This is a genomic window from Sorangium sp. KYC3313 (genome assembly GCF_052075895.1).
Lineage (GTDB): Bacteria > Myxococcota_A > Polyangia > Polyangiales > Polyangiaceae > Sorangium > Sorangium cellulosum_B.
The window spans coordinates 9,792,501-10,023,186 of record NZ_CP197255.1; the positions used below are offsets into that span (position 1 = coordinate 9,792,501).

174 protein-coding genes, 2 tRNA genes and 2 pseudogenes (1 of these 178 running past the window's edge) are annotated in these 230,686 nt (G+C 71.7%); 77 read left to right on the forward strand and 101 right to left on the reverse strand.

The features are described from left to right. Positions 1 to 152: 152 nt before the first annotated feature. Together ACSRUE_RS37085 and ACSRUE_RS37090 are read left to right on the forward strand one after the other, a co-directional pair. Positions 153 to 1,169, forward strand: a complete 1,017-nt coding sequence (locus tag ACSRUE_RS37085; protein WP_441287694.1) for a hypothetical protein — start codon at positions 153 to 155, stop codon at positions 1,167 to 1,169. A 119-nt stretch (positions 1,170 to 1,288) separates the two neighbouring features. Then, on the forward strand, positions 1,289 to 2,569 hold the full coding sequence (locus ACSRUE_RS37090; RefSeq protein ID WP_441287695.1) for a sigma 54-interacting transcriptional regulator: 1,281 nt from the start codon (positions 1,289 to 1,291) through the stop codon (positions 2,567 to 2,569). A gap of 92 nt (positions 2,570 to 2,661) precedes the next feature. Here the strand turns inward: ACSRUE_RS37090 and ACSRUE_RS37095 are convergent, their stop codons facing one another. The 3 genes from ACSRUE_RS37095 to ACSRUE_RS37105 all read right to left on the reverse strand — a co-directional run bounded on the left by ACSRUE_RS37095 (position 2,662) and on the right by ACSRUE_RS37105 (position 6,553). Next, entirely contained in the window at positions 2,662 to 4,644 is a 1,983-nt protein-coding gene (locus ACSRUE_RS37095; protein ID WP_441287696.1) for an RCC1 domain-containing protein, read from the reverse strand. 320 nt (positions 4,645 to 4,964) lie between these two features. Continuing rightward, positions 4,965 to 5,366 carry a YciI family protein gene (locus ACSRUE_RS37100; RefSeq protein WP_441287697.1) on the reverse strand — a complete coding sequence of 134 codons (402 nt, stop codon included), beginning with the start codon at positions 5,364 to 5,366 and terminating at the stop codon, positions 4,965 to 4,967. A 272-nt stretch (positions 5,367 to 5,638) separates the two neighbouring features. Continuing rightward, complete coding sequence (locus ACSRUE_RS37105) at positions 5,639 to 6,553, reverse strand: helix-turn-helix domain-containing protein (RefSeq protein WP_441287698.1); 915 nt, start codon at positions 6,551 to 6,553, stop codon at positions 5,639 to 5,641. A gap of 123 nt (positions 6,554 to 6,676) precedes the next feature. Here ACSRUE_RS37105 and ACSRUE_RS37110 point away from each other — a divergent pair, with 123 nt between their 5' ends. After that, positions 6,677 to 7,282: an ATP-dependent Clp protease proteolytic subunit gene (locus tag ACSRUE_RS37110; protein WP_437768871.1), complete on the forward strand. Its 606-nt coding sequence runs from the start codon at positions 6,677 to 6,679 to the stop codon at positions 7,280 to 7,282. Positions 7,283 to 7,335: 53 nt separating this feature from the next. Here the strand turns inward: ACSRUE_RS37110 and ACSRUE_RS37115 are convergent, their stop codons facing one another. The 5 genes and pseudogenes from ACSRUE_RS37115 to ACSRUE_RS37135 form a co-directional block, all read right to left on the reverse strand. Continuing rightward, complete coding sequence (locus tag ACSRUE_RS37115; RefSeq protein WP_441287699.1) at positions 7,336 to 7,713, reverse strand: hypothetical protein; 378 nt, start codon at positions 7,711 to 7,713, stop codon at positions 7,336 to 7,338. Positions 7,714 to 8,103: 390 nt separating this feature from the next. Continuing rightward, positions 8,104 to 8,373 carry a sensor histidine kinase gene (locus tag ACSRUE_RS37120; protein WP_441287700.1) on the reverse strand — a complete coding sequence of 90 codons (270 nt, stop codon included), beginning with the start codon at positions 8,371 to 8,373 and terminating at the stop codon, positions 8,104 to 8,106. A gap of 289 nt (positions 8,374 to 8,662) precedes the next feature. After that, a pseudogene (locus ACSRUE_RS37125) lies at positions 8,663 to 9,112 on the reverse strand (GAF domain-containing protein); the annotation flags it as partial. Then, entirely contained in the window at positions 9,030 to 11,168 is a 2,139-nt protein-coding gene (locus ACSRUE_RS37130; protein WP_441287701.1) for a bifunctional serine/threonine-protein kinase/formylglycine-generating enzyme family protein, read from the reverse strand. The pseudogene ACSRUE_RS37125 and the gene ACSRUE_RS37130, both read right to left, overlap by 83 nt. An 89-nt stretch (positions 11,169 to 11,257) precedes the next feature. Beyond that, positions 11,258 to 13,639: a glycoside hydrolase family 9 protein gene (locus tag ACSRUE_RS37135; protein WP_441287702.1), complete on the reverse strand. Its 2,382-nt coding sequence runs from the start codon at positions 13,637 to 13,639 to the stop codon at positions 11,258 to 11,260. 318 nt (positions 13,640 to 13,957) lie between these two features. Here ACSRUE_RS37135 and ACSRUE_RS37140 point away from each other — a divergent pair, with 318 nt between their 5' ends. Beyond that, positions 13,958 to 14,224, forward strand: coding sequence for a hypothetical protein (locus ACSRUE_RS37140; RefSeq protein ID WP_437768879.1), 267 nt, complete (start codon positions 13,958 to 13,960; stop codon positions 14,222 to 14,224). Positions 14,225 to 14,512: 288 nt separating this feature from the next. Here ACSRUE_RS37140 and ACSRUE_RS37145 read toward each other — a convergent pair whose 3' ends face one another. Then, positions 14,513 to 15,790, reverse strand: coding sequence for a metallophosphoesterase (locus ACSRUE_RS37145; RefSeq protein WP_441287703.1), 1,278 nt, complete (start codon positions 15,788 to 15,790; stop codon positions 14,513 to 14,515). A gap of 326 nt (positions 15,791 to 16,116) precedes the next feature. On the opposite strand from ACSRUE_RS37145, the gene ACSRUE_RS37150 reads away from it, so the two are divergent. From ACSRUE_RS37150 to galK, 4 genes are all read left to right on the forward strand, one after another. Then, the gene (locus tag ACSRUE_RS37150) at positions 16,117 to 17,019 is read left to right on the forward strand and encodes a bestrophin family protein (protein ID WP_441287704.1); all 903 of its coding nucleotides are present in this window, start codon (positions 16,117 to 16,119) and stop codon (positions 17,017 to 17,019) included. A 131-nt stretch (positions 17,020 to 17,150) separates the two neighbouring features. Then, positions 17,151 to 17,975, forward strand: coding sequence for a shikimate dehydrogenase (gene aroE / locus ACSRUE_RS37155; protein ID WP_441287705.1), 825 nt, complete (start codon positions 17,151 to 17,153; stop codon positions 17,973 to 17,975). Between the two features lie 228 nt (positions 17,976 to 18,203). After that, on the forward strand, positions 18,204 to 21,128 hold the full coding sequence (locus ACSRUE_RS37160) for an nSTAND1 domain-containing NTPase (protein ID WP_441287706.1): 2,925 nt from the start codon (positions 18,204 to 18,206) through the stop codon (positions 21,126 to 21,128). 411 nt (positions 21,129 to 21,539) lie between these two features. After that, positions 21,540 to 22,652: a galactokinase gene (gene galK, locus ACSRUE_RS37165; RefSeq protein WP_441287707.1), complete on the forward strand. Its 1,113-nt coding sequence runs from the start codon at positions 21,540 to 21,542 to the stop codon at positions 22,650 to 22,652. Between the two features lie 76 nt (positions 22,653 to 22,728). Here the strand turns inward: galK and ACSRUE_RS37170 are convergent, their stop codons facing one another. Beyond that, positions 22,729 to 23,721, reverse strand: coding sequence for an NAD-dependent epimerase/dehydratase family protein (locus ACSRUE_RS37170; RefSeq protein ID WP_441287708.1), 993 nt, complete (start codon positions 23,719 to 23,721; stop codon positions 22,729 to 22,731). A gap of 546 nt (positions 23,722 to 24,267) precedes the next feature. Between ACSRUE_RS37170 and ACSRUE_RS37175 the strand changes: the two genes are divergently transcribed. The 3 genes from ACSRUE_RS37175 (at position 24,268) to ACSRUE_RS37185 (ending at position 27,157) form a co-directional block, all read left to right on the forward strand. Next, a complete protein-coding gene (locus ACSRUE_RS37175) occupies positions 24,268 to 24,453 on the forward strand; it encodes a hypothetical protein (RefSeq protein ID WP_441287709.1) in 186 nt (61 codons plus the stop codon). A gap of 514 nt (positions 24,454 to 24,967) precedes the next feature. Then, complete coding sequence (locus tag ACSRUE_RS37180; protein ID WP_441287710.1) at positions 24,968 to 25,732, forward strand: dienelactone hydrolase family protein; 765 nt, start codon at positions 24,968 to 24,970, stop codon at positions 25,730 to 25,732. A 231-nt stretch (positions 25,733 to 25,963) separates the two neighbouring features. Further along, positions 25,964 to 27,157, forward strand: a complete 1,194-nt coding sequence (locus tag ACSRUE_RS37185) for a vWA domain-containing protein (protein ID WP_441287711.1) — start codon at positions 25,964 to 25,966, stop codon at positions 27,155 to 27,157. A gap of 132 nt (positions 27,158 to 27,289) precedes the next feature. Here the strand turns inward: ACSRUE_RS37185 and ACSRUE_RS37190 are convergent, their stop codons facing one another. Next, a complete protein-coding gene (locus ACSRUE_RS37190) occupies positions 27,290 to 29,761 on the reverse strand; it encodes a DUF3656 domain-containing U32 family peptidase (protein WP_441287712.1) in 2,472 nt (823 codons plus the stop codon). Between the two features lie 371 nt (positions 29,762 to 30,132). Here ACSRUE_RS37190 and ACSRUE_RS37195 point away from each other — a divergent pair, with 371 nt between their 5' ends. After that, positions 30,133 to 32,892: an MXAN_6577-like cysteine-rich protein gene (locus ACSRUE_RS37195; protein ID WP_441287713.1), complete on the forward strand. Its 2,760-nt coding sequence runs from the start codon at positions 30,133 to 30,135 to the stop codon at positions 32,890 to 32,892. Positions 32,893 to 32,997: 105 nt separating this feature from the next. Here the strand turns inward: ACSRUE_RS37195 and ACSRUE_RS37200 are convergent, their stop codons facing one another. Beyond that, entirely contained in the window at positions 32,998 to 33,972 is a 975-nt protein-coding gene (locus ACSRUE_RS37200) for a CheR family methyltransferase (protein ID WP_441287714.1), read from the reverse strand. Between the two features lie 269 nt (positions 33,973 to 34,241). Between ACSRUE_RS37200 and ACSRUE_RS37205 the strand changes: the two genes are divergently transcribed. Together ACSRUE_RS37205 and ACSRUE_RS37210 are read left to right on the forward strand one after the other, a co-directional pair. Continuing rightward, a complete protein-coding gene (locus ACSRUE_RS37205; protein ID WP_441293168.1) occupies positions 34,242 to 35,120 on the forward strand; it encodes an alpha/beta fold hydrolase in 879 nt (292 codons plus the stop codon). A 125-nt stretch (positions 35,121 to 35,245) separates the two neighbouring features. After that, positions 35,246 to 36,043, forward strand: coding sequence for a CPBP family intramembrane glutamic endopeptidase (locus ACSRUE_RS37210; protein ID WP_441287715.1), 798 nt, complete (start codon positions 35,246 to 35,248; stop codon positions 36,041 to 36,043). Positions 36,044 to 36,087: 44 nt separating this feature from the next. Here ACSRUE_RS37210 and ACSRUE_RS37215 read toward each other — a convergent pair whose 3' ends face one another. From ACSRUE_RS37215 to ACSRUE_RS37235, 5 genes are all read right to left on the reverse strand, one after another. After that, the gene (locus ACSRUE_RS37215) at positions 36,088 to 36,297 is read right to left on the reverse strand and encodes a putative metal-binding motif-containing protein (RefSeq protein WP_437768895.1); all 210 of its coding nucleotides are present in this window, start codon (positions 36,295 to 36,297) and stop codon (positions 36,088 to 36,090) included. 16 nt (positions 36,298 to 36,313) lie between these two features. Beyond that, positions 36,314 to 37,807 (reverse strand): vWA domain-containing protein, encoded by a 1,494-nt coding sequence (locus ACSRUE_RS37220; RefSeq protein ID WP_441287716.1) that lies wholly within the window; start codon positions 37,805 to 37,807, stop codon positions 36,314 to 36,316. Positions 37,808 to 38,193: 386 nt separating this feature from the next. Beyond that, complete coding sequence (locus ACSRUE_RS37225) at positions 38,194 to 39,630, reverse strand: glucuronyl esterase domain-containing protein (RefSeq protein WP_441287717.1); 1,437 nt, start codon at positions 39,628 to 39,630, stop codon at positions 38,194 to 38,196. Between the two features lie 275 nt (positions 39,631 to 39,905). Continuing rightward, positions 39,906 to 40,610 carry a glutathione S-transferase family protein gene (locus ACSRUE_RS37230; RefSeq protein WP_441287718.1) on the reverse strand — a complete coding sequence of 235 codons (705 nt, stop codon included), beginning with the start codon at positions 40,608 to 40,610 and terminating at the stop codon, positions 39,906 to 39,908. Then, entirely contained in the window at positions 40,607 to 42,142 is a 1,536-nt protein-coding gene (locus ACSRUE_RS37235; RefSeq protein WP_441287719.1) for an isochorismatase family protein, read from the reverse strand. Before ACSRUE_RS37235 ends, ACSRUE_RS37230 begins: the two co-directional genes overlap by 4 nt. Positions 42,143 to 42,690: 548 nt before the next feature. On the opposite strand from ACSRUE_RS37235, the gene ACSRUE_RS37240 reads away from it, so the two are divergent. Genes ACSRUE_RS37240 through ACSRUE_RS37265 form a run of 6 tightly spaced genes read left to right on the forward strand, consistent with a single transcriptional unit; the run spans position 42,691 to position 48,384 of the window. Then, positions 42,691 to 43,059: a response regulator gene (locus ACSRUE_RS37240; protein WP_441293169.1), complete on the forward strand. Its 369-nt coding sequence runs from the start codon at positions 42,691 to 42,693 to the stop codon at positions 43,057 to 43,059. 13 nt (positions 43,060 to 43,072) lie between these two features. Beyond that, on the forward strand, positions 43,073 to 43,822 hold the full coding sequence (locus tag ACSRUE_RS37245) for a GAF domain-containing protein (RefSeq protein ID WP_441287720.1): 750 nt from the start codon (positions 43,073 to 43,075) through the stop codon (positions 43,820 to 43,822). Next, positions 43,819 to 44,343: a chemotaxis protein CheD gene (locus ACSRUE_RS37250; RefSeq protein ID WP_441287721.1), complete on the forward strand. Its 525-nt coding sequence runs from the start codon at positions 43,819 to 43,821 to the stop codon at positions 44,341 to 44,343. The genes ACSRUE_RS37245 and ACSRUE_RS37250 overlap by 4 nt, the downstream gene beginning before the upstream one ends. Before the next feature lie 5 nt (positions 44,344 to 44,348). Beyond that, positions 44,349 to 46,067: a chemotaxis protein CheA gene (locus ACSRUE_RS37255; RefSeq protein ID WP_441293170.1), complete on the forward strand. Its 1,719-nt coding sequence runs from the start codon at positions 44,349 to 44,351 to the stop codon at positions 46,065 to 46,067. Then, positions 46,064 to 47,833, forward strand: coding sequence for a methyl-accepting chemotaxis protein (locus ACSRUE_RS37260; protein WP_441287722.1), 1,770 nt, complete (start codon positions 46,064 to 46,066; stop codon positions 47,831 to 47,833). The genes ACSRUE_RS37255 and ACSRUE_RS37260 overlap by 4 nt, the downstream gene beginning before the upstream one ends. Further along, complete coding sequence (locus tag ACSRUE_RS37265; RefSeq protein WP_441287723.1) at positions 47,830 to 48,384, forward strand: chemotaxis protein CheW; 555 nt, start codon at positions 47,830 to 47,832, stop codon at positions 48,382 to 48,384. Before ACSRUE_RS37260 ends, ACSRUE_RS37265 begins: the two co-directional genes overlap by 4 nt. Positions 48,385 to 48,400: 16 nt before the next feature. Here ACSRUE_RS37265 and ACSRUE_RS37270 read toward each other — a convergent pair whose 3' ends face one another. The 4 genes from ACSRUE_RS37270 to ACSRUE_RS37285 form a co-directional block, all read right to left on the reverse strand. After that, positions 48,401 to 48,937, reverse strand: coding sequence for a hypothetical protein (locus tag ACSRUE_RS37270; protein WP_441287724.1), 537 nt, complete (start codon positions 48,935 to 48,937; stop codon positions 48,401 to 48,403). A gap of 298 nt (positions 48,938 to 49,235) precedes the next feature. Beyond that, positions 49,236 to 49,613: a hypothetical protein gene (locus tag ACSRUE_RS37275; protein ID WP_441287725.1), complete on the reverse strand. Its 378-nt coding sequence runs from the start codon at positions 49,611 to 49,613 to the stop codon at positions 49,236 to 49,238. 386 nt (positions 49,614 to 49,999) lie between these two features. Next, complete coding sequence (locus ACSRUE_RS37280; RefSeq protein ID WP_441287726.1) at positions 50,000 to 50,359, reverse strand: immunity 8 family protein; 360 nt, start codon at positions 50,357 to 50,359, stop codon at positions 50,000 to 50,002. Between the two features lie 128 nt (positions 50,360 to 50,487). Continuing rightward, positions 50,488 to 50,793, reverse strand: a complete 306-nt coding sequence (locus ACSRUE_RS37285) for a hypothetical protein (protein ID WP_441287727.1) — start codon at positions 50,791 to 50,793, stop codon at positions 50,488 to 50,490. A 275-nt stretch (positions 50,794 to 51,068) separates the two neighbouring features. On the opposite strand from ACSRUE_RS37285, the gene ACSRUE_RS37290 reads away from it, so the two are divergent. The 5 genes from ACSRUE_RS37290 to ACSRUE_RS37310 all read left to right on the forward strand — a co-directional run bounded on the left by ACSRUE_RS37290 (position 51,069) and on the right by ACSRUE_RS37310 (position 55,669). Then, a complete protein-coding gene (locus ACSRUE_RS37290) occupies positions 51,069 to 51,689 on the forward strand; it encodes a glutathione S-transferase family protein (protein WP_441293171.1) in 621 nt (206 codons plus the stop codon). A gap of 65 nt (positions 51,690 to 51,754) precedes the next feature. Further along, positions 51,755 to 52,096 (forward strand): hypothetical protein, encoded by a 342-nt coding sequence (locus ACSRUE_RS37295; RefSeq protein ID WP_441287728.1) that lies wholly within the window; start codon positions 51,755 to 51,757, stop codon positions 52,094 to 52,096. A 315-nt stretch (positions 52,097 to 52,411) separates the two neighbouring features. Next, positions 52,412 to 53,290 carry a hypothetical protein gene (locus ACSRUE_RS37300; RefSeq protein ID WP_441287729.1) on the forward strand — a complete coding sequence of 293 codons (879 nt, stop codon included), beginning with the start codon at positions 52,412 to 52,414 and terminating at the stop codon, positions 53,288 to 53,290. A gap of 50 nt (positions 53,291 to 53,340) precedes the next feature. Further along, complete coding sequence (locus ACSRUE_RS37305) at positions 53,341 to 54,729, forward strand: protein kinase domain-containing protein (RefSeq protein WP_441287730.1); 1,389 nt, start codon at positions 53,341 to 53,343, stop codon at positions 54,727 to 54,729. A gap of 115 nt (positions 54,730 to 54,844) precedes the next feature. Then, the gene (locus ACSRUE_RS37310) at positions 54,845 to 55,669 is read left to right on the forward strand and encodes a hypothetical protein (RefSeq protein ID WP_441287731.1); all 825 of its coding nucleotides are present in this window, start codon (positions 54,845 to 54,847) and stop codon (positions 55,667 to 55,669) included. 1,183 nt (positions 55,670 to 56,852) lie between these two features. Here ACSRUE_RS37310 and ACSRUE_RS37315 read toward each other — a convergent pair. Next, positions 56,853 to 57,287, reverse strand: a complete 435-nt coding sequence (locus ACSRUE_RS37315) for a hypothetical protein (protein WP_441287732.1) — start codon at positions 57,285 to 57,287, stop codon at positions 56,853 to 56,855. Positions 57,288 to 57,897: 610 nt separating this feature from the next. Between ACSRUE_RS37315 and ACSRUE_RS37320 the strand changes: the two genes are divergently transcribed. Further along, complete coding sequence (locus ACSRUE_RS37320; RefSeq protein ID WP_441287733.1) at positions 57,898 to 61,104, forward strand: DNA methyltransferase; 3,207 nt, start codon at positions 57,898 to 57,900, stop codon at positions 61,102 to 61,104. A gap of 652 nt (positions 61,105 to 61,756) precedes the next feature. Continuing rightward, a complete protein-coding gene (locus ACSRUE_RS37325; RefSeq protein WP_441287734.1) occupies positions 61,757 to 62,887 on the forward strand; it encodes a hypothetical protein in 1,131 nt (376 codons plus the stop codon). 123 nt (positions 62,888 to 63,010) lie between these two features. Here the strand turns inward: ACSRUE_RS37325 and ACSRUE_RS37330 are convergent, their stop codons facing one another. Next, the gene (locus ACSRUE_RS37330; RefSeq protein WP_441287735.1) at positions 63,011 to 63,709 is read right to left on the reverse strand and encodes an alpha/beta hydrolase family protein; all 699 of its coding nucleotides are present in this window, start codon (positions 63,707 to 63,709) and stop codon (positions 63,011 to 63,013) included. A gap of 226 nt (positions 63,710 to 63,935) precedes the next feature. On the opposite strand from ACSRUE_RS37330, the gene ACSRUE_RS37335 reads away from it, so the two are divergent. Next, complete coding sequence (locus tag ACSRUE_RS37335) at positions 63,936 to 64,907, forward strand: lectin-like domain-containing protein (protein WP_441287736.1); 972 nt, start codon at positions 63,936 to 63,938, stop codon at positions 64,905 to 64,907. A gap of 378 nt (positions 64,908 to 65,285) precedes the next feature. Next, a complete protein-coding gene (locus ACSRUE_RS37340; protein WP_441287737.1) occupies positions 65,286 to 66,638 on the forward strand; it encodes an endo-1,4-beta-xylanase in 1,353 nt (450 codons plus the stop codon). 222 nt (positions 66,639 to 66,860) lie between these two features. Here the strand turns inward: ACSRUE_RS37340 and ACSRUE_RS37345 are convergent, their stop codons facing one another. From ACSRUE_RS37345 to ACSRUE_RS37380, 8 genes are all read right to left on the reverse strand, one after another. After that, complete coding sequence (locus ACSRUE_RS37345) at positions 66,861 to 68,003, reverse strand: hypothetical protein (protein WP_441287738.1); 1,143 nt, start codon at positions 68,001 to 68,003, stop codon at positions 66,861 to 66,863. 158 nt (positions 68,004 to 68,161) lie between these two features. Next, complete coding sequence (locus ACSRUE_RS37350) at positions 68,162 to 69,394, reverse strand: FecR domain-containing protein (protein ID WP_441287739.1); 1,233 nt, start codon at positions 69,392 to 69,394, stop codon at positions 68,162 to 68,164. Continuing rightward, positions 69,391 to 70,089: an RNA polymerase sigma factor gene (locus ACSRUE_RS37355; protein ID WP_441287740.1), complete on the reverse strand. Its 699-nt coding sequence runs from the start codon at positions 70,087 to 70,089 to the stop codon at positions 69,391 to 69,393. The genes ACSRUE_RS37350 and ACSRUE_RS37355 overlap by 4 nt, the downstream gene beginning before the upstream one ends. A 114-nt stretch (positions 70,090 to 70,203) precedes the next feature. Continuing rightward, the gene (locus ACSRUE_RS37360; RefSeq protein ID WP_441287741.1) at positions 70,204 to 71,367 is read right to left on the reverse strand and encodes an NAD(P)/FAD-dependent oxidoreductase; all 1,164 of its coding nucleotides are present in this window, start codon (positions 71,365 to 71,367) and stop codon (positions 70,204 to 70,206) included. Then, complete coding sequence (locus ACSRUE_RS37365) at positions 71,364 to 72,044, reverse strand: methyltransferase domain-containing protein (protein WP_441287742.1); 681 nt, start codon at positions 72,042 to 72,044, stop codon at positions 71,364 to 71,366. The genes ACSRUE_RS37360 and ACSRUE_RS37365 overlap by 4 nt, the downstream gene beginning before the upstream one ends. 49 nt (positions 72,045 to 72,093) lie before the next feature. Next, positions 72,094 to 73,209, reverse strand: a complete 1,116-nt coding sequence (locus ACSRUE_RS37370) for a type III polyketide synthase (protein ID WP_441287743.1) — start codon at positions 73,207 to 73,209, stop codon at positions 72,094 to 72,096. A gap of 240 nt (positions 73,210 to 73,449) precedes the next feature. Further along, positions 73,450 to 73,842: a hypothetical protein gene (locus ACSRUE_RS37375; protein ID WP_441287744.1), complete on the reverse strand. Its 393-nt coding sequence runs from the start codon at positions 73,840 to 73,842 to the stop codon at positions 73,450 to 73,452. A 207-nt stretch (positions 73,843 to 74,049) separates the two neighbouring features. After that, the gene (locus tag ACSRUE_RS37380) at positions 74,050 to 74,772 is read right to left on the reverse strand and encodes an SAM-dependent methyltransferase (protein WP_441287745.1); all 723 of its coding nucleotides are present in this window, start codon (positions 74,770 to 74,772) and stop codon (positions 74,050 to 74,052) included. A 142-nt stretch (positions 74,773 to 74,914) separates the two neighbouring features. On the opposite strand from ACSRUE_RS37380, the gene ACSRUE_RS37385 reads away from it, so the two are divergent. The 3 genes from ACSRUE_RS37385 to ACSRUE_RS37395 all read left to right on the forward strand — a co-directional run bounded on the left by ACSRUE_RS37385 (position 74,915) and on the right by ACSRUE_RS37395 (position 78,248). Beyond that, positions 74,915 to 75,169, forward strand: coding sequence for a hypothetical protein (locus ACSRUE_RS37385; RefSeq protein WP_441287746.1), 255 nt, complete (start codon positions 74,915 to 74,917; stop codon positions 75,167 to 75,169). A 704-nt stretch (positions 75,170 to 75,873) separates the two neighbouring features. After that, positions 75,874 to 77,148 carry a glucuronyl esterase domain-containing protein gene (locus ACSRUE_RS37390; RefSeq protein WP_441287747.1) on the forward strand — a complete coding sequence of 425 codons (1,275 nt, stop codon included), beginning with the start codon at positions 75,874 to 75,876 and terminating at the stop codon, positions 77,146 to 77,148. Beyond that, positions 77,145 to 78,248, forward strand: a complete 1,104-nt coding sequence (locus ACSRUE_RS37395) for a hypothetical protein (protein ID WP_441287748.1) — start codon at positions 77,145 to 77,147, stop codon at positions 78,246 to 78,248. Before ACSRUE_RS37390 ends, ACSRUE_RS37395 begins: the two co-directional genes overlap by 4 nt. A gap of 61 nt (positions 78,249 to 78,309) precedes the next feature. On the opposite strand, the gene ACSRUE_RS37400 is transcribed toward ACSRUE_RS37395, so the two are convergent. Next, positions 78,310 to 78,558, reverse strand: a complete 249-nt coding sequence (locus ACSRUE_RS37400) for a hypothetical protein (protein WP_441287749.1) — start codon at positions 78,556 to 78,558, stop codon at positions 78,310 to 78,312. A 406-nt stretch (positions 78,559 to 78,964) separates the two neighbouring features. On the opposite strand from ACSRUE_RS37400, the gene ACSRUE_RS37405 reads away from it, so the two are divergent. The 7 genes from ACSRUE_RS37405 (at position 78,965) to ACSRUE_RS37435 (ending at position 85,814) form a co-directional block, all read left to right on the forward strand. Then, positions 78,965 to 79,405: a sigma factor-like helix-turn-helix DNA-binding protein gene (locus ACSRUE_RS37405; RefSeq protein WP_441287750.1), complete on the forward strand. Its 441-nt coding sequence runs from the start codon at positions 78,965 to 78,967 to the stop codon at positions 79,403 to 79,405. A gap of 105 nt (positions 79,406 to 79,510) precedes the next feature. Beyond that, positions 79,511 to 79,876, forward strand: a complete 366-nt coding sequence (locus ACSRUE_RS37410; protein ID WP_441287751.1) for a hypothetical protein — start codon at positions 79,511 to 79,513, stop codon at positions 79,874 to 79,876. Positions 79,877 to 80,006: 130 nt separating this feature from the next. Further along, entirely contained in the window at positions 80,007 to 80,762 is a 756-nt protein-coding gene (locus tag ACSRUE_RS37415; RefSeq protein ID WP_441287752.1) for a hypothetical protein, read from the forward strand. 4 nt (positions 80,763 to 80,766) lie between these two features. Next, the gene (locus ACSRUE_RS37420; protein WP_441287753.1) at positions 80,767 to 82,350 is read left to right on the forward strand and encodes an aldehyde dehydrogenase family protein; all 1,584 of its coding nucleotides are present in this window, start codon (positions 80,767 to 80,769) and stop codon (positions 82,348 to 82,350) included. Then, positions 82,347 to 83,204: a class I SAM-dependent methyltransferase gene (locus tag ACSRUE_RS37425; protein WP_441287754.1), complete on the forward strand. Its 858-nt coding sequence runs from the start codon at positions 82,347 to 82,349 to the stop codon at positions 83,202 to 83,204. The genes ACSRUE_RS37420 and ACSRUE_RS37425 overlap by 4 nt, the downstream gene beginning before the upstream one ends. Before the next feature lie 38 nt (positions 83,205 to 83,242). After that, complete coding sequence (locus ACSRUE_RS37430) at positions 83,243 to 83,473, forward strand: response regulator (RefSeq protein ID WP_441287755.1); 231 nt, start codon at positions 83,243 to 83,245, stop codon at positions 83,471 to 83,473. Between the two features lie 784 nt (positions 83,474 to 84,257). Further along, complete coding sequence (locus ACSRUE_RS37435; RefSeq protein WP_441287756.1) at positions 84,258 to 85,814, forward strand: RICIN domain-containing protein; 1,557 nt, start codon at positions 84,258 to 84,260, stop codon at positions 85,812 to 85,814. A gap of 64 nt (positions 85,815 to 85,878) precedes the next feature. Here the strand turns inward: ACSRUE_RS37435 and ACSRUE_RS37440 are convergent, their stop codons facing one another. Then, complete coding sequence (locus ACSRUE_RS37440) at positions 85,879 to 86,223, reverse strand: hypothetical protein (RefSeq protein ID WP_441287757.1); 345 nt, start codon at positions 86,221 to 86,223, stop codon at positions 85,879 to 85,881. Between the two features lie 8 nt (positions 86,224 to 86,231). After that, on the reverse strand, positions 86,232 to 86,474 hold the full coding sequence (locus ACSRUE_RS37445; protein WP_441287758.1) for a transposase: 243 nt from the start codon (positions 86,472 to 86,474) through the stop codon (positions 86,232 to 86,234). Here ACSRUE_RS37445 and ACSRUE_RS37450 point away from each other — a divergent pair. Beyond that, entirely contained in the window at positions 86,452 to 86,574 is a 123-nt protein-coding gene (locus ACSRUE_RS37450) for a hypothetical protein (protein ID WP_441287759.1), read from the forward strand. The two genes, ACSRUE_RS37445 and ACSRUE_RS37450, sit on opposite strands and share 23 nt — an antisense overlap. A gap of 347 nt (positions 86,575 to 86,921) precedes the next feature. Here the strand turns inward: ACSRUE_RS37450 and ACSRUE_RS37455 are convergent, their stop codons facing one another. Further along, positions 86,922 to 87,767 (reverse strand): SDR family NAD(P)-dependent oxidoreductase, encoded by an 846-nt coding sequence (locus ACSRUE_RS37455; protein ID WP_441287760.1) that lies wholly within the window; start codon positions 87,765 to 87,767, stop codon positions 86,922 to 86,924. A 125-nt stretch (positions 87,768 to 87,892) separates the two neighbouring features. Here ACSRUE_RS37455 and ACSRUE_RS37460 point away from each other — a divergent pair, with 125 nt between their 5' ends. The 5 genes and pseudogenes from ACSRUE_RS37460 to ACSRUE_RS37480 all read left to right on the forward strand — a co-directional run bounded on the left by ACSRUE_RS37460 (position 87,893) and on the right by ACSRUE_RS37480 (position 91,529). Further along, a complete protein-coding gene (locus ACSRUE_RS37460) occupies positions 87,893 to 88,483 on the forward strand; it encodes a TetR/AcrR family transcriptional regulator (RefSeq protein WP_437765885.1) in 591 nt (196 codons plus the stop codon). Positions 88,484 to 89,077: 594 nt separating this feature from the next. Continuing rightward, entirely contained in the window at positions 89,078 to 89,854 is a 777-nt protein-coding gene (locus tag ACSRUE_RS37465) for a tyrosine-type recombinase/integrase (protein WP_441287761.1), read from the forward strand. A gap of 193 nt (positions 89,855 to 90,047) precedes the next feature. Then, positions 90,048 to 90,197, forward strand: coding sequence for a hypothetical protein (locus ACSRUE_RS37470; protein ID WP_441287762.1), 150 nt, complete (start codon positions 90,048 to 90,050; stop codon positions 90,195 to 90,197). A 206-nt stretch (positions 90,198 to 90,403) separates the two neighbouring features. Further along, positions 90,404 to 90,505 (forward strand): annotated as a pseudogene (locus ACSRUE_RS37475) (hypothetical protein); the annotation flags it as partial. Between the two features lie 259 nt (positions 90,506 to 90,764). Further along, positions 90,765 to 91,529 carry a transposase gene (locus ACSRUE_RS37480; RefSeq protein WP_441287763.1) on the forward strand — a complete coding sequence of 255 codons (765 nt, stop codon included), beginning with the start codon at positions 90,765 to 90,767 and terminating at the stop codon, positions 91,527 to 91,529. A gap of 37 nt (positions 91,530 to 91,566) precedes the next feature. On the opposite strand, the gene ACSRUE_RS37485 is transcribed toward ACSRUE_RS37480, so the two are convergent. From ACSRUE_RS37485 to ACSRUE_RS37525, 9 genes are all read right to left on the reverse strand, one after another. After that, entirely contained in the window at positions 91,567 to 92,499 is a 933-nt protein-coding gene (locus ACSRUE_RS37485) for a hypothetical protein (RefSeq protein ID WP_437533336.1), read from the reverse strand. Further along, entirely contained in the window at positions 92,496 to 93,686 is a 1,191-nt protein-coding gene (locus ACSRUE_RS37490) for an AAA family ATPase (protein WP_437533333.1), read from the reverse strand. Before ACSRUE_RS37490 ends, ACSRUE_RS37485 begins: the two co-directional genes overlap by 4 nt. Further along, complete coding sequence (locus tag ACSRUE_RS37495) at positions 93,676 to 94,788, reverse strand: DUF262 domain-containing protein (RefSeq protein WP_441287764.1); 1,113 nt, start codon at positions 94,786 to 94,788, stop codon at positions 93,676 to 93,678. The genes ACSRUE_RS37490 and ACSRUE_RS37495 overlap by 11 nt, the downstream gene beginning before the upstream one ends. Positions 94,789 to 95,222: 434 nt before the next feature. Beyond that, entirely contained in the window at positions 95,223 to 95,624 is a 402-nt protein-coding gene (locus tag ACSRUE_RS37500) for an endonuclease/exonuclease/phosphatase family protein (RefSeq protein ID WP_441293172.1), read from the reverse strand. 235 nt (positions 95,625 to 95,859) lie between these two features. Next, positions 95,860 to 95,988, reverse strand: a complete 129-nt coding sequence (locus ACSRUE_RS37505; RefSeq protein ID WP_441287765.1) for a hypothetical protein — start codon at positions 95,986 to 95,988, stop codon at positions 95,860 to 95,862. 318 nt (positions 95,989 to 96,306) lie between these two features. After that, the gene (locus ACSRUE_RS37510; RefSeq protein ID WP_437533326.1) at positions 96,307 to 96,519 is read right to left on the reverse strand and encodes a hypothetical protein; all 213 of its coding nucleotides are present in this window, start codon (positions 96,517 to 96,519) and stop codon (positions 96,307 to 96,309) included. Continuing rightward, complete coding sequence (locus ACSRUE_RS37515; protein WP_437533323.1) at positions 96,516 to 97,019, reverse strand: sigma-70 family RNA polymerase sigma factor; 504 nt, start codon at positions 97,017 to 97,019, stop codon at positions 96,516 to 96,518. The genes ACSRUE_RS37510 and ACSRUE_RS37515 overlap by 4 nt, the downstream gene beginning before the upstream one ends. A 216-nt stretch (positions 97,020 to 97,235) precedes the next feature. Continuing rightward, positions 97,236 to 98,138 (reverse strand): helix-turn-helix transcriptional regulator, encoded by a 903-nt coding sequence (locus tag ACSRUE_RS37520; protein ID WP_441287766.1) that lies wholly within the window; start codon positions 98,136 to 98,138, stop codon positions 97,236 to 97,238. A gap of 117 nt (positions 98,139 to 98,255) precedes the next feature. Continuing rightward, the gene (locus ACSRUE_RS37525) at positions 98,256 to 99,491 is read right to left on the reverse strand and encodes a sigma-70 family RNA polymerase sigma factor (RefSeq protein ID WP_441287767.1); all 1,236 of its coding nucleotides are present in this window, start codon (positions 99,489 to 99,491) and stop codon (positions 98,256 to 98,258) included. Positions 99,492 to 99,671: 180 nt separating this feature from the next. Here ACSRUE_RS37525 and ACSRUE_RS37530 point away from each other — a divergent pair, with 180 nt between their 5' ends. The 4 genes from ACSRUE_RS37530 (at position 99,672) to ACSRUE_RS37545 (ending at position 105,000) form a co-directional block, all read left to right on the forward strand. Next, on the forward strand, positions 99,672 to 100,664 hold the full coding sequence (locus ACSRUE_RS37530; RefSeq protein ID WP_441287768.1) for a tetratricopeptide repeat protein: 993 nt from the start codon (positions 99,672 to 99,674) through the stop codon (positions 100,662 to 100,664). A gap of 59 nt (positions 100,665 to 100,723) precedes the next feature. After that, entirely contained in the window at positions 100,724 to 102,319 is a 1,596-nt protein-coding gene (locus tag ACSRUE_RS37535; protein ID WP_441287769.1) for a hypothetical protein, read from the forward strand. Between the two features lie 37 nt (positions 102,320 to 102,356). Further along, the gene (locus ACSRUE_RS37540) at positions 102,357 to 103,907 is read left to right on the forward strand and encodes a hypothetical protein (protein WP_441287770.1); all 1,551 of its coding nucleotides are present in this window, start codon (positions 102,357 to 102,359) and stop codon (positions 103,905 to 103,907) included. A gap of 109 nt (positions 103,908 to 104,016) precedes the next feature. Next, complete coding sequence (locus ACSRUE_RS37545) at positions 104,017 to 105,000, forward strand: hypothetical protein (protein ID WP_437765380.1); 984 nt, start codon at positions 104,017 to 104,019, stop codon at positions 104,998 to 105,000. Between the two features lie 158 nt (positions 105,001 to 105,158). On the opposite strand, the gene ACSRUE_RS37550 is transcribed toward ACSRUE_RS37545, so the two are convergent. From ACSRUE_RS37550 to ACSRUE_RS37590, 9 genes are all read right to left on the reverse strand, one after another. Then, complete coding sequence (locus tag ACSRUE_RS37550) at positions 105,159 to 106,484, reverse strand: PAAR domain-containing protein (protein WP_441287771.1); 1,326 nt, start codon at positions 106,482 to 106,484, stop codon at positions 105,159 to 105,161. Between the two features lie 45 nt (positions 106,485 to 106,529). Next, complete coding sequence (locus ACSRUE_RS37555; RefSeq protein WP_441287772.1) at positions 106,530 to 107,753, reverse strand: PGRS family protein; 1,224 nt, start codon at positions 107,751 to 107,753, stop codon at positions 106,530 to 106,532. A 418-nt stretch (positions 107,754 to 108,171) separates the two neighbouring features. Beyond that, complete coding sequence (locus ACSRUE_RS37560) at positions 108,172 to 109,242, reverse strand: PEGA domain-containing protein (protein ID WP_441287773.1); 1,071 nt, start codon at positions 109,240 to 109,242, stop codon at positions 108,172 to 108,174. A 3-nt stretch (positions 109,243 to 109,245) separates the two neighbouring features. Further along, positions 109,246 to 109,923 carry a hypothetical protein gene (locus ACSRUE_RS37565; RefSeq protein ID WP_441287774.1) on the reverse strand — a complete coding sequence of 226 codons (678 nt, stop codon included), beginning with the start codon at positions 109,921 to 109,923 and terminating at the stop codon, positions 109,246 to 109,248. 15 nt (positions 109,924 to 109,938) lie between these two features. Continuing rightward, on the reverse strand, positions 109,939 to 112,014 hold the full coding sequence (locus tag ACSRUE_RS37570; protein ID WP_441287775.1) for a protein kinase domain-containing protein: 2,076 nt from the start codon (positions 112,012 to 112,014) through the stop codon (positions 109,939 to 109,941). A 206-nt stretch (positions 112,015 to 112,220) separates the two neighbouring features. Then, positions 112,221 to 112,952: a M48 family metallopeptidase gene (locus ACSRUE_RS37575; protein ID WP_441287776.1), complete on the reverse strand. Its 732-nt coding sequence runs from the start codon at positions 112,950 to 112,952 to the stop codon at positions 112,221 to 112,223. Further along, on the reverse strand, positions 112,952 to 115,999 hold the full coding sequence (locus tag ACSRUE_RS37580; protein WP_441287777.1) for a type I restriction endonuclease subunit R: 3,048 nt from the start codon (positions 115,997 to 115,999) through the stop codon (positions 112,952 to 112,954). Before ACSRUE_RS37580 ends, ACSRUE_RS37575 begins: the two co-directional genes overlap by 1 nt. Further along, complete coding sequence (locus tag ACSRUE_RS37585; protein ID WP_441287778.1) at positions 115,996 to 117,273, reverse strand: restriction endonuclease subunit S; 1,278 nt, start codon at positions 117,271 to 117,273, stop codon at positions 115,996 to 115,998. The genes ACSRUE_RS37580 and ACSRUE_RS37585 overlap by 4 nt, the downstream gene beginning before the upstream one ends. Beyond that, on the reverse strand, positions 117,263 to 119,089 hold the full coding sequence (locus tag ACSRUE_RS37590; RefSeq protein ID WP_441287779.1) for a type I restriction-modification system subunit M: 1,827 nt from the start codon (positions 119,087 to 119,089) through the stop codon (positions 117,263 to 117,265). Before ACSRUE_RS37590 ends, ACSRUE_RS37585 begins: the two co-directional genes overlap by 11 nt. A 287-nt stretch (positions 119,090 to 119,376) precedes the next feature. On the opposite strand from ACSRUE_RS37590, the gene ACSRUE_RS37595 reads away from it, so the two are divergent. Continuing rightward, positions 119,377 to 120,690: a hypothetical protein gene (locus tag ACSRUE_RS37595; RefSeq protein ID WP_441287780.1), complete on the forward strand. Its 1,314-nt coding sequence runs from the start codon at positions 119,377 to 119,379 to the stop codon at positions 120,688 to 120,690. Positions 120,691 to 120,765: 75 nt separating this feature from the next. On the opposite strand, the gene ACSRUE_RS37600 is transcribed toward ACSRUE_RS37595, so the two are convergent. Both ACSRUE_RS37600 and ACSRUE_RS37605 read right to left on the reverse strand, forming a co-directional pair. Next, positions 120,766 to 121,185, reverse strand: coding sequence for a DcrB-related protein (locus tag ACSRUE_RS37600; protein WP_441287781.1), 420 nt, complete (start codon positions 121,183 to 121,185; stop codon positions 120,766 to 120,768). Between the two features lie 179 nt (positions 121,186 to 121,364). Next, complete coding sequence (locus ACSRUE_RS37605) at positions 121,365 to 123,476, reverse strand: type VI secretion system Vgr family protein (RefSeq protein WP_441287782.1); 2,112 nt, start codon at positions 123,474 to 123,476, stop codon at positions 121,365 to 121,367. A gap of 1,341 nt (positions 123,477 to 124,817) precedes the next feature. On the opposite strand from ACSRUE_RS37605, the gene ACSRUE_RS37610 reads away from it, so the two are divergent. From ACSRUE_RS37610 to ACSRUE_RS37620, 3 genes are all read left to right on the forward strand, one after another. Beyond that, positions 124,818 to 125,213 (forward strand): hypothetical protein, encoded by a 396-nt coding sequence (locus tag ACSRUE_RS37610; protein ID WP_441287783.1) that lies wholly within the window; start codon positions 124,818 to 124,820, stop codon positions 125,211 to 125,213. Between the two features lie 547 nt (positions 125,214 to 125,760). Beyond that, complete coding sequence (locus ACSRUE_RS37615; protein ID WP_441287784.1) at positions 125,761 to 126,282, forward strand: hypothetical protein; 522 nt, start codon at positions 125,761 to 125,763, stop codon at positions 126,280 to 126,282. A gap of 215 nt (positions 126,283 to 126,497) precedes the next feature. Continuing rightward, a complete protein-coding gene (locus ACSRUE_RS37620) occupies positions 126,498 to 128,105 on the forward strand; it encodes a tyrosine-type recombinase/integrase (RefSeq protein ID WP_441287785.1) in 1,608 nt (535 codons plus the stop codon). Positions 128,106 to 128,114: 9 nt separating this feature from the next. On the opposite strand, the gene ACSRUE_RS37625 is transcribed toward ACSRUE_RS37620, so the two are convergent. Then, positions 128,115 to 129,062: a hypothetical protein gene (locus ACSRUE_RS37625; protein WP_441287786.1), complete on the reverse strand. Its 948-nt coding sequence runs from the start codon at positions 129,060 to 129,062 to the stop codon at positions 128,115 to 128,117. A 126-nt stretch (positions 129,063 to 129,188) separates the two neighbouring features. Between ACSRUE_RS37625 and ACSRUE_RS37630 the strand changes: the two genes are divergently transcribed. Both ACSRUE_RS37630 and ACSRUE_RS37635 read left to right on the forward strand, forming a co-directional pair. Further along, complete coding sequence (locus tag ACSRUE_RS37630) at positions 129,189 to 129,359, forward strand: hypothetical protein (protein WP_441287787.1); 171 nt, start codon at positions 129,189 to 129,191, stop codon at positions 129,357 to 129,359. A gap of 214 nt (positions 129,360 to 129,573) precedes the next feature. Next, entirely contained in the window at positions 129,574 to 129,957 is a 384-nt protein-coding gene (locus ACSRUE_RS37635; RefSeq protein ID WP_441287788.1) for a Uma2 family endonuclease, read from the forward strand. A 42-nt stretch (positions 129,958 to 129,999) separates the two neighbouring features. Here the strand turns inward: ACSRUE_RS37635 and ACSRUE_RS37640 are convergent, their stop codons facing one another. The 11 genes from ACSRUE_RS37640 to ACSRUE_RS37690 all read right to left on the reverse strand — a co-directional run bounded on the left by ACSRUE_RS37640 (position 130,000) and on the right by ACSRUE_RS37690 (position 144,772). Then, positions 130,000 to 130,578: a Uma2 family endonuclease gene (locus ACSRUE_RS37640; RefSeq protein ID WP_438042925.1), complete on the reverse strand. Its 579-nt coding sequence runs from the start codon at positions 130,576 to 130,578 to the stop codon at positions 130,000 to 130,002. A 173-nt stretch (positions 130,579 to 130,751) separates the two neighbouring features. Then, on the reverse strand, positions 130,752 to 132,500 hold the full coding sequence (locus tag ACSRUE_RS37645) for a cytochrome c/ABC transporter substrate-binding protein (protein ID WP_441287789.1): 1,749 nt from the start codon (positions 132,498 to 132,500) through the stop codon (positions 130,752 to 130,754). After that, positions 132,493 to 133,209 (reverse strand): SCO family protein, encoded by a 717-nt coding sequence (locus ACSRUE_RS37650; protein WP_441287790.1) that lies wholly within the window; start codon positions 133,207 to 133,209, stop codon positions 132,493 to 132,495. The genes ACSRUE_RS37645 and ACSRUE_RS37650 overlap by 8 nt, the downstream gene beginning before the upstream one ends. A gap of 8 nt (positions 133,210 to 133,217) precedes the next feature. Continuing rightward, on the reverse strand, positions 133,218 to 133,835 hold the full coding sequence (locus ACSRUE_RS37655) for an SCO family protein (RefSeq protein WP_441287791.1): 618 nt from the start codon (positions 133,833 to 133,835) through the stop codon (positions 133,218 to 133,220). After that, complete coding sequence (locus ACSRUE_RS37660; protein WP_441287792.1) at positions 133,832 to 136,012, reverse strand: YncE family protein; 2,181 nt, start codon at positions 136,010 to 136,012, stop codon at positions 133,832 to 133,834. Before ACSRUE_RS37660 ends, ACSRUE_RS37655 begins: the two co-directional genes overlap by 4 nt. 19 nt (positions 136,013 to 136,031) lie before the next feature. After that, positions 136,032 to 140,744: a copper oxidase gene (locus ACSRUE_RS37665; protein ID WP_441293173.1), complete on the reverse strand. Its 4,713-nt coding sequence runs from the start codon at positions 140,742 to 140,744 to the stop codon at positions 136,032 to 136,034. A gap of 332 nt (positions 140,745 to 141,076) precedes the next feature. Beyond that, positions 141,077 to 141,535 carry a DUF3574 domain-containing protein gene (locus ACSRUE_RS37670; protein ID WP_441287793.1) on the reverse strand — a complete coding sequence of 153 codons (459 nt, stop codon included), beginning with the start codon at positions 141,533 to 141,535 and terminating at the stop codon, positions 141,077 to 141,079. Between the two features lie 133 nt (positions 141,536 to 141,668). Further along, positions 141,669 to 142,040 carry a DMT family transporter gene (locus ACSRUE_RS37675; protein WP_437768953.1) on the reverse strand — a complete coding sequence of 124 codons (372 nt, stop codon included), beginning with the start codon at positions 142,038 to 142,040 and terminating at the stop codon, positions 141,669 to 141,671. 190 nt (positions 142,041 to 142,230) lie between these two features. Continuing rightward, positions 142,231 to 142,617 (reverse strand): nuclear transport factor 2 family protein, encoded by a 387-nt coding sequence (locus tag ACSRUE_RS37680; RefSeq protein ID WP_437769869.1) that lies wholly within the window; start codon positions 142,615 to 142,617, stop codon positions 142,231 to 142,233. A 44-nt stretch (positions 142,618 to 142,661) separates the two neighbouring features. Continuing rightward, complete coding sequence (locus ACSRUE_RS37685) at positions 142,662 to 143,624, reverse strand: aldo/keto reductase (protein ID WP_441287794.1); 963 nt, start codon at positions 143,622 to 143,624, stop codon at positions 142,662 to 142,664. Between the two features lie 56 nt (positions 143,625 to 143,680). Continuing rightward, positions 143,681 to 144,772 carry a type III polyketide synthase gene (locus ACSRUE_RS37690; RefSeq protein WP_441287795.1) on the reverse strand — a complete coding sequence of 364 codons (1,092 nt, stop codon included), beginning with the start codon at positions 144,770 to 144,772 and terminating at the stop codon, positions 143,681 to 143,683. A gap of 754 nt (positions 144,773 to 145,526) precedes the next feature. Between ACSRUE_RS37690 and ACSRUE_RS37695 the strand changes: the two genes are divergently transcribed. Together ACSRUE_RS37695 and ACSRUE_RS37700 are read left to right on the forward strand one after the other, a co-directional pair. Further along, the gene (locus ACSRUE_RS37695; protein WP_441287796.1) at positions 145,527 to 146,138 is read left to right on the forward strand and encodes a hypothetical protein; all 612 of its coding nucleotides are present in this window, start codon (positions 145,527 to 145,529) and stop codon (positions 146,136 to 146,138) included. Between the two features lie 228 nt (positions 146,139 to 146,366). Further along, positions 146,367 to 147,356 (forward strand): OmpA/MotB family protein, encoded by a 990-nt coding sequence (locus ACSRUE_RS37700; protein WP_441287797.1) that lies wholly within the window; start codon positions 146,367 to 146,369, stop codon positions 147,354 to 147,356. Positions 147,357 to 147,401: 45 nt separating this feature from the next. On the opposite strand, the gene ACSRUE_RS37705 is transcribed toward ACSRUE_RS37700, so the two are convergent. From ACSRUE_RS37705 to ACSRUE_RS37715, 3 genes are all read right to left on the reverse strand, one after another. Further along, entirely contained in the window at positions 147,402 to 150,017 is a 2,616-nt protein-coding gene (locus ACSRUE_RS37705; RefSeq protein ID WP_441287798.1) for a VIT and vWA domain-containing protein, read from the reverse strand. Further along, positions 150,014 to 150,526 carry a helix-turn-helix domain-containing protein gene (locus tag ACSRUE_RS37710; RefSeq protein ID WP_441287799.1) on the reverse strand — a complete coding sequence of 171 codons (513 nt, stop codon included), beginning with the start codon at positions 150,524 to 150,526 and terminating at the stop codon, positions 150,014 to 150,016. Before ACSRUE_RS37710 ends, ACSRUE_RS37705 begins: the two co-directional genes overlap by 4 nt. A 142-nt stretch (positions 150,527 to 150,668) precedes the next feature. Further along, on the reverse strand, positions 150,669 to 152,651 hold the full coding sequence (locus ACSRUE_RS37715) for a hypothetical protein (RefSeq protein ID WP_441287800.1): 1,983 nt from the start codon (positions 152,649 to 152,651) through the stop codon (positions 150,669 to 150,671). 245 nt (positions 152,652 to 152,896) lie between these two features. Here ACSRUE_RS37715 and ACSRUE_RS37720 point away from each other — a divergent pair, with 245 nt between their 5' ends. From ACSRUE_RS37720 to ACSRUE_RS37735, 4 genes are read left to right on the forward strand one after another with little or no spacing between them, the layout of a single operon-like run. Next, entirely contained in the window at positions 152,897 to 154,501 is a 1,605-nt protein-coding gene (locus tag ACSRUE_RS37720; protein WP_441287801.1) for a TIGR02677 family protein, read from the forward strand. Continuing rightward, positions 154,498 to 155,799: a TIGR02678 family protein gene (locus ACSRUE_RS37725; RefSeq protein ID WP_441287802.1), complete on the forward strand. Its 1,302-nt coding sequence runs from the start codon at positions 154,498 to 154,500 to the stop codon at positions 155,797 to 155,799. The genes ACSRUE_RS37720 and ACSRUE_RS37725 overlap by 4 nt, the downstream gene beginning before the upstream one ends. Then, complete coding sequence (locus tag ACSRUE_RS37730) at positions 155,796 to 159,926, forward strand: TIGR02680 family protein (protein WP_441287803.1); 4,131 nt, start codon at positions 155,796 to 155,798, stop codon at positions 159,924 to 159,926. The genes ACSRUE_RS37725 and ACSRUE_RS37730 overlap by 4 nt, the downstream gene beginning before the upstream one ends. 16 nt (positions 159,927 to 159,942) lie before the next feature. Continuing rightward, complete coding sequence (locus tag ACSRUE_RS37735; RefSeq protein ID WP_441287804.1) at positions 159,943 to 161,184, forward strand: TIGR02679 family protein; 1,242 nt, start codon at positions 159,943 to 159,945, stop codon at positions 161,182 to 161,184. A gap of 791 nt (positions 161,185 to 161,975) precedes the next feature. Here the strand turns inward: ACSRUE_RS37735 and ACSRUE_RS37740 are convergent. Next, positions 161,976 to 162,860 (reverse strand): LysR family transcriptional regulator, encoded by an 885-nt coding sequence (locus tag ACSRUE_RS37740; RefSeq protein ID WP_441287805.1) that lies wholly within the window; start codon positions 162,858 to 162,860, stop codon positions 161,976 to 161,978. A 98-nt stretch (positions 162,861 to 162,958) separates the two neighbouring features. On the opposite strand from ACSRUE_RS37740, the gene ACSRUE_RS37745 reads away from it, so the two are divergent. The 5 genes from ACSRUE_RS37745 (at position 162,959) to ACSRUE_RS37765 (ending at position 172,424) form a co-directional block, all read left to right on the forward strand. Beyond that, the gene (locus ACSRUE_RS37745; protein ID WP_441287806.1) at positions 162,959 to 164,923 is read left to right on the forward strand and encodes a multicopper oxidase family protein; all 1,965 of its coding nucleotides are present in this window, start codon (positions 162,959 to 162,961) and stop codon (positions 164,921 to 164,923) included. Between the two features lie 72 nt (positions 164,924 to 164,995). After that, on the forward strand, positions 164,996 to 166,039 hold the full coding sequence (locus tag ACSRUE_RS37750) for an SDR family oxidoreductase (RefSeq protein WP_441287807.1): 1,044 nt from the start codon (positions 164,996 to 164,998) through the stop codon (positions 166,037 to 166,039). Between the two features lie 161 nt (positions 166,040 to 166,200). Continuing rightward, positions 166,201 to 167,988: a thiamine pyrophosphate-requiring protein gene (locus ACSRUE_RS37755; protein ID WP_441287808.1), complete on the forward strand. Its 1,788-nt coding sequence runs from the start codon at positions 166,201 to 166,203 to the stop codon at positions 167,986 to 167,988. 2 nt (positions 167,989 to 167,990) lie between these two features. After that, on the forward strand, positions 167,991 to 169,097 hold the full coding sequence (locus ACSRUE_RS37760) for an enolase C-terminal domain-like protein (protein ID WP_441293174.1): 1,107 nt from the start codon (positions 167,991 to 167,993) through the stop codon (positions 169,095 to 169,097). Positions 169,098 to 169,106: 9 nt separating this feature from the next. Further along, positions 169,107 to 172,424 (forward strand): FAD-binding and (Fe-S)-binding domain-containing protein, encoded by a 3,318-nt coding sequence (locus tag ACSRUE_RS37765; RefSeq protein WP_441287809.1) that lies wholly within the window; start codon positions 169,107 to 169,109, stop codon positions 172,422 to 172,424. Between the two features lie 80 nt (positions 172,425 to 172,504). On the opposite strand, the gene ACSRUE_RS37770 is transcribed toward ACSRUE_RS37765, so the two are convergent. Beyond that, the gene (locus ACSRUE_RS37770) at positions 172,505 to 173,068 is read right to left on the reverse strand and encodes a vitamin K epoxide reductase family protein (protein ID WP_441287810.1); all 564 of its coding nucleotides are present in this window, start codon (positions 173,066 to 173,068) and stop codon (positions 172,505 to 172,507) included. A 277-nt stretch (positions 173,069 to 173,345) separates the two neighbouring features. Here ACSRUE_RS37770 and ACSRUE_RS37775 point away from each other — a divergent pair, with 277 nt between their 5' ends. Beyond that, complete coding sequence (locus ACSRUE_RS37775; RefSeq protein WP_441287811.1) at positions 173,346 to 175,526, forward strand: amylo-alpha-1,6-glucosidase; 2,181 nt, start codon at positions 173,346 to 173,348, stop codon at positions 175,524 to 175,526. A 7-nt stretch (positions 175,527 to 175,533) separates the two neighbouring features. On the opposite strand, the gene ACSRUE_RS37780 is transcribed toward ACSRUE_RS37775, so the two are convergent. The 21 genes from ACSRUE_RS37780 to ACSRUE_RS37880 form a co-directional block, all read right to left on the reverse strand. Then, the gene (locus tag ACSRUE_RS37780; RefSeq protein WP_441287812.1) at positions 175,534 to 178,062 is read right to left on the reverse strand and encodes a catalase; all 2,529 of its coding nucleotides are present in this window, start codon (positions 178,060 to 178,062) and stop codon (positions 175,534 to 175,536) included. A gap of 628 nt (positions 178,063 to 178,690) precedes the next feature. After that, entirely contained in the window at positions 178,691 to 181,402 is a 2,712-nt protein-coding gene (locus ACSRUE_RS37785; RefSeq protein ID WP_441287813.1) for a DUF6519 domain-containing protein, read from the reverse strand. A gap of 10 nt (positions 181,403 to 181,412) precedes the next feature. Beyond that, on the reverse strand, positions 181,413 to 183,578 hold the full coding sequence (locus ACSRUE_RS37790; RefSeq protein ID WP_441287814.1) for a phage tail protein: 2,166 nt from the start codon (positions 183,576 to 183,578) through the stop codon (positions 181,413 to 181,415). Then, complete coding sequence (locus tag ACSRUE_RS37795; protein ID WP_441287815.1) at positions 183,575 to 186,154, reverse strand: putative baseplate assembly protein; 2,580 nt, start codon at positions 186,152 to 186,154, stop codon at positions 183,575 to 183,577. The genes ACSRUE_RS37790 and ACSRUE_RS37795 overlap by 4 nt, the downstream gene beginning before the upstream one ends. Beyond that, the gene (locus ACSRUE_RS37800) at positions 186,151 to 189,132 is read right to left on the reverse strand and encodes a putative baseplate assembly protein (RefSeq protein ID WP_441287816.1); all 2,982 of its coding nucleotides are present in this window, start codon (positions 189,130 to 189,132) and stop codon (positions 186,151 to 186,153) included. Before ACSRUE_RS37800 ends, ACSRUE_RS37795 begins: the two co-directional genes overlap by 4 nt. Before the next feature lies 1 nt (position 189,133). After that, positions 189,134 to 189,493: a GPW/gp25 family protein gene (locus ACSRUE_RS37805; RefSeq protein WP_437768977.1), complete on the reverse strand. Its 360-nt coding sequence runs from the start codon at positions 189,491 to 189,493 to the stop codon at positions 189,134 to 189,136. Beyond that, positions 189,490 to 189,825, reverse strand: a complete 336-nt coding sequence (locus tag ACSRUE_RS37810; RefSeq protein ID WP_441287817.1) for a hypothetical protein — start codon at positions 189,823 to 189,825, stop codon at positions 189,490 to 189,492. The genes ACSRUE_RS37805 and ACSRUE_RS37810 overlap by 4 nt, the downstream gene beginning before the upstream one ends. Beyond that, a complete protein-coding gene (locus ACSRUE_RS37815; RefSeq protein WP_441287818.1) occupies positions 189,825 to 190,322 on the reverse strand; it encodes a phage baseplate assembly protein V in 498 nt (165 codons plus the stop codon). Before ACSRUE_RS37815 ends, ACSRUE_RS37810 begins: the two co-directional genes overlap by 1 nt. Next, positions 190,319 to 191,464, reverse strand: a complete 1,146-nt coding sequence (locus ACSRUE_RS37820) for a hypothetical protein (RefSeq protein ID WP_437768980.1) — start codon at positions 191,462 to 191,464, stop codon at positions 190,319 to 190,321. Before ACSRUE_RS37820 ends, ACSRUE_RS37815 begins: the two co-directional genes overlap by 4 nt. Positions 191,465 to 191,474: 10 nt before the next feature. Beyond that, the gene (locus ACSRUE_RS37825; protein ID WP_441287819.1) at positions 191,475 to 191,771 is read right to left on the reverse strand and encodes a hypothetical protein; all 297 of its coding nucleotides are present in this window, start codon (positions 191,769 to 191,771) and stop codon (positions 191,475 to 191,477) included. Positions 191,772 to 191,779: 8 nt separating this feature from the next. Beyond that, positions 191,780 to 192,412: a hypothetical protein gene (locus ACSRUE_RS37830; protein ID WP_437768982.1), complete on the reverse strand. Its 633-nt coding sequence runs from the start codon at positions 192,410 to 192,412 to the stop codon at positions 191,780 to 191,782. Positions 192,413 to 192,594: 182 nt separating this feature from the next. Next, entirely contained in the window at positions 192,595 to 193,638 is a 1,044-nt protein-coding gene (locus ACSRUE_RS37835) for a hypothetical protein (RefSeq protein WP_441287820.1), read from the reverse strand. 83 nt (positions 193,639 to 193,721) lie between these two features. Next, positions 193,722 to 200,981, reverse strand: a complete 7,260-nt coding sequence (locus tag ACSRUE_RS37840) for an eCIS core domain-containing protein (RefSeq protein WP_441287821.1) — start codon at positions 200,979 to 200,981, stop codon at positions 193,722 to 193,724. Continuing rightward, complete coding sequence (locus tag ACSRUE_RS37845) at positions 200,978 to 201,229, reverse strand: hypothetical protein (RefSeq protein ID WP_437768985.1); 252 nt, start codon at positions 201,227 to 201,229, stop codon at positions 200,978 to 200,980. The genes ACSRUE_RS37840 and ACSRUE_RS37845 overlap by 4 nt, the downstream gene beginning before the upstream one ends. Further along, on the reverse strand, positions 201,226 to 203,136 hold the full coding sequence (locus ACSRUE_RS37850) for an ATP-binding protein (RefSeq protein WP_441287822.1): 1,911 nt from the start codon (positions 203,134 to 203,136) through the stop codon (positions 201,226 to 201,228). Before ACSRUE_RS37850 ends, ACSRUE_RS37845 begins: the two co-directional genes overlap by 4 nt. Continuing rightward, on the reverse strand, positions 203,133 to 204,347 hold the full coding sequence (locus tag ACSRUE_RS37855; protein WP_441287823.1) for a DUF4255 domain-containing protein: 1,215 nt from the start codon (positions 204,345 to 204,347) through the stop codon (positions 203,133 to 203,135). The genes ACSRUE_RS37850 and ACSRUE_RS37855 overlap by 4 nt, the downstream gene beginning before the upstream one ends. Next, a complete protein-coding gene (locus ACSRUE_RS37860; RefSeq protein ID WP_441287824.1) occupies positions 204,344 to 205,180 on the reverse strand; it encodes a hypothetical protein in 837 nt (278 codons plus the stop codon). Before ACSRUE_RS37860 ends, ACSRUE_RS37855 begins: the two co-directional genes overlap by 4 nt. Beyond that, on the reverse strand, positions 205,177 to 205,902 hold the full coding sequence (locus ACSRUE_RS37865; RefSeq protein ID WP_441287825.1) for a phage baseplate protein: 726 nt from the start codon (positions 205,900 to 205,902) through the stop codon (positions 205,177 to 205,179). Before ACSRUE_RS37865 ends, ACSRUE_RS37860 begins: the two co-directional genes overlap by 4 nt. Beyond that, positions 205,895 to 206,416, reverse strand: coding sequence for a phage tail protein (locus ACSRUE_RS37870; RefSeq protein ID WP_437769871.1), 522 nt, complete (start codon positions 206,414 to 206,416; stop codon positions 205,895 to 205,897). The genes ACSRUE_RS37865 and ACSRUE_RS37870 overlap by 8 nt, the downstream gene beginning before the upstream one ends. Before the next feature lie 9 nt (positions 206,417 to 206,425). Then, a complete protein-coding gene (locus ACSRUE_RS37875) occupies positions 206,426 to 208,279 on the reverse strand; it encodes a phage tail sheath family protein (protein WP_441287826.1) in 1,854 nt (617 codons plus the stop codon). Positions 208,280 to 208,292: 13 nt separating this feature from the next. Then, complete coding sequence (locus ACSRUE_RS37880; RefSeq protein ID WP_441287827.1) at positions 208,293 to 209,870, reverse strand: phage tail sheath family protein; 1,578 nt, start codon at positions 209,868 to 209,870, stop codon at positions 208,293 to 208,295. A gap of 847 nt (positions 209,871 to 210,717) precedes the next feature. Here ACSRUE_RS37880 and ACSRUE_RS37885 point away from each other — a divergent pair. Further along, positions 210,718 to 210,969, forward strand: a complete 252-nt coding sequence (locus tag ACSRUE_RS37885) for a hypothetical protein (RefSeq protein ID WP_441287828.1) — start codon at positions 210,718 to 210,720, stop codon at positions 210,967 to 210,969. An 18-nt stretch (positions 210,970 to 210,987) separates the two neighbouring features. Here the strand turns inward: ACSRUE_RS37885 and ACSRUE_RS37890 are convergent. From ACSRUE_RS37890 to ACSRUE_RS37900, 3 genes are all read right to left on the reverse strand, one after another. Then, positions 210,988 to 211,060: transfer RNA gene (locus tag ACSRUE_RS37890), tRNA-Arg, on the reverse strand. Between the two features lie 170 nt (positions 211,061 to 211,230). Next, positions 211,231 to 212,235 carry a hypothetical protein gene (locus ACSRUE_RS37895; RefSeq protein WP_441287829.1) on the reverse strand — a complete coding sequence of 335 codons (1,005 nt, stop codon included), beginning with the start codon at positions 212,233 to 212,235 and terminating at the stop codon, positions 211,231 to 211,233. 160 nt (positions 212,236 to 212,395) lie between these two features. Next, on the reverse strand, positions 212,396 to 212,803 hold the full coding sequence (locus tag ACSRUE_RS37900) for a VOC family protein (RefSeq protein WP_441287830.1): 408 nt from the start codon (positions 212,801 to 212,803) through the stop codon (positions 212,396 to 212,398). A gap of 197 nt (positions 212,804 to 213,000) precedes the next feature. Between ACSRUE_RS37900 and ACSRUE_RS37905 the strand changes: the two genes are divergently transcribed. Both ACSRUE_RS37905 and ACSRUE_RS37910 read left to right on the forward strand, forming a co-directional pair. After that, positions 213,001 to 213,074, forward strand: a tRNA-Pro gene (locus ACSRUE_RS37905). 150 nt (positions 213,075 to 213,224) lie between these two features. Continuing rightward, positions 213,225 to 213,815: a serine protease gene (locus tag ACSRUE_RS37910; protein WP_441287831.1), complete on the forward strand. Its 591-nt coding sequence runs from the start codon at positions 213,225 to 213,227 to the stop codon at positions 213,813 to 213,815. 29 nt (positions 213,816 to 213,844) lie between these two features. On the opposite strand, the gene ACSRUE_RS37915 is transcribed toward ACSRUE_RS37910, so the two are convergent. Together ACSRUE_RS37915 and ACSRUE_RS37920 are read right to left on the reverse strand one after the other, a co-directional pair. Further along, complete coding sequence (locus ACSRUE_RS37915) at positions 213,845 to 214,639, reverse strand: MXAN_2562 family outer membrane beta-barrel protein (RefSeq protein ID WP_437769044.1); 795 nt, start codon at positions 214,637 to 214,639, stop codon at positions 213,845 to 213,847. After that, positions 214,636 to 215,877, reverse strand: coding sequence for a hypothetical protein (locus ACSRUE_RS37920; RefSeq protein ID WP_441287832.1), 1,242 nt, complete (start codon positions 215,875 to 215,877; stop codon positions 214,636 to 214,638). The genes ACSRUE_RS37915 and ACSRUE_RS37920 overlap by 4 nt, the downstream gene beginning before the upstream one ends. 362 nt (positions 215,878 to 216,239) lie before the next feature. On the opposite strand from ACSRUE_RS37920, the gene ACSRUE_RS37925 reads away from it, so the two are divergent. The 3 genes from ACSRUE_RS37925 to ACSRUE_RS37935 all read left to right on the forward strand — a co-directional run bounded on the left by ACSRUE_RS37925 (position 216,240) and on the right by ACSRUE_RS37935 (position 222,251). Then, a complete protein-coding gene (locus ACSRUE_RS37925) occupies positions 216,240 to 219,839 on the forward strand; it encodes a HEAT repeat domain-containing protein (protein ID WP_441287833.1) in 3,600 nt (1,199 codons plus the stop codon). A gap of 291 nt (positions 219,840 to 220,130) precedes the next feature. Next, on the forward strand, positions 220,131 to 221,576 hold the full coding sequence (locus ACSRUE_RS37930) for a DUF6600 domain-containing protein (RefSeq protein WP_441287834.1): 1,446 nt from the start codon (positions 220,131 to 220,133) through the stop codon (positions 221,574 to 221,576). 66 nt (positions 221,577 to 221,642) lie between these two features. Next, positions 221,643 to 222,251 (forward strand): hypothetical protein, encoded by a 609-nt coding sequence (locus ACSRUE_RS37935; protein WP_441287835.1) that lies wholly within the window; start codon positions 221,643 to 221,645, stop codon positions 222,249 to 222,251. Between the two features lie 73 nt (positions 222,252 to 222,324). Here the strand turns inward: ACSRUE_RS37935 and ACSRUE_RS37940 are convergent, their stop codons facing one another. From ACSRUE_RS37940 to ACSRUE_RS37950, 3 genes are all read right to left on the reverse strand, one after another. Next, the gene (locus tag ACSRUE_RS37940; protein ID WP_441287836.1) at positions 222,325 to 223,893 is read right to left on the reverse strand and encodes a M16 family metallopeptidase; all 1,569 of its coding nucleotides are present in this window, start codon (positions 223,891 to 223,893) and stop codon (positions 222,325 to 222,327) included. Next, positions 223,890 to 225,338, reverse strand: coding sequence for a M16 family metallopeptidase (locus ACSRUE_RS37945; protein ID WP_437769050.1), 1,449 nt, complete (start codon positions 225,336 to 225,338; stop codon positions 223,890 to 223,892). Before ACSRUE_RS37945 ends, ACSRUE_RS37940 begins: the two co-directional genes overlap by 4 nt. A gap of 158 nt (positions 225,339 to 225,496) precedes the next feature. Continuing rightward, a complete protein-coding gene (locus tag ACSRUE_RS37950) occupies positions 225,497 to 226,360 on the reverse strand; it encodes a hypothetical protein (protein WP_441287837.1) in 864 nt (287 codons plus the stop codon). An 890-nt stretch (positions 226,361 to 227,250) separates the two neighbouring features. Between ACSRUE_RS37950 and ACSRUE_RS37955 the strand changes: the two genes are divergently transcribed. The 4 genes from ACSRUE_RS37955 to ACSRUE_RS37970 all read left to right on the forward strand — a co-directional run. After that, entirely contained in the window at positions 227,251 to 228,462 is a 1,212-nt protein-coding gene (locus ACSRUE_RS37955) for a hypothetical protein (RefSeq protein WP_441287838.1), read from the forward strand. Further along, positions 228,459 to 229,487, forward strand: coding sequence for a hypothetical protein (locus ACSRUE_RS37960; RefSeq protein WP_441287839.1), 1,029 nt, complete (start codon positions 228,459 to 228,461; stop codon positions 229,485 to 229,487). The genes ACSRUE_RS37955 and ACSRUE_RS37960 overlap by 4 nt, the downstream gene beginning before the upstream one ends. A gap of 94 nt (positions 229,488 to 229,581) precedes the next feature. After that, the gene (locus tag ACSRUE_RS37965) at positions 229,582 to 230,202 is read left to right on the forward strand and encodes a LysE family transporter (RefSeq protein ID WP_441287840.1); all 621 of its coding nucleotides are present in this window, start codon (positions 229,582 to 229,584) and stop codon (positions 230,200 to 230,202) included. Between the two features lie 89 nt (positions 230,203 to 230,291). Next, a protein-coding gene (locus ACSRUE_RS37970) for an iron-containing redox enzyme family protein (protein WP_441287841.1) crosses the window boundary here: on the forward strand, positions 230,292 to 230,686 show its 5' end (the start). It continues 1,882 nt past the right edge of the window; 395 of the gene's 2,277 nt are visible here — the first part of the coding sequence; the start codon lies at positions 230,292 to 230,294; its stop codon lies beyond the right edge, outside the window.

Here is a 230,686-nt window from a genome sequence, read left to right on the forward strand (position 1 = left end):
ACGTGGCGTGATCGCGATCGCGATCGGCGGCGCCGGGCGCGATCGCGATCGCCCGCTCGCGCCGAATCATGGGCCTAAGTTGCTGAATTTACGTCGGATATCGTCGGCACGCGGGCTGCTACGGGGGCGCTCGGAGAGGAGCCCCGATGTCGATGATGACCCGAAATACCTCCGATACGTCCGTCACGTTCTCCCTCGCGGAGCTCGCGAAGCTCGAGGAGGCGCGCGTGCGGGAGGAGCACCTCCAGCGCGCGAGAGCGCGCGAGAAGGAAGCCCGCGAGCAGCGCGAGGAGGAGGCGCGACGGCGCGCGGCGGATGCGGCGCGGGCCGCGACCGAGGCAGAGACGCAGGCGCGGCGCGAGCGGGAGCAGGCCGAGGCGGAGGCGCGCGAGGAAGCGCGGGCGCGGGCGGCGCTCGAGGTGGCGCGCATCGAGGCCGAGGCGAGGGCGCGCCTCGATGCGGAGAACGCGGCGCGCGCGCACGAGCTGGCCGTCGTCCGCGCGCGCGCCGAGGGACGGCGCCGCAGCCTGACGCACGCGCTCGCCGCCGCGCTCGGCCTCGCGCTGTGCGGCGGCGCAGCGGCGGCCTTCGGGGTCGCGCAGCACGTGGCGGGCCTGGAGCGCGAAGCCCAGCGGCTCCGCGATGCACAGGCGGCGCTGGCAGACGAACGCGAGAGCGCCAGGGCGGCCGAGCTCGCGGCCCTCGACCGGCGCCACGCTGCGCTGCGCGGCCGGCCCCTCGCCCGCGACGCCGAGGAGGCAGCAGCGACCGCGGAGGCGGCGCGGAGCGCCCTCGATCCGCGGGCGCTGGACCACAGCCGGCTGCGGGCGTTCGGGGACGCGCTCGACGCGCTGGAGACACGGCTCGACGCGCTCGAGAGGATCGCGGCGCTCGATCGGCGCCACGCCGACCTCGCCGCATGGGCCGCCGAGCGGCGGCGGCCCGAGGCCACGGCGGCGGCCCAGGTCGCCGCGGCGCGCGCGAGGACGCCCGGCGCCGACGAGGGCGCGCTCCGGGCTTACGAGAGCGCGCTCGCCCACCTGCGGGAGGCGCTCGCCCGACCTGCGGCGTCGGGACCGCGACCGCCGGTGGGGGTGGAGGGGCCCCAGCAGCCCAAGTGCACGAACCCGGGAGACCCGATGTGCGGGTTCGACGGGCGGTCTCTCTGAGGCGCTGAAGCCGCGCTTCTCTGCGGGAAGCTCCGCCGAGCTCCGGGCGAACGACATCACCGTCTCCCCCCAGCGCGGCGCTTCCACGCTCCGGAGGCGCATGGCACCCTGCGAGGAGAATGGCCAAGGACGTGTCGAGCACCGTCGAGCACCGGAGCCCGGTGCGGCCCGAGGCCGGGAGGCGGCGGCCAGCGCTGGTGTGCGCGTTCCCGCGGCCCATGGCGTTCGCGCTGCCCGACTCCGGGACCGTCATCGGCCGCGCCTGGCTCGCCGAACGCGGCCTCGCCGACGCGGAGGTGTCAGGCAAGCACCTGCGGATCGATCGCGCCGGCGGCGCGCTGCGCGTCGCGGACGTCGGGTCGCGCAACGGCACGTGGGTGAACGGGTCGAGGCTCGCGCCGCGCGACCTCACTCCGCTCGACGACGGGGCGGTGCTGAGGCTCGGGCGCGTCCTGTTCGTCTTCCGCGAGGAGCTCCTCGGCCCGCTCGATCCGGCGCCGCCCGTGGGCGGGCTCGTCGGGCCGTACGGCCTGCGCGCCGTGGCGCAGCCCCTCGAGGGCCTGCCGCGGAGCCGCCCCGGCAACGTGCTCATCGAAGGAGAGACGGGCGCGGGCAAGGAGCTCGTCGCGCGCGCCACCGCGGCGGCGCTCGGGCGCGCGGCGCCGTTCGCGGCGGTGAACGTGGCCGGCGTCGCCCGCGGCGTGTTCGAGTCCCAGATGTTCGGTCACGTGGCGGGGGCGTTCTCGGACGCGCGCAACGCCGCGCCCGGGATCGTCGTGGCCCACGACGGCGGGACGCTGTTCCTCGACGAGATCGGGGAGCTCGATCCCGATCTCCAGGCGAAGCTGCTGCGGCTCCTGGAGAACCGCGAGGTGCTGCCGGTCGGGGCGCAGCGGCCGGTCCACGTGAACGTGCTGGTCGTCGCCGCGACCCACAGGGACCTCGAGGAGATGGTGGAGCGCGGGGCGTTCCGGCGCGACCTGTTCGCGCGGCTCGCGATGGCGCGCATCCACGTGCCGGCGCTCCGCGAGCGGCGCGAGGACCTCTTCAGCGTGGCGTGCGAGCTCGCGCGGCGCGCGGGCGTCGCGCTCCCGGTTGAAGCGGTGGAGGTCGAGGCGATGGAGCGGCTGCTGCTCGATCCCTGGCCGAGCAACGTGCGCGGGCTCGACGCGGCCCTCGCGGAGGTGCGCCGCCTCGATCACGAGCCCGGGCTGCGGCTGTGGGCGGTCGAGGAGGTGCTGGGGAAGGCGCCGGACGACCAGAAGACCGCGCTCACGCAGGCGCGCGTCGAGTCCGCCCTCGCGGCCGCCGGGGGCAACGTGACGTCGGCCGCGGAGCGGCTCGGCGTCTCGCGCGGCAAGCTGCTGCGCTTCCGCAAGCGCACGCAGCAAGGGGAGTGATCACGCGTGGTTCCGTGTGTAGGAAATCCCGTCAGAAGGATCGGTCGATGACGAGCGGCGGCCGGGAACAGGCTGGCTCGGCAACACCGCGCTCACCAGTGCGGCCACACCTCCACCGGGACCTCGACGGACGATCCTACATCGTGGTAGCCGAGCTGCCCGCTGTCGTTGTCGCCCCAGGCCCAGCGGGTCCCGTCGGCGCGCAGCGCCAGCGCGTGCATGTCGCCCGCGGCGATGGCGGTGATCTGGTCGAGGAGCACGGGCACCGGGGTGGGATGCGGCTGCCACCCCGAATAGCCCGGGTTGCCGAGCTGCCCGCTGCCGTTGCGCCCCCAGGCCCGGGCGGTGCCGTCCGACCGCAGCGCCAGCGAGTGCCCCATCCCCGCGGCGATCGCGGTCACCGCGTCGAGCTCCGCGACGGGCACCGGCACCGCGCTGTCGGCCGCCACGCCCTGCCCGAGCTGGCCCTCGGACCCCTCGCCCCAGGCCCGCACGGTGCCGTCCGAGCGCAGCGCCAGCGAGTGCCAGGTCCCCGCGGCCACCGCGATCGCCCCGTCGAGCCCCGAGACCTGCACCGGGACCGCGCTGTCGGCCGACGCGCCGTCGCCGAGCTGCCCCTGCGATCCCTCGCCCCAGGCCCACACCGTGCCGTCGGAGAGCACGGCCAGCGCGTGGAGGTCGCCCGCCGCGATGGCGACGACGTTGCTCAGGCCGGGCACGGGCGCCGGGGTCGCGCGCCAGCCGACGGTGCCGTCCCCGAGCTGGCCGGAGGAGCTATCGCCCCAGGTCCAGACCGTGCCGTCCGACCGCAGCGCCATCGAGTGATATCGCCCCGCCGCCACGTCGATCACCTGGTCGAGGCCGGGCACCACGCCGAGATCGGGGATGGTCGTGGTGGTCCCGAGCTGGCCGCCGTAGTTGGTGCCCCAGGCCCGGACGGTGCCGTCCGCGAGCAGGGCCAGCGAGTGCCCGTAACCCGCGGCGACGTCGGTCACGCCGCTCAGCTCCTGGACGAAGAACGGATCTCCATAGACCCCGGCGTTCCGGTAGACGCTGACCTGGTAATCGCCGTTGTCGCCCCAGCCCCAGATCGTGCCGTCGGAGCGCACCGCGAGCGAGTGCGCGCTCCCCGCCGCCAGCGTCACCGGCGCGCAGGCGGGGTTCACCAGCCCGTCGCAGTTCTCGTCCTGGGGGCTCGTGCACCACTCCACCTCGTCGGGCACCCTCTGGCCGGTGCACCAGCCATAGCCCGTGCCCTGCGCGTTGCAGGTGCGCACGCCCGCGTGGCAGACGCCCACGCCCTCGGTCCCCGCGGGGCCCTGGTAGCACGGCACGGTCGACCCCGGGACGCAGACGCACCCCGCGCCCTCCTCGTTGGCCTGCCCATCGCAATCGTCGTCCGCGGCGCTCGTGCACGTCTCGACCGAGGGCAGCACCTCGCCCGTGCAGGCCTCGTAGCCCGTCCCCAGCGCGTTGCAGGTCTGCGTGCCCGCGTGGCAGGCGCCCACGCCCTCGGTGCCCACGGGGCCGCCATAACAAGGCTGCGCCGATCCCGGGACGCAGGCGCACCCCGCGTCCTCCTCGTTGACCTGCCCGTCGCAATCGTCGTCGGTGATCGTGCCGCACGCCTCGGCCGAGGGCAGGACCTCGCCGGTGCACGGGCCATAGCCCGAGCCCAGCGCGTCGCAGATCATGAAGCCCGCCGCGCAGGCGCCCACGCCCTGGGTGCCGGCCGGGCCGGTGTAGCAAGACGCCAGGGCGCCGGGCTGGCAGAACGTGCTGGGCTCTCCCCCGCCCTGCCCGCCGGCCCCATCGCCGCCCTGCCCCCCCGCGCCGCCCTGCCCGCCGTCGCCGCCCTGCCCCGCGCCTCCGGCGCCGTCGCCGCCCTGCCCCGCGCCCCCGGCGCCGTCGCCGCCCTGGCCGCCCTGGCCCTCGCCGCCGTGACCGCCGCTGCTCGTCGTGGTGCTGGAGCCCGTGGGCCCCGGCTTCGGCTCCTCGGCGCTGTTCTCGCAACCCGCGCTGGCCGCGGCCAGCCAGGTGCCGAGCATCACTGCCGGGATCTTCAACGTTCGCATGAATTTCCGCTCTCCGTTCAGGTGGGCGCGGACAGAGCAAGACGGGAGCCAGCGCTCGAGGCCTCCTGGACAGGCGTGAGATCCCGGGGGAAATACCCGGCAAGCAAGGTGTTGCTTGCGCCGAGTCTGCTCAACTTGAGCAGACTCGGACCAGTCCGCCATCTCCCCGAGGAGGTGCAGCCATCTCCTTCGCTGCGTGCAAGGTGAAGCCATCGAGCGCAGCGCACAGCGGCTTGTCGTACGCGAGCGCGCTCGGACAATACGACGAGAGCCCGCGGAGCGCAGCAGGCGCTCGGCGCGGGCGTCCAGCGAGGGTGAGCTCACAGGAGCTCTTTGGGGAGCTCGCTCCCGCTCATCACCTGCCGCACCGCGATGGCCATGTTGAGCGGCTCGCCGCCGCGCCCGGGCGCGGCGGACGCCTGCGCGGCGAGCTCGTAGGCGCGCTCGGGGCTCACGACGTCCACCACCCAGAAGCCGGCGAGGAACTCCTTGGCCTCGGGGAACACGCCGTCGGTGACGGGCTTGCCGTCCTCGCCGGCGCGCACGAGCCTGGCCTGGTCAGGCGAGGTCAGCGCCTCGATCCCCACGAGCTCGCCCGACTCGCGGAGCTCCTGGTTGAAGCTGTTCAGGAACGCGAGGTGCGCCTGCAGGTCCTTCGGCGGCCAGCTCATCAGCTCGTAGGGCTCTCGGGTCGGCACGTGCATCATCAGGAGGTATTTCATCGTCAGCTCCCTTTCAGCGCGCGCGCCCCGCGTCGGGCGCGCGTTCACCGAGGAGTCGGAGCCCAGGCGGCGTTCTCGACATCGCGGAGGACGATACTCGAAGAATTTCTTGGCGGCTGGCAGATGACATGGGGAGGAGGAAGACCTGCCCCCCACATGAGAACAGCCCTCCACGCCGAGGGCTCCGTACCGTGCTCCTCGTGTCGCTCCACGGCGCACCTCGAGCGGCGAGCCGGCCAGCTGCGGGCTCCCGCTCCGCCCAGGCGGAGCGCTCACGCCGCCGCGCGGACCGGCGGCAGGCCGAACGCGGCCCCCTCGGAGCGGCTGCGCCGGCGGAACGCGCCCGGCGCCTCGCCCGTGTGCCGCTTGAACGCGCGGCTGAACGCGAACTCCGAGTCGTACCCGACCTCGGCCGCCACGGCGGCCAGCGAGCCGTCGCCCTCGGCGAGCAGCTCGGCCGCCCGCTGCATGCGCAGCTCGGCGAGGTAGCGGAGCGGCGGGACCCCCAGCTCGGCGAGGAACCGCCGCGCCAGCGCGGCGCGGGAGAGCCCCGCCGCCTTCGCGAGCGCCTCGACGCTCCAGCGCTCGGCCGGCTTCTCCTGCATGAGCCGGAGCACGCGCGCGACGCGACGGTCGAAGGCGCGCGCGACGCGACGGTCGAGCGCGCGCGACGCGCGCCCTTCGCGCGCCTGCTCGTGGCAGTGCAGCGCGTAGGCGAGCAGCGGCTCGAGGAGCGAGCGCGCCAGCTGCGCCTGCCCCGGGGAAGCCTCCGCGAGCGCGGCGCGCAGCAGGCCCACGACCGCAGAGAGCCCCGGCGCGCGCCGCACCTCGCCGGCAGGCAGGTGGACCACGGGCGCGAGCGAGGCGAGCGCCCCGCCGGGCGCGGCGGCGTAGGTCGCCGAGATCAGCTCCGGCTCGGCGGGAGCGCGCCCGGGCGGCGGCGCGACGCAGCGGAGGCTCTGCTCGCGGGGCCCCGCGCCGCGCGGGCCGAACCCGAGGAGCACAACGTCGCCGGCGTCGAGCTCCAGGGCGCACACGCCGTCCTGCGAGAGGCGAAAGGCGCCCTGCACGACCACGTGGAGGCTCGGCGGATCGCCCGCGCCCGCGCGCCAGGGCGCGCCAGGATGGCCGTGGTGCCGGGAGACCACCACGCCGCGGGGAAGCAGCCGCTCCATCTCGTCCGCCATGCCCCATGGTTGCCCGCGCCGAGGCCGCTCGTCCAGCGCTCGCTCGCGGATCGAGACGCGCGAGCATGACTCCGCGCCTCGCGGTCATGGCGCGCGGGCGAGGGCCGCCGGAAACTCGGGGCCATGACACGCCTCGATTCCACGCCGGATTCCACGCCGAACGAAGAGCCGCACCCCCGCGCGCTGTCCGAGAGGGTCCAGAGCAGCCTGCTGAGGAGCCGGACCGTCCTGATCTTCGGGGAGATCACCAGCGAGCTGGCGCAGGTGACCACCGCGCAGCTCCTCGCCCTCGCGAGCGATGATGGCGAAAGGCCGATCCGGATCCTGATCCACTCGCCGGGCGGGCACGTGGAGTCGGGGGACACGATCCACGACGTGATTCGCTTCATCCGGCCCGAGGTCAAGGTGATCGGCACCGGCTGGGTCGCCAGCGCGGGCGCGCTGATCTTCGTCGCCGCGCGGCGGGAGAACCGGTTCGCGCTCCCGAACACGCGCTTCCTCCTGCACCAGCCGCTCGGCGGCGTGCGCGGCCCCGCGTCGGACATCGAGATTGAGGCGGCCCAGATCATGGCCGCGCGCGATCGGCTCAACCGCATCTTCGCGGAGGCGACGGGGCAGGCGCCCGCGAAGATCGCGCACGAGACCGAGCGCAACCTGTGGATGACGGCGCGCGAGGCCCAGGAGTACGGCCTCGTGCATCGCATCGTCGAGAGCGCGCTGGAGGTCTGAGCGCGCCCGGGCGGCCCCCGTCGGCGCGGTGACGCCGGGGCGCGCGACGTCGCCTACAGAGGGGCGAGCGTGCACGCACCGCGGGCGCAGACGGGCCTGGACGCGAGGCACGCAGGCGTGCCGTAGGGGCAGCCCATCCTCCGATGCTCGCGACATACGGTCGCGTCGAGGTGGACGATGAGGCGCCTCATCTGCTGGACGCCCGCCCGGTTGACCACCTCACCACAGGTGCCGCCGCAGTCGGTGCTCGTATCGACGATGGCGCAATCGTTGTCGGTACGGCATGCCTGGTAAGCGGCCCGGACACGCTCCACCTGGCCGGAGGCGCGGGCATGCAGCTGCTGACAGGCCTTCCAGTCCACCTCTCTCTCGTCCTCCGTGCGTTCCATCGTGTCGGTGAAGCCCGCGATCGCGAGCCCGAATGAAGCCATGGCAAAGAGCGCAGAGATCCCCAGACGAGTCCGGTTCGTTTTCATGCTGCCTCCATCGCGCGCATGCTCGTGGTCGCCGGCGACGCGGGCGCACCGCGCGGCGACTCGCCTGTCATGAGGCTCCCCCCGCGGGAACGGAAGGCGCTCGACGGCGTGTGCCCCGGCGCAACCTGGGCGGGCAGGAAGTCCAAGCGCTTTTGTGGATGTCAGGAAATCATGCTTCTTTTCCATGCTCGTCGCTGCCTGACTATCCGCCGATTGGTCAACCGAGCGCGTCGGCGGGGCGCCTCCGGATCCACCCACCAGCGATCCGAAGAGAGATGTCACCGCAAAGCCGCAAAAAAGAACAGAGTCGTGCCGTGATGCGTGGGAGCTTCAGCGCCGGGAAGGCTATGCTGCCTCCGCGGGTCGAGCCGCCGGAAACCACAGCCGGAAGGTCGAGCCCTGGCCCGGCGGGCTCTCCACGGCGATGCTGCCGCCGTGCGCCTCCATCAGCCCCTTGACGATGTAGAGGCCCAGGCCGAGCCCCGTGTTCTTCTCGCGCGCCCGCGGGGCCTGGAAGAAGCGATCGAACAGCCTGCCCAGATCCGCCGCCGCGATCCCCGGGCCGCGATCCTCGACCGTCAGCGCCGCGCCTCCCGACTCCGGACGGAGGGTCACGCGGATCGGCGAGCCGGCACCGGAGTATGAAGTCGGAGAGCCCGGTGCCCTCGGCGTCGAGCACACCCAGGGCGCCGTAACGGGCGCGGGTCAGCTCGCAGGCCTGCTCCACCAGGCGGCGCAGCAGCGCGCGCAGGGGCATGGCGGCCTCGATGTCCATGGCCACGTCGCGGAGCAAGCGCAGCCGGCGGGCCTCGCGGCGCTCGGCGTCGCGCAGCCGCGCTTGCCGCAGCCCGAGCGCGCAGGCGCCCGCCACGCCCCGGAGCAAGCGGCGCTCGATCCGGCTGAGTTTCCCCGGCTTGCGCCGCGCGAGCCCCAGCACCCCGACACGCTCGCCCCCTGCGCTCAGCGGGAACGCCGCCACCGCGTGGAGCCCGAGCTCGAGCAGGCGCAGGGTGCCGCGGAAGGCGCCCTCTGGCACATCCTCGATGCGCGCGACCTCCTGGATGTCGCCGGTCTCGATGGCCAGCGCCATGACGCTGGCAGCCAGGTTCAGGTTGTCAACGACTCCACGATCATGCGGAAGCTCTTGGTGCGCCCGCGGGCGACCGTCGAGGTCACGCCGGCAGCGAGCGCTGGGCGCATCGAGATCGAGGACGTGAGGTCGAGCGGCGGCTCCGCCAGGTCGCGCTCGGCAGGAGCTCCGACCCGCGGACCTACGGTGCCTTGGCGCAGCGGAAGCCGATGCTCCAGCCGCGCGCCGTGGAGGCGCTCGGGCGGCGGTGCGCGGAGCGCACATACTGGCTCTCGACCGTATCCCACCCGCCGCCGCGGAGCACACGGCGGGAGTCGTCGCAATCGTCCCTGTCGTAGGGGCAATAATGGCTCTCGGTCCACTCCCAGACGTTGCCGGCCAGGTCCAGGGCGCCGACGGGCGATTTCCCGGCCGGCGATCGTCCGACGGGGGCGGTCGCCGGGGCCGCGTCGCCGTCGTTGTACATGCGAGGCCACGGCCCCTTCCCCACCTTCTCGAGCCGCTCCGTCAGCATCCGGCTGCACTCGGGCCCGCAGGCGTTGAGGCGCTCGCCCGAGGGAGGCGCGTGGCCCCAGGGGTAGGTCCATGCGTCCTTGCCGCGCGCCGCGAGCTCCCACTCCGCCTCGGTGGGCAGCCGCTTGCCGGAGGCGGCGCAATACGCCTTCGCCTGGTACCAGTTGACGCAGTTGACGGGGTGGTCCGGCGCCTCGGGGCCGTTGCAGAACTGGCTCCAGAAGGAGCGGCCGCTGGGCGTCAGCCCCTCCGACTCGACGGTTCGCTGCGGGCGATCGCAGGCCTTGCAGTCCGAGTAGGCCTTCACCGTCACCTCGGTGACGTCGAGGCAAAACCGACTCACGGTCACGCCATGTCGCGGGGTCTCGTCGCTGGGCGTCTCCGCGTCCGCGTCGGAGCCCATCTGGAACTCGGTGCCTTCGACGAGCACCATGCCGGCCGGGCAGCTGCCCGATCCGGCCGACGGCGCGCGCAGGAAGAGGTACACCCCCGCGCACGCGGCGCACGCGGCGGCGGCGAGCGGCGCCGCGCGGCGGAGGCGCCTTTCGCGCGCGCGCGAGCCGCCCCCGCGGCCCCGCGCCGCGGGCCGCTCCGCGGCGCGCTGGTGGAGCACGGTATGGCCGGCCGCGGTGTCGGGGACAGGGGCTGCCGTCACAGGGCCGCCCGCGAGCGTGCCTGAGCTCGCGAGCGCGCCTGATGGGACAGCCTCTCTCGCGCGCTCGTCGGCGCCGTGGGGCGCGCCCAGAAGGGCGACCGGCGCGGCCACGGTCGTGGCGAACGCGGCCGGGTGATGGCGGCCCGCGGGCGCGTCGACCTCCGCCGTCCGGGCCTCCAGGCTCAGAAAGGCATCGACCATCTCGCGCGCCGACTGGAATCGGCAGGTGGGATCGACGGAGAGCGCCTTGGAGAACCAGTCGTCGATCGACGCCGGCAGTCCTTTCCTCTGCTCGCTGGCGGGGCGGAACCTCCCCTTCAGGACCGCCGCGCCGACGGCGACGAACGAGCCGCCCTGGAACGGCAGCGCGCCGGTCAACGCCTCGTAGAGGATGACGCCGAGCGACCAGAGATCGGAGCGGAGATCGACGTCCTTGCTGCCCTCGAGCTGCTCGGGGCTCATGTACGGCGCCGATCCGATCACCATCCCGGTCTCGGTGAGCGCGGGGTTCGCCGCCGGCACCGCCGCGTCGCCCGCCACCTTCGCGACGCCGAAGTCCAGCACCTTGACGAAGAGCGGATATCCCTGGCCCCCCTCCGTGATGAAGACGTTGTGGGGCTTGATGTCGCGGTGCACGATGCCGAGCTCGTGGGCGCTCTCGAGCGCGCTCCCCACCTGCCGCGCGAGCGACCTCGCGGTGGCGAAGCTGAGGCGGCCGCCGCGCTCGAGGAGCTCCGCCAGCGAGAACCCGCGCAGGAGCTCCATCACGAGGTACGGCACGGCGCCGTCGACGACGCCGTAGTCCATGACCTGCACCACGTGGGGGTGCGCGATCCGCGCCGTGGCCCTCGCCTCGCGCTGGAAACGCGCGACGAGGGCAGGACGCTCCGCCGCCCGCTCGGGGCGGATGAACTTCACCGCGACGTCGGTGTCGAGGGCGAGGTGCCGCGCCGCCCACACGACGCCCATCCCGCCCTGCCCGAGAGGCCTCAGCAGGTGCAGCTTGTCCGCGATGACGGCGTCGGGTCGAAGCTCCACGAGGACCGGGCGATGGTACCACCAGCGCGCCGGCGGCTGCACCGCGGCCGGCGGGAGCCTGCCGTCAGGTGGTGGGGGAGCTCCCCCGCCCTGCCGGAAGGAGAGAACCGCCAAGGCGCCACAAGACGCCAAGATTCTTGTATTTCACTTGGCGTCCTTGGCGCGCTTGGCGGTTCAAACGGCCCCGCCTTCGGCCAGCGCGGCTACAGCTTCGCCTTCTCGTCGAGGAAGCCGGTGACCCACGCGAACGGCGCGTTCCAGTTGATCGTGATCTCGTTCACGCTCCAGGCCTCGATGTGGTCCACGAAGCACCGCTGCGGGACGCACCCCTTGAGGCCGGCGCTCTGGGCGTGGGGATCCTGGAGCGAGGAGTTCGGGCCGCCGGAGACGGCGCCGGGCGGCGCCTTCGGGTACTTGCTGTTCGCCTGGTGCGACCAGAACCGGTGGTGCGGGTTCTCGAGCGGCTTGTCGCCGTAGCCGGTCACGTACGACTGCCCGAGCGGGTTGCGCCCGAGGAGGTAGTCCATGCCCAGCACCACGCCGTCGAGGTACTTCGGCTGCTTGGTGAAGTCGTGGGCGAGCGCCACCACGACCATGTTGTTCAGCACGCCCGAGTTCGAGCCCCAGTCGTACTTGCCTTCAGCCGTCCGAGCGATGAGCGTCCGGTATCCCTCCTTGTCGGCGATGGCGAGGTACTGGTCCGCCGCCTTCGCGATGCGGCCGCGGATCTCCTTCTGCCACGCCGCGTCCACGTGGCCGGGCACGATCGCCATCGAGATCTGGCCGAGCCCGTCGGTGACCCGCCAGTTCATCGACGCCGCGCCCCCCTCGATCTCCGTCGGGAAACGCGCGTTGAGCGGCGAGGCCTGCAGGAACTTCTTGTACTCCGGCTTCCCCGTCGTCACGAAGAGCTCCGCCGCGGCCCAGTAGAACTCGTCCTTGGCGTCCGTGTCGTCGTAGGGCCCGCCGCCCTTGTCGCCGCCGGGCGGCGCGTAGAGGGCCGGGTTCTGCTTCGCCGCCGCCCAGGCGCGCTCGGCGGCCTTCAGGCACTTGGCCGAGAACGCCGCGTCCACCGTCTTCCAGATGCGCGCGCACTGCGCCCCCGTGGCCGCGACGTTGAGCGTCGCCGCGGTGCTCGGCTTGTGGAGGAAGCGCGCGACCTTGTCCTCGTGCGGCGCGAGGCCGAGGCCCGTCCACGACTCGTCGTGCATCTTGTGGTGGACCATGCCGGCGAGCGGCTTGCCTTCCGGCACCTGCATGCCCATCAGGAACTCGAGCTCCCAGCGCGCCTCGTCGAGGATGTCGGGCACGCCGTTCTTGCCCTCGGGGATGTTGAGCTTGCCGTCCGCGAAGTCGGCGCTCGAGGCGCCGAGGTGCTTCGTGCGCTCGTACCAGTTGAGCAGGGTCCACACCGAGATGCCGCCGTTGACCACGTACTTGCCGTGATCGCCGGCGTCGTACCAGCCGCGGGACGCGTCGAGCGCATAGTCGCAGCCGCTGTCCTTCAGGCAGCGCGTGCTCTTGTCGTGGAGGTGCCCCGCCGGGCGCGCCAGCTCGGGCTTGCCGGCGAACGGCATCTTGATCTCGATGCCGCTCCGGTTGTGGTAGAAATACGCGAGCGCGTCGTACTTGAGCTTCTGGTAAAGGCCCGTTCCAATGTCGAACGGGAAGCTCTTCTCCTCCCCCACCTTGAGCACGTAGCCCTGGCCCGGCGCCTTGACGGCCGTGAAGTCGACGAGGTGGACGTGATCGCCGGAGGCGCCGTCCTTTCCGAAGACCTTGGTCTGGCCGTGGGCGACCGCCTTGCCGGAGGCGTCGAGCAGCTCCCACGCGACCGGCGCGGTCGCCGCGCTGTTCACGCTGGCGATCTTGATGGCGCCGGGCAAATACCCGACCTGGTTCACGGCGACCTTCGGCGCCGCGGCCTCGGTCACGGGCGCGGCGGCCTTGAACTGCGGGTCGTCCAGGCGGATGTCGTCGATGCAGACCTCGAACGGCTCCTTGGCCGACGCCATGGCGCCGCCGATGTGGAACGCGAGCTCCGCCGTGGCGTCATCGGCCTTCCCCATCGTGAACTTGCCGGAGAAGGTCTTGGGCTCTGTCCCGAGGATCACGGTGTCCGACCAGTACTCCTCGTAAGGCGGCCCCGACATGCCGACCTTCGGGCGCGCCTTCGTGGGCGAGGACGCCCAGGCCTTGTACTGAAGGGTGTAGCTGTGCCCCTTCTGGATCACCATCTCCCGGTGGCGGAACTGGGCGTCCCAGTTGTTTGACCCCTTGTTCGTCACCGTGACGCAATAGGCCCCCTTCTTCACCTCGGCGCTGCCCGCGCCAGGCGCGGTGAACGAGGTGGTCCAGGGCAGGCTCTTGTTGTCGTCGAAGTCGGACGCCTTGAGCAGGTTGGTCTGCGCGGGCCCTTCGCCACCCGCGGCGCTCGCGTCAGCGCCCGCGCCGGCAGGAGGGGCCACCCCCGCGCCGGGGCCCTGCGTGACCACGCATCCGGCGGTCAGCCCGAGCGCGAGCGCGAGCGCGGACACCCGCCCCGCTCGGGGGCGGATCGACTGCTTGAGAAAAAGGTCCTTCATAAGTCCTCGGTTCACGGCTGGGAGCAATCGGCGCATAGAAAGCGGCGATTCTGCCCGTCTTGTCAAGCGCAATCCGTACGGACGCGCGGGTTCGAGGCGTCGCGGCGGCCGTCCCGTCAGCGTTCGCCAGCCGGTCATGCGCGGCCTGCCATCACCCGCCATCCCGCGCGGCCCCGCGGCGCGCATCCGCCATCCCGCGCGATCTGCGGCGCGCGGAAGGCCCAGCAAGTTCGCGCTGGTACCCGTGGCGAGGCCGCACTAACCTCCGCCGCACCTCGCGCCGTACCAGGACGGCGATCGAGCACCCCAGGAGACGACATGGCAAAGCACAGCTTCTCAGTCCCCTTCAGCGGTTCCTCTCAAGACATCGTCTCGAAGGCCAAGGCGGCGATCGAGAAGGCCGGCGGCAAGTTCACGGGCAACGAGGGCAAGGGCGACTTCTCGGTGCCGACGCCGGCGGGGACCGTGAAGGGGACGTATGCCGTCTCGGCTCAGAGCTTCTCGGTGGACATCACGGACAAGCCCTTCATCGTGCCCGGCAGCGCGATCGAGTCCCAGGTGCGCAAGTTCCTCGAGACGGCCTGAGCCCTCATCGGGGCGCACGCCGGCGAGCGCGCCCGCCCCGGAGCGGGCGCGCGGCGGCGCGGAGCAGCGGGCGCGCGGCGGCGCGGAGCAGCGGGCGCGCGGCGGCGCGGAGCTGGAGCGCGGTGACATCGAGTCGCGACGGTCTGGTCACGGTGACGCTCGACGCGGCCGTGGACCAGACGCTGCTGAGCCATCCCTCTCTGGCTCGCTCAATCCCTGTCTTTTTCGCGCCTTTGCGTTGAAATCTGCTCCGTGACCGCCGCGTTCAAGGCGGCGGCGCCTCGCCCGTCAGACGCCGTCGCCGGCGAGGTGGACCTTGAGCACGCTCTCTTCCGCCGGCACGCCGAGCCGAAGGGGAAACCCGTAGTGTCCTGTCCCGCGGTGCACGTAGAGCCGATCGGGGCCGCGGGCCCACAGGCCATGATCGGGCATCTTCACGAAGAGCTGGAGGGCGGTCCAGGAGCCTCCGAGACTGACCAGGCCGAGCTGCCCGCCGTGGGTGTGGCCCGAAAGCACGAGATCACCCTCCCCCTCGCCGAGGTGGCGGAACGCGCCCGGATCGTGGAGCAGGACGAGCCGGAGCGCGCCGTTCATGCGCGGGTGACGGGCGCAGACCGCCGCCATGCGCTCGGCGCGATCGCGGTAATGGAAGTCCATCCCGAGGACCTGGACCGGCCCGGCGGCGGTCTCGACGAGCGCCGCGTCGTCCACGAGCAGGCGCGCCCCCGCGCGCTCCAGCGCGGTCGCGACGTGGCGGGGCGACTCGTGATCATGGTTGCCGTGGCACGCGAACACGCGCCCCTCCAGGGCGCGGAGCGGGGACAGGGCCTCGGCGAGGTGATCCGCGGTGTCCTGCGATTCCATCGTCAGGTAATCGCCGGTGAGCACGACGAGATCGGGATCGCGCTCCACCGCGCGCTCGCAGATGCCGCGGAGCCGAGCGACCGACATGAACGGACCGAGGTGCGGATCGGTGATCTGGACGATGCGGAGGGGCCGGCGCGCGCCGGGCGCCCCCTCGCGCGGGAGCGGGTGGCGGCGCAGCCCGTCGACGGGGGCGCGATCGACGACGAGCTCGATCTCCTCGCGGCGGGCGGTGAGCGACTGGAGGATACCGACGGCGGCGAGCGCGAAGGGCACCCAGAGGCCGTACGGCGTGGCCCCGAGCCCGCTCGCGATGGCCCACGGGAACGACAGGAAGATCGCCGCCACGAAGTAGGACGCGGGGATGCTCACGAGCGCCCGGTAGGCGAGCGGCCGCATCCGGGGGCGCGAGAGCAGGAAGAAATGCAGGTACACCGCGCCCTGGAGATACGCGAACCCCGGCGCGAGCGGGCCGACGTGGCCGAAGAGCGCGCACGAGATCAAGGTGTGGATGCCGAGCAGCACGCCGACGAACCGCGCGTAGAGCCCGCCCCGGCGGCGCCTCGCCGCTGCCACGACGACGAGCCAGGCCAGGGCGGAGGCCGCCCAGAACAGGACGATGGGGGACACGAACTTCAATCGGCGGCTCCAGGCGATCCAGGCGCACAGCACCACCGCGGTCTGCTCTGCCTGGACGGACACGGAGTGTCCCGCGTCCAGCGCGTCCGCGCCAGGCGCCGCCGGAGGCCGACCGCCGCGCCAGGCGCCGCCGGAGGCCGACCGCCTGGCGTGTGACGCGCGTGCGCCCGCGCCGCCCGGCGACGTTGCGGCACAGGCACCTCGCTGGTAGGGAGGCGCGATGCTCCGCTTCGTGAGCCACGCGCTGCGCGCGCTGGATCCCGGCGATCAGGGCGGCGATCCTGACAGGGCCACACGAGGATCGGCACGTTCGATGAGAGGCTGAGGCCTCTTCACGTCCATGGCTCCTTCCGGTGCTCCCGGAGGGCATCGCCACGAGGGTCGCCCCGATGATCCCCTACACCAGGCGCGCTTGGCTGCCGATGCTCGTCTCGCCGCGGGGCTCCCTGTCGCCGGGCGTGATGCGTCGCGTGCTCGCCTTCGGGGTCATCGCCGCCGCGCTCTGGCTCGCGCACAGGTTCGTCCCCCGCGTGTCGCTCTCGATCGGCATTCACGAGGTCGCCGGCGCGGTGATCGCGCTCATCCTCGCGTTCCGCACGAACACGGCCTATAACCGCTTCTGGGAGGGTCGCACCCTCTGGGGCTCGATCGTGAACGCGAGCCGCAACATCACGCGCATCGTGAACGCTCACGCCGCGGTGGACCCGGGCGCGGCGCGCGAGGTCGCCGTCTGGGTGGTGGTGTTCGTCCACGCCGCGCGGCGCTCGCTGCGCGGGCAGGCCGAGCGCCCGGAGATCGACCGGCTGCTCCCGGCGGAGCAGATCGAGGCCCTCTCGACGCACCCTCACCCGCCGCTCCGCGCGGCGCAGCAGGTCTCCGAGCGCCTCGCGGCCTTCGTCCGGGCCGGGAGCCTCGAGCGCAACATGGCGGTGTGCGCCGAGGAGCAGCTGAGCGTCCTCGTCAACTGCCTCGGGGGCTGCGAGCGCATCCTCAAGACCCCCACACCGCTCGGCTACATCCTGCTGCTCCAGCGGGGCGTGGCGCTCTACCTGGCCACGCTGCCCCTCGCCCTCGTCGAGGCGCTCGGGGTGCTGACGCCCGTCGTGACGATGCTGGTGGCGTATCCCGTCCTGATGATCGAGGCGCTCGGCGGGGAGCTCGACGACCCGTTCGGCCACGAGCCGAACGACCTGCCCCTCACGCGCATCTGCGACACCATCGAGCGCGACCTCCTGGGGTCGTCGCCGCTCAATCTGGTGATGGCGTCGAAGGCCGAGAGCTACCAGGACTGATCGCGGCGCGGCGATGGCGGCGCCTTTGGATCCGCGGAGGCGCCGCGCGCTCTTGGCAATTCGCTGGACACTATCGTAGATCTGCGGCGCTCGCGGGCGTGGCCCCGCGTCGCTGAGGCCTGGACGCACCCATGACCGACCGCTACGCCATCATCGGCAATCCCATCTCCCAGACCAAGTCGCCGGCGCTGCAGACCGCCTTTGCCAGGCAGTGCGGGCAGGACATGGTGTACGGCGCGATCCTCGGCGAGCTGGATGGCTTCGCCGCCGCCGTGCGCGAGTTCCAGAAGAGCGGCGGCAAGGGCATGAACATCACCATGCCCTTCAAGCTCGAGGCGTTTGCGCTGGCCGACGAGCTGACGCCGCGCGGCCGCGCCGCCGGAGCGATCAACATGTTCACGTTGCGCGCCGACGGCACCCTCCTCGGCGACAACACCGACGGCTTCGGCATCGTGCGCGACATCACCCATAACCTCGGCCGCCGCCTCGAGGGCGCGCGCGTGCTGCTCCTCGGCGCGGGCGGCGCGGTGCGCGGCACCTTGTTGCCGCTCTTCGATGAGCAGCCGGCCGAGATCTTCGTCGCCAACCGCACCGCCAGCAAGGCCGTGGAGCTCGCCGCCGAGTTCGGCCCGCATGCCGGCGCCGTCCAGCTCGCCGGCGGCGGCTTCGCCGACATCGCCGGGCGCTTCGACGTGATCATCAACGGCTCCGCCTCCTCCATGACCAACGAGGTGCCGCCCCTTCCCGCCGGCGTGTGGAGCGAGGGCTCGCTGGCCTACGACATGGCCTACAAGAAGGAACCGACCGCCTTCGTGCAGGCCGCACGCGCGGCCGGCGTGGGCCAGACCGCCGACGGCCTCGGCATGGTGGTCGAGCAAGGCGCCGAGTGCTTCACCCTGTGGCGCGGCATGCGGCCCGACACCGCGCCCGTGATCGCCGCGCTGCGGGGAGCCTGAGAGGCGCGCCCGAGCCGTCAGGGTCGCGGACGCACCCCACCACGGCGAGCTCACGTCAGGCAGCGCGCGCAATCCCGGATCGCGTTCCGCTCGACGATGAACGGCGGACATACGCAGAGCGATGTCCCACATCATCGGACCAAAATGCTCCCGTTCGTTCATTTCGCAGCATTGAATGCGCGGCGCAGGCGTCGAGTAGACGCACCGCATTGCATTGAAGGAGGGGAGATGTCCAGCACGACAGCCACCGAGGAGCCGCTCCGTCGATTTTCTGCGCGCTCGAGCACGCTCACGGCAGGTCCGGCGAAGAGCGACCGCTTGCGCGAGGACGTGGCCCGAGCGAACACGGTGCTCGCCACCGCATCCCCCTCCAGAGCCCCCCTGCCGCACAGGGCGATGGTCAAGGCCGGCGGCGTGGGCGCGGCCGCTCGCACGCTGGATGACCACGCGACAACCGCGGCGGCCGCCCCGTCGCCCTCGCAGCGATCGCAGGCGAGGCCGCCGCTTTCGGCGGGCACCCGCATCGGCCATTACGAGCTCCTGCGCGAGCTCGGCCGGGGCGGAATGGGCGTGGTGTTCCTCGCGCGCGACACGCGGCTCGCCCGCCTCGTCGCGATCAAGCTCCTCACCCGCCTGAGCAGCCCCGGGGTCCAGCGCTTCCTGGTCGAGGCGCAGGCCACCGCGCGCTGCAAGCACGAGCACATCGTGACGATCCACGAGGTGGACGAGCACGACGGTTACCCGTACATGGTGCTCGAGTTCATCGACGGCCAGAGCCTCCGCGGCTGGATGGAGCGGCGCAGGCCCGCGGAGGCAGGCGTGGAGGTGTCGACTGCGCCGCTGCCGCCCGGCCTGGCAGTCGACATGATGGCCCCCGTCGTGCGCGCGCTCGCGAGCGCGCACGCGTCCGGCATCGTCCATCGCGACCTCAAGCCCGAGAACATCATGCTGGACGCGTCGGGCGCGATCAAGGTGGTCGATTTCGGCATCGCCAAGCTGCGCGACGAAGAGGCGAGCCTCGCAGCCGATGTCCCTTCCGCCGGGGACATGCACCTCACCGCCGACGGAGGGATCATCGGCACGCTGGCGTACATGTCCCCCGAGCAGTGGTGGGGAACGGAGATCGACGCGTCCAGCGATATCTGGGCGGTGGGCATCATGCTGCACGAGCTCGTGCTCGGCACGCACCCGCTCGCGCCGTACAGCAGGGCGGCTCTCCTCAGAGTGCCGGTCCTCGACGAGCCGCTCCCCGAGGTCAGCGCGCGCCACCCGGAGGTCGGCGTGCTCGGCGCGATCATCGATCGCTGCCTGCGCAAGCGAAGAGCCGAGCGGTACGCCTCCGCCGAGGAGCTCCTGGCGGAGCTCTTGCCCCTCCTGCCCGGGCGCCGGGAGCTCCACCTCGGCGCTTACGAGAACCCGTTCGCCGGCCTCTCCTCCTTCCAGGAGGCCGACGCCGACCGCTTCTTCGGCCGCGCGCAGGATGTCGCGGGTATGGTCGCGCGCCTCCGGAGCCAGCCGCTGCTCGCGATCGCTGGCGCGTCGGGCGTGGGGAAGTCGTCGCTCGTGCGGGCCGGGGTGATCCCGGCGCTCAAGCGATCCGGCGAGGGCTGGGAGGCGCTCATCGTGCGGCCGGGGCGCGAGCCGATGGCGGCGCTCGCGGAGCTCTTCACCAACCCGGGCGTGCCCCTGAGCACCGAGCTCCAGGCGCTCGCCCCGGATGGCGCCGCGGCGGCGCGGGCGGCGCTGGTCCCGCGGCTGCGCGCCGAGCCGGGCCTGCTCGGCGCCGCGCTCCGCGGGTGGGCGGTCCGCGCGCAGAAGCGCCTCGTGGTGTTTCTCGATCAATTCGAGGAGCTGTTCACGCTCGGCGCCCCTGCCGACGAGCGCGCGGCGTTCCTCGCGTGCCTCGAGGGCATCGCCGACGACGCGTCGTCGCCGCTGCGGCTCGTCCTGTCGGTGCGGTCGGATTTCATCGAGCGGCTGGCCGGGCACGAGCGCTTCATGGCGGCGATGCTCCGCGGCCTCGTGTTCCTCCGGCCGATGGTGCGCGAGGACCTGCGCGAGGCGCTGGTAAGGCCGATCGAGGCGGCGCGGCACGAGATCGAGGATCCGGCGATGGTCGAGGGTATCCTCGACGCGCTGGAGAGGACGCACGGCGCGCTGCCGCTGCTCCAGTTCACGGCAGCCAGGCTGTGGGAGATGCGCGATCGCAAGCGCCGGCTGCTCACGCGGGCGAGCTACGAGGCGCTCGGCGGCGTGGCGGGCGCGCTGGCCAGCCACGCCGACACGTTGTTGGCCGGGATGAGCTGGCGCCAGGCGAAGCTGGCGCGAGCGGTCCTGAAGCGCCTGGTGACGCCCGAGCGGACGTGCGCCGTCGCCAGCCTGAGCGAGCTCTGCGAGCTGCCCGGGGATCCAGGCGCGATCGAGCGGGTGGTGGGCCTGCTCGCCGACGGGCGGCTCCTGGCGATCGAGAGGGGGAGCGACCGCGCGGGCAGCACGGTGGAGATGGTGCACGAGTCGCTGATCGAGCGGTGGCCGACGCTCAAGCGCTGGCTCGACGAGAGCCAGGAGGACGCGGTGTTCCTGGAGCGGTTGCGCGCGGCCGCGAGGCTGTGGGATTCGAGCGACCGGGCCGTGGACATGCTCTGGCGCGGCGAGATGGCCGAGGAGGCGCGCGGCCTTCGCAAGCGCTACCGGGGGGAGCTGCCGGAGCGAGAACGGCTCTTCCTGGAGGAGGTGCTCCGGCTGGCCGATCACAGGCGGCGTCGGCGGCGCCGGCTCATCACCGGGGTCATCGCAGCCCTGTCGCTGCTGGTGGTCTCGGGGATGGGCCTCGTGAAGGTGACCCGCGAGAACTTGGCGATCATGGTGCAGCACGAGCAATCGTGGCTGAAGGCCGCGAGCGAGGCCTGGGCGAGGAGCGTGGCGGAGAAGGCGCTGCGGGACAGCGAGGAGCAGCGCAGGTTGGCCGAGCGGAAGCTCCGCGACACCGAGGAGGCTAAGGAGCAGGCCGAGACCAAGCTGGAGCTCGCCCGCATAGAGGCCGACAAGGCGCGGGAGAAAGAGGCCAAGGCGAAGAAGCGGGTGGAGGACGTGCGGCAGAGCAAAATGCCAAAGCAGAATGGGTTGGTCCGCGACGATCTGAGAGACCGATAGAGCGCCCCGGGCACGTCGTGCCGGCGTGCCGCAGATCGCGCCCCGAGCTCGCCACCGCCGCCCCACGCACGTTGTAGAGCGTCAGCCAATGCCCCGTCGATCCGGGGCAGGTGCCGCGGTCGGCGGCTTGGGGATGTCGGCGTCAGTCCGCTTGACTATCAATTCCGTCTCCTCCTCCACGGGCGCATGTTTCCTCATTCAGAGGATGGGGTCGGCCTGGAAGCATGTGACTCGCTCGCTGCCCCCTTCGGCATACCAGGACATCAAGAACCACCGCGACGTCATCAACGAGCACCGGCCGTTCGACGTCGTCATCAAGGACGGCGACACCCGGCGCAGATCCCGCAGTTGTGGCTTGACGCCCTCGAAACATTTGGGTTTCCTGCGCCCCGTGAACATGGGTGCGCCGCGATGACGGTGAAGGGCAATGGCTTCGAGGTCGTCTTCGGCCGTCCGGCGAAGGTCCTGGCCGAGGCGCCGGGGCGCGTGAACCTGATCGGCGAACACACCGATTACAGCGGCGGCTACGTGCTGCCGACGGCGATCCCGCAGAAGACGCGCGTCGAGATCGCGCCCCGGGAAGACAGGCTCATCCAGGTCATGACGGCGAACGTGCGCGGCGGCGCCCAGCTCTCGTTCCGCGCCGGCGAGGAGGCGCGCCGCGGACTGTGGCTCGACTACGTGCAGGGCATCACCGCGGTCCTCCGCAGCCGGGGCGCGTCGATCCCCGGCTTCGACGCGAGGATCGCGTCGACAGTACCGCTCGGAAGCGGCCTGTCGTCGAGCGCCTCGCTGCTCGTGGCGCTCGCCCGCGCCCTGCGGTCGATGCTCGGCCTGTCCATCGACGACGTGGAGATCGCCCGGATCGCGCACGCCGCGGAGCACGACTTCGTGGGCGCGCCGGTCGGGACGATGGATCAGATGGCCGCGAGCCTCGCCGACGAGAGCACGGCGCTCTTCATCGACACGAGGACGCTCGCGTTCGAGCGCATCCCGCTGCCCCCGGAGGCCGAGCTGCTCGTGATCGACTCCGGGGTGGCTCACCAGCACGCGAGCGGCGACTACAAGACGCGGCGCGCGGAGTGCGAGCGCGCGGCCGCGGCGCTCGGCGTCCCGGAGCTCCGGGACGTCGACGCGAGCGTGGAGCCGCGCATCGCGTCGCTGCCGGCGCCGCTCGACCGGCGCGCGCGCCACGTCGTGACCGAGAACGCCCGGGTGCTCGCCGCCGTGGCGGCGCTCCGCGCCGGGGATCTGGGGCGCCTCGGCGAGCTCTTCGACGCGTCCCACCGGTCGATGCGCGACGATTTCGAGGTGTCCGTGCCGGCGGTCGACGCTCTGGTGGAGAGCGCGCGGGCGCAGCCGGACGTCTTCGGCGCCCGGCTGACCGGCGGCGGCTTCGGCGGCGCGATCGTGGCCCTGGTGAAGCGCGGGCGCGCGGCGAGCGTGGGGCAGGCCGTCGTGGAGGCCTACGCGCGCACGCCGGGCCGCCGGGCGACGGTGCTTGTAGGCGGGCCCGTCCCCTAGCAGCGAAGCTCGGCGTCGGCGTGATCGCCAGGCTCGTCCACCACGGGAAGGGGCCGCCGCGGGGCGGCAGGGCCCATCAACCGGGGTACCACGTGACGCGCGGGTCATCGGGCGCGCGCACGTAGTCGAAGGCGGCGTCCGTGAGCCGCGCCAGGTCGTACTGCGGCCGCCAGCCGAGCAGAAACTTCGCCTTCGCGTTGTCCAGCCAAGTCGAATGGAACGGCGTCTTCACCCTCACGCTCGGCAGGCCCCGCGTCGCCTCCAGGTAACGCGCCAGCTCCCCGTAGTCCACCGGCTCGTCCATGCAGATGTTGAAGGTCTGCTGGCGAGCCTTCTCATGATTGATGGCCTTCTGGATCGCGGCGACCAGATCCTCCACATGCACGAAGTTACGCTTCACCGGCTCGCCGCGGCGGTCGAGCATCACCGGCACGGCGCCCGAGCGGACGTACCCCTCTGCCGCCTCGGTACCGACAAGATCGCGCCACCTCGGCCCTCCGAACACGTCGTCACCGAAGGATAGCTGCGCCTTGAAGTCGTCTTTCTCCATGATCCACGGCGCGCGCAGGCAGCATCCGTTGAGCTCATATTGAATGTAATACTGCTCGAGCATGACCTCCTCGAGCACCTTGGACAGCGCGTAACAGCCCGGGTAGGCGCTGTGCCGCTGCGCCTCCGTGACGGGGACGGGGTGCGGATAAAAGAAGTGGCCCATCCCGGCGTCGCCCCCGACCAGGATGAATTGCTCGAACGCAGGGCTGACGCGGCAGGCCTCCAGCAGCCAGAACATGCCTTTGACGGCCACGTCCATGATGCTCTCCGGGGTCTCCTTGCTGGTCGCCAGGTGCAGCACGTGGCTCACCCCCTCGGTCGCCTCGTTGACGACGGCCCTGTCCTCGATGGCCCCACGCAGCACCTCCACGCGCTCCGACCGCTCCAGCATGCGGTTATGGCACAGGGCACGGACCTTCCACCCCTCGAACGCGGGGTTCGACAGGAACCTGCGGATGAACGTCTGACCGACCTTGCCCGCCGCCCCGGTGACCAGAATTCGCTTGGCCTCGATCATTCTCTCGCTCCTCACTCTCCAGCATCATCGATGACGACCGTACTCCCCCCCTTGCTGCGTGGGCCGAGCGGATCAGGACCTGCTGCATGACGATGAAGACGAGCAGCAGCAGCCCGATGCGGATGTGGTGCCAGGGCGACTGCAGCCGTCCATCCAGGTTGATCACCGCCTGCACCACGCCCGTGATCATCACGCACCATCACGGTGCCAGCGACGACCGAGCGAACGGAGTTGGTGCAAAAATCAATCAGACGGCGAATGCCTCGGTACGCATGGCGATCCGAGCAAGGCGCAACAACAAGGATACCCTCGGCGAGAATGTGAACGATCACATGGGCACCGTCAATTCCAATCGACCGGCCCGTAAGGTTCCCGAGCCCGAGGGAGCACGCGGCTGGCGGGGCTCCTCCGGAGCGCCGCGGCAAGGGGGGCGGGCGCTTTCTCCGGCGTCTACCGCGGGCCGGAGCCGTCCGAGATCCTCCGCACCGGCGGCGATCCACCGGACGGCGCGTGCCAGCTCGCGTCCGGCGGCGAGGTGCTCGTGGTTTGATCCGGCCGCCGCTCGTCGCCCCCCTGGTGGAGCGCATGGCGGGCGGGGAGCAGCGCGCCGTCCCGCCCTCGGCGTCGGTCGTCGCGCTGAGAGCCGGCAAGGCGGGCGCCGTGAACCGCCGCGCGATCGATGGCGCGCTCGGACACCCCGGAGCCGCCGCGATCGATGCCAGCGCCGGATAGGCCAGCAACGTACCAGCGGAGGATGCCGCGTCCGGACGGCATTTTCGCCGTCGCGACGCCGCGACGTTGCTGCCCGGAAAGCAGCAGATCAACAACGCAGCTGCTCAAGGCACAGGACGGTCATGGAGTGACCGGTCGCCTGCGCCGAGCGCGGGTCGCTGGATACCGAGCCCGTGGCGAGGTGGCGCCGTCGCCGCCAGCACGAGGCAAGTGTGCTTGCCAAGACGAGAGGACGAGAGTAAGAGTCGACTGCATGACGAGCCCTTCGACCTCGCAGGCGCGCTTCGTCGCACGCTGGGAGCCTGGCGAGCTCGATTGCGGCTCCGGACGCGACAGGGACGCTCTGCTCCGAGAGGGCCGCACCCGCTGACGCGCATCAATCCTCCAAGCGTGCGACCCCTGCGCCGCTCGACACCCTCGCCGATGCTTCACAGCCCACCGCGGCGCGCTGAGCGCGGCCGGGGCGTCCCTCCGATGATCCATCCACACGTCCAACGCTGAGCAAGAGGAACAGATGTCACGAGCTACAGTCACGTTGAAGACCCGGGATGGCCAGACCGACGCGTCCGTCTTCCGCCCCGACTCTGGCAAAGGTCCCTGGTCCGCGGTGCTTGTGTACCAGGACGGCCTCGGCATACGGCCCGCTCTCTTCGAGCTGGGGGAGCGCATCGCGCAGGGCGGCTATCTCGTCCTGTTGCCAGACCTCTTTTACCGCGGCGGCCCTTACCAGGCGCCGGACGCCGAGACATTCAGCGGAGATCCGGAGTTCCGCAAGCAGTGGTATGAGAAGTACATCGCCACGGCCACCAAGGCCAACGTGCGCTCGGACACGGAGGCGTTCCTCGCCTTCCTGGCAGCCGAGCCCGATGTCCGCTCCCTGTCGATCGGCACGACTGGCTATTGCATGGGAGGTGGGTTGTCGCTGGCCGCGGCCGGCTATTTTCCGGACCGCGTGATCGCGGCGGCGTCTTACCACGGCGGCAAGCTGGCGACCGATGATCCAGACAGCCCGCACCTCCTGGCGCCGCGGATCCGCGCGCGCGTGTACGTGGCGGGCGCGGTCGAGGACGCATCGTTCCCCGACCAGCAGAAACAGCGCTTGATCGACGCCCTCCAGCAGGCGGGCGTGCAGCACGCGGTCGAGACGTATGAAGGCGCGAAGCACGGCTGGGTCCCCTCCGATTCAGCGGTGTACAACCAGGCCGCCTCCGAGCGCCACTACCAGACATTGCTCGCGCTGTTCGACGCGACGCTCAAGTCGGCACCTCCGAAGAACTGAAGGCTGAACCCCGAAGGTCGACGACGAGCGTGGCGTTCTCCAGGCGATCCCAGGACGCGCGCCTGCTGCTCCTCGGCACGCTCCGGCGCGACCTGGCACAGAACGCACCCCGTTCAGTCACATAAGTACATGAAATCGCTCAACTATAGCCCGGCACGCGACGTGCATTGCGGCGTCCCCGGCCGCGTCCGACGTCGGCACGCGACGACCCTGGCGGCCAAGGAGATCCCGATGCACACCCGTTTCCGCTTCGCTTTCATGGTGGGAGGCCTCCTCGCGCTGGGAGCGTGCTCGGGCGGCTCGAGCTCAGCAGAGGGCGGCGACGGGGAGATCCCGGGGAGGGGCGCCGGCGCTGACTCCGGCGCTGTCCCCGATGGGAGCTTCGGCTCAGGCCCTGCGGTCGGCTCAGCCGCTTCGGGAGGTGTGTCGGATGGAAGCGATCCTTCGACCGAAGGCTCCCCCGGCGGCAGCCTGGGCACAGGAGGCGGCGGAGGCGCTGGCGGCGGAGGCGCTGGCGGCGGAGCCAGCATCGATCCTGGCACGCTCACCGCGGGCGTCTGGGACGACAATCGCAACTTCGACTTCTTCCTGTCGTACCGGAGCACGCTCTATTCGCAGCCGCTCCCGGGCGTCTTGCCCTTCACCGAGGCCGATCACCAGGCCTCGCACAGCCTCTTCGCGGCGCCTCAAGGGAAAAAGGAGACGCTCGACGTCTCGCTCGTCATCGACACGACCGGCAGCATGAGCGACGAGATCACGTATCTCCAGACGGAGTTCATCGCGCTCTCCGACTCCATCTTCGCCAAGTACCCGAACGCCCAGCAGCGCTGGTCGCTCGTCCTGTACAAGGACATCGAGGACGACTACATCGTCCGGTGGTTCGACTTCCGCTCCGATCCCGACGAGTTCCAGGAGAAGCTCGCCGCGCAGGCAGCCGGCGGCGGCGGCGACTTCCCGGAGGCGCCGGACATGGCGCTCTCCAAGGCGGCCGACCTCTCCTGGCGCACGGGCGGCGACACCGCGCGCCTCGCCTTCTGGGTCGCGGACGCGCCCCACCACGAGGAGAACGCCGCGGCGATGGCGAGCGGGATACGAGCCCTGAAGGATCTCGGGGTGGCTGTCTATCCCGTGGCGTCGAGCGGCGTGGATGAGCTCACCGAGCTCAGCATGCGCTCTGCCGCGCAGGTCACGGGCGGCCGATACCTCTTCCTGACGGACGACTCCGGGGTTGGCGGGGCGCACAAGGAGCCGACGATCCCCTGCTATTTCGTCACCAAGCTCGATCGCGCGATCCTGCGCATGGTCGACGTCGCGCTCTCCGGCGTCTACCGCGAGCCGGAGCCGTCCGAGATCCTCCGCACCGGCGGTGATCCCCAGGACGGCGCGTGCCAGCTCGCGTCAGGCGGCGAGGTGCTCGTGTTCTGAACGGACCGCCGCTCGTCCACGCATGACACTCCGGTCATGGCCGCTGACCACCGTGCAGGGCCTGCCGTCCCGGAGGTTGGGTGTCCTTCTCCCTCGAGCGATGATCGGATCGACGGCCCCTGGCCGCTCCTCTCACGCCTGCAGCACGCGCAGCGACCCCCGCACCACCCCGTAGCTCCCCTCGGCCCGCAGCCCGCGCGCGACCTCGGCCGGCGCCACCTCCCCAGCGAGCAGCCGCCGGTACGCCTCCACCACCCGCCGCGCCCCCTCGGCGTCCTCCCGCACCAGCTCGATCCGGAACCGCCGCACACCGCAGCTCGCGAGCCTCGGCACGAGGTGCGCCGCGCTCTGGGGCGCCGCGTGGAACACCGTGTTCCGACACCCCACGTCCGCCTCGAGCGGGTGATCCATGCCCGCCCGGTCCCGCAGCGACAGCGCGTGCTGATCGCACGGGCGGCCGCAGGTGCGGTGATCCTTGCCCTCGGACAGCGTCGCCGCGATCACGCAGTGCTCCATGTGGAAGAGCGGCATCGGGTGGTGCACCACCACCTCGGCGAACGGCCCGAACGGCGAGTCCAGCAGCGACTCGAGCTGGGCGGCGTCGAGGTCGAACGACGGCGTGAACGCGGCGAGCCCCCGCGAGAGCACCTCGCGCGCGGCCAGCTTGTTCGTGACGTTCAGCGAGAAATCGCCGATCCGGGGCACGCCCGGCGTCTCGTCGAGCAGCGCGCCGAGGCTGCGGACCAGGATCGCGGACGGCCCGAGCGAGAGCAGGTACCGATCGATCTTCTCCTCGCCCGGCTTGCGGATGCGCGGCGGCGCCACCCCGACGGAGGCCCCGGCCGCCATCAGCTCGCGCGCCGCGGCGCCGAGGCCGACCATCTCCAGGAAATCGAGGTAGACGCCGCTCGCGCCGGCGTCGAGCGCCGCCCGCGCCTGCGCCACGTTGCGGCACAGCACGAAGAGGCCCGGCGCCGGCGGCGGCGCGTCCGGCGGAGCGACGCCGGCGACGAGCGCCTCGGCCGAGAGCGGCGCCGACGGATGGGGCCGGTGCGACGCCTCGATCAGCGCCGCGACGAGCGCCCGGCGGGCGCGGTTGAGCGCCGACGGCGGCACGAGCGCGGGCCCGTCGAGCGACAGCCCGACGCCGCGCAGGGCGAACGGCGTGTCGCCCAGCCGATCCAGCTGCTTGCGCAGCGTGGCCTCGTCGAGCGGCGATCGATCGGCGCGGCCGAGCGGGGCGTCGACCTCGACCGAGGCCGACGCCCCGCCCTCCGCCGCCGCCGAGAGCCGCGGGCGCTCGCCGAGGCGGCCCTCGAGGCGGACGTCGATCGCCACCCGGCGCGGGGCGCGGTCGAGGGCCTCGCGGACCGCGCGCGTGGCGACGGGGTCGCTCGTGCGGAAGACCCGGCGCCCGCGCAGCCCCCTCGCGCCGCTCAGCACGTCCTCCGGCAGCCGCCGGTCCGGGCCGAGCCAGACCTCGACGTCGCCCCCCGCCGGCGCGCGCTCGACCTCGCGGCCAGCGGCCCACAGGCCCCAGATGCGGCCGCCGATCTCGCCCTCGCCGGCGAACCCGCCCTCCACGAGGATCCCCTCGCCGCGCGCGAGCGGACGGGCGGCGCGGACGACCACGACCTCATGGCCGCGCCGGCGCGCGGCGCCGCGCGCCTCGCCGACCTCGATGCCGCGGTGATCGCAGGAGCGGCCGTCGACCAGGCGCTGGTGGTCGACGCCGCGCAGGAAGCCGGGGCCCGAGCCCCGCGAGAACGCCTGGAGCGCCGCCTCCCGGTCCGTGGCCCCGGGGCCCGCCCCCTCGCCCAGCGCCGCCTCGATCGCGGCGCGGTAGAGCCGCGCGGTGGCGCCGACGTACTCCGGGCCCTTGAGGCGCCCCTCGATCTTCACCGAGGCGACGCCCAGCGCGACGAGGTCGGGGATGACGTCGGTGGCGTCGAGGTCCTCCGGCGACAGGAGGTAGGCCGCGTCGCCGAGGTCGCGCAGCGCGCCGTCGACGACGAGGCGGTACGGCAGGCGGCAGGCCTGGGCGCAGGCGCCGCGGTTGGCGCTGCGGCCGCCGATCGCCTCGCTCGTCAGGCACTGCCCCGAGTAGGCGATGCAGAGCGCGCCGTGGACGAAGACCTCGAGCTCGACGTCGGTCGCCCGGCGGATGGCGGCGATGTCGTCGAGCGAGAGCTCCCGGGCGAGGATAACGCGCGCGGCGCCGAGCGATCGCGCGAGCTCGACGCCGGCCGCGTCGGTGCAGGTCATCTGCGTGGAGGCGTGGATCGGGAGCCCGGGCGCGAGCGCCCGCGCGAGGCGCATCACCCCGAGGTCCTGGACGATGACCGCGTCGACGCCGGCCGCGGCGCACGCCTCGATCGCGCCGCGGACCGCCGGGAGCTCGTCGTCGAACACCAGCGTGTTCAGGGTGACGTAGCCCTTCACGCCGTGGGCGTGGAGGAAGCGCACCGCCTCCTCGAGCTCCGCCGCGTCGAAGTTCGCGGCCCGCGCGCGGGCGTTGAAGGGCGACGCCGCGCCGCCGCCCGCGGCGCCCCCCCGGAGGCCGAAGTAGACGGCATCGGCCCCGCCGCGCACGGCGGCTTCCATCGCGGCGCGATCACCGGCGGGAGCGAGGACTTCAGGGCGCGCGGGCCGCGACATGCGGGCGGTTCTAGCAAGGGGTGGCGCGGTTGTCGCTCTCTACCTGGCGCGGGCCAGCCCTCCCGAAGAGCCTGCCGGACGGCGCGCCTTGACCTCGCTTCACGACGTGAGGCACGATCGTGAAGCGGCCCACCCGGCCGAGGTGCCGTCGGGTCGCCGGCCGGCGCAGCGAGGCCTCGATGGCAGGGTCGGATGAGCGGAGCGGCCACGTCAGCCATTAACGACCAGCGCGGAGCCCGGGAGCCGAACGTCGGAGAGGCGCTCGCGTCCTCCGCCGGCACGCGCGCGTCGACGGCGCGTGCCGCAGGGGGATGTCGATGAACAGACACGGATTTCGCTTCGGGCGCGCGCTCTCGATGGCCGCGCTCTGGCTGCCTGCCGCGCTCCTCTCGGCAGCGTCCGCGTGCGGCGGCGACGACGACGCCCCGGCGCCGCGCTGCGAGGCCCCCTACTCGGTCTGCGGCGGGGCCTGCGTGGCGCTGCACGCCGATCCGGAGCACTGCGGGGCGTGCGGCCAGCAATGTGCGGCCGGGGAGGCGTGCGTGAAGGGCGCCTGCGAGCCGCTGGGGACCGGCGGCGAGGGCGGCGACGGCGGCGGCGGGGGTGACGGCGGCGACGGCGGCGGGCCATCGGAGTGCCGCGAGGGCCGCTACGTGAAGCGCTGCGGCGACGCGTGCGTCGACACGCGCACCGACCCGGACCATTGCGGCAAGTGCGGCGCGCCGTGCCCGCCGGGCCGCGCGTGCGCCGGATCCGTCTGCCGGCAGACCTGCCTCCCGGGCCTCACCGACTGCGCCGGCAGCTGCGTGGACCTCGCCGCAGATCCGCAGCACTGCGGCCGGTGCGATCGCGCCTGCGACCCCGGGCGCCCCTGCGAGGGCGGCACCTGCGCGTGCAGCGCGGAGCCGTCCCAGGACATCGGCTCCGCCGTCCCGCAGCGGGTGAGCGGCACGACGATCGGCGCCGACGACGGCCGCTGGCTGACCTGCTCGGGGCCCGGCGCGGCCGATCAGGCGTTCCTGTTCACGGCGCCCCACGCGGGGACGTACCTGTTCGACACCTTCGAGGCCTCGTACGACACGGCGCTCGGCGCGCTGCGGGCGGACACGTGCGAGGAGCTGGCCTGCAACGACAACGCGGGGAGCGTCCAGTCGCAGATCTCCGTCGATCTCGCCGAGGGCGAGCGCATCCTCGTGGTGGTGAGCGGCGCGCGCGGCGCGCAGGGCGACTTCACGCTCCGCGTGACCGAGCCCGGGCCGGTCCAGTGCGCGCCGACCGCCCTCGATCCCGTCGTCCCGCAGACGGTGACGGGCACGACCGTCTTGCGCGAGGACACGGTGTTCGCCAACTGCGACATCAGCGCGACCCCGGACGCCACGTACACGTTCACGGCCCCGTCGGACGGCACGTACGTGTTCAGCGCGCGCGCCCCGTCGGACCTGATCGTCGAGGTCCGCGAGGGCGGCACGTGCACGGGCCGCTCGCTCCACTGCCGCTACGGCACCGCCGAGTCGAACGCGTTCGCGACGCTCGAAGCCGGTGATACGGTGCTCGTCGCGGTGGCGGATCCGGCCGGCCCGCTGGCGAGCTTCACGCTGGAGATCGTCGAGGCCCCTCCGTGCCCGGGCGTCCAGATCGGCGCGACCCTGCCGCAGACGGTGACCGGGAACAACGAGCACCTCCGCAACCTGATCTCGGCCTGCGCGACCTTCTCGACCGGGGGCGAGGCGACCTACGGCTTCACCGCGCCGCGCGAGGGCCTCTACACGTTCGACGCGACCGGATCGAGCTTCCCCGTCCTCATGGAGGCGCGCAACGGCTCGTGCGGCGGCGACCTCATCGCGTGCGCCGACGGCCTGTTCGAGCCGGCGTTCATCACGCTCTCGCTCGCGGCCGGCGAGACCGTCATCCTCGTCGTGGACACCGCGGGCCCGACGGGCGACTACCGTCTCGTGGTCGACGAGGTGCCGTGCCCGTTGGTCGATCTCGGCTCGACGGTGCCGCAGACGGTCACGGGCACGACCGCGGATCTCGCCGATCACCTCGCGCCCGACTGCGCCTCTCGCGGGGCCCCCGAGGCGACGTATCGCTTCACCGCGCCGGCCGACGCGCTCTATATCTTCGACACGGAGGGCTCGGCGCTCGATACGGTCCTGGACGTGCTGAAGGGCTCGTGCTCCGGCCCCTCGCTCAGGTGCAATGACAACGTGGACCCCGCGGGGGTCGTCACCCACTCGCGGGCGAGCCTGTTCCTCTCCGCCGGCCAGACGGTGATCGTCTCCGTGGACAGCGCGTCGGCGAGCGGCGATTACACGCTCAACATCACCCAGCGGGAAGCGCCGCCGTGCCCTCTCTTCGCGCTCGGCGCGGTGGTCCCGCAGTCGGTCACGGGCAGCACCGAGGGCTATCCCGATCTCCTGGCGCCCTCCTGCGCCACGGTGCCCGGCGGCGAGGCGACGTACAGCTTCACCGCGCCTGCAGATGGCTTCTACCGCATGAACACCGTGGGTTCCACGATCGATACGGTCCTGTCGGTGCGCGACGGCGGGTGCGAAGGCGACGAGATGGCCTGCGTCAACGATAGCAGGGACTCGAGCAAGCTCGTGTGGCTCGACGCCGGCCAGACCGCCCTGATCAGCGTCGACAGCCACGGCGCGGAGGGCGACTACATGCTCAACGTGGACCTGTTCGACGGCACCGGCACGTGCGATAAGCCCATCGAGCTCACGCCCCTCGCCTCCCAGACCGCGACGGGGACGACCAAGGGGAGCCTCGCCGAGGTGGACGCGAGCTGCGGCGGCATCGAGGCGCCTGAGGTGGTCTATCTGTTCACCGCGCCGGAGGCGGGGACGTACACGATCGATACGGTCGGCTCCGACTATGACACCGTGCTCGCCGTCTTCGACGGGGACTGTTATGGCGAGGAGATCGCGTGCAGCGACGACGTGCTCGGGGAGGACCTGTCCCTGTTCACGTCGGAGGTCACGGTGTCGCTCGACGCAGGGCAGACCATCGTCATCGTGGTCGACGGCGCGTTCGAGGAATCCGGCGTTTACGAGCTCAACATCCACCCCTGACCGCGCGCCGCGCGCCGCCGCCGTCGAGCCGCGTCGCGCGTCCCCTCGAGAGAGGGAGGCTCCGCCGGACGAGCTGCTGATCGGGAGCAACGTCCCGCAGGAGCGCTACGGGCTCCGGCTTCCCTTGAGCCCCGCCGGCGGCTGGAGCCGGTAAACGGATGGGGCGATGCATCGCACGCGGGGGTCCGCCCCGTGGAGGCCCTCGGCGTGCCCGAGGAACAGGCACCCTCCGGGCGCGAGGCTGGCGATGAGCTTCGCCACGATCTCCGCCTTCGTCGCGGCGTCGAAGTAGATGAAGACGTTCCGGCAGAAGATCAGATCGAACAGGCCGAACCGCTCGGGCGCCGCGTCGAGCAGGTTGAAGCGCCGGAAGGTGACGATCTGGCGCAGCTCCGGCCCGGCCTTCATCAGGCCCGCGCTTGCGCCCGTCCCGCGGAGCATGTAGGCGCGCAGACGCTCGTCCGGGATCTCCGAGGCCCGCTCGATCGGCCACACCGCGCGTCGCGCCCGCTCGAGCGCACGGACGGACAGGTCCGTCGCCAGGACGCCGATCCCCGGAACGCCCGCCGGCGCGCCGCCTGCCCAGCGCGGCGCGCGATCAGCCCTCGCGCCGCCGTGATCGGGGGAGGACAGGCAGCCGAGCAGCGTCATCGCTATCGAGTAGGGCTCTTCCCCGGTGGAGCAGGCCGCGCTCCACGCGCGCAGCGGGCGGCGGACGCGCGCGCGGGGCGCTCCGCGATCCGGCGAGCCGTGGCCCGCGCTCTTCTCCCACGCCGGGAGGATCTCGCGCTCGAGGAGCTCGAACTGCTCGCGTTCCCGGAAGAAATGGGTCTCGTTGGTGCAGATGCAGTCGAGCATGTGCACGAGCTCGCCCTCGGCGCCCGCCGCGGTCACCCGGCGGTAGTACTCGCCGAAGCTGTGGAGGCCGAGCGCGCGGAGCCGGGGCCCGAGTCTGCAGAGCAGGAGCGGCTTCTTCTGCGGGCCCAGGGAGATGCCCGAGAGGCGCTTGACGAGCCTCTGGAACAGGACGAACTCGTCGTCGCTGAGGGTGCGTGTGCCGGGCTCGGCGACCGCGATCATGGCCTGTCCCCTTCCCCGGCCGGCGCGCCATCGAGCCGTTGATCCATGCGCATTTGCGTGCCGAAGGCCGTCGCGGGCTCGATCACAGATTCACCACCCCCCTGACAACATCACCTTACCACGGGAGTCTGTGGCAGCTCCATGCGGAACCGCGCAGCACGACCACGTTCGCTCCCTTGTCCACTGTCGTGACCCCGGCCGGTCTCGGCGCCTTCCCGACACGCGCGGAGCGCCTGGTATCTTCGGTGCAGATCAACTACCTTGGGGCCATGATCAGCGGCGTGGTGGAGCCGGTCCGGCTCGGCCAAACAGCGCTTCCAGACGGCCGGCGGCTTGGCTGGGCGGAGTGGGGACCGGAGGACGGCATCCCCGTGCTGCTCTGCCCCGGCGGCGCCACGAGCCGGTCGATGGGGTTCGGGGGCGACGTCGTCGACGGGCTCGGCGTGCGGCTGATCTCCGTGGATCGCCCGGGGCTCGGGGCGTCGGACCAGGCCCCGGGCCGCACGCTCGGCGACTGGGCGCAGGACATCCGGCGCTTCCTCGAGGCGCGTCAGCTGTCCGGCGTCGCGGCCGTCGGGTTCTCGGCGGGCGCGCCGTTCGCCCTGGCCTGCGCGGCGGCCAGCGTCGTGGCTGGCGTGGCCGTGGTCGCGGGGACCGATGAGCTGGCGAATCCGGTGTTCGCCGATGCGCTGGCGCCGGACGTGCGGCGGCTCGTGGAGCTGGTGGCGACCGACCCTGCGCGCGCGGAGGCGTTCTTCGGCGGGTTCAGCGCCGAGGCGATGTGGAGCTTCGTCCTCTCGACGCTCGCGGACGTCGACCGCGCGGTGTACACCGCCCCGGTGTTCGAGCGCGCTTACCGGCGCGCGATGGATGAGGCGTTCTCGCAGGGGCCAGCCGGCTACGCGCGCGACACGGTGCTGACGATGAGCCCGTGGCCGTTCGATCCGGGGAGCATCCGCGCGCCGGTCGACCTGTGGTACGGCGCGCGGGACACGAGCACGGTGCACTCGCCGGACTTCGGGGCGTCGCTCGCCGGGCGGCTGCGCGCGGCAGAGAGGCGCGTGCTGCCGGAGGCGGGAGGGTCGCTGCTGTGGACGCATGCGGAGGAGATCCTGCGCTCGCTGCTCGGGCGCACGCGCGGGCGGTGAGCCCCACGCGGGATGCCCTTGGGGAGGAGGGCTACTTTGGCCGATGGGTGAAGCGGGGACGACCCCGCGCTGCCTGAACGCGGCCACGGGGAACATCCTGCGCGGCGCCGCTGTCCCGCCGGTCCATGCCTCGTCCGGTGGCCCGGTTCTTCCTCCTCGCCTACGCCATCACATGGCTCTGCCAGCTGCCCCTGCTTCTCCAGCAGTGGGGCGCTGGCATCCCTCCCGGCGTCGCCATGGCGCCGCTCGTGCTCGGCGCCGTCGGCCCCTCGCTCGCGGCCGTGGTGTGCGCCTGGAAGGAGGGCGGCCGAGCGGGGCTCTCGGGGCTCCTCTCGCCCCACCCCGCCCCGGCGGGCTGGGGCTACGCGCCGCTCGCCCTGTGCATGCCGGCGGCGCTGCACCTCCTCGGTCTCGCGCTGCTGGCGCTCGCCGGCGGGAGCCTGCCGGCGACGCTCCTGGTTACGCCCCTCACGCCGGAACACCGCGGCATCGCCGTCCTCGCCCCGCTGGGTGAGGAGCTGGGATGGCGCGGCTACGCCCTCCGGCGGCTCCTTCCGGCGCAGGGACCCGTGCGCGCCAGCCTCGTCCTCGGCTTCGCGTGGACCTTCTGGCACCTGCCCACCATGTGCCTGCCGGGCGTCCCGTGGTGGTCGTCGGCGCTCAGCCTCCTGTTCATCACGTCGCTCAGCGTGCTGACGACGGCGCTGCACCTCCGATCCGGCGGCAGCGTGCTCGTCGCGTGGGCGGCGCACCTCGGCATCCACCTCGACAACGTCTCTCGCGCGCACATGTCCGGCGACGGCGCCGCGCCGCTCCTGGTCACGACGATCGTCGCGCTCGTGGCCGCGGTCATCACCGCTCGGTGGATGCAGATGCAGACACGGGGCGCCGCCGCGGCGCAGCCCGCGCCCCGCCCGGGGTGACACGTCCGGGCGCCGGGCTCGGGCTCGCCCGTTCGGCATCTAGCTCATGCGCCCGATTCGCCGGCGCACGCCGCGTCGGCGACGTCGACCAGGAGATTGCAGTCGTTGTCGATCCCGTCGTCGCAGATCTCGGCGGCGTCCGGGTGCACCTCGGCGTTCGCGTCGTTGCAGTCATCCGACGCCTCGAAGCCATCGCCGTCTCGATCCGGGCCCGCGTCGCACGCCGTGACAAGGGCGCAGCCGAGGACGACCACGAGCCCTCGGAGAGCGTCAGTTGCCGCTGAAATCACTGTAAAAATCTCCCAGAGGGGCGTCCGCCTTCATGAGGTCCAGGAGCGCGGGCCAGAACGCCGCCTCCGCGTCGATGCCGGCGTCGCCTATCGCCGCCGCGTCGGCCGCGAAGCGCGCGAGCGCGGGCTCCAGGGCGGCAATCGCCGCGGCGCGGTCCCAGCTGTACGCTTGCGCCGCGTCGTGCATCGCTTGCACGAGGAGCGCGAGCGCCACCGTCTTGTCGACGCTCGCCTGCGGCATCACCACGCCGCGCTCGTCGAGCGCCTCGCCGTCATAGCGCACCGAGAGGGAGCTCGAGACCGGCTCTCCCGAGCGGTCGACGTAATCGAGCGCGATCTCCACCTCCGACCCGGCGATCTCCTCTGGCGACGCCGGCGTGAGGGAAAGGAGCAGCGCCCCCTTGCGCTTGCTGAGAAACACGCTCGCGACGTCGAGCGAGGCGATCGACGTCGCGCCGGCCTCCCCTGTGGGGAAGCCGTACGCGTGCGAGAGAGAGAGGCCCGGCGAGGGGGTCGCGACGAGGCTGAGATCATGGGCGATCGGCGTCGCCATCCACGGCCAGTTGTCTTGCATGAAGAGCCCTACGTCGTCGGCGTTCATCAGGCCGAAGGCGTTGGCTCCGCGCAGGTGCGACATCCGGTTCATGACCTCGGCGCCGAGCCCCAGGCCCAGGCCGAAGACGGTGATCCCGATGCCGTCGTCCGCGCCCTCCGCGACCAGGCGCTCGAACTCGCTGCCGCCCGTGGCTCCCACGTTCGGCTGAACGTCGGTGAAGAGCATGACGCGGACCTCGTCGGCCGTGCCCTTCGCCTCGCGCGCGAGCTTGTACGCCCGGATCAGGCCCGCCTCCATGTTGGTGGAGCCGTCCGCCGAGAGCTCGCCTATGGCCTCCTTGATCTCGGGGTCGTTCCCTTGCGTCCAGTCGAGCGGCGTGTCGACCGACGAGCCATACGTGACGAGCGCGAAGCGATCGTCCGCGTCGAGGTGGCTCGCCACGTTCCAGAGGAGTGAGTGGGCGATCGCCGCAGGCATCCCGCCTTCGCCGTCGCCGTAACCCCACGACATCGAGCCGGATACGTCGACCGTCGCCACGATCGCCATCGACGGTCGCTTGAACGTCTCGGGATCGATCGTCGACGACAGGCCGACCTGCACCCACGCGGCGCTCTCGCCCTGCGCGTCCGGGGCGATCCCCATCGCGGCGCGCACGCAGAGGAGCGTCGCGCACGGCGCGCCCTCGAGCGGCAGATCGTGCTCCGAGAACATCGCCTCGACGACGAACGCCTCGGCCGGCGGCACCCTGCCGTTCTCGACGAGGCCCCTTGCGAAGCCCATATCCTTCACGCCCCCCGGCGTCGCGCCGAACTCGCCGGAGCCGCCGAAGGAGCCCATGGAGCTCGCGCCGCTCTCTCCGCAGCCGGCCATCACGATGCCCGACGCGACCGTCATGATGAAGCCAAAGAATCGGTTCATGCCGTCACTCCTTCGAACGCCTGGGCGGACGGGCGCGCGCAGGATCGCGACGCGCCCTCGCCCCGCGTCCTGCCGCGCAGAATGCAGCTTCAGTGCCAACGCCGCGACCCGCGCATCGTCTGGCTGGAGCGCGCATCGACGCGCCGCTCCGGCCCGATCCATGACAGCGACGTCAGAGCGCAGGCGCGCTCAGGTGAGCCATCCCTCGCGACGACCGCGCCGGCTCAAGCACCCCGAATCCATCGGAATCACGCGCTTGCGGAGCCGGGCGCCGCCCAGGTCAGGCTGTGGGTGACTTCAGATTTGCTGAGACGGTGTCCGACAGCCTGCCCCGGGCTTCGGCGCCGCCGGCTCGTTCGGGGCCTCGCGCTCCCCGAACAGCGCCATCATTCCAGCGTTGGGGCTTGCCAGTCCACCCAGTCCGCCATGCTGAGCGAGCCGCCCGAGCCCACGACGAACTCTCCGGGCGCCTCGCCCTCGTGCTTCAGAAATCTGGCGATGCTCTTGGCGAGGAGATCGGTGTATTCGTTCTTGTAAGAGCAATGCGCCGTCTCGGCGACCTTCGAGTGGTAGCTGACATTCTTCTCCACGCCCAGCGCCTTGTAGACCGCCGCTCCGGCCGCCGTCGCCGTATGACCGGCGGGGGCGCCCATCTGAGCCTGGTGCGGGTTCTCGAGGACGAGCAGGCCGCGCGGCGCCATCATCGCGATCAGGGCGTGGGTGTCGATCGGGAGCTTGACGGCGTTCGAGGCATTGTTCTTGAAGACGAACGGCTCGAAATTGTTGCTGAGCCAGTTCAGCCCGAAGTAGTTGTGGTCCGTCCGCTCCTTGCCCAGCACGTCGGCGATGCGGTAGGCCGGGACTCCGGCGGTGCTCGTCTCGTGGGGGATCGTCAAGGCGATCCGATCATCGAAGGCGCCGATGGCAAATGCTCCCTTGCCGTTGCGCGAGCACCCCGTGACGCCGATCCCGGTCGGATCGATGATGCCGCCCCCCGACGCCTGGAGGACGTCGATGATCCGGCTGGCGCCCCAGGCCCATGCCATCAAGAGGCCCGCGGAGTGATCGCCGCCGTAGATATCATAGAACTTCCCCGGGTTCGGCTTTCCTCTGGATTGCTCCGCGGTGCCCTCCCTGCCGATCTCGTTGTGGTTGTAGTAGATGACGGCGACGCCTTGATCCAGGATGCGGCTCTCACCCAGCGTGATGCCGCCGAACCCGCCTTTCCCGCCCACGTTGATGATGGCGGGGAACGGCGCTTCCCCCTTGGAGGGCAGCACGATGTCGGCGCTGAAGTCGATCTTCTTGCCCTGGGCCTCCACGTGCACAGAGACCTTGTTCTCGGTGACGGTGCCGGTCACCACGTCAGGCGTCGGCTTCTCGCCGTAGATGTACTTCTCAGCCTGCTTGCGTATCTCCTGCCTCCGGCAGTGCCATTCTGCTCTGGTGGAAACGCTGGTTCCGTCGAGCCTCGTGAACGGATCGGGCAGCTTGGAGATCTTGGGTAGAGCGCTTGCTTCCGGCAGGGCGGCGACCTCGCAATCGGCGCTCTCGTTCTCGACAGGGGTGTCGTCCGGACCCGTGCCCGAGCTGGAGCTCGACGTCGTATCGACGCCCGAGCTCCAGCTCGACGTCGTGCCGCTGCCCGAGCTGGCGCTCGACGTCGTGTCGCCGCTGCTGGCCGCGCTCTCGCCGCCCGAGCCGTCCGAGCCGCCGCCCGCACCTCCCTGCCCGGATAGGTTCGGCTCAGGCTGCCCGCAGGCAGCGGCTGCGAGGCAAAGACCGAGGGCAGCGCGGGCGGCTCGAGTGGCAAGCGTTCGCATGGATGGACCTCTTGGAGCGAGCATAACCAACGTTCATCGGTTGGATTTACACTCACCGGAACGGCAGCTGGGATCGCGGCGCGATGAGACGTACAAACGCGCTTTCATGTCAAGCACAGGGTGGTGCAACTATTCAGCTCACCGCGCAACGGACGGCGGTCGATCCTCTCCGATGAGTCCCGGTCGAATGACGGCTCTGGGAGGTTCAATGATAATGGCCAACTTCAGCCCGGATGACGTGCCGCGTTCACTCCACGGCGAGCGGGGCGGCCGCGTTACGTCGCGGCGGCGAGCGCACGCGCCTGCGCGAACAGGTCGGGGCGCGCCCGGTCGTGGGACCAGCCCTCGGGGTACGAGGCCACGGCCGAGGGGCGATCGCGCACGCGGCGCTCGTAGGCGTCGAGCGCCGGATAACCGGCGAGCGACAGCCCGCGCCGCTGCATGTAGGCGAGCACCGGGTAGAACGCGCAGTCGGCGAGCGTGAAGGCGTCCGACGCGATGAACCGTGTCTTCTGGGCCCGCGCATCCCACAGCGCGAGCTCCCGCTCCACGCCCGAGAGCGCGCCCAGGATGGCGGCTCGCCGGTCCGGCGACACGACCTCCGGGCCGGCCTCGAAGAGGCCCTCCAGCGGGTCGTAGACACACGCGGTGGCCTCCGACTCCTGCGCGAAGGCGAGCACGCGGGCGAGCGCGCCGGGCTCGGCGACCTGCGGGAGGAGCGGCGGGTCGGGATACCGCAGCTCGAGGTACATCAGGATGGCCAGCGACTCGTTCATGGCGGTGCCGTCGGGCTCGACGAGCACCGGGGCCTGGCCGCGCGGGTTGAGGGCAAGGAACTCCGGGGTGCGCGTCTCGCGGGGCTCCCGCATCACGCGCAGGCGGCGCGGCTCGAAGGCGAGGCCCTTCTCGTGAGCCGCCATCAGGACGCGCCAGCTCGAGATCGAGCCGTTCACGAAATACACCGCGCGCCGAGCGCTCATCGGTCGCCTCCGGGCTCGTGCGACGCGCGGAGCGTGCGAAAATTGAGCGCCTCGAAGCCGGGGCGGTACGCGGCGACATCGAAGGTGGGGTCGATGTTCTCGGCGCGGAAGAGCTGCAACATCCGCTCTGCCTCGCCGCGCTCCGCCGCCTCGCGCTCCGGCTCGGGGACCGCGGCTCGGGCTCGGGCGCGCGCCTCGGCGTCGGCGCGCTCCGACGCGGGCGCGCCGACGCCCCAGACAGCGCCGGTCGCCGGATCGTGAAACGTGCCGATGTGCCGGAACGTGAGCGAGATGCGCGATGGCGACGCCGGGCCGTCGCCATCGCCGCCCACGCCGCCCTCGCCCCCAGCGTCCCCCTCCTGCCGGATGGCGTGATAGAATCGGCGGTTCGTCTCCAGGTCCATGACGAGCAGCGAGCCGTGCGGCAGAGGGACCTTCTGGATGGCATTCCCGTCCTCGGCGCGCTTCGGCCGGAGCACCATGGTGCGCTGTCGTCCGAGCGAGACATTGACGATGAACGACGGGCGCACGAGGTCGAGCGTCTTGTCGGAGTGCTCGCTGATCCAGTCGCGCCCCGTGCGGTAGAGCTGGAGCAGGCAGTGGTTGAGCGGGTGTCCGACGCGGCGCTCGACCTCCCTGCGAATGCGGTCGACGACGGGGGTGAAGGGGCAGAGCTCGGGCTGCTCGTCGACCGGGTGGCGATAGAGCGGCATGGCGCCGTCGGGCGAGCGCTCGCCCTGGATCGCGACGAGGCGCGGCACCTCCCCGCCGCGGTGGCGCATCGTCGTCCAGGCGACCTCGCGCTCGACGGCGGCGAAGGCGCCGGCCTCCCCGGCGAGGCGCTCGTCGAGGGCGCCGCACCACAGCGCCGTCTCGCCCGCGCCGATGCCGGCGACGTGCACGGGCCCCGGTCCCTCGGAGAGCAGGTCGGCCCAGCTGCGGCGCCGGCCGCCGAGGCCCTCGATCTCGCGCAGCGCCACGGCGTGTTTGCCCGCGGTCCCCGCCGCGGTCGCGTCCCCGAGGATGTCGACGTCGTAGCCGAGCCGGCGCGCGTCGCGGGCGGCGGCGAGGACACACACGTTGGTCGCGACGCCGCACAGGACCACGGCGGTCACGCCCGCCTGCGCCAGCCGGGCGTGCAGCTCGGTCTCTCGGAACGCCGAATACCAGCGCTTCTCGACATGCCATTCCGCGGTCCCCGCGGGGCGCTCGGCGCGCACCGGGACGAGCGCGGGGAACAGCTCGGCGCCCCACGTGCCGCGGGCGCAGCACGCGCTGCCGGTGTGCGTCTGCCCGTGGAGCGCGTCCGGGGCCGCGTCGATCTCGCCGTAGGCCGACGTCACCCACACCACGACCCGCCCCTGCGCGCGCGCCGCGCGCGCGAGCCAGGCCACGGTCTGCGCGAGCTGGCGCGGATCGCAGTGGCGCTTCGAGAACGCGCCTCCCTCCGCGAGGAAGTCGTTCTGCATGTCGATGATCAGCAGCGCCGTGCGCGCAGGATCCCGGCAGAGCGCCCCAGCTCTCACATCCATCGTGCCCTGGTACCACCGGTCGGTCGCTCGGCCAAGCGCCGGGGCAGCGACGCGGGGCGCGGAACAGAGCACGCCAGGCCGAGCTCCCCCGGGCTCACCGAGGTGCCAACGTCGAACAAGGCAGCGCGGGCATTCATGACGATCGAAGAGGTCGAAGCCGGGACGATCGAAGAAGTCGACGCTGCGACGGAGCTCCGGCGTGTCCGCCAATGTCGCAAACGGTCGTACAGCACTCGGGGCTTTGTTGTGTCCCCTTCCAAAGAGTCTCTGCACCTCCGCCAGACACCGATGCTCTCGCCGTGGCGTCCGGCACTCGCCCCCGCGCTGTCGAGAAGGTCGAGGCCGGCGGGCCGACCCGCCGGCCCGCTGGCCCGCTGGCCCAATAGAAAGATGCTGTGTGTCCGAGTGTTCTTGCCTCGATTGATGTTTACTTGAGGCGCGACCCGAGCGTACCTTGGGCAAAGGCGACGCCCCTTGGGGAGAGGTGGCGTTCGAGCCGCGCGGGCGAGCGCTCGATTGGCCTTCGTAGCCTGCGAGGGGAGGCGGTGGTGTCTCGAAAGAAGATCCTGCTGGTGGACGACTCGGAGACCGTCCTGATGATGGAGCAGATGATCCTCCGGAGGAGCTATGACGTGGTCACCGCCAAGGACGGCAGCGCGGCGGTGGCCAGGGCGCTCGCCGAGCGACCTGATCTGATCCTGCTCGACGTGATCATGCCGGCGATGGATGGATTCGAGGCGTGCCGGAGGCTGCGATCGGAGGAGGCGACGCGGGAGACGCCCATTGTACTCGTCACGAGCCGAGGCGAGGTCTCGCACAGGGAAGAGGGGTTTCGCTGTGGCTGCTCCGACTACATCACGAAGCCCATCGACTCGCTGGAGCTCCTCGAGAAGGTCAAGAGCTGTCTCGGCGAATGAGGTGAAGACCGACATGTCGCGTGATGGACAAGCCGAACGGGGGATGGAGCGCGCGGTGCGCCGCGAGCGATCGCCGCGAGCGCACGTGAGCGCGCTCGAAGGGCAAAAGAAGCGGCTCGCGCGGCGCGCCCGCGCGCTCGGCCGGCTGCTCGTCAGGGTTCGGAGGGCCCGCGGGCGCCTCGAGGCCCGCGCCGTCCGCGCCGAGGCGGCGCTCGCGCTCGCCGCCGATCGATGCGTCGAGGAGGAACAGCAGCGCTCGCAGCTCGCGAGCCTCTATGTCGCGAGCCGCCGGCTCCTGCCGCTCCGGACCCGGGAGGAGGCGTGCCGCGCCCTCCAGGACATCATCGCGAACCTCGTCGGCTCCGAGGAGATCGCCGTCTTCGAGATCGATGGCAGCGGGGCGGCGCGGGTCGTCGCGGCCTACGGCGTCGATCCGTCGTCCGCCGTCCTCGTGGCGCCGGAAGAGGGCATCGTGGGGCGCGTGGCGCGGCGGATCGAGCCGTATTTCCGGCAGGGCGCCGCGCTCGGCAGCGACCCGTCCGCCCCCCAGGCCCCCTGCGCGCGCGGCGAGGGCGACGTCATGGCCTGTGTCCCGCTCACGATGGACGAGCGCGTGGTCGGCGTCATCGCCGTCTTCCATCTGCTCTCGCAGAAGCCCGCGCTCGGGCCGATCGATAAGGGTCTTCTCGAAGCGCTCGGCACGCTGGCGGCCGGGCCGTTCTGCGCGGGGCGGGAGCGCTGCGGCGCCCTGGAGACGCGATGACGATGCTCAAGCCCCCGTCGCAGCGGTACGGCGCTGGCGGAGCGCGGCTGAGCGCGCCCCCCCCGAGCAGCCCGCAGCCCCACTACCTCACGCCGGGCAACGTCGTCGCGTCGGGCGAGCCGGCGATCATCACCACGATCGTCGGCTCGTGCGTCGCGATCTGCCTCTGGGAGCCGGCGCTCGGCGTGGGCGGCATGAACCACTACGTGCTCCCGAGCTGCCCCAACCTCGATCTGCCGCTCGGGCGCTTCGGAGACACCGCCTTTCAGCAGCTCCTCGATCGTCTGGCGGCCCTCGGCGCCACGCCCCGCTCGCTCCAGGCCCGGATCGTCGGCGGCGCCTGCATGATCTCCGCCTTCCGGGAGCGGGACTCGCACCTCGGACACCAGAACGTGGCGGTCGGGCTCATGGTGCTGCGCGCCGCCGGGATCCGGATCGTCCAGCAGGACACGGGCGGCAGCCAGGGCCGGAAGCTCATCTTCCGCACCGACGACGGCAGCGCCGCCATCCAGCCCCTGTGATCGCGATGGATGCCGAGCGGGCCGCGCTCATGCAGATGTTCGCCGCCGAGACCGCGGAGCACCTCGACGAGCTCGAGGGCGCGCTCCTCGAGCTCGAGCGGCGACCCGACGCCGGCCACCTCCTGGAGCGCATCTTCCGCGTCGCCCACACGATGAAGGGCAACGCGAGCTCCGTCGGCGCCCAGGGGCTGAGCGAGCTCACCCACGCCGCCGAGGACGTGATCGAGGATCTGCACCGGCGCACGCTGCCGGTGACCGGCATGGTGGTCTCGCTGCTCCTCGAGACGGTCGACTCGGCGCGCCGCCAGCTCGCGGAGATGGACGGAGGAGAGGAGCCGCCGGGGTCGACCTCGCCGCCCGCGAGCGTGCTCGAGCGGCTCAAGAGCGCCCGGCGCACCGAGCGCGAGGGGACCCCGCCGACGTCGAAGGGGGCCACGTCGATCGCCGGGGACGAGGGCGACCGGAGCCCGGGCGCGAAGACTGTCCGCATCACCGTCGAGAAGCTCGATGGCATGGTCGATCTCATCGGCGAGGTGGCGATCACCCGGAACCGGATCGCGCGCGAGGTCCAGCTCGCGGGCGGCGCCGTCGGCGCGGCGCTGCGGGACGGCCTCGAGGAGCTCGATCGGCTGAACACCAAGCTCGAGGAGGCGATCCGCCGCGCGCGGATGGTGCCTGTCGGCCCCTGGTTCCGGCAGTACGAGCGCGCCGTGCGCGATCTCGCCCGGTCGCACGGCAAGCTCGCGCGCCTCGTTGTCGTGCACGGCGACGTCGAGGTGGACACCGCGGTGATCGAGCGCCTCCGCGACGTGCTGACCCACCTCATCCGCAACGGCATCGATCACGGCCTCGAGCCGCCCGAGGCGCGGAAGGCGTGCGGCAAGGACGCGCGCGGGACCATCACCCTGCGCGCCGCGCACGAGGGCGGCGGCATCGCGCTCCGCGTCTCCGACGACGGCGCGGGGATGAACCGCGCCCAGATCGCGGCGCGGGCCAGCGCGCAGGGCAGGTGCCCGGACGCCGACGCGCTCTCCGACAGCGAGCTCTACGACCTGGTGTTCGAGCCGGGCTTCTCCACCGCCACGACCGTCTCCGACCTGTCCGGCCGGGGGATGGGCATGGACGTGGTGCGGCGCCGCGTCGAGTCGCTGGAGGGCTCGATCGGGATCGAGAGCGCCGCGGGGGTCGGCACCACGCTGATCCTCCGGCTCCCGCTCACCCTCGCGACGATCGAGGGCTTCTCGGTGAGCGCCGCCGGCGAGCGTTATGTCATCCCGCTCCGCGCGGTCGTCGCCTGCGTCGGGCTCCCGCACGGCGCCCTCGCCGCGGGCCCGGGCGGCGTCCTTCACGTGCACGGGCGCGCGCTGCCGTGCGTGCGGCTCCGCGACCTCTTCGGGCTCTCCGGGCCTGCGCCGGCCCGCGAGAGCGTGGTCGTGGTGGCCCACGAGGGGGGCCAGGCCGGCCTCGTCGTCGACTCGCTCGACGGCGAGGGCAGAACGGTCATCAAGCCGCTCGGCCGGCTCTTCCGCCGCACCCGGGGCATCACCGGATCCACGGTCCTCGCCGACGGCAGGCTCGCGCTGATCCTCGATGTGGACGCGCTGATGAACGACCTCACCCGCGGCCGCGCCGGCGGCGGCGAGCTCGCGCCCAGGGATCGATGGCGGGCTCCCCCCGCGGAGGCACGCGGAGGGGCGATGGATCCAGAGGGAAGGACACGATGAACCGGCTCAGGATTGCGCTGCGTCTCTCGCTCTCGCTCGCGTTCATGGCGATGCTCATGATCGCCATCGCGATCTCGGGGCACCTCGGCCTGACTTCCATCGCGGAGAAGACGCACGAGATCCTGGTGTCGGACGCCCGGGAGCTCACGATCGCGATGCAGCTCGAGCGGGACCTCATGGAGCTCCGCCGCTACGAGAAAGACTGCCTTCTCAGCATGGGCGATCGCCCCGTCCAGCAGGGGTATCAGGAGAAATGGAACGAGCTCGAGGCGCAGATCCAGCGCCGGATGGACGAGCTCGACCGCCTCGTGACGCTGCCCCACGAGCGGAAGTCGGTCGCCGCGATGCGGCGCGACCTGGCGAGCTACGTCGTCGGCTTTCGCCGCGTGATGCAGGACGCGCTCGCCGGGCAGCTGCCCCCCGCGGCCCAGGCGGTGAACGCCTTGATGGCCGGCTACAAGGACGAGATCCACCGGTTCGAGGAATCGGCCGAGGGCCTCGCCCAGGCGAGAACGAGGGACATGGAGGCGCAGCAGGCGTCCTTGAGCGGCGACGCGCAGCGCGCCTCGCGGGACATGGGCCTCATCGCCTTCGCGGCGCTGGCGGTCGGCGTGCTCGTCAGCGTCCTCGTCTCGCGCAGCATCACGGGGCCGCTGAGCTCGGCCGTGGGGCTCGCCAGGCGGATCGCCGACGGCGATCTGCGGCACCGGGGCGTGGCCGCGGGCCGCGACGAGCTCGGGCAGCTGGAGGAGGCGATGGGGGAGATGGCGGACAAGCTCTCGACCGTCCTCCTGGAGATCCGCACGGGCGCCGAGTCGCTCGCCGCGGCCTCGACGCAGATCTCGGCCACCTCGCAGAACCTGTCGCAGGGCACGAGCGAGCAGGCGGCCGCGGTGGAGGAGACGTCGGCGAGCCTCTCGGAGGTGAGCGGCTCGATCCAGAAGAACGCCGAGAGCAGCCAGCAGACCGGCGAGCTCGCCACCGGCGCCGCGGCCGCCGCGGAGCAGAGCCTCGCGGCGGTCCAGCGCACCGTGGCCGCGATGCGCGACATCGCCGAGAAGGTCTCTATCGTGCAGGAGATCGCGTACCAGACCAACCTGCTCGCGCTGAACGCGTCGATCGAGGCGGCCCGGGCCGGCGAGCACGGCCGCGGCTTCGCCGTGGTCGCGAGCGAGGTCCGCCGCCTCGCGGAGCGGAGCCAGGCCGCCGCCAAGGAGATCGGCGCGCTCGCGTCGACGAGCGTGCAGGTCGCCGATCGCTCGGGGCAGCTGCTCGAGGAGATGGCGCCCTCGATCCGGCAGACCTCGACGCTCACGCAGGAGGTGGCGACCGCTTCGCTCAGCCAGGCCGACGCGGTCGGCCAGGTGAACAGCGCCATGCGCCGCGTCGACGAGGTGACGCAGCGCAACGCCGCGATCAGCGAGGAGCTCGCCAGCACGGCCGAGGAGCTCGCGGCCCAGGCGGACGCGCTCTCGGGCATGCTGCGCTTCTTCCAGGTGGGCGACGAGCTCGCGTTCCCCGAGCGCCCCCGCGCGCCGCGCGCCCCCGGCGCGGGCGGCGCGCGGCGCCTCCCGCCGCCCTCCCGGGAGGGCTCCGCGGCCTCGCCGGGCGCCTCGAACGGCGCCGCCGTGCTCGCGACGCTCGCCCGGGCCAGGACGAACGGGGCCCTGCGCTCCCCCGCGGCGCTGCACGAGGACGCCGAGTTCGAGCGCTTTCCGCCGCGGGGCGCGGCTCGGGCCGCCTCCGCGCGCGCGGAGGTCCCGTGAGCGCCGCGCCGGAGCCGCGATCGTCGCAGTACATCTCGTTCTTCGTGGGCGGCGACGAGCTCGCGCTGGACATCCTCCGCGCGCGGGAGATCGTCGAGATCACCGCGATCACGCGGGTGCCGAGGATGCCGCAGGCCGTGCTCGGCGTGCTCAACCTGAGGGGGCGCGTGATCCCGGTCATCGACCTCGCCGTCCGGCTCGGGCTCCCGCCGTCGGTGATCACGCGGCGGAGCTGCATCCTCATCGTCGAGACGGAGTTCGACGGCGAGCTCACCCGGATGGGCCTCTTCATCGACGCCGTGGGCGACGTCGTGGACCTCGACGCGGCGGCGATCGAGCCGCCGCCGCCGTTCGGCACGCGGGCCCGCCAGGGCCACCTCGCCGGCCTCGGCAAGGTGGGCGACAGGCTCCTCCTGCTGCTCGACATCGACCGGATCCTCTCGCCGGAGGAGCTCTTCGCGGCCGCGTCGCTCGAAGCCGAAGGCGGCGCCCGCGCGGCGCTGCCGGGCGCGCCGCCGCAGGGCGAGCCCGCGGGCGTCGGCTCATCGTGAGCGACAACGTTCGCGCTCAGCGGCGAGGTCGGTGCAGAGCCCCGGCCTCGTCGGCCGCCGCGGGTTGTCCGGCCACACCGGCCGCCGCGACGCGCAGCTCGGACATCGCTTCGTTGTATGCAGGACTGCCGGGGGCGCAGAGCGCCACACTTCGCGGCCCCGACAACGGATTGCTCTCCAGCGCGCGGATGGCGCTGTCGATCGTGTCGAAGTGAGAGAACCACCGCCTTGCGGCTGCCACGACCCGAGGGGCGAGCAGCCGGAGGACCTCGACCTGCTCCGATTCCGACAGGCGAAACGACCAGGGTATCTCCTCCCAGTTGAACGAATGCCCCGGCTGCGTGCGGAACTGGCAATGCCAGGGAGCCGGATTGTTTCGGACGGCTTTGCGCAGCCCACAACCAAACTCGACCTGGAAGATGCCGGCGCGAGGGCAGTGAAACCAGACGACGTCGACGAAGTACGGGCGAAGCCGCCACATGGCACGGCCTGGGTTGTGGAACCCGAGATCGGCAAGTCGCGGGCCGACGATCTGCGAGATCAGCGGCTTCACTTCAGCCCATGAGAGCATCGCCTCCCCTTTGCTGCCGAACGGGGCCTCCGCCGCGAGCGGGGGCGCGCGCTCACCCTCTCATCGGCAGCAGGCCCAGGTCGGCCAGCGCCGGCGACACCGAGGTCGGGTATTCGCACGTCTCCCTGGGCACCTCGACGTTCCCCGTCCTCCTACCGTGGGTCCTCTCGCTCGCGCCGCGTCGCGTTCGAGCGCACGTCACGTTGGTCCGCCCGACGCTCGGCTTCAGCGGCCGTGCGAAGCGCCGTCCGCCGCAGACCGCCGTCAGGCGCTCCACCCGTCAAGTCTGTGGCTTCTGGCATCGCGGATCCCATCTTCGATCCTCTCTTCCGTCGAGGTCGGTTCTGACCTGCCCGGACTCGTCAAATTGCCAGGCTGAATATCCATAGAAGAACCACTTCTTGATCGAGATCGGCCGCATCCCGCGGAGCTCCTCTGGCGTGTGATGCCAGTGAGGTGGAATCACGGAAAAGAAGAGGTCGTTCGCGATTCGCTTCGTTCGAAGGGACATCGACAAGAAACAGTGCCTGAACGTCCCTCGCGGCGCGACATCATCACAGTCCGGATGAGAGTGGAAGTACCGCACGCCTTGCATCACTTGCCCGATGTTGAGCGCCGTGTGCTTCGCGTACTCCTCCAGAAAGATGGTCAGCCTCATTTCTCTATCCTCGGACGAGCGGCGCAAAGAAGAACCGCCATGGCGCCAAGATCGCCAAGGGAGAAGGAAGAAGTGCCGTCCCGGCATTTTCCCCTCTCATTTCCCTGGTTTCCTGGCGCCCTTGGCGTCATGGCGGTTCGCTTCCCCCTCCGACTTCTCGCAGTAGTGTTAGGACCTCCCCCACACAAGATCTCACAGACCGGCTCTGCGCCGCAAGGCTCAAATGCTGCCCAGCGCGGTCGCGTAGATGCGCCTGACACCGGCGGCATTCGCCGCCTTTCCGGGGGCCGCGAGCGCCGGCTGGGCGGCCGGGCCGGAGGAGCCGCCGCGCGCGCCGAACGGCGCTGCGGCGCGCAGCGGGGGCGAACAGGAGAGCGCGCGCCGTGTCACGGCTCGCGGTAGCTCTCGTACTCCCAGGCGAAGTAGCGCCGGAGGTTCTCGACGCAGGCGGGCCAGGTCTCGGCCTCGCAGGACGCGACGGTCTGCTCGAGCCAGCGCCAGAGATCGTCGAAGTCGTACCGGCGCATCACGAGCAGGGGGCGGGTGGCCAGGACGCCATCGCGTGCCTCCAGCCGGTCCAGCCCGGCGGGCGTGGCCACCCTGAGGGTGAAGGAATCCGCGCCCGCCCCCTTTCTGGGCCCGATGTCCAGCATCACGACCTCGGCGAACGCGTCGGGGTCGTCGGGCGCCCACGTCCGGAGATTGGGATGCCCCCAGACGCCAGCAGAGCGGATGACGAGCTTCATGGTCGGGGAAAACGAAGAGCAAACCGGCCCTCTGGTCAAGGGCGTCACGCGCGTTTCGCCGGTGAGGCGCTCGACTCGACCCGCGCGCGAGGCGTGGAGCGCGGCGCCGCGACGGGTTCATCCGGGAGTCAGCCAGCATCGATCCAGCCGCGCGCGTCGCACTCGTTGCAGGGGAGCTCGATTCCGAATCCGGGGGCCGGTTCAGCTACGCGTTTGCCGTTGCACTTCGAGCAGATCGGCGACCCCGGAGGTGGCTGCGGGATCAGCTCGAGAAGCTCGACGATGCCCGTCTTCCGGGCGCCGACGATCAGCGCGGAATGTGCGTGCAAACCGTCGACCTCGACGATCTCATCGCCGTCCCAGCCGCGGAGGTCCTCGAGAACGCGGCCGTCGGAGGTCAGGTAGGTCATCGGTCCCATGCCGGGGTCGAGCAAGAACGCGTCGTACTTGTCTTCAACCTCGTCCTGCCAAGCATTCATGGCCGCGACGTACCGCCCGGGGGATTTCGAAGGGCATGCGAGGACCTGGCGGCATGCTGAGCGCGCACGGCGCCTCGCACGCGCGAGCTCGCTCGGGTGAAATCGAGGTGCCGCGCGAGGGGGAGCGCGAGGACCTCAGCCCTCGCTTGACCTCCGCGGGTCACCCGGGGACCATCCCCGTGGCTACCGGGACGGGTGCCGGGGGCACCGCCGATGGGAGGGAGCACCAGATGATCGACCTGTACACGTGGACCACGCCGAACGGCTACAAGCCCATCATTCTCCTCGAGGAGCTCGGGCTCGCCTACCAGATCAAGCCCATCGACATCGGGTCCGGCGCGCAGAAAACGCCGGAGTACCTGCGCATCAACCCCAACGGCAAGATCCCCGCGCTGCGGGATCACGACCACCCGAGCGGGCCAGTGACCGTCTTCGAGTCGGGCGCGATCCTCATCTACCTCGCCGAGAAGACGGGCAAGCTCTTGCCCGCGAGCGAGCCGGGCCGGTCGCGCGTCATCGAGTGGCTGATGTTCCAGATGGGCTCGGTGGGGCCGATGCTCGGTCAGCTCGGCCATTTCCGCAGCGCCGCGCCCGAGAAGATCCCCTACGCGATCGAGCGCTATCAGAACGAGCAGGACCGCATCTACAAGGTGCTCGATGGCCGCCTCGCCGAGTCCGAGTACCTCGCCGACGAGTACTCCATCGCGGATGTCGCCACGTTTCCATGGATCTCCATGGCCGCGCGCATGGGGGTAGACGTCGAGCCGTATCCGAACCTCGCGCGCTGGGAGAAGGCGATCAAGGCGAGGCCGGCGGTCACACGAGCGTTCGCGGCGAAGATCAAGCCCTGAACGCCGCGCGCAGGTAAAATCTGCAGCAGAGCGCGCGGAGCTCGCGCACAATCCGGGCGCTCGGCATGGATCAGCCCGTCCCCGGGGACAGCAGGGCGCAGCAGGCAGACGTCGCGGGCGCGCTCGCGGAGCGGGCCTTCGACGCGCTCGGCGTCCTCCGCCGCGGCTTCGAGGAGGCGGCCGAGCGCGACGGGTCGGGCGCGCTCGAGGAGGCGCTCGCCCGCGGCCCGGAGCACCTCCACAGCGGCTTGCTCACCGCCGTCCTCCGGCTCGTCTTCCTGCTGCACGCGGAGGACCGCGGGCTCCTGCCGGCCTCGAACCCGTACTACGCGGCGCAGCTCGGCGTGCGCTCGCTCTTCCAGGAGCTCGCGACGGAGCGCGGCGCACGCCCGGGCGCGCTGCGCTGACTGCCCCTGGGCGGGACTGGCAGCGATTCCCGGCGACTGTAGGCGTTGCACAGATGTGCGGCGGTCTCTTTTTTGTGGTGACCCGTGAGAATTTGTCGCGCGCACAGGCAATGCAGCGACTGAGATCGTGCGCGGGGGCAGGCTGCGTCCCCGTTCGCTCGTGTTGCAACATGGTGTAGAAGAGCAGCGCCGCGCTGGTGCTGTAGGCGCTGCATCTTTGTCCCCTTCATGCCTGCACGGTGAACTATGGGCGCTCATCTCCTCTTCGTCTATGCAGCGCGAGCCGCAACCCTGTCCGTGGTCCTTGCCGGCGCCTTGCCTCTCGCAGCAGCGGAGCCTCCCCCGCGATCCCGCGAGGTCCAAGAGCTCATCGATGAGGCGGAGAAGGCCGCCAAGCGGCTCGATCTCGCACGCGCGCGGGAGCTCTGGGCGCGGGTCAACGCGATCGCTCCCTCGACGATGGCCGTGTGTCAGCTCGGGCAATTCGATCTGCGCCTCGACCGCCTCGAGGAGGCCGCGGCCGAGCTCGAGGAGTGCGTCGAGCAGATGCCAGCCCCGACCGATGACATCGAGCGCCGCCGCTACGAGGTGAGGCACGCCGATCTCGCAGCGGTGCGGCAGCGCGTGGCGGAGCTCCACGTGAGCCCCCCGCCGGGCACGGCGCGGCTGCTCGTGGACGGTCGCGAGGTCAGCGCGGGCAGCCCTGTCTTCGTCGCGCCTGGGCAGCACGAGGTCACGGCGATGGGCGAGCAGGGGCAGGTCGTCCGTGCGCTCGTGAAGGTCGAGGCGCGGCAGTCGCGCCGCGTCCCCCTCCCTCCCTTTGCGGCCTCGAAGGCTCCCGCCGCCAGCGCCCGCGACCCCTGGATCATGGGCGCCGGCGCTGCCGCCTCGGTGGCCCTGCTCGGTGCCGGCGTCGGGCTTCGTGTGGCCGGCGACTTCGCCGAGCGCGAAACGGCCGCCAAGGTGGCCCGCCTGTCGGACGGCTCGATGCTCCCGAGCAGCGCGCAGTTCCGCGAGGTCTACGACGAAGCGAACGCCGCCAACACACGGGCGAGCCTGTTCCATGGCTTCAGCTCGGCTGCGCTCGTCGCCGGCGCAGCGCTCGGCGCCGCGACGGTCGTGTACGTCGTCTGGCCGCGGAAAGCCGAGATCCGCCCGCGAGGCGCCGGCGCGGAGGTCAGTCTCGTATGGTAGCCGTCGGCGAAATCTGGGAAGGCCACGAGCTGCTCAGAGAGGAGCGCGGCATGGTCCGTCACTTCCTCGCTCGGCAGCTCGGCGACACGGGAGCCCTCGTCTGGTTGCACGTCCGCGAGGGTTCGAGCCTCGATGAGGGCGTGTTCACCGAAGAAATGGCGCGCCTTCAACGCCTCTCCGACGACGTCCCGGAGGTCGTCCGCGTGCTCTACGGCGGGGTGAACGGCTCCGTGGCGTGGGCCGCGACCCCGGTGCTCAGCGACGCGATCCCGCTCATCGACGCCGCGCGCGGGAACGCCCTCGGGCCGGCTGCGCTCAAGGTGCTGATCGACGTCGGCCGTTGCCTCGTGCGTGCGCATGAGCGCTCTGTCATCCACGGCGCCGTCAGCCCGGACCGGGTTTTCGTCGTGGGCGATGGCCGGTACGCGATAACGCACTTCGGCTTCGTTCGCCTCTTTCAGCTCGGCGCGGAGGAAGCCAGTCAAGATCCGTACGGGTATGCACCGCCGGAGCTCATCTCCGGTGGACGCGTGGGACGTCGGACGGACGTCTACGGTTTCGGCACCATCATGTACGAGCTCTTGTGCCAACGCCCCCTCTCGACATGGACCTCGCCCCCGAGTCTTCCCGTCGGGATGCCTCCGATGCTTCAGTGGATGATAAAGATCTCGCTCGCGGAGAACCCTGAGCGACGGCAGCCGAGCATCGAAAAAATGCTCGCTGCGCTGACTCCCTTCACCCGGGCGTGGGAGGAGCTCGGCGAGCCGCCGGGACCTGCCCATGCGGACATCCTTGCGGAGCCGCCCGGCACCCGACCCGAGCCGGACGAGGGCGCGCCGGTCGCCATGGCGGACGAGGTGGAGCCGTTCACCTCGGATGAGGAAGGGGGACGAGCCGTCGCGCCGCCCACGCCGCGCCCTTCCGAGGCGCCCGATACGGTCAAGAGCGCGATGCCGCGCGACGCGCGGGGTGAGGCCACCCACGCGCCTCCGCTCGCACCGCTGCCGCCTCCGGTGCCCGACGTGCCGGACCTCGATCCGATGCTGCTGGGACCGCCAGCGCCTTCGATCCCTCCGCGTCCGAGCGGTACCCCGGCGCGGCGCTCCAGAGCACGCTCGATCGCCGCGGTGTTCGTGCTGGCTCTCTTGCTGGGCAGCGCGGTAATGGTCCTCCTCTGGCGGACGCAACCCCTCCGCGCAGCTGCACCGCACCTGGCGCGGACCGTCTTGGTAGCCGCCCTCCGAACCAGCCGCCTGCCCTCTCCTCGGCCTCCCGATCGGCGCCCCGAGCCGCCACCACCAGCAGCCGCCGCGCCGCCCGTCGCGCCGCGGCCCCGCGCGACCCGCCCCGCCGCTCCTCCACGGCAAGCCTTGAAGTCACCAGCGCGGGAGTTCGATCCCTGCGACGGCATCATCCCTTGTCAGAACGTCCATTACTGACCAGCGGAAGGGCCTTCCGATGCGATCAACCTCTTGTCTTGCTCTCAGCGCGGCTGCGCTTCTCGGCTGCGGGGAGGACATCGAGATCCCCAGACCTCGGACGGATGATCACCCGGTGTTGCTGTGGGTGGGTGACACGCCGGATTTTCCCATCTGTCCGCGAGGTCGACTCGATTACTGGGATGGCTGGGCCGATGTGTCCGTGAATCCTCAGTACCAGAACGAATGCGGGCCGTGCGCGTGCGGCCCTGCGGCGTGCGCGCTGCCGGACAGGATGCTGGTGCACGAGGCGCGTCTCTGCGCGGACGAAGGGATCAAGATCGACCTCGCCGGTGCAGCCGACCCGCCAGGGCACTGCATCGAGACGTCGCCCTCTGTCCCGGGCGACGCGTTCGCCTCGGTCACCCTCAAGCCGCCTACGATGACCGACAGGTGCGATCCCGTGAAGGACCTTGTTCCGCCGCCCCTCAACGGGAAGTTTGCACGAGCTTGCCCGTGGACCGGTGAGTATGTGACAGACTTCAAAGGGCTCGCGTGTATTACACCCGAAGACGATGGTTCGTGCCGGCTGGGCTTCGACATGCGTTTCGAGTTTCAGGAGAAGATTCGAGACGCGCGGACCTGCACACCCTGCAAGTGCGGTAACCCCGTCGGTGGGAGCTGCGTAGCGGACGTGCTGCTCTTCAGCGACGCGAGCTGCTCTAACATGCTGACATCGATCAACGGGATCGGTACGAGAGAAGATGCATGCTACACAACACACGAAGATTCGCCACTGGCAGGTGTGCGTGTGGTATTCGCACAGGACGAGCCGGGCGCGTGCTCGCCAACAACCGATGTCTCCCTGGTGGACGGCACGATCGAGAGCGGCGAAACGCGAATTTTCTGCTGCTCCATCGCAGAACTCGAGGAGGTGATTCATGCCAATGATGAGGATTGACCAAGGCAAGAGGATGGCAGCCGTTCTGCGCTCCGTCGCTCTATCGATGCTGGCCACATGGGTGCCCATCGGCTGCTCCTCATCGGCCCCTCCCGACCATCTGCCAGAGCCAGATCCGAGCCAGCTCATCCTGCTCTATGCCGGCCCGCCCGATTATGCCCCACGATGCGATCCGCTCGGCGACAGCAACCTTTTGTGGGAAGGCTGGATAGGGACCCCTGGGCCGGAGGAATGCGAGCCCTGCACGTGCGGACCATCGCGATGCGTGCTCCCGAATACGGTACTCGTGCACTCCTCGCCCCTTTGCTCCCTCAGCGACCTCGTGGCCACGATCGATCCGGGCAGCTCCTGGAATGGGACCTGTTTTTCCCTCCGCGAGCCCGTTCCAAGCGACTCCTATTCATTTATCACCATCAACCCGCCGGGTGCGTCGGGCTGTCAACCTATCCCCGAGGTTCCTGCGGTGCGGCATACCAACATGGACTTCATCCGGGCTTGTGGCCCAGAAATGGAATTCGTGTTCACGTCGTTCAGCCGTTGTTATCCGCCGCAACCGAACGGAGAATGCTGGGACGGTCACGACACACGGTGGGAGTTCCCCGTCTACAACGACACGCGCACGTGCAGCCCGTGCTCCTGTGGCGAGCCGAGCCGCGGCGATTGCCGCGTGCAGACCACGTTGCACCGGCAGGTAGACTGCTCCGAAGATCTCGGATCCGTTCTCATCTCTGGACTAGATCGGCCGCTCTGCACGAACACGATTCAGGGGCGGATCGCCGCGGTGCGGTCCATCTTCACGAAGGACGAGCCTACCTGCGCCCCCTCGACCGACTCCACGGTGGTGAGCGGGGAAATCGTACCCGGTGACACGCACGTGCTCTGCTGCAACCGATAAGACGCGCGTCAGCTACCCTTGCGCCGCGCGCCGCTGGCGGCTCACGCCGTCTGGCAGCTGCGCTCGATGGAGTCCACCCGCTTCAGCACGTCGAACGCCTCGCCGAGGATCGCGTCCGCGTCCATGCCGGCGCGCTCCGTCGCGCCACGCGCAGTCATCCGGCACCGCCTGCCCTACGACTGGCGTTAAGCTGCGAGGTCCCGAGGGAGCGCAGCGACCGAGGGCCTCGTCAGCTTCCATGTCCGAGTTGGGCAGCGTCCGGATAGGCACGGCCTACGCAAGCGCATGCTAGCCGGCTGCATCATCGATCCTCGGCCTGAACAGCCAGCTTGTTTCTTCCCACTGCGGTCTTTCATACGCTCGAAGGTCGGCGAACTCCCCGAGAGCGTCGATAGCCTGTGCTTCGGACTTCGGCTTGGGAAAAAGATTGTCCGGAAGCACACTGAGCCCGGCAAAGCGGCCTTCAAGGTCAAACTCCGACGTCACTCCGTGGAGCACACCTCCAGCGATATCGTCGAGATCTGCCAGAAATCGGCCCTGGACACGGAAGCGATCAGCTCGTGATCGTTGAAATGACAAATCGATACGTGAGAGCGGCTGATGCCGTCCGAAGAAGTACAACGATGCCTCGACTTCAAGAGGACCAGCGCAACTCTCGAGCGTCAACCCATCGATCTCCCGCCAGCTGCGGACTGGCCAGGTTATCCAGTCGCAGAGCAACATACACGGCCACCCCTCCGCATCTTCCTCGCTCCGCCGTGCGTCCAGGATCGGGGCGAAGTCGATGTTGCAGGACCAATAGATTCCGCGAGGTACGCCCGCGCTCGGATTCTCGAACAAGTGCCCGCTGATTTCGGCCTTCCGAGCTTTGAACGTCGGCGCTGCAGCCATGTGTCCGCTCCCGGCGGCTAACTATCATTCGATGGGTCGACCGGAGCCGCCGGACCAGGTCTGTCGAGAGCGCCGCATCTCGTGACGTCGCCCTCGAACAATCTCACAATCCGGCTCTGCGCCGCAAGGCCGACATGCTGTCCAGCGCCATAGGGTAGCTCAATCGAACACCGGCGGCAGTTGCCGTCTTTCCGGGGCGCCGGGAGGGGGAGCGCCGCGAACGCGCAGCCCGAGGCGTCGCGCTGGACGACACGGCGGCCGCCTCACCGGGAGGTTGCCGGACACGAACCACGTACCCGGTCCGTTGATCGGCCGGCCAGGCCCTGAAGACCGCGCGCGTCGGCCCCGGGAGGCACCGGAGGGTCGCCCGGCCGCGCCGGCGTTCCGCCGGCAGAACCTGCAGCGGATCGCGCGGCGCTCGCGTACACTCCGGGCGCTCGGCATGGATCAGCCCGTCCCCGGGGACAGCAGGGCGCAGCAGGCAGACGTCGCGGGCGCGCTCGCGGAGCGGGCCTTCGACGCGCTCGGTGTCCTGCTCCGCGGCTTCGAGGATGCGGCCGAGCGCGACGGCGAGGGCGCGCTCGAGGACGCGCTCGCCCGCGGCCCGGAGCACCTCCACGGCGGCCTGCTCACCGCGATCCTCCGGCTCGTGTTCCTGCTGCACGCGGAGGACCGCGGGCTCCTGCCGGCCTCGGACCCGTACTACGCGGCGCACCTCGGCGTGCGCCCGCTGTTCCAGCAGCTCGCGGCGGAGCGCGGCGCGCGCCCGGGCGCGCAGCGGCGGCGCTTCGGGGCGTGGCCGCGGCTCGTCGCGCTGTTCCGCGCCATCTTCCACGGGCTCCGCCGCCCCGAGCTGACGCTGCCGGCGCGGGGAGGGCAGCTCTTCGACCCCGAGCGATACCCGTTCCTGGAACACGCGGCGCCGGCGGAGCACGCGGCCCCGGACGACGCCGCGACGGCGCGCGCGCCGCGCGCGCCGTCGGTGGACGACGGCACGGTGCACGCGGTGCTCGAGCGGCTCCTCGTGCTCGATGGGCGCCCGCTGTCGTACCGGACGATCGACGTCGAGCAGCTCGGCGGCCTCTACGAGGCGCTCATGGGCTACCGGGTCGAGCGCGCCGCCGGGCCGACCGTGTGCCTCCGGCCCGACAGGGTCTGGGTGGGCGCGGCCGAGGCGCTCGCGCAGCCGACGGCGCGACGGACCGCGTGGCTCGCGGAGCGGGCGGGCATCTCGCGGCGGGAGGCGGCGAGGCTCGGGGAGGCGCTCGTCGCCGCGGAGACCGTGGCCGGCGTCCTCGAGGCGCTCGGACCGCTGCGCGCGAAGGACACCGACGTGCTCGGGGCGGGGCGGCTGTTCCTCCAGCCGATCGCCGAGCGACGGCGGACGAGCTCCCATTATACCCCGAGGAGCCTGTCCGCGCCGATCGTCGCGCGGACGCTCGAGCCGCTGCTCCGGCAGCTGGGCGAGGAGCCCGCGTCCGAGGCGCTCCTCGGGCTCGCGATCTGCGATCCGGCGATGGGCTCCGGCGCGTTCCTCATGGAGGCGTGCAGGTACCTGGCCGACCTGGTGGTGGCCGCCTGGACGCGCGAGGCCGCGCGCGGCGACGCGGCGGCGGCCGCGCGGCTCGCCCTGCCGGGCGAGGGCGCCGTGAGCCACGCGCGGCGGCTCGTCGCGCGGCGCTGCCTCTACGGCGCCGACAAGAACCCCTTCGCGGTGAGCCTGGCGAGGCTGTCGCTCTGGCTCGTGACGCGCGCGCAGGACGAGCCGTTCACGTTCGTCGATCACGCCCTCCGGCACGGCGACTCGCTCGTCGGCCTCGACCTCGCCCAGCTGCGCGGCTTCCACTGGAAGCCCGCGGCGCCGGCGCCGCCGTTCTGCGAGGCGATAGACGCCGCGGTGGCGCGGGCGCTCGAGCTGCGGCGGCGGCTCGCCAAGGAGGCAGACGAGGCGATCGCCCGGGCGCGGCTGCTCGGCGACCTCGTCGTGGGGGCGTTCTTCGCGCACGAGAAGGACCGTGACCGGCTGAAGGAGCGCGACCGGCGGGCCGAGCTCGCGATCGCGTGGCTCCGCGGCGGCGGGCCGCCTTCGGAAGAGCTCCTGTCGATGCAGCGGGCGCTCCGCGAGGGGACGCCCGGGGGGCCGCCGCCGCTGCCTGCGTTCCACTGGCCGCTGGAGCTCCCGGAGGTGTTCCAGGAGCCGCGCCCGGACGAGCAGGGCGGCGCCCGCGCGCCGCGGCCGGCGCGGCTCGGCGCGTTCGTCGGGAACCCGCCGTTCCTGGGCGGGAAGCGGATCTCGACGGATCACGGCGAGCGCTACGCCGCGTGGCTCGAGCAGCTGCACGGCGCCACGAAGAACACCGATCTGGCGGCCCACTTCTTCCGCCGCGCGGCCGCGCTGCTCGGGCGCCGCGGGACGGTGGGGCTCATCGCCACGAACACGATAGCTCAGGGCGACACCCGGCGTTCGGGCCTCAGGCCGCTCGTCGAGGCGGGGGACGCGATCATCTACCACGCCGTGCGCAGCGTCCCGTGGCCAGGAGACGCCGCGGTCCACGTCGCCGTCGTGCACCTCGCGCTGGGCATGTCGCCGGGCGACGGCGTGCCGCCGCCGCGGCTCGACGGCGTGCCCGTGGGCCACATCAACTCGCACCTGCGCGCGATGCCCGAGCGCCCCGACCCGCGCCCGCTCGGGGCCAGCCGGGATCTGTGCTTCATCGGCTGCTTCCTCCGGGGCGACGGCTTCGTCCTGACCGACGGCGAGGCGCGCGCGCTCTCCGCGGCCGATCCTGCGGCCGGCGAGGTGCTCCGCCCGTTCCTCGGCGGCGAGGAGGTCAACTCGTCCCCTTCGCACAGCCCCCACCGTCACGTGATCGACTTCGGCGAGCGCGGGCTCGAGGAAGCCGGCCGGTGGCCCGCGCTGCTCTCGATCGTGCGGACCCGGGTGAAGCCGGCGCGGGATCGCCTGAAGGGCACCGGCATCGACGCGGGCCACCGGGCGCGGTGGTGGCAGTTCGCCAACACGCGGCCCGAGCTCCGGCGCAAGATCGCGCCGCTCGAGCGGTGCCTCGTCGCGGCGCGGGTGACGAAGCACCTGTGCTTCGCCTTCCAGCCCGCGGGCCGGACGTTCTCGGACCAGCTGTGTGTGTTCGCGATCGACGACCATGCGCGCTTCGCCGTCCTCCAGTCGCGCGCGCACGAGACGTGGGCACGGCTGCTCTCCTCGACGATGGGAGAGGGCCTCCGGTACGCGCCGTCGGACTGCGTGGAGACGTTCCCCTTCCCTCGCCCGGACCACCTCGCCGAGGGCGGCCGCGTCGAGGCCGCCGGCGAGCGCCTCTACGCGGCCCGCGCGCGGTGGATGCTGGCGTCGCGGCTGGGGCTGACGGAGACATACAATCTCATCAAGGACCCGAGGTGCAAGGAGCCGAGCATCGTCGAGCTGCGCGGCCTCCACGAGGAGATGGACCGGGCCGTCCTTTCGGCCTACGGGTTCGACGGCGTGGAGGTCCCCCCGTACGTGGAGCCCGCGACACCGGGAGAGCGGCAGGCGCGGAGCGCGTTCGAGGACGCGCTGATCGACCGGCTGTTCGCGCTGAATGAGGCGCGCGCCGCGGAGGAGAAGCAGGCTGGAGCAGAGGGCGAGCCGTAGCCCAAGAAGCCTCAGCAGGCAGCGCAGGACACAGCCACAGCCGAATTATCTGGCGCAATGGGCACCTGCAGGCTTCAAGTTGAATCGGGACTCTCCCCGGCAGGTGTCGATACCCGCCTGGCTGAATTTCAATTGTCCGCGGAGCGTGTCGACACCCTCCAGGTTGGATTTCAATTGTCCCTGGAGGGTATCGACACCCTCCAGATCGAATTTCAACTCTCCGGCAAGGTGTCGACCCCCCTCCGGGGAGAGCTTCAATTCTCCCGGCAAACCCGGCGCGTCGACGTCCGACGCTGTGGGCCAAACGCAAGCCCTGCGAGAGATCAAGAACCGCGTAGCACGCTTCCGGCGCCTGCACTCCCGACCGTTCCCCCAGCACCGCTTTCTTTCGCCCACACCACACGCACCCGCGGCACACGTGCGCATAGCCGCGCCCAAGACACCGCGAGGGTCGATCGCCACCCCTCGTATCCTTGCGCGCTCTCGTGCCTGCCCGTCCGGTAGAGCATGGGGCGACTCTCACGCCGGCGCTGTCGCGCGGGGGACACGCGCGGCTGGAGCTGGAAATCGAGCTGCCTGTAGCGCTTCGGGTGGATCGCCTCCCCCATTTTGGATCTCCAGCCAGGCGCGGGGAGTGGTAGTCTCATCGATCATGACAACACTTCATTTCGCGACGCGTTGCGGCGCCGTGCTCGCGGCGCTCTGGCTGCCCGTCATCGCCTGTTCATCGGGCGGCAACGGCAACACCACGGGGAATGGCGCGGTCGGCCAGGGCGCCGGCGGCGCCGGCGGCGGCAGCGTCAGCAGCGTCAGCAGCACCAGCACCGGCGACGATATCGGCGGCGAGATCGGGCTGACGAGCACGGGGCCGGGCGGCGAGCCGCCGCCCGACGCCGGCCACCAGACGACCTGCGACGACGCCGGCAACTGCACCTGCATCAACATCGCGTCGATCGGCCGCGAAGGCGTCTGGGGCCCGTGCAGCAGCGACAGCACCACGGCGCTCCAGGATTGGCTCAACACGCAGAGCACGGCCCAGGTCGACAACTACAACCGAGAGAAGCCCACGCTCACGGCGGAGTTTCTCGCCAAGTACGACGTGATCCTCCTCCAGTGGATGGTGACGAAGGGCGCCCAGAACGACGACGGGGCGCCGTGGCAGTTCTCGCCGGACGAGGTGAACGCGCTCAAGGACTGGGTCAACAACGGCGGCGGCCTCATCGCGCTGAGCGGTTATCAGTGCGATGGGCAGGGATGCACCATCCACGACATCACGGCGACCAACCAGCTCCTCTCGTTCACCGACATCCAGTTCAATGCCGACGGCCTCCTGGATCCCGCGCGGAACGGCTGCGCGAACTGCAACTGCTGGGGCGGCTCGCTGCCGCTCGGCGGCGACCTCCCCGTGGCCGTGGGCAACTGGAACCAGGACTCGCCGCTCGGCAGGAACATCCAGAGCGTGGGCGCCTACATCGCGCGCTCGATCAAATCGACGACCGCGACCGTCGATAGCACCGACGGCAGGAACAATTTCGCGGTGCACGAGGAGATCGGCAAGGGCCATGTCGTCGCGTTCGGCGACGAGTGGGTGACCTACTCGGGCCAGTGGCGCGGGACGGCCGCGTGCCTCAATCCGCAGATGTACACGGACCCGAACAGCCCCTGCTACGAGAGATCCGCGGCGCAGGTCTTCCAGATCTCGCAGTTCTGGTACAACGCGATCAAGTACGCGGCGTCGTCGGTCGAGTGCTTCACGATCGAGGACCCGGCCATCATCAATTGACGCCTCGCCGCGAGCGCGACGACGGCGGCTCATCGGCTCATCGAGCGCGCCGCTCGTCGCAAAGGCTGGCCAGAAGGCGCAGCTCGGCATCGTAGACGCCTTCCTCTCTCGAGAAGAGGATCGTCACGGCGCCTTCGGGCGCGCGGCGAGGACCCGCGCCTTCAGCCAACCGTCGATCGCCAGGTCGATCTCCTCGAGCACGCTCTCCCTGGTCCGCCCCGCGGACTTGAGGAGATCGAGCGAGTGGTCGCCGCCCTCGATCACGTGCAAGCTGGCCCGCTGCCCGAGGCCCTTCAGGACGGGCCGGAGGAGCGCGAGATCACACAGCGGGTCGCGCGTGCCCTGAAGGAACAGGAGCGGCGCGGGGATCGCGGGCAGGTGCGCGTCCCGGAGCGGGGCGCGCTTGCCCGCGGGGTGGAGCGGATAGCCGAGGAACAGCAGCCCGTCCGCGCGGACGCCGCGGGCAGCGAGGAGCGACGCAATGCGCCCGCCCATCGATTTGCCGCCGATCACGAGGCGCTCCGGCCCGTGCTCGAGCACCCTCTCGATCGCCGCCTCGAACGCCTTCTCGAGGAGCGGCTGCCGGTCGGGCGCCTTCCGGCCGAGCTCCTTGTAGACGAAATTGAAGCGGAGCACGGTGTGCCCGCGCGCCAAAAGCCGCCCGGCGACGTCGACCACGAGGGGCGCGTTCATGTCGTTGCCGGCGCCATGGCCGAGGACGACGGCCACGCCGGAGCGCTTCGCCCGCGTCCTCGGGACGTGGATCACGCCTGAGACAGGGCTGCTGTCGACGATCGGGATCGAGATGGAGCGCTCGGCCATGAGGCCCATCCATGCCATGGACCGGCGCCCCTCGTCGAGGCGCACGCCGGTCGAACGCCGGGAGAGGGCGCGGCCGCGTCGTGCTCGGCAGGATCCCGACCTTCACCCCCCCGGATTCCTGGAGGTGCCCGCGCTGCGATCTGGTAGGCTGCCGCGCAAGCGCGCTGGCGCGAGGGTGTTTTGCATCATCCACGCTATCCGTGGTCGCGCCGAGGATCGAGAGGACATGCCATCTTCACAGCCACTCCGCTCTTCACACGCGGCGGCAGGCGCAGGCCGGCGAGCGCGCGCAAAGGCCCTCTTCCTGCTCCCGGCGCTCGCCGCCGCCGTGTCCATGTGCGGCGGTCGGAGCGACATCCTCCTGGAGCCAGGCCCGGAAGCGCCAGTCCCCGACGAGCCGGGCCCCGACGAGCCGGGCCCTGACGAGCCGGACCCCGACGAGCCGGGCCCCGACGAGCCAGGCCCCGGGTGTGTCCCGTCGCCGGAAGTGTGCGACCTCGTCGACAACGATTGCGATGGGCAGACCGACGAGGGCACATGCCCCGCTGGAACCGCCTGCGGCGTGAGCCTCGCCGCGGACATGGCCTCACCGCCGGAGGGGTGGTCCTTCAATGGAGACGCCTTCTGGGATGCCGACAGGCTGGCTGGCGTGCTCACCGAGGCCATACACGGGCAGGCCGGCACCATCGTCTATCGGAAGCCCCTCGCCGCCGACGTCTTCACCGCGACGTTCGAGTTCCGCCTCGGCAGCGGCGACGGGATGGGCTTCATGCTCCAGACGACAGGAGAGACGGCCGTGGGCGAGCCCGGCGGTGGCCTCGGCATGGCCGGGCTCGCCGGCTACGGCGTCGAGATCGACACCTACCGCAACCTCGGTTGCACGGATTCCAACAAGAACCACGTGGGCGTGGACGACCTCACGCAGCTTTGCGACGCGGGCGTCCTCGGCTCGCTGGCCCAGGGGACGAGCGGCGTCGCGCTCGGCGACGGCGCGTTCCATACGGCGCAGCTCGAGCTCAACCAAGGCAAGGTGAGCCTGATCATCGACGGCAAAAGCCAGTTCCAGGGGTTCTCCATCCCCGGCTTCCCCGTCGGGTCGAAGTTCTTTTATGGCTTCGCCGCCGGCACGGGAGACGCCACCGCGCGCCAGGAGATCCGGAATGTGAAGATCACGTTCCCCTCTCCCCGCTGCCTCTGAACGCCGGCGCCAAAGGACGTTTCGTCGCGCGATCGTCGAGGTCTGCGGCGACCTCCTGCTCGTTCCGGGGAGCAGGTGCGCCCCAGCAGCAGGTGCACCCCAGGAGCACGGCGAGCCGCGTGTGGGGCGCCCTACCGACTCGGTCTCGGGCGCACATTATCCCCATGTCAAAATTCTCGAACGGTCCTGGAATTCCCTTCCGGAGCCCCTTATCCTTCGGGTCCGCCTCGTGAAGCTGTATGCTTGGGAGACAGCGGCCGATATACTGCCGGTTCGGCACCACCTCGGGTGCCGCCCGCGCGCGACGTGGCCCCGCGGATGATCAAGGCACCAGGTCGCGTGAGTTAGTAAATACATTTTACTTTGGAGCATGCGAGCATGAGATCAGCACCCTTTACACTTCTCCTCTCGGCATTCCTGTGTGCAGCCGGCTGCTCGGACAGCGGTGACGGCAATGGAGACGAGACGACCGGCAGCGGCGGCGCGACGGGCGGCACCACCAGCGGCGGCACGACGAGCGGCAGCGGCGGCGGCGCGACGACCGGCAGCGGCGCCGGCGCGACGACCGGCAGCGGCGCCGGCGCGACGACCGGCAGCGGCGACCCGACGAGCGCGACCAGCGGCGCGACGAGCGGCAGCGGCGGCGGCGCGACGACCGGCAGCGGCACCGGCGGCGAGGGCACGGGCGGCAGCGATGGCACAGGCGGCGGCGCCAGCGCCAGAGTCCCCGCGGCGAGCGCCAGCACGCTGAGGGAGGCCGGTGAGAAGGCGAACCCCCCGCTGCTGATCGGAGCGGCCATCTCCGGCGGTGGTCTCGGTAACAACGACTACAAGCGCGTCGCTTCCACCGAGCACAACTACGTGACGGCGGAGAACGAGATGAAGTGGGACTCGCTCGAGCCCAGCGCGGGGAATTTCAGCTGGGGCTCCGCGGACAACATCGTGAACTGGGCGCGCCAGAACAACATGAAGGTCAAGGGCCACACCCTGGTGTGGCACAGCCAGCTGCCTAACTGGATGAGCTCCATGACCGGGAAGGCCAACGTCGAGGCGGCCATGCGCAGGCACATCACCCAGGTCATGGGCCACTTCAAGGACCGGCTCGACCACTGGGACGTCGTCAACGAGGCCGTCCAGACCGACAGCGACACCGGGGTCGGCAATCCCCGCATGAGGCCCACGGTGTTCTACAACCAGATCGGGCAGAACTACATCGACCTCGCCTTCCAGATCGCGAGAGAGCAGGATCCGAAGGCCAAGCTCTATTACAACGATTACAGCATCGACGCGCGCAACGACAAGGTCGAGTTCGTCTACAACATGATCAAGGGCATGGTCGATCGGGGGGTCCCGATCGACGGCGTCGGGTTCCAGATGCACATCGGTCCGCCGAACAACGAGGCCACTGGCGCGGATGTGGCGGCGAACTTTAAGCGCTTCACCGACCTGGGCCTGGAGGTGCTGATCTCCGAGATGGACATCAACCGCTGCGGCGGCGTGGTCACGGCGGATGAGCAGCTCGCGTACTACCACGACATCGTCGCGGCCTGCTTCAAGGAGCCCAAGTGCACCGCCATCACCTTCTGGGGGATCAACGACGGCAGGTCGTGGCTCAACAGCTGGAGCGGAGCGCTGTGCAACGGGCAAAGCTCGCAGTCGCTGCTCTTCAACGACCAGTATGGGAAGAAGGAGACCTACAACAGGGTGATGAACGCCCTGCTGGGCAAGTAGCATCCTCCGCGAGCCGCGGCGGCGCCGGCGCCGGGGAACACCAGTTCACATTTTTAGAGAAAAATTGAACAGGGAGACGGGGAGATCGATGGGATTTTACTCCCCGTCTCCCCGCCTCCCTGTGAATCTTCTCGAATAACTCCGGGGTTCCAGCCCTACGCCTGGCGATCTGCAGCGCGGAGCGCCTGGCGCCGGCGCGCCGGCGCCGGGGAGTTCACCGGCTCACTGCGGGATCACGAGCTGCTGGCACACCCCGCTCAGGCACACGTCGCCGTCCGAGCAGCAGTCCGCGTTGGCCGTGCACTCCCCACCCGACTCCTTGCATTCCCCGCCTCCGCCCGGATCCTCACCTGCATCGCTGCCGCCGCCGCCGCCGGCGGGCGGGTCGTCGCCCTCACACGTCGGCGTGGGGCACGGCCCCGGCGTCACGGTGACCGTGTCCGACGGGTACTTGCTCGGAGAGGCGTGCACGTAGCTGATGGTCGCGTCGCCGAAGCCCGCCGCGCCGAACGCCGAGGCGCTCACCCACACGTCGTACACGACGCGGTAATCCCAGTTCGGTGTCTCCGAATTGGGGGTGTAGTTCTCGTCCGTCTCCGGGGAGTCTTCGAGGTACCCGCCGTACCCGCACGCGTTGAGATCGCGGTCGAGCGAGGTGGTCGCCGCGACGACGGCGCCGGCGTCTCCGAGGAGCATCTTGCCCTCTCCGCCGAGCACGCCGAGCGACGCATACCCCGAGGGGCTCGCCTCGTCGGCCGAGAGATAGTCGACGTAGAAGTCGAGCACGAGCTCTCCCTTCCCGTTCGTCAGCTGGAACTGGGCCTTGTCGCTGCCCACGAGATCCTTGAACGTGTGGCCCCCGTGACCCTTCGGCTTCGGCCCGTCGCCGGGCTTCGGGCCGCCGGGCTGCGGGCCGCCGGGCTCCTCGCCGCCGCCCCACCCGATGGCCGTCTCGCCATACGTGTTGTCGACGAACGCGGGGTTGAGCGTCAGCCGCACGTGCACGAGCTCCTCGCTCTCGGCGATCTCGACGACCCGCTCGACGAAGGCCATCGGGGTCGTCGGGTTGCTGTTCGTGTAATAGCAGTCGACCTGGGCGGTCCCGTCCACGGGGACCCCCCGGGCGCTCGCGCCGCACGACAGCGGATCGAGATCCGCGGTGATGGAATCGCCGGCGCCCGACATGCCGGATCCCGGGAAGCTCGGCGCCGGCGCGCCGCCCTCGTCGTCCGAAGGGACGCAGTCTTCCCCGGAGACGATGCGGCTGTCTGCGCCGCCTGTGCCCGATAGGGAACAGCCCGCGCCGAAGGCCGCGAACGACAACAGCCCACCACAGAACCACCCAGTCAACGCGAATGAACGCATCGGGATCCTCCCAATTCGAAAGCAAGCACGACCTGGAGCGCATCCGGCGAACCCGATCGCCGGCGCGATGATCTCCTCGATGAAGTGAAGGTCGCCGGAGGCGCCGGGAGCAGGCAGGGTTCGTCAAAAAAAATCGAGACGGCCTCGCGCGCGGGCGCTCAGGGGCGAGCGCCGCCGGGGCGGGAGGCGGACGTGGCCTCCTCGCGCCCGAAGCCCTGCGGGTAGTCCTTGAGGTACCGGCGCGCCTCCGCCGCCGTCCGGTCCTTGTCGCCGAGCATCTCGATCGCGCGCAGGCGCTCCACGCGGGCGATCTCGGCGAGCGGCGAGTCCGGGTAGCGGCCGAGGAGGAGATCGAGCCGCTCGATCGCCCGCCTCGGCTGCCCGCGCCGCCGCGCCGCCATCGCACCCTGGAGCAGCTCGTTCTCGGCCGTGAGCGAGGCGCGCGACGGGGCCTGGCGCGCGTCGCGCGGCGCGCGCGGATCCCCCGCGCCGCCCTCGCCGGCCCCGTCGCCCCTGCCGCCCTCGCCGGCGGCGCTGTCCTGACCGAGGTCGCGAGGCGGCGACGGCGCGTCGCCCGGGCGTCCCTCGGCGGGCCGGTCCGACCGGCGCTCCTCGTCGCGGGACGACCACGTCTCGCCCGGGCTCAGGAAGCGCTCGACCTCGCCGCGGTGCACGGCGACCCGCCCTTCCACGACCGACACGCGCGTCTCGGCCGGCTCTCCCGCCGCTTCGGGCCGCCGCTCGACGGAGAAGCGCGTCCCGTGCACCGTGACCACGGCGTCCGACGTGCGCACCGACAGGCTCGTGCCTGGCGGCAGCGGCGGCACCTCGACGGCGATCCTGCCCTGCTCGAGGGCGACGACGTCACCCGCGCGGTCGCGCCCGGCGCCCGCCGGCGCGAACCTCACGCGCGTCGAGGGCCCGACCTCGACGGTGGCGCCCGTCGCGAGCGACGCCTTCGCCCGCGCGCCCTCGCCGGTCCGGAGCTCCTCGTCGCTCGCGAGCGGCACGAGGGCGAGCGACGGCGGCGAGCGGGTCTCGCCCCCGGCCGCGATCTCGACCGAGCCCTGGAGCGCCGTCACCTGCGCCGCGGCGGGCGGGGCGTCGCGCGCCCGGACCACGACGAAGACGCCGGCGGCCGCCGCGGTCAGGGCGGCCGCCAGCGCCGCCGCGGCGAGGGCGGCCCGCTTCCGCCCGGCGGCGCGGGCGCGCCGCTCCACCGCCTCGGCGGCGAGCTGGTCGATGCGGCCGGCGATCCGCTGCTGGAGGTACCTCGCCTGGACCCTGGGCAGCGGCGGCACCGGCCGCTCGACAAGCGCCCGCAGCGAGGCCTCCACGCCGGCCGCCGCGGCGCGATCCTCCGGGGTGGTCTCAACGTCGTCCTGCATCATCGTGGCTCCTCGGGTCGAGCGGGGTCGCGTCGCGCCGCCGCCTCGGGTTCAAAGCGCGCCTGGAGCTCCCGCCGCCCCCGCGACAGCCGCGACTGGGCCGCGGCCACGGAAACACCGGTCAAGTCAGCGATTTCCTTGAGGGAATAGCCCATGGCGTGGAGCAGCAGCGCGGTCGCGCGGTCGCCGTCCATCGCCGCGAGGTGCCGGCGCAGGGCCTCGAGATCGCGCTGCGCGCTCAGCTCGCGCTCGGGGTCGGCGCCCTGCGAGGGCGGCTCGGGCCCGGCGCCAGGCTCGGGCGACCCCGGCGTGCGATCGATGACCTTCCGCTCGCGCCGGCGGGCGCGCAGCGCGCTCAGCCCGACATGGCAGGCGATGACGGACGCCCAGCCCGCCAGGCTGCACTCCCCCGCGAACCGGTGCTTGGTAAGTGTGATTACAATCTGCTCGAACGCGGCCTGCACGAGGTCGGCGTGGTCCTGCTCGCGGCAACCCAGGATCCGGTACAGGGTCCGGTCGACGGCGGGCAGCAGGTGCTCGTAGAGCCGCAGGCCGATGCCTCGTTCGCCGCGCTGGAAGGCGAGCAGGATCTCCTCGTCGCTGGCGGGCGCGGGCGCGGGCTGGCCAACGGCGCCCTGAGCGGAGACGAGCCTGAGCCGACGGCTCGGGGGGTGTGGCTCGGCGGTTCCCATGCTCATGCACAGTAGCCGGTCCGCCCGAAAGCAGGCTGAACGGCGGAGGATCTTCCTCGATCCCGCCGCGTCGCCTCCCTGGGTTCGCCAGCGAGGCGTCCGGCCGGGATCCTTGTCGCTCTAGCGTGTCGCGCAGAGCGGCCCGCGCCCCCCCTGCAGCGCGGCGACCGGCAGCCCTCCGCGCACGAGCGCCGCCTCGGACACGCGCGTGCGCCCGGCCACGGCCGCCATGAGGGCCGGGCAAAGGCGCGCCGCCGCGCCGAGCGCCGCCTGGCCGGGCCGCCGCACGAGGCCGAGAGAGAGCGCGGTCGCGAGCAGCACCTGCCCGAGCACGTCGCGCGAGAGCCGGCGCTGGAACGCCTCCGCGCTCGCCCCTTCGAGGTACGCCGTGGTCGCGAGCCGCGCGCTGTGCAGCGCGATCGACATGCCGTCTCCGGAGAAGGAGGGGATGACCGCCGCCTGATCGCCGAGGCGCCAGATCCCGTCCGCGCGGCGCTGGACATGGCCGTACGGGATCGCCGAGAGCGCGAGCGGCCGCGCCCGGCACGGCTCCGCGCCCGCGAGCCGCGCGTCGAGGTGCGGCGACCCCTCGCGCATCGCGCAAAGGAGGCGGTCCCAGCGCTGCCCGAGCGCGGCGAAGCGGCTCTTGCGGACGAGGAGGCAGAGGTTCGCCCGACCGCCCTCGACCGGCTGCAGACCGGCATAACCGCCCTCGAACAGCACGAGCTCCACGTGCCTGTCGAGCTCCGCCGCCTGCCGCGGCGACAGCCGCCAGTGCAGCTTGAAGGCGACGAGATCGTCCTGCAGCCCGGAAGGCCGCCGCAAGCCCCGGACGTCGTGCTTGCCGGTCGCGAGGAACGCGGCGCGCGCCGCGATCGCGCTGCCGTCCTCGAGCCGCGCCCCCCAGCCCGCGCCCTCCCGCGCGAGCGCCTGGACCCGGACGCCCCGCCGGATCGACGCGCCCGCCGCCGCGGCGCGCGCGAGCAGCGCCTCGTCGAGCACGCGGCGCGACAGGCTGAGCGCGGGGAACGGCAGCGCGGCGGCCGCGACGCGATCGCGCTCGACCAGGCGCACGGCCTCGATGGGCACCGCGCCGAGCGCCCGCAGATCGAGCCCGAACGACGCAAGGTAGAGCGCGGCCTCGCGCGACAGGAACTCGCCGCAGACCTTGTCCGCCGGGCACGCCTCGCGCTCGATCAGCGCGACCTCGCGCCCCGCCTGCGAGAGGAGCAGCGCGACCGCCGCCCCGGCCAGGCCTCCTCCGACGACGACAGCGTCGTTCACGGGACCTTGAGCCTCCCGACGGTGAGCCGGAACGGCACCCACCACCGAACCTCGACGGCGCGGGAATCGAGCCCGGCCTCGGCGATGAGACGCCGCCAGTCGCTCGCCGAGAAGGCGCGAGCGATCGACACCGGCCCATCGTGCTGCACGAAGCGGTGCCAGCCCGCGAGGCGCGAGAGGTGGCGGAAGAAGTGATAGGGCAGCGGGTGGCGGTGCAGATCGTTGATGAACCAGCCGAGCCGCGCCTTCGCGTCCATCCAGGCGAGGAAACGGACGACCGCCGGATCGGGGAGATGGTGCGTGAAGAGCGAGCTCAACACGACGTCGATGCCGCCGGGCGGCTCGTAGGCGAAGGCGTCGGCGGTGACCCAGGTGATCGGCCGGCCCGGCGGGGTCGCCTCGGCGGCCGACCGGCGCGACCACGGGTTGAGGTCGACGCCGGTGAGCGAGACGGCGATGCCGCGCTCTCTGGCCCACGCGTCGACCCCCCGCAGCATGTCGCCGTGGCCGCTGCCGACGTCGATCACCTCCAGCGGCCGGTTCTCGGGCAGGCCGCGCGCGACGAGGCGCTCGAGGAACGCGAACGTCGGCCGGTGAGCGAGCGTCAGCCGGTTGACCTGCGCCAGATCGACGAGGCAAGCGCGGAAGTCCTCGAAGTCCACGGGCTGGGTATCCATCAGCTCGTCGAGCGTGGATCGACGCGAGAAGTCGAGGGCGCCCATCGGTCTAGGCCGTATGGAACAGCATCGTCTCGGCGGTCAAGCCTGGGCCGAACGACATGGCGCATCCGCGCATGCCCGGCCGCGCGTCAGCGACGAGCGACTGCAGCACGAACATGAGGGTCGCCGAGGACATGTTGCCGAAGCGCGCGAGCACGTCGCGCGACGCCGCGAGCGCCACCGGCCCGAGCTCGAGCGCGCGCTCGACCGCGTCGAGCACCGACCGCCCGCCGGGGTGCACCGCCCAGAGGTCGATCTCGCCTGGCACGGCGCCGTCGAGGATCGCGCCCGCGGCGGCCTTGAGCCCCCGGTCGATCGCGCCCGGCACGCGGCCGGACAGGAACATCTCGAAGCCGAGGTCGCGGATGTTCCACGTGATGAGCTCGCGCGTCCCGGGCACCACGACGGCGTGGAGCCGGTCGAGCGCGAGCCCGATCGGCTCGGCGCTGACCACGGCCGCGGCGCAGCCGTCGCCGAACAGGAGGAACGACAGCATCTGATCCATGGCGATGGCCTCCTGCAGGTGCAGCGTGCACAGCTCGACGTTCACCACGAGCACGCGCGCCCCGGGCGCCGACCGCACGATATGCCGCGCGAGCTTCAGCGCGTTGATCGCCGCATAACACCCCATGAAGCCGATCGTCGTGCGCTCGACCGATGGATCGAGGCCGAAGCGCTCGACGAGATCGAGGTCGATGCCCGGCGCGGAAAAGCCCGTACACGACGTCACGATGACATGGGTGATCCGGCGCGCCGTGGCCCCGAGGTCGAGGCCGGAGACGGCCTGCGCGGCGAGCTCCGGCGCGTGCTTCTCGTACAAACGCATGCGGTCTGCGGTCGTCGGGAAGCTGCCGCGCAGGTAGAACCGCCCCGCGTCGACCGAGGCGCCGCCCACCTCGACGCTCGGGGCCAGCACGGAGAACCGGTGTGAAATCTGCGCCTTGTCCGCCATCCGCCCGAACAGCACGCGGCTGCGCTCGTCGCTGAACAGCGTCCTCGCGAAGCGGACAAAGGAGGAGTGCACGTCGTGCGGCGGCACGGCCGTGGCAATACGGTTGATGTAGGCGGTCGCCGGCGGCCGTCCCTTCGCGTCCGAGCCTCGACAGGCATCGTCGCCGTGCACCAGGTCTCTTCGCGAGTCGTTAACATTGGTCACGCTCGCAAGAAGCAGGCATCGAGCATGCCACCTGCGGCGTTGCGCTGCCGACCGACGGAGGGAGAACGTGGCGTCCGCAACGTCGACCCTGTGTGGCCGACGAGCTCGCGCTGGATCGTGCGCGGGCGACGTCGGCCGATGTCATGGCGGCGCGATCGTGAGCCGGTCTGCCGCCGTTCACGACGCCATGGTGCGCCCCGCTGCCTGTCAGCTCCCGAAGGCCGCGAACCGCCCCGTCCGCGCCTGGATCACCTCGTCGATCCAGCGCAGCAGATCCGCCAGCGGCGGCTGCTCCTGCGCCTCCCGGTGCCATCGCCGGATCTCGCGGCGCCCGGAGGGCGTCTCGATGTCGAAAGCAACCTGCGTCTCCCCGGGAATGCCCATTCGTTTCGACGCCGCGTCCACCGTCGCGGCAGAGCCCAGCAACCCATCGAGCGCCGCCAGCTCCGACGCCGACAGGGGCTCCGGTCCCCGGTGGATCTCCTCCCCGAGCGCCTGGCCCGCGAGCGTCACGCTCCCCCGGGCATCGACGCTCACCACCCACGCGCCGAACCGTCCGTTCGGGCCGTACGCCGCGCCGCCTCGGAAGACCATCCTCATGAGGACGAGCATTGTGCCTCGTCGAGCCGAAGCTGAACAGCGTGGAGTCGACGGCGTCCCGGCGCCCCACAGCCAGTACGGGAGAGCACGTCGGCCTGATGGATCCGAGTCATGTGTCCGCTTTCCGGGAGGCAGAGAGCAGGCCGTCGATGGTGAGCCGCCCGTCGACGGGCAGATCCGGCCGGCGTGTCGCCGCGTGTCGCCGCGTCACGCGCCGAGCGTGGACGGGTCGTAGCGCGTCACCCAGGTCTTGATTTGCAGCTCGCAGAAGATCAGGCAAGGCGCAATGAAGCCTGCCTGGGCCAGGAGCGCGAAGACCTCGGCGTCCGAGGCCGGCATCTTCAACGACGCCATGGCCTTCCGTCGTTGCTCCGCCGCCTCAGGCGGCCGCCCCTCCGCGAGGGCCCGCCGGTCCTCGACGGCCCGCAGCAGCGGATCGTCTTCAGTCCGACAGCCGATCACGAAGGGCGCCCCCGGCTTCAGGCGCCCGGCGACCTCCCGCAGGAGCTCGAGGCGCGCCTCATCGCCCGGGACGTGGTGCAGGACGCCGATCATCTGGGCGCCGTCGAACAAGGGCCCACGCGCGAGATCGCGCAGCTCGCAGGCATGCAGGCTCGTCCGCTCGAGGAGGCCATCCGCCTCGAGCTTCTCTCTCGCGACGGCGACCATCTCCGGCGAGGGGTCGACGCCCGTGAAACGAACGCCGGCCCCCGCGTAGCGCGCGAGCGGCTTCACCTCGCTCCCGGTCCCGACACCGACGATCAGCAGCGACGCGGCCTCCGTGTCGGGGAGCGCAGCGGCGATCACCTCGGCGATGACCTGCTGCATGACGCCATAACCCGGCCAGAAGCGGCGCACCTGGTCGTCGTAGCTCAAGGCTCGCTCGCGCCCGAAGTTCACCGCGTGTTTCCCGTGCTCGTCCGTCTTCATCACGCCTTCTCCTCGGCGGACGGTCGCCCGGACCGCCTTCAGCAGGGGAGTATCACCCTTCGTGCGGCCTCGACAGGGCGGGGGTTTCGATCCGATTGGCGGGGCTTTCTGTCGGCGCGTGGCCCTGCGCCGGCCTCACTTCATGTCCGCGCCCCTCGCCGTGCGCAGCTCCGACCTCCTCTGCACGATCCCGCGCAGCGTCGCCCAGCGCGCCCGCGAGCTCTTCGGGCTTCGGGTGTTCGCGCCCCCCTTCGAGCTGCCCGCCGCCCAGGTCGTGGCCGTGTGGTCGCAGCGCCACGACGTCGACCCGGCGCAGCGCTGGTTCCGCGAGCTCTTCTTCTCGGGCCGCGCCCTCTCGCCGCGCCTGCGGGCCCTGGTCCGAAGGGGCGCGGCTTGATCCGGAGATGTTCTAGATGGGATGAGGCATCCTCGGCGGGTGCGAGGGTGTCATTCTTGGCAGGGTAAGGAGTGCCACGAACATCGAGGAGCTGACTCTCGTGAATCCAACGAAACAGCGAATCGCAGCGTGCACCAGTCGACCTTGACGACCTGGCGCGGAGAGGGTTCGTGAGAGCTACCTTCCCAATGCAAGAGCTCGTTCGGCGGCAGGCCGTCAAAGCAGCGCACCGGCTGCACGTCCATGCGCATCTCGCAAGAATCGACATTTCGCAAGAGCCGAGAACAGTCCATCTGAGCGGTACGCGCGGCGCACGAACGTTACGAAAAGTAGCACAAAATCAGCTTGAAGACGACCGGCAAAGTGGGGAATAACATCGGCGGCACGCGCGGGTCGGGCCCTCGTCCGCCGTCCCATCGCCCGACCCCAGCGGGATCGTATTTCACGACACCTCACGAGGAGCGCTCAACATGCGTCTACGCACTGCACGTCCCACGATCTCTTTGGCTTTGTTCGCAGTGCTGCCCTGGATGCTCGCCGCCTGCGGCGGCGAAGGCGGATCGGAGGATCCCAGCGGTTCAGGAGGAAGCCCTGCAGCCAGCACGGGGGGCGTCGGCGCCAGCGGCAGCGGCACCGGAGGGACGCCGACGGGAACTGGTGGACCGTCCTCTTCGAGCGGTACCCCGACCGGGACGGGCGGCGACATGACGACGAGCGAAGCCAGCACCGGAGGCGGGGGCCCGGCCGGAACGGGCGGAGCGCCGGGAACCGGTGGCAGCGGCGACGGCGGCAACGCCGGGAGCGCCGAGTGGGGCGAGGTGGAGAACCCTGGAGCCGGGTGCACCGTCGGACCGATGCCGAGCGTCGCTTCGCTCACCGCGAACTCGAAGCTGCCGGACCCGTTCAAGAAGATGGACGGCAGCCGCATCGCGAGCAAGAGCGAGTGGGCCTGCCGGCGCGAGGAGATCCTCCAGCAAGCGTACAAGTTCATCTACGGCGACAAGCCCGTCCCGGCGAAGGGATCCGTGTCCGGTACCGTGAGCACCAGCAGGATCACGGTCGAGGTCAAGGATGGCGGCGGCAGCGGCTCGTTCAACCTCACCGTGAACATGAACGGGGCGACGGCGCCCGCCCCGGCCATCATCGGCTACGGCGGCCTGAGCGGCATGCCGGTTCCGAGCGGCGTCGCGACGATCACCTTCTCCGCGATCGAGTCGACGGGCACCAGCGGCGCGAAGAACGGGCCGTTCTACAGCGTGTACGGCTCGGACCATCCCGCGGGTTACCTCACGGCGCAGGCCTGGCAGATCAGCCGCGTCCTCGACGTCCTGGAGCAGAACCCCGGCGTCATCGATCCGCGCCGGGTGGGTGTGACGGGTTGCTCACGCTGGGGCAAGGGTGCCTTCGTCGCCGGCGTGCTCGACAACCGCATCGCCTTGACCATCCCGGTGGAGTCGGGTCTCGGGGGCACGATTGGCCTGCGCCTCGTCGAGGTGCTCGATAGCTACAGCGGCTCCGAATGGCCCTATCATGGCATCAGCTACGTCCGCTGGCTCTCGGAGGTGGCGCTCGGCCAGTTCACCACGGGCAACAACGCCGGGGCCGACAACACGAACAAGCTGCCCGTCGACATGCACGAGATGATGGGCCTCATCGCGCCGCGCGGCCTCTACATCGTGGACAACCCGAGCACCATGTACAACGGGCTCGATCGGAACTCGGCGTGGGTCACCGCCAACGTCGGCAAGATGATCTTCGAGGCGCTCGGCGTCGGAGACCACATCTCCTACACGGGCGCAGGTGGGAGCCACTGCAGCTGGCGCTCGCAGTACACTGCATCCCTCAACGCCATGGTCGACAAGTTCCTGAAGGGCAACAACGCCGCGGCGACGGGCAATTTCGCCACGGACCTGCCCAACAAGCCCAACCACCTGGATCACATCGACTGGACACCGCCGACGCTCGCCGGCGAGCTTTGATCCAGCGCGGAGGTAAACGCATGAACCCTAGTTCGTTCCTCTCTCTCGGGGTCGCCCTGGCCCTGACGCTGGGCGCTTGCGGCTCTGGCGAAAACGGTGACGCCACGGGCGGCACCGGAGGTGGTGGAGCCTCGGGCGGCGCGGCGGGCTCGGGCGGCCAGAGCTCCGCGGGAAGCGCCGGCGGCACGCCGCAAGAGACCGGCAGCGCCTCATCGGGCGGCGCCAGCGGCGGCACGACGTCGACCGGCGGCGCGGGGCAGAGCGGCAGCACCTCCAGCGGCGATGGACCCGGAGCGGCCACCAGCGGAGCGTCGGGGTCGGGCGGCGCTCCGGGTGGCGGCTGCACGCGCGAGCTCCTGGATGGCCTCCTGGACGACTACTTCGCCGCCCTCGCCGCCGGGGATCCTTCCAGCCTGCCCCTGGCACAAGGCGTGAAGTTCACCGAAAACGCCGTGCAGGCCGAGATCGGCACGACGGACTTCTGGAAGAACGCTGGCGAGGTGAAGCATTCGCAGCGTGCCCTGGATACCGAGGCGTGCAGCGTCGGCGCTCAGGCGGTGATCCCGGAAGGCGGGAGGGATCTTCCCGTCGCCCTCCGCATCAAGGTGGAAGGCTCGGAGATGACGGAGATCGAGACGATCGTCGTCCGCCCGGGCGACTACACGGCATCCTTCGCGGTCGCCTCGGATCCCGCCGCGATCATCGCCATCTCGGACGACATCGGCTGGCACGACGAGGTCCCGGAGGCCCAGCGGGCCACCCGGGAAGAGCTGACGAGCTGGATCGACAAGTACTTCCGCGCGTTCCCCTCCGGCGTCTGCGATGTCACGGGAGCCTGCAAGCGCCTGGAGAACGGGGGCGGCAACTTCTCTTGCCGCACCGGAGCCTCCTGCAGCGGCGGCGATCCTGGGTCCGGCGGCACCTTCATCCCCCGCGTCATCCTGGCCGACGAGGTGCGCGGCATCGCCGTCGGTCTCACCATCTTCGACTTCATGACGGACGGGCATCTGGACATGCATATGATCAAGATGTCCGGCGGTCAGGTGCACGCCGTCCACGCCATCCTGCGCGACACGAACGGCATGTCCGGCTGGGAGTGACGGCGACCTCCCTCGCCGCTCGCGTCGAGTCCGGCCGCGACCCGATTCCCCTTTCATCCCCTCATCTCGGCCCCGCCGGCCTCCCAGCGCCGGCCGCGGGCACGTCGAGCGGCACGGTCGTCGTGCAGGTCCCCGCCGCGACCTCCACCATGCGCCCGGCGAGCTTCACCCTGGCCGCGCCCCGGCCCCCCGCGCGGCTCAGCCGCACGAGCTCCCGGCCCGTCTTCGCGTCGTAGAGGAGATCAAGAGCGGCGCGGTGACCGTCGTGCAACGCACGTCCGGCGACATGCGGCTCAATCCGCATCTGCACGGGGTCTTCCTCGACGGGGCTTATCACGAAGACGGCACCGAGCTCGTGTGGAACGAACTCGGTCACCTGCGAACGGGCGAGGTCGGTCGGGTCCTAGAGTACCGATCACGTTGATTTTTGGGGAATTCCGAGCGATCCGATGGAAGGATCGACAGATTCGGAGAGCCATGATCTCGTGCGCGCCGGGAGGTACATGGAAGGAACGATCGTCGTCGCCAGGCGGTCAAGTGGCCGAGGCCCGTCTGTCCTGGTCAGGCCCCTGCCGGTGCGAGGGTCGAAGGCTTCGCGGCGCGTGACCCGTGGCGCTCGCGGAACGCATCGATCTCCCGCCGGCGCAGGCGGCCCTCGGCCATCCTGCCGCGCGCCTTCCGGCGAGGTGGTCGCCGTTGGATGTTGCACCCAGGCGATGCTCCAGGCGCTCGACAGGCCGCTGCGCATCGCCTTCGTGCTCGGCGGCATCTGCGAGCTCGAGTCGGCCGACGCGGCCTACGCGCTCGGCATCACCGAAGCTGCCTTCCGTAAACGGCTCTCCCGTGCGCGCGCGGCGCTCGACGCGTTCGTGTCGAAGCACTGCGGCGTCGCGAATCCGGCGAATTCGTGTCGCTGTGCGTTCCAGGTGAACCACAACGTCGCGCTCGGGCGTCTGAACCCGCGCGGCCTGCGTCACGCGAAGCCCACGGAGCGGACCTCTCTCGAGGCGCTGCAGGCCCTCGGCGAGATCCGCGCCGTGCGCCGCTCGCTTGAGCTCTACCGCGCGCAGCCCGCATTCACCTCCCCTGAGGACCTCGCCGCGCGGGTGCGGTCCATGATCGCGATCGGTCGCGGGAGCAGGATCTTCGATGCGTGAAGACGGCTGACGTGGGCTGATGTGACTGACGTGGACGCGGGCAAGAGCATTGGATGTCGCTCACAGGCCGTGCAATCTTCGGCAGCGTCGCGCAGGCCTTGCCCCGTGAGCTCTCGTCCGGGGCTCGACCCGCTCGTCAAGCCGGGACGTGAGCGCACGCTGCGCGTCGGCGTGAAGGCGTTGCGGAGCGTGCTCGGAGCCGCAGAGGCCGTTGGGCTCGACGCTGGCGCGCTCGCCCGAGCGCACGGGCTCGCGCCGGAGGAGCTGCGCAACCCGGACTTCCGACTCTCCTATGGCCCCGCGCTCTCGCGGGGCGCGCCGCAAGCGTCCCGGGAGCGGATGGTCGCGCACGAGATGGACCGGGTGCTGCTGGAGCGGGCGGCGGCGCTTGTTCAGCCCGGCGCCATGACGGCGTGCGAGCGGCGCGCGGTGTCCAAAGCGCTGCGCATGGAGCGCCAGCGCTCGCGGTGAAGCTATGTCGACGACGGCCGGCGCATGTCCTGCGGCAAGTTGCCTTGCGGCAGGATGGTTGGTCGAGTACCTTGCGGGCAGCTCAACTCCGATGCTCTCTTCGACGAAGAGGGAAAGCGACGATCCGGAAATGGGAGCTGCCGAAGAGACCGTCTCGATCCGTGAGCCGATGTCGTTCGCGTTCGAGAGCGAGGCCGAAGCGGACGCCACGTGTCTCCTGATCACATGGTTTGCGATCGTCGAATCGGCAGCGCTCGGCGTCCTCCCCGTCCTCCCGGCGCTCGACCTGGCGCGGGAACGCGACGATCTCGGCTATCTCGAGTCGTTCTTCGCGCACGGTATCCGGCACCTCAAGGACGAGCAAATGCACGCCAACCTCTGGTGCAAGGCGCTCCTCGATTTCAGCCGCGCCTACCCCGACGTGGTCAAGCGCGCGCGCCTGCCGGGCTGGCTGATGAAGATGATGCTCCGCAAGGTCGCCGTCCCGCACGGCGTGCTCGAGTTCGCCGTCGATTGCCTCGCCTTCGAGGTGGTGATGAGCGCCTTCTACAAGGTCGCCGCGCCGCGCCTGTCGTACCCTCCGCTCGAGCCGGTGTTCCGGCGCCTCGCCAGCGACGAGGAGGCGCACACCGCGTACGATCTCGCCTACCTCGAGGGCTTCTTCGCCCGGTCGGGCCGGTCCGCGCACCTGCGCGCGACCGCGCGCTACTGGTGGCACACGGCGGGCGTGCTCGCCACGGTCGTGCCGCTGCTCCGGGCGCTCGATCGCCACAAGCCGCTGCCCCGCGGCTCCTTCCGGAAGGCGCTCGCCGCGCACCTCCAGGAGTCGAGGATGCCGGGCTGCCGTCGCCTGATGCCCGCGCTTCTCAGCGGGCAAGCTGCGTAGTCCCATGGGCGAGATCATCCACGATGGGTGGATTCACGGCGCCTCACCGCTGGACGGCGCCCCGCTGTGTCCCGTGCGGGTGACGACGGCCGACGGGATCCGGGACGTGGTCCGCCGCGCCCGGCAGGCGCAGGCGGCGTGGGCAGCGCGGCCGATCGCGGAGCGGGCGCGCCTCCTCGCCGAGGCAGGGCGCTGCTTGATGGGGAAGGCCGACGAGATCGCGGCGGAGCTCCATCGCGAGCTGGGCAAGCCGATGGCCGACGCGTACGGGGTCGATCTCGGCTCGACCCCCGAGGTCTTTCGCTACTACACGACGCGCGCCGAGGACTTCCTCCCGGCCGAGGACGTCGCGTTCAACCCGGTGATGTTCCCGCGGAAGAAGGCGCGGGTCGAGCGCCTGCCGCACGGGGTGGTCGGCCTCATCATGCCGTGGAACTACCCGGTCTCCATCCCGGTGCACAACCTCGTCCCGGCGCTCCTCGCGGGCAACGCCGTTGTGCTCAAGCCGTCCGAGCACGCCGCCCGGACCAGCGCGGCGCTCGTCGGCGCCCTGTCGGACGCGCTGCCCGAGGCGCTGCTCGGCCTCGTGCAGGGCGGCGCCGAGGCCGGCGCGGCGCTCGTCGACGAGGTCGACCAGATCGTCTTCGTCGGCGGCGTCGTGGGCGGGCGGGCGGTGGCGCGCGCCGCGGCGGAGCGCCTGATCCCGGCGCAGATCGAGCTCGGCGGCAAGGACGCGGCCGTCGTGCTCCGCGACGCGGATCTCGATCGGGCAGCGCACGGGATCGCCTGGGCCGGCTTCGTCAACGCCGGGCAGAGCTGCGCGGGGGTCGAGCGCGTCTACGTCGAGTCCGAGGTCTTCGACGCGTTCGTCGGGCGCCTCGTCGCCGTCGCCGAGCGGCTCCGCGTGGGCGACGACGGCACCGCGCCGGGCACGGTCGAGATCGGGCCGATGGCCACGCCGGCGCAGCTCTCGCGCGTCGAGGCGCACGTCAGCCAGGCGATCGCGGCCGGGGCGCAGGTGCGCTGCGGCGGTGCGCGGCGCGGCAACTGCTACCTTCCGACGGTGCTCACCGGCGTCGACGCGTCGCTCGACCTACTGCGCGAGGAGACCTTCGGGCCCGTGATCCCCGTCGTCGCCGTTCCGGACGCGGACGCGGCGATCCGCGCGGCCAACGAGAGCGCCTACGGCCTCACGGGGAGCGTGTGGACGCGCGACGTCGCGCGGGGCGCGGCGCTCGCGCGAGAGCTCCGGGTCGGGGTGGCGACGGTCAACAACCACATGTTCACGGCCGCGGCGCCGCAAGCCGTGTGGACCGGGCGCGGGATCTCGGGCTACGGCGTGCAGAACGGCCCGGCGGTCGTGCAGGCGATGACGAGGCCGCGGCTGCTCGCGGTCGACGAGAACACCGCGCCGCGCGAGCTCTGGTGGTTCCCCTACGACCGCGCGTTCTTCGATCTGGCGCGCGGGATGGTGCGCTCGCTGGGCAGAGGACCGAAGCTCGAGCGGCTCTCGTCGGCGGGCCAGATGGTCCGCGGCGCGGCCAGGCGGTGGCTCGCGGCGTCGCGCTCCGGGGAGGAGCGCTCTTGAGCGGAGCGCGAGAGAACGCGGCGCTCGCCTGGAGCGCCTATTTCACCGCCGCGGTGTGGGCGTCGCTGGGCGTCCCGGGCGCAGCGCGCTTCGACACCCTGAGGGGGCGCGTCCTCCACCAGGCCGCGCGCTGGGGCGGGAGCATGCTCGGCCTGCGCGGCGACCACAGCGTCACGAGCCTCCTGCTCGCCGCGCGCCACCTCGGCCTCGGCGCGCTGCTCGATGAGATCGCCCCCGAGCAGGTGATCGAGCTCGCCGCGGGGCTGTCGCCGCGCGGGGCGGAGTGGGCAAGGGCTCGTCCGGTCGTGTACATCGAGGTCGACCAGGCCGCCGTGATCGACGCGAAGCGGCGTCTGCTCGAGCCCGCGCAGCCGCGCGGCGAGCTCGTCCTCGTCGCGGCGGACCTGCGCGAGGCCGACCTCGGCGAGGCGCTCGGCGCGGCGCTGCGCGACCGCCGCACGGCGGTCGTCTCCGAGGGGCTGACCGGCTACCTCGACGAGCCCGCGCTGCGCGGGCTGCTGCGGCAGGTGCGCCGCGTGGCGAGCCGCCTGAGCTCGTGCGTGGTGCTCATGGACTTCTACCTGCGCGACGGCGCCGCGGCCACGCCGGCGCGCGACGCCGGGGTGCCTGGGGAGGCATGGCTGCGCAAGCGCGCGCTCCGCTCGATGCTGCGCCGGGGGCTCGACGACCTCGAGCACCTGCGCGCGCTCGTGTCGTCGGAGGACTTCGAGCTCCGCGCCGCGCACACGGCGCGCGACCTTGCGGTCCGGGCTGGCATCGCGCCGCCGCCGCTCGACCTGTTCGTCATCGCGGAGCTCGCGCCCGCGCGGAGCAGCGGCGACGCCGTACGGTAGCAGCGGTGACCGATCGGCGGGGATGCCGGCGGTGAAGGGTGAACACCGACCATCACGTGACCGGCTTCTTCACCGGCCCGACGCGGGACGCGATGATCACCGACATCGAAGAACGCAAGGCGCGCGTCAGGCTCGCAGGATCAGGGGAAGAGGCGCTGAGACTGCTCGAGCTGGAGAGGCCGGACGTGCTCGTGAGCGATATCGGGATGCGCGGGATGGATGGCTACGAGCTCATCCGCGCCCGTGACTTGTCACGGTGCAACCCGTGACTTGTCACGGTGCAACCCGTGACAGGTAGCGGCGCATCGGTCCGCATTTCCAGCTCGGCCGTGCCTTTTCCGCACGGAGCGTGATGGCCGGACGACCCAGGCCATTGCTGAACCTGGCACGAGGCGTGCGAGGACCTCCGGGCAGCGGTCGAGGAGGACCGTCGTTCACGACAGCCGCGAGGCATCGGGCCTCCGGACGACGAGCGCCCCGGCAGACCTGGCAGCCAGCGCGCAGGCGACACGGCTGCCACGAGCCCGAGCCGCGCCGATCGTTTGGCTCACGGGCATCGGCAACAGAACCCGTGTGTCGATCTGCGTGCCACGAGCACCGGAGCGGAGCCCAAACACATTGACCGAAGCGATATCACCAATGAAGAGCATCAAGGCTTCGAATGGCTTCCGCGAAATGGTAGACCTTGGGATTGCATGAAGTCGCACGGGCGCGGTCAGCGCGCTGCTCGGTCTGGCCACCGTGGCGTGTAGCGCCGCGGATCCGAGCGACGGCTTTTCCGACGAAGCGCTCGGGGCTGACGCGCAAGAAATCCGCTTCGGCACGGAAGGCGGCGGAGTCGGCGTCGTGGAGATTGGTACTGTACGCGCCTCCGGAGGCGCCGTTCAGGTCGAGCTGCTTGATCAGCGTAAGAGACCAGGAAGAGTAAACGCCATCCCGCGCACCGAGGCGTGAGCGGCCGCCGTTGGCCGCGCCTCCGCACCATGCGAGGCTTCCGATCCCGCGGACGCCACCAACACCGCATCAACATAAAATAAAATCTTCCAAGGAGTTATGATCATGCTGCATTCTATGCCCTTAGCCGGGCGCCGCGGGATCCGCATCGCCCTTTCCGGCTCGTTGCTGGCCGGCGGGCTGCTGACCGGATGCCAAGTCACCGATGAAAACGGCTCCCCCGCCGGACCCGAGGACACCCTCGTTACCGCGGCCGCCATGACGAACACGGACTTCACCGACGGCAGCGGAAGAATCCGCATCCGGGTGAAGACCTGCGATCCCACCGCGGCTGCGACGACCAATTGCGCCTATTGCACCGCCGACGATGGCTGGGTCCGCATCGGGGGCGGCGCGCAGATCCTGGGGGAGAACAACCCCGGCGCCATGCTGCAGGCATCCTTTCCCAGCCCGTTCTCCTTCACGGCAGCCAACTCCTTCGGCTGCACGGGCCCTGCGGGCCATTCGCCCCCGCGCCTCGGGATCGATGACAAATCGACCTGGGTGGTGAGGGCCTCCGGCGCGACCCATCAATTGCAGGCCTATGTCATCCAAATGCAGCTCGTCGATGCCGCCGGTACCGCCTTCACGCCCGCGGTCACCGAAGGCAGGGACAACGTGACAAGCGCCGTCAATCCCCCGTCCAATTATACCGTCGAGACCCCGGAGTCCTGGTTTTCCGACGATGGTTACTTCCTGATCGGCGGAGGCGCGCACGTCCTCAGCACCAACCCGGCCGACAGCATCACCGCCGCCACCGATGCGTACCTGGTGGAATCGCGGCCGGTGGACGGCCCGAACGGAAGGGCCTGGCGCGCCAGCGCCCGAGCCCGAAGCTCTCCGGCCCATGACAATCCGCTCAAGTCGTACGCGATCGGGGTGAAAGCCTGCCCTCCCCAGTGGGACAGCTGCTTCACCTATCCCATGATCAAGGAAATCACCGCGGCGGCGACCACCGGCTACGGCACCGCGACCTACACCATCAGCCCCTCCTGGGTGGGCTCGAGCGTGGGCGGCTATGCCCCCACCACGAGCTCGGGCGCGCGCTTCCTCGCCGATCTCATCCCCTTCGACGGAACCGCGAAAGGGTTCACCGTGCGCAGCAGGGATGACGGCACGGGGGGTTCGGGGCAAACCCTCGGCTCCACCTTGGTGTTCGGCCATATCCACGGCCTGTATACATCCAATGCGGTGTTCTTTTCGCGCGGCGGGAATCCCGCCATCCTGAGCCGCCCCGCCGGAACAGACCCCCAATTGCAAGCCGCCTATTCCTCTGCCGATCAACCGGCGACCCGCTGGCACCTCGAAGCCTCCGGCACGGGCATCTTCCGGCTGCGGAACGGGAACCCCGATGGGGGCACGGAATGCGCCTACCGCGACGGTACGACTTCCAACGTGCGGGTCAAGGCCTGCGGGACCGGCAACGAATTCATGTGGACCGTCGTCGGCAACTCCCCCGGCTCGAGCACGTTCAAACTGCAGAACGTGACCAAGGGTCAATGCCTCGACGTCAACGGGAGCGCTACCCCGACCAATGTGGTCCTCAAGCCATGCGTCACCACGGGCGATCCCATCTACCAATTGTTGTACGTAGACGATTACAACTGGCCCAATTGATCCCCTCGGTGGGACGCGGAGCATCGACCTGGATCCAATGCCGGTCAATTAAGCTCCCGCGACTTCAGATCGGCCGCTTTCGCGAGTAGTTGCTCATCTTGACCTTCACGGCGCGAGGGTACGATCGCTCAGTGCGGCGTGGGGGTGGGATGAAGCGCCTCAGATCCCGGCCCAGGGCGCGCAGGTGACCGGGGATGGCTCCGGGACGGGAGTCGACCGACCAAAGCCACTCGTCGCGGATGAGGCGCAGCGCCACGAGGAAACTGATGCGCGTCGGCGGCACGCGCGCCTTTGCGGCGACGCGCTCGATCTCCAGCCGGACCAGATTGTACGCCAGCAGAAGACCCCAAATCTCCTGACGCACCATCGCCGGCGTCTTGCTGCGGATGCTCTCGCGTCGGTCGAGCATGTCCGTCTTCAGCTCGTCGTAGCTCTAAAGCGCACCAGCGGCTGCCAAGGCGGAGGCACCAACGCACAAAGACGCGCCAGGCACTCGACGGGTGTCATGACCCGATGCGTTTGGCCGCGCCGGTTCGGCGCCTTGAGCCGGTAGGCGATGCGCCCGTCCGCCAGTTCCGAGAAGCGCTCGAGCGCGAAGGGTGGCCGAGCGCCGTAGCGAAAGAGTCGTCGGGCGGCCGTGGTCGCCTCGCTCGCCAGCACCCTGAGCCGCGCCGTCGCCCTCGGGGACGAGGTGGCGGCCCGGATCGTTCACGAGGCGCTCGGTCGGCTGCTCGGGCTGCCGGTGGCACCGGAGGGGTGAGCAAGCTTGGGCCGAATGTCGAGCCCGCCGCTCGCGTCGACTCGCTGCCGGAGCCTTGCCGCTCGCCATTGTCGAAATTCGCGGCGATCCCCGTCCTGTAGTCCGGAGAGGACCACGCCCGCGCGCCGTTCCTCACGGCCTGCCGCGCCCCGGCGAGGCTCGGCGGGGCCGGCGCCTCGCCGGGCGCGCACACCGGGCTCAGCGAGAGGAGCAGGGCGGCCGCGAGCGGGCCTCTTGCGAGCTGTGATGTCATGGGGGCTCGTTGGTTGGCTGGTGCGCAGCGTCGCTGGGATTCGCCGCGACGGCGAGCTTCCTGTGAAATAGAGCCCAGGCGACGCCGCGCTCGCTCACACCGGCCACCTGAACCGCCCGTCGCGCCGGTAGTCGTCGCGGCGTCGCTCCAGCGCCATGCGCACATGCTCGGGCGCGTCGTCACCGATCAGCAGGCGCAGCGGCCCGTCGTCGCGGCGCACGTGCGCGACGAGGGCGCTCGCGGCCTCGGCCGGGTCGGCGCTCGTGTCGCTCGCCTGGTGGCTCATGTCCCAGGGGACACGCGCGCTCCCGAAGAGCGACTCGCGCAGACCGTCGTACGCCGGCAGCGACGTGGCGAACCGCATGCTGCGCCACGCCCAGTCGGTCGCGAACCCGCCGAGCTCCGCGATCGTCACGCGGACGCCGAACGGCGCGACCTCCGCCGCGAGCGCCTCGCTGAAGCCCTCGAGCGCCCACTTGCTCGCGTTGTAGAGGCCGAAGGTCGGCATGCTGCCCACCCCGCCGACGCTCGATACCTGCACGATGTGGCCGGAGCGCCGCGCTCGCATGTGCGGCAGCACGGCCTGCGTGACCCAGAGCGCGCCGAAGACGTTGGTCTCGAGCTGCGCGCGCGCCTCGGCCTCCGTCAGCTCCTCGATCGCCCCGAGCAGCCCGTACCCGGCGTTGTTCACCACGACGTCGAGCCGCCCGAACGCGGCGTTCGCTCGCTCGATCGTGCTGAACACCGCGCTCCGATCGGTGACGTCGAGCGGCAGAACCACGGCCCGCTCCGGATGGGCCGCGGCCAGCTCCCCGAGCGCGTCCGGCCGGCGCGCTGTCGCGACGACCCGGTCGCCCGCCTCGAGCGCCGCGCGAGCAAAGGCATGGCCGAGCCCGCGGCCCGCCCCTGTGATCATCCAAACACGCCCTGCGTAAGTCATGGAATCTCCTCGGTCATACCGTCCCCTCGTTGACGAGACGGAGCGTCTCGCGTACTGTGGCCGTTCCACTATCCCCGGTCAAGACGGTGCGTCTCGTCTCGCCATCGATTAGGATCGGCGCTCGCATGGCCGCTCGCTCCCCGGACTCGTCCCGCCGCAACGAACGGTCTCACCGCGCGATCCTCGCCGCCGCTGGGGAGCTGCTGATGGATGTCGGCTACGCGAAGCTGACCATCGAGGCGATCGCCGCGCGCGCCGGCGTGGGCAAGCAGACGATCTATCGCTGGTGGCCCTCGAAGGGCGCGGTGGTGTTCGACGCCCTCCTCGCCATGAACGAGGGGCCGAGCGGCGTCGTCCTGCCCGACACCGGTAACATCGGGAGAGATCTCCAGACCGTGCTGCGCGCCACGGTGGAGGAGTTCCTCGATTCGCGCATCGACGCCACGCTCCGGGCGCTCACGATCGAGATCCAGCACGACCGCGATCTCGCGACGCGCCTCGTGGAGCGCCTGCTAGGACCGCAGATGGATGCCACGGTCGACCGCCTCCGCGTCGCGCAGCGCGCAGGGCAGATCCGGGCCGACGTGGACCTCCAGGTGGCCGTCGAGCTCCTCTATGGGCCCATCTTCCATCGCTGGTTGCTGCGCACCGCTCCGCTCTGCGCCGCGTATGCCGATACCGTCACGGCCCTCGCGCTCGCGGCGCTGCGGCCGTAGCCCGCGCAGGGGGAGCCCCGCGGGGCCCGGCTCACGGGGTGAGCGACACGACGGCTGCAGGGGTCGCGAGATCGCTGATGTTGGCGACGCGGATCTCGTCCTCCGAGATCGAGTAGACGTAATCATCCATGAAGACGCTCCCCCCCCGTGTCAGAGAAGTTGTGTGATGCCTGGAGGTATCCATGGATCCATAGGGTGAAAGTCCCGAAGCGGCAGAAGGTCGAAGCCGCGTAGCTTGGGTGGCGCCCGGCGGGGAGATCCCCCGGGTGAAGCCCACCGACAAAGCCCCGCATGGCGGGGTGAGCGAGCGCGCGGGCCGCAACGAGGCGTGAACGCCCGGTTGAGGCCTCGTCAACTGAAATCTCCGGGTGCCGAGCCGGCTCAATTTCGGCGAAGGCAGCAGGGCTCCCCGAACGCGATCCGCGAGGAGCCCACCCGGCGGGGTAGAGGGCGGCGGCACGTGCGCAAGGCCATGGATGGAAGCAGGGAAGGGCGTCTCACCCCGCGGAGAAAACCCGCGGAAGCAAGGTAACCGCGCGAGCCGATGAGGCGAAGCTCGGCGAAGGTGAGTATCCCGACGAGGATAGGCGCCTCATGGCGGCGGTGGATATTCCGCTGTCCTATCGGATCTATTATGGCTTCCTGATTCGCGAGGGAATGCGGGCAGACGAGGCCGGAAGGCTGGAGCCGTCCGACCTCGATCTCGAGCGCGGCGCCGTGGTGCTCGACGAGAACAAGACGGATGACCCACGCGCCTGGGCACTTTCACCCGACGTCGTGCGCGCGCTTCGGACCTATTTTGCTATATGTCCCCCGAAGGAGCGTGTCTTCATCGGGCCGAGCGGGCCCCTGCCGGGGCGCAGTGGGGCGCACAACTTTCGAAATCACCTGCGCCGTGCTGGCATCGATCGGCCCGAGTTGTTCGAGACCACGCAGTCAAGGCTGAATATACGCTTGCACGACACCCGTGCGACCTTCATCACAATCAAACTCGCGAACAGCCGCACCGAGACGTGGATCTCCGATCGGACCGGGCATAAGTCGAGCCGCCAGATCCATCACTACAAGCGCGCGGCGCGCAAGGTCGCTGAGCTCGGCTTGGGGGACTTCGCTCCTCTGGACGAAGCGATCCCCGAGCTGAGCGGCAGGGGCGGCCGTTTAGGTGGACGTGATCCCATGTCCGCGGGACCGGAGGCGGGCTCGTCGTCGCCGAGCGATGTCGCGTCCCTCGCCCGCGCGCTGCACCACCGAGCGCCGGCCGCGGTCGTTGACCACGCCGGCCAGCCCGCAGCGGGCGCCCCGGTGGCTGCAGGCGGCGCGTTGGGCCACGCCGGCGAGCGACCGGGCCGCGAATCAGACAGAACAGATTGAAATTATTGACATTTCTTCCGCGTCCGCCTCGTCGTCCCAGAAATCCTGGCGGGACGATTCCGCGGGGGCGAACCGTCGTGATCCGTCGGATGCCCGGGGATTTGGGGAGGGCGTGACGACGGATCGCACCCCCTCGGGAGGCATTGGCCCAACCCGGGCCCAAGAGTTAAGCCCCGGACCTGGGGAGCTTGCCGTGGCCGATCCGTCGCCTCGGGCGGCCGTGGTCGCCTCACTCGCCAGCACCCTGAGCCGCGCCGTTGCCCTCGGGGATGAGGTGGCGGTCCGGGTCGTTCACGAGGCGATCGGTCGGCTGCTCGGGCTGCCGGTGGTACCGGAGGGGTGAGCAAGCTTGGGCCGAACGTCGAGCTCGCCTCTCGAGTCGACTCGCTGCCGAAGCCTTGCCGCTCGCCAGTGCCCGCAGGCTCTACTGGGATCGCCCACGCGCGGTGGTTGCGTGCCGAAGCGCCCCGGAAGCGCGCCGCGCGCCGAGGCGCCTGCGGCGCGGCCAAGAGCGGCGCGGTGACCGTCGTGCAACGCACGTCCGGCGACATGCGGCTCAATCCGCATCTGCATGTGGTCTTCCTCGACGGGGCTTATCACGAAGACGGCACCGAGCTCGTGTGGAACGAACTCGGTCACCTGCGAGCGCGCGAGGTCGGTCAGGTCATAGAGCACGCCGTCGGGCGGATGCTCCTTTACCTCCGGCGGCACGGGCATCTCGAGATCGAGCACGACGTCGAGGAGGCACGACGTCGAGGAGGACGACGAGCCCGAGGCAGCGCTCTGTGCCTCCGCCGTCTCGGGACGAGAGCCGCCCGCCGGCCCGCAAGAGCTCCGCGGGCTCTCGCCGTCTTCTCCGAGCGCGCTCGCGTACGACAAGCCGCTGTGCGTTGCGCTCGATGGCTTCACCTTGCACGCAGCGACGCGCGCCGGTGCGCACCATGCCGCGGCGAGGGAGGCGCTGCTGCGTTACGTGCTGCGACCCCCGATCGCAAAGGAGCGCGTCAAGCCGCAGCAGGACGGCCTGGTGCGGCTCTCGCTCAAGCGCGCCTTCGCTGACGGGACTGTCGCGGTGGACATGGATCCGCTCTCGCTGTTGTGCCGCCTCGCGGCCAGCGTCCCGCCGCCGCGCTTCCACACCGTCAAGTACGCGGGCGTGCTCGCGTCGGCGAGTCCATGGCGCAAGCGCATCGGACCGCGCCCTGCGAAGCCAGAAGAGCCTACGAAGGCAGACGATGACGGCTATCGACCGTGGGCCAAGCTCTTGCGCCGCACATTTGCGATCCATGTCCTCGAGTGCCCAGCTTGCAAGGGGTGGATGAAGCTCGTCGCCATGGTGACCGAGCCAACGAACATCGCCCGCTTCCTCTCCGCGCTCGGCGAGCCGACCGATGTTCCAGCACGCTCTCCCAACCGGGGGCCGCCGTACTGGAAGAGCACCGTTCTGCACCGCAAGGCGCCCGGTGACGCCGCATGGCGTCTCGCGACGCGCCTCCCGGGCCAGACCAACGCCCGGACGGACACGTGGGCCCACGGCACGCCGACGCGCCCCGTACCGCACTCGGCGCCGCCCGGATCACGCTCTTTCGACCCAGGACCGAGCCATCACGAAGCTCGCGGTCCCACCCTTTTCGCTCTGCCGCGCTACACTTCCTCGCGCTGCGATCCGGCTTGATTTGCCTACGCGCAGGTGGACGCCGACCCTGCTCCAATTACTCCCGACCTGGTCCGCGCAGCTCGCGACAGCCGCAGTCCGACTCCCCCAGCGTCCGCAGCCTGGTGAGCTCGTTCTTCACCTCGGTCGGCACCTCCTCGTCCGTGGTTGGCTGCCGCTTCCCTGGCTGGTTACCCGTGGCGTTCTGGTTGGTCGTCCCATTCCAGTGGACGACGACTCGTTCCCCCCGAAGGGTACCCATGTAACGATGATAAAACCCGCAAGCACATCGTGCCCACCAGGTCATGCCACCCTCGGTCGGGAGCGCGTGGCGAAGGATCCGCTCGGCATGCCTGGGGATCTGCGACTTCTCGTGGCGGTACTTCTGGTACTCCATACGATCGGGGTTGTGGTGACCAGGATCCTCGTAGCTCGGCAGTACCCGCACATGCAGCGCGAGGGCTGCCCGGTGACGCTCGGCGAGGTTTGCGCAGAAGGCATTCGTCAGGTGCTCGTCGCGGAAGTCGCCCGCCCGCTCGCGCACCTTGATGGGAAGCGGAACAACCTGCCAGCCAGCGCGGTCCGCGCTCCACGCCAGGCCGCGAAGCAGCCAAGCAGCGCGAAGAGCCGGCGCCTGCTCATCGCGAAAGGTCACCTCCACAGTTTGCTCAGGTTTCGTCAGCTCGGTGTCCCCGCGCTCATCGAAGCTTGAGCTATCCACCAGGATGCGCCTCAATCGAGCGGCCTTGTCGTGGTCGCGTGTCCTTCGCCCGAGCGCCCCCAGCAGCGCGTTGAGCCCAGCGCCCGACGGAAGCGTGAGCGTCCATATATCCTTGGTCACGCACGCTCTGACGCGGTCCTCGTCGTGAACAGTGACCGCATACTGCAACGCCCGAAAGGTCTCGTATAACGTAAGTAGCAACCTCTCGTCTTCGGTTGGATCGCCGCCCTTGAGGCTCTCGTCGTTGAGCACCGCAAAGGCGATCGTCATGGTGCACCCGTGCCAGGAGGCTCGAGGAGCCTGTCCAGGAGGTGGTCTGTCTCGTCGAAGAAGCCCGCGGGCCACTGATCGAGCCGGCCTCGTCGGTCGACCCGGATCTGCGAGAAGACCTCACCAGGTGGGGCGCTTGGGCCACCGAAGAAGAGGATCGAGACATCCTCCGGCGCAATCTGCCCGGAGTGAACGGCGACGCGCGCGCCGTTGAGCACGTGATCGCTGTGGGTCTCGAGGATCACCTGGATGCCCGCTGCTGCGGCTTTTGCGCAGAAGCGCGCGAGGCGGGCCTGGGCGCGCGGGTGGAGGTGCGCCTCGGGGTTCTCGAAGAGCACGGTATCGCCGGCGCTGGCCATGAGCAGCGTGAGGATCAAGGGGAGGACGTAGGTCACGCCGAAGCCCACGTTCTGGGGGCGGTGAAAGCCGAGCTCCTCGCTGGTACGGATCCCGAGCGTGATCAGGTTTGCGTGAGCGACCGTTCGCGGCTCGAGGGTGGTCCCAGGAAAGAGCTCGGAGAGCCATGCCTCCGTCTGGCGGCGGAGGGTTTGCGCCGGATCCGAGCTGTGACACAGCGCAGGCACAGGGAGCGGGTCGAGGTCGCGCCAGAGCAGGTTGCCGAACGTGCGCTCGGCGCGCGGCCCTGGCGTGTCATGTCGCTCCGGATCGTCGAGCGGGTAGGTCTCGGACGGGCCCAGGCGATCCGCCGGAACGAACCGGAGGCGAGCGAGGTTCTTCAAGAGGGAAGAGGCGCCGGTGTCGTCGCGCAGCCATGACGGCGCGAAGGGCATCTCGCCACGCACCTCGGCTTGGCGAGCCGCACCGTTCAGCGCGATTTGCTGTACGGGAACCGCCAGGCTGTCCGATCTCAGCTGGGGCCAGCCCAGCGTCCATGCGACGTTCGTCTCTCCCGAGCGGATCCCGAGGGTGAACGTGTCCTCCCGGGCCGTCTCGTTGCGGACCGCTCCGAGATCGCCGAGTGAGAGCCCTGGCGCGTTCAGCGCAACGGTGCTGGCGGAGGTGACGCCGTCGAAGCCGTGCGCCGCGGCGTGATGCAAGAGGAGCAAGCTCTGCATCACGCTGGACTTGCCGCCGCTGTTGAAGCCAGTCAGCATCGTGAGCGGAGCAAGCGGCAGGCGCTCGTCCTGGAAGCGCTTGAAGCCCCGAAGAACTACCTCACGAATCACCGAGCGCCCCCCTGATGGCCGCCTCCGCGAGCACGAAGCGCGTCTTCACGCTCTCCGTTCCCGTGGTGCCGCCGCTGATCGACCGCATGAACTTGGGCTCTGCCATCAATCCATAGAACGCGCTCCGCACTGCGTCCTCCCTGCCGCCCACGCGCCCCTCTTCGTACATCGACAGGAGGACCGAGAAGACCTCGAAGAGCAGCACATTGAAGGGGCTCTTGCGGTCAGTCGGGCTCTCGTGCTTGCAGAATGCGTGACGCCCGAATATCCGGCGGTTCATGACCATGCTCCGCAGGAATGCCTCGCGGATCGCGTCGCGCTCTCCATCCGACCTCTTGTTGACCTCTTGCAGCGCTCGCCCGAGAAACTCGTCCATATCGCCTCCGTAAGCGTCCCACCCGAGCGTTCGAAACGCCAGGAAGCGGTTGACGGCTTCCCGATCGAGCTGCTCCGGCCGGTATCTTGGCTGCTTGTCGAAGGCCTGGCCCGTCGCCTCGTTGAACTCGTTCGTGCCCGCGAGCTCACGCAGGAGTCTCGTCGCTGGACCGCTGTAGAGCGCGTTGCGCATCTGCTGACGGGTGAGCGGCACGCCCGAGTTGACGCGGTCGAAGATGTCGAACCGGACCCGATCGGGCGCCTTGAAGTCGATGGAGTAGAACGTCAGCTGCCCGTCCTCGAAGCGACGGCGCAGCCTCGGGTGGATCCCGTCGATGTCCTTCCCCGAGAGCTCGGGGTTAGGGAGCACGAGAGAAAGCTGCCGCTTCGCGAAGAGCTGGAAGGTCGTGAGCCGCTGGAGGCCATCGACGACCACCAGTCGCCCCTGCGCATCTTCCGCGACGTAGAAGACGGGCAGGGGAATTCTCATGAGCACGGACTCGATGAGGCGGCTCTGCCGCACCGGCTCCCAGACGAAATCGCGCTGGAATTCAGGGTTCAGCAGTATCGACTGCTCCTCGATACGCCGGAGCACGTCGACGATGGCGCGCTGCTCCGTGCGGATGAGCACGCTGTCCAGCGGATAGGTTTCGAGGCCGTGGGCGGGGGCCTCGTAACCGTCGAGCCTGGAATCGCCCTCGCGTGTGGGATCGGTGTCGGCGTTCATGACATCCAGGCGGTAACCCGGTCGTGCCGTAGACGCAAGAGGGGGACCATCGGTCTGTGGGTGGACTGGGACGTTCGGTACGAACCGACTCCCCGCCAAGCGTCGAATCAGCAGCGGCGCAGTGTCGTGGTGTAGGATCGACGCGATGCGAAGGCCCGCCCTGCTCACCCTCGCGGCCCTGCTGGCGGCCGCGCCGGCCGCCCGCGCGGACGGCGCGCGGGCACTGGAGTGGATACCGGGCAGCTCGCGCGAGATCCCTCGCGCGGCGTCGGCGTCGCGGGACGCGCCGGTGTCGGCGCTGGTGTTCGCGCCGCGGGTGCGCGGGGACGCGGCCGTGGACCTGGCCGTGCTCAAGCTCGGGCTGGGCGGCGTCGCCGGCGCGTCTGCCGCAGCGCCACCGGTGAGGCGCGCGGCGGGCGCGCCGGGGCGCGGCGTCAGCGGGCACCTCGCTCCGCGCCGGCGGCTCCGATCGTGGTCAGGACGCCGAAGTGATCCGACAGCGTCGTCCGGACGGCGCGCCTCGAGGCCTGGGTCGTGATGGGCCTGTCGAGGATGCGCTCCGTGCGCACGCCCGCGTCCAAGCCGCGCACGAGCACGTGATCGAGCCGCCAGCCCGAGTCCTCGACGTCGCCCGTGCCGAGCCCGTCGTGCGAGAGGGTCGCGCGGCGATCGGGCACGTTCGCGTCGCGGAACCCGGCGCGCTCCAGGCGCCGGAACAGCGACGAGCCGGGCGTGGTGTTGCGATCGCCGAGAAGCAGCGCCGGGGCGCCGCCCGCCTTTTCGTCGCCCCAGTCGAGCTCTGCCGCCGGGCCAGGCGCCGACCCCAGGCGATCCAGTGCGACAACATGCGCCGCCTCATCACGTTGGCCACCTGGTCACGCATGGGCGCGTTGTGCTGGCGGACGTGGCGCTCGAGCGCGAGTTCGGACCCCCCTCGTGACGGAGGAGCGGAAGCCGAGACACGGGTCGGCGGGCTCGGTGACATCCCCGGCTGAGCAGCGCCAAGAAGATGGCGGCGACCGATCAGAGAGGCGATCGCACGCGCTTCGAGGGGCTGACCGCTGCGCGCTCCTAGCGCTCCTGCGCCGCGATGGCGTCGTCGGCGGCTCGGACGCCATCGACGAAGAGCGCCGCGTCCGCTGGATCGTACAGGTCGAGGCCGAGTCGGAGCAGCGCCGCCCGGTCGCGTGGCGATACCATGCGGAGGATCTCGGCGGCAGGGCGGCGCACGGATGGCATGGGGGGGGAAGGTAGCAGCCCGGGTCAGCGTCGGGGCGCACTTGCGGACACGACGGCGTTTGCTGCACCCCGTTCGGCCGACCGGACGCTCGAAAGCGCCGGCGCGTTCGGGCACCGCGTCGGCCGCCAGGGCGAGCGGGGGCGCGTTGCCGGAGGCGAGCAGTTCGAGGGTGAACTCGGCGTCCCCTTCCGCAGCTGCGACGCGGAGGCCGTCTGCGCACCTTGCGAGCTCGGTGGCGGCCCCGGCTCTGGCGGCCTCTGCAGCGGCTTCGTCAGCACCTAGCTTGCGGCCCCGTCGTCACGCAGAAGCACGCCAATCCGGTCGAGTAGCTCTCGCTTGACCCGCTGGCGGTTCAAGTCGTCCTCGTAGCCAGCTTCGACAGGCGAGACCTTGACGACCCCTTTGATCATCATGAGCGCGTCGATCGTTCGCTCCGCCTCATGGTCGTCCAAGTCGCGCCGGAAGTGAACAACCAGGCCTTTGACGCTCATTGTAAGCTCACTCTCCAGCTGGGGCTCTCCCTGGCTTCCCGAAGCCTGATGACGTCGCGCAGCGCGCCGATGGCCCTTGTGCGACGCTTGTAAATCGTAGAGAGAGGTACCCCTACGTCCTGGGCTATCTGGGCCATCGAGAGTCCGTTCAGGTCGTGGGCCACGAGAACAAAGCGCAGATCAGGATCGAGCTCGTTCACCGCGTTGAGGGTGCGGGTCCTGATGTTGTCGGACTCCATCATGGCAGCAGCGTCCGGCGCTGGATCGAGCACCTCGATCACATCGACCAGCTCCTCCCTGCGGTGCCGTGCACGTGCGTGGTAGTGCGCGGCAACGTGTACGGTGATCGCGTTCAACCAGCGTTCAGGTCTGCCGCGCTTCGGATCGAACCTGGGCCAGCTCTCGCAGGCGTTGACCCAGACTTGGCCTGCGACGTCGCCACGATGGCACCGTGGGACCCCGAGCCGCTCTAACCAGCGCAGCACGGTACGAACCAGCATCGGGCAAAACAAGCGCGCGTGCGCGGCGGTGCGTTTGCTTTCGTTCGGTAGACGACACATGGGCTCACCCCCCCTGCGAATCTCCCGCCCTATGACTACGAGTCGTTCATGTCGTGGAGTCGACTGCGACCGACTCAGCCGAACCCGACATGCGACACCCCACCCAAGATCGGCTCAATCGCGGCGCCATGCTCAGGAGCCCCGAGCGCGCTCAGGTTATGCATGTTCATGGCTTCCTACGCCCGGAAGCGTTGTGTTCAATGCAGATCGCTCGATGTCGTCCCAATCGGAGTCCCGCGCAGGGCGGGCTCCGCCGTCGTCGCGCTGTACCGGAAAGCTCGTCAGCGCGGCAGCACGACACGCGAACTCAGCTCCCGACATCGTGCGAGCAGGGAGCGGTGAGCGAGGCCGCGGCGGAGGAGACGCCGGGAGCTTGGCCCGTGGGCTCTTGGCGGCCTGATCACAAGACGGCACCACGGGCGGGGGAACATCAGGCGCCCGAGGAGGAATCGCGGCCGGACTCGTCGACGTCGAGCTCGTCGCTGAGGACGCCGCCGCACGCGCCGAGCGTTCGCGCTTGCTGATGGGCTCGCCGACTGGGATCACCACCGTATCCTCCGCGTCCGTCCGGTAGTCATCGTGCAGACGCCACAGGCGCTCCCAGTACCGCGCAGGTGTGCCCGTGAAGACTTCCAGCTGCCGTGCAAGGCCGGGTGTCATCGGGAGATCGCTGCTCAGCAGCCGTTCCAGCTCCCGTCGTTCTAGCCCGGTGTTCTCGGCCAGCTTTCGCTGCCACGAGGGGATCGTTGCACAGAACGATTCGAGGACCCTGCCTGGCCATGGAACGGGGCGCGCGCAGATTCCTGTCGTCGCCGCGACGAGCGCATCCACATGGCAGTCCAGCAGGCGCCGGTATCGCTCCAGCTCCCGCTCTGCCTTTTCCTTTGCTTCGGTGAGCGCCAGTTCCTCATCTTCGTGCGCCTGCTCGCGTGCGTCGCGGAGCCCTCGCTCGCGGCCCAGCGCTTCGCGCGCGGTCACCGCGAACCCGATCGCAACACAGGCCATCATCGCGAGAACGATCGGCGAGATGAGCCACATCGTCTCTAGCACTTCCTTCATGTGTTCTTCCTCCCGGACGTGGGCATCCTTGCCCGATGCAAGACGGATCTCGGCCTTGTGCTGTCGAAGACACCACCGGAGTTGCCGCCTGTTAGCTGTGAGTGGACGGCAGACAGCTCAACGAATCTGCTTGAGTAGCGCTTCGCGCTCCGCAGCGAATTCCCCTCGCGGAAACTCCTGGGCGTGGGCCTCAAGCAGCCGGCGTGCCTCGAGGTAACCGAGAGCGGTGTTGGCCTCGATGGCCCTCCGGGCCTGATTGACTAGGTTCCTCGCTCGCTCCCTGGCGGACGGGCGCACGGCGCTCCCCGACGAGGCGGGACGGGGAACTGTCGTCACCGCGGAGGCCGGCGCGCTGTTCACTACGACCGCGGCGCCCGCGTTGCCATATCCCGCCGACCCTGAGATCGGATGCGCCGCGATGGCGGCGCCGTCTGGTACGGCGGGCGCCACGACGTCCTGGGCGGCGGGCGCGGTCTCAGGCGAGTGGACCGCCGCCGGCCGCAGCCACGATTCCGGGCTGGGCACGGGCGGTACCGCGGAGACGAGAGCGCCCGCCAGGACGACGAACGCACCCTGCACGAGGATTCTCACCCACAAGCGGCGCAGCGTGGCCACCCACGACGCGCGATCGCGGAGCCCGACGGCGAGCGCCACCGGCACGCATGCCTCCTTGTCCCAGCCGTGAGAATCCTGCTGCGCGTCCCACCGTCGTTTCTGCGCGTCCAGTTCCTCGCGCGCGCGCCGGTGTTGCGTCTTCACCGTGTCGACGTTGAGCCCGAGCTCGGCCGCGATCTCGACAAGCGGCGTCTCCTCGAGATCGTGCCGGATGAGGAGGTCCCGGTACTTGGGGTCGACCTGCGCGATCAGGCGCCGCAGGATCTCTGCCCGCTGCCGCAGGCGGAGCAAGTCTTCCGGCGTGGGGCACCCTCCATGGGGCTCCCGCTCGTCGAAGGACGTCAGGACCTCGCCCCGGCGGACCGCGTCGCGTACGCGATTGCGCGCCTGGTTGAGGGCAATCGTGACGCGGTAGGGCGCCGGATCCCCTCCCGGTTCGATGCGCCGCTCTGCTTCCAGGCCCCGCAGCAGTGCCTCTTGCGCAACGTCCTCCGCGTCGCGCTCCGGGACACCGCGACGGATCGCCAGGCGCCGGAGGATGTCGAAGCTGGCGGAGCGGTCCGATGGCTTGGCCACGGCGGTAGCACACCTGAGCTGGCCTGCAGGGTTCAGGAAAATGCACAGGCGGTTAAATTTTGTAGGATAATGTGCGGTTTTGTGGACATGCTGCGCCTTTGTGAACCGTCGCGACGGAACGGACCGATGCATTGGAATCTTGGTCTGCTCTTTCTCGGCCAAAGGCCACCTGACGGAAATTCCTGAGGGTTGACGCGACGAAGCCGGCGTAAGTACCCTCGCCATATGCGTTGCGTTCCACTTTCACTGTCAATTGGCTTGCTTGGAGCCGCCACCGGCCTTGCGAGCCCGGCCAGCGCTCAGGGCACCCATGCGACGCCACGACGAAGCGATAGTTCGACAGTGAAGGACCTTGTACGCGCCGGGAAGAGAGCTCGTGCAGAGGGAAGGTGGACCGACGCCTATGACGCCTATCAGGCAGCCCTGGAGGCAATGGTGCCAGCGACGAACACTGAGCAAGAGCGCGCGGAGATCGCCGGGGAGCTCGGGCTCTGCGCGCTTGCGTTGAGCAAGTACCGCGACGCGGCCGAGCACCTCGCATGGAGCCTTGAGCAGCGTGAGGCGCTTTCTGTGGCGCTCCAGCTGCGATTCGAGGAAGGGTTGCGGAAGGCAACGAAGCACGTCGCGACGCTGTTGCTCGCGGTCGATCCGCCGGACGCCGAGGTGGTCGTCGATGGCAAGCTCGTAGGCAGGGTCGCGCGGACCCACAAGCTGTTCTTCGACTCCGGAGAACACATGGTGCGGGGGCATGCGCCTGGACGCGAGGAGTCTTTCCACGTGTTCACAGCCGTGACGGGAGAACAGCACCAAATCTCGATGCAGTTGTCGCGCTCCTCAAGCAGCACCAGGGAGGTGGCGGCGGCCGCACCGAAGGAAGCACCCCAGGTGCCGAGCGCTACGCCCGCTGTTCGGACGCAGTCCCGCAGCCCGTGGGCTTCGTGGCCTGGGACCCTGCGTATCGCGGGGATCGTCGTCACGACGGCGACTGCCTCGGCAGGCAGCGTCCTGATGATCCGGGCCAGCAGGCTTGACGGCGACCTGAGCGAGCGGCGTGACGGGCTGAGCAGCGATCCCTCGACGAGCTCGTCCATGTGCTGGCAAGCGCCACGACACTCTGCGTGCGCTGACCTGCTCCGCCTGAGGGACGAGCGCAACCTCTCCGGAGCTGTGGGCACGGCCTTGGTCATCGTGGGTGGCGTCATCGGGGCGGCAACCGCCGCGTCCTTCTTCACGGACTTCTCCTTCCTGGGACGCACGCCGGCTCAGGAGCAGATCCACGTTTCGCCCGCTGCGATTGGGCAAGGGATGGGCGTGAGGATCGAGGGGCTGTGGTGAGAAGACCGGGAGCCGTAGAGACGCGTTCGCAGGAAGGCCGGAGCATCGGGACCTCCCTCGTGGTGCTCGCGCTCTGGGCGCTGAGCGCAAGCACGCTGACGGCGTGTACGTACACCGATGCCTGCTGGGAGGTGTATGCGTGCGCCGCCGATCCGGAGCCGCCGCCCGGACCGTGCGAGGGGCAGCCCGAGACCGGGCCGGCACTCGACCAGTGCGGGGTGTTCGTCAGCGAGAGCGGCGACGACAGCGACCTCGGCACGAAGGGCGCGCCGGTGAAGACCCTGCAGCACGCCGTCGGGCTCGCCGCGAGCGGGCGAGGCAACGGCGAGACGCCGACCCGGCGCGTGTACGCGTGCGGCGGGGAGTTCGAGGAAGCGATCACGCTGCCCTCGGGCGTCGATCTCTGGGGCGGGCGCCTCTGCAATGGCGGCGATTGGTCGTACGGGGGGTCGTTCGGAGGGCCCAATCAGTTGACCACCATCGCGCCGTCGGCAGGCATCCCGCTGCGCGTCCTCGCGGCAGAGGAGGACGCGACGGACGCCACCTCGATGATCTCCGGCGTGCGCGTCGTGGCAGCTCATGCCTCCGCGAGGGATGGCAAGTCGTCGATCGCGGTGATCTTGAGCTCCGGTGCCAGGGCGATCGTGCGTTCGAGCCAGGTTCAGGCCAACGACGGCAAAGACGGGGAAGCGGGAGAGGACGCGCCCGCGTACCGTGCGAAGAACGGCGCTCTGGGCAACGACGGCGCGGACGCCTGCACGGCGGGTGTCGTGGAGGGAGCCCTACCGGTAGTGACCGATTGTGGCGATGGCACCAAGTCGACGGGGGGATATGGTGGCGATGGTAGGATTGATAGGGGGGGCGATGGCACTTCAGGATTGCCAGCACCCGCGGACAATCCGGAAGGCAAAGGCCTTGGAGGGGCCGGTGCGGCGAGTGAGAGATGCAGCCCGGGTGAAGACGGAGCCAAGGGTAACGACGGTGATCGCGCTGCTGGCGCGGTTGGTGTCGGTTACCTCGACTTCGACGGTTGGATCGGCGTTCGGGGTGGCGACGGAAAGAAGGGTGGCGTCGGCCAGGGCGGGGGCGGCGGAGGCGGCAGCAAGGCGCGCGGTCCCATGGTGGCTTGTCGCGTTGGTCAACCGCAGGGCGGCGCGGCCGGCGGCTCGGGGGGCGGTGGCGGCTGCGGTGGCCTGGGAGGCTGGGGGGGCGGCTACGGCGGCGCCAGCATCGGGATCGTTGCCTTGCAAGGGAGCGTTCTGACCATCGAGGACAGCAAGGTCCTCGCGGGCAGCGGTGGTCGCGGCGGGGTCGGTGGAACGGGCCAACCGGGCGGCGGCGGTTCGTACGGTGGCACTTTCGGAAAGCCCCCTCCCGGCAACAGTGACATGTGGCCCGCGTGCAGCGGCGGTGTTGGCGGCGACGGCGGCCGTGGGGGCGATGCCGGTGGCGGCCTCGGCGGCCCCTCGTTCGGCGTTGCGTCGGTCGCCGCCACTGTAACCCTTGCCCTGGATGCGATCGTCACCCACCGAAGCGGCGGAGAGGGGGGACTCGCAGGCAATGCCCCCTGGGGCAGCGACGGGGGCAAGGGAGATTCAGGAGGTGCCGAGTTTTGGTATCGGTTCGATGCACCTGACCCGGAACCACCGCAATGAATGGCCCGGTGCTGGTGACCCGCGACAGGAGACTCCCATGAGAAAGACGACCGTTGCAGCCCTCTCCCTCATGTTGTCGCCGTGGGCGACCGGCTGCGGGACTGCCCCCGGTCCAGGCGATGCTGGCGGACCGCCCTGCGATGGCGCCTTGTGCCAAGGCGATGAGCCGCCGGAAGCGGTCTGCCTGGAGCATATCGCCTCCGACATTCTCGACGATGGTTGCGGCGTGTTCGTCGCCAGGCTCTACGGGGGCGGCGATGACAAGAACCCCGGAACGAAGGCGAAGCCCGTGTTCTCCGTTCAGCACGCCGTCAACCTGGCGCGCACCCGACGAGGGCGCGTCTTCATTTGCAACGGTAGCTTCAGCGAGAGCGTGCGATTGCCGTCTGGCGTCGATCTCCTGGGAGGCTTCAACTGCCTGCACTGGGTGCGCGACGACTGGAAAAAAGTGTCGACGCTGTACAGCGGAGGCACAAACTACGCCGGTCCGCTGGTGTTCGTCGAGCCGGCGCGCCCGAGCGATACGGGGGCCGCGGACGGCGTATCGACGCTCGCCGACATGTTCCTGGACGGGGAAGGGCCGATCTCGATGATCATCGAGCCGAACACGGCCGTGGAGGTCATCCGGAGCGAGATTCTGGCCGACTACGGACCGAGTGGCCCTGATGGCGACGAGTGGCCCTGGCCGAACCGGGCAGCGACCGGCCCCGACGGGCTGTACGGCGGGGACGCGTGCTCCGCCGCCAACGTCGCCGGCGGTGCGGCGGTGGTGAACCCCTGTGAGGGCGGCGCGCCGAGCACCGGCGGCAAGGGCGGCGATGGGCTGCCCGACGGCGCCGAGGATGGCGACGCCGGCGCCCCGGCCCCGACGCCGGACCCCACGAACTCAGGGCGCGGCGGTCATGCAGACCGGGAAAACATGGGCTGCCATGGCGGGTCTCCCGGGAGTTCCGGAGCCCTGGGCACGGTGGGGGCGGGCGGCGAGGGCATCGGGCGTATCAGCGAGACGGGGTGGGAAGGCGACACGGCAGGCGAGGGCGGCAGGGGCATGCCCGGTCAAGGTGGCGGCGGAGGCGGCGGCCGTCGCGGTGGGCTCGCCGTGTGCGGCGTGGCCTCCAAGGGAGGCGCCGGCGGCGGCTCCGGAGGCGCCGGCGGCTGTGGCGGACGAGGCGGACGAGGGGGCGCGAACGGGCACCCGAGCATCGGGATCGTCGCGCTCCACGCGGCGAAGCTCACCGTGCGCGACAGCTTGATCACGGCGCGCGGCGGGGGACCGGGGGGCGACGGCGGCCCGCCGGAGCGCGGTGGACCAGGCGGCCGAGGAGCGCCGGGGGGCGCCGTCGGGGACGGCACCTGGTCGTGTGGCGGGGGGTCAGGCGGCTACGGTGGCGAGGGCGGTTTCGGCGGTCCGGGACGCGGCGGCGACTCGATCGGCATCGCCTACCGCGACGAGGACCAGCTCACGCTGGAGGGGGTCACCTTCGAGATTGGACCGCCGGGCAAGGGCGGCATCAGCTGGAACAATGACAGCAGTACGACATCGGGAGAAGATGGCATCGCCGTTAAAACGCTTCGCTTCCCTGAGTAGGAGCAGCGCGCATGAATCCGCATATTTATGAGGCCGCCACCGTCGAGGGAGAACCCTCCGAGCCTTACCTAGCAGCCCCAGCCGTTGGGCGGGCGGAGGAGCGCCGACGATGAAGATCGAGCGCGTGCGAGCGCTGTCCTTCGAGGTAGATGCGGTGGACGTGGCGTTCTGGGACGAGGATACCCTTCTCGTGACCACGCCGTCGGCCGAGCTGTGGCGTGTTGCGGTGGAACCGCGGATACAAAAGGCCGAGCTGGTGTTTGCTGCTGACCAGATTTTGGGCCCTGTATCGCGTGCGCTCGGTACGGCGGTGGCGAGCCCGGCGAGCGGCGGGTATCCGCGGCTGGCGGTCTCGCGCGAGGCCGGAGTGGCCGCGGTCAACACGCACGACATGGTCCTCCTCGCATGCCCGCTGCACGGCGAGGGCGGCCCACGGCTGGTGTCGTATGGCTGGGGCCAGTATTACCCTCGCATGGCGTTCTCTCCCGACGCATCTCGGCTCGTGGTCTGTGCCGATAGTGTGGTCGTCTTCGATACGGGCTCGTGGCGCTGGTACAAAATGCAAGGAGACGCGAACATCTGCGCATGGCATCCGCGGGAGCCATGGCTGCTTGGTCTCGAACCGACCACCGGGAAACTTCGCTGGTCGGACCTGCAGGACATGGACAATCCCCGAACTTGGTCCGCGGGCGCGCTCGAGCCCACGCAGTGGGATGACGACGTCGTGGGCATCGCCATCGACGCCACAGGGGAACGACTCGTCGCGGCATACCGCCATCCGGATCGGATCGAATGGTGGGAGCTCGATCCGCCTCATCGAGTCGATACCCGTCCCGTGCAGGCCGGAGAGGTTCTTGCCCTGGAGCACGGCGGTGAAGCTGGCTTGTTCGCGGCGGTGGCCGAGCTCGGCGTTCAGCTCTGGGGCTTCGAGTCACGAGAGCCCATCTCCGACGTGATCCCAAACGTCTCCGAAGTCAGATTCAGTCCTTCCGGTCTTTGCTTTGTGACGCTGAGCCGAGCGTCGACCAATCCGTACCCGGTTGCGTCTAGCCGGGTGGAATGTGCGTCGATCCTCTGGCGGGCTTCGATATGACGAACGAGGAATCCGATTATACATGACCGAACTCCTTTCAAGGTCGACAGGAGTGGATTCGTTGGTGCGATGGCCCAATGATGCATGATGACATTGCTGGGTCGAGTCTGCTGGTGCGCTCGGCAGCACTGGTCATCTCGCTAGATGTCCGGTGGTGGTCAATGGCTCGTCGCCTCTGGGTTCTCTGTTGGGGCGGGCATCACGAGGGGCGGGGCGATGGGAGGAGGAGCAGGCGCTGATCCGGGCGGTCCATTGGCAATGATGTCTTCGTTGTATACGCAGCTCGGGCACGGATTCATGTCACGGCTGCCAGGTTCAGTAGGATAACGATTTTTGGTCGGGTCGCCCCAGTGACGCACAGTTATGCCATCTGCACCCTTCTGCAGGGCCGGACTCAGCTTTGGCTCAACGCAAGGGGCGCCGCCCAAGAACGTGTCTCCGCTCATATTCAGCGCTTTTTCGAGAGGTACCAGTGAATGGTCTGCATAGTTGTACTCAGGCGGCAGATTCGGGCGAATGCGATTGTAAATCTTCTGTGTCTGCGGCGGTTCCCCAGACACGGCAACGGTCACGTTTCCGTCGCGATCGACGACCACCCCGACCGCCTTGCCCTTGCCTACGCCCGCCTGCTCCATGGCGCTGAACACCCTGTCCATCGCCGCATCGCTCCTCTCCGACGGCCCCGGGTAGCCGCGCCGACGCGGCGCTGGCTGCTGGCCCAGGCGCGAGCCTAGCAGCCCGCCGATCATGCCGCCGGCGACGCTGCCGACAGTCCCGCCGATCACCTCGCCGATGCGCGCGCCGAGCTCGCCGCCGTAGTGCCGGCCGACCTTGCCGCCGGCCCAGCCGAGCCCCGCGCCGCCTGCGACCGAACCGCCGAACCCTGCGAGCGCAGCGCCCCAGCCCACCGCGGCGGCGGCGCCACCGGTGGCGACGATCGCGCCGCCCCACATCACCACGGTGAGCGTTGTCTTCACCCACGGCGGCACTTCATCCGCCACCGCCATGCCCGGCGCCAGCGCCGTGTCGCCGCCGATGATCACCGTCGCGATCCCCTCGCGCAGGATCGCGCCGCACTCGGTCTTCTCGGTGCTGCGCGCCAGCGGCTTGCCGTTGACGAACGTCGTGGCGCTGCCCTGCGCGATGCGCACCACGCCGTCGTCAGCGCACGCGACGATGTCGAGCCCGGCGCGCACGGCGCTGCGGCGTTCTTTACCGAAGAACGTGTCCGGCGAGCCCGTGGCCACCGTCCCCTTGACGTCGCCAGGAATGAGCTCCCCGATGTACGCGCCGGCGAGACCGCCGCCAGCGCCCGCCGCCGCGATGCCCGCCCCGATGAACACGGCGGCCACACCGCCGGTGCCGACGACGGCCACGGCCGTCGCTGCCAGCGCGACACCGACGACGGCGCCGGTCAACAGACCTGACCACGCGCTGCTATGTGCGATCGAATCTCCGAGCCGAGCCGCTTCGAGCGCCGTCACAGTGAGCCTCGCCCTCAACTCCGCTCAGTCATCGGTCGCGCGTGCTCAGCGCTTCTCGTCCTGCGCGAATGCCATCGCGTCGGTCTTGGCCCCCGGCGCGCCGCTGTGCTCCGCGTCCGCGCCGACGCCGCCTGCGCCGGCCTGGCCTACGGCAAACGTGACGCCCTCTGCCGGCGGCGCCGCGCCCACGTGCGCGATGCCGATCGCGTGCCCGCCACGCCCGCCGCCTCCGGTGCCGCCACGCCCGCCGGTGCCGCCCGGGCCTCCGGCGCAGCCTGGCTGCAGCGCCGTGGCGCCGTCCGGCACACCGCCACCGGGGCCGCCCGCACCCCCCATACCGCCGTCCTGACCAGGAGCGCCCGCGCCGCCGTCTCCGCCGCGTCCGGTGGTGATCGTCACGTCCTGGAACAAAAACGTCGCGTCGAGGCTCAGCAGTGCGATGCTCGACCCGCCCGCGCCGCCGCCCTTTCCGCCGGCGCCACCGCAGCCGCCCGCGCCGCCGGAGCCGCCGCTGGCGCCTCCGGCCGAGCCGGCCGTGCACTGGCCCGCAGCGACGCCACCCTTGGCGCCGCCGCCACCGCCGCCGCCCTGCGCGGTGGTCCCGGGCGCGCCGTCGCTGCCCGCGACGCCCGTGTATCCGCTCGCTGCAATCTCGCCGAGGCCCCGCGCGCCCGCACCGGGGTCGCCGTTGGCACCGTTGTCGCCCGTGGTGCCCGGCGTGCACGCCGCGGTGAACTCGCCAGCGCCGCCGTTCATCGTGCTACCTGGGCTGCCAGGCCCACCGGGGCCTCCGCTGCTCTGCAGTCCCACGCCGCCGACACCGCCGAGCGAATCGTCGCTCGGATCGTCCGGCGTACCGCAGTTGTTCACCGTGACATCGCCGCCGAAGATCATGTTGGCCGAGCAGGCCGCGTTCCCCGCGCTCCCGTCGCCCCCTCGCTGCGCCGGCTCCGCGTGCGCCGCGCCCTCTTCACCCGGCGCCCCATCGCCCGCCTCCAGCGCGCAGCGCGCGAGCTCCACCGCCACCGCCTCCGCCACCGCGGCGATCGACGAGAGCCCGCGCTTCTCCGGATCGCTCGCGTCGATGCTCCGCGCCACGATCGCCACATCCTCGATCCGCGCCACGCCCTCGCCGCCCCGCAGCGCCAGCGGGATCACGCCCCCCGCCGCCGTCAGCGTCGTCCTCGCGCTGTCGCTCGCTCCCGCGTAGGCCCAGCCGTCCGCGCAGTCGAGCCCGCCGTAGAACGTCACCCCCGCCGGCATCTCCACCGGCGCGTCGACCTCGAACGTCTCGGCGCACGCATATACTCGCGCCGTCCCGTTCTCCCGCGCCCGAGCGATCGCCGCCCCCAACGTTCCCAGCGGCGCCGCCTTCGTCCCCTCCGCGCCGTCGTTGCCGCCTGCCGTCACGAACACCCCGCACGCGTCGTCGACCGGCGCTCCGCTCTCGCTCGGCACGCACCTCGACGGGGCTCCGCCGCCCTCGGTCGCGCCCGACGCCTCCGGCGGACAGGTTTGCGACCGCTCGCAAGGCGAGCTGCATCCCCCCGCCAGGCTGCTCCCTGCCGCCGCCGCCATCCCGAGCGCCGCGCTCGCCACCGCGACCTGCCAGCCCCTCGCCTTCGGCCTGCTTCGCATCGGCTCCCTCACCGCCTCCAACGCTTCACCCTTACGTCGTTCCGCCACGTCAGAAGCGCCCCGCTACGCCGACCCCTCCGCCTCCGGGCGCAAGCCATGGCGCTGCCATCACCTGCGCCTTGCCATGGCTGTCCCCCGCGGACCTCGACCACAGCACGTACCCCGCCGTCGCTGCGATCGCCGCGCCCCCCACCACGTACCCGACGACCGCCGTGGTCGTGAACGCGTCCAGATCGTCCACCGCGTCGCCGAGCTTCGCGCATGCCGCGCTCTGGCTCCGGTAGCAAGCCGACCGATCGCCGTCGCCAACGCGCAGCGGCCCGTCGACCTCCGATGCCTTCGCGTTCGCCGCCAGTGTGAATCCCAAGCCCACGCCGAGGCCCACCAGCCCGAGCGCTCCGCCGATCACCACCGGCACCACCGGCACCCGCGCACCGCCCGCCGGCGGCTCCGGCGCCGTGCTCGCCGGCGGCTCCGGCGCTGCGCTGGCCGGTGGCTCCGCGCGCGGCGTCGTCGACATGTTCAGGCTCCCTTCCTCGAGCACCAGCTCCACCGACGCCGCGCCGCCCTTGTCGACTTGCACATCCCGCGCTGCGAAGCGTTGGCCTCGCCGCGCCGACACCTTGTGCATCCCGGGCTCCACGAACACCGGAGCCGAAAGCGGCGCGACTCCCACCACCTCGCCGTCGACCAGGATCTCGGCGCCGTTCTCGGAGGCCGCAATCGACAGCGTGCCTACCTGCGCGCTCGCCGCCGCATACAGCGCCTCGGCCGCCTTCATCTCCGCCGCGGGCGGCGGCGGTTGCTCCTTCGGCGCCTCGCGCAGGTAGTGGGCGAGGTGATCGGCCGCATCGCGGAAGCGGCCGAGCTTCATCTCGGCCTCGGCGAGGTTGCCCGCGATCTGCAGGCGCTTCTGCAGCGCCCACGCCGCGAGGTACGCCACGCGCGCCCGCTCGTAGTCGCCGCGCGCGTAGTGCGCGTTCCCTTCTTTGTGCAGCTCGCGCACCTTCTCGGTCATCACGTCGTCCTGCGCGCTTCCCGGCGCTGCCAGCGCGACCGCCGGCGCGGCCGTGACGAGCGTGATGGCGACCGCGATCCGTGCGATGGACTCTCGAAGCATCGTTCAGTACCTCGGCGGCCCCGCGAAGGGCCCTGGCATCGATGTCGCCGGCGCTGCCGCGGACGCCCGCGGCGGCGGCATCCTCTGCCCTGGATCACTGGGTGCTGCAACGGTGTTCGCGCCGCGCGCCGGCACGCGGCGCGCGATCGTCGACGCAGCGCCGCTCGGGGTTGGCGCAGCGGATGACAGCGCAGGCGGAACCGTCACCGCGGTGGCGCTGCTCGCGGCGCTGCTCTCGGCAGGGACGCGTGGAGTCTCCGCCACCGGCGTTGGTGCCGGCGCGCTCGGTGACACGAGCGGCGCCCCAGGCGCAGGCGCGCTCGACGACAGAAGCGGCACGCCGGGCGCCGGCGTGCCGGTGGCCTCGACGGAGCCGGACGGTGCGTCGCGCGGCACGAACAGCCAGTAGATGAGCAGCGCAGGCGCGGTGACCGCGGCGGCGGCGCCGGCGATCCACCCGAGGAGACGCCATCGACTCGGCCGCCTGGGCTCCTTCCGATGCACCGCGGGGCGCGCGAGCGCGGCGCGTGCGGCGGGCCCGAGCCGATCCGCGACGACCGGCGGCGCCTCCTTCACGCGCGCAAGCGCCCGCCGCATGTTCTCGTCCGAGGCGGCTCGATCCGCGACGCGGCGGAACGTCTCCTCGGTGGGCAGGTACTTCTTCAGATCCTCGTCGCTCATTCCGTCGGACCTTCTCTAAAACGGGCGGCGCGGCATCGGCGTGCGGCGCGGCGCTGATGGCGCAGGGGGCGAGATGCGCGGCGCCGGCTTGAAATGAGGCTTCTCCTTCATGAGCTTCTCCTCTTCTTCCGCCCACGTATCGTTCGTCTGTGGCGCCCTCGCCGCGCTCGGAGCCTTCGTCGGCTTCACATTCGATGCGGCGCTGCGAGGCGTTGTCCCCGCCTGCGCCGCGGAGGGGCGGCCCGCAGCCGGACCGGCGCCGCGCAGCACCGCCGGCGCGGCCAGTGATGGCGTGGTGGCGCGAGGAACCGCGTCGAGCGCCACCGGCCGTGGCGCGGCGGGCTCCGGAACCGCGGGCGCCGGCTGCGGCGCTGGGCGGTGCGCTCCGTCGACCGGCGCAGGTGAGCCCACCGACGACGGCGCGCCGCTCGGCGCATGCGAGCCTATCAGCGATGGCGGTGCATCCTCGATGCCTGAAGAGGAGAGCATGGCACCATCGTGCGACGCTTCTACCGATGGTGTCCGTCGAGGGACGATCCACAACGCAGCGAGCGTGCAAGACAGCGCGCACGCGCCCGTCACGAGACCGATACGACGCTTACGCCGCGTCTCGGCCGCCGCCTGGCTCGGCGCATCCGCTGTGCCGTACTCCCACGGCGACGAACGCCTGCCTTCCGGCGCGGCGTCGCGCACGGGTTGCACAGGCAGCACGGCCGGCGTCGCCTCGAACGCTGGCGCTGCGGCGTCCGACGATCTGCCCACTGCCTCGCCGCCTAGTGCGGCCTCGCTCCATCTCGCCGATGCAGCGGTGGCGATCTCGATCGGCGCGACCTCGCTCTTCGCAGCAGGCAACGGCGACGTCGGCCCCGCCGTGAGTGGCACCGGGGGCCCATCGCCAGGCGGCTCGCTCGGCGCCGTCCGCGGCAGTCTCGGCGGCGTGGACGGCATCCGCTCCGTCGTTAGCCAGCGCGAGCCCCGCGCTACCGCGCCATCCGGCGCCGCACCGCTCGCTGCCGCGCCCGCCGTGAGCGGCTCCTGCCCGGGCCGCTCCGCAGAGGACCGGGCTGGCGGCCGGAACGGGAGCACCGCCCCGGGCGGCCGGTACCCCGCGTCTAGCGGCGCCGTCGCGAGGTGGACGGCCTCCGCCGCGGGGATCAGGCGCAGCAACGGGATCGAGGCGCGCCCCTTCGGGTCAAGCACGAGGGATCCCTCGGCCTGCGGGGCCTGCGCAGCGGAGCCGTCGAACTCCCTCGTGAGCGCGTCGAATGCCTCGTTCGCGCTGGGCCGCTCGTCCGGGGACTTTGCCAGCATGCGCGCCACGAAATCGCTCAGGCGCCTCGGGGCGATCTCAGGGATCGCCTCGGCGAGCGGCGCCGGCACGGCGTGCACCTGGTTCGCCCAGACCTCGTTCCGCGGCGGCAGCTCGCCGGTCCTCTCGGCAAACGCGTGCTTGCCGGCAAGCATCTCGTACAGGATCAACCCAGCAGCGTAGATGTCCGCGGGACGCCCGACCGGCCGCCGGAGCGCCTGCTCTGGCGACATGTAGTGCACCGTGCCGAGGTCCGAGAACACGTCGCTCGACGCAGGGCCTCCGACTCGCCGCGCCAGGCCGAAGTCGACGACCTTGACCAGGCCGCTCTGCATGACGAGGACGTTCTCGGGCTTGAGATCGCGGTGCACGATGCCGCCCTCGTGCGCCACCCGGATCGCGTCCACCACCTGGATTGCGATCGAGAGCGCGGTGCGCACATCGAACCGGCGCATCGCGTGGAGCATCTGGCGCAGCGAGACGCCGTCGACGTGCTCCATTGCGATGTACATGACACCGTCGTTGGTGACCCCCGCGTCGTAGAGGCGCACGATGTTCGGGTGGTTGAGGTCGGCGAGCACGCGCGCTTCCTTGCGGTGCCCGCGGAGGAAGTCGGCGTCGCTCATCCGTTCTGGCCGGACGACCTTGAGCGCGACGGTCCGGTCGAGGTACTCGTCCACCGCCTCGTAGACGCGCCCCATTCCGCCCTCGGCAATGAGCTTCACCAGGCGGTATTTGTGGCAGCGGCCGCTCTCTTCGAGCCGATCGTCACGGCGCTCCATTCGGGTCCCCTGCCTGCTTGCAGCGCACGATGCCGGTCCAGGTCAGCACGGTCATCCGCCCCGCTGGGCCAGCGCACCGCGCCATGCCCACTGATGAGCTTGCGCGTCAAGGGGAACCTGTCGGAGTCAGGGTGCGGAGCGCCGGCAGCGTTCCGCGCGCCCGCAGCGCACCGGGCGAGAACAAACGCCGATAGGGCGAGATCGTGTCACCACAAAAGCGCTGGCCCGAGCTCTCCCAGGCGGGCCTTCCTTGCCTCGTAGTCGGGCATCACCCTGCCGAGTGCTGCCCAGAACTCCCGCCCATGGCGGTCGTGGATCAGGTGCGTGAGCTCGTGGGCGAGCACGTAATCGACAAGCGCCCTCGGCGCCTGCACGATGCGCCAGTTGAGCCGGAGAACGCCGCGGGAGCAGCTCCCCCAGCGCTTCGCCTGGTCCGTCACCAGGATGTCCCGGAACGACACGCCGAGCTTCTGCGCCCACGGCGCGGCCCACGCGGCGAGGCGCTCCGTGGCCCGCCGCTTGTACCAGTCGATCAGCGCCGCCCGCGCGTACGCGCCGCGGTGCTCGGGCGGGAGCCCGCGCGGGAGCGGCAGTTCCAGCCAGCCGCCGCGGAGGGCCAGCGGGCGCGGGTCCTGCTCGGGGAGCAAGCGGAGCCGGGCCTGCCGCCCGAGGTAGAGGAGCGACTCTCCGCTCACGAACTCGCGCGCGCTGTTGGCGGGCGGCCTGTCGCTCTGGCGCTTGAGCCGCGGGACGATCCAGGGGGCTTTCGACCGAACCACCGAGTCCAGCCGCGCGATCGGCGTCGCTTCTGGCGCCGTCACGACGAGCCCGAGGGCCGGATCGATCGCGATCGACACCGTGGACCGCCGGGCGCTCCGCCGGATCTCGTAGGCGAGGTGCGTCGTGCCCCACGTCACCTCGGACCGCTCCGGGACCATCACCGACCCTTGCGATGCTTCATGAGGTCGACGATGTTCCCCGCCGTCGTGTCGATCTTGTCCTCGTCGCCGAACCCCGCCGCCCGCAGCTGCCGTTTGATGCGTCTGCGCATCTCCCGTTGCACGTCGTCCTTGTGCACCCAGTCGACGAGCGACACCTGGGATTCGAGCTGCTCTTCCAGCAAGGAGGCCAGCTCCTTCTTGGACGCATCCACCTTCCCGTAAGCGTTCCCCGTCGGCTTTTCCGCGGCGGTCAGGGGCTTTCGCTCCGAGATGAGCCCATAGATGGCGAGCCCCGTCTCCGAGAGGCCCAGCGCCTCGGCGGCCTCCGCTGGCCCTCGCGCCTGTTTTTTCAGCTCGTTGAACAGCTCCAGCTGCCTGGCCGCGTCGATGCGCTTCGCCTTACGGTCCTCGATGATCTGCTCCAGGCGCTCGCGCAGCGAGGTGAAGAACACGGGGTCATCGTCGAGCCGGACGTGGATCTCGTGCCGGAGCGCGTGCTCCATCTCGCTCGCCCGTGCCTCCGGGGTCTTGAGCTTCTTGAGCTTCTCCTCGAGCTCCGGCGCGAAGAGCGATACGGCCTTGACCAGGATCTCGATCCCGTCCGCCGCGACCGCCTCCTCGATGAGCTTCCGGACCTTGGCCCCGCAGTCGGAGATATCGATCTTCGTGTCGTGGAACGTGGACGCCGCCGACTGCCGGATCTTCCCGAGCCAGCGCGCGTCCGCGACATAGGGCAGCGCGCTCGGATCCGGCAGCAGCATGTCGAGGCTCTGCGAGAACCTCTTGAAGGCCGCGTCGAACTCGGTCCGGACGTCCTCCGGCTCCAGCACGGCGACACACGCGCGGAGGTCGTCCTTGTCCTTCACCCGGACGAAGAACCGCACCGCCGCCGCGTGCCGCGCCTGAAGCCGCGGGAGCTCGTCGGTCTTCGGCGTCATGGCGCCCCTTACCTCGGAGGGCGCGAAGATCGCGAGCGCCTCGGTGAGCGCCTCCGAGACGCCCCAGTAGTCGACGATGAGGCCGTAGCTCTTCCCATCGGCGGTCCGGTTCACGCGGGCGATCGCCTGGAGCAGCGTGTGCTCCTTCAGCGGGGAGTCGAGGTACATGACCTGCTCGACCGGGGCGTCGAAGCCGGTGAGCAGCATATCGCAGACGACGAGGATCTTGAGCGGGTCGTCCTTCGCGAGGAATCGGTCGATCAGGGCCTTCCTCTGGTCCTCGCTCGTGTGGTGCTTGACGAGGTGCGCGGCGTCCTTGTTCGACCCTGAGATGATGATCGCCGACTGCGGTCCGTGGAGGCGATCGAGGGCCTCCTTGTAGAGGACGGCGTTCTCGCGGGTGCACGCGACGACCTGGGCCTTGAAGCCGCCGGGCTGGATGGCTTTTGCAAAATGGTCGAGGAGGTCGAGGCAGATCGTCTCGACCCGTTTTGGTGCCCCGGCGAGCGTCTGCTCGTTCGCGTATCTCTTCTTGATCGCCTCGCGCTCTTCGTCCGACCGATCGGCGAACACGCGGTCGAAGAGGGCGTCGAGTGTGTTGCCGATGATCCGCAGCGCGGGGAGCCGGCCCTCGTAGAAGATGGGCACGGTGGCCCCGTCGGCGACGGCCTGCTCGATGGTGTACGTGTCGATGTAGGGGCCGAAGGTCGAGAGGGTCGACCGGTCCTTCTTATCGATCGGCGTCCCCGTGAAGCCGAAGAAGGCCGCGTTGGGGAGCGCCTTGCGCATGTTCGCGGCGAGCCCGCCGTACTGGGTGCGGTGGGCCTCGTCGGTGAGGACGAAGAGGTTGTGCGCGTCGGAGAGGACGGGATGTTCATCTCGGGCAGCGCGCTTTCCGGGCTTCCCGCCGGCGGCGGCGAGCTCCTGGAACTTCTGCACGGTGGTGAGCACGGTCTTGCCGGGAGGGCCCGAGAGCAGCTCGCGCAGGTGCCGGACGCTCTCGGCCCGTTCGGGGTTGGGAAACTTGCAGGCCTGGAAGGTGCCGGTGATCTGCGCGTCGAGGTCCTTGCGGTCGGTGACGAGCACGAGGGTGGGGTTCTCGTGCAGCGGATCGCGGCGGAGCTTGAGCGCGAGCCACAGCATGGTGAGGCTCTTGCCCGACCCCTGCGTGTGCCAGACGACGCCGCCGCGGTCGGCCGGCTTCTTCGCCGTGCGGGCGCGCTCGATCGCCTTGTTGACAGCCGTGAACTGCTGGTAGCGGCAGAGCTTGCGGACGACGCGGCCCGTGTCGCGGTCGGGTTCGAAGACAACGAAGCTCCGGACGAGGTCGAGGAGGTTCTTCGGGGCGAGCAGCCCCGCGAGGGTGACGTCCTGCGCGGTCGGCTCGCCGCCGACGAGGGCGCGGAGCTTTTCCGGGGGCATCGGCCAGGTGGTCTTCCACTCGGCGAAGAAGCGGTGCGGGGTGGTGACCGTGCCGTAGACCGCTGCTTGACCGCAGGTGGCGATGAGGACCTGCGCGGTCTCGAACAGCCTGGGGGCGCCGAGCTCACGGTACTTGTCGTCGAGCTCCTGGTAGCGGCTGAACTGGTCGATCGCCTCGAGCTTCCAGGCCTCGCCGAGCGTGGGGTTCTTGCACTCGATGACGGCGAGCGGGATGCCGTTGACGAAGACCACGATGTCGGGGCGGATGGTCTTCTTGGCGCCCTTCACCGCGAACTGGCGGGTGACGAGGAGCTCGTTGTTCGATGGGTCGTCGAAGTCGAAGAAGCGGACATCGTGGCTCTTGCGGCCGTCGCCGAGGTCCTGCTCGAAGGATCGGGTATGCACAATGGTCTTGTAGACCTCCTCGCTCGCCTCGATGAGCGTCGCCGACTGGACCGCGCCGACGGAGCGGACGGCCTTGTGCAGGTTGTCGTCGGAGACCCAGGGGTTGAGCTTCTTGAGGGCCCTGGCGAGCCGGGAGGGGAGGAGCGGCTGCTTCACGCTCTCGCGCTCGGCTTCGAGGATCTCGGGGGCGACGTAGCGGAAGCCGAGCTTCTGGAGGAGGGCGACGGCGGGGTCCTCGGAGAGGGAGAGCTCGTTCCAGGCGTTGCCGGGGGGAGTCATGGGGCGGCCTCGTCGGTGGTGACGCGGATTTCGCCGGTGAGGAGGGCGGACCGGAGGGCGGACTTGGTCTGCTTGAGTGCCGTCAACTCTGCATAATTAGCCATTTCGCAATCGACAGTATTGTTGAACATCTGCGCGATGGCATCTTGCTCCTGCCGTCCAGGCAGCGCAATGCGAAGCCGACGAACATCTCCGATGTTGATTCCTTTTACGGCCTGGCCCCGGGTATGATCTTGAATCTGACGCTGAAGCGCAGGCCCCTGTAGAGCGTAGAACAAGAAATCGCGACAGATGTCCTGTCGAATCGAAAGACGAGCAGTATCTTGGGTGATGTTCGCTTGGTGAAGCGCCGCGGGTACTCGAGCGACGCGACCAGTTGTGCCACGAATAGTGATCAAGATGTCGCCCTCTCGGAGTCGTGAGCGACGATACTGCTTGTCAAGCTCGGGCGAAGTTAACAAGATATCGCCCTCATCGATCATCCCGTTTTTGATGTCCTTGACTTTGATCACGGGTACACCACCGGGGTGTCCTTTGCCCGGCATCAGTATTCCGTAGCAGATGGGCCGGCCCTCTTCGATACACTCATCTAACGAGATATCGTTCCATTCCTCCGGCAGTTCTCCGAACTCGGTCTTCTTGAACCGCGTGTGCCGGCCTGGAAGCCCTCGCGTCAGTAGCTCGGCCATCATCGCCTTCTTGACGACCCGGAGCTGGTCGATGACCGCCTGGGTGGCCTCGATGGCGTCGTCCACGGCGGAAAGGATGGCGGCGATCTTCCGCTGCTCGCCCAGCGGGGGGAGTAAGAGCGGAAGCTTGGCGAGGATACCCGTGTTGAGGTTCAGCATCGTTTGGCCTACCGCATGGTCAGTAAGCCATTGGACGCTCGGCGGTGACATTAGTGCGTGGATCAGGAATGAAGGGTGCGCTTGCGTGGTGTCAAGTCGAACGCGCAGGCATCCTGTGCCGCATAGCCACCGTTGCTCGTTCTCTGTTACGAGGCCACATCGGCCGATGTCGCCACGGCGGCCGAATAATATGTCTCCAGGGAGGACGCGATGTCTGGAAAGATTATCGGCGAGCGAGTCTGGAATTCTGGCGATGGTGTCTATGACAACCCTGCCGTTCGCCAAGTCCTTAGGCATCACTACGGGGATGCCCTCGGTAGTGTAGTCGGATGCATGCAGTTGTGACCCAAATGGTCCCGTTTGAAGGCCGGCGTCGGAAGTCGCTATCTGTTCGAGCGTAGAGGAAGACCATGCTTCAGGCATCATACCCCAGCTCCTTGAGGTATCCGTTCAGCCGCGCCTCGGCCTCCCCTCGCTTCTTCTCCAGGTCGCGCAGCTTCTGCAGCGCATGGGCGACCTCGACCCTCTCCGCCGCCTCGGCCGTCTCGACGTACCGCGAGATGTTCAGGTTGAAGTCGTTCTTCGCGATCTCCTCGAGCGCCACGACCCGCGCGTACTTGTCCACCTCCTTGAATGCCTTGAACGTTGCCGCGATCTTCTTGACGTCCTCCTCACGCAGGTAGTTCTGCGCCGACCCCTCCTTGAACTCCCGCGACGCCTCGATGAACAGCACCTTCTTCCTTCGCCCCGCCGCCTTGCTCCTATTGAGCACCAGCACCGCCGCCGGGATCCCCGTCCCATAGAACAGGTTCGTTGGCAGCCCCACCACGGCCTCGACAAGATCCTCCTCCAGCATGCCCTTGCGGATCTCCCCCTCCGCAGCCCCACGGAAGAGCACCCCGTGCGGCATCACGACCCCCACCTTGCCAGTTTTGTTGGTGGTCGCGATCATGTGCTGCACGAACGCGAGGTCCCCCTTGGTCTTGGGCGGCACGCCGAAGCGGAAGCGCCGGTACGCATCGCTCTCGGCCACATCCCGCCCCCACTCGTCGAGCGAGAACGGCGGATTGGCGATCACCCGGTCGAACACCATCAGTCCGTCGCCGTCCCGCAGCTTCGGATCGCGGATCGTGTCCCCCTTCTCGATCCGCGCGTCGGGCAGTCCGTGGAGCAGCATGTTCATCTTGCAGATGGCCCAGGTCCCCAGGTTCTTCTCCTGCCCGTAGAGCGACAGGTCCTTCGGGTTCTGTCCGTGCCGCTCCAGGTAATGGGCGCACTCGATCAGCATGCCGCCCGATCCGGCGGTCGGGTCGCAGATCCGCATCCCCGCCCTGGGCTCCAGGAGCTCGACGATGAGCCGCACGACCATGCGCGGCGTGTAGAACTCGCCGCCCTTCTTGCCGGCGTCGTCCGCGAACTTCTCGATCAGGTACTCGTACGCCCGGCCCAGCATATCCGGTTCGGAGAGATCCGCGTTCTTGAGCGACAGCTTCGAGAAGTGCTGTACCAGTCGCCCCAGGACCACGTCCCGGTTCTTCGCATCGCCGAGCTTCCGCTCGTCGTTGAAGTCGATCCCGGCGAGCACCCCTTCGAGCTGCGGATTCGCCTCTTCCAGCGCCGACGCGGCCCTGTTGAGCGCCTCGCCGACCTGGCTCGCGACCTTCTGCAGCTCGGACCACCGGGCCCGCTTCGGCACGAAGAAGTCGTGCTCGTCGGGGTCCTCGGGATTGGCGTTCGGCACGCCCTTCAGCGCCTCGACCTCCTCGTGGAACCGGTCGCTCAGGCGCTTCAGGAAGAGGAGCCCGAAGATGAAGTTCTTGTAATCGCTCGAGTCGATCGACCCCCGCAGGATGTCCGCGGCCGACCAGAGATGCCGTTCGAGCCGGTCGATAGTGAGCTTCTCCCCGAGGGCCAGCTCGACCTGCTCTGGCGCCGTCCGCCCCGCCCCGTTCGCCCGCGAAGGCGCCGGCGGCTCGGACGCCTTGCCCCCGGCGAGCCTCGCGACCAGCACGGCCTTCTCGCGGCCGCCATCCTCGAGGTCCAGGGCCCGGCAGAGTTCCTTCAGCCGGTCCCGTGAGTACGACGGCAGAAAGGCGGCCAGCGTGGCGCTCTTGGAGGCCGCCACGGCATCCACCAGCTTCTCCTTGCTCCGCCGATCCTGGACGTGGACGTCGAACGCGTCGGCGATGGAGATCAGCTCGTCGCGGGTGAGGTGTTCGAGAACGGTTCGCTTCTGTACCATCGGCACGAGCCGACGTTACGCGGGCCGGCCCGAGACGATCAAGGCGAAGGCGTGTTGGCGGAGGCCGGAGACCGCGGGCCTCGGAGGATGTGCTCCAGGGCCGCTGCGCGTGGGAGGCCCCGCCCGATCGGTCCGCCGCGGCCTGACCGACTAGCTGGCCGAGCCCGAGCGACCGATCGGCACGGCGGATCGATGGCCTGCCGACACCTGCCAGCGGTTCCCGCGCCCCCTGTCGGCAGCTGACACCCTCGTCTGCGAGGCAACCTTGCTGTTAGATCGAGCCGGTCATGCCCCCTGAGTCCGGTCATCGCGACCCGCCGCCGGTCGCACAGGTCGCCCAGACCGAGGAGATCGAGCCGGTGAGCCTCGAACGGCTTTCCCAGGCCCCGGTACTGCCGTGGACGGCGGCGGAGCGCGGGCCGGACGGCGCTCCGCGCGCCAGCCGCTCGACGCCAGCGCCCCTCTTGCGCAGGCAGGTCGTCGCTGACATCCCCGCGGCACCGATCGCGCTCATGGCGCCGCTGCCTCTGCCGCTCGCGCTTCCGACGGCAAGCTTAGCGGCTTGCTTGACCGAGCCGCTGCCTCCATCGCCGCCGCCTGCAACGACGCGCGACGCCATCGCTCCGGCCGCGGAGGGCGCGAGCCCGTGGGCCAAGCGCGTCACGATGCCGGCGCTCACGGTCGGGCAGCTCGCGGAGCCTGTCGAGCGCGCGGGCCGCGACGCGACACCGGTCCTGGCGCTCCATGCGGCGATCGCCGCGCCCGGGCTGCGGTCGCCGCCGCCGACGCGGGGGCTCTCGACCGAGCCGCCCGCCGAGATCGTCGAGCTCCTCTGGTTCGAGGCGAAGGCGCTCCCGCGCATCCGCGCTTCGTGGAGCGACGTGATCCTCGATCTCGACTTCGAGGCGCTCGATCCGCGCCACGACCTGCCGGCTGGCGATGCGGGTTCTCCCAAAGATCACCACCACCTTGCCGGCCTGCTCACCAACGGCACACGGATCGAGCCGAGCAGCGTGCCGCAAGCCATCCTTGCGTCCATCAGCGAAAAGGGCCGCTTCACGCCGCCGCTCGTGCTCGTGGAGGGCGAGCTCCGGTTCGTCTTCGACGAGATCGAGGCGCTCAAGGCGACCCTCGCCGTGGTCGCTCCGCTCGCAGGCGCGGACAGGAGCCTGAAGGAGGCGGTGGACCTGGCCAGCGAGCTCCTGAGGTCGCCCTACCCCGAGGGAGCGACCGGCGCGGCCGTCAGCTTGACGCAGCAGATCAAGGAGCGACTTCCGCTGCCAAGCCGTCCGCTGGCCGCCGCGCGCATCGAGACACAGGCGGAGCGGCTCCTGCTCGAGCAGCGGCGGTACCAGACCCGCGCCGTGCTGGGCGACACCTGGATTCGCGCGCTGCTCGGGGCGGGCGGACAGGATGTGCTGCCGGTGTACCTGCCGAAGCGCCTCGCGCCGTGGCTGCCGATGCTGCCCAGGCTGCGCGTGCGTCTCGTCGCGGAGGCGCACCTCAGGCAGGACCAAGCCGAAAGCAGCCGGGTTGCCCTCAAGGCGCTCGCGCTCGGCAGGGTCGCCTCGTTGGAGGAGCTCCAGGGCGGCAGGCTGTGAGCTGGCCTGGGCCCAGCCAGGGGATCCCTCGATGGCAGTCGCTTCCGCAGCGACCTCGACGGGGAAGGCGAGACGTCAGCCCTCAGGCGAGCCCGCGATCCTGACGCTCGCGAAGATTCGATCGAACATCGGGTCGAGCCGTGCGACCTCATCCCTCGGAATCGTCGCCGTGAAGCTCAGCACCGTCGGCCGGCGCCCTGCCACGAACAGGAGCCGCTGCTCGAGCGGCCCGCTCTGCCCACGCCACGCGAAGCGCAGCTCCAGCCCTGGCCGGCCGCCGACCGCTCGCTCGTGCCGCGCGAGGAGCTGGAACCCTTCGAGCCGCTTGGCCAGCTCCAGGAGCTGTCGGTCGCCGTACCTGCGGAGATCCTCGTCTGCCGCGAGCGCGTCGCGCGTCATCACCACGCTGGCGGTCGTGGCCTGGCCCGGCTCGGGCGAAGCCGCGAAGGCGACGATCGATCGGTCCTCCCAGTCGCGCGGTACGTCGAAGGACACGTCGGAATTCTCGTAACGCGGCATGTCTCGGGCTCCCCGCTGGCGTCGCTGCCGTGACGCGCCACGCTGAGCGTGCGGCGCTCGCCTTGAAAGCACCACGCCCGCCCCGGCGTCAAGGCGCTACCTGCGCAGCCGCCGCGCCGCTGCACCGTGCCGGGCGAGGCGCGGCAAGGTGCGCCTCATCCCCGCGGCCCCCGCGCCCCGCCGTTGCCTTCGCCCTTGCCGGCCGGCGCGCTGCTGCCGGGACGTCCCGGCTCCCTGGCCTCGCCGATCGTGGCCACCGAAGGCGCCTTCGCCCCCGTGCTGTTGATGAACACGTTCGGCGTGCCGTCGATCTGCACCTCCTTGCCGGAGAGCTTGAGCACGCCGCCTGCCGAGATCTCGAGGTCACCCTGCGCATCGATGAAGATGCCGGAAGGCGTGATCCGGATCGACGCGACGCCGTTCGTGATGTGGACGGTTTGATCCTTGGTAATGGTGTACCCGACGCCGCCGCCGACCGTGACGCTCTGGCTCTCGCCGGCATCGACCGCATCCGATGTCCCGACGATCGAGGTACGGCCTTTGCCAACGGTGCTCGTCTGGTGTTCGCCGATCGTCTGGCTGTGGCTCTTCCCGATGCTCGTGCTCTGGCTGCCCCCGACGGTCACCGCGTCGCCGTCGGTCACGCTGGCCGATCGGTTCCCAAGCACGGTCGAACGCTGATCGCGCCGGATCACCTCGGTGTAATTGCGCTGCGCGTGGAGGTGGAGGACCTCGCGCCCCTTGGCATCATCGAACGAGAGCTCGTTATATCCGTCCGGACCGGGGGATGAGGCGCTCTTCCAGCCGCTCTTGGTTTTCTCGGCGGGCAGCGAATAGGGCACGCGCATCGTGCTGTTATAGAGGCGGCCTACGATCACCGGCCGATCGGGATCGCCGTGGCAGAACTCGACCAGTACCTCCTGGCCAACGCGGGGGATCGCCATCATCCCATACCCGCCGCCAGCCCATCCCTGGCTCACGCGTATCCAGCACGAGCTCGTGTCGTCGGAGCGACCCTCGCGGTCCCAGGGGAACTGCACGCGCACACGACCGAACTCGTCGGTATGGATCTCTTCGCCGGGAGGACCGACCACGATCGCGCTTTGCACGCCGACGACGCACGGCTTCGCCGTCTGCAGCGCGGGCCGGTAGGGATCGCTCGTGAACACGGCGTCGCCGCGCGCGGTCCATTCGCCGTCGTGATCACCCTCGAAGGTCGAGGCAACGACGAGCAACCCCCGGTCACGCGCGAGACCTTCCCGCGGATGACGTGTTATCGAGAAGACGGTGCCGGGAGCGAGGTCGATCACGTTCGTCCGGAACCGGACGGACCGTCGGCCGCTCCGCTCGCGTTCCAGGCTCCGCGCTGCCAGCGCCTTCGCCTCCGCGAGATCGACCCGGGCGATGCCCCGGTCGTCAGCGACCGGCGTTTCGCCACCCTTGCCCGGCTCGACGACGAACGCCGCTGGATGGACAGGAAACTGCTCGTAGCGTAGCTCGTCGCTGGCGCCCATCTCGGCGTCGGCGAAGAGCCGCACATCAGGCCGGGTCCGGAAGTCGACATCGCGAAGGGTGACACGAGCGGGCCGAACGTCGTGGCGTACGACCACCTCGGTCACGAACTCGCGCCCGGCGGCCTCGTTCGGGTTGTCAGCGTAAGGGATCGGAGGCCCTCGGCGGGCTCCGTTGTTCTGAGGCGCATCGCTCAGGATGAGGCGGCTGAGCCCGGTTCCCTCGCCTCCGCTCTCCTCGTCGTGCGCGAAGTAGTATGAGATGCCCGCCTCTTCGAGCAAGCGGCTCAGGGAAGCGAAGTCGGTCTCGCCGTACTGAACGCGGTACTCGTACACCGGGTATTTCGCCCCGAGCAGGACCTCCGGCTGGATCTCCCACTCGCCCAGGATGCGGAGCACGATCTCCGGGATCGTGAGGTGCTGAAAGATGCGGCTGTTGCTCCGCAACGTCGTGCGAAACAGCCAGGGCACGATGCGCAGCCGGTAGGTGGACAGCCCCGTCGGCTCGGCCTTCACCTGCTCCATGTCGGCGCACAGGCCGGCCCAGACCCGCGCCGGCGAGAGGGGGTGCGTTGTACCCGACGCGACCTTGAAAGCGGCGGCCTTGCCAACGAGGCTGTCAAGATCGAGATCGTCACGCTCGGAGGCAGCCAGAACGGAGACCTCGAAGAGCGATGACATCCGCTCCTGGACCGAAAAGCGGCGCACAGAGAGCGACGCTTCCTTCGAGGCGAATGAGAGGGAGAGGTTCGGCATGATCTCTGCACAAGGATAGAGCCCGCCCCACGAGCTCGGCAAATTGCCGGGATCTGCGGTGCCGGCGCGCGCTGAGAGGCGCGCCCGCGACCGTGCAGCGCGTCGCGCAGCCGGCAGGCGTAACCCTGAAGCAGCGCCTCGACGATCGTGCTCCCGAGGAGCGGGTGAGCGAACGGCGGAAGGGGTCAAGCGCCCGCCTCTCGCTCGACGGAATGCCCGAAGCCGGCCGTTCGCGCCGCCCGCAAACCGACAGGAGCGATGCGCGCCAACGGCGGGTAGGGGTCGCGTTTGCCTGAAACGCGACCACGCCGCTCCAACTGCGACCACCTCGCCGTAAGCGCTTCGCCCCACCGCTGCCACTGCGCACATCAACCCCCGGGCGCGTAGGTGATCACCTCCCCGTCGCCGACGGCCATGGCGCTCACCCGCGGTCCGCCGACCGCGCGTCTGGAGCCGCCGACCGCGCGAGGGTAGCTACTCCTGCCACATCCGGGCCTCCGTTGTGTTGGCGTTTCGGGTTCGGGACAGAGCCTGAACGAGCGCGCGTGAGGAGGCCCGAAATGGTAATTCTGACGACCCGGTAACTCGTCGCGAGTTACCGGGATCTAGTCAGGCGGGGAACCCGCTCTGATGACGCGCAGTTAGACCGTTTCGAGGGAGCGCCCGAGGGGCCGATTTTGGGGGGGCGCGAAGGGGTCGATTTGGTAATTTTGCGCGGTCTCCGCAGAGCGTCTCCGGCGAGCCGCTGACCTCCGTTTTGTCGCATGCGACAGGGCGGCGCGCGGCGGGCACGACCGCGGGCCGGCCCGAGCGGCGCGGCGTGAGCTCGTCCTGGCGGACGCCGGGGCGGCCTGGGCCTGGAGCCTGGAGGCGAGCACGCGGCGGGGCGCGAACACGGCGCACGGGCCGCGGAGCTCGTCCAGACGGGAGGCTGGCGCTGGGCGGAGCTCGCCCAGGTGGACGCCAGCGCGGCTCGCGGCCGCGACGCTGAGCGGGCTGGCCTCGCTCGACGGCCGGGCCGTGGGATCGCCGGAGGGGTCACCCCGCACACCGAGGTCACGTGATCGGGCCCCAGCGAATGCCAGTCAGGTCACGGTGCCACGTGAGAACCAGCGTCGTCTTGGTCACACGCTACATCAGACTTTAATGCCGTCGCCCTCGCCAGGAGCCGACTCTTGTACTGTGCTTTAACGCTCTTTAAAGTTGAACAGAAAATGAAGGCTTCGCTCTGGCAGGTTTCTGGTTCGGTGCTTTTGTAGACGCATGAGCTCGCGGCGCTGGTACGAGCTCGCGTGCGGAGTTGTCCGCGCGCCGAGCCACGTCCTGGAAGAGTGTTTCCAGATGAACAAGCAGACCCGGTGCCACCTGCGCGCGATCGCACGGCTGCACCCCGAGATCGGCAACCTGTGTGATCAGCTTGAAGCGCCCTGGAACGCCGTGCGAAGGATCGCGCACGCGCCGGGGGCGGCGGAGCAGTGGGAGCGCGCGGCGCAGGTGCTCGGCGAGCTCGTGGAGAAGCGCCGGGCGACGGCGCCGCGCCGGTCGAGGCTGGAGGCTGTGCGCCTGGAGGCGCTGAAGCGAATGGGACCGCCGATGGAGGGGGGAGGAAAACTTGCAAGCAGCCTGCGAGCCGCGTGGGAGGCGGCGGAGCGCGGGACGCCCGCGGCCCCGAGCCCACGTCCGAGCGATCGGCATACTGGTCTGCGGTGCAGTGCTGCCCGGCGGGAAGCGCGCTAGTCGAGCACATGAAGCGGCGTCGCGCTGGACTTTCGCCGCGTACCTCTCCCGTGCGTTCCTATCGCGCCCGCTCGCCGATCCCAATTCAGGGAGCAGGCGACGCTGGCGCATGGGCGACCTCGTGCAGCTCCAGGTGCGTCAAGGAGTGCTGTCACGGCGCCGGTACGGCCCCGCGCTCGGCCCGATGGACGAGGCCGACGACGCAATGTTCGCCGACGTCCGCCTCGATCTCTGCGACGGCGTCGCGCTTGCGGGGTCGCGCTCGCCCGGGGTGGACAAGGCCCGATGGGTGGCTCTACGTCGCCTCCACGCGCGGCATCGCCGGAGCGAGCGAATTACCAGATCGAGTCGTTCGCACCCCCCATCTTCGGCCCCTCGGCAGGGCTTTCCAGAACACCCAACCCCGCGATGCGACAGGGTGTTTTCCCCAGGCAGGTCTCCGGGCAATTCGTGTCGAATTACCGGCGACACGGAATTACCGTTTCGTGCTCCTTCCAGGAACGGCGATCACGGTTGCGAACGAACCCAACACGGATGGAGGTACACTATGACACGAGCGGCTCTCGCCCGTGTATCGGCACCCCTTGCGCTTCGTCAGGCGGAACACGGCACACGCGTCGTCGAGAGGACATTCCCGGACGTGCCAGCCCGAAGATCGTGCCCCCCGAGGGGGCTTCCCCAGCCCACCACGGCAACGGCGACGCTCGCGATCCCGCTGGAGGGGCTCACGCTCACAGCGCCGCAGCCGGAGATGCTCTCGCAGAAGAACGTCGAGTCGGTCACCGGGATCCCGGCACGCGTCTACCTCGACACGATCCGCGGGCCCGGCTTCCCGCTGGCGGTCACGAGGCTTGGCAAGCTGCGCCTCGTCCAGCGCGAAGCGTTCGTCGCCTACCTCCAGGCGCTGGCTGGTGACCCAGCCTCGCGCCGTGACGCAGAGGTGGATGAGCGCACACGGATTGCCGCGGTGCTGGCCTCTGTCGGCCTTGAATCTGTCCCATGCCCGAACACCCACCGGGCGAGCGCTCCTCCCCCAGGAACACGTCGTGCTAGACTGCCGCCGAAGTAGAGCGGGCCCGCTCGGCGGTGGAACGCCGGACGGGCCCTTGATCGAGCCCCGCTATCACCGGAGACCGACCCATGACCGACGTACCCCAGCGACGGGCGCGCGCCAAGCGCTCAGCGTCGTCCCCCGCCTCATCCCTCCCTGCACCAGCGTCGACCGACCGGCGTTCGCGTCCGAGCCGCTCTGGCGGGCGCCCCTCTCCGGCCGCTGAGGCAGCTGTGCCCGTCGCAGACTCGCCGAGTTCGGCGAGCACGACGGATCGCCCGAAGCTGGCCGCCCGCGCCCCTGGCAGCCCAGCAGGAGACAAGCGCGCCAACGGCTCCGGGTCCGTCCGGCTGCGTGGGAAGACGTGGACCGCGCGCCTCAGCCTCGGCGAGGCTGGTCGATCCACGTTCAGCTTGCCGACGTGCCGGACCGAGCAGGAAGCCAACGCGCGCTTGGAGGTGCTGGCCGACCTCGCCGGGCGCCTGCTCGCAGCCGGCCAAATCGTGCTCGGCTTGCCGCTGCTGGAGCGCGCTGCTGCGCGCGAGGGCAGCGCGCTTCGCGACGTCCGGCTTGCCATCGAGCAGCTCTGCAGGGGCGAAGCGCGTGCACGCGCGTCCGGGGAAACAACCTTCGCTGAGTTCGCCGATTTGGTTGTTTCTGGAAGGCTCGCCGAGCAATACCCACTGCATGTGAAAGCGCTTCGCCATCCGGAGCAATACCGGCATAAGCTCAATCATGTTCTAGGTGTACTCGGCCCCGTTCCTCTCTCTCGTTTGACGCTCGATCATGCGGATCGAGCGATCTCCATGCTGCCAGGGCATCTTGAAGACTCCTCGCGCCAAGGAGTCGCAAAGGTCATTCATCGGATACTAGCGCTCGCGACCTATCCGGCGCGCATCATCGCCAGCAATCCGCTGCCGCGTGGATGGATCCCCAAGGCGGAGGACAATAAGGCCAAAGGCTCCCTCTATCCCGACGAGGACAGGCGCCTCATGGCGGCGGTGAATATTCCGCTGTCTTATCGGATCTATTATGGCTTCCTGATTCGCGAGGGAATGCGTGCAGACGAGGCCGGAAGGCTGGAGCCGTCCGACCTCGATCTCGAGCGCGGCGCCGTGGTGCTCGACGAGAACAAGACGGATGACCCACGCGCCTGGGCACTCTCACCCGACGTCGTGCGCGCGCTTCGGATCTATTTCGCTATATGTCCCCCGAAAGAGCGTGTCTTCATTGGGCCGAGCGGGCCCCTGCCGGGGCGCAGTGGGGCGCACAACTTTCGAAATCACCTGCGCCGTGCTGGCATCGATCGGCCCGAGTTGTTCGAGACCACGCAGTCACGGCTGAATATACGCTTGCACGACACCCGTGCGACCTTCATCACGATCAAGCTCGCGAACGGCCGCACGGAGACGTGGATCTCCGATCGGACCGGGCATAAGTCGAGCCGTCAGATCCACCACTACAAGCGCGCGGCACGCAAGGTCGCTGAGCTCGGCTTGGGGGATTTCGCGCCTCTGGACGAAGCGATCCCCGAGCTGAACGGCAGGGGCGGCCGTTTAGGTGGAAGTGATCCCATGTCCGCGGGCCCGGAGGCGGGCTCGCCGTCGCCGAGCAACGACGCGTCCCTTGTCCGCGCGCTGCACCACCGAGCGCCGGGCGCGGTCGATGACCACGCCGGCCAGCCCGCAGCGGGCGCCCCGGTGGCTGCAGGCGGCCCGTTGGGCCCGCGTTGGGTCACGCCGGCGAGCGACCCGGCCACGAATCAGACAGAACATATTGAAATCATTGGCATTTCGTCCGCCTCCGCCGCGTCGTCTCAGAAATCCTGGCGGGGTTTCTGACACGCGGAATCAGCGCAGGCGCAGCTGCACCCCCAGCATCCCCGTGACGCCGCCCTTCGGCAGCGCCGCCTCGGGCTTCGGGCGGACGCGGAGGTCGGTCTGATGGATCCGCACGAACGCCTCGGCGCTCCCGAGGAGGGCCACGCTGCCCTCGGCCGGCCATACGAGGTCGATCGCCGTGCGCGTCCCGATGGCCCACCCGTGCCCTGTCTCTTCGGGCTTCTTCGGGTCGCCCGGGGAGGCGATCACCCAGTCGGCGGCGGCCTCGATCCTCGCCCGGACGAGCGCGTCGAGCGGCACGATGGGCGCGGCGAGGCCGCCGCCGCCCCCGAGCGCGAGCCACTGGACGGACAGCCCCGGGGCCGGCTCGCGCAGGGCCGTGGCATAGGACGCCTGGAGGGTCCCGAAGAACCCCGAGCGCCGGTCGAGCGCCGTGGCCATGACCCAGGCGCCGGCGCGGGCGGGGCCCGCAGCGCCGGCGGGGCCGCGATCGAGCCCGTTGCCGACGAGCCCGCCGGCGGCGAGGAACCAGCCCAGCGGGCGCGGCGGCGGCGAGGCGGCCGCCGGCTCGACGCCGGCCGCCGCCGCGCCGGTCGCGCCGGTCGGTTCGGGCGGCGCCGGGGCGCCGGCGCGCTCCGACGAAAGGGCCGCGACCAGCAGCCCCGCGGTGCGGTAGCGGTCGGGCAGCGGATCCTCCTCGCGGAACTCGATCTCGCGCGACGAGAGCGTGCCTTCCGGGGCGCCGACGGAGGCGACGTCGACCCGCAGGCGGCGGTAGTCCGGGCCGTCCAGCCAGACGACGGCGAGCGCCCGGACGGGAGTCCCGGCGCGCTTCGGGTCGCCGAGCGCGCACCCGCCGCCGCCGGCGGCGCGGGAGCACGCCTCGATGAGGAGCGCCGGGAGCTCGCCATGCACGGCAGGGCCCGACGCGATGTCGACGACGATCGGGGCCGGCACGAGAATCTACCCGGGACCGACGCTACCGAGCGGGAGGGGCGAAGGCAAGCCGGCTCCGGCCGCCGCCGGGGTGACCGACCCCACGTCGAGGCGCAGGTCGAAGACGACCCGGCGATCGCCGCGGGTTTGCTCGAGCGCAGCCAGGCCGCGATCGAGGAGCGGAAGCGCGACGTCCGAACCGATGCGCGCCGGGCCGACCGCGCGGCATCCCAACCGGCGGAGCGCCTCGTCGTCGTCGCCGACGACGAGCTCAGCCCCGAATTTTCCTTCGAGGCCTGGGCGGTGCGTGCGTCGTGACGCCGTTTCTCGGCTCTCTCGCGGGCCGCTCCGTCCAGGCGCAAGCGGATGAGCCAGGCCGATCGAGACAAGCTCGAAGCGTGGAAGGCGCTGCTCCACGACACCGGGCGCGTCATCGGCTCGGCGCAGTGCACGACTCGGCAGCCGCCAGCGCTATCCTGCGGGCATGTCCGGAGCCGCTTCCGCCCGTCGCCCCGCCACCGCGGACGATCTGTTGGCCATCCCCGAGCGCGAGCGTTTCCACGAGGTCATCGGTGGCGAGCTCGTTCGCAAGGCCATGCCGAGCGGCCCGCACGGGCGCGCTCAGCTCCGGATCGGGAGCCGGATCAGCGGACCCTATGACCGGCAGCCCGGCGGCCGCTGGCCCGGAGGCTTATGGTTCGCGACCGAGGTCGAGGTCGAGCTGGAAACCCATGAGGTCTACCGTCCCGATGTGACGGGGTGGCTGCGCGAGCGCTTGCCGGAGCTGCCTCGGGAGGTGCCCATCCAGGTACGGCCGGACTGGGTATGTGAGGTGCTATCGCCGTCGAACAGCCGCAACCATCTGTTCAAGAAGCTCCGAACCTACCAGCGCTGCAAGGTGCCCTACTACCGATAGGCCGGCCTCGTGGCGAATACGGGCGCGCGGCCTCCGCCCACGTCAGTCGCCGGCGAGCTCGAACGCGCCTTCGTACACCGCGTCGATCGAGATGGTAGCGCCGTTCGCCAGCGTCAGCGTGTCGCCGGCCTCCAGCACCCGGTAGCGCCAGGAGCCATCCGCCTCGCGACGATAGTGCTCGACCCGCGCAGACGTCTGCGAAACGAGCACGTAGTCCGTCAGCGAGGCGAGGCGCTGGTACGCCGCCCACTTCTTGCCGCGGTCGTAGGGCTCGGTGCTCTGCGAGAGGACCTCGACAAGGATGCACGGGTTCGTGAGGACATCGCTCGTGCCAGGTTCCGTGTCCATGGGGCCGCACACCACGACCGAGTCCGCATAGACGTAGCGCTGCCCTTGCTCGGCCGAGATCCGCTGATCGGACGTCAGCACGTGGCACCCCTTGCCGCGAACGGCCGCTCGAAGCTCCGCGATCATGGCGCCTGACAGCAAGTTATGCCGAGGGCTGCCACCCGCCATCGCGAACACCTCGCCGAGATGGTACTCGTGCTTCGCAGGCTGGCTCCGCTCCCACGCCAGGTACTCCGCGGCGCTCATGTTCCGCATCGTGGCGGGATCACCCATGGCGCCGAGCCTAGCGCGACCCCGCATGGGGAACCAGCCCGGGGAGGCTCGCATCATCCTGGGTCGCTGAGCTCATCGGCTCGGGCGAGGACGCGCGCGCGATGGCTGCACTCGCCCTGGTCACGAGAGCACGGTGCGTCGGCAGGGAGGACCGATGTCGGGATGGCCCCGCCCTACGGGACCACCTCGATCCACTCCGACGCTCGCACGGCGGTGTCGGACGTCGGATCCATCCAGAGAAGGCTCGCTCCGAGGACACCGGTCCGGCGGTTCCGGGCGAAGGTCACGGGCGGGGCCGGGCCCGCGTCGAAGTCGCGCAGCCGCTCGAGCGCCGCGATCAGCCCCTCCCGCGTCGCGTGGGCGCCGGCGCGCTTCAGCGCCTCGATCGCGATCTGCGCCGCGACGTAGGCGCTCGCCTGGATCCCGAGCGGCCCCGGCGCCACGCCGGCCCGGCGCAGGAAGGCCCGCAGCGCTTCCTCCGAGGCCCGCTCCCGCTCGCCCAGGGAGCCCGGGTACAGGAACAGCACGCGGCCGGCGAGGTCGCGGGACAGCGCCCCGGCGTGGCCGGCGATCGATCCCGCCGAGGCGTAGATCGGCACGGCCGATCCGGCGGCGTCCAGCGCGGCCCGAGCGCTCGCGAGCTCCGCGCCGGGGCCCCAGAAGAGCACCGCCTTCGCTCCATGCGCACGCGCCGCATCGGCGACGTCGCGCGGCGAGAGGCGGCCTGGCTCGAAGGGCAGCGTCGAGAGCTGCGGGAGCTCGCGGTGGGCGGCCTCCTCGCGCGCGCCCGACGCCCAGGCCTCGCCAGCGCGGTCGCGCGTGTGCACGACCAGCGCGGCCGCAGCCGCGTTCGCCGGAGCACCGGCGAGGTGCTTGACCGCCACGCGGGCCAGCACGTCCGGCCCCGGCAGCACCTGGAACACCATGTCGTCGGCCCCTGCCGCGACATCCCGCGCGCGGCCAGGGGCGCCGCCGGCCAACCCGGGTGCGCCTGCCCCGCCAGCCCCGCTGGCCAACCCGGGTGCGCCCGCCAGCGCCAAGGGCCCCACGAGCGGCGCCCGCTCCTCCGAGAGGCGCGCCCGCAGCGCCGGATCCCCGTCGAAGGCGCTCCCCACCAGCGCCAGCACGCCCCGGTCCAGGAGGCGCGCCGTCGCCCCGGCCTCGCCCGCCGGCCCGGAGCTGTCCTCCACGCGCAGCTCGAGCCTCCGCCGGTAGAGGCCGCCTCGCGCGTTCACCTCGGCGAACGCCGCCGTCAGCACGTCGCGCGCGGCCGCGCCCACCGGCGCCTCCGGCCCGGTCAGCGGCAGCGCGGCGCCCAGCGCCACCGAGCCCATCGTGACGCCCGGGTCCAGATCCCGGCCGACACAACCCAGATAGTCAACGAGATCCGATAGATCCGCGTCCGCCAGGCGGTACCGCGGCATCACCGGGCTCAGCCGCTGCCCCGCGGGCCCCCGCCCCTCGCGGATCGCCGTCACCAGGGCGGCGGCGGTCATCGCCCCCTCGCCTGTCCCCCTGCCCTGCCCTGCTCCCCCACCCCGCTCGCCGCTGGCCGCCAGGCGCCGCTCCGCCGCGAGCGGCGGTGCCGTGACGCCCCCCTCGGTCGTCCCCTCCCCGCTGGGGCCGTGGCAGCCCGCGCAGGCGGCCTCACGGCCGGAGAGCGCCGCGGCGCCGCCGGCGATCGCGCCCTCGACGGCCCGGCCGTCCTCGGTCGCGCCGCGCTGGTAGATGCGCTTGCCGCGCCGGGCGGCCGGCGAGAGCTCCTCGCACGACGCCGCCTCGCCCGCCGCAGGCGCGTGCGCCCGGGGCGCATGCTCGTCGCGACCGAGCGCCCACGCCGCGAACGCGCAGATCCCCACCGGCACCGCGGCCAGGAGGCCGAGCCGCGCCATGCCAAGGCGACGGGCCCTCGGCCTAGCCACCACCCACGCTCCGCGCCGCTGCCCCGCGCGGCGGAAGGAACGCCCGGACCTCGTCCGCGAGGCGCCCCGGCGGCGCGATGCCCTCGACCCGCGTCCAGCGGCCCTCCGCCTCGCGCCCGATGAGCGTGATCGGCGTGTGCCGCTCCTTGATCGGCGCGCGCCCCCCGAGCGCGTCCAGCACGCGGTTCACGCGCTCGCGCCGCCCCGTCAGGAACGACCAGCCCTTCCGCCGGCCGAACTTCTCGGCGTACGCGTTCAGCCGCTCCGGCGTGTCCATCGCGGGGTCCAGCGAGATCGAGACGAGCCGCACGTCCCGGTCCAGCGCGTCGCCGAGCTGGGTCTGGAGCCGGCCGAAGATGGCCGTCATCGGCGAGCAGATCGTCGTGCAGGTCGTGAAGATGAAATTGACGGCGAGCACCCGGTCCTTCGCGAGCTCGCGCAGGCGGACGGGCCGGCCGTCCTGATCCACGAGCTCCTCGTCCAGGACCTCGACGCCCGTCGCCGGCGAGGCGCGCACCTCCGCCGCGCCGTCCGGGGAGAGCCCAGGCGCCCCCGCGGCGGCGGCGGCGTCCGGAGGGAGCCCAGGCGGCCCCGCGGGAGCGGGGGCGGCGTGCTCGCCGGGAGGCGCGCCCCCGCGGCCGCACGAGGCCGCGGCGAGCGCGCCGGCCAGGACCAGCGCTTTCGATGCACCGAGCGACAGGAAACGCATTGTAGGCCTCACCGTGGGTCGTTGAGGTGCTGGACGGCGCGCGCGAGCGCCTCGGGCGCCTCGGTGGCGAACGCCTTCAGCCACATGCCGGTCGACGTGTCGCCGACGAGCAGCGTCATCGTGTGCTCGTCGGGGCGCTTCACCTGGCCGCCGAGGCGCTTCAGCACCGTGGCGACGTTCTCGGGCGTGCCGGTCAGGAAGTACCAGCCCTCGCCCGCCTTGAACTTCGCGGCGTACTCCTTCAGCGCGGCCGGCGTGTCGTTCTCCGGGTCGACCGTGATCGTCAGCATCGTCACCGCCTGCCCGCGCGCCCGCAGCAGCGCCTGCACGCGCGCGAGGTTCGCCGTCATCGTGGGGCAGACGCCCTTGCACGAGGTGAAGGCGAAGTTGATGAGCACCTTCCGGCCCCGCAGCAGCCCGTCGTAGAAGCGGTGCGCGCGGCCGTGCTGGTCGACGAGCTCGGTGTTGGTGAAGTACCGCGCTGCGGCGGCGTCGTCCTCCCGGGAGACGCCGCCGATCTTCATCCGCTCCACGCGCGGCGCCTTGCCCTCCGCGGGCGTGAAGCGCGCTGCCGAGGAGATCGCGAGCGCGAGGGCCGCCGCGGCGAGCGCCGCCCCGGGCCTCATCGCGCACCTCCGCCCTGCGCGCCGGCGCCGCGCGCGGAGACCCGCAGCGGGACGGACGGGAGCGCGCCGACAGGCGCCCCGCGCCCCGGGACGGCGGCGAGGAAGCGGTACTGGCCCGGCACGGGCGGCGTGAACGCGACGGAGAACGTGCCGTCCCCCTCGGCCCGCGGCGCGCCGCGGAAGCGGTACCCGGTCGGGAACCGGACGACCATCACCTCGATGTCCTCAGCGTCGAGCGGAGGGCCCCCTTCGCCGGCGGTCGCGCGGAAGCGCAGCGTCGCGGGCTCGCCCGCCGCGAGCCGCAGATCGGGCTCGAAGAGCGGCGCGATCGCGATGTCCTTCACGGGATCGTCCCCGCAGCCGGACGCGTCGGCCTCGCCGTCGCCCGGGGCGCAGCGCGCGGGCGCCACGGTCGCCTCGAGGCACACCCCCGTCCGCGGGCGGTCGAGGAGGAGCTCGACGTCGTAGAGCCCCCCCTCGCCGAGCCGCACCGTGGTCGCGTACACGCCCGGACGCACCTCCTTGAGCGACCTGTCCTCGACGAGGATCGATCGCGGCTCGCGGCCGTAGCTCGGCAAGGTGCCGATCGGGGCCATCATGCCCTCCACGTAGACGTAGAGCGCTTTGTCGGCCGGGCTCGCGACGAGGGCGCCGTTGCCCTCGGGCAGGGGCGCGATGGGCGTGGCGAGCGCGGCCGGCCCTGGCGGCGCCGCGGCGGCGAGAGGCGGGCCCTGGCCGACCGCGATGTCGACGAGCGGCGGGGCCGCGGGGCCGCCGAGGGCCGCCCGGTCGACGAGCGAGACCCGCGCGGCGCCCCGGTTGCGGATGTAGGCGAAGGCCCCGGTGAAGGTGACCGCGTCCGGCGCGGCCAGCCCGGTGAGCGTGTGCGCCACCGCGCCCGTCGCGCCGTCGAGGACGGCGACCTCGTTCGCGGCCGGGTTCAGCGCGAACGAGAACCGCCCGCGCGGGTCGAACTGGAGCGCGCCGAGCCCGGGCTTCAGGGCGACGCGCCCGGCGACGGCGCGCCGCGCGGCATCGAGGACGACGACCTCGCCGCGCGCGGCGTTCGCCGCGTGGACCACGCCCGCTTCATCGCTCGCCGCGATGGAGACGACCCCCTCGCCCACCGCGATCTCGCCGAGCGGCTCGAGCGTCTCGCCGTCCACCACGGCCACCGACTCGCCCTGCTGGCTCGTGATCCACGCGGCGCGGCCGCCGCCGGTGAAGGCGATCTCGTGGTGGCCCGGGCCTACCGGGAGCGTCCTTAGGACGTCCGTCGAGCGGGCGTCGATCACGCTCACCGTCCCGTCGCCGTCGTTGCCCACCCAGACCGTGCGCCCGTCGGGGGCGACAACGACGCGCGACGGATCCTGGCCGACGGGGACGTTCGTGCGGACGAGCCCCCGCCGCGTGTCGACAACGGCGAGGCCCTGCCCGCCCCGGAGCGTGACGTAGAGGCTCTCCCGGTCGGGGTGCAGGACGAACGAGACGCCGCGGCCCGCGAGGCTGACCACGCTCCGGAGCTGCGTCCTGGCGAGGGCGACCTGCGGGTTGATGGCCGAGAGGGTGTTGTCCTGGTTCAGCGTCCAGAGGAGGTAGGCGTTCATGTCGACCTCGGGGCGCACGGACAGGAGGCCCGCCATGAAGCTCTTGATCTTCCCCCGGCACGCCGCCTCGTCCGGCGCGGCGTCGACCGCGCCGCTGGCGAGGCTCGCCGCGGGCGCGCCGCCGGAGAAGCTCGCCGCGGCGGCGCCGTCCGCCCCGGCGCGGCGCGACATCCAGCCGAGCGGCGTGAGGCCACGGACCGGCGCGCCCGTGGACGCGTCGGTGATGGTGAACTCGGCCACGACGTCGGAGCCCGCCGCCGCCGCAGCCCGCGCCGCCCCGGGGCCGGTCCCCCCGCCCTGCTGGCCGCGATCCAGCGGCCGCAGGGCGAACGCGATGGTGAGCCCATCGCGCTCGACCCGGCTCTCCTGCAGGGGAGCCGCCGGCTCCTCGGGCTGCGCCGGCGGCGCGAGCTGCGCCGGCTGCGCCGGCCGCTCGGCCCCCGGGTCCTCCGGGGCGGGGAGTGCCTCTCTCCGGCCGCAGCCGAGCGCCGTCGAGGCGCTGAGCCACGCCAGCGAGAGCCAGAGTCCGCGCGCGCCCACCGAGGCGCCATCCATCGAGATCCGTCGCATCACAGGCCCCTCCTCCCGCTCACGGCGTGACCCGCCAGATGCCCCAGAGTCCGCCGGTGAGCATGGCGTTCGACTGGTCCATGTAGAGGCGATCGCCGGGGACCTCGAACATGCCGCCCGACCTGAAGTAGGGAGTCACCGTCCACGCGGTCATGGGGCCGATGCCGCCGTGCGCGCTCACGGCGAAGCTCTTGCTGTTCCGGCCCTGGTACCGGGATCCCGAGCCCTCCGCCCACGGGTTGTACGCCCACTCCGTGTTCGAGAGCCCGAACGAGTGCTGGCGCCGGTGCCCCGAGGCCTGCAGCACGCGGAAGCGCACGCGGTCATAGCGCCCCGCCGTGAAGACGGGCGTCGCCGGATCGCCGCGCCCCGCCGAGCTGAAGACGCCGCTGACGTCGAGGCCCGGGCGGGTGCCGAGAGGCGCGTCCGGCCCCACGCCGAGCCGCGCCCAGATGGGCTCGGCGCGGTAGTTGAACGCCTTGTGGCCGGTGAAGTCGGGATCGGGAGGGCCAGCGACGTTCGCGAGGGTGGCGCCGCAGCCCAGGGCCGGGTTGAGGCAGCGGAAAGCCTCCTGATCCGACTGCAAGGGCACCTCGTCCTGGTAGAGGAGCACGAACTCGCGGAACCAGATCTCGGAGCCGTTCTCGTCCCGGTACTTCACCTGAGCGGCCGCGCGCGAGTCCCGGCTCGGGTACCAGACGGCGCCCTCCGGCTCGACGATCAGCGCGCCGATCCCACCATGCATCGGGTGGTTCACCACGTCCGCCATGTCCTTGAGGTTCACGGGCCCGAGCTCGACGGGCTGCCAGCGGACGTCGCCCCGCGCCGTCACGGAGATGTCGCCGGCATACCAGGTGTACGTCCGCTGCTCCCCGCGCTCGACCGTCTGATCGGGGTTCTGACCCACGTTCGCGCCGTCGCTCGCCGTCACGTCATATCCCACGAGCTGCGCGTGCAGCGAGACGCGGTTCGACGGCTTCACCTGGTTGACGTTGAACCCGTCGACGATGGGAGCGTTGTAGTTCCAGTGAGGCGACTTCGGCAGCTCCTCGGGCAGGTCGTTGACGAGCGTGACCTCGACGCACTCGCCGGCCGCCGCGCGCAGGACGAGCGGCTCGGGCGGGCGCGCGCCCGAGCGCAGGGCGGCCAGATCCTCCTCGAGCACGAACAGGATGGCGTTGGGATCGTTGAGCCCGTACGTCGGGTTGTACGTGAGGCGATCGCCCGGCAGGTTGCCCTGCGCGGTGATCGCGTGGACGACATACGCCCTCTTCGGCGCCTCGGGCGGGCACACCTCGACCTCCCGGCGCCTGCCCCTCGGCAGCGACGCGCCCGAGAGCGGCAGGAGATCCGTCTGCAGCTCGCCGTGGACGCGCAGGATGCCCCACCGCCCCTCCCAGAGATCGTCCGTCGGCGCGCCCGCGTAGAGGTAGTCCGCGCCGCCGGCCGCGTTCTTCCGGAAGAGGGGCGCCGCGTCGAGCGCGAGGTCGGCCTGCTCCGAGACGCCGATGGCCTGCCCGTTGGCGTAGCCGCTGTCGGGATCGGTCGGCTCGTTCAGCCACTTCTTCCCGTGCACGGTGAACACGTGCTGCTCCGCCTGGGCGCCCTGGGTGAGGCGGATCAGCGTGCGATCGCCCTCGTACGCGCGGAGCAGCGGCGTCGCGGGATCGCCGTGGACGCGCGAGCTGAAGACGTTGTGCATGGCGCCGGCGTCGCCGCTCTTCTGGACGACCGCGCGCGTGCTGCAGTTGCGCTCGGCGATCCGGAGCGGGATCGGCTCGTTCCTGTAATTGATGAGCCCGACGCCCGAGTCACGCCACGAGATCGCGTCGGGGGTGGAGGGCCCATGGGTGATGGCCACCGGCAGCGGCGCCGGCGCCTGCGACGACGGGTTCACCGGCCGGCCGCACTCGTCGTAGACGGGGCCGTAATCGGCGATGCTCAGGTTGAACTCGCGGAACGGGCTCCGGTGGTCGCCCGGGGGAAACAGGATGTCGGCGCGGTAGCTCGTCGGCCCGCCGTCGCTGCGATCGCCGAAGAGCGCTCCGGTCTCCGGATCGCGCCAGATCGAGCCGGCCGGCTCGACGACGAGGCCGCCGTAGAGCCCGTGCTGCTGGTGCGACGAGGCGGCGAAGTGATCGTGGGTGAAGGCCGTGTTCAGCGCGCGGTCCTGGCCGGCCTCGCTCAGGATCGGATCGGCAAACCAGCGCTGTGTCGTGGTCTGCGCCCCGAGCGACGGGGTGGTCATGCGCGGGTGACGCGTCGGGTCCCCGAGCCGCACGCGCGCCCCGGGCTCGCCGCTCCTGACGCCGGCGGCGAGGGCCCCGCCGGCCGCGTTGGCCGCCTGGATGCGCGCCGCCACCTCCTCCATCGCGAGGGCCCCGTCCTCGTAGTTGAAGCCGTTCGCCCCGCCGTCCGAGGAGGTGACGTCGAACTTCACGAGGTGGATGTGCTGGCCGATGACGTCGGTGGGCGCGGAGGCCTGGAAGTCGTCCTCCGCGAGCACCGCCGGGATGAGGTTCGTCGCGTGGAACACGACGCACTCGCCGGACTGCGCGCGGATGAACAGCGGCTCCGGCGCCCTCGTGCCGTCGAGGGTGGCCTCGACGTCCTTCTCGAGGACGATCATGCGCGCCTGCGCGTCGTGCCAGCCGGCCCGGTTCACCGGGGCGTTGGTCTGGACGTAGGCCGCGCGGTAGGTGCGCACCGGCGCGCCTGGCGGGCACGGGTCCGCGAAGGGGGCGCCCGCGGCCGGCGGCTGGCCGTTCACGAGGAAGAGCGCCGGCTCGCCGGCCGCCGTGAAGGCGGGGTAGCCCTTGACGGGGAAGCCGTAGCGCTCCGGCGCGCGAACGGCGCCCGGGAACGCGCCCGCGTGGAAGTTGGCGGCCGCCACCTCCGACGGGGTGCCGTCCTTCGGCAAGAGCTGCACGTCGGCCTTGGAGAGCTGCACGTCGAAGAAGCCGCGGCCGCCGGCCACCGCGCCCCCCGGCGGGACGTTCGCGATGTAGTGGCGCGGGAGCCCGCCGTCGTGCTCCATGTCGCGGGGCGGCTGCGACGGCCGGTGTCCCGCGACCGCGGCGACGTAGAACGGATAACCCGGAAAGGGGTCGCGCTCCTCGGTCTTCCCGTCGGCCATCCTGACCGACGTCCGCTCGTAGGTCGGCATCGGCGCCAGCGCGACGCCGGGGATCGGCACGACCGCGGGCGTGGGCGTCCCCGCCGCGAGCTCGCCGTCCGGGAGCGAGCGGTCCGGCGTGCCCGCCTCGAAGACGTCGTGTGTGCGCCAGAGCCCCCACATGCCCTGCGCGAAATGGGCATACAGGTGGCAGTGGAAGATGGCGTCTCCCACGGAGAGGTTGCGGTTGCCGCCTCCACCATAGGTGATGTCATACGTGTAGGCGGCCCTCGGGCCGATGGTCTGCGAGTCGATGTACGCGCTCTTCTCGTTGCCCGGCGACCGCAGCCACTGGTGGCCGTGGAGGTGGAAGACGTGCGTCTCGCTGGGCCCGGCGTGGAGGTTCCTGACGCGGACGGGATCCCCGAGGTAACCGTGGGATACGTTCGAGGGGTCGTCCGGGTAGAGCGCCTCCGTCGCGTTGCCGGCGTCGTCCCGATCGATGTTCAGCGCCGGGTCCCCGTTGACCCACGAGCTCAGGAAGAACTCCTCGAACTTGCACTCCTCGCAGCGCTTGCTCGGGCCGATCCTCTGCTTGTTGGCGAAGACGGCGCTGCCCAGGCTGGCGGCGCCGTAGTTGATGCCGAAGCCGGTGCGCACGCCGTTGTAGCGCGGGTCCGCCTGGTACTCCGCGATGGGCTGCACGACGCTCAGGATGTCGTGGAAGAGCACCGTGAACTCGCGGAAATGGCCCATGTTCTCGGAGGCGGGGGAGCCGGCCTCCGTCTCGTCGAAGCCCGCGATGACGGCGTTGATGTCGCCGTGCACGATCTCGCCGGCGTCGTCGATCATCTTCAGGATCGGCCGACCGGACGCGTCGACCGCGTCGTAGTCGATGCGCGGCGTGCCGTCCGGGTTCGAGGGGTTCAGGGAGGCGGCCGAGAGCTCGGCGGCCGTCACCTGCGAGCGGTACGCGACCGCGCCCGGCGGCTCGACGGTGACGGCGCCGTACAGCGTCTGGGAGATCCGCCGCCCCGGCCCGGGCTCCGAGCCGACCATGGCGCCGCCGCTGTGCATGAGGAACGTGCCCTCGCGGCCGGCGAAGAGCTCGTACTTGCGCGTCTCGCCCGGCGCGGCCAGCGAGCTCCCGTTGTTCCCGACGTCGCCCGCGAGCGCGTCGATGTTCCGGATCTGGAGCCCGACCACCTGGATCGAGGCGTCACGCGTCGACGCGGAGGTGCTCGGCAGCGGGCCTGTCGCGGGCGTGAGCCAGTTGGTGAACGAGATGGAGAGCCTGTCGCCGGCATTGACCCGCAGGACGAGGGGCCTCGGGCGCTTGCCCGGCCGCAGCGTCGCGTTGCCAGGACCGATGGGGTTCGACGGATCGACGGCCACCACGTCCCGGCGGAGCGCGTACACCATGCCCCCGGGGTTGAACGCGCCGAGGCGATCGTAGACGAACATCTGATCGATGGCCACGACGTCCGCGAACACCGTCCTTCCAGACGCGGGTGCATGGAAGTCGTAGCGCACCTCATCTTGACTCTCCAGGACGCTCTCCTCCTCCGGAGGAGGCCCTTCGGAGCCCGAGCACCCAACAACAGCCACACTCACCATGGCCCATCCGGACCACCAGCGAAGCCTCATCAGCACGGGGATCTCCTTGCTCCGGGTGGAGCCGAGCAGGAGCGCTCGCGTCGAACGCTTGTCGTATGAACGCCAGGCACGAGTACGCCGACGGATGCGCGCAATGCAATGCGCGGCCATGCGCCGACCGAAGCCTGGCAGTTGTAATAAAACTCTGTCTCCCCGCCCACCACCGGTCAAGAATCTTCGCGATCAGGCGCCCGCCGAGCCGAGAGGACAGGCGGTGTTCCGAACAGACACGCGCGGGACACGCGCTGTCCCCGCGGCGGGCGGAGCGCTGCCTTCAGCAGCGGTTCCAGGTGTCAGAAGCCGACGCAGACGGGCTCGTCGATACGCAGCACGGATTCCTGGTTGAAGCGAACCTTGTATTCCTTGCGGATCGCGTCGATGGCGTCCGAGGCGACCTGGCCGCCGTCGTGGAGGAGCATGATCAGCCGGCTGTCCTCGCGGACGAGCTTCCCCGTCGTCGCGAGGTACTGGCCGTCGACATCGAACTGGGTGAGCCCGTCCTTGAAGCGCGGGGTGACCGCCGTGTCGACGAACTGCTGCCACTCCGCCTGCGTCACGGGGGGCAGCTCGAACCGGTCCAGGCCGAAGAAGAGCTCGGTCCGCGTCATCGGATCGCCGCGCCCGCAGGCGGCGCCGGCCCGGCCGGGCGAGGGGTGCGCGGCGTCCTGGCGGCCGCCGTGGCACCCAGCGGTCGCGAGGGGCGTCGCGAGGAGCACGACGAGCAAGGCACGCGGGAGCGTTCGGCTGCGCATGGCGGCGATCTCCGGGGTGAGGGCGTTCGGGCGCGAGGCGCGCGCCACCGTACCACGGCGCCACGCCGAGGGCGGGCGGACCGGCAGGCCGGTCCGGCGGTCCGACGTCGCGCCGCGGAGGCCGGCCGGAGGCCTAGGTGATGTTGTACGCGAGCAGCGCGATCCCCGCCGCGATCAGGACGATGCCGCCGATCTGAAGCGCCGTCAGCGTCTCGCGCAGGAAGTAGACGGAGAAGACCGAGATGAGCAGAAAGCCACCCGACGACATGATCGGATAGGCGATCGACAGGTTGATGCGCTTGAGCGCCAGGACGTAGAACAGGATGTTCGACGCGAAGAGCACGAGCCCCAGCACGAGGTGGTAGTTCGTGACGAGCGCGAGGCACTTCTCGACGAGGGATAACCCCTCCATCGACGGGACGCGCCGCGACGCCAGCTTCATCAGGATGTTCGCTGTCGCGTTGAAGACGAGGGCGATGATCAGGAAGAGGTAACCTTGAGCCATGACTGACGTGCGGCGAGCGCGCTCCGCGGGGGAGCTCGCCGTGCCCGGGGGGCACCTTCGCGGCGGGCAGCAGTAGCAGATCCGGGAGGATGGCGGGAACGACAAAGGGTGGGGCGAGGCCCTCGCGGCGCGGCCCGGCGCCTCGCCTCGCACCCCCGCGGAGGCCCTCGTGGCGCGGCCCCCCGGCGGCTCAGGCGGGCGGGGCGCCGCTCTCGTCGCCGAGGAAGGCCATCACGGAGGCCACGTCGTACGCGTTCTCCCAGTGCTCCGTGATCAGGCCCCCGCGGAAGCGCCAGACCCCGCAGAACGGCATCGCCAGGCTCGCGCCGCCGAGGTGGGCGCGCAGCACGCCGAACGCGGCGCCGAAGTGATCGTTGGCGAAGATGTGCTGCACGTCCATCAGCAGGGTGCCGCCGGTCATGCGGATCAGCTCGCGCTCGTGGGTGGCGGCGGCCGCCTTGCCGACGACGCGGCCGGCGGCCCTGTCGCGGCAGAGCTCCCGGTGCGCGGTGTGCAGGACCATGTCGTCGGCGACGAACTCCCCGATGCGCGACAGATCGGCGTAGAGGGCGCGCAGCTTCTGGACGTTCGGGTGGGCGGCGCCGGCTTGCTGCTGGGTGCTCACGGCGTCTCCTCCGTGTGGGCGGACCCCGATTCCGACGCCGATGGACGCCACGTCTTCGCGGCGGCGGCGGCGTCCTCGATGGCGGCCAGCTCGCCCTCGTCGAGCTTCATGTCCGCCGCGCGACAGTTCTCTTCCAGGTGCTTGATGGACGAGGTGCCGGGGATGGCGAGGATGGACGGCGACCTGTGCAGCAGCCAGGCAAGGGCCAGCTGGGCGGGCGTCGCGCCGCGCTCCTTGGCGAGCCCGGAGAGGACGCTGCCGGGCTTGGCGAGGTCGCCGTGTCCCATGGGGAACCACGGGATGAACGCCATGCCGTGCTGCTCGGCGTACCGCAGGGCCTTCTCCCCGGAGCGGTCCGCGACGTTGTACAGGTTCTCCACGGCGGCGATCTCGGTGATCTCGCGCGCCTTGGCGAGCTGCTCCACGGTGACCTCGGGCTGCCCGGAGAGGCCGATATGGTGGATCTTGCCCTGCTCCCGGAGCCGCGCGAGCTCGCCGAGCTGATCGGCCAGCGGTACGGCCGGGTCGATGCGGTGGAGCTGATAGAGCTCGATGCGCTCGAGCCCGAGGTTTCGCAGGCTCATCTCCACCTGCTGGCGGAGGTACGCCGGACGCCCGCACGGGACGATGTACGGGCGCCCCTGCACCGTCCAGTCCTCCGGTCCGGAGCGCAGCAGCCCGCCCTTGGTGGTGATCACGAGCCCCGCCGGGTACGGATGGAGGGCGCGGCGGATGATCTGCTCGTTGGTGTCCGGGCCGTAGGCGTCGGCGGTGTCGATGAAGTTGACCCCGAGGTCGACGGCGCGCCGCAGGAGCCGGACGGCCGCGTCCGGGTCGGCCGGCGGCCCCCAGTAGCCCGGGCCGGTCAGGTACATGGCGCCATAGCCCATGCGGCAGACGGGACGGTCGCCGCCGAGCATGAACCTCAGCGACGGAGTCTTGAGCGATGCGTTGGTCATCAGCCTTCCCTTCCTCTTCTCACACGATTTTCATGGCCGGAGCGACAGGGCCGCTGTCACGCGGCGGCGGACGAGCACGCTCCGCCCCCGCTCTGGCCGTGATCGTTCACCCAGGAACCGACGGCCATCTCCGCCGTGATCCCCGGGCCGAACCCCGCGATCACGCCGCGCGCGCCGTCGGGCATCGGCCTGTCCGCGAACAGGCGCCCCAGAGAGTCGAGCACCACCGCGCTCGCGATGTTGCCGTATTCCGTCAGCGTTGCCCTGCTGTACCGGAACGACTCCTGGGGCACCTCCAGGAACCTGCACAGATCGTTGAGGATGCGCGGACCGCCCGCGTGGACGATGTAGAAATCGAGGTTGCCCACGTCCCAGCCGTGGCTCGAGACGAGCCGGCGCATCACGGGGGCGAGGGGCTTCATCGTCCCGGGGACCCGCTTGTCGAGCCGGAAGTGAAACCCGGTGTCCTTGACGGCGTACGAGATCCACTCCTCGGTGTCCGGGATGAGATACGCCTCGTTCCGCTCCAGCCGGATGCCGGTGCCTCCGCTGCCCCGGACGACGACCGCGCCCACCGCGTCCCCGAAGAGGCCGTCGGACAGGAGCGATCCGACGTCATCGTCCGTCGGCTGGTAACAGAGGGAGCAGAACTCGCAGGCCACGATGAGCACGTTGGCCTTCGCGTGCGCAGCGCAGAAGTCGTGCGCGCGGCTGATGGCCGCCGCCCCGGCCGCGCAGCCGAGCTGCGCCATGGGGATCTGCCGCGTGTCGTGGCGGAAGCCCATGGCGTTGATCAGGTAGGCCGTCATCGACGGCATCATGAAGCCGGTGCACGAGACGAAGATGATGGCGTCGATGTCCCGCGCGGTGAGCTCGGCGTTCTCCAGCGCCTGCCGTATCACCGGCGGCACCCGGCGCTTGGCCTCCCGTTCGTAAATTCTATTTCGGATCTCGAAACCAGGGTGAGCGAGCGCCTGCTCCAGAGGCTGCACGATGTGGCGCTTCTGCACACCGGTGCCGTTGATGAGCCGCAGCACGAGCCTCAGCTGCGGGTTTCTCGCGTGCAGCCGCTCCGCCAGCTTCAGCGTGTCTTCCCGCGTGACGATGAACTCCGGAACCGCGACCTCCGGCCTGCACAGTGTGGCCATACTTCCCCCCTACACATGATGAACTCGGAACGTCCGGCGTCGGCCGAGCCGCAGCGAACGGCGCCATGGAGCGGCACACGGAAGCAAGGACGTCGCGTCGACTTACCGCGCCGGCGGCTCTACAAAGCCCGGAATCCTCCGGACGCCCATGGCGCCGCAGCGTCGGGCCGCCAACGATTCCTTCGAGTACCGCAGGGATCACACATCGTCAATGGAAGGTGTGCGATTCCTAACAAGCCGTGTCCAACCAGCGAACATCCGACTCGCCATCCGTGCTCGACGTCGGTTGTTCCTCATCCGCGCACGCGTGCGTCCGGGCTCCCCGGCGGAGCGCAGCGCGGGCGGCGGCGCCCCGCGCCCCGCGCTGCGAGCGCGCCAGACGCACCCGGGTCTGCCCCGGGCAAGCCATCTCTCGCGCTCGCTGCGGACGGCGCCCCCCTGCGGGCGGAGCATTGGCGCGCACGTTCAGAGTTGCAGTCTCGCGGGAGCGCCCCCCCCCGGCGTCGACCGGCGTTTTCCATGTCATGCGCTGAACGCGCGGTCATCGTGCGCCAGCCCCGGTGTGTCGAGTGGCCCAGATCGCTCGCGGCGGCACGAGACCTCGCCAGGCCACGCGAGGATCCCTGAGCAGCGTGGGCGGCGGGGGGCGCCGCGCATCGCCGGCGGCGCGCGCGAACATGGGTGTTCGCGCGCGAACAACCGATGACGTGATGCCCTTCACCGGAGCCCTGCTATCGTGGGGTCAGGGGCCGATGTGGACCGCCTCCACACTCCCCCGGCAGGTGCCATTCCTGCTTTTGCCGTCAACTTCGTCCCGCGACGTAAATCCATCGATGCCTGCCGCGGCGACGAGCGGCGTGAGCTCGCGATGAACAGCGCCTCTCGCGCGGGAACGAAGGACGAAGGCGAGAAAACCGTTAAACGACGACGGGGATCCACCGTGAGCGCGCACAACACGACATCGCTGCATACGGACAGCACGACGAGCACGACGACGCCCGCATCGGCCGAAAACCATGAAAGCCACGCGATCGATAGGCCATCGCTCCGGAGCGCGGCGCCTCCGGAGCGCGAGCCGACGCTGCGCCGGACGCCCGAGGACGGCCAGGGGCGAGGCGCCGACACCCGGATGACCGCGAGCCTCTTCTCGACGTCGACATCGAAGACGCCGGGAGAGATCGACTCGGCCATGAAGATCCTGGCCAAGTCGGTCGCGCGGGAGCTGAGCAAGCATGGATATGGCCCTCGGGAGGCGATCGTCCTCTCGACGGAGCTCGTGCGGCTCATCTCTGCCGAGCTCGAGCACCGCAGGAAAATGCACCAGGCCCCGCCGCCGAGCGGCGCCGGCCACGAGCGCCTGTCGTAGGCGGGCCCACCCGCATCGCGAGCGAGCGCGGGACCGCGCGCGGGCGGATCGATCCCGGAGCGGGTCGATCCCTCGGCCCGGTCCCCTGCCGAGGTCTCCGAGGCCGGGGCGCGCCCCGGCCCGCCCGCGCCTTGTGGGATCACGGGCGCTCGGATAGGCTCCCGCCCGCTCAGCGCTCCGGCGCGAGGAGGATGGATCCGGATGATCCGGCGAGAAGGAGCCTGCCAAGTGCAATTGCCTGTTTCGGGTGTCGCAGAGATGAGCGCGAAGGGGCGCGCCGAGGTCCCCCGTCCCCGCGCTGTCCGGGCCGCTCTCGCCGGGCGCGGCCTGGCCGCGCTGGTCGCGTCTGCGCTCCTCGCCGGGTGCGGCTACACCGAGTTCGAATGGCAAGCTCAGCTCGACCGGTCCGAGCGCCTCCAGCGCGAGCTCGTGGCCAGCCAGGCGCGGGTCCGCCAGCTGGAGGAGCAGGGCCCGCGCGGCGGCGCCGCGGCCGATCCACAGTGGGCGAACGACCCGATCTCGGGCCTCGACGTCGGGCTGGGCGCGACGCCGCCGCGCGGCGAGCCGGCCGGGGCCCGCCCGGCGCCAGAGCGCGACAGCGACGTCCTGAGGGCGTTCCTGCCGGTGGCCACCGGAGACGTCACGGTCGCGCCGCGCGACGGCCGCGTGGTCATCTCGATCCCGAGCCGGGTCCTGTTCAAGGGGTACCGCGACGCGCTCTCCCCGGCGGGGGAGAAGGTGCTGAGGGACATCGCCGCGATCATCCGCGGCAACGAGCCGCTCAAGGGCCTCGGCTACCAGGTCGTCGGCCACACGGCGAGCGGCACGCCGGGCGTGGCGTGGCGCAACGGCTGGGACGTGACGGTCGCCCAGGCGCGCGCCGTGCTGCTCTTCCTGGCGCAGCCCAAGGAGGCCGGCGTGCCCCTCGCGCGGCTCAGCCTGGCGAGCTTCGCCGATCTGCCGCCTGCCGACGCGGGCGGCGGCGCCCCGGCGCAACCGCAGGAGCCGCGCGTGGAGATCGTGATCGAGGGGACAGCGCAGCTCCCGGAGGGCCCTGCTCGCCCGGCTGGCGCGGCACCGGCTGCACCGGCCGGCGCGGCCCCGGCTGCACCGGCTGGCGCGGCACCGGCGGCACCGGCTGGTGCAGCCCCGGCTGCACCGGCTGGCGCGGCCCGCCCGGGAGCCGGCGCGAAGGGCGGGGACGATACCTATCCGTGAACGCGGCGCGAGGGCTGCCGCGGCCGTCCGGCCACGGCGAGCCTGTCATGCGCCGTGCAGCGCCTCGACCCTTCGCCTGAGCGCCTCGGCGTCCCCGAGCTCGCCCAGCAGCGCGCGCACCGCCTCGGGCGCGGCGGTCGCCACGGCGTCGCGGACCTGCGCCCGCAGCCGCCGGCCGCCCGCGACGAGGTAGGCCGCCGCGAGCGCCGCGGCCACCTCCCCGTCGGCGCCGCCGCGCTGGAGGAGCGACGCGCCCAGCGCGCAGAGCGCCTCGATCGCCTTGGCGATCTGGGCGCCGTAGACGGGGTGGGCCGAGTCGACGCCCTGGTCATGGCACGCCGCGAGGCACAGGGCAGTGCTGGAGAGCCGGCCGAGGTCGGTCGAGTCGCCGCGCTCCCACAGCCCGGACGCGAGCTGCTCCTCGAAGAGGCGCCCCAGGCCGTCCCCCTGGGACGGGCTCCCCTTGGGCGCGACGCTCGGCGCCGGCGCGGCGGCCGGGGCCGGCGGGGGCACGTGGCGCGGCGACGCGGGGCCGCCCGGCGCGGCGGCGGCCGGGGGCGGGACCCAGCCCGCCGCCCGGTCGGCCGAGCCGCCCGAGGCCGCGGCCCCTGCGCTCGGCTGGAAGAGCTGCTTCGCGCGCGCCAGCAGGCCGCTCGCGGCCGGCGCCGACCTGGGCGGTGCGGCGGGCGCCGCGGGGGCGGGCGCAGCGAGCCTGGACCTCATCACGACGGGGCTGCCCCCCCTCGGGCCACCCCCGCCCCTCGGCATCGCGGCGTACACCGCGGCCGGCGCCGCCGGGCCGCGGTGGCTCGACATCCCCCACCCCGCCGGCGCGCTCACCGGCACGGGCCGCGCCTCGGGTTGCCCGTGGGCGCGCCGGTCGCCCGTCCGCCGCTCGATCACCACGAACGACGCGTGCTTCGACGCCACCCGGTGCCGGACCGCGAGGTCCACGATGCGCTTTCGCATCGCCTCGGCGCGCTTGCCGGACAGCCCGCGCTCCGACTCCTCGAGCTCCCGCACCCGCGCGCCCGCCCACAGCGCCTCGAGGCCGGGCCGCGACGCCTCCGCCGCGAGCTCGACCGGCACCTCGAGGTGGAAGCGCTCCCCGCGCAGGGTCCCGCGCAGCGAGAGCCGCCCCATCCCCGGCTGACCGTAGCGACCGTAGAGCACCCACGGCTCGCCGTCGACGAGCGCCGGGCGCTCGGCCGGCGCGAGCTCGCCGACGTCGACCCCCTCGAAGCGCGCCTCGAGCCCGGTGACCCGGACCGCCGTCGCCCGCGCGAACTGGGCCGTGACCTTCTCGTCGATGCGCTCGCCCGGGTGGATGAACTCCGCTGCGCCCTCCGTCCGGCGCGCGAGATCGCTCACCAGCACGTCGCTCACGTTCGTGCCGATGCCGAACGAGTAGATCCGCACCCCCTTGCCCCGCTGGACGACGCGATCGACGATCTGCGCCTCGTTGCCCACCTGGCCGTCCGTCAGCAGCACGACCACGCGGTCTCGCTCCGCGTCGCCGAGCATGCCCACGGCCGCGAGCAGCGGATTCAGCATCTCCGTCCCGCCGTCCGCGCGGAGGCCCTCGACGAACGCGTCCGCGGCCTTCAGGGTCGCCTGCGTGAACGGGGCGAGCGACGGCTCGAGCGCCCGGAAATCGCTGGAGAACGCGATCACGCCGAGCCGATCCCCCTCGGCGAGGTGGCGGAGGCACAGCCGGAGCGCGCGCTTCGCCTGGTCGAGCGACTCGCCCTGCATCGATCCCGACACGTCGACGACGAACACGACGTCGCGCCGGGAGGGCGCCCGCTTCGCGTGGGCATGCGTGTCGAAGAGGTCCGGCACCACGGTGAGGGCGAAGGTCCCCTCCTGGCCAGGGGCCCTGTCGCACACAACCCCTGCCTGCACGCCCGGCGCGCCCGCCGCGAGCAGCACGATGTCCCGATCGAGCGCGGCCTTGTCGTTCCGGAGCGAGACCCGCTGGCGATACCCCTCTTCGCGGCGCACCGAGAGCGCGTGCGAGGGGCTCTCGATCGCGACGTCGCGCCCGAGGTCGAAGACGATATCCACGGTGATCCCGTAGTCGACCCGCGCGATCCCGGGGGAGATGCGGTCGGCGTCGGGCACGTCGCCCGTGGGCTCCTGGACGCCGTGCGCGGTCCGGTCGCCCCCGGTCGCGCCGGGGATGTAGCGGGGCGCGACGAGGGTCGGGATCATGAGCCGCAGCGCTCCCTCGTCGGCGGTGAGCGCCTGCACGAACGTGACCTCGACGACCGTCTCCTCTCCCGGAAGGAGGTTGCCGACGCTCGCCGTGAACACGTTCCGCCGCTCCTCGTCGAGCAGCGCCGCGCCGTGGCCGGTGGCGATGGCCTCGTCGTAGGCCTGGAACGCCTCTTCGCGCTCCTTGACCTCCCCCTCGAGCCTGCGGCCGGCGCACTCCATGGCGAAGCCGGCGATGCTCGCCTCGCCCGGGAGCGGGAAGGTGTAGATCGCCTCGATCGGCCGGCGCTCCTCGTTCCGGTAGCGCTGCCGCACGACGAGCCGCGCCGCGCCGCCGAGGACCTCGCCCGAGAGGGAGACGCCGAGCAGCGGGACCGGGTGGCCTTCGGAGGTGCGAAGGCACGACATCGGCGACGGGTGCGAAGGATCGTGGGAGGGGTTCATCGCGAGCCTTTCGGGGCAAGGGTTGTGTAACGAGACTCGATATCGAGGGCGATGCGCCGCGAGCGCTCCGGGGCGTCGGTCCGCACGTGGAGCTCCACCCCGTCGGCGATCTCGACCCGCTCCCAGCGCGCGCCGCGCGGCGCGGCGGCGGGCGGGGTCGAGGCGGGCGGCGCGGCGGCCTCCTCCGGGGCGGCGCAGCGCGCCTCCGGAGCGCACGGCGGCGCCCCCGCGGCGATGCGCTCGATCTCGTCGAGGCCCGCGCCCGCGAGGCGCGCCTGGATCTCCTCGAGCGGCAAGTGCGCCTGCTGGAGGACCTTGATGGCGCGGAGCCGCGCCAGGTGCTCTCGCCCGTAGGAGGTGTCCTTCCCGCGGAACTCCGGCGCCGGAAGGAGCCCGCGCTGCACGTAGTACCGCACCGTGCGCGGCGCCACCCCCGCCTCGCCCGCGAGCTCGTCGAGCTTGTACGTCATCACGAGGAGCACCCTGCATCGAGACACTACAACTGTCAAGTATACAGCTTCAGTTCGCCTGCGCCCCTGCACCTTCAGCGGAAAATTGAACAGGGAGACGGGGAGGCGGGGAGATGAGGGATTTCTCGCCTCGCCCCCCCGGCGCATCGTGGATTTTCTCGAATAAATTCGAATAGATGCTTCAGAGCAGGTACTTGACCCCGAAGCCGAACTCGATGAACCCGAGCCCAGCCGGGTCCGAGACGACATCGTCCTTCTTGTTCCAGAGGAACTTGTAACGATAGCAGGCGCCGTCGCACCCCTCTTGATCCTTCTTCTTGAAGGGCGCCGCCAGGCGCAGGGAAGCGCCGCCGGAGACGACGAGGTGCTTCGAGAGGGCGGGCACGCCGACCATCACCTCGATCCGAGGGGTCACGGCGTTCAGGAGGACGCGGCCCGAATCCTCGTACTCGACCGCCTCCGAGCGCCGGAGCGCGAGCTCGCTCAGCGGGGCGAGGAGGTCGATGAAGGAGGGTTGGAGGGCGAGATAATAGGCATCCGTATAACGCACGACGCCGCGCAGGTTGACGGTGTTCGCGGACGGCACGATCCTCGGCGATCCGCCCTCGCCGTCGATGTAGCTCGGGCTCCACGACACGCGCAGCCCCATGTCGGGCCTGTAGAAGGCGTGACCCCACGGGCGATCCATTCCGCCCCCCGTGCCCAGCTCCCGGAGCACCTCGACGGACGCCTCCCGGAACGCGGCCCTGTCGGCGTCGGAAGGGTTCTTGTCGTCGACCGTCGCGAGGACGTAGACGATGACCGACTCGGCGAAGCGCCGGTAGATCTCGACCTGATCCCCCTCGCCTCCGGGCCGCGAGGAGAAGAACGTCCTGATCGCGCGGCTCGCTGCCTCCCCGTACTCGCCCTGGCCGGCGAGCCGGATCGCCGGCCAGAGGTCCGCCTGGAGGTCGCCGATCTTCGTCAGCGCCGAGGACTGTCGCTCGATCTGGGCGCAGACCTGGCCGATCAGGTCCTTGTCACAGAGATCGCGGAGCGCGCCGCCGGCGGCGCCGATGACGTTCACGAAGCTCACGAGCTCGAGGTTGTTCGCGCCGCCCCGCGTGCCGATGTTCCACTGGACCCGGAGGCGATCGAGGTTGTTCAACCTGGAGCGGAGCTCCCGGGCACGAGCGGCTGCGTCTGCCTCGGCGGCGGCGGGCGCGGCGGGCGCGGCGGGCGCGGCGGACAAGAGGACAGGGATGATCTCGTCGAGCTTCTTGCCACCGCGCAGGACGTCTCTCGTGACCAGGACCGCCTCATCCAGGAGTGTTCTCTTCACGGCGTCGTCCGTCACCTCGAGCGCCTTCACCGCGGTCGCCCCGACCACGACGGCGGCGGCCCTGATGAAGTGCTCCTCCGCCAGGGCGCCTTTCCTCTGGAGAATGGCGCGAACGGCGAACGCGAGCTCACAGGCGTAGCTGGTGCCTGACGCTGCGCTCGCGCCGCAATCCCGCTCGAGCGGCGACGGCGCGCCTGCGTCGGTGACGCCCGACGCGAGCTCCTCCTTGAGCACGGAGACACAGGTGTTCAACGACCGCGGATCGAGCTTGGTCCACGTCAGCTTGCTTGGCGCCGCGCGCTCGGCGCGAGCGTCGTCGGCGCTCGCGAACTTGTGCAGGAGCTCGATGCTCTGCGTCCCCTGCGGCCTTCTTATCTGGCCCTCGTTCGACGTGAGCCCGACGTAGACCATGTGCCCCGCGAAGCCTGCGGCCTCGTCCGTGACGCTCGTCCGGATCGCGCTGAACTGCCGCCGGAAGACCCGCTGGAGCGTGAGAGGGAAATAGGTGAGGATCGGGAACCCCCTCCTCAGGAGAAGCCTTAGCTCGTCGCGCCGCTTCTCGAGCGCGTCCTTCTCGGGGCCCGCCGCCGTGTCTTCGAGCTTGTCGACGATCCCTGCGTACTCTTGCAGGTGCTGATCCGCGCTCGCCAGGCGCGCCGTCTGACACACCAGGTTGGGTGCGACCGCCTCGGCGACCTCCCGCTGGATCAGATCCTCGATGATGTCCCTCACGTCCTCGTAGACCGCGTCAGCGATCTGCGCGCGCGCCGTTCCCGCGAAGCCGGTCACCGCCATCGCAGCGGCCGCGCACGAGGTCGCGATCTTCCGGTGATGTCTCGCCATGGCACTCTCCCGGCTGTCGCTCGATGGACGGCCAGCTCGATCCGAACTCCTCCGGACGGGGAGCCCCAAGAACAAAAAAAAACACCGTGCATGAGAATTCAACCAGGCAAATCGCAATGCACTCCACGCGCAGGCTTCGTGATGCGGCCGCGCGCCCCTCCATTGACGGTCACGCGACGCCGGTAGTAGGTAGCGCCGGCGTTCGATGGCGGGCCAGCGCCCCGCGGCGCGAGCGTGCGGTCATCATGGAAGAGTCGTCGGCCAAGCTTCCAGCCTTCTCTTACCTGACGGCCGAGAACGCGGCGCTCTACCGCGCCATCATGCGCTCGTTCGTCGAGGCGCGGGAGCGCTTCGTGCTGCACCTCCGGCCGGCGGACGTCCTCCGCGCCGTCCGGGAGGTCGGCCTCGACCCGGCCGCCGTGGACACGGCGCTCCAGAAGCTCTGCGAGTGGGGGAACCTGCAATCCCACCTGGACACGGCGGATGTCGCGACCGTCGAGGAGTTCTACCGGCCGCGCTTCCTGTACCAGCTCACCCCGCAGGGAGAGGCGGTGGAGCGCGCGGTGGGCGCCTATTTCGAGGCGCTCGCGCAGCGCGGCGAGCTCCAGGCCGCGGCGCTCGACGACATCCGCACCTTGCTGGAGAGCGTCGCGCAGATGCTCTCCCGGCCGGAGCTCGACGACAGCGCGGTCCACCTCGCGCTCTCGGCGCTGCGCGCGCGCTTCGGCGAGCTCACCACGCAGGCGCAGGCGTTCATGGGCAGCCTCCAGCGCAGCATCGACCTGCACGCGGCCGGCGTGGCGAGCTTCCTCGCGTACAAGCAGCGCCTCATCGACTACCTCGAGCGCTTCGTCGGCCAGCTCGTCATCGCCACGGCGGACATCGCTGAGCTCCTCGGCCGCGTCGACGGCGCGGCGGCGCAGCGGCTCGCGGACAGCGCCGGCAGGCGCGAGGTCGCCGACGCGCTCGACGGCGAGGAGGCCGACCAGCGGGCCGCGGCCGCGCGGTGGGAGGCGCGGATCGAAGGCGTCCGCGGCTGGTTCATCGGCCGGCCGGGCGCGCCGTCGCAGGCGGAGGAGCTCAGGGCCCGCGCCCGCGCCGCCATCCCCGCCCTGCTCTCCGCCGTCGCGAGCCTGCACGACCGCCGCTTCACCCGCAGCGACCGCGCCGCCGACCTCCGCACCCTCGCCCGGTGGTTCGCCGAGGCCCCGAGCGACGCGGACGCCCACCGCGTCTGGCGCGCCGCGTTCGCCCTCGCCTCGACCCGGCACCTCTTCGTCAACGAGGAGGCGATGGCCGAGCGCGAGGCCGCGCCGGTCCCCGCCAGCCGCTCGTGGCTCGACGCGCCGCCGCTCCGCATCTCGCCGCGCCTCCGCGCCACCGGCCGGCACGCGCGGCCCGGCCGTCCGAGCGACGTGATCGACCGATCCCGCGAGAAGGCGCTCCTGCTCGCGCACGAGGACGAGGACGAGCGCGCCATCGCCGACGCGCGCGCCCGGCTCGCCACGGGCCGGCCGACGCGCCTGTCCGAGCTCGGCCGGCTCGATCCGCTGGCCTTCGAGATGCTCCTCGACTGGCTGGGCGAGGCGCTCGCCGCGGGCGGCGGCGAGACCACCTCGGCCGACGGGGCGATCGCCATCTCCCTGGTCCCCACGAACGACGGCCAGGTCGCGACGGTGGAGACGCCATCGGGCACCTTCCGCGGACCGGATCACCTCCTGACGCTCCGCTCGCTCGCCCCGGACGAGGCGCCCCGGTCCCGGCATCGCGCGCCCGCCCCCGAGAACGCGGCCCCGTCCTGGCACCGCACGCCCGCCCCGCCGGGACCTCCGCCCGCGGAGCGCCCATGACGCGCGCCCTCGAGGCCCAGGAGCGCCACGAGCGGCAGAGGGCGCTGCGGGCCCTCCTGCGCCACCCCCTCCTGCCGGCCGCAGGCGCGCACGCCGCGTCGTTCCTGCTCGTGCGGCGGCACGCCGCCGCGCTCCGCGCCTGGCTCGCCCGCTACCCCCGCTGGTCGCTGCTCGTCGAGCCCGAGCAGGCGCGCCTGCGCAAGACGCCGGCCGACCTCGCCGACGGCACGCGGCCGGCGCTCGACCCGCACCACGGCACCCCGTTCACGCGCCGCCGTTACGTGCTGCTCTGCCTGGCCCTGCTCGCGCTGGAGGGCGAGGACCGCCAGACCACGCTCGGGCGGCTCGCCGAGCGCATGGTGGGGTATTTCGCCGACGACCCGGCGCTCACCCGCGCCGGCGCCTTCGAGCTCGACGTGCAGGACCAGCGGCGCGATCTCGTCCACGTCGTCCGCCTCCTCCTCGATCTGCGCGTGCTCACGCGCGTCGCCGGCGAGGAGCAGGGCTTCATCGCCGATCAGCGCCGCGACGTGCTCTACAGCGTGAGCCGGCCCGCCGTCGCCGCCATGTTGAACGTACGCCGCGGGCCCTCGACGCTGGAGGCGACCGACGCCGCGGACCTCGCCGCGCGGCTCGCCGGCATCGTCGAGGAGCTCGCCCCGGAGACGGACGACGCCCGCAACCAGGCGCTGCGGGCCCGGCTCTTCCGGAGGCTCCTCGACGATCCGGTCGTCTACTACGAGGACCTCGCCCCGGAGGAGCGCGCGTACCTCACGACCCAGCGGCCCTTCGTCGTCGACGAGATCGAGCGGGCGACAGGGCTCGTCGCCGAGGCGCGGCGCGAGGGGCTGGCGATGGTCGATCCCGACGAGGAGCTCAGCGATCTCGCGATGCCGGAAGAGGGCACCGAGGGGCACCTGACGCTGCTCGTGGCGGAGTGGCTCGCGGGCCGCGCGCGCGACGGCAGGCTCGTCGGCCGGGCCGCGGTCGAGCAGCGCGTGGCGGAGCTCGTCGCCGAGCACCGCGGGCGCTGGAGGAAGGCGGCGCTCGGCGCGGGCGCCGAGGTGGAGCTCACCGACAGGGCGCTCGATCGGCTCTCCGCGCTCCGCCTGCTGCGCTGGACGCCCGCGGGGGTCGCGCCGCTCCCCGCCATCGCCCGGTACGCCGTCGTCGCCCCTTCCGGCCCCTCGGGACCGGCGGGCGCGCCGCGCTCCGGAGCGCCGCTGGCCGGCCCGAGCGCTCCGGCCGGCCGGGCCGACGGCGCGCCGCGCGCGAGGACGCCGAGGAAGACGCGATGACCCTGCCTTCCCCCGTGACCCGACGCTGGCAGCCGCTCCGCAGCGGGCTGCTCAACCTCTACCGCTACGACAGCGAGGAGTTCGTCTTCGAGGGCGGCCGGCTGCTCCTGCGCGGCAACAACGGCAGCGGCAAGTCGCGCGTGCTCGCGCTGCAGCTGCCGTTCCTGCTCGACGGCGAGGTGAGCCCCCACCGCCTGGAGCCGGACGCCGACCCGGCGAAGCGCGTCGAGTGGAACCTGCTCCTCGGCCGCTACGAGGAGCGGCGCGGCTACACCTGGCTCGAGCTCGGCCGGCGCGACGACGACGGGGCCGAGCACTACCTGACGCTCGGCTGCGGGCTGCACGCGGTCGAGGGCCGCGGGCTCGCGGGCAAGTGGCTCTTCGTCACCTCGAAGCGCGTCGGGCGCGATCTGTTCCTGCAGAGCGCCGGCGCCGCGATCGGGAGGGAGCGGCTGGAGGCGGAGCTCGGCGGGAGCGGCGAGGTGTTCACGAGCGCCGCGGCCTACCGCGCCGCCGTCGATCGCCGGCTCTTCCAGCTCGGCGATCGGTACGGCGCGCTGCTCGACCTCCTGATCCAGCTGCGGCAGCCGCAGCTGTCGCGAAAGCTCGACGAGGCGCAGCTCTCGAGGGCGCTCTCGACGGCGCTGCCGCCCGTGCCGCCCGCGGTCGTGGCCGACCTGGCCGAGTCCTTCAGGAGCCTCGAGGCGGATCGCGCGGCGCTCGACGGCTTCGCCGCGGCGAGCGCGGCGTCGTCGGCGTTCCTCGACGAGTACCGGCGCTACGTGAGGGTCGCCGCGCGGCGGCGCGCGGCCGCGGTGCGGAGCGGGCACGCCGCGTACGAGGCCGTGATGCGGGAGCTGCGGGCGGCGGAGGCGGGCCTCGACGAGGCCAGGGCCGCCGGGGAGCAGGCGGCCGCGCGCGAAGGGGAGGCCGAGCGCGCGGCGCGCGGCGCGGCGCGCGAGGTCGAGACCCTGAGCCGGCGCCCCGAGATGGACCAGGCGCGCGCCCTCGACGAGGCGCGGGGGGCGGCGCAGGCCGCGGCGAGCGACGCGAGGGAGGCGGAGCTCGAGCACCGCCGGGCCGTCGAGCAGGCCGAGCGGCGCGGCAGCGAGCGCGAGGAGGCCGCCGCGAGCGCGCGTGCCGAGCGCGACGCGCTCGCGGCGACGGTCGCCGCGGCGGAGGGCGCCGGCGCGGAGGTCGGCCTGCCCCCGCCGGCGCTGCCCGGCGGCTGGGAGGCCGATCCGGGCGGCCGCGCGCTCCCGGGCGCGCAGGCGCGCTTCGACGCGGCCGTGGCCGAGCGCCGCCGGGGCGTCGCGCACCTGCGCAAGCTCGACGGCGAGCTCGCGTCGGCGCGCGCCGCGCGGGAGCGCGCCGACGCGGCGCTGGAGGGCGCGGCCGCGCGGCTCGAGCGCGCGCGGGAGCGGGCGGCCGCGGCGCTCGGGCACCGGGAGGCGGAGGCCGACGCGCTCGTCGGCGCGTGGCGCGCGTGGGCGCGCGGGCTCTCGGAGCTCCCGATCGGAGGCACGGACGTCGACGACGTGGCCGACGCGATCGCGGCGTGGGCCGAGCACGGCGACGGCGAGAGCCCCGCGGCGCTGGCGGCGCAGCGCGCGCTCGCCGACGCCCAGGGGCGGCTCGCCGCGGCGCGGGCCGAGGCCGATCGCGCCCTCGCCGTGGCGGAGGAGGCGCGGCGCGCGCTCGAGGAGGAGCGGGCCGCCCTCGAGCGCGGCGCGCACCGTGGCCCGGAGCCGCCGCCGTCGCGCGCGCCGGGCGCTCGCGAGGGGCGCCCTGGAGCGCCGCTGTGGCAGCTGTGCGACTTCGATCCCGGGCTCGACGCGGCCGGCCGGGCGGGCCTGGAGGCCGCGCTCGAGGCCGCGGGGCTGCTCGACGCCTGGGTGACGCCCGGAGGCGAGCTCCTGGCCGAGGGGGTGCTCGACACGGCGCTCTCGGCCGCCGGGGAGCAGGCGCTCCCGCGCGAGCAGCAGCTCGGCCGCTGGCTGCGCGCGTCGCCTGCGCTCGCGGCCGAGGGAGCGCCCGGCGCGCCGCCGGTGCCGCCGGACGTGGTGCGGGCCGTGCTGGCGCGCATCGGCGCCGGCCGCGGCGCGGGCCGGATCTGGGCCGACGTCTCGGGCAGCTTCGCGCTCGGCCCGCTGCACGGGGCCTCTGCCAAGGCCGAGGCGGAGCACGTCGGCCACGCGTCGCGCGAGGCGGCGCGGAAGCGGCGGCTCGCGGCGATCGAGGAGGCGCTCCGCGAGGCGGCGGCGGCGCGCTCGGCCGCCCTGACCGCGGGGGCCGAGCTCGATCGCCGCGCGCGCGTCGCCCGCGAGGAGGCGGCCGGCGCGCCGTCTTCCGCGGCGCTGCGGCGCGCGCTGGCCGCGGAGCAGGCGGCGGAGGCGGCCGTCGTCGACGCCCGCGCCGCGCTCGCGGAGGAGGAGGAGCGCGCGCTCTCGCGGCGGCAGCGCGAGGCGCAGGCGCTCGCGGAGCGGGACCGTGCCGCGGCGGACCTCGGGCTCGCGGCGTGGGTCGGGGCGCTCGACCGGCACGACGCCGCGCTCGCGGCGCTGGTCCACGCCGCGGCGGCGATGTGGCCGACGGCGCGCGGCGCCGCGGCGGCGCTCCGCCGCGCGCAGAAGGCCGAGGAGGAGGCGCGGCTCGCCGAGGGGCGCGCCGTCTCCCGCGCCGAGGCGCGCCAGCGGGCCGCCTCCCGCCTCCACGAGGCGGAGGTGCACCGGGACACGCTGGAGCGGACGACGGGGGCGCTGGTCGACGAGATCCTGCGCCAGCTCGCCGAGGCGCGGGAGCGGCGCGAGGCGCGCGACGCGGAGCACCGCGCGGCGCAGCGCGCGCACGGCGACGCGCGGGTGGCCGAGGCGCGCGCGCAGGCGAAGATCGAGCCGCTCCGCGATGGGCTCGAGCGCGCGGCGCGCGAGCGGGCGGGGCACGTCGAGGCGCTCGCGGCGATGGCGCGGGCGCGGCTCCTGTCCGTGCTGGAGATGGCGGACGCCGAGCCCGGGAGCGAGGGGGCCGCCGGGTGGTCGCCGACGCGGGCGGTGGAGGTGGCGCGGCGGATCGAGGCGTCGAGCGGCGACGTCGAGCACGACGACAGGGCGTGGGAGCGGCTGCAGCGGGGCATCTTCCGGCACGTCGAGGCGCTGCGGGACGCGCTCCTGCCGCACGGCTACGGGCCGCAGACGACGAGCGAGGACGGCCTCGTCGCGGTGACGGTGCCGTTCCAGGACCGGACGTGGGCCGTGCACGACCTCCAGGCGATGCTGGCCGACGAGGTGGCGCACCGCCGGACGGTGCTCGACGCGCGCGAGCGCGAGGTGCTGGAGAACCACCTCATCGGCGAGGTGGCGAGCCACCTGCACGATCTCCTGCACCGGTGCGAGGCCATGGTGCGCGACATGAACCAGGAGCTCGCCGCCCGGCCGACGAGCACCGGGATGAGGCTCCGCTTCTCGTGGGCGCCGCTCGTGGACGGCCCGCCCGGGCTCCTCGAAGCCCGGCACCGGCTGCTGCGGGCGGGCGGCACCTGGTCGCCGGGCGACCGCGCGCTGCTCGCGCGGTTCCTGAAGGAGCGCATCGAGGAGGTGCGCTCTCGCGGCGAGGCGGCGAGCTGGCAGGAGCAGCTCTCGACGGCGCTCGATTACCGGGGGTGGCACGCGTTCGCGGTGGAGCGCCACCAGGACGGCGCGTGGAAGCGGCTGACGAGGCGCACCTACGGGACGGGGTCCGGCGGCGAGAAGGCGCTGGCGCTGACGATCCCGCAGTTCGCCGCGGCGGCCGCGCACTACCGCAGCGCGCACCCGCACGCCCCCCGGCTCATCCTGCTGGACGAGGCGTTCGTGGGCATCGACCCCGACATGCGGGCGAAGTGCATGGGGCTCCTCGCCGCGTTCGACCTCGATTTCGTGATGACGAGCGAGCGCGAGTGGGGGTGTTACGCGACGCTGCCCGGCCTGTCGATCCACCAGCTCACGGTGAGGCCCGGCATCGACGCGGTCGGCGTGACCCGGTGGGTGTGGAACGGGCGGGAGCGGGTGCGCTCGGCCGCCGCGGCGGCGCCGCCGGAGCCGCCGCCCGACGGCGTGACGGGGCCGCTGTTCGGCGGCGGGCTCTCGTGAGCGGCGGCGGCTCCTCGTGAGCGGAGATCGGCTGCGGGCGGTGCTCGGCGCCCGGGAGCTCGGGTGGATCGTGGACAAGGCGCGCCGGCGGCTGGAGCGCGGCGAGCCCGTGCGGGGCGCCGTGGTGCAGCGCCGCGACCCGACGGCCGCGGAGCGCGCTGCGGTCGAGCGTTTGTTCGGCCGGGTGACCCACGGCGGCGCGCTGCGGGTCTCGCTGGACGAGCTGGCGCAGCTCCTCCGGGACGCGGAGCTCTGCGCGGGCGTGGAGGCGGCGGTCGAGGCGCTGACGGGGCCGTTCGTGGACCGTCGCGCCGAGGCGGCGCGGCTCGAGGCGGGCTGGCAGGCGGTCTTCGACGAGGCCGCGGCGTCGGGCGATGGCCGGCCCGAGGTCGGCGTGTGGCTCGATGATCTTCGCGCGTCCGGCCTCGTGCGGCGGCTCTCGTGCGGCGACGTCGGGGCGGCGCGGGTTCTGCTCCGGCAGGCCGTCGCGGTGGTGCGCCGCCTTCCGGCCGAGGGCGTTGCGCTCGCGGAGCTCGCGGCGGCGGTGACCGGGGACAGCCATGCGCTCGACGCGGGCGCGCCGCTCGGCGCGCTGGTGATCCGGTTCGCGGCGGCGCTCTCCGGGGTGACGCGCTGGGAGCGCGCGGCGGAGCGGCGGGAGGCGTGGGATCGGGCGGGCGTGCTGCTGGACGACCTCAGCGCCCCGGTGCTGGTGCTCAACCTGGGAGCGGCGCCGGACAGCCTGGCCGGGCGGGTGCTGGCGATGCACGCGGCGGCGGGGGAGCCCTGCCGGCTCTCGGTCCGACAGCTGTGGCGCGCGCCGCCGCGCCTCGAGGTGTCGGGGCGCGAGGTGTTCGTCTGCGAGAACCCGGCGGTCCTCTCGGCGGCGGCCGACCGCCTCGGGCCGCGCGGGGCGCCGCTCGTCTGCGTGGAGGGGCAGGTCCGGACCGCGGCGCGGCTGCTCCTGGAGCGGCTCCGCGGCGCCGGCGCGACGCTGCGGTACCACGGCGACTTCGACTGGGGCGGCATCCGCATCGGGAACGTGGTGATCGGGAGGCACGGCGCCCTGCCCTGGCGGTATGGGGCCGCGGACTACCGCGCCGCGCCCAAGGGGTCCGAGCTCGCCGGGGTGCCCGTGGCCGCGGCCTGGGACGACGAGCTCTGCGCGGCCATGTGCGACGAGCGGCGCGCGGTGCACGAGGAGGGGGTGGTGGAGGCGCTGATCGAGGATCTACGGCAGGGAGAGGGCGCGGGCTGAGAGGGGGAGCGCGTCCGTTCTGCCTGGCGTGCACAGTCTGTTCGCGTCTCCGGCAGGGGAGGACTGTGCCAGGCAGCCCAGGCCTGTGCCAAACGAGGGGGGTCCGGCACCGGCACAACCGCAATGCATTGCGACACACAGGGGTCCGGACCCCCTCGAAGCGCTCTGCGGAGCGTTTTTTCGCCGGAATTTGTGCCAGATGGCGCCTGAATTTGCGCAATTCTGTGCCAGCTACCCCCTGAAAACGCTCGCTTTTGTGCCAGATGGGGGGTCCGGGACCCTCCAGATCGCAATCCACTGCGTTCGCGCGGGGTCCGGGACCCTCCAGACCGCTATCCACTGCGTTCGCGCGGGGTCCGGGACCCTCCGGACCGCAATCCACTGCGTTCGCGCGGGGTCCGGGACCCCTAGGGATAGCTATCCACTGCGTTCACGCGGGGTCGCGACCCCTAGAATAGCGATCACGTTGTTCAACCGAGAATAAACCGCCAAGACGCCATAAGACGCCATAAGAACAACAAGCATCATGGCGTCTCATGGCGTCTCATGGCGTCTCATGGCGTCTCATGGCACCCTGGCGATTCGAAATTCTGCGCTTTTCAGGCAGTTTCAACCCCCTTATCGCTCTACAGCGCTTTCCGCCCGCTTCTCCTACATGGAGCGCAGAGCGGCGGTCACCCGCACAGGAGACGGGCCCAGATCGGCGTTTTCGGCGCGCAAGCGCACTCCAGTGCGCTGAGCACCGAAAACGTCGAGGTGGGCCCGTATCCGAAGCGGGTGACCGCCGCTCTCTACAGCTTCCCGAGCGACGCGCGCACGTGCCCGATGAACACCTTGATCTTCGGTATCTCCGACAGCGCCCCCGGCACGCTGAGCCGCACCGGCCGCTCCTGCCCGACCACGTCGGGCAGCACCGGCACGAGCACGTCCGGCCCCACGTCGGGGTCGGGCACGAGCGCGTCGGGGACGAGGCCGATGCCCAGGCCGGAGATGCAGCAGTGCCGGATGAAGTGGATGTCCGTCGCGATGAGGGCCGGCTCCACGGTGAAGGGCGCGCCCCGCCGTGTCCGCCAGGTGCGCGCGTCCTCGCCCGGGGCCTGCCACGCGAACAGCTCGTGGTGCTTCAGATCGTCGATCGTCCGTGGCGTGCCGCGCCGCTCCAGGTACGCGCGGCTGGCGATGAGCCACTCGCGGACGCGCAGGACGACGTGCGATATCCAGTGTCCGCCCGGCGCGTCCTCGCCGAAGTGCACCGCGATGTCGATGTCCGTGAGCGCCTCCCCCAGCGGATCGTTGCTGAAGCGGCAGTGGACGTGGAGCCTCGGATACGCGCCGCGAATGGCGGCGAAGAGCGGCGTCAGCACGTGCGGCGGCAACCCCACGGGCAGGATGACCCGCAGCGTGCCCGTGGGCGCGTCGCCCACCTCCCGGATCGAGGCCAGGAGCGCGGCGGCCTCCTGCACCATGCCGCGCCCCTTCCGGGCGAGCACCTGCCCGGCCTCGGTCGGCACGACGCCGCTCCGCACGCTCTCCAGCAGGAGGACGCCGGCGCGCGCCTCCAGCGACGCGACCTGACGCCGCAGCGTCGTGCGCGACGAGCCGAGCGCGCGGGCCGCGCCCAGGAAGGAGCCGACCTCGACCACGGCGAGGAAGGCGCGAAGCTCTTCGAGGTCCATACACCCTGCCACTGTCCGCATTCTAGCCAGGGGTGACCGTCTTCGGCCATCCACATGCCGCGCCGCTCGATAGCGTCGCGAAAGGAGGAGACAAGTCGATGGCACGAGACGATTCGCACGCGCTCACGCGCACAGGCTCGCTCGCGGCGCTGGCCCTCTCCCTCGCGGCGCTCGCTGGCTGCGGCGGAGGCGAGGAGACGAGCACGACGAGCACGACGCCGCAGACGACGTCCACGTACGAGGACCCCCCCGAGCTCCAGCCGGGCGCGGATGGAGCGTACGAGCTGCGTTTCGGCCCGAGCGAGGTCGAGATCGACGGGCGGCGGTTCTGTCTCCGTGCATACAACGGAATGACCAGCGGCCCCACGATCCGCATTCCGAAGGGCGAGGATCGCAGGGTCCACGTGACCCTGCATAACGACTTCACGAAGAGCGACTTCCGCGAGATCGCGAGCATGATGGGCCATGGCAACCGGTCGTGCCACGACTTCAACCTGACGAACTTGCACGGCCACGGCCTGCACGTGCAGCCCAACTTCGCGACGGACGATCCCGCGGACCCGTGCGAGGGGGACGGCTGCGCGCCCGAGGGGAGGTATTTCGGCGACCACGTGCTGCACGAGGTGGGGCCGGGCGAGAGCGCCCGGTACCGCTGGGACCTGGACGAGGACGGGATCCACCACGAGGGCACGGACTGGTACCACCCTCACATCCACGGCTCCACGGCCATCCAGGTCATGGATGGAGCCGCCGGGGCGCTCGTCATCGAGGGCGCGCTCGACGAGCTGCCCGGCATCGCCAGGGCCAGAGAGCGGGTGATGGTCATGACGCAGGTGCCCATCGATCACCGGAACACGGTGCCCTTGAAGGAGGGAGAGACCTGCACCGAGGACAACCTGTCGGTGACCGACTTCCTCGCTGTCGAGTCGCTCCGGGCCACGCTGATCAACGGCAAGCTCAGGCCGCGGCTCACGACGCCGCCCGGGCAGGTGGAGCGCTGGCGCATGGTCTACGCGGGCAGCCCGGACGAGATGGGGATGAAGCTCCACGTCGCGAAGGACGCTTCGTGCTCCGATTTCGACCCCCTTCCCAGGACCCCCATCGAGACGACGCAGATCGCGCGCGACGGGCTGACGCTCCCTCAGTTCTACAGGAGCGACACGGTGTGGGTCTCCCCCGGGTACCGCGCCGACGTGATGGTGAAGATGCCCGAAGGCAAGCAGACGCTCTGTCTCGTGGGCCGCCGGCCGAACGATCTCCTGGGGAGCGTGATCGCGATCGTCGACGTGGATCCGAGCGCGGGCGAGCCCACCGAGGTGAACCTGCCCGCCGAGGAGGACGTGGCCGCGCTCGCGCCGCCCACCTCGTGGACCGGCACGGTCGACGGCGAGCCGATGGAGGTGAGCTGCGATTCGGTCGAGACAGTGCACCAGAAGGTGGTGCTCCTCGTGCCCACGCCGGGGAGCAAGCCGCCGGATCTCAGCAGCGATGTGGCGCTCATGTCCTGTGACCCGGGAGACCACCCGCACGAGGTCGATCCGGACGCGCCGGTGTGCATCTGCCCGGATCCGAACATCAGCTGCCGCAAGTTCGACGAGCGGCGCGCCCGCGGCTACCGGAGCGATCGGGTCATGACCGTCGGGAGCCCGGAGCGGTGGGAGATCCGCGCGTTCGACGGGCACCCTTTCCATATCCACATCAACCCGTTCCTCGTGTGCCCCAACGAATCGAACAAGGAGCCCAACTTCGCCCACTGGCGAGACACGATGTGGGTCCAGGTCGAGGACGGGCCGCGCGACGTGATCATGAACCCCAGGAAGTTCACGGGCCAGTTCGTGGCGCACTGCCACAAGCTGAACCACGAGGACGAAGGGATGATGGAGCTCGTGGAGATCTGCGACCCGGGAGATGAGGAGTGCCTGTGTCAGGGGACGGACGAGAGCGGCGCGTGCATCTCCCAGGCAGGGTGTCAGCCGGACGATCTCGCGTGCCAGTTCGCGAAGGCGGCGACCGACGCGTACCCGGCGCCGCCGGCGCCGGACCTGGAGCTGTGCGGGCCGTGAGCTCCCCTCGCGGTCGCTGACTCGCCGGGTGGCATTCACGTTGCCTGACGCCGCGGGCGAGGTGGGAGCACGATGGAAATCGACGGAGGCAGGCGGCCAGAGGTCGTTGTGATCACGGGGGCGTCGGCGGGCGTCGGGCGCGCCACGGTGAGGCGGTTCGCGCGCGAAGGCGCGCGCATCGGCCTCGTCGCGCGCGGGCTCGACGGGCTCGAGGGGGCGCGTCGCGAGGCAGAGGACGCCGGGGCGAGCGCGCTCGTCCTGCCGACCGACGTCGCCGATTTCGCGCAGGTCGAGGCCGCGGCCGCGGCCGTCGAGGAGCGCTTCGGCCCGATCGACGCCTGGATCAACGTCGCGATGACGTCGGTCTTCTCGCCGGTGAAGGAGACGCTACCGGAGGAGTACGAGCGCGTCATGAAGGTCAACTACCTCGGCTATGTGCACGGGACGCTCGCGGCGCTCGCGCGGATGCTCCCCCGCGATCACGGCACCATCGTCCAGGCGAGCTCCGCGCTCGCTCACCGGAGCATCCCGCTCCAGTCGGCCTACTGCGCGTCCAAGCACGCGATCGTGGGCTTCACCGAGTCGCTGCGCAGCGAGCTGTTCCACGACAAGAGCCGCGTGCGCGTGAGCATGGTGCACCTGCCGGCGATGAACACGCCGCAGTTCCTCTGGTCGAAGTCGCGCCTCCCCCGCAAGCCACAGCCGGTCCCGCCGATCTTTCAGCCCGAGGTGGCCGCCGAGGCGCTCTACTGGGCCGCGCACCACGACCGCCGCGACGTCATGGTCGGCCTCCCGACGGTCAAGGCGATCTGGGGGAACCGCGTGATCCCCGGGCTGCTCGATCGATGGCTCGCCCGGGTCGGGTACACGCGGCAGCTGACCGACGAGCCCGCCGATCCCGATCGCGTCGATGACCTGTGGGCGCCTGTGCCGGGCGATTTCGGCGCGCACGGCCCGTTCGACCGGCGCTCGAAGCCCTCGAGCCCGGAGCTCTGGCTCGACCTGCATCGCGGGTCGCTCGGCGCCTTCGCGCTGTGCGCGGCGGCCGTGGTCGGGTTCGGCGCGCGCAGGGCCGCCGCGCGGCGCGCGAGCCCATGGCGGCGCCTCCTCACGTGAGCGACGCGCCGCCCTGCCTGCCCGCGCCCTGCCCGCGCCCGCGCGGATAGCGCACGCTCGCACGCGCAGCCGCGGCACGCAGCGCGCGGCGCGGCGAGGCGGCACGTTTGTCGCACGCCGCGCTGGGCCGAGCTCACGTACGAGCTCGCAGTGAGGGAATCATGGCCCAGACCGTCGGCGAGTTCCTGCTGAGGCGCCTCGTCACGTGGGGTGTCCGGCGCGTCTATGCCTATCCGGGCGACGGCATCAACGGGATCGTCGGGGCGTTCCACCGCGTTCCGGACCTCCGGTTCATCCAGGTGCGGCACGAGGAGATGGCCGCGTTCATGGCGTGCGCCCACGCGAAGTTCACGGGCGAGGTCGGCGTGTGCCTGGCGACCTCGGGGCCCGGCGCGATCCACCTCCTGAACGGGCTCTACGACGCGAAGCTCGACCATCAGCCGGTCGTGGCCATCGTCGGCCAGCAGGACCGCGCCGCGCTCGGCGGGCACTACCAGCAGGAGGTCGACCTCGTGACGCTCTTCAAGGACGTCGCGCACGAGTACGTGCAGATGGCGTCCTCTCCCGCGCAGATGCGCCACCTCATCGATCGCGCGATGCGCATCGCCAAGGCGGAGCGCACCGTCACGTGCGTCATCGTCCCCAAGGACGTCCAGGAGCTCGACGCCGTCGAGCAGCCCCCGCACGCGCACGGCACCGTGCACTCCGGCATCGGCTACGCCTCGCCGCGCGTGGTGCCGAAGGAGGAGGACCTGCGGCGCGCGGCCGACGTGCTCAACGCCGGCAAGCGGGTCGCGATGCTGGTCGGCCAGGGCGCGCTCGGGGCCGCGCCGGAGATCGTGCGCGCCGCCGAGATCCTCGGGTGCGGGGTCGCGAAGGCGCTGCTCGGCAAGGCGGCGCTCCCCGACGACCTGCCCTGGGTCACCGGCGCGATCGGCCTGCTCGGCACCAAGCCGAGCTGGGAGATGATGGCCAACTGCGACACGCTCTTCATGGTCGGCTCGAACTTCCCCTACCCGGAGTTCCTGCCCGAGGAGGGGAAGGCGCGCGGCGTCCAGATCGACATCGACGGCCGGATGCTCGGCCTGCGCTACCCGATGGAGGTCAACCTGATCGGCGACAGCGCCGAGACGCTGCGGGCGCTCCTCCCCTACCTCAAGCTCAAGACGGACCGCTCGTGGCGGCGCAAGCTCGAGGAGAGCGTCGCCGACTGGTGGAAGGTGCTCGAGGCGCGGGCGATGAACGACGCCGATCCGCTGAACCCGCAGCGCGTCTACTGGGAGCTGTCGCCGCGGCTGCCCGACGACTGCATCCTGACCGCCGACTCCGGCTCCTCGGCGAACTGGTACGCGCGCGACATCAAGATCCGGGCGGGGATGATGGCCTCGCTCTCGGGCACGCTGGCGACGATGGGACCCGCGATGCCGTACGCGGTCGCGGCGAAGTTCGCCTTCCCCGACCGCCCGGTCGTCGCGATGGTCGGCGACGGCGCGATGCAGATGAACGGCATCAACGCGCTCATCACCGTCTCGAAGTACTGGCGCGAGTGGAAGGACCCGCGCCTCGTCGTGCTGGTGCTCAACAACCGCGACCTGAACCAGGTCACCTGGGAGCTGCGTGCCATGAGCGGCGATCCCAAGTTCGAGGCGTCCCAGACGCTGCCGGACTTCCCGTACGCGGCCTACGCCGAGGCGCTCGGGCTGGCCGGCGTGCGGATCGACCGCCCGGACCAGGTCGCGCGCACCTGGGACGAGGCCTTCCGGGTCGACCGGCCGGTGGTCGTGGAGGCGATCACCGACCCGGAGGTCCCGCCGCTGCCGCCGCACATCACGCTGAAGCAGGCCACGATGCTCACGTCGGCGCTGCTCCGGGGCGACCCGGGCGGGCGCGGGATCGTCCGCCAGGCGTACCGCGACATGATCGAGAGCTGGATCCCGCACCGGGGTTGACGATGGCCGACGAGGAGCAGCGCGCGTCGGTCCCGATCGAGCGGCTCGAGGTGGCCGCGTACACCGTCCCGACCGACCGTCCGGAGTCGGACGGCACGCTCGCGTGGCGCGAGACGACGCTGGTCGTCGTGCACGCGTCGGCCGGGGGCGAGCGCGGGCTCGGCTACACGTACGCCGACGTCGCGACGGCGCGGCTCGTGGCCGACCGGCTCGCCGGCGTCGTGCGCGGGCGCGACGCGATGGCGGTCCCCGGCGCGTGGGCCGCGATGGTGAGCAGCGTCCGCAACCTCGGCCGGCCGGGGATCGCGCAGATGGCGATCGCCGCCGTCGACGCGGCGCTGTGGGACCTGAAGGCCCGCCTGCTCGCGCTCCCGCTCGCGACGCTGCTCGGCATGGCGCGCGACCGCGCGCCCATCTACGGCAGCGGCGGGTTCACCTCGTACACCGAGGCCGAGCTCGCGGAGCAGCTCGGCGGCTGGGTCTCCGCGGGGATCCCGCGCGTGAAGATGAAGGTGGGGCGCGACCCCGACGCGGATCTCGCGCGCGTGCGCGCCGCGCGCCGCGCCATCGGCCAGGACGCCGCGCTGTTCGTCGACGCCAACGGCGCCTACTCGCGCAAGCAGGCGCTCGCGTTCGCAGAGCGGTTCGCCGGCGAGGGCGTGCGCTGGTTCGAGGAGCCCGTGACCTCGGACGATCTCGACGGGCTGCGGCTCCTGCGCGACCGGGCGCCCGCCGGCATGGACATCGCGGCGGGCGAGTACGGCTACGACCTCGTCTATTTCCGCCGCATGCTGGACGCCGGCGCCGTCGACGTCCTGCAGGCGGACGCGAGCCGCTGCGGGATCACCGGCTTCCTCGCCGCCGCGGCGCTGTGCGAGGCGCGCTCGCTCGACCTGTCGTGCCACTGCGCCCCCTCGCTGCACCTGCACCCGGCGTGCGCGGTGCAGCGGCTCGCGCACATCGAGTTCTTTCACGACCACGTCCGCATCGAGCGGATGCTCTTCGAGGGCGCGGCGGCGCCCGCGGGCGGCGCGCTCGCCCCGGACCTCGGCCGCTCCGGCATGGGGATCTCGCTCCGGCGCGCCGACGCCGAGCGCTTCGCGGTGTGAGGAGAGATCATGCAGCACGTCGAACAGGAACAGAGGCAGGAGCGAGAGAAGGCGCCGGCGGAGGGCAGGCCGACCGAGGCCGTCCAGCGCGAGATCGATCGCGGCGTGATCCGCTTCCCCGGCGAGCGGCGCGTGCGGCTCGCGCCCGCGGCCGGCCCCGAGGTGGAGGCGCTCGCGGACGAGCTCTCGCGCACGGTCGAGGGGGAGGTGCGCTTCACCGCGGGCGACCGGGCGCTCTACGCGACCGACGGGTCGAACTACCGGCAGCTGCCCATCGGCGTCGTCGTGCCGCGCCACAAGAACGACGTGATCGCCGCCGTCGCCGCGTGCCACCGGCACGGCGCGCCCATCCTCGCGCGCGGGGGCGGCACGAGCCTCGCCGGGCAGACGTGCAACGTCGCGGTCGTGCTCGACTTCTCGAAGTACATGCGCGGCGTCCTCGAGCTCGACCCCGCGAGCAGGCGCGCCAGGGTGCTGCCGGGCACGGTGCTCGACACCCTGCGCAACGCCGCGAACGAGTTCGACCTGACCTTCGCGCCGGATCCGTCGACCCACGAGTACTGCACGCTCGGCGGGATGATCGGCAACAACTCGTGCGGCGTGCACTCGGTGCTCGGCGGGCGCACCGCCGACAACGTGCACGAGCTCGAGGTGCTGACGTACGACGGCCTGCGGCTGCGGGTGGGGCCGACGAGCGAGGAAGAGATCGAGGCCATCGTCCGCGCGGGCGGGCGGCGCGGGAGCATCTACGCCGAGCTGCGCGCCATCCGCGACCGGTACGCCGATCTCATCCGCGCCCGTTATCCGCGGATCCCGCGCCGCGTGTCGGGCTACAACCTCGACGAGCTCTTGCCGGAGAACGGCTTCCACGTGGCGCGCGCCCTGGTCGGCACCGAGGGGACGTGCGTCACGGTGCTCGAGGCCACCCTGCGCCTCGTGGGCTGGCCCAGGTTCCGGTCGCTCCTCGTGATCGGCTACCCGGACGTGTTCTCCAGCGGCGACCATGTCCCCGAGGTGATGCGCTGCGGGCCGATCGCCCTCGAGGGGATCGACGACCGCCTCATCGAGGACATGCGCAAGAAGGGGCTGCACGAGCGCTACCTGCGCTACCTCCCGGAGGGCCGCGGCTTCCTGCTGGCCGAGTTCGGGGGCGACACCCGGGAGGAGGCCGACGCGCGGGCGCGCGACGCCATGCAGGCCCTCGGGCGCGGGGCGAACCCGCCGTCGATGAAGCTGTACGACGACCCCGACCAGGAGCAGGCGCTCTGGGAGGTGCGCAAATCCGGCCTCGGCGCGACCGCGCGCGTCCCGGGCGAGCCCGACACGTGGCCCGGCTGGGAGGACTCGGCCGTGCACCCCGACAACCTGGGAGGGTACCTCCGCGACCTGCGCGCGCTGTTCGATCGCCACGGCTACCAGCCCGCGCTCTACGGCCACTTCGGGCAGGCCTGCGTGCACTGCCGCGTCGACTTCGACGTGACGACGCCCGAGGGCATCCGCAACTGGACCCGCTTCCTCGACGAGGCGACCGATCTCGTGGTCCGCTACGGCGGCTCGTTCTCGGGGGAGCACGGCGACGGCCAGGCGCGCGCGCAGTTCCTGCCGAAGATGTACGGCGAGGAGCTCATCGCCGCGTTCCGCCGCTTCAAGGCGGCGTGGGATCCTTCGTTCCGCATGAACCCGGGCAAGGTCGTCGACCCGTACCGCGTCGACGAGAACCTCCGCCTCGGCGCCGACTTCCACCCCGCCGCCGTGGAGACGCACTTCCGCTTCCCGGACGACGACGGCGACTTCACGCGCGCGACCCTGCGCTGCGTGGGCGTGGGCAAGTGCCGGCGCCACGGCGGCGGCACGATGTGCCCGAGCTACATGGTGACGCACGAAGAGGAGCACGCGACGCGCGGGCGGGCGCGCCTGCTCTTCGAGATGCTGGAGGGGGGCGAGCTCCGGGGCTTCCGCGACGACTCGGTGAAGGAGTCGCTCGACCTGTGCCTGGCTTGCAAGGGGTGCAAGGGCGAGTGCCCGGTCCACGTCGACATGGCCACCTACAAGGCGGAGTTCCTGTCCCATTACTACGCGCGGCGGCTGCGGCCGCGCGCCGCCTACACGATGGGGCTCATCCACTGGTGGGCCCGCCTCGGGCAGCTCGTGCCGGGGCTCGCGAACCTCGTGACGCAGACGCCCGCGCTCGCGGCGGTGGCGAAGAAGATCGCGGGCATCGCGCCCGAGCGGAGCATCCCGCCGTTCGCGCGGACGTCGTTCAGGCAGTGGTTCCAGGGGCGGCCGCGGCGCAACGCCGGCGGACCGCAGGTCGTGCTCTGGCCGGACACGTTCAACGACCACTTCTTCCCGGAGACCGCGATCGCCGCGACCGAGGTGCTCGAGTGGGCGGGCTACGAAGTGATCGTCCCGGAGCGCCAGGTCTGCTGCGGCCGGCCCCTCTACGACTTCGGCTTCCTGAAGACGGCCAAGCGCCTGCTGCGGGACGTGATGGGCGCGCTGCGCGACCCGATCGAGCGGGGCGTGCCGGTGGTCGGCCTCGAGCCGAGCTGCGTCTCGGTCTTCCGCGACGAGCTCCACGGGCTCTTCCCCGACGACGCCCTGGCGACGAAGCTCCGGCAGCAGACGCACATGTTCGGCGACTTCCTGAAGGGGGCGGCGGGGGGCGATCCTGGCCGTCCGTCGCCCGGCGAGCGCGGGCTGCCGCGGCTCGATCGGCGCGCTGTGGTGCACGGCCACTGCCATCACAAGGCGATCCTGGGGATGGACGCCGAGCGCGACGTGCTCCACGGCATGGGCCTCGACATCGAGCTCCTGGACTCGGGCTGCTGCGGCATGGCAGGCGCGTTCGGCTTCGAGGAGGGCGCCAAGTACGACGTCTCGATCCGGTGCGGCGAGCGCGTGCTCCTGCCCGCGGTCCGGTCGGCGCCGACGGACGCGCTGATCGTGGCCGACGGCTTCAGCTGCCGCGAGCAGATCAAGCAGACGACCGACAGGCAGGCGCTGCACCTCGCCCAGGTCGTGCGCATGGCGGCGCTGCACGGCCCCGAGGGGCCGGCGGGCGACTACCCCGAGCGCGCCTACCTGCCCGCGCCCGCGGACGTCTACGTGACGCCGCGGACGACGGTGGCGGCGCTCGCCGCGGCGCCGGCGGGCGCGGCGCTCCTCTGGGCGGGCGGCCGCCGGCTCGCGGCCGAGCGGCGGCGGGCGCGGCGGCGCGAGCGCTGGCTCCCGGCGGCGGGCGTCGCGGCCGCGGCGCTCGCGGCGGTGGGGCTGCTCGGGCGGCTCGCGCGGCGCCGCGGAGCGCGATCGCCGGCGCCGCGATGATGGCGGGGCCTCGGGCGCGCGCGGGTCGAGGAACGCCCGCGCGCCAGGCGCAGGCGGCCGGGCCGGCCTGCGCTGCCCTGTCACGACCGCGCTCGCGCGCTCCTCATCGCCCTCCACCCCTCCGGGAGCGAGAGCGCGAGGACGACCATGTTGGCGGTCAGGGCGACGAGGCAGTACGCGCACCAGGCCCTCTCCCGTCTCCGCATCTGGACGAAGAGCCACCCGGACACGGCCGCTTCGACGGCCGCCTTCGCCGCCACGGCGACGGGGATCCCGGGCGTGTCCCTGGCGCGCTCTGCGCCTCCCCAGCCGGCCAGCGCCAGGTTGGAGGCGAAGCTGGTGAGCGAGAGCGGCGCGTCCGGCAGCGTGAGCCCGAACGCGATATCGGAGCTCGTCACCTTGTCCGAGTCGAACCCTGGGAGCGGAGGGTCGGGCAGGTGCTCGATGATCCCGAGCTGAAACAGCGAGACGACCGCCATGCTGGCGCCGCCCGCGAGGGACGCGACGGCGATGAGGCGGCGCCGGGCGAGATCGCTCGATCGGCCGCGCCGGAGCGCGGCGCGAAGCGCGCCGGCACCGGGCAGGCGCGACGCCCGCCGCCTCGCCCGCCGAGCCCTGCCCGATGCGCCCTGGTCTTTCCTCATGATGTCACCCCCTCTCGAGCGCGCGCCTGCATGCGCCCGGCCCCGAGCGCCTGCGCCGGAGGGCCGCACGACACGCGCAGCGCCAAGACGATTCGATTCGACGATTTACGACGATCGCGAGCAATTGCAACGGAATTGCAAGCCATCGCAAAAGGGGGATGAAATGGGAGCTCATGAGTCGACTCGCCGTGCTGAACCGGGGAGCGAACGCCGGCCGCGGTCGGACGCCGGGACGAGCGAGCGTTCGCCGAGCGAACGGCTGGAGCGCAAGAAGAAGGTGCTCACCCAGGGCACCTCCTCGATGGCGCAGAGCATCGCGGATGCGATCGTCCTCAAGCAGGGCGGCGTCTTCCTGGTCACCGAGCAGGGCGGCTCGATCCCCCTGCATGGCGAGCATGGCTTTGGCCTCTACTACCATGATTGCCGGTTCCTGAACGGCTATACCGTCGAGCTCGACGACGCCCGGCCCGAGGTGCTCGCCTCGACCGCGGAGGCAGACCATGCAGGCGTCTTCCGGCTCGCGAACCCCCGGATGCTGATGCGCGAAGGGCACATCGTGTCCGAGCACGACGTCGGCCTCCGGTGGGAGCGGGTCATCGACGGCGATGCGACCGCTGTCTACGAGGACATCACGGTTCACAACTATGCTCGCTCGGCGGTCGACCTCGAGGTGAAGCTGACGTTCCGCGCCGAGTTCGAGGACGTCTACGCGGTCCGCGGCCTCATGCCCGAGGCGCTGGGGAAGCACCACGCCCCCACGGCGAACGACGAGGAGCTGCGCTTTTCGTACGATGGCGCCGACGGCCTGCAGCGCGCCGTGACCATCCGCTGGGGCTGCCGGCCGGACGCGATCGACGGCACCTCCGCGCTCTTCCGTGTCCGGCTGCCGCCCGGGCACAGCCAGCCGATCTCCCTCGTGATCTCGCTCTCGGAGTTTTCCGGCGCGGCGCCCGCCCATCGGCCCGCGCCCTCGTGCTCGGGGGCGGACGTCGCCGCGGCGAAGCGGCGGGGAGACGAGCATCTCGCCGCGCAGGCGCAGGAGAGGGCCCACGTCGAGACCGACAGCCTGCTCGTCAATCGCGTCCTCGCGCGGTCGTTCGCCGACCTGCTCCTCCTGCGGACGCCGCTCGACAGCGACATGTTCTTCGCCGCCGGCGTGCCGTGGTACACGGCCCTCTTCGGCCGCGACAGCCTGATCACGGCGCTCGAGGTGCTGCCTTACCAGCAGACCGTCGCCGTCGATACGCTGCGGCTGCTCGCGCGGTTCCAGGCGCGCGAGCGGGATCCGTGGCGCGACGAGCAGCCGGGCAAGATCCTGCACGAGCTCCGGGTCGGCGAGCTCGCGCGGGTAGGCGAGATCCCCGAGACACCGTATTACGGGAGCGTCGACACGACCGCCCTGTTCCTGATCCTCGTGGCGCGGCACGCGGCGTGGACAGGTCGACTCGACGTCTTCCACGAGCTCAGGGAGAACGTCGACGCGGCGCTCGGGTGGCTGTCGAGCCCCGAGGCTCACCCGGAGATCAACGGCTACCTGGCTTACGACTCGACCTCGAAATCGGGTCTCGTCAACCAGGGATGGAAGGACTCCGGCGACGCGATCGTCAATGAAGAGGGGCAGATCGCGAAGCCGCCGATCGCGCTCGTCGAGGTGCAGGCGTATGTGTACCTCGCCAAGTCGGGGCTGGCCGATCTGTTCGAGCGCGCGGGCGAGGCGGAGACGGCCGCGCGGCTGCGGCGCGAGGCCGCGGACCTGAAGGAGCGCTTCGAGCGGGATTTCTGGCTCCCGGAGCGAGGAGTGTACGCGCTGGCGCTCGTGGACGGCGGCCACCGCGCCGCGGTGTGCTCGTCCAACGCCGGACACGCGCTGTGGGCGGGCATCGCCGAGCCGTCCAGGGCGCGGACGTGCGCGGAGCGCCTGCTGTCGGAGAGCATGTATTCGGGCTGGGGCATCCGCACGCTCGCGGCGGACGAGAAGGCCTACAATCCGATGTCCTATCACCGCGGGACCGTGTGGCCCCACGACAACGCGCTGATCGCCGCCGGGCTCTGCCGCTACGGCCTCGCCAGCGAGGCGCGCACCGTGTTCGGCGGCATCGTGAGGGCCGCCATGCATTATCGAATGTACCGGCTGCCGGAGCTCTTCTGCGGCTTCCCGCGCGGCGAGCACGGCGCTCCGGTCCGCTACCCCGTCGCCTGTCACCCGCAGGCGTGGGCCGCCGGGGCCGTCCCGTACATGCTCGCCTCGCTCCTCGGGCTCGAGCCCGACGGCTTCGAGCGGCGCCTGCGCGTCGTTCGCCCGGTCCTGCCCCGGCTCGTTCGCCGCGCCACGCTGCGCGGGCTGGCCGTGGCGGACGGCCGCGTCGATCTGGAGTTCCGGAGGAAGCGGGGCGACGCGGTCGAGGTCGACGTGCTGCGGGTCGAGGGCGACGTCGACGTCGTGGTCGAGCAGCGCTGAGCCGGGGTCAGACCGCCGGCGGCTCGGTCTGGCGTTGCCACGCGCGGTGCATGGCGATCGCCTTGACGAACGCCGGCGCCGCCGCGGACACCGCGTCGTCCGGCAGGACGAGCAGGCCCGGGTCGGCCCCCGCGGCGGCCGCCGCAGCCCTCACGCCGGCGGCCTCGGCGAGCGGCGCGGCCGACGCTGGCACGAGCAGCGGCTTGCAGTGGCGGTACTGGAGCTGGACGAACTCGACCGCGAGCCCGTCGCGCGCCAGCGCCGCCGCGCCCTTGCCGGGCAGCAGCGCCGCGGCGTCGAAGAGGACGCTCGGGGCCGCCTCGATCGTGACCTCGACCGGCAGCTCGTCGCCCTCGGCGGTGCGCACCACCCCGAGGCGCGCGCCGACGTAGCGGGGCACCGCGCCCGCCAGCAGCAGCGCCTCGTAGAGCGCGCCCGCCTCCGCCCCGCTCACGCCGTCGGCGACGACAAGCGCGATGCGGCGGCCGAGGATGCGGCCGTCGCCCGGCCGGGCGAACAGCGACAGGGCCGGCGACACCGCGACCTCGGGGTCCTTGACGGGCGGCGCCACCATCGAGAGCGGCTCGGGGAGCGGCATGCCGAGGTCGGCCGCGACGCGCGCGGCCAGCCCCTCGTCGACGTTCCGCAGCATCCGGACCATGCGCTCGCGGATGGCCTGCGTCTGCACGCGCGTCAGCTCGAAGCGGAAGGCGCGCGCGATGTGCTCGCGCTCGACGGGCGCCTGGCTCGCCCAGAAGAGGCGCGCCTGCGTGTAGTGGTCGGCGAACTTCTCGGGCTTCGCGCGCAGCTTGCTCGGCTCGGTCGCGGCCTGCTGGGCCAGGAGCCGCTCGGCGACCGAGGCGAAGCCGCGCGCGCCGGCCTGGAAGGGACAGCCGCCGGCGAGCGAGTTGGGCTCATAGTTCACGCGACCGCGGTTGATCGCCTGGCGGTGGAACCCGTCCCGCTGGTTGTTGTGCACCTCGGCGACCGGCGCGTTGATCGGGATCTCGTGGAAGTTCGGCCCGCCGAGGCGCGAGAGCTGCGTGTCGAGGTACGAGAAGTTGCGCCCCTGGAGCAGCGGGTCGTTCGTGAAGTCGATGCCGGGCACGATGTGCTGCGTGCAGAACGCGACCTGCTCCGTCTCGGCGAAGAAGTTGTCGGGGTTGCGGTTCAGGACGAGCCGGCCGACGGTGCGCAGGGGCGCGAGCTCCTCCGGCACGATCTTCGTCGCGTCGAGCACGTCGAAGCTCCACCGCTCGGCCTCGGCCTCCGTGAACGTCTGGATCTGCAAGAGGTACTCAGGGAACGCGCCGCCCTCGATGGCCTCCCAGAGATCGCGACGGTGGAAGTCCGGATCGGCGCCCGCGATCTTCACCGCCTCGTCCCAGTCGAGCGAGTGCGTGCCGAGCACGGGTGTCCAGTGGAACTTCACGAGCGTCGCCTCGCCGGCCGCGTTGACGAGCCGGAAGGTGTGCACGCCGAAGCCCTGCATCGTCCGGAAGCTGCGCGGGATCGCGCGGTCGCTCATCTGCCACATGACGATGTGCATCGACTCGGGCATGAGCGAGATGAAGTCCCAGAAGGTGTCGTGCGCGCTCGATGCCTGCGGCATCTGGTGGTGTGGCTCGGGTTTGACGGCGTGCACCACGTCAGGGAACTTCATCGCGTCCTGGATGAAGAAGACGGGGATGTTGTTGCCGACCAGATCCCAGTTGCCCTCTTCGGTGTAGAACTTCACGGCGAAGCCGCGCACGTCGCGCACCGTATCGGCGCTGCCGCGCTCGCCCGCCACGGTCGAGAAGCGCACGAAGACAGGCGTCCGCTTGCCGACCTTGGCGAAGGGCGCGGCCTTGGTGAGCGCGGTGATGTCCTCGGTGCACTCGAAATAGCCGTGCGCGCCCGAGCCGCGCGCGTGCACGACGCGCTCGGGGATGCGCTCGTGGTCGAAGTGCGTGATCTTCTCGCGCAGGATGAAGTCCTCGAGCAGCGTGGGGCCGCGCAGCCCCGCGCGCAGCGAGTTCTGGTTGTCCCCGACGGGCACGCCCTGGTTCGTCGTCAGCGCCCGACCGAGCGAGTCGACCCGATGCTTCTGCAGAGGCCCCTGGTTCGGGTTTTCGCCCGGCGCCGCCTTGGCGCCGTTCTTCTCGGACTCGTTGCTCTCGGTGATCGTGCTCGCGGTCGCGTCGAGGTTCTCGGGCTTCGCCGTGGCACCTTGCGGCGGCTGTGGCATTTTGCCGCGTAGCGCGTACTCGGCGCCTTTGTTCACGTTCTCGGGGATCGCAGCGACGAGCGCTTCCGTGGCGTCGACCTTCGCGTCGAGGCGGTCGGCTGCCGCCACGTGGCGCACCCGGGCGTCCTCGCTGCTCGTCCCGCTGCCGAGCGCGGTCGCCGCGCGCTCGAGGAGGCTGCGTTTCGTCCGTGCCGCCCGCGGCTTCGCCGACGGGCCGCCCATCGATTGCTTCGCGCTGCCCGCGCCCTTCTCGGTCGGCGCCGGCTCTCTGGACGACGGCTTCGCGGGGTCTTTGCGATCGGTCATGACATGTCCTCCGGGAAGCCGGTGTTCCAGCAAAGGACGCACCAGCACGCGAGCTTCAGGCAAGCGCGGGCGACCGACGCGCGGCCGAGCCCGTTGCGGCGATCGGTCGGCCCGCCGCGTCCGCGTCCTGGCAGGGCGGCAGCCGGGCGATCGGACGGCCTCCCTCTCGGCCCTTGCACGGCTCTGGTCCATCGCAGTAGAATGGACCTCCTGAGACGGAGTCTGAGAGCGGAGATAGTGGAGCGAGCCGGTGTGGATAGGCCGGCGGACAAGACGACGACCAATCGAAGGCAAGCGAACGGCATCTTTTAGCGACGTCGAAAGCCGAGGGTTACGTAGTTCGATCGGTTCACCTTGTGCTAGGCGCACGCGTCATAGCAAGAGTCACTGTACCGGACGCGAACGACAGGACTTTTGGTCAAAGCCGAAGCGGAGAGTTTAGTAGCAACCGCACCAGAAAAGCGCCCGCGAGGTTTACGTGCCAGCCTGGCCTCGGAATGCGGGTGAGCAGCAAGCTCGGAGCCGGTGCTGGCCAATCACGGCTCCGAGCTTTTTTTTCAGCTCGCCCCGCAAACGAGCGCGGTGAGGGCGAAGCAGGCGATTTCGCCCCCTCTCACCGGTCTTCACGCTACCTGACGTTGCGCAAGCGCTCGTCGATAGCGTCCCTGATGACGGGAAAGCGCTCGTCTCTAGACCCCCTGATGCCGAACACGAGCTCGTGAACCGCGGTGCTGTTCGTCGGGGAGAGGCCGGGGAGCCAGCGCGGGACGACGGTCACACGCAACGGCACGACCTGCCTGCCCGGGAGCAGCGCCGCCAGACCGCTCCGCGCCTCGCTCGAGAGCGTCCACTCCCAGCGGCCACTTTCGCCTCTCGCGAAGTTCCCCATGACGTAGACGACGGGCGCGAGCCCTTTGACGTTCGAGCCCAGGCTTTCCTGCGGCAGCTCGGCATAGACGCGCACGCCCGAATGCAGCGATATGTCGTCGCCCCCCGGGGGAATGAGATCTTTCCGGAAAACCAGCGCGGCCAGCTGCGCCAGCTCGACGATGGTCCGCGGCTCGACCGGCTTGAGCGAGCCGTCGACCGTGCTGCGCCAGTCGAGCCCGACGAAGGGGTCGAACGCGTTCGTGCTCGCGGCGAGCGCTTCGACACGTACGGCCAGCGCGTCGATCGCGGCCTGCACGCGCCAGTTTTGCGCTCCTTGGAGCTGGGCGGCGAGCCACGGCACCAGAGGCTCCCACGTGATCTCGCGCGCCACGTCCAGCTGCGCGAGGAACAGGGCTGTCTGCGCGGTGGGGTTGTTGGCCCCGTCGAGCAGGCGCGCCTCGACGCGCTGGGTGGGGAGCGAGAGGAGCTCGCCGAGCTGCCACTGCACCTGCGCGACGCCGCTCGAGTCCGTCCGCGTCCGCACCGTGTGGTAGACGTTGCCGTTGGGCCACCTCTCGCCGGACACGAAATGGGGGCTCGAGTCGTGGACGTTGCCCCCCTGGGCCTCGTTGAGCGGCGTCCCGTCGAAGATGCGGTTGAGCACCGAGAACTCGACCACGGCGTTCTGAACGGGCCGCTGGCCGTCGTCGACGCGAACGCGGAGCGCGACCTCGAGGGTCTCACCCGGTCGGCCGCTTTGCCCGTTGCCCCCGGTCATGTGCAGGTTGAAGTGATCGAGCGTCTGCGCGACGAACGTGACCGCGGCGCCCACAGGTGTACCGGCCGGACCGATGCGCGCGACCTCCACCGTCTGGGCCTGCGCCGGCTCCCACGTGGTCTCCGCGAGCCGCGGGCTCGGACCTGCGCCGAGCCGGAAGTACACGCGCGCCTCGCCGTTGCTGTCGGTCACGACATCGATCTGCGTGACCGGCGATGGCGCCGTCGGGGCGGCCGTGCTGATCCTGCCCGCGCCCGTGACGACGCGGAATCGCAGCGTGGCATTGGGCACGGGCGCGCTACCGCGGGTGAGCACCGCGGTGAGCGGCGCCGGCAGCCACTCGCCGCTGCGGCCGTGCTGGCCGTCCCCACCCTCGATATCGAGGCTCCAGATCGAGGTCAGCGGCGGGAACAGCTTGCGGCAGTCGCCGCGGAATGACCAGGTGCCGCCGCTGCGATCGAGCAGGGCGAGCCCCACGCGGTGGCGCGCCGGCCCCTTGGACTTCACCACCGCGAAGTCCGGCGCGGTGAACGGCCAGTCGAGCTGCTGGCCCGTGCCCGGGAGCACGGCGGTGCGCGCCGGGATCAGCCAGGTGTCGCCGGTGCGGTAACGAGCACCGGTGTCGAAGCGCACCTGGAGCCCGTCCTCGATCGCGCCGAAGCTGCCGCTGATCGCGACCGCTTCGGCGCCGTCCCAGCGGCGGACCACCACCCGGCTCCCGCCGAGCACGGCCTGGAGCGCGGCGACCGTGGCGCCGCCGAGCAATGTGAGCTGCAGGGCGTCGGACCTCACGTCGTCCACACGGGCAAGGATGCCGGGCTCGCCGCGCAGCACGGCCGCCTCGTTGCGGATCTCGACGGAGCAGCCGATGTCGAAGCCAGCGGCGCCGCCGGGGCCGAGCCGATCGACCTGCAGAACGACCGGCGATAAGGAGGTGAGCGCCACGGCCGAGGCGACGATCGCGCCGTTGTCCCGGCTCCACTTGAACGTCGGGGTCTGCGCGATGAGCGAGCCGTCCGCGGCGATGTTCCCGGCGTGGATCTCGATCCGGTAGAGCTGGTTTTCCAGGCCGCGAAAGGCCGCGGCCTCGGACACGACGCAGGGCCCGCTCACCGTGCCCGGCTCGAGGCGCGGCTGGAGCGTGCCATTGTAGAGCTGGGCCAGGGCCTCCAGCGCCGCAGCGGCCGACGCGCAGGTGCCCGTGTTGACGTCGCCCACCCGCAGCCACCGGACCTGCCACACCGCTTGTTCGCGCAGCGTCGTGTCCGGGCCGCCGAGGGCGACCTCGCGGATGGACGGCTCCTCGACGGCGGTGAGCGGTCGCTCCCACACCTCGAGGTACGCGAGCCATGCGCCGTCCTGCGCGGGCAGCGGGTTCGCGCCCGGGAGGAACGGCTGCGCGGCGCCGAGCTGGAACGCCGTGCGGTTTCGCACGCGGATGCCGTTCACGAGGTAGAGCCCAGCGCCGAGCTGGGGAACGCCGGCGCCGGTCAGCGTGACGGCGAAGCCCGCGTCGTCGGCCGGCGCCCCCGAGCCGCCCACGAGGCGGGCGCGGCCTTCGCGTGTGTCGTGGAGCTGGAGGTCGACCTGCTCGTTGTGGTCGGCGTCCAGCGTCACGCGCCCCTGCTGGGCGCGGACTGCCGTGAAGTTGTCGTCGGGGTCGAACGTGGAGCGGGTCAGATCGCCGTTCATGGCTGTGGCCTCACACGAGGAAGAAAATGCCCGGCTCCAGGCCGAAGCGAAGGAACTGAGGGAGAGCGTTGCGGAGGTTGGCGAGGCGGATCCCGTGCTGCAGGTGGTTCCACGAGCCGGGCTCGCCGCCGTCCTCCGCGGCGCCCCGGAGCTCGGGCGGGGCCTCCGGAGCGAGCAGCAAGAAGCCGGGCGCCATCGGGTCGGCGCTGACGAAGCGCGGGCGGACGCGGAGGGGGACCAGCGCGGCCGCGGCCGCGCCTCCGACCTGGAGGGCTTCTTCCAGGGCGAGGTCGGGCTGGCACCGGAACCGCCGCGGCGTCCGGCTGTCGAGCGGCACGTAGCAGAAGCGCAGGCAGCCCTCCTGGTGCTGCTCCACCGTCACCGCACCGGCGAAGATCGAGCTCGATGCGCCGAGCGCGCCGAGCTCGCAACCGCCGAGCACGGTGGACCCGTCCGCTGTCATCGCGGTCTCGGGCGCGTGCACCTGGCCCACCACCGCGGTGTCGATCAGGTGGATGCCGCCGATCGCGCCGGCCGCCTCGATGCCGCCGACGATCGCGCGGGACGCGTGAACCTCCAGCGCGGCGTTGTCGGCGTCGGCGGTGACCACGTCGATCGCGCTCGCGCCGAGCACCGTGGCCGACACGAGGCGCAGCCCCTGGAGCGAGCCAGCCAGGACGACCACGCGGCCGGTCACGAGGAGGCCGCTGACGAGGAGCTCGCCGCGGTTCGCGGCGGCGGTGCCGGCGCCGTGGACGCGGAGATCGCCGACCACGACCGGCCGCACCGAGTCCGCCGCGAGCTGCCCCTTCTGGCGCCCGGGCGGAGCGCCGTCCGGCGGATCGGGCCAGGTCGCCCCGAGGATGCCGAGCACGGCGCCGGACGGCATCTCGACGGCGGTGGCCGGGGCCGCGTGCGTGCGGCTGTCGCCGACGAGGATCAGGCCCAGCGCGCGGCTCCGGGCCTCGTCGCTCGGGAGACCGGCGACGAAGCTGTTCCAGCGCTGGATCGCCTCGTCGAGCGTGGCGACGATGTCCGTGCCGGTGCGGTCGCGCAGCACGAGGATCTGGAAGGCGACCGTGCGGCTCTCGGGCGTCCCGGTCCAGCGCCCGAGCCACTCCTGCACGAGCGCGCCGCGATCCCAGGGTCCGGCGCCGAGGTCGCCGGAGGTCGCGATGAAGTGCCCGGTCGTGACCTCGACGCCGCTCAAGCCGGCCGTGAAATCGGCGCCGAGCACGAAGCGGCCGATCTGCGGATCGACCTCGACACGATCGTGGGCGGGCGCGGCGGGCACCGACGCGATCGCCGACAGGTCGCAGATGTCGACCTTGCCCGGGGCCACCCTCCGGACGACGGCGGCATTGCTCCCGTCGCGGCCGTGGACCTCGATCCAGAACGGCCAGACCATGTCCGCCCCCAGGGCGCGCGCCTGCGCCCAGAGCCGCCGCCTGGACAGCGCGAGAGGCACCGAGGCCTCGGTCGCGATCGCCGTGGGATCGGCCTCGGTCTCGAGCGCGGCGTAGAGCGGTCGATCTTCGCCGAGGGGGCTGAATCGGTAGGCCGCCTGGCCGGCGAGCGACATGGGCGCCGCGGTCACGCCCGCGAGCGGCCAGATGCGCGTGCGCCACAGGAACAACCCGACGTTGGGCAGGTTGTGCGTGCCGCGACCCGACGCGATCCGGCGCACCTCGACGGAGCGCGTCGCCTCCTCGAAGGGGCCGCCGAGGCGCTCCAGCGCGATCGTGCTCCGGATGTCCAGCGTCGCGGGGCGCCCGGTCGGGTGGTTGATCGACTCGTCCCACGTCATGCGGGTGAAGAACTCGACGACGCGCGCCGGGTAGTTCGTGAGATCGCGGGCGAGCAGCTCCAGCATCGCCGCGGTGCCCTTGCGCCTCCGGTAGCCGATCGTGTTGGCCACGAAGGCCCTTCGGCTGAACGCGATCGCGCGCACGTCGCGCGCGACCGGGAGGCCGAGCGCGTCGCCGATGTAAGGGACCAGCGACTCCTCGGCGGTCTCGATGAACGCGTTGTCCCAGGCGGTCTCGATGTCGGCCTGGACCGCCTGGAGCTGCTCGTCGACGATGGCGAGCAGCGCGCGCAGCGGACCGCCGAGCTCGGCGTCGCGGCGGCGGTAGACCGCGGGGAGCTGCGCGTAGAGGGTCTCGCGGACGCTCATGACTCGGACATCCTCCTCAGGACGACGTCGGAGGCGGCCGTGGACACGAGCAGGAGCTCCGCGATCTGCCGCGTGCCGCCGCTGGTCTGGGGCCCGAGCGCTTCGAGGAGAAGGTCGGGAGGGGCCGCCTGCGTCGGATCGTCGACGCGGTATATCCTGTCGAGATCCACGGCGCGCACGCCCTCCACCGACGCGAGGACGCGGAGGACCTCGGCGGGCGTCACGCCCTGCCCGAACGCGCGGCTCGCGAAGTCGAAGCGCGACAGCAGCGCGGCGCGCGCCGCCGCGTCGACGTCCTCCCAGCGATAGGCGGGCTCGATCAGGAGCCGGGCGTCCACGCCGAACCACCTCGCGCCGTAGCTGTCGATCACGACGCGGTGCATGGGGTCCTGGTAGTTGCGCAGCGAGCGCTCCAGATCGACGACCACGGGATCGGTCGGGGCCAGGGGCTTGCCGCTCGCGCTCGCGACGGTGAGGTGGACCAGGCGGCGCTGCCCGGCCCAGATGCCGACCGCGAGCGCCTTGCCGATGCCGGCGAACGTCCGCGCGTAGTCCTCGTAGTCCTGGATCGAGACCAGGCGATCGAGCGTGAGCACGGTGGTCGGCGCGTTCCGCCGGATCTCGTCCGGAGCCTCGGGATCCGCGCCGCCCGAGAACGCGGTCGGGTTCATGGCGCCGTCGATCCCCGCCGGCTTGCGCGTGAGCAAGGAGGCGCGCCCCTGCTCGACCTCCCCCGAGAGGCCGAGCCCCGTGCGGTACGAGGCGACGACGTTCTCCACGCCGCCGGGGAGGCGCGCGCCCGTGATCCCATCGCCGAACTCCACCACGGTCGTCCCGTCCGACGCGTGGCGGAGCGCGTACACGAGCGCGTCCGGCGCCTGGCCGTACAGGTACGGCGCGCGGGTCCACGCCACGCCGCCGACGCGCACGGTGAGCGCCGGCTCCGCGCCGCTCGGATCCGCAGGCGAGGACACGTGCGTGAGCGGCTTGCCCCTGAGCAGGAAGCGCTGGAGCGGCTGCGCCGCGTTGCCGCTGCCCAGCACCTCGCTCGGCGCCGTCTGACCGTGCGTGGCCCGCGCCACGTTGGCGTTCAGCACCACGTCGTCCCGCAGGTACGAGGCGGCGAGCGGCGGGTCCAGCGTGAGCGTCGTCACGCCGCCCGTCGTGCTCGCAGCGACGATCTTCACGACCTCGCCGCGCGGGCTGCCGGTCGAGGCGTCTCGGCCGTACACGGCGAGCATTCTCCCCTCGAGCCCCGCGAACGCGCCGTTCAGCGTGACCGTCGAGCCCGTGACCGGGCTCGTGTCGGGCTCACCGACCCGAACGAACGTGTCGGGCTCGCACCACACCGCGGTCGCGCGGCGATCGAACTCGCCGAGGCGCTCGCCCTCGAGCTTGAGCCGCGTGACCTTCGCCGTGAGCGTGAAATCCACGCGCGCCCTCGGGCCTGCCCGGACCACGCGATACGCCTCGACGTTGTACGGGTCGGCGAGCACCACCCAGCTCCCGGGCAGGACGCCCGTGTACTCGCGGTCGAGGTCGACGAAGCCGTTTGCCACGATCGGCTCCTCGGACAGCGCGAACTTGGGCCACTCCGTCACAGGCCATGGCGCGCCCGTGTCGGGCCTCGTGCGGCTGAGCAGGCGCGTACGGCCGTCCACGCCCGGGCTGGGCACGCCGGCCATGGTGCCGCCCGCGCTCCACCACGCCGTGAGCTGCGTCTGGTCCGACTGGGTCTTCCAGTCCGGCGCGTTGTACCCGAAGAGGGAGGCGCGGTTGCGGAAGATCAACACCGCGAGCACCTGCTCGGGAGGAGGTGTCCTCGCGTCCCCGAGATTGCGCTCGAACACGAGCTTCGTCTGGTCGTGCGCGGTGTCGACCTCGGTCGAGGTGATGCGCCGGAATTCCCACCGCTCGCTCCCCGGGGTCGCGTTCCGATCGGCGCCGTAGAGCAGCACGCCGTCCCCGCGTTGCGCGCGCGTGGCCACGCCCGAGACCCAGACCCAGCGGTCCTCCCTGGTGAGCGGCGCGAGCGGCTTCCGCTTCGTGACGGGCAGCGCGTTGTACGCCGCGAGCGCCTCGATGGCCTCGCTCGTCTCGAAGATCGGCGGCGGCGCGTTGCCTTCGGGGAGGGCCATCACCGCAGTGCCAGCCGGCACGATCACGGGCCCGGTCGAGAGCGACGACGCCGTGAACGAGAGGTAGCCCGACGCAGCCACGCCCGGGCTGGGCTCGTACCCGAGCGCGCGCGCGATCTGCACCAGCGACACGCGCTCCATCGCGGTGCCGATGAACACCTCGTTGAGGTGGCGTTCCTGATAGAACGTCAGCACGTCGAGCGCGCACGCGGTGGCGTCGAGGAGCGCGATGGTCGGCTCGGACGCGTCGCGCGCGGTGAGCGCCTGGAGAGGCCGCGCGCCGTCCCCTCGATCGGGCGGCACGGTCTGGAGCGGCAGCCTGGCCACCATCGCCGCGCGGAACGTCGCCCACGTGCCGGTGCGGTAGCGCAGGGTCGGCTGCCCGGGCGGGTTGTCGCGCTCGGGCTTCGTCGGCTCGCAGCATCCGGTCGCGTTCATGCTCCGCCCTCCACGTTGAAGTGGATCCGACCGCGCTCGGGCGCGCTCGGGTTCGACTCGCACTGGATGATCTCGAGCGCCCCCACGCGGAGCACGCCCGAGGCGAGCTCGTCGTGCCCGGCGGTCGACCAGCGGCGGAAATGGTTCGCCGGGTTCTCGGGTCGCGCGTCGACCCACCGCACGCCCGGCACGGCCATCGCCGTCGCGACGATCTGGCTCAGGTACACGCTCTGCCCGAAGGTGAAGTTGTCCGGATGAAAGAAGGCGCGTGTGCCGTCGGGCAAGAGGCCCGTGCCGAACGCCCGCTGCAGCGCGCTCGCCACGGCCTCGGGCCAGGCGTCGCGCTCGACGCAGATCGCGAGCACGATATCGAGCGGTACGTACTCGGGCCCTCGGACCTCCAGGCCGTACCCGGCCATCCGATACCGCTCGAGGAACGCGGTGATCTCCGCCACGAACTCGGCGTTGACCGGACGGCCCTCGACGCGATCGATGTGCACGCGCACCGTGTGCCACGACCCCGTCCACACGATCCGCGCGACCGCGCGCTGCACCTCGCGGTGTCGGCTCGCGACCTCGGCCCAGTCGGCCAGGGTCACCGCGCGCTCCTGCGTCCGGAACGCGTACGGCGCAGACTTCCGCACCACGTCCAGCGGCTCCGGATCGACGCCGCCCACGGCCGGCAGCGGGTTGCGCACCGCCACGAGCTCCGAGGCCGGGAGCTTCGTCGACAGGAGGTGGGCGATGGCGCCGGCGCCGACATTGCCGAGCACGCCGTTCCCCGTGCGGTACTGCGCCTTGAACGCGGCGTCAGCGCCGGGCCTCCGGCCCGTGGTGTCATCGCCGAAGCGGATCCACGCGCGGCCGCTCGACTCCATCTCCACCCAGAACTCCGCGGCGGAGCGATCCGAGGCCAGGAGGTCGCGCTGGGGTGTCCAGGTCACGCTGTCGTCCCCGAGCAGCGTCGCGGCGGGCAGCGCCTGCTGCGGCGCCTGGCGCACGACCTGGCTCGCGGACCACGTCGTGGTTTGCCAGTCGGACGCGGTGGTATCGTCCCAGATCGGCGGCGCGGTCGCGAAGGTCAGGCCCGTGCGGCCGAGCGACGCCCCCAGCCGGCCGCGGCTGCCCCACGGCGTCACCGCCAGGTCCTCGGTGAACGGCCGGCCATGATCCACGAGCGTGAGGTTGCCGCGCGCGACAGCGAGCGGACGCCCGTCTTGCAGCACCGGAAGATCGAACGGCAGCGCGTCCTCGGCGAGCCACTCCACGTCGAGCACGTCCTTCGCGAGGAGCGGATCCGTCGTCTGCTTCGGCTCCTTCGAGAGCCGGACGACGTGGCGCAGGGCAGGGTCCGCGTCCTCCGCCGCCCGGGTCGCGGCGCTCGCGGTCGCCTCCAGGAGCAGGAGATCGCCCTTCTTGAGCTTCAGCGCACGGCCGGTGTCCAGGAGCGTGCAGCGGGTCGTGCCCCGGGGCAGGCACAGGTCGCCCTCGCCCCAGGCGTAGATCGCGATCTCGTTGTGCGCCTCAAGGAGCCTCCCGAGCGGCAGGAGCGCGCGGAACACCTGCGACTCCGGCGGCAGCGTCGTCGTCTCGAGCGTGTCCGGCGGCAGGAGGGCGCTCGCGCCGAGGAGGCGTGTGAGGAAGAGATCGCCGGCCGCGACCACATCCGCGCGGTCCACCCCCGCGCTCGCGACGAGGTGCACGAAGGCGCGGGCGTTCACGCCCTCGTGCATCCGGTAATCGAGCAGGCGCGCGTGGCGCCGCACCGAGGGCCGGAGCCGCGCCGTGTGCAGGTACGCCTCGGTCGCGACCGCGTCCTGCGCGTACGCGAGCTGGTCCGCGCGCGCCGCGATCAGATCCACGAGCACGGACCACATGCCGGCAGGGCTCTGCTCGGCGTCCGCCGCGCCGAGCACGGCGAGCCGATCCAGGAGGAGCCGCCGGAAGCCGTTGAAATCGCGGGTCAGGTAGTCGAGGACGGGCGGGGCGGGCAGCTCGGCCGAGCAGGAAGTGTCGGTCCGGCAATCGAGCGGCGACGGGCAATCGACCTTGAAGTTGACGGTGGCGGCGGAGAGCAGGACGTCGAAGAGGGGGTCGCCGGACACGCGCAGCGTGTAGAGCGAGAAGTCGCCGCGCTCCTCGGTGCACACGGCGAGCCACACCTCCGCGTCGCCCCGCGCGGCGCGCTCCGCGGCGAACGCCCCTAGCTGGGCGCGCTCCGCGGCGGTCAGCTCGGGATCGACCACGGCGGCGATGTCCGCGAGCGGCCAGGCCCAGCGCACGTGCACCTCGGGCTGGCGCACGCCGCCGGTGATGGACAGGTTCGACGCGCGCAGGTCGGTCACGCCGAACGCGCTCGCGAAGCGCACGAACACCACACGCTGGCGGAGCCTCTCGGACACGAGCGGGCGCTGATCCGCGACCAGCACGTGGTGGATCGCGTTGAGCCACGCCGCGCGCGCGGCGGCCGAGAAGGGCGGCTCCTGCGCGACGTGGAGGGACGCGAGGCGCGCCTCGAATCCGCTCGGCGGGGTCGTGCTCCCCGGGCTCGCCCGGAGATCGACCGACACCGTCGCCGGCAGCGCCGCCTCCGTGTGCACGATCAGCCAGCGCCCGGGCAGCCCCGGTTGCGCGTCGATGGCCGCGGCGAGCGCGCCGAACCAGTCGAGCTCGTCCTGCTGCAGCGCGCCGTCGAGCGCCTGGACCGTCCCGAGGTCCGGGGCCGTCACCATCCAGCGCACGGTGGCGCCCGCGAGGAGCACCTCGGCCTGCGTGAGCGCCGCGACGCCGCGCGGGGTCACGAACCGGAGCAGCGCCACGCGCCCGGCGATGCGCGAGGGCAGGCCGCTCGCGGGGAGCGGGAGATCGGCCGGGTTGCGCGACGGATCCTGGCCCGGGATCACGAGGCGCTCGAGCCCGTTGTCCGGGAGGGAATAACCGGCCTCGAGGGCGCGGCGGCGGCCTTCGAAGGCGCTCATGTCACACCTCGCCCCGGACGACGACCGTGCGCGCCTCGGCGCTCACGCGCACGCGGTACCGGACGGACACGGTCAGCATCGCCTCCTCGGCGGCCACATCGACGCTCTCCACGAGCAGGCGATCGCCCAGCCATGTCTGGAGCGCGCCCTGCACCAGGTGCTGCGTCGTGGCCGCGAGCTGCTCGCCGGCCGGCGCGAACACGAGCTGCCCGACGCCGCTGCCGAGCGTGGGCCGCATGACCCGCTCGCCGGGCGCGACGAACAGGAGCTGCTCGATGAGCTCGCGCACCTCGTCGTCGGCCGAGACGGTGGCCGTGCGGCCGGTCTGGTCGATCCGATAGGGGAACGAGAGCGCCCTCATAACGCCGTCACCCGCGGCGAGACGGCCGCGACGATCGCCGGCCCCTGCGGCGCCTGGGTGGCGGCCAGGCATAGCGAGGAGCTCGACTGCAGCAGGACCGGCGTGCCGCCCGCGCGCACGCGCAGCGAGGGCACGAGCCAGCGCACCTGCACGCAGGGAGACGGCGTGGGCCCCGGGAGCTGGAACGGGCAGCCGCCCACCGTGAACGTGTCCGCCTGCGTGAGCATCGGCTGGCCGCTGAGGGTCACGCGGACCTGCGACGGAACGGCCTGCGCGGGCACGCCGTGCGGACACTGGATCTGCGCGCCCTGGTGCAGCACCGGAGAGCCCATCAGATCACCTCCAGCGCGCCGTTGTTGAGGCTCACGCGGGCCGGATCGAGCTTCACGCTCGCCGCGCCGCAGGAGATCTCGATGCCCTGCGCGTTGAGCACGATCTTCACCGGCACGCCGACGACCGGCGGCCCCACCTCGATCGTGACCCCGCCCGCGCCCGGCAGATCGTCGAGCTTGAGCGTCGCGCCCGCGGTCTTGAGGACCTTCGTGGTCGGCAGGCCGGGCAGCGCCGGCGTGCGCCCGACGTTCCAGAAGCCGCCGACCCAGATCGGTTTGTCGCGATCACCGGCCTCGAACTCGATCCACACGTTGGCGCCGATCGGCGGGACCAACCACAGGCCCTCTCCGTCGCCGGCGTAGGGCGCGCACGGCATGGCCCACGCGAGGATGCTCTCGCCGAGCACGGCCGGGCAGCTGATCTGGACGCGGCCGATCTGCATCGGATCGAAGTTGTTGATCACGGTGCCGCGGTATTTGCCGAAGTAAGTGCTCATGGGATGACCGCCGGGACCGTGGCCCCCAGGCCCTCGCGCGAGAGCTGAAAGCTCTGTTTGTATTCGCCACGCTTGATCGAGTGCGAGACGCTCTTGACGTAATACAAGCCATCGAAGCTGTATCCCACGCCTCGGACGCCGACAAGCTGCCGCGCGTAGAGCACCCCGCCATAACGGGCCGTGTCCAGCTCACCCGACGCCGTGACCGATTTCACCGTGGAGGCCGTGGTCTCGGACGAGGCCTGGAGCAGGGCGCGGACGTAGTTCGCGCGCGCGGTCGCCTCGAGGAACTTGGTCTTCATGATGGGCGCGTTGACGTAGAGCGAAGGCATTGCCGCGAGCGGCGGCGTCAGCAGCGGCACGCCGAACACGGGGAGCGGCGGGACCGTGGCCGCGGGATTGTCGTCCTGCACCAGCCCGATCACCTGCGTCGATTGCGTGCCGTCATGCTGGAAGGAGATGCTGGTGACGTTGTTCGCCGATCCCATGCCGGTGGTCAGCGCGCGCTGCGGAAGAAACGCCGGGATGCGAGGACCGAAATACGCGATGCTCTGCCCCGGCAAGGGGCCTGGCAGGACGAAGAACACGCAGCTGTGCTGCTGCGCCTTCTGCGTGAGGATGGCCCAGGCGGTGCCCTGCGGGTGCGGCAGCTCGCGCGTTGGATCCGGTGGCACGTCCGTCGGCGGGGGCAGCACCATGGGCGTGAGGCCGAGCGCGGCATAGGGCCCGAGCAACGTGTAGGCGAGCGCTGTGTCGTTGCCCGGGAACGGCATGCGCACCTCGAGCTGATCGAGGAGCACCCCGAGGTCCTCGCCGGTGACCGTGATGGATCCGCTGCCCGGCTTGTCGCCCGGGTTGAGCTGCTGGTGCGTGATGATCCCGTCCATCAGGACCTGCGGGATCGCGTTCACCGTGACGACGAGGACGATGCGCGTCCCGACCTTCACGCGCTGGCTGAGCAGGATCGGATAGTCGAGGAGGCCGGTGACCGCATCGCGGAGTGCGCGGAACACGATCTGGAACGTCGATCGCCCCTCGTCGCTATGGCTGACGGACACGGTGTCGAGCAACGCGGCGAGATCCGGCGCGGGCAGCGGAACCGCGGGACCGCAGAGCAGCGTCAGGACCGCGCCCGGGAGCATCCCGAACCCTTTACGGTCGCGGCACGGGCACGCGCAGGTGCGCGCCCGGCTCGGCGGTGAGCGTGGCGGGATCGAGGGCCTCGTTGGCGTCGGCGACCCGCCACCACGCCTCGGCGGAGCCCAGCGTCCGGGCGGCGATGTGGTCGAGGCGCTCGCCGCCCTGCACCCTCACCTCGGCGAGGATCTCGAACGCGTCGACCGGCGCGAGGAACCTGCGCGGGAGATAGCGGATCTCGCGCCCCGTGGCGTCGGCCCAGAGGAGCGGGGCCTGGCTGGCAGCGGCGTAACGGCTGGTGGGATCGACCATGGGTTACCTCACGAGGCGCTGAGCGCGCTGGCTGTGCTCGTCACCGAGGCGAGGCCGGCCATGACCTCCTTCGCGACCTGGTGGGCGAGGAACAGGGCGTGCCCCGGGTGCATGGGACCGAGATCGTCGGTGGAAAGCACGCGCAGCCCCAGCGACACGCGCGCGCGAATCGGGTTGAGCTGAGGATCGTGCGCCTCCTCGACAATGGAGAACTGCTTGACGCTGACCGGGAGCACGCGCTTCGGCCCCCAGATGAACAGAATGAGCGGCCCCTGCGGCGGCACGACCTCGATGCTGCCGAACGCCGCGAGCACCGTGTTGGCGATGATGCGCGCCGAGGGCGGGTACACGAGCTTCTCCAGCGCCGCGAGCTGCGGGTGGATGCCGAGCGATACGGCGAGCGGGTCCTGCGTCTCCAGGCCGTCGGTCGCGTCGAGCTCGACCTCGACGTTGATGGTCTCGACCGGCGCGCCCGTGTAGCTCGTGGCCGCGGGCCCGCCGTCCGCGCCGCGCGCCTCGAGCTGGCGCGTGAGCGTGTGCGGGTTGTACTGGAAGAGCACGACCGTCGGCTGCCCGCCGAGCGGATCGATGGCCACGAGCGCCCCTTTCAACGTGCGTGGCGTGCCGGGGAAAGCGGACACGGAAGCTCCTCCGGGGACGGAGTAGACCACGGGCAGGGGGCGGGGGTAAAGGCGAGCCGTCCGGGGCGTGGTCGGTAGAATCTCGGGTGACTTCCGCGGGCCTGGTCGCCAGGCTCCCGAAGGTGCCACCTACCCTCCCCGGGGGCTGCCGGGTGACCGCCGGAGCCTGCCCGGCAGTCCCTTCAATGGAGCGGCTTGACCGTGCAGACGAGCGCAGGCTTCGTCGCCGCCCAGGCCAGGACCCGCCGGACGCCCGCGGTCGTCAGCCGATTGTTCTCCAGGCGGAGGCTCCGGAGCGCCGGGAGCGACGCTCGGAAGAGGACCTCGACGGCGCTGTCGGAGATCTGGTTGCCCCGGAGATCGAGCTCGATCAACGCTGCTCTCTCTCTGCTCGCGAGGGCCGCGAAGGACGCACCTGTCAGGCCGTTGCCGTTCAAGCCCAAGACACGAAGGGAGTCGAGCGCGCCGCACTCCCACAGATGCGTCGCTCCACGGTCCGTCAACCCGTCCCGAGCGAGCCACAATGCCTCGATGGACGCGCCGGCAGGCCACCTGGCGAGCACGGACGCGGCTTCGTCGCCGAACGGCGTGCGGGACTCCGAGACGTTCAGCGCCGCGAGACCCCGGGCCGCCTGCGACCCGACGAGCTGGCCAATCATCGCCGGATCGAGTGGCATACGGGCGACGTTCAGATCGACGACATGGCTGTTCGCCGCTGCCTGTAGGAGATCCACCCAGCCGGCGCGCACGGTGCTTGGCGTCGGCGGGAAGAGGATCGCGGAGGACAGATTGAGCGCCGCGAGAGCGGGCAGACGAGCCGTCGCCCGCGCCGCCTCGCCGAACGAAGACAGCTTGTCTCGCAGGTGGAAGCGCCGCACGGCGCCGAAACCGGACTGCTCCCATCCACCGCCGGGGGGCGCGGCGAGCACCTCGGCGACCGACGTCCAGAGGGTGCGCACGAGCCGTAACCAGGGGGCCGGGCCGATGTCGGGAGCGACGCCCCACATCCACATTTCGGGCTCGCTCTGCTCCTCCTCGCTCATTACAGCGACACGAGACGCATCGGGCCACGAGGCGAGCGCGGTGTCCGCGCGATCGGTCCATTTCTCCGCGGCGCGGGCTTCCCCCGGCCACTCACCCACCAGGGCGAACAGCTGCGACCACCGCTTCTCGGACGGTGCGCCTGCGGCGATCCGGAGGAATCGATCGAGGGCAGTCCGGCTCATGGGCGTGCGCCCGAGAGCCTGCTTCAGCCTGGGTGCGAGCGCAACGAGCGGGTGCTCTTCAGCCAGGCTGCCCGGCGGCCTGCCTAGACCTCGGGGTAGAGCGTGTAGACGAACCAGCCGCTGGCGCCCGCGCTGCTCGTCGGCCGGAGCACGAGCTTGGCACGGGTGGCATTGTGATACGTGACGTCGGTGAGCGGCGCCGTGGGCTGCGGTGCTCCGGCGCCCGCCGGCTGCCGGGCTGCCCAGCCCGTCCACTCCGGTGATCCGACGTCACCGCCGTGAATGGGGCGCGTCCCTGCCTGTGCAGGGCGGGCCCCCACGAACCGCCAGCGCAGGTAACGGGGGCGCTGGGCCGCCGGGAAGACGCCTCCCTGTGTCCGGCGGGCCTTGACGGCGTTCACCGGAGGCGTCGTCACGTCCCAGGCGAGGTTGCCCAGATCGAGGACGCGCCGGGCGAGCGCCGTCCGAAGATCGTTCCAGAGGATGCGGATCTCGCCCGCTGCGGCGCGGAGCGCGATGTTGGCGTCGCGCAGCGACGCGAAGGCGCTCGCGTTTCGAGCGCCGCCCGCGGCGACGATCCGCATCCTGACCACGATCTCCCCGAACGCCGCACGGCGCGCCAGGTCACGCTCATCCTGGATCCCTTCCCCGGTTCCCAGGACGTGTCGCTCGACGGCGTGCCCGCGGCCTGCGCCGCGCTGCACGGTGCCGGCCATGGGGCCGGTCGTGCTCAGGTAGAGCCACCGGCCCCCATAGCCCTCCTCCGTGCTGACGCTACGGAGGGGCCGAGGAGCGCGGGCATCCCGGTAGGACATGAGCTGTTCGACGATCCCTCGGCGCGTGTCGGCCCGGCTCAGGTTGACGACCTCATTGCGCATGGACCGCGCCCGCCGGTTCGCGAGCGCCTGCTCGCCGGGGCTCGCGACGAAGCGCCTCTGATCCGTGTTCCATTGCCGCCGCTCGGGCACGTAGAGCACCGCCTCGCGACAGGCGCGCCAGCGCTCGGCCTCGTACGCGGCCGCTGCCCACACCGCCGGATCGGGCGCGTAGACGAATCGCTGTGTCTGCGTGATACGCCGCGCCGAGAGCTCGTAGGGCCCGAGATTGTTGATGCGCGGGCGCGCCGTCCGGACCAGGTAGTGCGTGAGATCGCGGGTGCGGCCCAGCGTGTAGGTCGGGACGATCGCGACCCGGATGCTTCCTCGGGTCATGTTCGGACCGAGCGCGTACCGCCACGTCAACCGGGTTCGCTGAGCGTTCAAGTCACCCCGATCCGGGGTCAGGTCGAGTGAGACTCCGGTGAGAGGCCGAGGGCTGGGTGCGCCCGCGAAGCGAGTCGCCGTGGGTGCGAGCCGTTCCTGGATCACAGCCGGGTCCGGCTCGTTGCGCAGGATCACCTCGGCGCGTCGCGTCAGCCGTTGATCGAGGGTTTCGATCACGCGGCGATGGCGGAGCGTCTGATCGCGTGCAGCGGAGTAGCGCGGCTGGCGCGCATTGTTCCGGCCATACCAACCTCGGCCTCGGCTGACGCTCGCCCGCTTGCGGCCCCGCCGTCCGGTAACGCGGAGAGTCCACATGGGAAGGCCCGGCAGGTGTCGCGCCGCGACGCGGATGGAGATGCCCGGCGCTGCCCCGCGCGCGGCAGCCCGCGCAGGACCGAGCACGGCCTCGCGCGGGACCACCTGCTGGCGCGCGACGCCCACCACCGCGCGCCACCCGGCAGCCGCCGCGATTCGCACGCGACCTGCGATGCCGCGGCGATCACGCCGCCTGCGACGCCGGCGTTGCCGTCCCCTGCGACCACGGCCGCGGCCGCGCCCTCTCCCGCGGGCGCGGCCCCTGCCGCGGCCGCGCCCTCTTCCGCGCCCACGCCCCGCGCCTCTGCGCGGTCCGGCGCCCCTGCGCGGTCCGGCGCCCCTGCGCGGTCCGGCGCCCCTGCGCGGTCCGGCGCCCCTGCGCGGCCCCGTCCCTCGACGCGGCCCCGTTCCCCTGCGCGGTCCGGCGCCCCTTCGCGGCCCCGCCCCTCTTCGCGGCCCCGTCCCTCTTCGCGGCGCTCCCGCTCTCCGCGGCCCCGCAGGCCTCGGCCCACGCGGCCGCGGTGTGGGCGCGCGCGGCCGCGGCGTGGGCACGTGCGGACCGCGGCCGAGGAAGCGGCGCAGCGTGCGCTGCATCCATTGAACCACGTTGTCGAGCCACCCCATCACGCGTGAGAGCAACCCCTGCGCCGAGCGGCGAAGCCGGTTGATCATCTCGAACAACGGCTGCACCGCGCGCCGCAATCGAGACACCACGCTCGCAAGGCGCGCCACGCCGCGGCTTCCCTGAAGGATCGCCTTCGCCGCCGTGACGGCCGTGCTGCCGCCGCCCGTGAAGATGGCCAGCACGACCTCCACGATGACCATGCCGGCGATCGTGCCCATGGCCTCGCCGATCTGGTACGCGGCGCCGCGGGCGTTGAGCGCATCGAGGAGCGATCGCGCAGCGCTCTGCGCGAGCGAGCGCACGAGGCCGCGCGACGCCGCACGGATGCCGTCGAGCAGACCGCGCACGTCCTCGCGCGTGAAGCCCTCGGTCGCGAGCTGGCGGAAGAACTCCCCGACCGATGGGAGATCGGGCGCCGCGGGCGCTTCCTCACCTGGTCCCTCCGCGCCGGTCTCCCCTTCCCCGCCGGTCGCCCCCTCGGCGCCTTCCTCCCGCTCGCCGGAGGTCTCGCCGTCGCTCTCGTCTTCTTCGGACGCGGGTTCGCCGGGGATCTCCTCCGGAGGTGCGGCCGCGGCCGCGTCAACCGTGGCGGGGAGCTGTCCTGCGACCGACGCCGGCGGCGCGAGGCGCTCCCCAGGTGACCGCGCCGAGCCAAGAGGCGGCGTCGCGACGCGGCCGCCGGCCGCTGCGGCCGCGGGCCTCCCCGGCGGCGTGCGGACCTGGGGCGGCGCCTCGGACGCGCCGGTCGCCGCGCCCTCGTCGGCCTCATCGCCGCCCAGCTCGCCACCTTCCTCCTCGCCGGCCTCGGCCTCGTCGACGTCCTCGATCTCGTCGTCCTCGTCCTGGCCGTCCTGTTCGCTCTCCTCTTCCTCGTCGGTGCTCGGACCGACCGCCCCCTCCGCTTCCTCGGCCCGCTCTGCGGGGCTCTCGGGCTCTGCGCGGGCACGCGCCGCCTCCTCGGCCGTGGCCGAGGGCGCGGCGGGCTGCGGCGTCGCCTCGGCGGATCGCTCCGGGCCCGCACCGCCGGCGCCCGCCCCTCCAGCTGCAGCGCCGTCCGCAGGCAACGAGTCTTCCTGCCGCGCTGGCTCGCCCGGCGTTCGCTCCTCGGCCGCGCGCAGGCCCGGTGGATCGCGCGCGCGGCGCAGCGCGGTCCCGCCCTCGTCGATGGCCTCTTCGGGGCCCTCGCCCTCGCCCCCGCCCTCCGAAGCGGACTCCTCACCGGCCGCGCCGCCGGGGCTCACCCCGTCCTCTTCGGTCGTGCCGGTGGCGAGACCCACCGCCCACTGGACCAGGCGGACCGGCAGCATGACGAGCCACGCGACCGCTTGAACGAGGAAGACGATCGTGCCGCCCGTGCTCTCCCACACGCCCTTGAGCAGGCCTACCGCGAAGCCGGCGGCGAGCTCCGCGTTGCCCGCGAAGATGCTGGCGAACAGGTCGATCGCGCGCACCTTCTGCTCGTCGGGTGAGGCGCGGATGGTCTCTAGGAACGAGAGCGCGCCGTTGTACACGGCCGCCAGGAGAAAATCGGCCGGCTCGGGCAAGAAGCGCAGCAGTCGTATGCAGACGTCGAGGAAGAAGTTGAGGAGCGGCGCCTTGAAGCACTGCGGGACGATGTAGAGCCACACCGCGCCCGCGAAGAACGTGATGAACGAGAGCGGCGGCGCCGCCAGCGCCATGACGATGCCGACGGCGATGTCCGCGAGCGTGCGGAGCCAGCTCAGGAGATCGCCGACGGCGTCCGCGATCTTGCGCCAGAAGAAGACCGCGCAGTCGGCGAGCAGGCGCAGGCCAGCCACGATGGGCGCGAAGACCGCCTGCACGACCCCCACGAGGGCGTCGAGCAGGGCAATACCCGCTTCCCACGACAAAAGGCTCTCCAGCGCGCCGAGCACGCCGTCAGCGAACGCTGCGGCGACATCGACGACCCGGCGCAGGACGCCGCTCACCGCCTGCAATACGCCCTGGAGCGCGCCGATCACGGTGTTGCGGAAGAACTCCGCAGCGGTCGCGAGCGCGGACGCAATGCCGTCGCCGATGCGGCCGACGAAGTCGGTGAGCGCGCGCCACGCCTCCGGGAGGCGACCGAAGAAATCGATGATCGCGCCGATGGGGCTGTTCTCGCGGAGCCAGCGCCACGCAGTGCGAATGCCATCAACGAGCGGCCGGACGGCCTCGACCACGCTGTCCCACACGCTCTGGATGCCGTTCCGGAGCGCGGTGAGCGGATCGATGTTCGGGTCGATGCCGAGGAACTCCGCGACGTGCCGCCACACGGTCCGGCCCACGTCACCGAGCACCTCCATCACGCTGCCGGCCGCGCTCTCGACGGCCTGCCAGGCGCGGTAGATGGGCTGGGCGAACCGCTGGAGGAAGCCAAGGAAGCTCTCGACCGAGCTCACCTGCTCCTCGGCCGCCTGATCGCGGCTCTGCTGCAGGCGCGACTGGATCGAGCGCGCGGCCGGGCTCGCGAGCAGGCCGTCGAACCAGCCGAGCGCCCGCTGGAGCAAGGCCTCGAACGCCGCGCAGGATCGCTCCTCGGCCGCCTCGGCGCCCTCCTCGCTGCACACGTTCTGCTCGTGCAGGTCCTGGAGCCACTGGGTGAGGCTCCCGATGCCGGTGCTCTCGACCGCGGACTCCAGCCATGTGTTCACGCGATCGGCCGCCCGCTCTGCGAGCCCGTCCAGCCCTTCGTCGACCAGATCCGCGAGGCTTGGAAAGACGCGCCTCAGGATCGCCATGAGAGGGCCGCTCTCGAGGGCCTCGTCGAGGAAGTCGACGGCGCCGAGCAGGCCCTGCTCCAGCGCGTCGAGCGAGCGATCGATACGCTCCTCGAGCCCGTCGATGTGCGTGTCGATCGAGCGGTGCAGGTCCTCCGCGGTCTGATCGACGCGAGCCTGCACGTCATCGAGGAAGCGGTGCGCGTCGTCGCGCCACTCGCGCGCGATCTCGCCGAGCTCGCCTGGAAGGTTGTCCGCGATCACGTCGAGCGCGCGCCTCGTGGTCTGGATCGTGGCGGTGATCGCGCGGTGGCCGGCCTCGACGATCGCGTGCGCCGCCGAGCGCGCGGCCTCGAGGAAGGCGTGGACCGCGCGGCGGAGCGCGGCGATGAAATCCCGGATCCACGTCCGGAGCCGGTCGAGCTGCTGGCGGAACCAGTCGATGCCGCGCTGCCACCAGCTCCTGTCGTGCCCCTCGCGGGTCTTGTTGCTCGCGCGGTCGCGCCCCTCCCGGAAGCGGCGGCTCGCCTCGGTGCGCGCGGTGCGCATGCGCCGGCTTGCGCGCCCGTCCGCGTCGGTGCGCACGCGGCGGATGTGCGCTCCGCGCGTGCGCACGAGCGTCTCGCTCTCGGTGCGGCGGCTGCGCACGTGCCGGTCCGTCTCGTCGCGCCACCGGCCCCGCCGCGTGTCGACGCCCGAGCGCGCGTCCGCGGCTTGCCGATCGCGCTGAGCGCACGCCCGCGCGCACATCTGCTCGACGGTGCGCTCGCTCTGGTGCACGTGCCCGTCGACCTGCCGGCGCGTATCGGCCTGCATCTCGGTCGTGGCGCGGAACTGCTGCATGTCCTCGTCGCGCGCGACGAGCACCTGATCGAGCGGCATCTGGCCGGCGTTCGCGTCGGTCGCGACCCGATCGAGCCGCTCGCGGGGCAGCCCCTCCTCGAGCCGCACGTCGGGGATCTGGAGCTGCTCCAGCTGGCTGTCGTGGCCCACGGTGGGATCGCTCGCCGGAGCGAGCCGCCCTTCGCCGAAGTCTTCTCTGGTGCGATCCCGGGCGGTCGCTTCGCTGGCGCGGACCTCGCCGTCGAGCTCGCGCTGCCGCGTGTCGATCTGACCGGGATCCGCGTCCCCGGTGAGGGAGACCTGCGGTGTCTCCGGCGCCTCCGGCGCCTCTTCGGCCGCGACGCTCCGCTCGATCTCGCGCACCTCGCGGGCCTGCTCCGCCTCGGTCGAGCGCGCTCCGTCCGCGGACGGCGGCCCTCGCGCGACCTGCGCGTCCAGCTCTCGCGTCGCGTCCCGGAGGTGGCTCTCCTCGTCCACGCTCTCGGCCTCCGCGGCCGCCGCCGGCGCTTCGTTCGTGACGCGGGGCACCTCGACCGGTGGGCCGCGCGCGAACGGGTGCTGGCCCGGCTGCACGCCGCTGCGCGGGCACACGGACACCTCGTGCTCGCCCGCGGTGGCGCTCGCACCGTCCCAGGTCTCCTGTCCCGCGCGCAGGGACTCGCGTATCTCGGCCTGGCGATCCGGACCTGGCTCGAGCGCGGATTCGCGCTGCGCTCCGGGCCCTTCACGGTCCGTGGCGCCGCCTTCGCCCTCGGCCGGCTCCTGGGCCGGCGCCTGCTGGGCACCGGGCGCAGGCGGCTCACGCGCCTCGTTCTGCGGAGGCGCCTCCCTGCGGGCACGGGGGCGCCGCTGGGCCGTGCCGCCTCCGCCGCCGCGCGCGGCTCCCTGCGGCTGCGCCCGAGCGCGCGGCGCTTCGTGCGCTGCCGGCGGATCGTCCACCTCGATCTCGTCCGCGCCCTCCGCGCCTTCCGCAGCTGCCTGCGGCCGGACGGGCGCTCGACCGGCCTTGCGCAGCGCCACGAAGCCGCGCCGCATATCCAGCGACGCCAGCAGATCGCTCGGGACCTCCGCGCCCTGTGCCGCGTGCGCGGCCGCAGCGTCCGCGCGCGCCTCGGCCTCGTGGCTCTCGCCGAGCACACCGGGCCACTGATCCTGCTCGAGCGCACCGCCGCCTTGGAGCGCGTGCGCGACCTCGTGCGCGACGGTCTCGAGCGGCGCGTCCGGTCCCGGCAGGAGGATCTGCTCGCCGCGCGTCGCCGCCTCGGCCCCGAGGGAGTCGAGCAGGGTCCGGGCCTCCGGGCCCGCGAACACCTGCAGGTGATCCAGATCGCGGCCGAACAGCGCGGAGAGCTCCTCGCGATGCGGCAGCGCGATCTCGGGCGCGGCCGTGACCTGCGACCAGCTCTCGGCGAGCGGGGAGACCTGCGGGACCGCGGCGCCGGGGTCGAGGTCCAGATGATCCAGCAGGCTGTCCTGCTCGGACAGCCCGCGATCGGGACCGGCCGACCGCGCTCGCGGGCCATCGCGACGTTTGTCACGCCGCGCGTCGCGCGTGTGCCTCGCCGCGTGGGTCCTCATCGCCAGCCCTCATAGAGAGCGCGGGCCACGGCGCGCCCGAGCTCCAGCGGGACCGCCGCGGCCCCGGGATCGAGGACGAGCTCCGGGACCACGGCCCGGCCCGCGAGCAGGCCCGCCGGTACCCCCTCGGTCGCGAGCAGCCGGGCGAGCTCGCCCTCGAGGCCCCGCGCCACGTCGAAGCGCCCCGCGGGGTCGAGGCCGGCGAGCTCCAGCTCGCCGATGTGCAGCTCCACCGCCTGCGGCCTCATGATAGCCACCCGCGGATCTCGGTGGGCGTGAGCGGCTGCCCCAGCTTCGTGTATTCGAGGCGTGTGGCCTCGAGCAGGTGCTGCATGCCCACGGGCCGGTCCTGGGCCGCCGCGAGGTACGCCGCGTTGCGCGCGATGTTCTTGATGTTGCCGCCGGCCACGGCGAGGCGCGCGAGCGTGCGCGGATCCACGCCGTCGATCGGCGTTTGCGGAGGGAAGATCGCTCGCCAGATCCGCTCTCGCTGGGAGACGTCCGGGAACGGGAACTCCACCACGAACTGGATCCTCCGCAGGAACGCGTCGTCGATGTTCTTGCGGAGATTGGTCGTGAGGATCGCGAGGCCCTGGTAGCTCTCCATGCGCTGGAGCAGGTAGCTTACCTCGATATTGGCGTGCCGATCGTGGCTGTCCTTGACCTCGGTGCGCTTGCCGAAGAGCGCATCCGCCTCGTCGAACAGCAGGATCGCGCCGCCCTCCTCGGCCGCGTCGAACACGCGGCGCAGGTTCTTCTCGGTCTCCCCGATGTACTTGCTCACCACCGAGGACAGATCGATCCGGTAGAGATCGAGCTCGAGCGCGCCGGCGAGCACCTCCGCCGCCATCGTCTTGCCGGTACCGCTCGGTCCCGAGAAGATCGCCGCGGTGCCGCTGCCGCGCTCCCCCTGGCGGGAGAAGCCCCACTGGTGGAACACGCGCGCGCGGTGGCGCACCTGCGCCTCGATCGCGCGCAGGGTCCGGACCTCCTCGGGCGGGAGGATCAGCCGATCCCAGTCCGCGTCCGGCTCGATGCGCTGCGCGAGATCGTCGAGGCGCGCGCGGGAGAGCAGCCTGCACGCGCGCCACACCGCGCGGCCCGGCGCCTCGCCGTCCGGGCGGTGCGCGAGGCTCGTCGCGGCCGAGGCGATGCCGTCGGGGCTCAGCTGAAAGCGCGCGGCGAGCCCCGCGATGTCGAGGTCGTCCGCGCCCGCGGCGCCGTTCAGCGCCCGTTGCCAGAGGTCCTTGACCTCCTCGTGGGGCAAGCGCGGCAGCGACGCGCTGAAGACGCGACGCCCCTTCGGCCGTACGACCTCAGGCCCGCAGAGCAGGAGCGGGTCCGGCGCTCGGGTCGCGAAATCGACGGCGGCGCGGGCGTGCGCCGGATCGCCGGCGCTCGCGACGTCGAGCAGCACCAGCGCGCCGCAGAGGCGCGCGTCGCGCGCGCACGTCCAGAGCAGGTCGACGCGCTCCTCGGGCGGGTCGGGCAGCGCCCACGCCGGCAGCTCCCACAGCGCTCGGCCTTGCTCGGCCGCAACCGCGGCGAAGAGCGGCCGCGCCTCCTCGGCGCTCGCGACCACGAGCTGCACGTGCGGCGCGTCGGGACCGCGCAGGGTCTTGTCGATGGTGCTGGCCACGGCCAGGCGGGAAGGCGGGAGCGCGCAGCCTGGTGTCACGTCCCGGAGCCGCGCCTCCAGGCGTTCGTCGCGCCCCGGCGCGCCCAGCAGGAAGTGCAGCACGGGCTCAGGCAACGTGACGGAGCGCCCCGTGAACACGTCGCCCTCTCCCAGGCGCACGAGGCGGAAGCGGCAGAGCGGTCCGTTCGGCGAGAACGCGTCCCAGCGCGCGCCCGGGAGCCGAGCGATGCAGAGCGCGATCGTCAGCGCGTGGCGCGCCGGATCCCCGAGCGCGGCGCCGCAGCTCTTGCCGAGGCCCGGCACGAGCTCGACCGCAGCAGCGCACGCGATCACCGCGAGATCGAACGCGGAGAGGCTGAAGCGATCGCGCAGCGCCGCGAGCGGCGAGCCGGCCGGCGGCTCGGGCAGCGCGGGCGGAGGGCCGGCGTTGCTCGCGCGCTCGATGCACGCGCGCGTGGCGGCGAGCGAGGCCGAGAGCGAGCTGGATGGGCCGACCGCCGCCTGCGCTGGCTTCATGGCACGGTCAGCGTGGGGCCGGTGTACACGCCGGCGGTCATCGTGGGCAGGCTGTCCGCGCCGTCGATCGACACGCGCACGCGCCACGTCCCGTTCGGCAGATCGGCCACGTCGAACACGACGTCGGCGGCGTCGATCGTGAACTTGCGGCTGCTGCGCCGCTCCGGCCCCGTGGTCGATTCCAGCGCGAGCTCCACGGACTGATCGGCCGAAGGGAGCGGCGTGACGGCGACCCGCACGCGCCGGTGCGAGAGCGCGACGACGGACGACGACATCGCGCCGAGCGTGGGCCGTACCATCAAGGCGAGCGGGTTCGACGCGCCGCCGGGGCGCAGCCCCGGCCCGGCCGCGCCCGGCACGTGCACCTGGTGTTCGACCACCACCGCGTGCACGCCGGGGAGCAGCCCGGTCACGGTCGACAGGCTCACGCGCAGCGCGCCGCCGTGCAGATCCGCGGCGCCGACGCCCACGCTCGCCGCGCCGATGAAGACACGCGAGACCTCGCCGAGCAGGCCGGTTCCCTCGATCACCAGCTCGTCGTTCACGCCGGCCACGGGCTGCCGGCTCGACGCCTCGTACAGACGGGTCAGCGCGGGCGTGATGGCGGGCCGCACCGCGAGCCCGGTGGTGGCCACCGGCAGCGCTGCCCTGGGCTCGACCGCCCCGTCGAGCAGGACCGCGGTGGCCTCCCACGCCATCGACAGCGCGAAGAAGCTCTGGTTGTAGAGCCCCCAGACGCGCGAGAGCTCCTCCGTGTCCAGGTTGAGCGGCGCGAGCTTGACGCGCTCGATCTGACGCCCGAGGTCGGACGAGAGCAGGTAGTGGCCCGCGCCGAGCGTGCCGAGGTACGTCGTGATCTCGTCGGGGGTCAGCACTGGCCGCGCATGCAGGTCGGCGAGCACCAGGCCCGCGAGCCGCTCCGCTTCGAAGAGCGCCGCGTCGCCGACGAACGAGAACAGGTAGCGCAGGCTGAGCGCGAGCACGGGGCGCTGGCTCGGCTCGCCGCTGGAGCGCCGCGTGGGCAGATCGAGGTTCCGCAGCGCGGGGTTCGGCGCGAGGTGGTAGAGCGACAGGTATACGCCCGGCGACGGGTCGGTCTTGGGGTGATCGGACGAGGCGTCGTAGCCGGTGAGCCCGACGCTGTTGATCAGGGCCTGCACGCGGTTCACGAGTGTCCCTGTGACCGTGGCGATGGCGAGGGAGTTGCTCATCGACGCTCTCCGCGGCGCTGCCCTGCCGTGTACGCCTCCAGGCCGAGCGCCGGGGGAGCAGGACGGGTGACCTCGGTCCGCGACGCCACGGGCGGCGCCTGCACGCGAACCACGATGCGACCGATCGAGACATGGACCGGAGGCGGCGGGGCCGCGGGCCCCGTCGGCGCAGCTGCCTCCTCCTGGAGCGCGCGCCTGCTGGGTCCGGGTGGGAGCGGCACGGGCGCCGGCCGAGGCGACGGGGCGAGCTCCGGGCGCGCACCCCGCGGCGGCGGAGCAGGCGCAGCCATGATCGGAGGCACCTTCACGGGCGCCGTGGCGCGCTCCACCACGCGCTCGGTGCGCCGCTCCGTGACGTGCTGCTCCGTCTCATGGACCTCACGGAGCCACCGCTCTTCGCGCACGATGCGCGGCTCCTCTTCGCGCGCGGGCAGCAGAGGAGCGATCCCCGCCCGCTCCCGCCCGTCGTGCTCGGCGCGCACGACGTGCTGCTCGATCACGCGCTCGACCCGCGGCGCCCGCGGCTCGGAGGGCGCGGGCACCGGCGCCGGGGCGGCGGGGCTCCCGCGCAGCCGCACGTCCATCGAGCGCGGCTCCGCGGGCGCTGCCGCCACGGCCTGCTCCTCCCGGCCGGCCGAGCGCGCGGCGCGTGGGAGCGTCGGCTCGCTCGGAGGACGCTCGATCGCGATCCCCGGCGCTGCACGGCGTACCCCCTCGTCGTTCTGCACCCCGAGCCCGCCGTCCGGGAACACGTTCACGAACGGCACGCGCGGCGGCTCCACGACCGCCACGGTCTCTCGCGCGCGCCCCGCGAGCGACTCCAGGAAGTTCACGCCGCACCTGCAAGCCGGAGATAGGCCAGACGCCGCGGCCGCGACATCTCGAGGATCGCGAGCTCGGACCAGCAGTACGCGCGCGCCAGAGCGTCGACCTCGGCCAGCAGGCGCTGCGCTTCGGACTCGATCTCGCGCCAGAGGTAGGCCACCACGTCGAACACGGTCGTCCACGCCGCGCCGCACGCCGCGCACGACAGATCGAAGCGCACGTCCGCCTGGGGGTCGAGCCGCGCCATCTCGGCCGCCACGAGCTCGGCCGCCTCCGCCGGCACGGCCGCGGGGTCGCCCGCGGCGGCGTGCTCCGCGGTCACGCACCGCTCGAGCAGCGCCAGCACCGGATCCGCCGCGCAGGCGCTCGCCAGGAGGTCGCGGCTCGTGGCGGACCGCACGCGCAGGCGAAGATCCCCGAACGTCACGACCCCCTCGGCGGCGGCGGGGGCCGGCACGCGAAGCGCCGGGAGCTGGACGGGGAACTCCAGGGTCTCTTGGCAGCTCGGGCAACGCACCACGCAGGGCGCGACAGGACCGAAGCTCCGTGCGCGCAGCTCCAGGAGCAGCGCATCACGCTGCCCGATGGAGAGATCGGCCATCTCGTCGCGCGCCACGCCCGGCAGGGCCAGCGCGAGCAGCGTGAGGGCCCGCTCCACGCTGCCCTGAGAGAGGCCTTCTTCCCAGGCGGCGAGCACCGCGGCCGGTCGCAGCGGCAGGAGCTCAGCCATCGGACAGCGTCGGCTCGGTCGGCTCGACCACCGAGACGTCGCGCTCCCACCCCTCGTGCTCCAGCTTGAGGGACTGGATCGCGATCGCGTTGGCGCTCGCGTCGAGCTCCGGCAATGCCTGGTACTCCGAGACCCAGCACCGGTAGACCTTGTACGCAAGCACGACCTGGCCGGCCTCGTTGTAGACCTCGATGAGGAGGTCCTTGCGGAAGTCCGCGAGCGACACCTCCGCGCCGAGGCCCGCGCCCAGACGCCAGACCTTCGCGGCCCACTGCTCGAAGGCCGGATCGTGCGTGACGCCACGCTCGAGCGTGATCGCTTCCCACTTGGTCTGCCCCGGCGACTTGTGTGCGCTCGACGGGTCGCCTCCGCTGCGGTGCTCCACCACGTCCGTCGTGCGCTTGAGCGCGCTCACCTTGCTCACGCCCGCCACGTACCTGCCATCCCACTTCACGCGAAACTTGAAGTTCTTGTACGGGTCGAAGCGCTGCGTGTTGACCGTGAAGGCAGGCATCATCTCCTCCTATGTGCTCTGACCGGCGATTTGCTGCAGCTTGATGACGACGAACTCGGCGGGCTTCACTGGCGCGAACCCGATGATCACATTGACGATCCCGGCGTCGATGTCGGCCTGGGTCGTGGTGTCGGCGTTGCACCTCACGAAATAGGCTTCCGAAGGCGTGCGACCGGCGAATGCGCCCTGGCGGAAGAGCTGGTGCATGAAAGCCCCGATGTTGAGCCGGAGCTGCGACCAGAGCGGCTCGTCGTTGCCCTCGAACACGGCCCAGCGGGTGCCGCGCAGCAGCGTCTGCTGGAGGTAGCTCGCGAGGCGCCGCACGGGCACGTATTTCCACTCCGAGGCGGCGCGGTCCTGGCCCACGAGCGTGCGCGCGCCCCACGCCACGCGGCCCGCCCCCGCGAACGCGCGCAGGCAGTTGACGCCCTCGCGGTTGAGCGTGCCCTGCTCGCCGTCCGTGAGGCCTCGCGACAGATCGAGCACGCCGGCGAGCGTGGCCTCGAGGCCCGCGGGCGCCTTCCACACGCCGCGCGTCCCGTCGGTGCGCGCGAACACGCCGGCGATCACGCCGCTCGGCGGGAACGTGCGCAGCCTGTTTTCCTGGAGCGGATCCGCCACGCGGACGTTCGGAAAGTACTGCGCGCCATGCGGCGACTGCAGGTTGCTCATCCACCCCGCGGCGTTCGCGAGGTCCTGGCTCACGGCGTCGAAGGTCGACCACGACGGCGGCGGATCGATCACGGCGAACGCGCCGCGCGCGCGGCACCACGGCAGCGCCTTGCCGCTCCAGAACCCGGCGCGATCCGGCTCGTCGATCACCGTCGCGTCCTCTGCGGGAAACGGGACGCAGAGCAGGTTCACCACGTCGATCTCGTCGAGCGCATACAGCCCGGTGCGGTCCGCCTCGCTGCCCTCGTAGGCGCTGATGTCCGGCGGCGTGCCGTCCGAGCCGCCCCCGAGGGTCGCGCTGGAAGCCACGGCGGGAACGGCGGTCGGCGCGGCCGTCAGCCGGAGCAGGGCAGAGCGGCTCTCGAGCACATCGCCGACGTACGTGAGCGCCCCGGGGGTGGGGACGAGGCCGTAGTAGATCTCGCCCTCCAGCTCGCGTCCGGTCACGTCGATGAGCTGCGCTTGCAGGGTGAACGTGGAGCCGGTGGGCGTGATCGTGACGTGGACGTGATCGCCCCACGTCCCCGGGTTGGCCGCGGCGAACGAGAGCGCGCCCGGGATCGGCAAGCGCACGGTGTTCCCCGTGCCGTCCACGCCCGTCGTGACGCCCGGGCGCGCAGCCGGGGGTGGGCTCGACAGCTGCGCCAGCGCGATCGGCGGGGCTGTGCCCGTCACGGCGCCGGCGATGGCAGCGGTGGGGTTGCTCGCGAGGCTCAGCGGGATCGTCACCCGGTAGGCCACGGCTCCCGCGTCCTCCAGGGCGGCGCCCGCGGCGTCCACCGCGGTGATCTGCAGCGAGTAGTCGTTCGCCGTGCCTCCGTGCGTCACGGCCACGCGCAGGTGGTGAAAGTCCGGCAGCGCGGTGGCCGCGGCCGTCGCCGTGAGCACCATGTCGCCGGGCACCGCGCCCGTCGATGCGGACGCGCCCGTGTGGACGCGCACGATGATCGCCTCACGCCCGCCGTTCTGAAAGAAGTGGCTGACCACATGGCCCAGATCGCTCTGGTTCCACAGGCCGCCGAAGGTGCGATCGAACTCGCCGAAGCTCGTCACCCGCGTCGCCCGGTTCATGGGTCCGCGGCGCGCCCGTCCGATGAACGCGGTGACCGAGGTGGAGACGCCGATGATCGTGCGCACTCCGCTCGGGATCTCTTCGATATAGACGCCGGGGGCTGTCAGGTTCGCGGGCATGTCCTACCTCCGCTCAGGCGATCGCCCGGGTGATCTGCTGGAACTGCAGGATGACGAACTCGGCGGGCTTCAGCGGCGCGAAGCCCACGATAACGTTCACGATGCCGCGATCCTGGTCGGCGGGGGTCGTCGTCTCGGCGTCGCACTTGACGAAATAGGCCTCCTGTGAGCGCGCTCCCTTGAACGCGCCGCGACGGAAGAGCTGGTGCATGAACGCCCCGATCGAGAGCCGGAGCTGCGACCAGAGCGGCGCGTCGTTCGGCTCGAAGACGGCCCAGCGCGTCCCCTCCTTGAGGCTCTGCTCGATGTGGAGCGCGAGGCGCCGCACGGAGAGGTACTTCCACTCCGAGGCGAGCACGTCCGCGCCCTGCGCCGTGCGCGCGCCCCACACCACCGAGCCTGCGACACCGAGGGGGCGCAGCGCGTTCACGCCCGCGGGATTCAGCGCGCCGCACTGCGCGTCGGTGAGGGCCAGCCGGGCGCCGGGATCGGAGAGGCTGACAGAAAAGCCGTCGACGCCGCGCAGGCCCGCGTCCTGCCCGGCCGGCGCCTTCCACAGGCCACGCTCCCCGTCAGTGCGTGCGATGACGCCGGCGACCGCACCGCACGGCGCGAAGCTCGCCGGCCGGCCGGCGGCGAGCGGGTCGGGCATCACGAGCAAAGGGAAATAGAACGCTGCGTTCTTGCTCGTCAGGCTCGTGAGGCCGGTGCGCGCGGCAGCCGCCGCCGCTGTGGTCCATGAGGCCGGCGGATCCACAAGCAGCATCGTGAAGCGCTTGTCGCAGTAGCTCGCCGCCGCGGTCCACACGCCGGTGAACTGCGGGACGGTTCGGGCGGGCGGCGGCAGGCACAGCAGGTTCACCGTGTCGATCGCGTCGAGCGCGTAGATCCCTCGGCGGCTCGACTGGAAGCTCAGATCCCCGGGGTTGTCGTAGTCCGTGGCCGCGAGCGCGCTCCCGTCGCCGACGCTCGAGAAGGGAGCGTTGGCAACGTTGGTTGGCCGCTGCGTGGCGTCGGTCTTCACGCGCACCAGACTGGACTGCTGCTCGAGCACCCGCTTCACGTACCGCGGGCTGCTGCTGGACACCGATACGTTGATAAACGTCTCGGTGGCTCGATCGCGGCTCGTGTCGCTCGGCGCAGCGGGATCCACCTCGCGCACCGTGAGCGTGAAGACCTGCGTCGCTTCCGCCGGGAGGAAGGAGCCCGCCGCCGGGTCGGTCACCGTCACTCGGAGGTTGCTGCCCCAGGCCCCCTCGCTCGCTGCCTCGAGCGTCAGGTTCGGCGACGCGCCGGTCGCAAGGTCGGCGGAGCTCCTGTTCGCCCCCGGCGCCAGCCGCACGATCACGGCTTCGGTCCCGCCATTCTGGAAGTAGTGGTAGACGGCGTAGGTCATCGGGCTGTCCGCCCAGAGCCCACCGAACTTGCGAGCGAAGTCGTCGAAGGAGAAGCACCGCGTCGCGATCTCCTTGGGGCCTCGCAATGCGCGCCCCACGAAGGCGGTCACGGACGTCGATCCTCCGACGATTGCCCGCACACCGGCTGGGATTTCCTGAATCTGCACGCCAGGGAACGGCAACGGTACGGGCATGGGTCGCGCCTCCATCGCCTGCCCAGCGATCTCTCTTTAGGCAAGCGAGGCTCCACTATATCATCACCGCCCGCCGCGACGGTTACGATCGAGGATACGCCGAGCTTCAAGGCCTGCTGGACGATACCGCGTAGACCCGACACCCGCCGGGTGTACGCGGCACAGTGACGTCAGTTCCGCAGCCTGGTGCGCGGCGCAATGCTCGCTCGTGCTCCCCGAACGTCCGCGCCTGGTCGTCCTCTATGTTCGCGGCGCTCGCGCGAGCGCCTTTCGCCATCCGCGCTGAGGACACCTCGCCAGGCGATCGCCAGGGCGCGCGATCTCTCCGATCATGCTCTGCCGACCAGCCCTCCCTTCGTGGTCGCGTGACGGCGCCGGCTCGTGACCGGGGGGCGCCTCCCATCACCTGTCCCCTACGCGCCGTGAGGTCCTGATCCAGACTCCCTGTGGCGTCGTCGGCCTGGCGCTTGCGACGCGGGAAGCGCAGGGCATGGAGCGCGACCTGCGCACGGCCGCCGAGCGGATGCGCGACACGGCCGTGAAGACCCTGACAACCCCAAAGGGTGGGAGGCCCAGGAGATCGCTCGATATCATCGGCTCCTCGACGGTCACATCGACACCATCGTCGCTGAGGCGACCTGGTTCCGCGAGCGGACGGTCCCGTCGCACAGCGGGATCCTGGACAGCTTGTGCGCGTGGAGCGCGGATTGGACGCGAGATCTCGCCCAATCCACTGGATCGACCTCCACTGCGCCGGAGACGCTCTTGATGAACGAGCTCCCGATGATGCCGAGCCTCACGCGACGCCTGGAGCTCTTCGCCAGCGCGCCAGGACTGGCTCGCTGAGATGCTCCGAAAGAGCGCCGCGGCGGGCCGAGGGTACCGCGCCGTACCGAAACGCAGGCTCGGCAAGCAGACGATCAAGAACACGCTCAACCTGCTCCGCTGCTTCCTGGAAGCAGCCGTCGAGCACGAGCTCATCCGTGAGAACCCGGCGCAGGAGCGCCACGCCGCTGGAGGGAGCAACCGCTACCACGGGCATCATGGGCAGATCGATCTGCCCACAGTCTGCCCACGACCTCTGGGCCAGTTCTCGTAAGTGCCCGAAATCCTTCGGCACCCCCGGCAAGAATTGAACTTGCGACCTTCGGTTTAGGAAACCGCTGCTCTATCCACTGAGCTACGGGGGCAGGGGCAACAGCCGCTACGGGCGCCGGACCCTGGCACACCTCGCCTCACGCATCAAGCCAGATCCCGAGCCACGCCCTCGTCCAGCCCGCTCTTGCGCCGCGCCCCACCGGCCCGCGCTCCTCCGCCGGCCGCCCGCCCGCGCTCTTCCGCCTTCGGCCGCGCGCCTCGATCACTTCCACACCTCGCTCCAGAGCGCCGCCCCGATCGCCAGCGCGCCCGCGCCCCGCATCAGCCCTGCCCGCAGCGCCGCCACGGCGCGCCCGCGGTCCCCCCGCACCACCCGGGCGATCTGCTGCGCCCCCCGGTAGGCATGGGTCGGCCTCACCACCTCGACCTGCACCTCGTCCCCGAGGCCGAGATCGATCCTCTCCCCCGTCCCCTTCCACCCGGCCCGCGCAGCGCTGCTCGCTGCGCCGTCGTCTCCCGCCCCCGTCGCCCCCGCCTCGATCTCCCCTGCGATCCGCTCCGCGACCTCGTCCCCCGCCCCGCTCCGCTCCCGCGGCAGCTTCAGCACCCTCGCGATCTCCAGCGCGTCCAGCGCGCACAGCCCCGCCACCACGGCGAACCCCATCGCCGCCACGAGGCGCCCGAGGTCGGGCGCCGCCGCCCCCGGCAGCCCCGACCCCAGCTGGAGCGCGACCGCGATCACCGCCGCCGTGGCCGCCCACACCGCCCGCCGATCCGAGAGCGCCACGATCGAGCCGGCGCGCGCTCGCCCGACGCGGTTCGCCGCGATCAGCACCACCGCGAGCGCCGGAACGAATGGCAGCGCGAACACCGCGCCGAACGCCGCGCCGATGATCATCCCCGCCGGCCCCACCACGAGCCCGATGGTCATCCCGTTCACGACGCCGGCCACCACGATGGCCCACAGCGCCAGCACGCCTGCCACGAACGGCCCTCGCCGGGTCCACTTCCCCGGCGCGTCGACCCACGGCGCGCCGTCCGCCGGCGCATCGCCCGCGCCGAACGCCATCGATCCATCGCCCCGGACGCCTCCGATCCGTGGCGTCAGGTAGTGCCCCAGCAGCGCCGCGACGATCGGGGTCACGCCCGCGAGCAGGAAGCGGGGCACGAGCTCGTCCATCTCGAGGACGTCGGCCGTGATCCAGCCGCCCACGAGCCCGATCGCCCCGCAGGGAAACACGAGCGGCACGGGCGCATCAGGCGACATGGAATCGGACGTTGAACGCGGCATCTTGAAACCCTCCGGCTCGTTCGTTCCCCTTCGACGCGCAGGCCCTCGAGCAGCTTCCAGGTCCCTGGCGCGCCGCCCGACCTTCCATCATCTCACCACGGCGCTCCACGCGCACTGCACACGGTCCGCGCCATCATCAGCCCGGCCCCGCTTGCGGGTGCGGGTAGTGGCTGAGCGCCACCATGTTCCCGTCGGGATCGCGCGCGTACATCGTGTAGGCGCTCTCCCGCTCGACGCCCACGCCGCCTGCGGCCAGCCGGCGGCGCCACGCCTCCCGCTCGGACGGCGCGATCCCCAGGGCGACGCAGTGCCAGCCTGGCGCCTCGTCCGCGCGCATCGGCCCGGCGGCGCCCGCCCGCTCCACGGCCAGAAAGGCGCCGCCCCCGAGCTCCAGCCACACCGACCGAGGCGCTCCGGCCTCGTCCGTCCAGCGCCGCACCACCGGCAATCCGAGGACGCCCGCGTAGAACGCCTCGGCCCGCACCAGGTCGCGCACGACCACGGCCAGGTGATGGACCGACAGCGACGCAAGCGTCCCGCTCATACTGCGCCCTCATTTCAGCGCCTTTCATGCGGCGACGCACCTGAAAAGCCACGCGGACGCCGCGCGGCCGACGCCTCGCCGGCGCCGGGCGCTCGATCGGCCGGCGCCGGGCGCTCGACGCGCTCGATCACCGGTGCGACCTGCCTTGCCCCGGCAAGGCGCCTCGTCTATGGTCCCGCTCGCGGACGCGCTCTGCCCGGGGAGTCGCACAGTCCGGTAGTGCACGAGCTTTGGGTGCTCGTTGTCGCGGGTTCAAATCCCGCCTCCCCGACCCTCTCCGACGCTCCTTGCCCCTCGCGAGCCCGGCGGCCCCGGCCCTGCGGCTCAGCTGGATCGCCGCTCGCGTCGGCATCGCTTCCGCCATCGCCCCCGCCGCGCATCGAACTTGGCCTCCTCGGGTCCGCTGCGCATAGTCCCGCCGATGTCGACGCCCGTAAGACTCCTGCTCGGCGCATGTCTCTCCCTGTCCGTCGTCGCAGGGTGCGGCGGGCCGCAGACGGCCGCCCCGGCAGCGGCTCCGGCGCCGCGCGCGCAGAGCGCGGCGCCGCCCAAGCAGGCGGTGCCCGCCGGGCAGCTCGCCCGCGCCGACGTCGACCGGGTGCTGATGCAGGGACCGCCCTGGATCCTGCGGCGCGTGCCGGTCGAGGAGGTCGTCCGGGCGGGCGCGTTCATCGGCTGGAAGATCCTCGCGCTGCCCGCGGACTGGAGCAGCATCGAGCTCAAGACCGGCGACGTCGTCACCCAGGTCAACGGCACGACCCTGGAGCGCCCGGACGACCTGTTCGCGGCCTATCGCGCCCTGGCCAGCGCCAGCGAGCTCAAGATCACGTACGAGCGCGAGGGCGCCGCGCGCGAGCTCGTCGTGCCCATCTTCGGGGCCCCGACCAAGGAGACCGTCGAGGCCTTCGCGAGCGACAGCCCCCCGCGCCGCGCGACGACCGCCCGGCCGCGGGGAACGACGGTGATCGAGGAAGACGACGGCGGCGCGCCGCTCGAAGGCAGCGCGCCGTGAAGCGCGCACCGGCGCCGCGGCGCCGTGCCTCACATGTCGAAGGCCAACCCCAGGACCCACGTCGAGGTGCCGACGTGCATCTGCGGGCGCGAGCCTAGCCCGTCGAGGTTCGCGAACATCCACTCGCCGAACAGGTACGTGTGGTTGATGCCCGTCGTCTCATCGAGCTGGGAGGCCGAGCGGCGGTCCAGCCAGTTGAGCGCGAGCATCCCGCCGAACGCGAGGTGCGTGCCCCACGTGACGCCCTCGCCCCGGACGCCATCGGGCTTCGGCGTGCCGGGGCCCGACGTCGTGGTCCATAACCCCATCCCCAGGCCGACCTTCGCGTAAGGCACGATCGGGACGCCCGTCTTGCGCATCAGCTCGTCGGCGCGGAGGACGGCCGACAGGTGCATCGGCATGATGGTGAGCGAGGTCTCCTCTGCCTCGGCCCTGTCGTCGCTGCCCGCCACGAAGGCCTTCGCCGACGCCGACGTGTACCCCCAGCCGAGCCCTGGGCCGATCGCCCCGACGTACGGGATCCGGAGCGGCAGCCAGTCGACCTCGACCCCGAAATAGAAATTCTGGCCGTCGCCGAAGGTCTTCCCGTAGGGGCCCGCGCCGGAGAACTCCTCGTCGACCTCGGGAGAGTACGGGGCGAAGCGGAGCTCGAACGCGAAGCTCTGAGGAGACGCATAGCGCTCCTCTCGCTGGATCCTCGAGCGATCGTGCTGCCGCCAGTCGCCCGTCCCGTAGCTCGTTTGCGCGCCGGCGACGGAGGCGGCGAGGAGCGCCGCGCCGCCGGCGAGGCAGGCGACCAGCTGATGACGGAGATGACAGCTCATTCGCTCTCCTGCGTGAAGGAACACGCGCGCGCGTGCGCGTGGCGTCGACGACGACGGCTCCTGCGCAACAACCCGAGCGCCGCGCCGGCCGCGACGGCGGCGAGCGGCGCTGCGGCCCACCGGCCCGCCCCCACCGGCCCTTCGATGCTGCAAAAGCCCCCACCGGCTTGCCCGCCGGCGTCCCGGTACTGCTCGAAGAACCCGTCGACGTCGGTCGCGGTCGCACAGGAGATCGCCGACAGCGGCCCGGCATTGCCCACCTGGTCATAGGCCGCGACGCCGACGGCATACGATCTACCGTTGACGATGTTCTCCGTGGCCTCGCCGCGGCTGGCCCTCCCCACGCTGCCGCACTGGTACTTGGCGTCCGGGATCTCCCCCGAAACCAGGAGCGACGACTGACAACCGGCGCTGCCGCCGCCTGTCGCGCCGCCTCCGGCTGCCCCGCCTCCGGTGCTGGATCCCCCCGCGCCGTCGCCGCCTCCGGCTGCCCCGCCGCCGGTGCTGGATCCCCCCGCGCCATCGCCTCCTCCGGCTGCCCCTGCCCCGCTCGAAGCTGCGGCGGACTGCCCCCCATCATCGCAGTAGAGGTAGTAGCCCTGCACGTCCTCGTCCTCGTTCTGCGTATAGTCGACGAGGAGGCGACCATCCCCGGGGTGCGCCGCCACGCCGGTCGGCGGCTTCGGGCCCTGGAGGTCCATCTTGCTGGTATCCCACTTGGCGTGATCCGGGTTGTCCTGGTCCGAGGAGACGAGCCGCAGGAAATAGATGTTCAGCGGGACCGCGCCGGTGCTGGCCCTCGTGCTGTCGCAGCCCTCCGCGCCGAGGGCCTCCGCGATCGCCTTGGCCGACACCTTGACGACCATCGTGTCATCCAGGTTCGACTCGGCCGAGACCTGCTTGCACCGCGTGCCGGTGTCGCGGTTCGAATACGCAAGGCAGTCCAGCGACTCGCTGACCCAGACGGCGAGCGTATCGCTGGTCGAGAAGCCGCTCAGCGTGAGCGTGAACTCGAGATCGTTGTTCGTCAGGCAGTCCTCGCGGCTGATCCAGAGCGGGTACTGCGCGTCTGGCCGCTGCAGCTCGGTGCGCCTCACGTCGGTGCTGATGGTCACCGTCGCGCCGGCCTGTCGCGCGCCTCCGGCGAGCGCCGCCGCCGCGAGGGCCACCGCGCACAGCCGGGGGAGGTGCCGCCGCCCTCGCGGCCGGGGCCGCACGAGATACCTTGTCGTGTCCATGGGCGCGTCCTTTCAGCACAGCTCGTACCACGCCGCAAATGCCTCGCACAGCCCTTCGAACGGCGCGGAAAACGGTCGTGCGCCCGCGTGCGCCCACGCCGGATGCCGCGTCGAACGCGCCCTCGAAGGCCCCGCGGTCCCGTCGGAGGCGTCCTTGGAGGCGTCCTCGACGCCCCACCTCGGAGGCTCGGAGGCGCGCCGCATGACGAGCTGGCCATGGTCGCCGTGCGTTCCTGACAAGTTGGCATCGACGCCGCGGAGCCGCAGGGTGAGCGGACCGCCGCGCAGCGCCATGGGCCGGCGGACGAGCTGCGTGGCCCGAAACACGCGCTCTTCGAGAGAGCTCGGCTAGCGTGAGGCCCGTGGATTCGACCGACGCCGCTCCCCCGCAGCCGGGCTCGAAGGCAGGGCCGAGCGCGAAAGAGCGCGCCGCGGCGCCGGAGACGGCGCGCGCCGGGCAGCCCGGCCAGCCCGGCGCGCGCCCGGAAGGCGCGCCCGCGTCCCCCGCGTCCGGCGCCACCCCGTCGGTGCGCCCGACCTCGAGCCGGCCCAGCCGGCTGCAGCCGAGCGGCGCCGCCCCTGACGCCCACACCGCCGTCCTCGGCGTCCCCCTCACCCGCGTCGAGCTGCACCGGACCGCGCTGCTCTTCTGCCTGCTCTTCCTCGCCGCCCTCGTCTTCGTCGTCGGCCGCTCCGCGCGGGACGCGCTCTTCCTCACCAGGTTCCCCGTCACCTGGATCGCGCCGATGTGGATCGTCTACGGCGCCGCCTCCGCCGTCGCCGCGCTCGCCTACGACCGCGTCGCCCGCCACCTGCCGCGCGCCCAGCTGTGCGTCGCCTTCGCCCTCTTCAGCGCCGTCACGTTCGCGCTGCTGCGCGTCCTCATCGGCCAGGAGGTGCGCGCCGCGATCCTGGTCTTCTACATCTGGTCCGAGATCATCGCGAACTTCACCGCCGTCCTCGTCTGGGCCGTCGCCCAGGACCTGCACGACCCGCGCAGCGCCAAGCGCCTCTTCGGCCTGATCGGCAGCGGGCGCGTCGTCGGCACCGTCGCCTGCGGCTTCGCGACGGGCGCCGTCGTCCCGTGGATCGGCACCGAGAACCTCCTGTTCGTGCTCATCGCGGCGCTCCTCGCCATGGCCGCGCTCACGACCGCGCTCGCGCGGCGCTACCCGCTCGGGCGCCCCCCGTCCGGCGACGAAGAGCTCCTCCAGGCCCGCCTTCCGCGCGTGGACGTGTGGCGATCGCGCTACGCCCTCACCGTCGCGCTGCTGACCTTCCTCCTCTTCACGGTCCTCACGATCGGCGACTACCAGTTCAAGGCGATCGCCCTCACGGCCTACCCCCACGTCGACGACCTCACCCGGTTCATGGGGTTCCTCTACGGCGCCATGGGCGTGGTCGGCCTCCTCGTACAGCTCGTCGCGACCCCCCGGGTCCTCCGGCGCCACGGCGTGCTCGGCGGGCTGCTCGCCATGCCGGCCGCGTTCACCGCGAGCACCGTCGCGCTGCTCGCGGCGCCGTCGCTCGCCTGGGGCGCGATCCTCAAGCTGAGCGACAACGCGCTGCAGCTCACGATCTACGACGCGACGATGCAGCTCTTGTTCTTCCCGTTCCCGCCGGCGCTGCGGGAGCGGGTGCGGACGCTCGTCTCCGCGATCGCCAAGCCCCTCGGCTACGGGCTCGGCGCGCTGATCCTGCTCGCCGTGGCGCCCACGGCCGCGACGGGCGCCGCGCTCGTCGAGGAGGCCGCGTGGATCGGCGTCTACTCGCTCCCGCTCTGCGCCGCGTCCATCGCCCTCCTGCCGCTCGTGCGGCGCGGCTACTTCGACGCCATGCGCCGGACCTTGATCCGCCGCCAGATCGAGCCGGACAGCGTCGCGTACGGCCCCCAGACGCGCGCGATCCTCAAGGAGGCGCTCTACAGCCGCGCCATGATGCAGGTGCTCTTCGCGGTCGACCAGCTCCAGCAGCTCGACCCGACCCTCGTGCGCGAGGCCGTGCCCGCGCTCGCGCGCCACGGCTCGGCCAGGGTGCGCGCGCTCGCGGTGCGCCTCGCGGCCGAGCTCGAGCACGAGGAGGGGGCGAGCATCGCGCGCGCGGCGATCCACGACCGGAACACCGACGTCCGCGTCGCCGCCGTCGCCGCGCTCGCCGCGCTGCTGCGGGAGGACGCCCACGACGAGCTGCTCGCGCTCGCGCGGGAGGGCGCCGCCGCGGACGCGACCGGCGGCGAGGCGCTCCGGGCCGCCGCGATCGCCGCGCTCCTGCGCTACTGCGGCCTCGACGGCATGCTGGAGGGCGCGCCGCGGCTGCGCGCGCTGCTCGACAGCCCGTCGCCCCGCGATCGCGTCGCCGCCGCCAGGATCCTCGGCCTGGTCGGCCACGCGTCGCTCCAGCGCGCGCTCGCGCGGCTCATCGGCGATCCCGACCCCGCCGTGCGGCGCGCGGCCGTGCGCGCCTCGTCGAGCGTCGCCGACCCGCGCCTGCTCCCCCTGCTCGCGGACGCGCTCGCCGAGCGCGCCCTCACGCCGGCAGCGGCCCGGGCCATCGAGGCGCTCGGCGACGACGCCATCCCCGAGCTCGCGGCGCGCCTCGGCGACGACGGCACCCCGCGGGCCGTGCGGCTCGCGATCCCGCGGGTGCTCGCGCGGCTCTGCAGCCACGACGCGCTCGACGTGCTGCTCGCCCGGATCGACCACCCGAACGAGGCCCTCCGCCAGAAGGTGCTCGCGTCGGCGTCGCGCCTGCGCCTCGCGCTGCGCGCGCCGCCGGCGCCGCTCCGCGTGATCCGCGCCCGCATCGACGACGAGACCGTGGAGCACGTCCGCACGCGCGAGGCGTACATCGCGGTGCGCCCCCGCGTCGCCGGCGCGCTGCTCGACCAGCACCTGCTCCGCCGGCTGCGGAAGGGGCTCATCCGCGTGCTCCGGCTGTGCGAGCTCGCCTACCCGCGCGAGGTCGTCGCCCTCGTGCGCACCCACGTCTTCGGCCCGGATCCCGCGCTGCGGGCCAACGCGTTCGAGGTGCTGGAGTCGCTCCTCGACCGCCCGCTGCGCGAGCGCCTCGTCTCCCTCGTCGAGCGCCTGCTCGAGCTGTCCGCGGCGTTCCCCCGGAGGCCCCTGCCGCCGGAGGCCGAGGTCATCTCCTGGATCCGCCACGAGATCGTGCGCGGCGACCCCTACAGCGCCGCGCTCGCGCTCGATGCGGTCGCCCGGAACTCCATCGCCGGCGCCGCCGGGGACGCGCTCGCCGCGACCTATGATCCGGACCCGCTGGTCCGCGAGGCGGCCGCCATCGCGGTCGCCGTCACGTCGCCGCCGGGCGCCCGCGAGCGGCTGGACGCGCTGCGGGCCGATGAGGATCCCGCGGTGGCCCGTTACGCACGATACTGGGCGGTCACCGGCGGCACCGGCATCGACCCCGAGGACGAGATGTACACGACGATCGAGAAGGTCCTGTTCCTCCAGCGTGTTCCGCTCTTCTCCCGCGTGGCCGGCGACGATCTGGTGGCGCTGGCGCGCGGCTCGCTCGTGGTGTCGCTGGCCCGGGGCGACGTCATCTTCCGCCAGGGCGAGCCAGGCGGCGCGCTCTACTCGATCATCTCGGGCGAGGTGAGCCTCACGCTGGACGGCCGCGAGATCGCGCGCCTCGGCGCGAACGACGTGTTCGGCGAGATGTCGCTCTTCGACAGCGAGCCGAGGGCCTCGACCGCGGTGGTGACCGAGGACGCGGAGCTGCTCCGGGTCTCCGCCGAGGATTTCCACGAGGCGGTGCGGGAGACGGCCGAGATCGCGGACGCCGTGATCCGGGTGCTGAACCGGCGCCTGCGCGAGGCCGACCGCAAGCTGGCCGACGCGCACACGCGGCTGTCGCTCCTTCCGAGCCCGCCGGCGCTGCCCGGGAGAGCGCCGCCTCCGGGGGACGAGACGCCGGCGCTCGGCGACAGCGATCTCGATTGAGGAGCGCCCGACGCCTCAACCTGGGTCGGGCGCCTGGGCCTCAACCTCGGTCGGGCGCCCGCGCCTCAACCTGGGTCGGGCGCCCGCGCCTCAACCTGGGTCGGGCGCCCGCGCCTCAACCTCGGTCGGGTGCCTGCCCGGGCCTCAACCTCGGTCGGGCACGCCAGGGCGGCGCTCCGGATGGTGGCCTGCAATGTGCAACATCGGGCGCGCAGGGACGTCTGAAGAGATCTGAGGGCGCCCGAGGCCAGCCCGACCTCTCCCTGGCACCCCCCTCCAGAAGGACCCATCATGCTGCCGATGCCTTTCCCGCTGTCCGCTTCCCCCTCGCGCCCTGCCCCCGCGGCGCCGGGCATCCCCGGGGCCCGGCTCCGCCGGCTCGGCGGCGCCCTGCCGCTGCTCGCCGCGCTCATCGCCGCGCCCGCGAGCGCCGCCGCCCAGCCCGCCGAGCCCCCGTCGGTCCAGGTCGACGTCCGCGTGAACGCCGAGCTCGAGGCGGACGAGTACGAAGACACCGACCCGAGCGCCCTGGTCGAGTTCCAGCAGCCGCTCGCCGCGTACGGCACCTGGCTCGACACCCCGGGCTACGGCACGGTCTGGGTGCCCTCCGCGGTCGTGGTCGGCCCGGATTTCGCGCCCTACCAGACCGCGGGCCACTGGGCGCTGACCGACGACGGCGAGTGGCTCTGGGTCAGCGACTACGCGTGGGGCCACATCCCCTTCCACTATGGCCGCTGGGTCTGGATCTCTGCCCACGGCTGGGCCTGGATCCCGGGGCGCACGTACGCCCCGGCGTGGGTCGTCTGGCGCGTCGGTGACGCCGGCTATGTCGGCTGGGCCCCGATGCCGCCCACCTACACCTGGAGCGGCGGCGTCGCCGTCTCGCTGTGGACCGTTCCCCCGGCGGCGTACGTCTTCTGCCCGACGACGCACGTGTTCCATCGCCACGTCCACACGCACGTCGTCCGCGATCGCGAGGTCGTCCGGCGCATCGCCGCGCACTCGCACACCTACAGGCCGGCGCGGCCGACCGCGAGCAGGCCCGGGCGCGCCGACGTCCGACCGCGCCGCGATGGGGACGCGGGCCGCTCGAGCCCGCCCCACGGCATCCGTCCTGCCGGCTACCGCCCGGCGTCGCCGTCGCTCGCGGAGGCCGGCGTCCCCTCCTCGGCCGCGCCGAGGCACCGCGACAGGCCGGATCCTCGCGCCCTCGCTTACGCGCGCAGGAGCACGACCCCGAGCGCGCGCCTCGCGCCCCCTCCGGCGCGCCGTCCGGCGTCGCCCGCGCGCGACGACCGTCGCGCGGCGCCCGCGCTGCGCACACCGCTGCACCCGCGGGGGACGCCCGGCGGCGACGCTCCGGCCCCGGTCGCCAGGCCCGGCCTCCCGGCGCGGGGTGTCTCCGACGCGGGCGCGCCGCCCCGCACCGGCGCGAGCCGATCGCACCGACCCTCCCGGCCGGCGGTCACGCCGCCGTCGCCCGTCCCCGCCCCGGAGCCGGCGACGGCGCCGCGCGCCGCCGGCACGCCGGCCGCCACGCGTGCCCTCCCGCACCGCTCGCCGTCGCCCACGGCGCCGCGGCCGCTGCCGCAGGCGACGCCGGCGCCGCAGCCGATCGCGAAGCCTCACGCGCGCCCGAGCGCGCCCCCGGCACCGGCGCGCCCCAGGATCCACCTCCCGGCAGGCCCGGCTCCGGGGAAGACGGCGCCGCCGCCCGGTCGCCCGCGGTCGAGGTAGCGCTTGGCCCACGTCTTGCGACGCCCACGAGCAGGAGCAGATCCAATGACTCTTTCCGCTGACTTTGTGAAGCGTCGTTCACTGGGACTGTGGTCGTTCCTTCTCATCCTCGTCGCTGCGCCCCTCGCCTCGGCCGGCTGCATCATCGTCGACGAGGACGGCGACCACGATGGCCATCACGCCCACGACGACTGGGACGGCGACGACGGCAGCGTTCCCCCGCCGCCCGCGGACGACGTGCGGCGCGTCGCCATCGACACGGACGCCACCCTGAGCACCGAGCCGGGCGAGGGCGTCGGCATCTTCGTCGAGTACACGGAGGGCGGGACGTGGACGCTCTGGACGACCTGCGACACCAACACCTCCAAGGTCGTCTGCAGCTTCGATCTCTATGCCTCGGTCGACACGGCGTCCGAGCTCATCGACCTGGCGGGGATCGAGATCGAGAAGACGGACGCGACGCGCCTCATCGACATCGGCGTCGCGTATTTCCACGCCGAGACCGGCTCGGACATCGACGCGATGACGTTTGCCACCACCCCGGGCGCCGTCGTCCGGCTGGAGGCCTACCTCGACGGGGCGGAGGAGCCCCGCTTCGTCTACTGGTTCGGCGACGGCGTCCTGCACGAGGGCGCGCCCAGCAGCCCGATCGACTTCGAGCCGACCGCGCCCTGAGGGCGCGATCCTGCCGCCCGCTCCCCCCGCTGCCCGCGCGGCGGGAGGAGCGCCCGGCCAGGGCGCGCGCCGCTCAGGGCTCTCTCTTCGGCTGGATCGGCTTCCCCTCGACGTCCCACACCTCCGGCTCGCCGAGGCCGATCCCCTGGAGCTGCGGCAGGATCTCCTGCCGCGGTCCCACCACCACGACGGTCGCCGTCTTCGGATCCACGGCCCTCGCGAGCTCCGCGAGGCTCGCCAGCGTCGCGCTCTGCCGCGCCTTGCTCGCGTCCCCGTCGAACGTCTCCGGCAGCTTCAGCCGCGCCAGCGTCCCGAGGCGCTGGGCGGTGCGGTTCACGGTCTCGTAGGCGGAGACGAGATCCGCGCGGTCCTGCGCCTGCACCTTCGCCAGCTCGTCCCGGGTCAGCCCGGAGTCGGCCATCTTGGCGAGCTCGGCGAGCATCTCCTTCAGGGCGGGTCCGGTCGCCTCGGTGACGACGGACGCCCGCGCCACGAACGCGCCCGGCAGCCTCGTCTCGGTGAACGCCGAGCCGGCGCCGTAGGACCAGCCGTGATCCTCGCGCAGGTTCTGGTTCAGGCGCGACGTGAACGAGCCGCCCAGCGCGGAGTTGATCAGCTGGAGCAGCGGCCGCCGGGGATCGCTCGCCGCGACCCCCTCCCGCACGGCCGCGATCACCGACTGCGGCGCCCCCGGGCGGTCGACGAGCACCAGCCGCGGCGGCTTCCACGCCGGCGCGGCCGCCGCGCCCTGCGCTGCGGCCGCGGCGCTCGCCGTGGCGCCCTTCGCGGCCGGCGCGGCGCTCGCCGTGGCGCCCTTCGCCGACCAGGTCCCGAGATCGCGCGAGAGCGCCTGCTGCAGCTCGTCCCGGGTGATGTCGCCGACCACGGTGATCACCGCGCGGTCCGGGCGCCACGCCGCCTTGTAGAACGCCTTCACGGCCGGGAGCCCGATCGACTTGGCGTCCGCGACCAGGCCGTCGACGGGGTGCCCGTACGGCGTGCCCGGCCCGTAGAGCGCGGCCATCGAGACCAGCCCCGAGACCCGCGTCGCGTCGTCGCCGCGCTTCCTCAGGTCGTTCTGCCAGAGCTCGCTGACGCGCTTCCACTCCTTCGCCTCGAACCGCGGGCGCGCGACGACGTCGGCGAGCAGCGAGAACGCCTTGTCGAAGTTCTTCTTCAGCACGGAGAGCGTCGCGACGCTGCCGTCGGCGCGCGCCCCGACCGAGAGCGTCGCGCCGAGGTCGTTGATCGCGCTGGACAGCTCCACCGCGCTCCGCGTCCCCGCGCCCTCGTCGAGCATGTCCGCGGTGATGTGCGCGAGCCCCGCCGCGCCCTTCGGATCGTCCGCCGATCCCGACGCGACGCCGATGGACACGGACACGATCGGCAGCGCGTGGCGCTCGAGCAGCCACACCTTCGCGCCGTTCGGCCCGTCGAGCACCACCGGCGCCGGCGGCGTGAACGGCTGCGGCGTCGGCAGCTCCGGCTTGGGCCCGAGCGGGTCCGCGGGCTTCGCGGCCGCCGGCGGGGCGCTCGGCCGCGGCGCCTCCGCCCGGGCGGCGGACTGCGCCGGCGTCCTCGGCTCGCAGCCGAGGGCCGCGGCGACCAGCGCGATCATCGCGCCTGCGTGTCTCGCTCTCATTTCGTCACCGCCTTCTTCGCCTCTTCGCTGCCCTTCGGCACGACCCGCAGGATCACGCGGGCGTTCGGGTCCAGGGTGCTCTTCGCGTACGCCTGCAGCGACTCCGCGGTCGCGTCGCGGTAGCGCTTCAGATCCTGCTCCACGAACCCGGGCTGGCCCTTCGACGTCTCGTACCGGTTGAGCATCGAGGCCCGGCCGGCGACCGACTCGAGCGCCGTCACGAAGGCGGTCTCGTACTGGTTCTTGGCCCGGTCGAGCTCCTCGCGGCTCAGCTTCGCGTCCCGCACCTTGGCGAGCTCGGCGTCGATGGCGGCCTCGACCTTCTCGAGCGGCACGCCCGGCCGCGCGATGGCCTCGACGGTGAACGTCGAGCCGAGATCGCCGGAGTTCTGCACGGCGCTCACCTCCTGGGCGAGCTGCTTGTCGTAGACGAGGGCCTTGTAGAGGCGGCTCGCCTTCCCCTGCTCGAGCGCCGTGGCGAGGAGGTCGAGCTCGGCGTCGCCCGGCGCGAAGTGCGCGGGGCTGTGCCAGGCCATGATCACCTTGGGGAGGTTCACGTTGTCCTCGATCGTCCTGCGCACGACGCCGCTCAGCTTCACCGGCGAGGGCGCGGTCGCCGCGGGGACGGGCCGCTCCGGGATGCCGCCGAAGAGCCGCTCGATGAGCTCGCGCGTCTTCTGCGCATCGAAGTCGCCGGCCACGACGAGGGAGACGTTGTTCGGCACGTACCACCGCCGGAAGAACGTCGTCACGTCGTCGACGGTCGCGGCCTGGAGGTCCTCGTGCGAGCCGATCACGGGGTGGTGGTAGGGGTGTCCCTGCGGGTACATCAGCGACGGCATGAGGAGGTCGACCTTGCCGTAGGGCTCGTTCTCGCTCGTCTGGCGGCGCTCGTTCCGCACGACGTCGCGCTGCGCGTTGAGCTTCGGGAGGTCCATGCTGTCCGCGAGCGACGAGAACCGATCGGCCTCGAGCCAGAGCAGGAGCGGCAGCGCGTGGGCCGGCGCCACCTCGTGGTAGGCGGTCCGGTCCTCGCTGGTCCACGCGTTGTTCCAGCCGCCCTCGGCCTCCATCCAGGCGTCGAACTGCTTCGTCGGGACGCGGCGCGTGCCCATGAACATGAGGTGCTCGAACAGGTGCGCGAAGCCGGTGCGCCCCGGCTCCTCGAACCGCGAGCCGACCTTGACCATGAGGTTCAGGGCGACCATCGGCAGGGCGTGGTCCTCGTGGAGGATCACGGTCAGGCCGTTCTTGAGGGTGTACTTGGTGAACGGGATGTCGAGCTTCGGCGCCTGGGAGGCCGCGGACTGAGGCGGCGAGGACGTGGCCTCGGGCGGCGCTGCTGGTGCGGGCTTCGGGCCGGACAGAGAGAGGGCCGCGGCCACGGCGACCAGGATCGGCCCGGTGGAGCGCGGGAGCGGCGGGTGACGCGCGCGGGTCTGCATGAGCCCGAGGGTTGCGCCGGTCGCGGGCGGGGCGCAAGCGGGCGGGAGCATGGATTCCGGAGACGGGCCCCGCCAACGAGTGCGGTTGTCAAGTTGTCACGGAGGAGGGACGCACCGCAGAACGGAAGGAGCGCGCGGCGCGGGCGGGACGGCGGAGCTCACGAGGGCTGAGCGCCGGCCGAGCTCGCGGACGCCGCGAGCGGAGGCGGAGGCGCTGCGCCGGATCGGCTGTCCACCGCCTTGCCCGCTGCGGCCTTGCGGGCCTTTTCCCGCCGAGCTGCAGCGCGGCGGCGCCGCTCGTAGGCGCTCGTGGCCTCCCGGACGATCTCCGGATGGCGGCGGAAGACGTGCGCCGCGGTCTTCCGGATGGCGCCGACGCGCTCGACCATGAGGTGCAGGAGCTGATTGCGGATCGCGGTCGCGGCGGCCGATGTGTCGCCGTCGGGGATCGTCGCCAGCGCTCGCCGTTGCAGGTCCTCCGCGAGCTTCCTGGCCTCGACGATGAGGCGGACATCGAACTCCTCGTCTGCCTCGACCAGGCGTTCCTCGAGCGACGCAGCGAGCCCCGCGTAGTCGCGGAGCGCCTGGGAGAGGGCGCTGGAGCGCTGGCCGTCCTGCGCGTGAAACTCCTTGATGCGCGCGAGCTGCGCGTCGGCGGGCTCGTCGACGTCGTCGTCGAGGAGGAACTCGAGGGCCGACTCGAGCTCATCGACAACGAACCTGGCGCGCTCTCCGAAGTCGGCCACGGCAGGGTCGACGATGAGGAGCAGCCGAGTCTGCGCCTCCTGCACGGCGTGGACGATGGAGAGCAGATCGTCGCTGCTCGAAGCGGGCAGTCGGCTCTTGACGCGCTTGAGGCCCGGGCGATCGCCGTCGGGCTCCCAGTACTTCTTCACGAACGCCGCGGCGGCGACCGCCTCGCGCACGGCGATGTCGTACGGCAGGCTCAGCGGGTTGTCGGTCCGCCCCTGCTCGGCGGCGACCTTGACCCAGCGATCGTAGTCCTTCCCCTGCTTTGCCATGATGATTGCTTGATCCCTCCTCCTGCGTCCCTCGCCCCCTCCGGGCGCGGCGCGGAGACGCGAAGATGAGTCCGCTCGAAGCGCTGTCCAGAGCAGACGCACGATCCGGACGCGAGCGGCAAGCGCCGGAGCGAGAGAGTGGAGGTGGGATGTCCTGATGGCCGGCCAGCGTGTCCTGATGGCCGGCCAGCGTGTCCTGATGGCCGGCCAGCGTGTCCTGATGACCGGGTGGCATGTCCGGATGACCGGCCAGCGTGTCCTGATGGCCGGGTGGCATGTCCTGATGGCCGGCCAGCGTGTCCTGATGACCGGGCCGGGCGCAGCTCAGACAAGTGATGGGCTAGAGCGACAAACGGATTGAAACCACGAGAGAAAGCAGGAATTTCACAGGGAGGCGGGGAGGCGGGGAGCGAGAGACGGCAAGAGCGAGAGATTCATTTTTTTCTTCCTCCCCGACTCCTTGCCTCCCTGTGAAAATTCTCCAGGTTTCAACGTGATCGGCATTCTAGAACGTCGACTCGGACCCGCACCCCTCGCTTCGGGTCCAACGACGCGAGCCGCGACCGCCGATGGCGACGCGCCCATAGCCCGCTGTGAAGAACCCTGCGCGCCTGGGTAATGGATTGCTCCCCATGCAGCGGTCGCCGCGCTGACCGCTTCGCACCTCGCCCTCGCGAAGAAGTCGGTACATTCTAAATTCTCGGAATTTTCGGACACGCGCGCGCGCTCCGGCACCGTGTCTCGCAGGGCACGACACGTGCTTTGTCGCCTCGCGGCGCCCGCGAAGCGCCTGATGAATCGCTCGCGTACAGCGCGGGCGGCTTTGCCGCCGTGGAGCTCCTTTGCCTCGTGAGGGTGCTTTGAGACGACGTCCGCCTTGGATTCACGCATTGCTCGCCTCCCTGTCGGCGGCGATGCTCTGGTCCGCGCCTGCTCGCCCCGGCGAGCCGCCGCAGCTCTCCTGGGACAAGCCGGTTCGCTGCATCCGGTCGCCGGACGGCGGCGCGGTGCGCGTTCAATGCGAGCCAGGCCCGGAGGGCGAGCGCTGCCTCGTCGCACCCGATCACCTGGCCTACGACGGCGGCGCGCTCGACAAGGTGCAGCCGTGCAACGTGGTTGAAGACGCCTCGGCTTACCGGAGCCTGGCCGCGCGCGGGGCCCGCCTCGTCGCCGCGATCCCCGAGGCGCCGCCGGGCTACGCGCGCTCGGCCGAGGGCAAAGCATTTCAGGTCAAGTTCGATCTGCTGAACCGGCTTTACCTGGGCGCGTCCTGGCTGCCCACGTTCCATGGAGAGAACGGGCTCCCCGTGCCCACGAGCTTCCCCCTGGGCCGCGGGAGGGCCGAGGCCGGCATCCACGTGAGCGTGCTCTCGACGCGCTCCCGCGCCCGCCATGACCTGCGCATCCTCGAGGGGACAGCCACGTTCGACGATCTCGAGCTCTCCGGGGTGCTCCTCACCTACGATTACCAGCACCTGCACCGGCGGCCGGCCCACTGGCTCAGCACCTTCGTCGGCAAGCCGAGGCTTCACCCGATCTCGCCGCGGATCGGCTGGGGCTTCCGGGTGGTGTCGGTGAACGACCGCCCTCCCGCGCGCCGCGACACGCTCGACGTGGAGTTCGGCGAGGTGCATCTCGCGTGGAATCCGTGGCAGTCGAGCGACATGTACAGCCACATCCGGATCGAGCTGGGCGCCGATCTGGGGGAGTACTGGGAGCGCCGATCGGAGATCGACGACGGCCTGGACACCGGCGCTCTGTACGTCGGCCCGACGAGCGCCATCAAAACGCGCTTCAGCCTCGGCGAGGGCGGCCTCCACGCGCTCTCGACCGCGTTCGCCTACCGGCGCCCGAGCATCGCGGCCGGGAGCGGGACCGGAGCGGCGATGAACCGACTCGAGGCCACCATCGCCTACGAGGGCATCCTCCTCGCGATCAACGATCAGCCCATCTCGCTGCGGCTCGCCGCGATGGGGGTGAGCCGCAACGACCTCGACAGCGACGTTCGCGACGTGGAGGTCAAGGCGGCCGCGGGCCTGCGGGTGTCGTTCTGGGCTCCCCCACGGGTGTTCGAGCCGATGCCCGTCTTCGAGGACCCGTGACGGCTCGGCGCCTCGCCGCGCTGCTCGTCATGGCGGCGGCCGCGGCGCTCCCCCCGCGCGCCGGCCGCGCCGAGCCGGCGCGCGAGGGGAGCGAGCGCGCGGGCGGCGGCGATACGGCCGTTTCCGAGGAGGGCCGGCGCTTCCGCGTGCGCTTCGACCCGGCGAGCCGGGTGTGGCTCGGCGTCGCGTCCGCGCTGCACCGGGGCGCGGGCGGGGCGATCGAGGTCGAGCCCGAGATCGACGCGGGCCTGTCCTACCGCGCCCGCAGCGTGACGGGCTCCGGGCCTGGCCGCGTGGTCTGGCAGGCGGATCACCGCGTCCTCGCCGGCCGGGTGTCTCCGGCGGGGCAGACGCTCGACGGCGTGCCGGCGCTCGACGCGGCGCTGTACGGCGCGTCGTTCTTGCGGCACGACGAGTCGCCGCGGGTGGTCTTGCCGGTGTCGCCGCCGATCGCGGTCCCCTTCCCCTTCGACATCGGCGTGGAAGCCGAGGTGGGCCGGGTGAGCATCCCCTCGATCCCGCGGCGCCAGGGCGACGGATCGCCGGCGCCGCTGATCCGGCTCGGCGTGGCGCGCGCCACGGCGATCCTCGATCCGTGGCGCACGGGCGAGGCGGGCCGCAGCTTCGAGATCGGGCTCGGGGTCCGTTACGACGTCGACGCTTACCCGGAGTCCCCCTCCCCCCGGGCCGCGCCCGCGCGGCGCACGCTCGGCGAGCCCAGGGTGGTCCACCGGATCGCACCCATGACCGCGGCCTCGCTGCGGCTGCGTCTCCAGAGCGGGGACGGGCTGACGGTCTTCGACGGTCGAGGCGACGTCGTCCCGCACTGGACGAGCGAAGAGCGCTGGCGAGTCCTCGTGCGCTCGGCCGCGCACGTCGAGAGGATCCTGGCCGCGATCGACGATCAACCCATCGCCGCGGTGATCGAGGGCGAGTACCGGCTGCTGCCACCCGCCCTGGAGGTGCAGGCGGTCCACGATCTGCGCGTGAGCCTCGGGCTCGCGTTCACGCTGGCGCTGCGGTAAGGCGACGACCGGGTTGAAACCGCCTGACGACCGCGCCTCGCCCCCGCGCCCGTCCCCCGCGGCGCGCCGCCGCACACCGCGCTCCGGATGAACCATGGCGCTCGCGCTCGTCGTGGGGTTCCTGCTCGGCTATCTCGGATCGATCCCTGCGGCGGGGCCGCTGGCCGTCTTGCTGGTGGCCGCGGCGCTCGCGGGGCAGCCCCGGCGCGTCTTGCTGCTCGCCATCGGGGGAGCCTTCGCCGAGGGGCTCTGGGCGCTCGCCGCGGCGCGCGGGCTCGGGTGGGTCCTCGAGGCGCACCCCGCGATCGATCGCGCCCTGCGGACGGGCGGCGCGGCGCTCGTCGTGGCGATGGGCCTCGCCCTGGCGCTCGCGCCTCGGCGCGCCGCGGAGGCTCCCTCCTCGGGGCGAGCGACATCGGCGCTCCTGACCGGGTTCGTGCTCGTCGCGCTCAACCCGTCGTTTCTGGCGTCGTGGATCGCGTCGTGCGCCGTGCTCCGCGCGTACCCGGCCCTCGCGCCCGCGGTCGCGCCGGCCCACGCGGCCGCGCTCGCGTTGGGCGCGGCCGTGGGTGTGGTGAGCTGGTTCGCGACGCTCGGGCGCTTGCTGGCGCGCTACCGCGAGCGGCTCGGCGCATGGCACGGGCGGCTGGTGCGCGGCCTCGGATGGACGCTGGTGGCGCTGGGCATCGCGGGGCTCCTGCAGCGGCTCGCGTGAGATCCGTGCCCTGTGTGGACGCCGGTCGCGCGCACGCATAACGTCGTTCGGATGGGGGTAGGCGCCGGCAGCCTGCGTCGTCCGGTCGTATGAACGCCCTTCCCCCCCCGGCATCGGACCGCGCGGCGAGCCCTCGGTCGCGCGCCTCGGGCGCGTCGCCGCGCGCGATCTACCACAGACTGCGGGCCGGCGAGCCGGCCCCGGAGGATCTCGCGGGCGAGCCCGCGCTCGAGGCCGCGGCCCCCGACGGCATCGAGGCGTTCTTTGCGGCCCTGACCGCGCTCCGCGACGAGGACGAGCGATGCGGCGCGCCCGGCGACGAGGGCGAAGGCCCGGCGCGGGTCCTGCTCGGCTACGCGCCGACCGCGCTGCTCGACGGGTGCTGGCTCGCCGCGGCGGTGCGCGTGCGCCACGCGGACGGCGCGCTCGGCGCGGCCTGCCTCGACGCGTTCTATCTGGAGTGCGGCGAGGGCGACCCGGCGCG

What these genes read in the sequence shown, in the direction of transcription:
- ACSRUE_RS37200 (WP_441287714.1), bottom strand. Translation starts at nt 33,972, where the DNA reads ATGATCGCGGTCGCCGAGCCCGGCACACGCACCCTCAGCGACGACGAG.
- ACSRUE_RS37255 (WP_441293170.1), top strand. Translation starts at nt 44,349, where the DNA reads ATGGATGCCGAGCGGGCCGCGCTCATGCAGATGTTCGCCGCCGAGACC.
- ACSRUE_RS37330 (WP_441287735.1), bottom strand. Translation starts at nt 63,709, where the DNA reads ATGGCCGAGCGCTCCATCTCGATCCCGATCGTCGACAGCAGCCCTGTC.
- ACSRUE_RS37305 (WP_441287730.1), top strand. Translation starts at nt 53,341, where the DNA reads ATGGTCCGTCACTTCCTCGCTCGGCAGCTCGGCGACACGGGAGCCCTC.
- ACSRUE_RS37455 (WP_441287760.1), bottom strand. Translation starts at nt 87,767, where the DNA reads ATGACTTACGCAGGGCGTGTTTGGATGATCACAGGGGCGGGCCGCGGG.
- ACSRUE_RS37765 (WP_441287809.1), top strand. Translation starts at nt 169,107, where the DNA reads ATGCAGCACGTCGAACAGGAACAGAGGCAGGAGCGAGAGAAGGCGCCG.
- ACSRUE_RS37640 (WP_438042925.1), bottom strand. Translation starts at nt 130,578, where the DNA reads ATGGGTGATCCCGCCACGATGCGGAACATGAGCGCCGCGGAGTACCTG.
- ACSRUE_RS37870 (WP_437769871.1), bottom strand. Translation starts at nt 206,416, where the DNA reads ATGCCTGCCTTCACGGTCAACACGCAGCGCTTCGACCCGTACAAGAAC.
- ACSRUE_RS37385 (WP_441287746.1), top strand. Translation starts at nt 74,915, where the DNA reads ATGTCCGCGCCCCTCGCCGTGCGCAGCTCCGACCTCCTCTGCACGATC.
- ACSRUE_RS37885 (WP_441287828.1), top strand. Translation starts at nt 210,718, where the DNA reads ATGCTCCGAAAGAGCGCCGCGGCGGGCCGAGGGTACCGCGCCGTACCG.
- ACSRUE_RS37840 (WP_441287821.1), bottom strand. Translation starts at nt 200,981, where the DNA reads ATGAGGACCCACGCGGCGAGGCACACGCGCGACGCGCGGCGTGACAAA.
- ACSRUE_RS37195 (WP_441287713.1), top strand. Translation starts at nt 30,133, where the DNA reads ATGAACAGACACGGATTTCGCTTCGGGCGCGCGCTCTCGATGGCCGCG.
- ACSRUE_RS37435 (WP_441287756.1), top strand. Translation starts at nt 84,258, where the DNA reads ATGATCATGCTGCATTCTATGCCCTTAGCCGGGCGCCGCGGGATCCGC.
- ACSRUE_RS37405 (WP_441287750.1), top strand. Translation starts at nt 78,965, where the DNA reads ATGCTCCAGGCGCTCGACAGGCCGCTGCGCATCGCCTTCGTGCTCGGC.
- ACSRUE_RS37810 (WP_441287817.1), bottom strand. Translation starts at nt 189,825, where the DNA reads ATGGGCTCTCCGGTGCTGCACCAGGGCGCGCAGATCCAGTGTCCGCAC.
- ACSRUE_RS37665 (WP_441293173.1), bottom strand. Translation starts at nt 140,744, where the DNA reads ATGGTGAGTGTGGCTGTTGTTGGGTGCTCGGGCTCCGAAGGGCCTCCT.
- ACSRUE_RS37835 (WP_441287820.1), bottom strand. Translation starts at nt 193,638, where the DNA reads ATGAGCCGGACTGCCCTCGATCGATTCCTCCGGATCGCCGCAGGCGCA.
- ACSRUE_RS37730 (WP_441287803.1), top strand. Translation starts at nt 155,796, where the DNA reads ATGACCCTGCCTTCCCCCGTGACCCGACGCTGGCAGCCGCTCCGCAGC.
- ACSRUE_RS37720 (WP_441287801.1), top strand. Translation starts at nt 152,897, where the DNA reads ATGGAAGAGTCGTCGGCCAAGCTTCCAGCCTTCTCTTACCTGACGGCC.
- ACSRUE_RS37715 (WP_441287800.1), bottom strand. Translation starts at nt 152,651, where the DNA reads ATGGCGAGACATCACCGGAAGATCGCGACCTCGTGCGCGGCCGCTGCG.
- ACSRUE_RS37135 (WP_441287702.1), bottom strand. Translation starts at nt 13,639, where the DNA reads ATGAAGGACCTTTTTCTCAAGCAGTCGATCCGCCCCCGAGCGGGGCGG.
- ACSRUE_RS37560 (WP_441287773.1), bottom strand. Translation starts at nt 109,242, where the DNA reads ATGCTTCGAGAGTCCATCGCACGGATCGCGGTCGCCATCACGCTCGTC.
- ACSRUE_RS37315 (WP_441287732.1), bottom strand. Translation starts at nt 57,287, where the DNA reads ATGTTGCTCTGCGACTGGATAACCTGGCCAGTCCGCAGCTGGCGGGAG.
- ACSRUE_RS37615 (WP_441287784.1), top strand. Translation starts at nt 125,761, where the DNA reads ATGACACGAGCGGCTCTCGCCCGTGTATCGGCACCCCTTGCGCTTCGT.
- ACSRUE_RS37280 (WP_441287726.1), bottom strand. Translation starts at nt 50,359, where the DNA reads ATGAAGCTCGTCATCCGCTCTGCTGGCGTCTGGGGGCATCCCAATCTC.
- ACSRUE_RS37260 (WP_441287722.1), top strand. Translation starts at nt 46,064, where the DNA reads ATGAACCGGCTCAGGATTGCGCTGCGTCTCTCGCTCTCGCTCGCGTTC.
- ACSRUE_RS37220 (WP_441287716.1), bottom strand. Translation starts at nt 37,807, where the DNA reads ATGAACCGATTCTTTGGCTTCATCATGACGGTCGCGTCGGGCATCGTG.
- ACSRUE_RS37850 (WP_441287822.1), bottom strand. Translation starts at nt 203,136, where the DNA reads ATGAAGCCAGCGCAGGCGGCGGTCGGCCCATCCAGCTCGCTCTCGGCC.
- ACSRUE_RS37095 (WP_441287696.1), bottom strand. Translation starts at nt 4,644, where the DNA reads ATGCGAACGTTGAAGATCCCGGCAGTGATGCTCGGCACCTGGCTGGCC.
- ACSRUE_RS37865 (WP_441287825.1), bottom strand. Translation starts at nt 205,902, where the DNA reads ATGGCTGAGCTCCTGCCGCTGCGACCGGCCGCGGTGCTCGCCGCCTGG.
- ACSRUE_RS37320 (WP_441287733.1), top strand. Translation starts at nt 57,898, where the DNA reads ATGGATCAGCCCGTCCCCGGGGACAGCAGGGCGCAGCAGGCAGACGTC.
- ACSRUE_RS37595 (WP_441287780.1), top strand. Translation starts at nt 119,377, where the DNA reads ATGCCCCCTGAGTCCGGTCATCGCGACCCGCCGCCGGTCGCACAGGTC.
- ACSRUE_RS37170 (WP_441287708.1), bottom strand. Translation starts at nt 23,721, where the DNA reads ATGATCGAGGCCAAGCGAATTCTGGTCACCGGGGCGGCGGGCAAGGTC.
- ACSRUE_RS37190 (WP_441287712.1), bottom strand. Translation starts at nt 29,761, where the DNA reads ATGGAAGCCGCCGTGCGCGGCGGGGCCGATGCCGTCTACTTCGGCCTC.
- ACSRUE_RS37605 (WP_441287782.1), bottom strand. Translation starts at nt 123,476, where the DNA reads ATGCCGAACCTCTCCCTCTCATTCGCCTCGAAGGAAGCGTCGCTCTCT.
- ACSRUE_RS37230 (WP_441287718.1), bottom strand. Translation starts at nt 40,610, where the DNA reads ATGAGCGCTCGGCGCGCGGTGTATTTCGTGAACGGCTCGATCTCGAGC.
- ACSRUE_RS37105 (WP_441287698.1), bottom strand. Translation starts at nt 6,553, where the DNA reads ATGGCGGACGAGATGGAGCGGCTGCTTCCCCGCGGCGTGGTGGTCTCC.
- ACSRUE_RS37915 (WP_437769044.1), bottom strand. Translation starts at nt 214,639, where the DNA reads ATGAGCTGTCATCTCCGTCATCAGCTGGTCGCCTGCCTCGCCGGCGGC.
- ACSRUE_RS37420 (WP_441287753.1), top strand. Translation starts at nt 80,767, where the DNA reads ATGGGCGAGATCATCCACGATGGGTGGATTCACGGCGCCTCACCGCTG.
- ACSRUE_RS37390 (WP_441287747.1), top strand. Translation starts at nt 75,874, where the DNA reads ATGACGACGAGCGAAGCCAGCACCGGAGGCGGGGGCCCGGCCGGAACG.
- ACSRUE_RS37785 (WP_441287813.1), bottom strand. Translation starts at nt 181,402, where the DNA reads ATGAACGGCGATCTGACCCGCTCCACGTTCGACCCCGACGACAACTTC.
- ACSRUE_RS37965 (WP_441287840.1), top strand. Translation starts at nt 229,582, where the DNA reads ATGGCGCTCGCGCTCGTCGTGGGGTTCCTGCTCGGCTATCTCGGATCG.
- ACSRUE_RS37760 (WP_441293174.1), top strand. Translation starts at nt 167,991, where the DNA reads ATGGCCGACGAGGAGCAGCGCGCGTCGGTCCCGATCGAGCGGCTCGAG.
- ACSRUE_RS37920 (WP_441287832.1), bottom strand. Translation starts at nt 215,877, where the DNA reads ATGGACACGACAAGGTATCTCGTGCGGCCCCGGCCGCGAGGGCGGCGG.
- ACSRUE_RS37485 (WP_437533336.1), bottom strand. Translation starts at nt 92,499, where the DNA reads ATGACGATCGCCTTTGCGGTGCTCAACGACGAGAGCCTCAAGGGCGGC.
- ACSRUE_RS37895 (WP_441287829.1), bottom strand. Translation starts at nt 212,235, where the DNA reads ATGTCGCCTGATGCGCCCGTGCCGCTCGTGTTTCCCTGCGGGGCGATC.
- ACSRUE_RS37110 (WP_437768871.1), top strand. Translation starts at nt 6,677, where the DNA reads ATGACACGCCTCGATTCCACGCCGGATTCCACGCCGAACGAAGAGCCG.
- ACSRUE_RS37375 (WP_441287744.1), bottom strand. Translation starts at nt 73,842, where the DNA reads ATGAGGATGGTCTTCCGAGGCGGCGCGGCGTACGGCCCGAACGGACGG.
- ACSRUE_RS37910 (WP_441287831.1), top strand. Translation starts at nt 213,225, where the DNA reads ATGTCGACGCCCGTAAGACTCCTGCTCGGCGCATGTCTCTCCCTGTCC.
- ACSRUE_RS37090 (WP_441287695.1), top strand. Translation starts at nt 1,289, where the DNA reads ATGGCCAAGGACGTGTCGAGCACCGTCGAGCACCGGAGCCCGGTGCGG.
- ACSRUE_RS37340 (WP_441287737.1), top strand. Translation starts at nt 65,286, where the DNA reads ATGAGATCAGCACCCTTTACACTTCTCCTCTCGGCATTCCTGTGTGCA.
- ACSRUE_RS37440 (WP_441287757.1), bottom strand. Translation starts at nt 86,223, where the DNA reads ATGCTCGACCGACGCGAGAGCATCCGCAGCAAGACGCCGGCGATGGTG.
- ACSRUE_RS37085 (WP_441287694.1), top strand. Translation starts at nt 153, where the DNA reads ATGATGACCCGAAATACCTCCGATACGTCCGTCACGTTCTCCCTCGCG.
- ACSRUE_RS37495 (WP_441287764.1), bottom strand. Translation starts at nt 94,788, where the DNA reads ATGAACGCCGACACCGATCCCACACGCGAGGGCGATTCCAGGCTCGAC.
- ACSRUE_RS37345 (WP_441287738.1), bottom strand. Translation starts at nt 68,003, where the DNA reads ATGCGTTCATTCGCGTTGACTGGGTGGTTCTGTGGTGGGCTGTTGTCG.
- ACSRUE_RS37725 (WP_441287802.1), top strand. Translation starts at nt 154,498, where the DNA reads ATGACGCGCGCCCTCGAGGCCCAGGAGCGCCACGAGCGGCAGAGGGCG.
- ACSRUE_RS37845 (WP_437768985.1), bottom strand. Translation starts at nt 201,229, where the DNA reads ATGAGGCCGCAGGCGGTGGAGCTGCACATCGGCGAGCTGGAGCTCGCC.
- ACSRUE_RS37225 (WP_441287717.1), bottom strand. Translation starts at nt 39,630, where the DNA reads ATGCGAACGCTTGCCACTCGAGCCGCCCGCGCTGCCCTCGGTCTTTGC.
- ACSRUE_RS37805 (WP_437768977.1), bottom strand. Translation starts at nt 189,493, where the DNA reads ATGAGGGCGCTCTCGTTCCCCTATCGGATCGACCAGACCGGCCGCACG.
- ACSRUE_RS37510 (WP_437533326.1), bottom strand. Translation starts at nt 96,519, where the DNA reads ATGAGCGTCAAAGGCCTGGTTGTTCACTTCCGGCGCGACTTGGACGAC.
- ACSRUE_RS37575 (WP_441287776.1), bottom strand. Translation starts at nt 112,952, where the DNA reads ATGGTCCCGGAGCGGTCCGAGGTGACGTGGGGCACGACGCACCTCGCC.
- ACSRUE_RS37855 (WP_441287823.1), bottom strand. Translation starts at nt 204,347, where the DNA reads ATGAGCAACTCCCTCGCCATCGCCACGGTCACAGGGACACTCGTGAAC.
- ACSRUE_RS37505 (WP_441287765.1), bottom strand. Translation starts at nt 95,988, where the DNA reads ATGGTATCGCCACGCGACCGGGCGGCGCTGCTCCGACTCGGCCTCGAC.
- ACSRUE_RS37140 (WP_437768879.1), top strand. Translation starts at nt 13,958, where the DNA reads ATGGCAAAGCACAGCTTCTCAGTCCCCTTCAGCGGTTCCTCTCAAGAC.
- ACSRUE_RS37585 (WP_441287778.1), bottom strand. Translation starts at nt 117,273, where the DNA reads ATGATGCCTGAAGCATGGTCTTCCTCTACGCTCGAACAGATAGCGACT.
- ACSRUE_RS37545 (WP_437765380.1), top strand. Translation starts at nt 104,017, where the DNA reads ATGAAGATCGAGCGCGTGCGAGCGCTGTCCTTCGAGGTAGATGCGGTG.
- ACSRUE_RS37800 (WP_441287816.1), bottom strand. Translation starts at nt 189,132, where the DNA reads ATGAGCGCCTTCGAAGGCCGCCGCCGCGCCCTCGAGGCCGGTTATTCC.
- ACSRUE_RS37745 (WP_441287806.1), top strand. Translation starts at nt 162,959, where the DNA reads ATGGCACGAGACGATTCGCACGCGCTCACGCGCACAGGCTCGCTCGCG.
- ACSRUE_RS37900 (WP_441287830.1), bottom strand. Translation starts at nt 212,803, where the DNA reads ATGAGCGGGACGCTTGCGTCGCTGTCGGTCCATCACCTGGCCGTGGTC.
- ACSRUE_RS37875 (WP_441287826.1), bottom strand. Translation starts at nt 208,279, where the DNA reads ATGCCCGCGAACCTGACAGCCCCCGGCGTCTATATCGAAGAGATCCCG.
- ACSRUE_RS37610 (WP_441287783.1), top strand. Translation starts at nt 124,818, where the DNA reads ATGAACAAGCAGACCCGGTGCCACCTGCGCGCGATCGCACGGCTGCAC.
- ACSRUE_RS37705 (WP_441287798.1), bottom strand. Translation starts at nt 150,017, where the DNA reads ATGAACCCCTCCCACGATCCTTCGCACCCGTCGCCGATGTCGTGCCTT.
- ACSRUE_RS37205 (WP_441293168.1), top strand. Translation starts at nt 34,242, where the DNA reads ATGATCAGCGGCGTGGTGGAGCCGGTCCGGCTCGGCCAAACAGCGCTT.
- ACSRUE_RS37670 (WP_441287793.1), bottom strand. Translation starts at nt 141,535, where the DNA reads ATGCGCAGCCGAACGCTCCCGCGTGCCTTGCTCGTCGTGCTCCTCGCG.
- ACSRUE_RS37650 (WP_441287790.1), bottom strand. Translation starts at nt 133,209, where the DNA reads ATGCGTTTCCTGTCGCTCGGTGCATCGAAAGCGCTGGTCCTGGCCGGC.
- ACSRUE_RS37770 (WP_441287810.1), bottom strand. Translation starts at nt 173,068, where the DNA reads ATGAGGAAAGACCAGGGCGCATCGGGCAGGGCTCGGCGGGCGAGGCGG.
- ACSRUE_RS37160 (WP_441287706.1), top strand. Translation starts at nt 18,204, where the DNA reads ATGTCCAGCACGACAGCCACCGAGGAGCCGCTCCGTCGATTTTCTGCG.
- ACSRUE_RS37355 (WP_441287740.1), bottom strand. Translation starts at nt 70,089, where the DNA reads ATGAGCATGGGAACCGCCGAGCCACACCCCCCGAGCCGTCGGCTCAGG.
- ACSRUE_RS37540 (WP_441287770.1), top strand. Translation starts at nt 102,357, where the DNA reads ATGAGAAAGACGACCGTTGCAGCCCTCTCCCTCATGTTGTCGCCGTGG.
- ACSRUE_RS37235 (WP_441287719.1), bottom strand. Translation starts at nt 42,142, where the DNA reads ATGGATGTGAGAGCTGGGGCGCTCTGCCGGGATCCTGCGCGCACGGCG.
- ACSRUE_RS37290 (WP_441293171.1), top strand. Translation starts at nt 51,069, where the DNA reads ATGATCGACCTGTACACGTGGACCACGCCGAACGGCTACAAGCCCATC.
- ACSRUE_RS37940 (WP_441287836.1), bottom strand. Translation starts at nt 223,893, where the DNA reads ATGAGAGCGAGACACGCAGGCGCGATGATCGCGCTGGTCGCCGCGGCC.
- ACSRUE_RS37675 (WP_437768953.1), bottom strand. Translation starts at nt 142,040, where the DNA reads ATGGCTCAAGGTTACCTCTTCCTGATCATCGCCCTCGTCTTCAACGCG.
- ACSRUE_RS37755 (WP_441287808.1), top strand. Translation starts at nt 166,201, where the DNA reads ATGGCCCAGACCGTCGGCGAGTTCCTGCTGAGGCGCCTCGTCACGTGG.
- ACSRUE_RS37350 (WP_441287739.1), bottom strand. Translation starts at nt 69,394, where the DNA reads ATGATGCAGGACGACGTTGAGACCACCCCGGAGGATCGCGCCGCGGCG.
- ACSRUE_RS37780 (WP_441287812.1), bottom strand. Translation starts at nt 178,062, where the DNA reads ATGACCGATCGCAAAGACCCCGCGAAGCCGTCGTCCAGAGAGCCGGCG.
- ACSRUE_RS37655 (WP_441287791.1), bottom strand. Translation starts at nt 133,835, where the DNA reads ATGAGGCCCGGGGCGGCGCTCGCCGCGGCGGCCCTCGCGCTCGCGATC.
- ACSRUE_RS37820 (WP_437768980.1), bottom strand. Translation starts at nt 191,464, where the DNA reads ATGCTCCCGGGCGCGGTCCTGACGCTGCTCTGCGGTCCCGCGGTTCCG.
- ACSRUE_RS37325 (WP_441287734.1), top strand. Translation starts at nt 61,757, where the DNA reads ATGACAACACTTCATTTCGCGACGCGTTGCGGCGCCGTGCTCGCGGCG.
- ACSRUE_RS37520 (WP_441287766.1), bottom strand. Translation starts at nt 98,138, where the DNA reads ATGAAGGAAGTGCTAGAGACGATGTGGCTCATCTCGCCGATCGTTCTC.
- ACSRUE_RS37210 (WP_441287715.1), top strand. Translation starts at nt 35,246, where the DNA reads ATGCCTCGTCCGGTGGCCCGGTTCTTCCTCCTCGCCTACGCCATCACA.
- ACSRUE_RS37185 (WP_441287711.1), top strand. Translation starts at nt 25,964, where the DNA reads ATGCACACCCGTTTCCGCTTCGCTTTCATGGTGGGAGGCCTCCTCGCG.
- ACSRUE_RS37570 (WP_441287775.1), bottom strand. Translation starts at nt 112,014, where the DNA reads ATGGAGCGCCGTGACGATCGGCTCGAAGAGAGCGGCCGCTGCCACAAA.
- ACSRUE_RS37660 (WP_441287792.1), bottom strand. Translation starts at nt 136,012, where the DNA reads ATGCGACGGATCTCGATGGATGGCGCCTCGGTGGGCGCGCGCGGACTC.
- ACSRUE_RS37685 (WP_441287794.1), bottom strand. Translation starts at nt 143,624, where the DNA reads ATGACCAACGCATCGCTCAAGACTCCGTCGCTGAGGTTCATGCTCGGC.
- ACSRUE_RS37515 (WP_437533323.1), bottom strand. Translation starts at nt 97,019, where the DNA reads ATGCTGGTTCGTACCGTGCTGCGCTGGTTAGAGCGGCTCGGGGTCCCA.
- ACSRUE_RS37100 (WP_441287697.1), bottom strand. Translation starts at nt 5,366, where the DNA reads ATGAAATACCTCCTGATGATGCACGTGCCGACCCGAGAGCCCTACGAG.
- aroE (WP_441287705.1), top strand. Translation starts at nt 17,151, where the DNA reads ATGACCGACCGCTACGCCATCATCGGCAATCCCATCTCCCAGACCAAG.
- ACSRUE_RS37945 (WP_437769050.1), bottom strand. Translation starts at nt 225,338, where the DNA reads ATGCAGACCCGCGCGCGTCACCCGCCGCTCCCGCGCTCCACCGGGCCG.
- ACSRUE_RS37465 (WP_441287761.1), top strand. Translation starts at nt 89,078, where the DNA reads ATGGCGGCGGTGGATATTCCGCTGTCCTATCGGATCTATTATGGCTTC.
- ACSRUE_RS37815 (WP_441287818.1), bottom strand. Translation starts at nt 190,322, where the DNA reads ATGAGCACTTACTTCGGCAAATACCGCGGCACCGTGATCAACAACTTC.
- ACSRUE_RS37245 (WP_441287720.1), top strand. Translation starts at nt 43,073, where the DNA reads ATGTCGCGTGATGGACAAGCCGAACGGGGGATGGAGCGCGCGGTGCGC.
- ACSRUE_RS37795 (WP_441287815.1), bottom strand. Translation starts at nt 186,154, where the DNA reads ATGAACGCGACCGGATGCTGCGAGCCGACGAAGCCCGAGCGCGACAAC.
- ACSRUE_RS37415 (WP_441287752.1), top strand. Translation starts at nt 80,007, where the DNA reads ATGGGAGCTGCCGAAGAGACCGTCTCGATCCGTGAGCCGATGTCGTTC.
- ACSRUE_RS37460 (WP_437765885.1), top strand. Translation starts at nt 87,893, where the DNA reads ATGGCCGCTCGCTCCCCGGACTCGTCCCGCCGCAACGAACGGTCTCAC.
- ACSRUE_RS37380 (WP_441287745.1), bottom strand. Translation starts at nt 74,772, where the DNA reads ATGAAGACGGACGAGCACGGGAAACACGCGGTGAACTTCGGGCGCGAG.
- ACSRUE_RS37590 (WP_441287779.1), bottom strand. Translation starts at nt 119,089, where the DNA reads ATGGTACAGAAGCGAACCGTTCTCGAACACCTCACCCGCGACGAGCTG.
- ACSRUE_RS37750 (WP_441287807.1), top strand. Translation starts at nt 164,996, where the DNA reads ATGGAAATCGACGGAGGCAGGCGGCCAGAGGTCGTTGTGATCACGGGG.
- ACSRUE_RS37250 (WP_441287721.1), top strand. Translation starts at nt 43,819, where the DNA reads ATGACGATGCTCAAGCCCCCGTCGCAGCGGTACGGCGCTGGCGGAGCG.
- ACSRUE_RS37295 (WP_441287728.1), top strand. Translation starts at nt 51,755, where the DNA reads ATGGATCAGCCCGTCCCCGGGGACAGCAGGGCGCAGCAGGCAGACGTC.
- ACSRUE_RS37930 (WP_441287834.1), top strand. Translation starts at nt 220,131, where the DNA reads ATGCTGCCGATGCCTTTCCCGCTGTCCGCTTCCCCCTCGCGCCCTGCC.
- ACSRUE_RS37565 (WP_441287774.1), bottom strand. Translation starts at nt 109,923, where the DNA reads ATGAGCGACGAGGATCTGAAGAAGTACCTGCCCACCGAGGAGACGTTC.
- ACSRUE_RS37880 (WP_441287827.1), bottom strand. Translation starts at nt 209,870, where the DNA reads ATGCCCGTACCGTTGCCGTTCCCTGGCGTGCAGATTCAGGAAATCCCA.
- ACSRUE_RS37115 (WP_441287699.1), bottom strand. Translation starts at nt 7,713, where the DNA reads ATGGCTTCATTCGGGCTCGCGATCGCGGGCTTCACCGACACGATGGAA.
- ACSRUE_RS37690 (WP_441287795.1), bottom strand. Translation starts at nt 144,772, where the DNA reads ATGGCCACACTGTGCAGGCCGGAGGTCGCGGTTCCGGAGTTCATCGTC.
- ACSRUE_RS37180 (WP_441287710.1), top strand. Translation starts at nt 24,968, where the DNA reads ATGTCACGAGCTACAGTCACGTTGAAGACCCGGGATGGCCAGACCGAC.
- ACSRUE_RS37335 (WP_441287736.1), top strand. Translation starts at nt 63,936, where the DNA reads ATGCCATCTTCACAGCCACTCCGCTCTTCACACGCGGCGGCAGGCGCA.
- ACSRUE_RS37365 (WP_441287742.1), bottom strand. Translation starts at nt 72,044, where the DNA reads ATGGATACCCAGCCCGTGGACTTCGAGGACTTCCGCGCTTGCCTCGTC.
- ACSRUE_RS37825 (WP_441287819.1), bottom strand. Translation starts at nt 191,771, where the DNA reads ATGGTCGATCCCACCAGCCGTTACGCCGCTGCCAGCCAGGCCCCGCTC.
- ACSRUE_RS37790 (WP_441287814.1), bottom strand. Translation starts at nt 183,578, where the DNA reads ATGAGCGTCCGCGAGACCCTCTACGCGCAGCTCCCCGCGGTCTACCGC.
- ACSRUE_RS37740 (WP_441287805.1), bottom strand. Translation starts at nt 162,860, where the DNA reads ATGGACCTCGAAGAGCTTCGCGCCTTCCTCGCCGTGGTCGAGGTCGGC.
- ACSRUE_RS37580 (WP_441287777.1), bottom strand. Translation starts at nt 115,999, where the DNA reads ATGACTCCCCCCGGCAACGCCTGGAACGAGCTCTCCCTCTCCGAGGAC.
- ACSRUE_RS37150 (WP_441287704.1), top strand. Translation starts at nt 16,117, where the DNA reads ATGATCCCCTACACCAGGCGCGCTTGGCTGCCGATGCTCGTCTCGCCG.
- ACSRUE_RS37275 (WP_441287725.1), bottom strand. Translation starts at nt 49,613, where the DNA reads ATGAGGCTGACCATCTTTCTGGAGGAGTACGCGAAGCACACGGCGCTC.
- ACSRUE_RS37950 (WP_441287837.1), bottom strand. Translation starts at nt 226,360, where the DNA reads ATGGCAAAGCAGGGGAAGGACTACGATCGCTGGGTCAAGGTCGCCGCC.
- galK (WP_441287707.1), top strand. Translation starts at nt 21,540, where the DNA reads ATGACGGTGAAGGGCAATGGCTTCGAGGTCGTCTTCGGCCGTCCGGCG.